This is a genomic window from Micromonospora sp. IBHARD004 (assembly GCF_052814115.1).
In genome coordinates this window covers 5,061,994-5,286,390 of the sequence record NZ_CP199934.1, presented here as the reverse complement: position 1 = coordinate 5,286,390, position 224,397 = coordinate 5,061,994, and the positions used below count along the sequence as shown (strand labels likewise).

The 224,397-nt window shown below is 73.0% G+C and carries 214 protein-coding genes, 1 tRNA gene, 1 other RNA gene, 4 pseudogenes and 1 riboswitch (2 of these 221 cut by a window edge); of the genes and pseudogenes, 116 read left to right on the top strand and 104 right to left on the bottom strand.

What is annotated here, in order from left to right; genetic code table 11:
* Both ACTWO6_RS25705 and ACTWO6_RS25700 read right to left on the bottom strand, forming a co-directional pair.
* Positions 1 to 1,097, bottom strand: the 5' portion of a protein-coding gene (locus tag ACTWO6_RS25705; protein ID WP_446216342.1) for a site-2 protease family protein. It extends 46 nt beyond the left edge of the window; only the first 1,097 of its 1,143 coding nucleotides appear in the window; it begins with the start codon at positions 1,095 to 1,097; the stop codon falls past the left edge of the window.
* A gap of 48 nt (positions 1,098 to 1,145) precedes the next feature.
* Positions 1,146 to 1,997: an alpha/beta hydrolase gene (locus ACTWO6_RS25700; protein WP_446216341.1), complete on the bottom strand. Its 852-nt coding sequence runs from the start codon at positions 1,995 to 1,997 to the stop codon at positions 1,146 to 1,148.
* A 145-nt stretch (positions 1,998 to 2,142) separates the two neighbouring features.
* On the opposite strand from ACTWO6_RS25700, the gene ACTWO6_RS25695 reads away from it, so the two are divergent.
* Genes ACTWO6_RS25695 through ACTWO6_RS25680 form a run of 4 tightly spaced genes read left to right on the top strand, consistent with a single transcriptional unit; the run spans position 2,143 to position 5,701 of the window.
* On the top strand, positions 2,143 to 3,102 hold the full coding sequence (locus ACTWO6_RS25695; protein WP_446216340.1) for an ABC transporter ATP-binding protein: 960 nt from the start codon (positions 2,143 to 2,145) through the stop codon (positions 3,100 to 3,102).
* A 1-nt stretch (position 3,103) separates the two neighbouring features.
* Positions 3,104 to 3,904, top strand: a complete 801-nt coding sequence (locus ACTWO6_RS25690) for an ABC transporter permease (RefSeq protein ID WP_446216339.1) — start codon at positions 3,104 to 3,106, stop codon at positions 3,902 to 3,904.
* Between the two features lie 29 nt (positions 3,905 to 3,933).
* Positions 3,934 to 5,070, top strand: a complete 1,137-nt coding sequence (locus tag ACTWO6_RS25685; RefSeq protein WP_446216338.1) for a sensor histidine kinase — start codon at positions 3,934 to 3,936, stop codon at positions 5,068 to 5,070.
* A gap of 7 nt (positions 5,071 to 5,077) precedes the next feature.
* Positions 5,078 to 5,701: a response regulator gene (locus ACTWO6_RS25680; protein ID WP_446216337.1), complete on the top strand. Its 624-nt coding sequence runs from the start codon at positions 5,078 to 5,080 to the stop codon at positions 5,699 to 5,701.
* Between the two features lie 121 nt (positions 5,702 to 5,822).
* Here the strand turns inward: ACTWO6_RS25680 and ACTWO6_RS25675 are convergent, their stop codons facing one another.
* Positions 5,823 to 7,265, bottom strand: coding sequence for an alpha-amylase (locus ACTWO6_RS25675; protein ID WP_446216336.1), 1,443 nt, complete (start codon positions 7,263 to 7,265; stop codon positions 5,823 to 5,825).
* Positions 7,266 to 7,571: 306 nt separating this feature from the next.
* On the opposite strand from ACTWO6_RS25675, the gene ACTWO6_RS25670 reads away from it, so the two are divergent.
* From ACTWO6_RS25670 to ACTWO6_RS25655, 4 genes are read left to right on the top strand one after another with little or no spacing between them, the layout of a single operon-like run.
* Positions 7,572 to 9,059 carry a ferric reductase-like transmembrane domain-containing protein gene (locus ACTWO6_RS25670; protein ID WP_446216335.1) on the top strand — a complete coding sequence of 496 codons (1,488 nt, stop codon included), beginning with the start codon at positions 7,572 to 7,574 and terminating at the stop codon, positions 9,057 to 9,059.
* Positions 9,056 to 10,522, top strand: a complete 1,467-nt coding sequence (locus ACTWO6_RS25665; RefSeq protein WP_446216334.1) for an NADH-ubiquinone oxidoreductase-F iron-sulfur binding region domain-containing protein — start codon at positions 9,056 to 9,058, stop codon at positions 10,520 to 10,522. The genes ACTWO6_RS25670 and ACTWO6_RS25665 overlap by 4 nt, the downstream gene beginning before the upstream one ends.
* A gap of 20 nt (positions 10,523 to 10,542) precedes the next feature.
* A complete protein-coding gene (locus ACTWO6_RS25660) occupies positions 10,543 to 11,148 on the top strand; it encodes a TlpA family protein disulfide reductase (protein WP_446216333.1) in 606 nt (201 codons plus the stop codon).
* Entirely contained in the window at positions 11,145 to 12,113 is a 969-nt protein-coding gene (locus ACTWO6_RS25655; RefSeq protein WP_446220763.1) for a cytochrome c biogenesis CcdA family protein, read from the top strand. The genes ACTWO6_RS25660 and ACTWO6_RS25655 overlap by 4 nt, the downstream gene beginning before the upstream one ends.
* Before the next feature lie 73 nt (positions 12,114 to 12,186).
* On the opposite strand, the gene serS is transcribed toward ACTWO6_RS25655, so the two are convergent.
* The 5 genes from serS to ACTWO6_RS25630 all read right to left on the bottom strand — a co-directional run bounded on the left by serS (position 12,187) and on the right by ACTWO6_RS25630 (position 17,500).
* Positions 12,187 to 13,473 carry a serine--tRNA ligase gene (gene serS / locus ACTWO6_RS25650; RefSeq protein ID WP_446216332.1) on the bottom strand — a complete coding sequence of 429 codons (1,287 nt, stop codon included), beginning with the start codon at positions 13,471 to 13,473 and terminating at the stop codon, positions 12,187 to 12,189.
* A 92-nt stretch (positions 13,474 to 13,565) separates the two neighbouring features.
* The gene (locus tag ACTWO6_RS25645) at positions 13,566 to 14,645 is read right to left on the bottom strand and encodes a DNA polymerase III subunit beta family protein (protein ID WP_446220762.1); all 1,080 of its coding nucleotides are present in this window, start codon (positions 14,643 to 14,645) and stop codon (positions 13,566 to 13,568) included.
* 47 nt (positions 14,646 to 14,692) lie between these two features.
* On the bottom strand, positions 14,693 to 15,880 hold the full coding sequence (locus tag ACTWO6_RS25640; protein WP_446216331.1) for a saccharopine dehydrogenase family protein: 1,188 nt from the start codon (positions 15,878 to 15,880) through the stop codon (positions 14,693 to 14,695).
* Positions 15,881 to 15,911: 31 nt separating this feature from the next.
* The gene (locus ACTWO6_RS25635) at positions 15,912 to 17,060 is read right to left on the bottom strand and encodes a zinc-dependent alcohol dehydrogenase (protein ID WP_446216330.1); all 1,149 of its coding nucleotides are present in this window, start codon (positions 17,058 to 17,060) and stop codon (positions 15,912 to 15,914) included.
* A complete protein-coding gene (locus ACTWO6_RS25630) occupies positions 17,057 to 17,500 on the bottom strand; it encodes a hypothetical protein (RefSeq protein ID WP_446216329.1) in 444 nt (147 codons plus the stop codon). Before ACTWO6_RS25630 ends, ACTWO6_RS25635 begins: the two co-directional genes overlap by 4 nt.
* A 118-nt stretch (positions 17,501 to 17,618) precedes the next feature.
* Between ACTWO6_RS25630 and ACTWO6_RS25625 the strand changes: the two genes are divergently transcribed.
* Complete coding sequence (locus ACTWO6_RS25625) at positions 17,619 to 20,639, top strand: LuxR C-terminal-related transcriptional regulator (protein ID WP_446220761.1); 3,021 nt, start codon at positions 17,619 to 17,621, stop codon at positions 20,637 to 20,639.
* A 34-nt stretch (positions 20,640 to 20,673) separates the two neighbouring features.
* Here ACTWO6_RS25625 and ACTWO6_RS25620 read toward each other — a convergent pair whose 3' ends face one another.
* Complete coding sequence (locus ACTWO6_RS25620) at positions 20,674 to 21,225, bottom strand: DsbA family protein (protein ID WP_446216328.1); 552 nt, start codon at positions 21,223 to 21,225, stop codon at positions 20,674 to 20,676.
* Positions 21,226 to 21,339: 114 nt separating this feature from the next.
* Positions 21,340 to 22,017 (bottom strand): BON domain-containing protein, encoded by a 678-nt coding sequence (locus ACTWO6_RS25615; protein ID WP_446216327.1) that lies wholly within the window; start codon positions 22,015 to 22,017, stop codon positions 21,340 to 21,342.
* Positions 22,018 to 22,286: 269 nt separating this feature from the next.
* Here ACTWO6_RS25615 and ACTWO6_RS25610 point away from each other — a divergent pair, with 269 nt between their 5' ends.
* Positions 22,287 to 24,077, top strand: coding sequence for a hypothetical protein (locus ACTWO6_RS25610; protein ID WP_446216326.1), 1,791 nt, complete (start codon positions 22,287 to 22,289; stop codon positions 24,075 to 24,077).
* 126 nt (positions 24,078 to 24,203) lie between these two features.
* Here the strand turns inward: ACTWO6_RS25610 and ACTWO6_RS25605 are convergent, their stop codons facing one another.
* Both ACTWO6_RS25605 and ACTWO6_RS25600 read right to left on the bottom strand, forming a co-directional pair.
* On the bottom strand, positions 24,204 to 24,608 hold the full coding sequence (locus ACTWO6_RS25605) for a hypothetical protein (RefSeq protein WP_446216325.1): 405 nt from the start codon (positions 24,606 to 24,608) through the stop codon (positions 24,204 to 24,206).
* A 128-nt stretch (positions 24,609 to 24,736) separates the two neighbouring features.
* Positions 24,737 to 24,877 (bottom strand): hypothetical protein, encoded by a 141-nt coding sequence (locus tag ACTWO6_RS25600; RefSeq protein WP_446216324.1) that lies wholly within the window; start codon positions 24,875 to 24,877, stop codon positions 24,737 to 24,739.
* Between the two features lie 327 nt (positions 24,878 to 25,204).
* On the opposite strand from ACTWO6_RS25600, the gene ACTWO6_RS25595 reads away from it, so the two are divergent.
* Positions 25,205 to 25,567: an STAS domain-containing protein gene (locus ACTWO6_RS25595; protein ID WP_446216323.1), complete on the top strand. Its 363-nt coding sequence runs from the start codon at positions 25,205 to 25,207 to the stop codon at positions 25,565 to 25,567.
* A 125-nt stretch (positions 25,568 to 25,692) separates the two neighbouring features.
* Entirely contained in the window at positions 25,693 to 26,220 is a 528-nt protein-coding gene (locus tag ACTWO6_RS25590) for an SRPBCC family protein (RefSeq protein WP_446216322.1), read from the top strand.
* Between the two features lie 4 nt (positions 26,221 to 26,224).
* Here the strand turns inward: ACTWO6_RS25590 and ACTWO6_RS25585 are convergent, their stop codons facing one another.
* The 5 genes from ACTWO6_RS25585 to ACTWO6_RS25565 form a co-directional block, all read right to left on the bottom strand.
* Positions 26,225 to 26,734, bottom strand: a complete 510-nt coding sequence (locus ACTWO6_RS25585) for a hypothetical protein (RefSeq protein ID WP_446216321.1) — start codon at positions 26,732 to 26,734, stop codon at positions 26,225 to 26,227.
* A gap of 113 nt (positions 26,735 to 26,847) precedes the next feature.
* The gene (locus ACTWO6_RS25580; RefSeq protein ID WP_446216320.1) at positions 26,848 to 27,921 is read right to left on the bottom strand and encodes a coiled-coil domain-containing protein; all 1,074 of its coding nucleotides are present in this window, start codon (positions 27,919 to 27,921) and stop codon (positions 26,848 to 26,850) included.
* 4 nt (positions 27,922 to 27,925) lie between these two features.
* Positions 27,926 to 28,057, bottom strand: a riboswitch (cyclic di-AMP (ydaO/yuaA leader).
* Positions 28,058 to 28,200: 143 nt separating this feature from the next.
* A complete protein-coding gene (locus tag ACTWO6_RS25575; RefSeq protein WP_446216319.1) occupies positions 28,201 to 29,115 on the bottom strand; it encodes a cation diffusion facilitator family transporter in 915 nt (304 codons plus the stop codon).
* A 105-nt stretch (positions 29,116 to 29,220) separates the two neighbouring features.
* Complete coding sequence (locus tag ACTWO6_RS25570) at positions 29,221 to 31,338, bottom strand: HelD family protein (RefSeq protein ID WP_446216318.1); 2,118 nt, start codon at positions 31,336 to 31,338, stop codon at positions 29,221 to 29,223.
* 117 nt (positions 31,339 to 31,455) lie between these two features.
* On the bottom strand, positions 31,456 to 32,415 hold the full coding sequence (locus ACTWO6_RS25565; RefSeq protein ID WP_446216317.1) for an alpha/beta fold hydrolase: 960 nt from the start codon (positions 32,413 to 32,415) through the stop codon (positions 31,456 to 31,458).
* 133 nt (positions 32,416 to 32,548) lie between these two features.
* On the opposite strand from ACTWO6_RS25565, the gene ACTWO6_RS25560 reads away from it, so the two are divergent.
* Complete coding sequence (locus ACTWO6_RS25560) at positions 32,549 to 33,229, top strand: carbonic anhydrase (RefSeq protein WP_446216316.1); 681 nt, start codon at positions 32,549 to 32,551, stop codon at positions 33,227 to 33,229.
* 36 nt (positions 33,230 to 33,265) lie between these two features.
* Here the strand turns inward: ACTWO6_RS25560 and ACTWO6_RS25555 are convergent, their stop codons facing one another.
* Positions 33,266 to 33,595: a hypothetical protein gene (locus ACTWO6_RS25555; protein ID WP_446216315.1), complete on the bottom strand. Its 330-nt coding sequence runs from the start codon at positions 33,593 to 33,595 to the stop codon at positions 33,266 to 33,268.
* A gap of 322 nt (positions 33,596 to 33,917) precedes the next feature.
* Here ACTWO6_RS25555 and ACTWO6_RS25550 point away from each other — a divergent pair, with 322 nt between their 5' ends.
* From ACTWO6_RS25550 to ACTWO6_RS25535, 4 genes are all read left to right on the top strand, one after another.
* Positions 33,918 to 34,409: a DUF3145 domain-containing protein gene (locus ACTWO6_RS25550; RefSeq protein ID WP_446216314.1), complete on the top strand. Its 492-nt coding sequence runs from the start codon at positions 33,918 to 33,920 to the stop codon at positions 34,407 to 34,409.
* Between the two features lie 39 nt (positions 34,410 to 34,448).
* Entirely contained in the window at positions 34,449 to 36,176 is a 1,728-nt protein-coding gene (locus ACTWO6_RS25545; protein ID WP_446216313.1) for a glycoside hydrolase family 3 protein, read from the top strand.
* Positions 36,177 to 36,296: 120 nt separating this feature from the next.
* Complete coding sequence (locus ACTWO6_RS25540) at positions 36,297 to 37,286, top strand: glycosyltransferase family 2 protein (protein WP_446216312.1); 990 nt, start codon at positions 36,297 to 36,299, stop codon at positions 37,284 to 37,286.
* Positions 37,283 to 39,562, top strand: coding sequence for a hypothetical protein (locus ACTWO6_RS25535; RefSeq protein WP_446216311.1), 2,280 nt, complete (start codon positions 37,283 to 37,285; stop codon positions 39,560 to 39,562). The genes ACTWO6_RS25540 and ACTWO6_RS25535 overlap by 4 nt, the downstream gene beginning before the upstream one ends.
* Positions 39,563 to 39,620: 58 nt before the next feature.
* Here ACTWO6_RS25535 and ACTWO6_RS25530 read toward each other — a convergent pair whose 3' ends face one another.
* From ACTWO6_RS25530 to ACTWO6_RS25500, 7 genes are all read right to left on the bottom strand, one after another.
* Entirely contained in the window at positions 39,621 to 40,337 is a 717-nt protein-coding gene (locus tag ACTWO6_RS25530; RefSeq protein ID WP_446216310.1) for a class I SAM-dependent methyltransferase, read from the bottom strand.
* Positions 40,338 to 40,394: 57 nt separating this feature from the next.
* A complete protein-coding gene (locus ACTWO6_RS25525) occupies positions 40,395 to 41,819 on the bottom strand; it encodes an acyl-CoA carboxylase subunit beta (protein ID WP_446216309.1) in 1,425 nt (474 codons plus the stop codon).
* Between the two features lie 22 nt (positions 41,820 to 41,841).
* Positions 41,842 to 43,068: a beta-ketoacyl-ACP synthase II gene (gene fabF, locus ACTWO6_RS25520; protein ID WP_446216308.1), complete on the bottom strand. Its 1,227-nt coding sequence runs from the start codon at positions 43,066 to 43,068 to the stop codon at positions 41,842 to 41,844.
* Between the two features lie 2 nt (positions 43,069 to 43,070).
* Positions 43,071 to 43,310: an acyl carrier protein gene (locus tag ACTWO6_RS25515; protein WP_088972559.1), complete on the bottom strand. Its 240-nt coding sequence runs from the start codon at positions 43,308 to 43,310 to the stop codon at positions 43,071 to 43,073.
* A gap of 87 nt (positions 43,311 to 43,397) precedes the next feature.
* Positions 43,398 to 44,342, bottom strand: coding sequence for a beta-ketoacyl-ACP synthase III (locus ACTWO6_RS25510; protein ID WP_446216307.1), 945 nt, complete (start codon positions 44,340 to 44,342; stop codon positions 43,398 to 43,400).
* Positions 44,342 to 45,511 (bottom strand): acyltransferase domain-containing protein, encoded by a 1,170-nt coding sequence (locus ACTWO6_RS25505; protein ID WP_446216306.1) that lies wholly within the window; start codon positions 45,509 to 45,511, stop codon positions 44,342 to 44,344. The genes ACTWO6_RS25510 and ACTWO6_RS25505 overlap by 1 nt, the downstream gene beginning before the upstream one ends.
* Positions 45,512 to 45,589: 78 nt before the next feature.
* Positions 45,590 to 46,891 (bottom strand): PucR family transcriptional regulator, encoded by a 1,302-nt coding sequence (locus ACTWO6_RS25500; RefSeq protein ID WP_446216305.1) that lies wholly within the window; start codon positions 46,889 to 46,891, stop codon positions 45,590 to 45,592.
* 272 nt (positions 46,892 to 47,163) lie between these two features.
* Between ACTWO6_RS25500 and ACTWO6_RS25495 the strand changes: the two are divergent.
* From ACTWO6_RS25495 to ACTWO6_RS25485, 3 genes and pseudogenes are all read left to right on the top strand, one after another.
* Positions 47,164 to 47,268 (top strand): annotated as a pseudogene (locus tag ACTWO6_RS25495) (orotate phosphoribosyltransferase); the annotation flags it as partial.
* Positions 47,269 to 47,496: 228 nt separating this feature from the next.
* Positions 47,497 to 47,835 carry a hypothetical protein gene (locus ACTWO6_RS25490; RefSeq protein WP_446220760.1) on the top strand — a complete coding sequence of 113 codons (339 nt, stop codon included), beginning with the start codon at positions 47,497 to 47,499 and terminating at the stop codon, positions 47,833 to 47,835.
* Positions 47,836 to 47,871: 36 nt separating this feature from the next.
* Positions 47,872 to 48,798 (top strand): NADP-dependent oxidoreductase, encoded by a 927-nt coding sequence (locus tag ACTWO6_RS25485; RefSeq protein ID WP_446216304.1) that lies wholly within the window; start codon positions 47,872 to 47,874, stop codon positions 48,796 to 48,798.
* A 39-nt stretch (positions 48,799 to 48,837) separates the two neighbouring features.
* Here the strand turns inward: ACTWO6_RS25485 and ACTWO6_RS25480 are convergent, their stop codons facing one another.
* Positions 48,838 to 49,491: a hypothetical protein gene (locus ACTWO6_RS25480; protein ID WP_446216303.1), complete on the bottom strand. Its 654-nt coding sequence runs from the start codon at positions 49,489 to 49,491 to the stop codon at positions 48,838 to 48,840.
* A gap of 274 nt (positions 49,492 to 49,765) precedes the next feature.
* Here ACTWO6_RS25480 and ACTWO6_RS25475 point away from each other — a divergent pair, with 274 nt between their 5' ends.
* A complete protein-coding gene (locus tag ACTWO6_RS25475) occupies positions 49,766 to 50,347 on the top strand; it encodes a copper resistance CopC family protein (protein WP_446216302.1) in 582 nt (193 codons plus the stop codon).
* 83 nt (positions 50,348 to 50,430) lie between these two features.
* Here ACTWO6_RS25475 and gltX read toward each other — a convergent pair whose 3' ends face one another.
* The 3 genes from gltX to ACTWO6_RS25460 form a co-directional block, all read right to left on the bottom strand.
* A complete protein-coding gene (gene gltX, locus ACTWO6_RS25470; RefSeq protein WP_446220759.1) occupies positions 50,431 to 51,801 on the bottom strand; it encodes a glutamate--tRNA ligase in 1,371 nt (456 codons plus the stop codon).
* 87 nt (positions 51,802 to 51,888) lie between these two features.
* Positions 51,889 to 53,166 (bottom strand): MFS transporter, encoded by a 1,278-nt coding sequence (locus tag ACTWO6_RS25465; RefSeq protein WP_446216301.1) that lies wholly within the window; start codon positions 53,164 to 53,166, stop codon positions 51,889 to 51,891.
* On the bottom strand, positions 53,163 to 54,494 hold the full coding sequence (locus ACTWO6_RS25460) for a GH1 family beta-glucosidase (protein WP_446216300.1): 1,332 nt from the start codon (positions 54,492 to 54,494) through the stop codon (positions 53,163 to 53,165). The genes ACTWO6_RS25465 and ACTWO6_RS25460 overlap by 4 nt, the downstream gene beginning before the upstream one ends.
* A gap of 187 nt (positions 54,495 to 54,681) precedes the next feature.
* Between ACTWO6_RS25460 and ACTWO6_RS25455 the strand changes: the two genes are divergently transcribed.
* Positions 54,682 to 55,128 (top strand): SRPBCC family protein, encoded by a 447-nt coding sequence (locus tag ACTWO6_RS25455; RefSeq protein WP_089013161.1) that lies wholly within the window; start codon positions 54,682 to 54,684, stop codon positions 55,126 to 55,128.
* 160 nt (positions 55,129 to 55,288) lie between these two features.
* On the opposite strand, the gene aceE is transcribed toward ACTWO6_RS25455, so the two are convergent.
* Entirely contained in the window at positions 55,289 to 58,033 is a 2,745-nt protein-coding gene (aceE, locus tag ACTWO6_RS25450; protein WP_446216299.1) for a pyruvate dehydrogenase (acetyl-transferring), homodimeric type, read from the bottom strand.
* A 415-nt stretch (positions 58,034 to 58,448) separates the two neighbouring features.
* Here aceE and ACTWO6_RS25445 point away from each other — a divergent pair, with 415 nt between their 5' ends.
* Positions 58,449 to 58,853 carry a YjbQ family protein gene (locus ACTWO6_RS25445; protein WP_446216298.1) on the top strand — a complete coding sequence of 135 codons (405 nt, stop codon included), beginning with the start codon at positions 58,449 to 58,451 and terminating at the stop codon, positions 58,851 to 58,853.
* A gap of 141 nt (positions 58,854 to 58,994) precedes the next feature.
* Here ACTWO6_RS25445 and ACTWO6_RS25440 read toward each other — a convergent pair whose 3' ends face one another.
* Positions 58,995 to 59,144, bottom strand: coding sequence for a hypothetical protein (locus tag ACTWO6_RS25440; protein ID WP_446216297.1), 150 nt, complete (start codon positions 59,142 to 59,144; stop codon positions 58,995 to 58,997).
* A 134-nt stretch (positions 59,145 to 59,278) separates the two neighbouring features.
* On the opposite strand from ACTWO6_RS25440, the gene ACTWO6_RS25435 reads away from it, so the two are divergent.
* The 5 genes from ACTWO6_RS25435 to ACTWO6_RS25415 all read left to right on the top strand — a co-directional run bounded on the left by ACTWO6_RS25435 (position 59,279) and on the right by ACTWO6_RS25415 (position 63,912).
* Positions 59,279 to 59,761, top strand: coding sequence for a MarR family winged helix-turn-helix transcriptional regulator (locus ACTWO6_RS25435; protein ID WP_446216296.1), 483 nt, complete (start codon positions 59,279 to 59,281; stop codon positions 59,759 to 59,761).
* Positions 59,762 to 59,812: 51 nt separating this feature from the next.
* Positions 59,813 to 62,656: a thiamine pyrophosphate-dependent enzyme gene (locus ACTWO6_RS25430; protein ID WP_446216295.1), complete on the top strand. Its 2,844-nt coding sequence runs from the start codon at positions 59,813 to 59,815 to the stop codon at positions 62,654 to 62,656.
* Between the two features lie 111 nt (positions 62,657 to 62,767).
* Complete coding sequence (locus ACTWO6_RS25425; protein ID WP_089013166.1) at positions 62,768 to 63,205, top strand: DUF3052 domain-containing protein; 438 nt, start codon at positions 62,768 to 62,770, stop codon at positions 63,203 to 63,205.
* Positions 63,206 to 63,285: 80 nt separating this feature from the next.
* Positions 63,286 to 63,753, top strand: a complete 468-nt coding sequence (locus tag ACTWO6_RS25420) for a peroxiredoxin (RefSeq protein WP_130338777.1) — start codon at positions 63,286 to 63,288, stop codon at positions 63,751 to 63,753.
* 84 nt (positions 63,754 to 63,837) lie between these two features.
* Positions 63,838 to 63,912 (top strand) — tRNA-Val (locus tag ACTWO6_RS25415).
* Between the two features lie 78 nt (positions 63,913 to 63,990).
* Here the strand turns inward: ACTWO6_RS25415 and ACTWO6_RS25410 are convergent.
* Positions 63,991 to 65,091, bottom strand: a complete 1,101-nt coding sequence (locus ACTWO6_RS25410; protein ID WP_446216294.1) for a tyrosine-type recombinase/integrase — start codon at positions 65,089 to 65,091, stop codon at positions 63,991 to 63,993.
* A gap of 97 nt (positions 65,092 to 65,188) precedes the next feature.
* Here ACTWO6_RS25410 and ACTWO6_RS25405 point away from each other — a divergent pair.
* A protein-coding gene (locus ACTWO6_RS25405; RefSeq protein WP_446216293.1) for an IS3 family transposase occupies positions 65,189 to 66,435 on the top strand; the annotation gives its coding sequence in 2 pieces (ribosomal slippage) (positions 65,189 to 65,471 and positions 65,471 to 66,435; 1,248 coding nt in all).
* Between the two features lie 42 nt (positions 66,436 to 66,477).
* Positions 66,478 to 66,990: a hypothetical protein gene (locus ACTWO6_RS25400; RefSeq protein WP_446216292.1), complete on the top strand. Its 513-nt coding sequence runs from the start codon at positions 66,478 to 66,480 to the stop codon at positions 66,988 to 66,990.
* 5 nt (positions 66,991 to 66,995) lie between these two features.
* Here the strand turns inward: ACTWO6_RS25400 and ACTWO6_RS25395 are convergent, their stop codons facing one another.
* On the bottom strand, positions 66,996 to 67,253 hold the full coding sequence (locus ACTWO6_RS25395) for a hypothetical protein (protein ID WP_446216291.1): 258 nt from the start codon (positions 67,251 to 67,253) through the stop codon (positions 66,996 to 66,998).
* A 611-nt stretch (positions 67,254 to 67,864) separates the two neighbouring features.
* On the opposite strand from ACTWO6_RS25395, the gene ACTWO6_RS25390 reads away from it, so the two are divergent.
* Positions 67,865 to 68,611: a hypothetical protein gene (locus ACTWO6_RS25390; protein WP_446216290.1), complete on the top strand. Its 747-nt coding sequence runs from the start codon at positions 67,865 to 67,867 to the stop codon at positions 68,609 to 68,611.
* Positions 68,612 to 68,861: 250 nt separating this feature from the next.
* On the opposite strand, the gene ACTWO6_RS25385 is transcribed toward ACTWO6_RS25390, so the two are convergent.
* A complete protein-coding gene (locus ACTWO6_RS25385) occupies positions 68,862 to 69,188 on the bottom strand; it encodes a DUF6331 family protein (RefSeq protein ID WP_446216289.1) in 327 nt (108 codons plus the stop codon).
* Positions 69,189 to 69,599: 411 nt separating this feature from the next.
* Between ACTWO6_RS25385 and ACTWO6_RS25380 the strand changes: the two genes are divergently transcribed.
* Positions 69,600 to 69,935 carry a hypothetical protein gene (locus tag ACTWO6_RS25380; protein WP_446216288.1) on the top strand — a complete coding sequence of 112 codons (336 nt, stop codon included), beginning with the start codon at positions 69,600 to 69,602 and terminating at the stop codon, positions 69,933 to 69,935.
* Between the two features lie 189 nt (positions 69,936 to 70,124).
* Entirely contained in the window at positions 70,125 to 70,274 is a 150-nt protein-coding gene (locus tag ACTWO6_RS25375) for a hypothetical protein (RefSeq protein WP_446216287.1), read from the top strand.
* A 141-nt stretch (positions 70,275 to 70,415) separates the two neighbouring features.
* Here ACTWO6_RS25375 and ACTWO6_RS25370 read toward each other — a convergent pair whose 3' ends face one another.
* The gene (locus ACTWO6_RS25370) at positions 70,416 to 71,321 is read right to left on the bottom strand and encodes a hypothetical protein (RefSeq protein WP_446216286.1); all 906 of its coding nucleotides are present in this window, start codon (positions 71,319 to 71,321) and stop codon (positions 70,416 to 70,418) included.
* A gap of 305 nt (positions 71,322 to 71,626) precedes the next feature.
* The gene (locus tag ACTWO6_RS25365; RefSeq protein ID WP_446216285.1) at positions 71,627 to 72,013 is read right to left on the bottom strand and encodes a hypothetical protein; all 387 of its coding nucleotides are present in this window, start codon (positions 72,011 to 72,013) and stop codon (positions 71,627 to 71,629) included.
* A 422-nt stretch (positions 72,014 to 72,435) separates the two neighbouring features.
* On the opposite strand from ACTWO6_RS25365, the gene ACTWO6_RS25360 reads away from it, so the two are divergent.
* The gene (locus ACTWO6_RS25360; RefSeq protein WP_446216284.1) at positions 72,436 to 73,371 is read left to right on the top strand and encodes a gamma-glutamylcyclotransferase; all 936 of its coding nucleotides are present in this window, start codon (positions 72,436 to 72,438) and stop codon (positions 73,369 to 73,371) included.
* Between the two features lie 304 nt (positions 73,372 to 73,675).
* Here ACTWO6_RS25360 and ACTWO6_RS25355 read toward each other — a convergent pair whose 3' ends face one another.
* A complete protein-coding gene (locus tag ACTWO6_RS25355; protein ID WP_446216283.1) occupies positions 73,676 to 74,905 on the bottom strand; it encodes an IS110 family transposase in 1,230 nt (409 codons plus the stop codon).
* A gap of 464 nt (positions 74,906 to 75,369) precedes the next feature.
* Between ACTWO6_RS25355 and ACTWO6_RS25350 the strand changes: the two genes are divergently transcribed.
* Positions 75,370 to 75,822, top strand: coding sequence for a hypothetical protein (locus ACTWO6_RS25350; protein ID WP_446216282.1), 453 nt, complete (start codon positions 75,370 to 75,372; stop codon positions 75,820 to 75,822).
* A gap of 1,018 nt (positions 75,823 to 76,840) precedes the next feature.
* Here the strand turns inward: ACTWO6_RS25350 and ACTWO6_RS25345 are convergent.
* The 4 genes from ACTWO6_RS25345 to ACTWO6_RS25330 all read right to left on the bottom strand — a co-directional run bounded on the left by ACTWO6_RS25345 (position 76,841) and on the right by ACTWO6_RS25330 (position 81,573).
* Positions 76,841 to 78,214: a hypothetical protein gene (locus tag ACTWO6_RS25345; protein ID WP_446216281.1), complete on the bottom strand. Its 1,374-nt coding sequence runs from the start codon at positions 78,212 to 78,214 to the stop codon at positions 76,841 to 76,843.
* A gap of 499 nt (positions 78,215 to 78,713) precedes the next feature.
* On the bottom strand, positions 78,714 to 79,856 hold the full coding sequence (locus ACTWO6_RS25340; protein WP_446216280.1) for a site-specific integrase: 1,143 nt from the start codon (positions 79,854 to 79,856) through the stop codon (positions 78,714 to 78,716).
* Positions 79,856 to 80,050: a helix-turn-helix domain-containing protein gene (locus ACTWO6_RS25335; RefSeq protein WP_446216279.1), complete on the bottom strand. Its 195-nt coding sequence runs from the start codon at positions 80,048 to 80,050 to the stop codon at positions 79,856 to 79,858. Before ACTWO6_RS25335 ends, ACTWO6_RS25340 begins: the two co-directional genes overlap by 1 nt.
* A gap of 32 nt (positions 80,051 to 80,082) precedes the next feature.
* A complete protein-coding gene (locus ACTWO6_RS25330) occupies positions 80,083 to 81,573 on the bottom strand; it encodes a replication initiator (RefSeq protein ID WP_446216278.1) in 1,491 nt (496 codons plus the stop codon).
* A 662-nt stretch (positions 81,574 to 82,235) separates the two neighbouring features.
* Here ACTWO6_RS25330 and ACTWO6_RS25325 point away from each other — a divergent pair.
* Genes ACTWO6_RS25325 through ACTWO6_RS25315 form a run of 3 tightly spaced genes read left to right on the top strand, consistent with a single transcriptional unit; the run spans position 82,236 to position 84,068 of the window.
* Complete coding sequence (locus ACTWO6_RS25325; RefSeq protein WP_446216277.1) at positions 82,236 to 82,844, top strand: TetR/AcrR family transcriptional regulator; 609 nt, start codon at positions 82,236 to 82,238, stop codon at positions 82,842 to 82,844.
* Complete coding sequence (locus ACTWO6_RS25320; protein WP_446216276.1) at positions 82,786 to 83,550, top strand: maleylpyruvate isomerase family mycothiol-dependent enzyme; 765 nt, start codon at positions 82,786 to 82,788, stop codon at positions 83,548 to 83,550. The genes ACTWO6_RS25325 and ACTWO6_RS25320 overlap by 59 nt, the downstream gene beginning before the upstream one ends.
* Before the next feature lie 47 nt (positions 83,551 to 83,597).
* Positions 83,598 to 84,068 carry a hypothetical protein gene (locus ACTWO6_RS25315; protein WP_446216275.1) on the top strand — a complete coding sequence of 157 codons (471 nt, stop codon included), beginning with the start codon at positions 83,598 to 83,600 and terminating at the stop codon, positions 84,066 to 84,068.
* A 90-nt stretch (positions 84,069 to 84,158) separates the two neighbouring features.
* Here ACTWO6_RS25315 and ACTWO6_RS25310 read toward each other — a convergent pair whose 3' ends face one another.
* A complete protein-coding gene (locus ACTWO6_RS25310; protein WP_446216274.1) occupies positions 84,159 to 84,659 on the bottom strand; it encodes a barstar family protein in 501 nt (166 codons plus the stop codon).
* 145 nt (positions 84,660 to 84,804) lie between these two features.
* On the opposite strand from ACTWO6_RS25310, the gene ACTWO6_RS25305 reads away from it, so the two are divergent.
* From ACTWO6_RS25305 to ACTWO6_RS25280, 6 genes are all read left to right on the top strand, one after another.
* Positions 84,805 to 85,359: a hypothetical protein gene (locus ACTWO6_RS25305; protein ID WP_446216273.1), complete on the top strand. Its 555-nt coding sequence runs from the start codon at positions 84,805 to 84,807 to the stop codon at positions 85,357 to 85,359.
* Between the two features lie 88 nt (positions 85,360 to 85,447).
* A complete protein-coding gene (locus ACTWO6_RS25300) occupies positions 85,448 to 85,576 on the top strand; it encodes a hypothetical protein (protein ID WP_446216272.1) in 129 nt (42 codons plus the stop codon).
* Complete coding sequence (locus tag ACTWO6_RS25295) at positions 85,573 to 86,100, top strand: hypothetical protein (protein ID WP_446216271.1); 528 nt, start codon at positions 85,573 to 85,575, stop codon at positions 86,098 to 86,100. Before ACTWO6_RS25300 ends, ACTWO6_RS25295 begins: the two co-directional genes overlap by 4 nt.
* A 161-nt stretch (positions 86,101 to 86,261) precedes the next feature.
* Positions 86,262 to 86,816, top strand: a complete 555-nt coding sequence (locus tag ACTWO6_RS25290; RefSeq protein ID WP_446220758.1) for a DUF3592 domain-containing protein — start codon at positions 86,262 to 86,264, stop codon at positions 86,814 to 86,816.
* A 139-nt stretch (positions 86,817 to 86,955) separates the two neighbouring features.
* Positions 86,956 to 87,312: a HEAT repeat domain-containing protein gene (locus ACTWO6_RS25285; protein WP_446216270.1), complete on the top strand. Its 357-nt coding sequence runs from the start codon at positions 86,956 to 86,958 to the stop codon at positions 87,310 to 87,312.
* 161 nt (positions 87,313 to 87,473) lie between these two features.
* Positions 87,474 to 87,923 (top strand): barstar family protein, encoded by a 450-nt coding sequence (locus tag ACTWO6_RS25280; RefSeq protein WP_446216269.1) that lies wholly within the window; start codon positions 87,474 to 87,476, stop codon positions 87,921 to 87,923.
* A 133-nt stretch (positions 87,924 to 88,056) separates the two neighbouring features.
* On the opposite strand, the gene ACTWO6_RS25275 is transcribed toward ACTWO6_RS25280, so the two are convergent.
* Both ACTWO6_RS25275 and ACTWO6_RS25270 read right to left on the bottom strand, forming a co-directional pair.
* Entirely contained in the window at positions 88,057 to 88,719 is a 663-nt protein-coding gene (locus tag ACTWO6_RS25275) for a tetratricopeptide repeat protein (protein WP_446216268.1), read from the bottom strand.
* Between the two features lie 457 nt (positions 88,720 to 89,176).
* Positions 89,177 to 89,577: pseudogene (locus ACTWO6_RS25270) on the bottom strand (IS701 family transposase); the annotation flags it as partial.
* Between the two features lie 158 nt (positions 89,578 to 89,735).
* Here ACTWO6_RS25270 and ACTWO6_RS25265 point away from each other — a divergent pair.
* On the top strand, positions 89,736 to 90,188 hold the full coding sequence (locus tag ACTWO6_RS25265; RefSeq protein WP_446216267.1) for a GNAT family N-acetyltransferase: 453 nt from the start codon (positions 89,736 to 89,738) through the stop codon (positions 90,186 to 90,188).
* Between the two features lie 194 nt (positions 90,189 to 90,382).
* On the opposite strand, the gene ACTWO6_RS25260 is transcribed toward ACTWO6_RS25265, so the two are convergent.
* The 3 genes from ACTWO6_RS25260 to ACTWO6_RS25250 all read right to left on the bottom strand — a co-directional run bounded on the left by ACTWO6_RS25260 (position 90,383) and on the right by ACTWO6_RS25250 (position 93,094).
* Entirely contained in the window at positions 90,383 to 91,183 is an 801-nt protein-coding gene (locus ACTWO6_RS25260) for an alpha/beta hydrolase (RefSeq protein WP_446220757.1), read from the bottom strand.
* A gap of 300 nt (positions 91,184 to 91,483) precedes the next feature.
* Positions 91,484 to 92,290, bottom strand: a complete 807-nt coding sequence (locus ACTWO6_RS25255) for a hypothetical protein (RefSeq protein WP_446216266.1) — start codon at positions 92,288 to 92,290, stop codon at positions 91,484 to 91,486.
* Between the two features lie 492 nt (positions 92,291 to 92,782).
* Entirely contained in the window at positions 92,783 to 93,094 is a 312-nt protein-coding gene (locus ACTWO6_RS25250) for a phosphotransferase (protein WP_446216265.1), read from the bottom strand.
* A gap of 218 nt (positions 93,095 to 93,312) precedes the next feature.
* Here ACTWO6_RS25250 and ACTWO6_RS25245 point away from each other — a divergent pair, with 218 nt between their 5' ends.
* The gene (locus tag ACTWO6_RS25245) at positions 93,313 to 93,585 is read left to right on the top strand and encodes a hypothetical protein (protein WP_446216264.1); all 273 of its coding nucleotides are present in this window, start codon (positions 93,313 to 93,315) and stop codon (positions 93,583 to 93,585) included.
* 518 nt (positions 93,586 to 94,103) lie between these two features.
* Complete coding sequence (locus tag ACTWO6_RS25240) at positions 94,104 to 94,568, top strand: hypothetical protein (RefSeq protein ID WP_446216263.1); 465 nt, start codon at positions 94,104 to 94,106, stop codon at positions 94,566 to 94,568.
* A gap of 201 nt (positions 94,569 to 94,769) precedes the next feature.
* Here ACTWO6_RS25240 and ACTWO6_RS25235 read toward each other — a convergent pair whose 3' ends face one another.
* The 4 genes from ACTWO6_RS25235 to ACTWO6_RS25220 form a co-directional block, all read right to left on the bottom strand.
* Positions 94,770 to 95,342: a GNAT family N-acetyltransferase gene (locus ACTWO6_RS25235; protein WP_446216262.1), complete on the bottom strand. Its 573-nt coding sequence runs from the start codon at positions 95,340 to 95,342 to the stop codon at positions 94,770 to 94,772.
* A 234-nt stretch (positions 95,343 to 95,576) separates the two neighbouring features.
* Entirely contained in the window at positions 95,577 to 95,900 is a 324-nt protein-coding gene (locus ACTWO6_RS25230; RefSeq protein ID WP_446220756.1) for a VOC family protein, read from the bottom strand.
* A gap of 204 nt (positions 95,901 to 96,104) precedes the next feature.
* Positions 96,105 to 96,485, bottom strand: a complete 381-nt coding sequence (locus ACTWO6_RS25225) for a hypothetical protein (RefSeq protein WP_446216261.1) — start codon at positions 96,483 to 96,485, stop codon at positions 96,105 to 96,107.
* Between the two features lie 338 nt (positions 96,486 to 96,823).
* Positions 96,824 to 97,603 carry a maleylpyruvate isomerase family mycothiol-dependent enzyme gene (locus ACTWO6_RS25220; RefSeq protein ID WP_446216260.1) on the bottom strand — a complete coding sequence of 260 codons (780 nt, stop codon included), beginning with the start codon at positions 97,601 to 97,603 and terminating at the stop codon, positions 96,824 to 96,826.
* Positions 97,604 to 97,801: 198 nt separating this feature from the next.
* Between ACTWO6_RS25220 and ACTWO6_RS25215 the strand changes: the two genes are divergently transcribed.
* Positions 97,802 to 98,956: an IS30 family transposase gene (locus tag ACTWO6_RS25215; protein ID WP_446217043.1), complete on the top strand. Its 1,155-nt coding sequence runs from the start codon at positions 97,802 to 97,804 to the stop codon at positions 98,954 to 98,956.
* A gap of 718 nt (positions 98,957 to 99,674) precedes the next feature.
* On the opposite strand, the gene ACTWO6_RS25210 is transcribed toward ACTWO6_RS25215, so the two are convergent.
* Positions 99,675 to 100,172 carry an N-acetyltransferase gene (locus tag ACTWO6_RS25210; RefSeq protein WP_446216259.1) on the bottom strand — a complete coding sequence of 166 codons (498 nt, stop codon included), beginning with the start codon at positions 100,170 to 100,172 and terminating at the stop codon, positions 99,675 to 99,677.
* A 916-nt stretch (positions 100,173 to 101,088) separates the two neighbouring features.
* On the opposite strand from ACTWO6_RS25210, the gene ACTWO6_RS25205 reads away from it, so the two are divergent.
* Positions 101,089 to 102,018 (top strand): acetyltransferase, encoded by a 930-nt coding sequence (locus ACTWO6_RS25205; protein WP_446216258.1) that lies wholly within the window; start codon positions 101,089 to 101,091, stop codon positions 102,016 to 102,018.
* Between the two features lie 140 nt (positions 102,019 to 102,158).
* Here ACTWO6_RS25205 and ACTWO6_RS25200 read toward each other — a convergent pair whose 3' ends face one another.
* The 3 genes from ACTWO6_RS25200 to ACTWO6_RS25190 all read right to left on the bottom strand — a co-directional run bounded on the left by ACTWO6_RS25200 (position 102,159) and on the right by ACTWO6_RS25190 (position 103,963).
* The gene (locus tag ACTWO6_RS25200) at positions 102,159 to 102,440 is read right to left on the bottom strand and encodes a hypothetical protein (protein ID WP_446216257.1); all 282 of its coding nucleotides are present in this window, start codon (positions 102,438 to 102,440) and stop codon (positions 102,159 to 102,161) included.
* Between the two features lie 345 nt (positions 102,441 to 102,785).
* Positions 102,786 to 103,292 carry a GNAT family N-acetyltransferase gene (locus ACTWO6_RS25195; protein ID WP_446216256.1) on the bottom strand — a complete coding sequence of 169 codons (507 nt, stop codon included), beginning with the start codon at positions 103,290 to 103,292 and terminating at the stop codon, positions 102,786 to 102,788.
* 143 nt (positions 103,293 to 103,435) lie between these two features.
* Positions 103,436 to 103,963, bottom strand: coding sequence for a hypothetical protein (locus ACTWO6_RS25190; RefSeq protein ID WP_446216255.1), 528 nt, complete (start codon positions 103,961 to 103,963; stop codon positions 103,436 to 103,438).
* Between the two features lie 389 nt (positions 103,964 to 104,352).
* On the opposite strand from ACTWO6_RS25190, the gene ACTWO6_RS25185 reads away from it, so the two are divergent.
* Both ACTWO6_RS25185 and ACTWO6_RS25180 read left to right on the top strand, forming a co-directional pair.
* Positions 104,353 to 105,843: an NCS2 family permease gene (locus tag ACTWO6_RS25185; protein WP_446216254.1), complete on the top strand. Its 1,491-nt coding sequence runs from the start codon at positions 104,353 to 104,355 to the stop codon at positions 105,841 to 105,843.
* Positions 105,844 to 106,107: 264 nt separating this feature from the next.
* Positions 106,108 to 106,905, top strand: coding sequence for an alpha/beta fold hydrolase (locus ACTWO6_RS25180; protein ID WP_446216253.1), 798 nt, complete (start codon positions 106,108 to 106,110; stop codon positions 106,903 to 106,905).
* A gap of 110 nt (positions 106,906 to 107,015) precedes the next feature.
* Here ACTWO6_RS25180 and ACTWO6_RS25175 read toward each other — a convergent pair whose 3' ends face one another.
* Together ACTWO6_RS25175 and ACTWO6_RS25170 are read right to left on the bottom strand one after the other, a co-directional pair.
* Positions 107,016 to 107,759, bottom strand: coding sequence for a 3-oxoacyl-ACP reductase family protein (locus ACTWO6_RS25175; RefSeq protein ID WP_446216252.1), 744 nt, complete (start codon positions 107,757 to 107,759; stop codon positions 107,016 to 107,018).
* A gap of 92 nt (positions 107,760 to 107,851) precedes the next feature.
* Positions 107,852 to 108,787: a phosphotransferase gene (locus tag ACTWO6_RS25170; protein ID WP_446216251.1), complete on the bottom strand. Its 936-nt coding sequence runs from the start codon at positions 108,785 to 108,787 to the stop codon at positions 107,852 to 107,854.
* 218 nt (positions 108,788 to 109,005) lie between these two features.
* Here ACTWO6_RS25170 and ACTWO6_RS25165 point away from each other — a divergent pair, with 218 nt between their 5' ends.
* Positions 109,006 to 110,157 carry a polysaccharide pyruvyl transferase family protein gene (locus ACTWO6_RS25165; protein ID WP_446216250.1) on the top strand — a complete coding sequence of 384 codons (1,152 nt, stop codon included), beginning with the start codon at positions 109,006 to 109,008 and terminating at the stop codon, positions 110,155 to 110,157.
* A 24-nt stretch (positions 110,158 to 110,181) separates the two neighbouring features.
* On the opposite strand, the gene ACTWO6_RS25160 is transcribed toward ACTWO6_RS25165, so the two are convergent.
* Positions 110,182 to 110,388 (bottom strand): hypothetical protein, encoded by a 207-nt coding sequence (locus tag ACTWO6_RS25160; RefSeq protein ID WP_446216249.1) that lies wholly within the window; start codon positions 110,386 to 110,388, stop codon positions 110,182 to 110,184.
* Positions 110,389 to 110,471: 83 nt separating this feature from the next.
* On the opposite strand from ACTWO6_RS25160, the gene ACTWO6_RS25155 reads away from it, so the two are divergent.
* Positions 110,472 to 110,639, top strand: coding sequence for a mycothiol transferase (locus ACTWO6_RS25155; protein WP_446216248.1), 168 nt, complete (start codon positions 110,472 to 110,474; stop codon positions 110,637 to 110,639).
* 12 nt (positions 110,640 to 110,651) lie between these two features.
* On the opposite strand, the gene ACTWO6_RS25150 is transcribed toward ACTWO6_RS25155, so the two are convergent.
* Positions 110,652 to 111,524, bottom strand: a complete 873-nt coding sequence (locus ACTWO6_RS25150; RefSeq protein ID WP_446216247.1) for a carbohydrate kinase family protein — start codon at positions 111,522 to 111,524, stop codon at positions 110,652 to 110,654.
* Positions 111,525 to 111,587: 63 nt separating this feature from the next.
* Here ACTWO6_RS25150 and ACTWO6_RS25145 point away from each other — a divergent pair, with 63 nt between their 5' ends.
* A complete protein-coding gene (locus ACTWO6_RS25145; protein ID WP_446216246.1) occupies positions 111,588 to 114,734 on the top strand; it encodes an SNF2-related protein in 3,147 nt (1,048 codons plus the stop codon).
* A complete protein-coding gene (locus ACTWO6_RS25140; RefSeq protein WP_446216245.1) occupies positions 114,731 to 115,726 on the top strand; it encodes an SWIM zinc finger family protein in 996 nt (331 codons plus the stop codon). The genes ACTWO6_RS25145 and ACTWO6_RS25140 overlap by 4 nt, the downstream gene beginning before the upstream one ends.
* 12 nt (positions 115,727 to 115,738) lie before the next feature.
* Here the strand turns inward: ACTWO6_RS25140 and ACTWO6_RS25135 are convergent, their stop codons facing one another.
* Positions 115,739 to 115,996, bottom strand: a complete 258-nt coding sequence (locus ACTWO6_RS25135; protein ID WP_089013185.1) for a DUF3040 domain-containing protein — start codon at positions 115,994 to 115,996, stop codon at positions 115,739 to 115,741.
* Between the two features lie 476 nt (positions 115,997 to 116,472).
* Here ACTWO6_RS25135 and ACTWO6_RS25130 point away from each other — a divergent pair, with 476 nt between their 5' ends.
* The 5 genes from ACTWO6_RS25130 to ACTWO6_RS25110 all read left to right on the top strand — a co-directional run bounded on the left by ACTWO6_RS25130 (position 116,473) and on the right by ACTWO6_RS25110 (position 122,687).
* The gene (locus ACTWO6_RS25130) at positions 116,473 to 118,518 is read left to right on the top strand and encodes a DUF1800 domain-containing protein (RefSeq protein ID WP_446216244.1); all 2,046 of its coding nucleotides are present in this window, start codon (positions 116,473 to 116,475) and stop codon (positions 118,516 to 118,518) included.
* A gap of 8 nt (positions 118,519 to 118,526) precedes the next feature.
* Complete coding sequence (locus ACTWO6_RS25125) at positions 118,527 to 119,906, top strand: DUF1501 domain-containing protein (protein WP_446216243.1); 1,380 nt, start codon at positions 118,527 to 118,529, stop codon at positions 119,904 to 119,906.
* Complete coding sequence (locus tag ACTWO6_RS25120) at positions 119,903 to 121,321, top strand: ferredoxin reductase family protein (protein WP_446216242.1); 1,419 nt, start codon at positions 119,903 to 119,905, stop codon at positions 121,319 to 121,321. Before ACTWO6_RS25125 ends, ACTWO6_RS25120 begins: the two co-directional genes overlap by 4 nt.
* Positions 121,322 to 121,336: 15 nt before the next feature.
* Positions 121,337 to 121,903: an FMN-binding protein gene (locus tag ACTWO6_RS25115; RefSeq protein WP_446216240.1), complete on the top strand. Its 567-nt coding sequence runs from the start codon at positions 121,337 to 121,339 to the stop codon at positions 121,901 to 121,903.
* Between the two features lie 61 nt (positions 121,904 to 121,964).
* Positions 121,965 to 122,687, top strand: coding sequence for an FAD:protein FMN transferase (locus ACTWO6_RS25110; RefSeq protein ID WP_446220755.1), 723 nt, complete (start codon positions 121,965 to 121,967; stop codon positions 122,685 to 122,687).
* 288 nt (positions 122,688 to 122,975) lie between these two features.
* Here the strand turns inward: ACTWO6_RS25110 and ACTWO6_RS25105 are convergent, their stop codons facing one another.
* On the bottom strand, positions 122,976 to 123,647 hold the full coding sequence (locus tag ACTWO6_RS25105) for a bifunctional DNA primase/polymerase (RefSeq protein WP_446216239.1): 672 nt from the start codon (positions 123,645 to 123,647) through the stop codon (positions 122,976 to 122,978).
* A gap of 245 nt (positions 123,648 to 123,892) precedes the next feature.
* On the opposite strand from ACTWO6_RS25105, the gene ACTWO6_RS25100 reads away from it, so the two are divergent.
* The 7 genes from ACTWO6_RS25100 (at position 123,893) to mctP (ending at position 130,726) form a co-directional block, all read left to right on the top strand.
* Positions 123,893 to 125,119 carry a helix-turn-helix domain-containing protein gene (locus tag ACTWO6_RS25100; protein WP_446216238.1) on the top strand — a complete coding sequence of 409 codons (1,227 nt, stop codon included), beginning with the start codon at positions 123,893 to 123,895 and terminating at the stop codon, positions 125,117 to 125,119.
* A gap of 16 nt (positions 125,120 to 125,135) precedes the next feature.
* Positions 125,136 to 125,717, top strand: coding sequence for a flavoprotein (locus ACTWO6_RS25095; RefSeq protein WP_446216237.1), 582 nt, complete (start codon positions 125,136 to 125,138; stop codon positions 125,715 to 125,717).
* Positions 125,718 to 125,853: 136 nt separating this feature from the next.
* Positions 125,854 to 126,720: a Nif3-like dinuclear metal center hexameric protein gene (locus tag ACTWO6_RS25090; RefSeq protein ID WP_446216236.1), complete on the top strand. Its 867-nt coding sequence runs from the start codon at positions 125,854 to 125,856 to the stop codon at positions 126,718 to 126,720.
* The gene (locus ACTWO6_RS25085) at positions 126,717 to 127,454 is read left to right on the top strand and encodes a zinc ribbon domain-containing protein (RefSeq protein WP_446216235.1); all 738 of its coding nucleotides are present in this window, start codon (positions 126,717 to 126,719) and stop codon (positions 127,452 to 127,454) included. The genes ACTWO6_RS25090 and ACTWO6_RS25085 overlap by 4 nt, the downstream gene beginning before the upstream one ends.
* Positions 127,455 to 127,459: 5 nt before the next feature.
* Entirely contained in the window at positions 127,460 to 128,680 is a 1,221-nt protein-coding gene (locus ACTWO6_RS25080; protein WP_446216234.1) for a bifunctional RNase H/acid phosphatase, read from the top strand.
* A gap of 151 nt (positions 128,681 to 128,831) precedes the next feature.
* Positions 128,832 to 129,074 carry a DUF3311 domain-containing protein gene (locus ACTWO6_RS25075; protein WP_130338728.1) on the top strand — a complete coding sequence of 81 codons (243 nt, stop codon included), beginning with the start codon at positions 128,832 to 128,834 and terminating at the stop codon, positions 129,072 to 129,074.
* On the top strand, positions 129,071 to 130,726 hold the full coding sequence (gene mctP, locus ACTWO6_RS25070; protein ID WP_446216233.1) for a monocarboxylate uptake permease MctP: 1,656 nt from the start codon (positions 129,071 to 129,073) through the stop codon (positions 130,724 to 130,726). The genes ACTWO6_RS25075 and mctP overlap by 4 nt, the downstream gene beginning before the upstream one ends.
* A 53-nt stretch (positions 130,727 to 130,779) precedes the next feature.
* On the opposite strand, the gene ACTWO6_RS25065 is transcribed toward mctP, so the two are convergent.
* Positions 130,780 to 131,259 (bottom strand): MarR family winged helix-turn-helix transcriptional regulator, encoded by a 480-nt coding sequence (locus ACTWO6_RS25065; protein WP_446216232.1) that lies wholly within the window; start codon positions 131,257 to 131,259, stop codon positions 130,780 to 130,782.
* Positions 131,260 to 131,317: 58 nt separating this feature from the next.
* Here ACTWO6_RS25065 and ACTWO6_RS25060 point away from each other — a divergent pair, with 58 nt between their 5' ends.
* On the top strand, positions 131,318 to 132,550 hold the full coding sequence (locus ACTWO6_RS25060) for an MFS transporter (protein WP_446216231.1): 1,233 nt from the start codon (positions 131,318 to 131,320) through the stop codon (positions 132,548 to 132,550).
* An 87-nt stretch (positions 132,551 to 132,637) separates the two neighbouring features.
* On the opposite strand, the gene ACTWO6_RS25055 is transcribed toward ACTWO6_RS25060, so the two are convergent.
* Positions 132,638 to 133,399 carry a sulfite exporter TauE/SafE family protein gene (locus tag ACTWO6_RS25055; protein ID WP_446216230.1) on the bottom strand — a complete coding sequence of 254 codons (762 nt, stop codon included), beginning with the start codon at positions 133,397 to 133,399 and terminating at the stop codon, positions 132,638 to 132,640.
* Positions 133,400 to 133,536: 137 nt separating this feature from the next.
* Here ACTWO6_RS25055 and ACTWO6_RS25050 point away from each other — a divergent pair.
* The 10 genes and pseudogenes from ACTWO6_RS25050 to ACTWO6_RS25005 all read left to right on the top strand — a co-directional run.
* Positions 133,537 to 133,632, top strand: a pseudogene (locus tag ACTWO6_RS25050) (SigE family RNA polymerase sigma factor); the annotation flags it as partial.
* 52 nt (positions 133,633 to 133,684) lie between these two features.
* A complete protein-coding gene (locus tag ACTWO6_RS25045) occupies positions 133,685 to 133,822 on the top strand; it encodes a hypothetical protein (RefSeq protein WP_446220871.1) in 138 nt (45 codons plus the stop codon).
* A gap of 104 nt (positions 133,823 to 133,926) precedes the next feature.
* An RNA gene (gene rnpB, locus ACTWO6_RS25040) (RNase P RNA component class A) lies at positions 133,927 to 134,339 on the top strand.
* A gap of 494 nt (positions 134,340 to 134,833) precedes the next feature.
* Positions 134,834 to 136,150, top strand: coding sequence for a ferredoxin reductase family protein (locus ACTWO6_RS25035; protein ID WP_446216229.1), 1,317 nt, complete (start codon positions 134,834 to 134,836; stop codon positions 136,148 to 136,150).
* 47 nt (positions 136,151 to 136,197) lie between these two features.
* Entirely contained in the window at positions 136,198 to 136,683 is a 486-nt protein-coding gene (locus ACTWO6_RS25030; RefSeq protein WP_446216228.1) for an FMN-binding protein, read from the top strand.
* A complete protein-coding gene (locus tag ACTWO6_RS25025; protein WP_446216227.1) occupies positions 136,680 to 137,414 on the top strand; it encodes an FAD:protein FMN transferase in 735 nt (244 codons plus the stop codon). The genes ACTWO6_RS25030 and ACTWO6_RS25025 overlap by 4 nt, the downstream gene beginning before the upstream one ends.
* Positions 137,415 to 137,750: 336 nt before the next feature.
* On the top strand, positions 137,751 to 140,873 hold the full coding sequence (ileS, locus tag ACTWO6_RS25020) for an isoleucine--tRNA ligase (RefSeq protein WP_446216226.1): 3,123 nt from the start codon (positions 137,751 to 137,753) through the stop codon (positions 140,871 to 140,873).
* A 64-nt stretch (positions 140,874 to 140,937) separates the two neighbouring features.
* Positions 140,938 to 141,324 carry a Type 1 glutamine amidotransferase-like domain-containing protein gene (locus ACTWO6_RS25015; protein ID WP_446216225.1) on the top strand — a complete coding sequence of 129 codons (387 nt, stop codon included), beginning with the start codon at positions 140,938 to 140,940 and terminating at the stop codon, positions 141,322 to 141,324.
* 820 nt (positions 141,325 to 142,144) lie between these two features.
* Entirely contained in the window at positions 142,145 to 143,086 is a 942-nt protein-coding gene (locus tag ACTWO6_RS25010; protein ID WP_446216224.1) for an aminoglycoside phosphotransferase family protein, read from the top strand.
* Positions 143,087 to 143,168: 82 nt separating this feature from the next.
* On the top strand, positions 143,169 to 143,528 hold the full coding sequence (locus tag ACTWO6_RS25005) for an alpha/beta hydrolase (protein ID WP_446216223.1): 360 nt from the start codon (positions 143,169 to 143,171) through the stop codon (positions 143,526 to 143,528).
* 9 nt (positions 143,529 to 143,537) lie between these two features.
* On the opposite strand, the gene ACTWO6_RS25000 is transcribed toward ACTWO6_RS25005, so the two are convergent.
* The gene (locus ACTWO6_RS25000; RefSeq protein WP_446216222.1) at positions 143,538 to 143,897 is read right to left on the bottom strand and encodes an ArsR/SmtB family transcription factor; all 360 of its coding nucleotides are present in this window, start codon (positions 143,895 to 143,897) and stop codon (positions 143,538 to 143,540) included.
* A gap of 67 nt (positions 143,898 to 143,964) precedes the next feature.
* Here ACTWO6_RS25000 and ACTWO6_RS24995 point away from each other — a divergent pair, with 67 nt between their 5' ends.
* The 3 genes from ACTWO6_RS24995 (at position 143,965) to ACTWO6_RS24985 (ending at position 146,428) form a co-directional block, all read left to right on the top strand.
* Positions 143,965 to 145,047 carry a cation diffusion facilitator family transporter gene (locus ACTWO6_RS24995; RefSeq protein WP_446216221.1) on the top strand — a complete coding sequence of 361 codons (1,083 nt, stop codon included), beginning with the start codon at positions 143,965 to 143,967 and terminating at the stop codon, positions 145,045 to 145,047.
* A 74-nt stretch (positions 145,048 to 145,121) separates the two neighbouring features.
* Complete coding sequence (locus tag ACTWO6_RS24990; protein WP_446216220.1) at positions 145,122 to 145,454, top strand: PadR family transcriptional regulator; 333 nt, start codon at positions 145,122 to 145,124, stop codon at positions 145,452 to 145,454.
* Positions 145,448 to 146,428: a hypothetical protein gene (locus tag ACTWO6_RS24985; protein ID WP_446216219.1), complete on the top strand. Its 981-nt coding sequence runs from the start codon at positions 145,448 to 145,450 to the stop codon at positions 146,426 to 146,428. Before ACTWO6_RS24990 ends, ACTWO6_RS24985 begins: the two co-directional genes overlap by 7 nt.
* Positions 146,429 to 146,481: 53 nt before the next feature.
* On the opposite strand, the gene ACTWO6_RS24980 is transcribed toward ACTWO6_RS24985, so the two are convergent.
* Positions 146,482 to 146,862 (bottom strand): hypothetical protein, encoded by a 381-nt coding sequence (locus ACTWO6_RS24980; protein WP_446216218.1) that lies wholly within the window; start codon positions 146,860 to 146,862, stop codon positions 146,482 to 146,484.
* Positions 146,863 to 147,117: 255 nt separating this feature from the next.
* Positions 147,118 to 147,549: a hypothetical protein gene (locus ACTWO6_RS24975; protein WP_446216217.1), complete on the bottom strand. Its 432-nt coding sequence runs from the start codon at positions 147,547 to 147,549 to the stop codon at positions 147,118 to 147,120.
* 154 nt (positions 147,550 to 147,703) lie between these two features.
* Between ACTWO6_RS24975 and ACTWO6_RS24970 the strand changes: the two genes are divergently transcribed.
* From ACTWO6_RS24970 to ACTWO6_RS24950, 5 genes are all read left to right on the top strand, one after another.
* On the top strand, positions 147,704 to 147,907 hold the full coding sequence (locus ACTWO6_RS24970) for a hypothetical protein (RefSeq protein ID WP_446216216.1): 204 nt from the start codon (positions 147,704 to 147,706) through the stop codon (positions 147,905 to 147,907).
* Between the two features lie 82 nt (positions 147,908 to 147,989).
* A complete protein-coding gene (locus tag ACTWO6_RS24965) occupies positions 147,990 to 148,841 on the top strand; it encodes a histone (RefSeq protein WP_446216215.1) in 852 nt (283 codons plus the stop codon).
* 76 nt (positions 148,842 to 148,917) lie between these two features.
* A complete protein-coding gene (locus tag ACTWO6_RS24960) occupies positions 148,918 to 150,351 on the top strand; it encodes an RNB domain-containing ribonuclease (protein WP_446216214.1) in 1,434 nt (477 codons plus the stop codon).
* Between the two features lie 101 nt (positions 150,352 to 150,452).
* Positions 150,453 to 151,151 carry an NADPH-dependent F420 reductase gene (gene npdG, locus ACTWO6_RS24955; RefSeq protein WP_446216213.1) on the top strand — a complete coding sequence of 233 codons (699 nt, stop codon included), beginning with the start codon at positions 150,453 to 150,455 and terminating at the stop codon, positions 151,149 to 151,151.
* A 64-nt stretch (positions 151,152 to 151,215) separates the two neighbouring features.
* Positions 151,216 to 151,659 (top strand): VOC family protein, encoded by a 444-nt coding sequence (locus ACTWO6_RS24950; RefSeq protein WP_446216212.1) that lies wholly within the window; start codon positions 151,216 to 151,218, stop codon positions 151,657 to 151,659.
* Between the two features lie 61 nt (positions 151,660 to 151,720).
* On the opposite strand, the gene panB is transcribed toward ACTWO6_RS24950, so the two are convergent.
* Complete coding sequence (panB, locus tag ACTWO6_RS24945; protein WP_130338688.1) at positions 151,721 to 152,566, bottom strand: 3-methyl-2-oxobutanoate hydroxymethyltransferase; 846 nt, start codon at positions 152,564 to 152,566, stop codon at positions 151,721 to 151,723.
* A 124-nt stretch (positions 152,567 to 152,690) separates the two neighbouring features.
* Positions 152,691 to 154,454 carry an NAD+ synthase gene (locus tag ACTWO6_RS24940; protein ID WP_446216211.1) on the bottom strand — a complete coding sequence of 588 codons (1,764 nt, stop codon included), beginning with the start codon at positions 154,452 to 154,454 and terminating at the stop codon, positions 152,691 to 152,693.
* A gap of 226 nt (positions 154,455 to 154,680) precedes the next feature.
* On the opposite strand from ACTWO6_RS24940, the gene glnA (ACTWO6_RS24935) reads away from it, so the two are divergent.
* The 4 genes and pseudogenes from glnA (ACTWO6_RS24935) to ACTWO6_RS24920 all read left to right on the top strand — a co-directional run bounded on the left by glnA (ACTWO6_RS24935) (position 154,681) and on the right by ACTWO6_RS24920 (position 157,398).
* Positions 154,681 to 156,030, top strand: coding sequence for a type I glutamate--ammonia ligase (gene glnA, locus ACTWO6_RS24935; protein ID WP_446220754.1), 1,350 nt, complete (start codon positions 154,681 to 154,683; stop codon positions 156,028 to 156,030).
* 75 nt (positions 156,031 to 156,105) lie between these two features.
* A pseudogene (locus ACTWO6_RS24930) lies at positions 156,106 to 156,174 on the top strand (DUF350 domain-containing protein); the annotation flags it as partial.
* Between the two features lie 32 nt (positions 156,175 to 156,206).
* Complete coding sequence (locus ACTWO6_RS24925; protein WP_446216210.1) at positions 156,207 to 156,899, top strand: helix-turn-helix transcriptional regulator; 693 nt, start codon at positions 156,207 to 156,209, stop codon at positions 156,897 to 156,899.
* A 127-nt stretch (positions 156,900 to 157,026) separates the two neighbouring features.
* Positions 157,027 to 157,398 (top strand): VOC family protein, encoded by a 372-nt coding sequence (locus tag ACTWO6_RS24920; protein WP_446216209.1) that lies wholly within the window; start codon positions 157,027 to 157,029, stop codon positions 157,396 to 157,398.
* Between the two features lie 163 nt (positions 157,399 to 157,561).
* Here ACTWO6_RS24920 and ACTWO6_RS24915 read toward each other — a convergent pair whose 3' ends face one another.
* Together ACTWO6_RS24915 and ACTWO6_RS24910 are read right to left on the bottom strand one after the other, a co-directional pair.
* Positions 157,562 to 158,026 carry a hypothetical protein gene (locus tag ACTWO6_RS24915; RefSeq protein WP_446216208.1) on the bottom strand — a complete coding sequence of 155 codons (465 nt, stop codon included), beginning with the start codon at positions 158,024 to 158,026 and terminating at the stop codon, positions 157,562 to 157,564.
* 148 nt (positions 158,027 to 158,174) lie between these two features.
* The gene (locus ACTWO6_RS24910) at positions 158,175 to 159,104 is read right to left on the bottom strand and encodes a S66 peptidase family protein (protein WP_446216207.1); all 930 of its coding nucleotides are present in this window, start codon (positions 159,102 to 159,104) and stop codon (positions 158,175 to 158,177) included.
* A 70-nt stretch (positions 159,105 to 159,174) separates the two neighbouring features.
* Here ACTWO6_RS24910 and ACTWO6_RS24905 point away from each other — a divergent pair, with 70 nt between their 5' ends.
* Together ACTWO6_RS24905 and ACTWO6_RS24900 are read left to right on the top strand one after the other, a co-directional pair.
* Complete coding sequence (locus tag ACTWO6_RS24905; protein WP_446216206.1) at positions 159,175 to 159,942, top strand: type 1 glutamine amidotransferase; 768 nt, start codon at positions 159,175 to 159,177, stop codon at positions 159,940 to 159,942.
* A 1-nt stretch (position 159,943) separates the two neighbouring features.
* On the top strand, positions 159,944 to 163,030 hold the full coding sequence (locus tag ACTWO6_RS24900) for a bifunctional [glutamine synthetase] adenylyltransferase/[glutamine synthetase]-adenylyl-L-tyrosine phosphorylase (protein WP_446216205.1): 3,087 nt from the start codon (positions 159,944 to 159,946) through the stop codon (positions 163,028 to 163,030).
* Positions 163,031 to 163,327: 297 nt separating this feature from the next.
* On the opposite strand, the gene ACTWO6_RS24895 is transcribed toward ACTWO6_RS24900, so the two are convergent.
* Positions 163,328 to 164,953 (bottom strand): hypothetical protein, encoded by a 1,626-nt coding sequence (locus ACTWO6_RS24895; protein ID WP_446216204.1) that lies wholly within the window; start codon positions 164,951 to 164,953, stop codon positions 163,328 to 163,330.
* A gap of 44 nt (positions 164,954 to 164,997) precedes the next feature.
* Between ACTWO6_RS24895 and mptB (ACTWO6_RS24890) the strand changes: the two genes are divergently transcribed.
* The 4 genes from mptB (ACTWO6_RS24890) to ACTWO6_RS24875 all read left to right on the top strand — a co-directional run bounded on the left by mptB (ACTWO6_RS24890) (position 164,998) and on the right by ACTWO6_RS24875 (position 168,805).
* Complete coding sequence (mptB, locus tag ACTWO6_RS24890; protein ID WP_446216203.1) at positions 164,998 to 166,398, top strand: polyprenol phosphomannose-dependent alpha 1,6 mannosyltransferase MptB; 1,401 nt, start codon at positions 164,998 to 165,000, stop codon at positions 166,396 to 166,398.
* A gap of 6 nt (positions 166,399 to 166,404) precedes the next feature.
* Entirely contained in the window at positions 166,405 to 167,901 is a 1,497-nt protein-coding gene (gene mptB, locus ACTWO6_RS24885; protein WP_446216202.1) for a polyprenol phosphomannose-dependent alpha 1,6 mannosyltransferase MptB, read from the top strand.
* 72 nt (positions 167,902 to 167,973) lie between these two features.
* Positions 167,974 to 168,324: an ArsR/SmtB family transcription factor gene (locus tag ACTWO6_RS24880; protein ID WP_446216201.1), complete on the top strand. Its 351-nt coding sequence runs from the start codon at positions 167,974 to 167,976 to the stop codon at positions 168,322 to 168,324.
* A gap of 16 nt (positions 168,325 to 168,340) precedes the next feature.
* Positions 168,341 to 168,805 (top strand): SRPBCC family protein, encoded by a 465-nt coding sequence (locus tag ACTWO6_RS24875; protein ID WP_446216200.1) that lies wholly within the window; start codon positions 168,341 to 168,343, stop codon positions 168,803 to 168,805.
* Positions 168,806 to 169,392: 587 nt separating this feature from the next.
* On the opposite strand, the gene ACTWO6_RS24870 is transcribed toward ACTWO6_RS24875, so the two are convergent.
* The 3 genes from ACTWO6_RS24870 to ACTWO6_RS24860 form a co-directional block, all read right to left on the bottom strand.
* Positions 169,393 to 169,728: a hypothetical protein gene (locus tag ACTWO6_RS24870; protein ID WP_446216199.1), complete on the bottom strand. Its 336-nt coding sequence runs from the start codon at positions 169,726 to 169,728 to the stop codon at positions 169,393 to 169,395.
* Positions 169,729 to 170,177: 449 nt separating this feature from the next.
* Positions 170,178 to 170,357 (bottom strand): hypothetical protein, encoded by a 180-nt coding sequence (locus tag ACTWO6_RS24865; protein WP_254336772.1) that lies wholly within the window; start codon positions 170,355 to 170,357, stop codon positions 170,178 to 170,180.
* Between the two features lie 75 nt (positions 170,358 to 170,432).
* The gene (locus ACTWO6_RS24860) at positions 170,433 to 171,329 is read right to left on the bottom strand and encodes a hypothetical protein (RefSeq protein WP_446216198.1); all 897 of its coding nucleotides are present in this window, start codon (positions 171,327 to 171,329) and stop codon (positions 170,433 to 170,435) included.
* Positions 171,330 to 171,455: 126 nt separating this feature from the next.
* On the opposite strand from ACTWO6_RS24860, the gene ACTWO6_RS24855 reads away from it, so the two are divergent.
* Together ACTWO6_RS24855 and ACTWO6_RS24850 are read left to right on the top strand one after the other, a co-directional pair.
* On the top strand, positions 171,456 to 171,677 hold the full coding sequence (locus tag ACTWO6_RS24855; RefSeq protein WP_446216197.1) for a hypothetical protein: 222 nt from the start codon (positions 171,456 to 171,458) through the stop codon (positions 171,675 to 171,677).
* A gap of 917 nt (positions 171,678 to 172,594) precedes the next feature.
* Positions 172,595 to 172,966 carry a hypothetical protein gene (locus ACTWO6_RS24850; protein WP_446216196.1) on the top strand — a complete coding sequence of 124 codons (372 nt, stop codon included), beginning with the start codon at positions 172,595 to 172,597 and terminating at the stop codon, positions 172,964 to 172,966.
* A gap of 132 nt (positions 172,967 to 173,098) precedes the next feature.
* On the opposite strand, the gene ACTWO6_RS24845 is transcribed toward ACTWO6_RS24850, so the two are convergent.
* Complete coding sequence (locus ACTWO6_RS24845) at positions 173,099 to 173,509, bottom strand: squamosa promoter-binding protein 15 (protein WP_446216195.1); 411 nt, start codon at positions 173,507 to 173,509, stop codon at positions 173,099 to 173,101.
* A gap of 209 nt (positions 173,510 to 173,718) precedes the next feature.
* Here ACTWO6_RS24845 and ACTWO6_RS24840 point away from each other — a divergent pair, with 209 nt between their 5' ends.
* The 4 genes from ACTWO6_RS24840 (at position 173,719) to ACTWO6_RS24825 (ending at position 176,419) form a co-directional block, all read left to right on the top strand.
* Complete coding sequence (locus tag ACTWO6_RS24840; protein ID WP_425750169.1) at positions 173,719 to 174,045, top strand: hypothetical protein; 327 nt, start codon at positions 173,719 to 173,721, stop codon at positions 174,043 to 174,045.
* A 749-nt stretch (positions 174,046 to 174,794) separates the two neighbouring features.
* Positions 174,795 to 174,929 carry a hypothetical protein gene (locus ACTWO6_RS24835; protein WP_446216194.1) on the top strand — a complete coding sequence of 45 codons (135 nt, stop codon included), beginning with the start codon at positions 174,795 to 174,797 and terminating at the stop codon, positions 174,927 to 174,929.
* 83 nt (positions 174,930 to 175,012) lie between these two features.
* A complete protein-coding gene (locus ACTWO6_RS24830) occupies positions 175,013 to 175,210 on the top strand; it encodes a helix-turn-helix domain-containing protein (protein ID WP_110565749.1) in 198 nt (65 codons plus the stop codon).
* Positions 175,211 to 175,213: 3 nt separating this feature from the next.
* Positions 175,214 to 176,419, top strand: coding sequence for a tyrosine-type recombinase/integrase (locus ACTWO6_RS24825; protein ID WP_446216193.1), 1,206 nt, complete (start codon positions 175,214 to 175,216; stop codon positions 176,417 to 176,419).
* 81 nt (positions 176,420 to 176,500) lie between these two features.
* Here ACTWO6_RS24825 and glnA (ACTWO6_RS24820) read toward each other — a convergent pair whose 3' ends face one another.
* A complete protein-coding gene (glnA, locus tag ACTWO6_RS24820; RefSeq protein WP_446216192.1) occupies positions 176,501 to 177,925 on the bottom strand; it encodes a type I glutamate--ammonia ligase in 1,425 nt (474 codons plus the stop codon).
* A 254-nt stretch (positions 177,926 to 178,179) separates the two neighbouring features.
* On the opposite strand from glnA (ACTWO6_RS24820), the gene ACTWO6_RS24815 reads away from it, so the two are divergent.
* Entirely contained in the window at positions 178,180 to 178,584 is a 405-nt protein-coding gene (locus tag ACTWO6_RS24815) for an RDD family protein (RefSeq protein ID WP_446216191.1), read from the top strand.
* Between the two features lie 205 nt (positions 178,585 to 178,789).
* Here the strand turns inward: ACTWO6_RS24815 and ACTWO6_RS24810 are convergent, their stop codons facing one another.
* Positions 178,790 to 179,479: a DUF4191 domain-containing protein gene (locus tag ACTWO6_RS24810; protein WP_446216190.1), complete on the bottom strand. Its 690-nt coding sequence runs from the start codon at positions 179,477 to 179,479 to the stop codon at positions 178,790 to 178,792.
* 216 nt (positions 179,480 to 179,695) lie between these two features.
* Here ACTWO6_RS24810 and ACTWO6_RS24805 point away from each other — a divergent pair, with 216 nt between their 5' ends.
* Positions 179,696 to 179,866 (top strand): hypothetical protein, encoded by a 171-nt coding sequence (locus ACTWO6_RS24805; protein ID WP_172875839.1) that lies wholly within the window; start codon positions 179,696 to 179,698, stop codon positions 179,864 to 179,866.
* Entirely contained in the window at positions 179,863 to 183,105 is a 3,243-nt protein-coding gene (locus ACTWO6_RS24800; RefSeq protein ID WP_446216189.1) for an ATP-binding protein, read from the top strand. The genes ACTWO6_RS24805 and ACTWO6_RS24800 overlap by 4 nt, the downstream gene beginning before the upstream one ends.
* Positions 183,106 to 183,189: 84 nt before the next feature.
* Here the strand turns inward: ACTWO6_RS24800 and ACTWO6_RS24795 are convergent, their stop codons facing one another.
* Both ACTWO6_RS24795 and lipA read right to left on the bottom strand, forming a co-directional pair.
* A complete protein-coding gene (locus ACTWO6_RS24795; protein ID WP_446216188.1) occupies positions 183,190 to 184,833 on the bottom strand; it encodes a DUF423 domain-containing protein in 1,644 nt (547 codons plus the stop codon).
* 60 nt (positions 184,834 to 184,893) lie between these two features.
* On the bottom strand, positions 184,894 to 185,940 hold the full coding sequence (gene lipA / locus ACTWO6_RS24790) for a lipoyl synthase (protein WP_446216187.1): 1,047 nt from the start codon (positions 185,938 to 185,940) through the stop codon (positions 184,894 to 184,896).
* 358 nt (positions 185,941 to 186,298) lie between these two features.
* On the opposite strand from lipA, the gene aspS reads away from it, so the two are divergent.
* The gene (gene aspS, locus ACTWO6_RS24785) at positions 186,299 to 187,585 is read left to right on the top strand and encodes an aspartate--tRNA(Asn) ligase (RefSeq protein ID WP_446216186.1); all 1,287 of its coding nucleotides are present in this window, start codon (positions 186,299 to 186,301) and stop codon (positions 187,583 to 187,585) included.
* Here aspS and nadE read toward each other — a convergent pair.
* The 4 genes from nadE to ACTWO6_RS24765 form a co-directional block, all read right to left on the bottom strand.
* Positions 187,575 to 188,459, bottom strand: a complete 885-nt coding sequence (gene nadE / locus ACTWO6_RS24780; RefSeq protein WP_446216185.1) for an ammonia-dependent NAD(+) synthetase — start codon at positions 188,457 to 188,459, stop codon at positions 187,575 to 187,577. The genes aspS and nadE overlap by 11 nt on opposite strands.
* Before the next feature lie 100 nt (positions 188,460 to 188,559).
* Positions 188,560 to 188,952, bottom strand: coding sequence for a VOC family protein (locus ACTWO6_RS24775; protein ID WP_446216184.1), 393 nt, complete (start codon positions 188,950 to 188,952; stop codon positions 188,560 to 188,562).
* A 4-nt stretch (positions 188,953 to 188,956) separates the two neighbouring features.
* Positions 188,957 to 189,583, bottom strand: a complete 627-nt coding sequence (lipB, locus tag ACTWO6_RS24770; protein ID WP_446220753.1) for a lipoyl(octanoyl) transferase LipB — start codon at positions 189,581 to 189,583, stop codon at positions 188,957 to 188,959.
* 73 nt (positions 189,584 to 189,656) lie between these two features.
* On the bottom strand, positions 189,657 to 191,480 hold the full coding sequence (locus tag ACTWO6_RS24765) for a DUF2079 domain-containing protein (protein ID WP_446216183.1): 1,824 nt from the start codon (positions 191,478 to 191,480) through the stop codon (positions 189,657 to 189,659).
* A 156-nt stretch (positions 191,481 to 191,636) separates the two neighbouring features.
* Here ACTWO6_RS24765 and ACTWO6_RS24760 point away from each other — a divergent pair, with 156 nt between their 5' ends.
* Positions 191,637 to 192,752: an extracellular catalytic domain type 1 short-chain-length polyhydroxyalkanoate depolymerase gene (locus tag ACTWO6_RS24760; RefSeq protein WP_446216182.1), complete on the top strand. Its 1,116-nt coding sequence runs from the start codon at positions 191,637 to 191,639 to the stop codon at positions 192,750 to 192,752.
* Between the two features lie 47 nt (positions 192,753 to 192,799).
* On the opposite strand, the gene ACTWO6_RS24755 is transcribed toward ACTWO6_RS24760, so the two are convergent.
* The 5 genes from ACTWO6_RS24755 to ACTWO6_RS24735 form a co-directional block, all read right to left on the bottom strand.
* The gene (locus tag ACTWO6_RS24755) at positions 192,800 to 193,699 is read right to left on the bottom strand and encodes a TIGR01777 family oxidoreductase (protein WP_446216181.1); all 900 of its coding nucleotides are present in this window, start codon (positions 193,697 to 193,699) and stop codon (positions 192,800 to 192,802) included.
* A gap of 135 nt (positions 193,700 to 193,834) precedes the next feature.
* Positions 193,835 to 194,341: a DinB family protein gene (locus ACTWO6_RS24750; RefSeq protein ID WP_446216180.1), complete on the bottom strand. Its 507-nt coding sequence runs from the start codon at positions 194,339 to 194,341 to the stop codon at positions 193,835 to 193,837.
* Positions 194,338 to 194,643, bottom strand: coding sequence for a hypothetical protein (locus ACTWO6_RS24745; RefSeq protein ID WP_446216179.1), 306 nt, complete (start codon positions 194,641 to 194,643; stop codon positions 194,338 to 194,340). The genes ACTWO6_RS24750 and ACTWO6_RS24745 overlap by 4 nt, the downstream gene beginning before the upstream one ends.
* Complete coding sequence (locus ACTWO6_RS24740; protein ID WP_446216178.1) at positions 194,637 to 194,771, bottom strand: hypothetical protein; 135 nt, start codon at positions 194,769 to 194,771, stop codon at positions 194,637 to 194,639. The genes ACTWO6_RS24745 and ACTWO6_RS24740 overlap by 7 nt, the downstream gene beginning before the upstream one ends.
* Positions 194,772 to 194,898: 127 nt before the next feature.
* On the bottom strand, positions 194,899 to 195,186 hold the full coding sequence (locus tag ACTWO6_RS24735; RefSeq protein ID WP_446216177.1) for a hypothetical protein: 288 nt from the start codon (positions 195,184 to 195,186) through the stop codon (positions 194,899 to 194,901).
* A gap of 320 nt (positions 195,187 to 195,506) precedes the next feature.
* Between ACTWO6_RS24735 and ACTWO6_RS24730 the strand changes: the two genes are divergently transcribed.
* Positions 195,507 to 195,734, top strand: a complete 228-nt coding sequence (locus tag ACTWO6_RS24730) for a winged helix-turn-helix domain-containing protein (protein WP_446216176.1) — start codon at positions 195,507 to 195,509, stop codon at positions 195,732 to 195,734.
* Between the two features lie 41 nt (positions 195,735 to 195,775).
* Here the strand turns inward: ACTWO6_RS24730 and ACTWO6_RS24725 are convergent, their stop codons facing one another.
* The gene (locus ACTWO6_RS24725; protein WP_446216175.1) at positions 195,776 to 197,266 is read right to left on the bottom strand and encodes a hypothetical protein; all 1,491 of its coding nucleotides are present in this window, start codon (positions 197,264 to 197,266) and stop codon (positions 195,776 to 195,778) included.
* Between the two features lie 19 nt (positions 197,267 to 197,285).
* Positions 197,286 to 197,645 (bottom strand): hypothetical protein, encoded by a 360-nt coding sequence (locus tag ACTWO6_RS24720; RefSeq protein ID WP_446216174.1) that lies wholly within the window; start codon positions 197,643 to 197,645, stop codon positions 197,286 to 197,288.
* A 192-nt stretch (positions 197,646 to 197,837) separates the two neighbouring features.
* On the opposite strand from ACTWO6_RS24720, the gene ACTWO6_RS24715 reads away from it, so the two are divergent.
* Together ACTWO6_RS24715 and ACTWO6_RS24710 are read left to right on the top strand one after the other, a co-directional pair.
* Positions 197,838 to 198,347 carry a SigE family RNA polymerase sigma factor gene (locus ACTWO6_RS24715; protein WP_446216173.1) on the top strand — a complete coding sequence of 170 codons (510 nt, stop codon included), beginning with the start codon at positions 197,838 to 197,840 and terminating at the stop codon, positions 198,345 to 198,347.
* Positions 198,344 to 199,189, top strand: coding sequence for a hypothetical protein (locus ACTWO6_RS24710; protein WP_446216172.1), 846 nt, complete (start codon positions 198,344 to 198,346; stop codon positions 199,187 to 199,189). The genes ACTWO6_RS24715 and ACTWO6_RS24710 overlap by 4 nt, the downstream gene beginning before the upstream one ends.
* A 104-nt stretch (positions 199,190 to 199,293) precedes the next feature.
* Here the strand turns inward: ACTWO6_RS24710 and ACTWO6_RS24705 are convergent, their stop codons facing one another.
* The 5 genes from ACTWO6_RS24705 to ACTWO6_RS24685 all read right to left on the bottom strand — a co-directional run bounded on the left by ACTWO6_RS24705 (position 199,294) and on the right by ACTWO6_RS24685 (position 203,794).
* Entirely contained in the window at positions 199,294 to 200,214 is a 921-nt protein-coding gene (locus ACTWO6_RS24705) for an LLM class flavin-dependent oxidoreductase (RefSeq protein WP_446216171.1), read from the bottom strand.
* Between the two features lie 87 nt (positions 200,215 to 200,301).
* Positions 200,302 to 201,192 carry an oxidoreductase gene (locus ACTWO6_RS24700; protein ID WP_446216170.1) on the bottom strand — a complete coding sequence of 297 codons (891 nt, stop codon included), beginning with the start codon at positions 201,190 to 201,192 and terminating at the stop codon, positions 200,302 to 200,304.
* Complete coding sequence (locus ACTWO6_RS24695) at positions 201,189 to 201,719, bottom strand: hemerythrin domain-containing protein (RefSeq protein ID WP_446216169.1); 531 nt, start codon at positions 201,717 to 201,719, stop codon at positions 201,189 to 201,191. The genes ACTWO6_RS24700 and ACTWO6_RS24695 overlap by 4 nt, the downstream gene beginning before the upstream one ends.
* 116 nt (positions 201,720 to 201,835) lie before the next feature.
* A complete protein-coding gene (locus ACTWO6_RS24690; protein WP_446216168.1) occupies positions 201,836 to 203,170 on the bottom strand; it encodes a low temperature requirement protein A in 1,335 nt (444 codons plus the stop codon).
* A gap of 45 nt (positions 203,171 to 203,215) precedes the next feature.
* Positions 203,216 to 203,794, bottom strand: a complete 579-nt coding sequence (locus tag ACTWO6_RS24685; protein WP_446216167.1) for a TetR/AcrR family transcriptional regulator — start codon at positions 203,792 to 203,794, stop codon at positions 203,216 to 203,218.
* Between the two features lie 146 nt (positions 203,795 to 203,940).
* Here ACTWO6_RS24685 and ACTWO6_RS24680 point away from each other — a divergent pair, with 146 nt between their 5' ends.
* Complete coding sequence (locus ACTWO6_RS24680; protein WP_446216166.1) at positions 203,941 to 204,888, top strand: SDR family NAD(P)-dependent oxidoreductase; 948 nt, start codon at positions 203,941 to 203,943, stop codon at positions 204,886 to 204,888.
* Positions 204,889 to 204,954: 66 nt separating this feature from the next.
* Here the strand turns inward: ACTWO6_RS24680 and sucB are convergent, their stop codons facing one another.
* Together sucB and lpdA are read right to left on the bottom strand one after the other, a co-directional pair.
* On the bottom strand, positions 204,955 to 206,772 hold the full coding sequence (gene sucB / locus ACTWO6_RS24675; protein WP_446216165.1) for a 2-oxoglutarate dehydrogenase, E2 component, dihydrolipoamide succinyltransferase: 1,818 nt from the start codon (positions 206,770 to 206,772) through the stop codon (positions 204,955 to 204,957).
* 67 nt (positions 206,773 to 206,839) lie between these two features.
* Positions 206,840 to 208,267, bottom strand: a complete 1,428-nt coding sequence (gene lpdA / locus ACTWO6_RS24670) for a dihydrolipoyl dehydrogenase (protein WP_446216164.1) — start codon at positions 208,265 to 208,267, stop codon at positions 206,840 to 206,842.
* Positions 208,268 to 208,407: 140 nt separating this feature from the next.
* On the opposite strand from lpdA, the gene ACTWO6_RS24665 reads away from it, so the two are divergent.
* Positions 208,408 to 208,737: a hypothetical protein gene (locus tag ACTWO6_RS24665; RefSeq protein WP_446216163.1), complete on the top strand. Its 330-nt coding sequence runs from the start codon at positions 208,408 to 208,410 to the stop codon at positions 208,735 to 208,737.
* A 64-nt stretch (positions 208,738 to 208,801) separates the two neighbouring features.
* Here the strand turns inward: ACTWO6_RS24665 and ACTWO6_RS24660 are convergent, their stop codons facing one another.
* Positions 208,802 to 210,373 (bottom strand): leucyl aminopeptidase, encoded by a 1,572-nt coding sequence (locus tag ACTWO6_RS24660; RefSeq protein WP_446216162.1) that lies wholly within the window; start codon positions 210,371 to 210,373, stop codon positions 208,802 to 208,804.
* Positions 210,374 to 210,535: 162 nt separating this feature from the next.
* On the opposite strand from ACTWO6_RS24660, the gene gcvT reads away from it, so the two are divergent.
* Positions 210,536 to 211,666 (top strand): glycine cleavage system aminomethyltransferase GcvT, encoded by a 1,131-nt coding sequence (gene gcvT, locus ACTWO6_RS24655; RefSeq protein WP_446216161.1) that lies wholly within the window; start codon positions 210,536 to 210,538, stop codon positions 211,664 to 211,666.
* Between the two features lie 3 nt (positions 211,667 to 211,669).
* Here the strand turns inward: gcvT and ACTWO6_RS24650 are convergent, their stop codons facing one another.
* The 4 genes from ACTWO6_RS24650 to ACTWO6_RS24635 form a co-directional block, all read right to left on the bottom strand.
* Entirely contained in the window at positions 211,670 to 212,962 is a 1,293-nt protein-coding gene (locus ACTWO6_RS24650) for a DUF2314 domain-containing protein (RefSeq protein ID WP_446216160.1), read from the bottom strand.
* Between the two features lie 65 nt (positions 212,963 to 213,027).
* Positions 213,028 to 213,801, bottom strand: coding sequence for an adenosylcobinamide-GDP ribazoletransferase (locus ACTWO6_RS24645; RefSeq protein WP_446216159.1), 774 nt, complete (start codon positions 213,799 to 213,801; stop codon positions 213,028 to 213,030).
* Positions 213,791 to 215,761: a bifunctional adenosylcobinamide kinase/adenosylcobinamide-phosphate guanylyltransferase gene (locus ACTWO6_RS24640; RefSeq protein ID WP_446216158.1), complete on the bottom strand. Its 1,971-nt coding sequence runs from the start codon at positions 215,759 to 215,761 to the stop codon at positions 213,791 to 213,793. The genes ACTWO6_RS24645 and ACTWO6_RS24640 overlap by 11 nt, the downstream gene beginning before the upstream one ends.
* 96 nt (positions 215,762 to 215,857) lie before the next feature.
* A complete protein-coding gene (locus tag ACTWO6_RS24635) occupies positions 215,858 to 217,771 on the bottom strand; it encodes a protein kinase domain-containing protein (protein ID WP_446216157.1) in 1,914 nt (637 codons plus the stop codon).
* A gap of 147 nt (positions 217,772 to 217,918) precedes the next feature.
* Between ACTWO6_RS24635 and ACTWO6_RS24630 the strand changes: the two genes are divergently transcribed.
* Positions 217,919 to 218,119: a hypothetical protein gene (locus ACTWO6_RS24630; protein WP_446216156.1), complete on the top strand. Its 201-nt coding sequence runs from the start codon at positions 217,919 to 217,921 to the stop codon at positions 218,117 to 218,119.
* Complete coding sequence (locus tag ACTWO6_RS24625) at positions 218,116 to 218,913, top strand: site-2 protease family protein (RefSeq protein ID WP_446216155.1); 798 nt, start codon at positions 218,116 to 218,118, stop codon at positions 218,911 to 218,913. The genes ACTWO6_RS24630 and ACTWO6_RS24625 overlap by 4 nt, the downstream gene beginning before the upstream one ends.
* 49 nt (positions 218,914 to 218,962) lie before the next feature.
* On the opposite strand, the gene ACTWO6_RS24620 is transcribed toward ACTWO6_RS24625, so the two are convergent.
* Positions 218,963 to 219,961: an aldo/keto reductase family protein gene (locus ACTWO6_RS24620; RefSeq protein ID WP_446216154.1), complete on the bottom strand. Its 999-nt coding sequence runs from the start codon at positions 219,959 to 219,961 to the stop codon at positions 218,963 to 218,965.
* A gap of 73 nt (positions 219,962 to 220,034) precedes the next feature.
* The gene (locus ACTWO6_RS24615) at positions 220,035 to 224,156 is read right to left on the bottom strand and encodes a WG repeat-containing protein (RefSeq protein ID WP_446216153.1); all 4,122 of its coding nucleotides are present in this window, start codon (positions 224,154 to 224,156) and stop codon (positions 220,035 to 220,037) included.
* 161 nt (positions 224,157 to 224,317) lie between these two features.
* On the opposite strand from ACTWO6_RS24615, the gene ACTWO6_RS24610 reads away from it, so the two are divergent.
* Positions 224,318 to 224,397, top strand: partial view of an ABC transporter permease gene (locus tag ACTWO6_RS24610; RefSeq protein WP_446216152.1) — the 5' portion only. 772 nt of this gene lie beyond the right edge of the window; 80 of the gene's 852 nt are visible here — the first part of the coding sequence; the start codon lies at positions 224,318 to 224,320; the stop codon falls past the right edge of the window.

Sequence of the window (224,397 nt, the reverse complement as noted above, 5' to 3'; positions counted from 1 at the left end):
ACCGCCCGGCTGATGTCGCTCGGCGAGACGATCCCCACCAGCCGCTGGTCGGTCACCACCAGCGCCCGGCCGTCGGCGCACTCGCTGAGCCGGGGAAGCAGGTCGTTGAGCGCCTCGTCCGGGGCGGCGAGCACCAGCTCGTCGGCCCGGCAGGACACCTCGCCCAGCGTGGTGGTGGCCCGCCGGTCGGCGGGGATGCCCCGGACCCGGTCCAGGGTGACCAGCCCGACCGGCCGGCCGTCCTCGGTCAGCGGCAGCGCCGAGTGCCGGTACGCGAAGAGGTAGTGGTCCACGAAGTCGGCGACCGTCATGTCCCCGGACGCGGTCTGCGGCTGCGGCGTCATCACCTCGCCGACCCGGACCCCGCGCAGCGCGCTGCCCATCCGGGCCTGCCGTTCCTCCATGCCGGCCGCGCCGATCAGGAACCAGCCGATCAGCGCCAGCCAGAGCCCGCCCACCCCGGCGCCGGTCAGGAACCGCCAGAGTCCGAAGGCGATCAACAGGGCGCCGAGGCCCCAACCCGCCCGGGCCGCCACCACGGACGCCTTCGTCCGGTCGCCGGTCGCCTTCCACACCGCGGCGCGCAGCAGCCGCCCGCCGTCCAACGGGGCGGCCGGCAGCACGTTGAAGATCGCCAGCAGGACGTTGATGCCGGCCAGCCAGGACAGCGCGCCGAGCACCAGCCCGCGCGCGCCGGCAAGGGCGAGCACCACGGCGATGCCGCCGAAGAAGAACCCGATCAGCAGGCTCACCAGCGGGCCGATCCCCGCGATGCGCAGCTCGGCACCCGGGTCCTTCGCCTCCCCCTTCAGCTCGGACACCCCGCCGAAGAGCCAGAGCGTGATCCCCTCCACGGCGATCCCGTTGCGCTTGGCGACCACCGAGTGGGACACCTCGTGGGCGAGCAGGCCGAGGAAGAACACCACCGCGGCGCTCAACCCCGCCAGCACGTACGCCCCGGTCGAATGGCCGGGGTAGGAGCGTGGGAACAGACTGGCCGACAACGCCCAGGCGATCAGCAGGAAGATGACCAGGACGCTCCAGTTGACCCCGACGGGTACCCCCGCGATCCGGCCAAGCCGGAAGCTCGCCCTCATACGTCCGTCATACCCCCGCTCCACCTAGACATGCCAGGGCCGATCGGCTCACCGGCCCGGCGCCTCGCTCACCACTGTCGGAGACACGGTGTTCGCCATCTCCACCGCCCAGTCCAGCACGTAGTCGGCCTCCTCCTCCCAGCCCGGCTCCCCGCCGACGAAGTGCGACCGGCCCGGGAACTCGTGGTACGCGGTGACCGCCTGGGAGCTCCGGTAGAGGCCGGCGGCGGAGCGGGCCAGCGACGGCGGCACCACGTGGTCCTCGGTGCCGGTGGTCAGCAGCAGCGGCGCCCGGTCGTCCCGGTGGGTGTCCGCCTTGGTGGCCGAGTTCGGGTCCAGGTTGGCGAAGGCGTCCTCGAAGAAGACGTGCCCGGCGGCGGGGACGGCGTACCGCTCCCAGGCCGCGTCGGAGTCCGCCCGGCTCATCGTGTTGCCGAAGGCGTACGCGAAGTCGTCCGGGGTGAACGGCACCGCGCGGTGCCGGTTGGCCGGGCTGCGCAGGATTGAGAACCCGGAGCGCAGGGTGCTCAACGGCAGCTTCAGCACGCCCTTGACCGGTGCCGGGTGCACCCCGACGCCCGCCGCGCCGAGGCCGCGGGAGATCAGCAGCTGGGCGAACAGGCCGCCGAACGAGTGCCCCATGATGATGGGCGGCCGGGGCTGGTCCCGGATGATCGCTTCGTAGTGGTCGACGATGTCGGCGACCCGCTGCTGGGCGATCGGGGTCGGGTCCGCCCGCAGCGCCTCGACCTCGCCCTCCATCCCGGGCCAGGCCGGCGCGAGCACCCGGAAGCCCTGGGCCTCGTACCGGTCCACCCAGTGTTCCCAGCTGCGCGAAGTCATCCAGAGGCCGTGGATCAGCACGATCGTGTCGACCCGTCCGGTTGGCGCGCTGGCCATGGTGCCCTCCTCGGTCGCGGACGTGGACCGCAGGCGCTTACCCGGCGCGGGCCCGGGCGCACCCGCCGGGACCTGACAAATGTCATGGTCGGAAGGTGACGCCCGCTCCGGGGACGGGACGGCCGCTCGCCGGAGCATCGTTGTCATGACCGACACCGCACCGGCCGTCGAACTGGCCGGACTCACCAAGACCTTCGGCCCGGTGACCGCCGTCGACGGGCTCAACCTCCGGATCGAGCCCGGTGAGGTGGTGGCCTTCCTCGGCCCGAACGGCGCCGGCAAGACCACCACCGTGGACATGCTGCTCGGGCTGGCCCGCCCGGACGCCGGCGGCGTCCGGCTCTTCGGCGGCACCCCCGCCGACGCCGTCCGGCACGGCCGGGTCGCCGCGGTGATGCAGACCGGCGGGCTGCTCAAGGACCTCACGGTCGCCGAGACGGTACGGATGACCGCGCGGTTCTACGGCCGGACCCGCCCGGTGGGCGAGGTGCTGGACCGGGCCGGCATCGCGTCGATCGCCGACCGGCTGGTCGGCAAGTGCTCCGGCGGCCAGCAGCAGCGGCTGCGCTTCGCCCTGGCGCTACTCCCGGACCCCGACCTGATGGTGCTCGACGAGCCGACCACCGGCATGGACGTCGAGGGGCGGCGGGACTTCTGGCAGGCCATCCGGGCCGACGCCCGGGCCGGCCGGACCATCCTCTTCGCCACGCACTACCTGGACGAGGCCGACGCGTACGCGGACCGGATCGTGCTGGTGCGGCAGGGCCGGGTGGTCGCCGACGGCACCACCGCCGAGATCAAGAACCTGGCCGCCGGTCGGGTGGTCCGGGCCACCCTCCCCGGCGCCGACCAGGCCGTACTCGCCGCCCTGCCCGGGGTCCGCGCGGTCGAGGTACGCGGCGACGCGGTGCTGGTCCGCACCGACGACTCGGACGAGGTCGCCCGGCACCTGCTCACCCGGACCGCCGCCCGGGACGTCGAGATCACCTCCCGCAACCTCGAGGACGCCTTCCTCGCCCTCACCACCGACAGCCCGGCCACCGACGGCTCGACCACCCCCAGCCCGACCGCCGCGCGTCCGACCGCCCAGACCATCGGAGCATGAGATGACCGTCGCCGCCCCCTCCACCCCGTCCGCCACCCGCGCCGACCGGCGGCCGCCCGCCCTGGGCGGGTTCTCCACCGCCGTGCTGGCCATCGAGATCCGCCGGGTCCTGCGCAACCGCCGGACGCTGATCTTCATCCTGGTCATGCCGGCGGTCCTCTTCCTCCTCTTCGGACTCCCGCAACGGGGACAGGAGCTGCCCAACGGCCGCCCGGTCACCGCCTGGATCATGATCAGCCTCGCCGTGTACGGCGCCATGGTCGCCACCACCAGCGCCGGCGCCGCGGTGGCCACCGAACGGGCGCTGGGCTGGAGCCGGCAGCTCCGGCTCACCCCGTTGCGCCCGCCCGCGTACGTGGCGACGAAGGTGGCCACCGCCATGGTGCTCGGGCTGATCGCGGTGCTCGTCGAGTTCGCGGTCGGCGCGGGCGCCGGGGTCCGGCTGCCCGTCCAGGTCTGGCTGGTGGCCGGGCTCACCGCCTGGCTCGGCTCGCTGGTCTTCGCCGCCTTCGGGCTCTTCGTCGGCTATCTCGCCCCGGCCGAGAACGTCATGCAGTTCATGGGCCCTATCCTGGCGATCCTGGCCATGCTCGGCGGCCTCTTCGTCCCGCTCGACGTGCTGCCGCACGCGCTCCAGCAGATCGCCAAGTTCACCCCGGTGTACGGGGTCGGCCAGCTCGCCCGGGCCCCGCTGACCGGGGCCGGGATGGACTGGGTGGCGCTGGGCAACCTGGCCGGCTGGACCGTGCTCTTCGGCCTCGGCGCGGCCCGGCTGTTCCGCCGGGACACCACGCGGGTCTGACGGGAACGGCGGCCGCTAGCGTGTTCAGGATGCAGCTTCCGCCGGACCGGAACTATCTGGAGACCCGTCACTGGCGGGTCACCGGCTGGTTGCTCGCCGCGGTCTGGCTCTTCTTCCTCAACATCCCGCTGCTCGCCGCCCTGCACCAGCCGGAGCCGTGGCGACGGGTGGTCGGCGCGGCGACCCTGGTCGCCTTCGGCGTCTTGTACGTCTTCGTCTTTCAGTGGGCGCGCGGCCGGCGTCTGGAGCGCCGGGGGATCCCGGTCGGCCGGGCGTGGGCGGCCGTGGCGTTGTTGCTCGGGCTCGGGCTGGCCGGCATCCCGGGCACCGGCGGCGACTGGTTGACCACCCTGGTCTTCGTCGCCGCGGCGGCGGTGTTCCTGCTGCCGACCCGGCAGTCGCTGGTGGTGGTCGCCCTCGCCGCGCTGACCCCGCCGGTGACGGCCGCGTTGGTGCCCGGCTGGGAGGCGGAGGGCACCGTCGTCTTCGCGGTGCTGCTCGCCTCGTTCGCCATGTTCGGGGTGACCCGGCTGACCCAGCGCAACAGCGAACTCCAGGCCGCCCAGCAGGAGATCCGCCGGCTGGCCGTGGCCGAGGAGCGGGCCCGCACCGCCCGGGACCTGCACGACATCCTCGGCCACTCGCTGACCGTGGTGGCGGTGAAGGCCGAGCTGGCCGGCCGGCTGCTGGAGCTGGACCCGGCCCGGGCGGCCACCGAGATCGCCGACGTGGAGCGGCTGGCCCGGCAGGCCCTCGCCGACGTGCGGGGCACCGTCGGGGCGTACCGGGGGATCAGCCTGGCCGGGGAGCTGGCCGGCGCCCGCTCCGCGCTCGCCGCCGCGGGCATCGCCGCGGAGCTGCCGGACGCGGCGCCGGAGCTGCCGGCGGAGCGGGACGAGCTCTTCGGTTGGACGGTACGGGAAGGGGTGACCAACGTGGTCCGACACAGCGGGGCGCGGCGCTGCGTGATCCGGGTGGAGCCGGGCCTGGTCGAGGTCCGCGACGACGGGCGGGGGCCGGCCGCCGCGGCGCCGGCCGGGCCGGGTGGGCACGGGCTGGTCGGGCTGCGCGAGCGGGCCCGGCGGCTGGACGCCACGGTCACCGTCGGCCGCCGTCCGGACGGCCCGGGTTTCCTGCTCCGCGTCGCCCTGCCGGCGGACCGGTGATCCGGCGATGAGCGGGCCGATCCGGCTGCTGCTCGCCGACGACCAGGCGCTGGTCCGGGGCGCGCTGGCCGCGTTGCTCTCGCTGGAGCCGGACCTCACGGTGGTCGCCGAGGTCGGGCGGGGCGACGAGGTGGTCCCCGAGGCCCGCCGCACCGCGCCCGACGTGGCCCTGCTCGACGTCGAGATGCCCGGCCTGGACGGGATCGCCGCGACCACCGCGCTACGCGCCGCCGTGCCCGGCTGCCGGGTGCTGGTGGTGACCACCTTCGGCCGCCCCGGCTACCTGCGGCGGGCGATGGAGGCCGGCGCCAACGGCTTCGTGGTGAAGGACACCCCGGCCCGGCAGCTCGCCGACGCGGTACGTCGGGTGCACGCCGGGCTGCGAGTGGTCGATCCCACCCTGGCCGCGGAGACCCTGGCCACCGGGGCCAGTCCGCTGACCGAGCGGGAGACCGAGGTGCTGCGGACGGCCCGGGGCGGCGGCACGGTGGCCCAGCTCGCTGCCGTGCTGCACCTGTCCGAGGGGACGGTGCGTAACCACCTCTCCGCGGCGATCGGCAAGACCGGCGCCCGGAACCGCGCGGACGCGGTACGCATCGCCGAGGAGAACGGCTGGCTGCTCGGCGAGTGAGCGCGCGACCGTCGCCGCTCAGGCGGTGGCAGCCGTTGGTGACGTAAGGGAGAGGAGGCCCCCCGCTCCGTCAAAGGCGGTGCGGGGGGCCTCCGGGTCGGATCGGGCCGGCCGGGCCGGGTCAGGGCAGCTTCGCGCCGATGTGGACGGCGACCGCGTCGTGGGCGTTGATGTTCGCCGCGAACCAGCCGCTGGAGTCCACCGTGATCACCGGCCCGCTGCACGAGCCGTTGCTGAAGTCGCCGTGGACGACGTCGCAGTACCGGCCGGCGGGCAGCCCCACGTAGTAGGAGCGGCCGGTGATCGAGAAGTCCTCGTCGTTGATGGTCAGGTAGCCCTTGCCGGCCCGGCTGAACGCGATGTGCTGGTAGCCGTTGTCGTACCAGTTGGCCACCGCGGCGCCCTGGGTGGCGTTGTTGAACCCGACCATGTTGGCGATCACCCGCCAGCGGTGCTCGCACTGCCAGCCCGAGTAGCAGGTGGTGTTCAGGGTCTTGTTGTTGGCGTCCGAGGGCGGGCCCTGGTCCTTGCCGCTGAACGTGAAGCTCGACATCACCGCCGGCGACCCGTACGGCCAGGCCAGCATGAACGCGTTCGCGAGGGCGTAGCTGCCGCCGTTCTTGTACGTCAGCACCCCGCCGTCGCGCTGGGTGTCATGGTTGTCGACGAAGGCGACCGCCGAGCCGCTGGGCAGGTAGCCCCAGGCCTCCCCGAAGTTCCTCAGGTACGCCAGCCGCTCGCTGTTGAACATCCGGGCGAGGTCCTTGCCGTACCGGAACTCGTGCACGTCGCCGTTGCCGGTGTACTCGGTCGGCTGGATCGGCTCCCCGGCGCCGTAGATCACCTCCTGCACGAGGTACGCCGAGCGGGAGAGCTTGCCCTTGATGGCGGCGATGTCCCCGGCCGGCATGTGCTTGCTGGCGTCCAGCCGGAACCCGTCCACGCCGAGCGAGAGCAGGTCGTTCAGGTACCCGGCGATCCTCGACCGGACGTAGTCCGACTCGGTCTTCAGGTCCGACAGGTTGACCAGTTCGCAGTTCTGCACCTCGTACCGGTCGTTGTAGTTGACGATGTCGTCGCCGCCGTTGCGGCCGCAGTGGTGGAAGTCCTGGGTCTGGTAGATGCCCGGGTAGTCGTAGTGCCCGTACGAGGAGCCGGCCCAGCCGGTGCCGTTGTCCTGGCCGGACATGTGGTTGATGACGGCGTCGACGATCACCTTCACACCGGCGGCGTGGCAGGTGTTCACCATGGATTGGAACTGCGCCCGGGTGCCCTTGCGGGACTCGACCCGGTAGCTGACCGGCTGGTAGGCCACCCACCACGGGTTGCCCTTGACGTGCTCCTGCGGCGGGGAGACCTGGACGTAGCCGTAGCCCTTGGGGCCGAGCACGGTGGTGCACTCGCTGGCCACCGAGGGCCAGTTCCACTCGAAGAGCTGCGCGATGACCTTCTTGGTGCCGGACGGGGCCGCGGCGGCCGGGGGAGCCGCCACGGCGGTCGGTACGAGCAGGCTGGCGATCATGCCGAGGGCGAGGACCGCCGAGCGGCATCGGCGTCGATGCATCGGGACTCCTGGGTGCGGGGGACGGGGGTGGCGCGGCGCGGGGGAAGGGATCTCAGTGTCGGTTTCTTGCAAGCCCGGGCTGAAATTTTCGGCAAGGTTACAAGCGTGTTGCAACGACTGTCAATGGATAGAAATACGTCGTTGCGTAGTGCGCCAGGCGCTACACGCGCGCCGGGGCGGGACGGTTCGAACCGGCGGCCGAGAAATTCGCCACCGGGCTGATCCGCTCGCCGCGTCGCTCCGTACCTGAGGAGGGAGCAGGGTCGGCCGGTGGGGGCGCCGCCGTGAGACACGATCGAGGAGCAGATGGCCCGGGCACAGCAGAACGAGAAGGCGGCGACCGTCCGGACCACCAGCACCAGCCGAGGTGCCCGGACCCGGTCGAAATCCGCGATGGTCGCGCTGACCGCGTCCGCGCTCGCCCTCGCGTGGGCCGGCGTCGAGCTGTCCGGCGCCGGCCGGGCGATGTACGCGTACGGCTTCTTCTTCACCGAGTTCTTCGCCGGGGTGGTCGCCCTGGTCTCGCTCAGCCTCACCGTGATGATGGGGCTGCTCGCCACCGACCGGCTGGTGCTGCTGATCCGGCACCGGGTGCTGCTCCAGTCCGCGCACCGGGCCACCGGCATCCTCGGCGTGGCCGGCCTGGTCGTCCACGTCATCACCAAGATCTCGATCGGCCGGGCCGGGCCGACCGACGCGGTGGTGCCGTTCATCGGTGGCCGGGGGCTCTACGTCGGACTCGGCACGGTCGCCTCGTTCCTCATGGTCAGCGTGCTCTGGACCGGCCTGATCCGGGTCCGCTTCGCCGGGGTCGGCCCGAAGTGGTTCTGGCGGGCGCTGCACTCCATGGCGTACGTCTCCTGGCCGTTCGCCCTGATCCACGGCCTCAACGCGGGGCGACCCGCGAAGTCCTGGGTGGTGGTGAGCTACCTCGCCTGCGTGCTGCTGGTGGTGGTGGCGCTGCTGGTCCGCTTCTCCGTCCACCTCGGCAAGCGCAGCCGGGAGCAGCACCAGGCCGCCGTGCTGAACCAGGCGATGGCCGGCAAGCCCACCGAGGAGAGCCGGGGACTGCTCGGCGGCCTGGTCCGCCGGCGCTCCGGCGAGGAGGAGAAGAGCCGCGCCGGCCGGGGCGGCCGGAAGGGCGGCTGGGCGGAGACCACCGCGACCTCGTGGAGCGCGCCGGCCGGCACCGCCCGCCGCCGCGACCCCGAGCGGTTCGCCGTGCCGGTGGTGCCCGAGCCCGGTTCGCTGCGGGAGCCCGTGCGGGCGGCCGCCCGGCGCCGCGCCGCGGAGCCGGAGCCCGCCACCCGGGGCCGGGCCGACGAGCGGTCCGCCAGCCGGTACCGGGACGCGGAGGAGGGCGTCCCCCGCCGGTACCGGGACGAGGTGGACGCCCGCTACTCGGCGCCGCCGCCGCGGTGGGTCGAGCCGGAGGAGCCGTGGGACAGCCCGCGGCGGTGGGCGAGCGGCGAGCGACCGGTCTCCGCGGAGCCCATCTCCGCCGGGCCGATCTCGGCCGGCCCGGTGTCGGCCGGGCCGATCTCCGCGGCGCCGCGCAGCGGCGGCCGGCACAGTGTCGAGGAGGAGGTGCCGGAGGAGCCGGACTACTGGCGGCCGCCGGCCCGGTACGTCCCGGACGACCTGCCCGTCGACGACACCCCCACCCTGGTCGACCTCGCCTCCCGGCGGGCGCTGCGGGCCGCCGGCGAGAGCCGGTCGTCCCGGCGTCGCCGGGCCAGCGCGGACGCGGTCGACGGGGCGTACTGGGCCGGGCTGCGCGGTGAGGCGAAGTGATGCGGACGACCGTGCCACCGGTCGCGTGCGTCGGCGAACCCCGGCTCACCGCCGGCTTCGCCGAGTTCGGCCGGCTCGACCTGCTGGCCCACGAGGAGGTGCACGGCCCGATCGGGCCGATGGAACCGGCCAGCCTGCTCCGGCTGGCCGCGGCGATCGACCTCAAGGGCAAGGGCGGCGCGGGTTTCCCGTTCGCCCGCAAGCTGCGCGCCGTGCTGGAGTCCTGCGAGCGGCAGAGCCTCTCCGCCGTGGTCGTCGTCAACGCCAGCGAGGGGGAGCCGGCGAGCTGGAAGGACAAGGTGCTGCTCACCCGGGCGCCGCACCTGATCCTCGACGGCGCCGCGCTGGCCGCGTACGCCCTCGATGCCGAGGAGATCGTGATCGGGGTGGCCGACGACGACGTGGGCCGGCCGTCGCTGACCGAGGCGCTGCAGGAACGCCGGATGCCGGTGCCGACCACCATCGTCACCGTGCCGCACCGGTTCATCTCCGGCGAGGGCGGCGCGCTGGTCAACGGCATCAACGGCCTGCCGCACATCCCGCCCGGCACCAAGAAACGCTCCAGCGACTCCGGGGTCGGCGGGCTGCCCACCCTGCTCTCCAACGCCGAGACCTTCGCCCAGCTGGCAGTCGCCGCCCGGCTCGGCCCGTACGAGTACGCCGCGCTCGGCACCGACGACGAACCGGGCACGGTGCTGCTCACCGTCACCGGGGCGGCCGGCCGACCGGCGGTGGTCGAGTGCGCCGCCGGCACCCCGCTGCGGGAGATCCTCGACCTCTGCGAGGTGCCCGACGGGCCGGGGGTCCTGATGGGCGGCTACCACGGCAAGTGGATCACCCCCGAGGCCGCGGACCGGGCGGAGGTCTCCCGCAAGGGGCTGACCGCCGTCGGCGGCACCCTCGGCGCCGGCATCATCGTCCCGCTCGGCCGGGACACCTGCCCGCTCGGCGAGGCCGCCCAGGTGGTCCGCTACCTGGCCGGCGAGTCCGCCGGGCAGTGCGGGCCGTGCAAGATGGGCCTGCCCGACCTGGCCCGGGCCGTCGACCTCGCGGTCTCCGGCAGCGCCCCGATCGAGATCGTCCGGGCCGCGGCCGGCGACGTGAAGGGGCGCGGCGCGTGCGGCCACCCGGACGGCACCGCCCGGTTCGCCCTCTCCGCGATCGAGGTCTTCGCCGATGACCTGCGGCTGCACACCACCGGCGACGGCTGCGGCAAGCGGGTCAAGGGCGTGATGGGACTGCCCGGGGCGCCGGACGCGAACCCGCGGAAGCTCACCCTGGACTGGTCCCGGTGCGACGGGCACGGGCTCTGCGCGCACGTGGTGCCGGACTTCATCCGGCTCGACGCGAACGGTTACCCGGCGTTCCCGTCCACCCCGGTGCCGACCTGGCTGCGGGAGGGCGCGCTCAAGGCGGTCAAGGTCTGTCCCGAACTCGCGCTCCGGCTCGCCAGGGCCGAGTAGCCGACCGAGAGGAGACGCGGATGTCGCGTCGTACCACGGTGGCCCACCGGGCCACCGCCGCCGTCGCGGTGGCCGCGCTGCTGGGCGTCGCGTCCTGCGCGGTCGGCCCGGAGCCGGCGCCGCCGGTGACCGCCGTCGCGGCCGCGTCTCCCGCCGCCCCGACGACCGGGCCGGCCGCACCCAGCGGCGCACCCGCCGCCACGCCGGTGGTCCCGACCCGGGTGCCGGAGACGTTGACGTTCACCGCGAAGACCCTGGACGGTACGCGGTTCTCCGCCGCCGAACTGGCCGGGAAGCCGGTGGTGCTCTGGTTCTGGGCGCCCTGGTGCGCCACCTGCGCCAGCCAGGCCTGGACGGTCGCCGAGATCGCCCCGAAGTACCGGGACACCGTGCCGATCGTCGGCGTCGCCGGCCTGGGTGAGCAGAAGGCGATGAAGGAGTTCGTCACCGAGTTCGACCTGGCGGGCACCCCGCAGCTCGACGATCGGGCCGGGGCGCTGTGGCGCCGGTTCGAGGTGGTCGAGCAGAGCACCTTCCTGATCATCGACCGGGACGGCCGGGTCGTCCACCAGGGCTTCCTCGACGGCGAGTCGCTCAGCCGGCGGGTCGCCGAACTGGCCGGCTGATGACCACGCCGCTGCTGCTCGCGCTGACCGCCGGCATGCTCGGCGCGGTCAACCCGTGCGGCTTCGCGATGCTGCCCGCGTACCTGTCGCTGCTGGTCGCCGGCCCGCCGGACGGGCGCGGCGCGGTCGGCCGCGCGCTCACCGCGACCGCCGGGCTGACCCTCGGGTACGTCGTGGTCTTCGGCTCGTTCGGCCTGGCCCTGGCGCCGCTGGCGGACTGGCTGCGCCCCCGGCTGCCCTGGTCGACCGTGACGCTCGGCCTGCTGCTGGCGGCGGCCGGCTGCTGGCTGCTCGCCGGCCGGCGGCTGCCCGCCCCGCGCCCGTTCGCCCGGGCGCCCCGGCTGGCCCGTTCGCTGCCGTCCATGGCGCTCTTCGGCATGGCGTACGCGCTGGCCTCGCTGACCTGCACGATCGCCCCGTTCCTGGCGATCGTGGTGACCAGCCTCCAGGCCGGCTCGACGCTGCGCGGGCTGGCGCTCTTCGGGGCGTACGCGATCGGGATGGGGCTGGTGGTCGGGGTGGCCGCGCTCGGCGTGGCGCTGCTGCGCGGCCGGGTGGTGGCCCGGCTGCGCGGCGCCGGCGCGCTCGTGCCCCGGCTGAGCGGCCTGGTGCTGCTCACCGCCGGCGGCCACGTCGCCTGGTACGGCTGGTACGAGGTCCGGCTCGCGCTGGGCCGGTACGACGCCTTCGGCGACCCGGTCGTGGTGGCCGCGGCCCGGGTCCAGCAGGCCCTGGTCGCCGGGCTGGACGCGGCCGGCCCGGCGGTGCTCGCGGCGGTCCTGGTCGCGCTCCTGCTGGCGGCCCTGGGGCGGCGGGCGACGGTCGCCCGCAGCGACGGCCCCGGACCCGGGCCCGAAGGCTCCGCGCCCGACGGCTCCGGGGCGGTGGCGGACCGCCCGGCGGCCGGTCCCGTGGCGGCGTCGGCCGCACCGGCGGCGGGTGGGTCGGTGGCGGCGGGCCGCTGACGGCGCCGAGCGGAGCCGGGATGACGAACGGCGGGGTCGGGAGGACCCGACGCCCGCCGCTCGGCGCGTGCGGTCAGCGGACCGGCGTGAGCCGGTCGGTGCCCAACTTGTCGCGGAGCACCTCCGGCACCAGCACCGAACCGTCGGGCTGCTGGAACTGCTCCAGGATGGCCGGGAAGAGCCGGCTGGTGGCCAGCGCCGACCCGTTCAGGGTGTGCACGAAGCGGGTCTGCTTGCCCCCCGGCTCGCGGTAGCGGATGGCCGCCCGGCGGGCCTGGTAGTCGCCGGCCCAGGAGACCGACGACACCTCCTTGTACTTGCCGGTGCTCGGCATCCAGACCTCGATGTCGAGGGTCCTCTTCATCGCGGCGCTGGCATCGCCGGCCGAGAGCAGGCTGCGCTGGTAGTGCAGGCCCAGCCGCTCGACCAGGCTCTCCGCGTGGGTGAGCATCTCCTCCAGCGCGGTGTCCGCCTGCTCCGGCAGGGTGAACTGGAAGATCTCCACCTTGTTGAACTGGTGACCCCGCACGGTGCCGCGCTCGTCCGAGTGCGCGCCCGCCGCTTCCCGCCGGTAGCACGGGGTGTAGGCGAACGCCTTCAGCGGCAGCTTCGCCGTCTCCAGGATCTCGTCCTGGTACGCCCCGAGGATCGCCGTCTCCGAGGTGGGCAGCAGGAACTGCCCGCGCGGGGCGGACTCCCGGTCCAGGTGGTAGACGTCGTCGTAGAACTTGGGGAACTGGCCGGCGGCGAAGCCGGCGGTGTCCAGCAGCAGGTGCGGCGGAAGCAGGAACTCGTAGCCGGCCTTGACGTGCTCGTCGATGAACCAGCTGATCAGGGCCCACTCCAGCCGGGCGCCCATGCCCGTGTACATCCAGAAGCCGGAGCCACCGAGCTTGACTCCCCGCTCGTGGTCCACCAGGCCCAACATCCGGCTCAGCTCGACGTGGTCGCGGACCTTCTCGAGCACCGGCGGCTCGCCGAAGGTCTTCACCACCCGGTTGGCTTCCTTGCCGCCAGGGACGACGTCGTCGGCGGGCAGGTTGGGCAGCTCGCTCATCGTGGTCCGCAGCCGGGACTGCACCTCGTCCAGCTGGGACTCCAGCTCGGCGAGCTGCTTGCGCTCGGCCTCCGGCGCGACGGGCTCCGGCGCGGTGCCGGCCCGCTTCGCCTGCGCGTACGCCCGAGCCTCGGCCTTGCGGCGCTGCCGCTCGGCGTCGATCTCCGTGATCAGGGCGCGGCGCTCCTGGTCGAGCCGCTGGACCTCGTCCAGGACCCGGTTGACCTCGGCGGGATCCAGACGCTTCGCCAGCGCGGTCGCCACCGCCTCGCGATCCTTCCGGATCAACTCCATGTCGAGCATGCTGCTCGTACGCCTCCGTCCAGGCAGTCAGGTGGGACCCCCAGATGCTACCGTCGCGGCCCCGTCCGGCCGTCCCGCACCCGGGACCGGCGTCAGAGCCGGACGGGCATGAGGATGGAGAAGGCGTGCTCGTCGTCCGGGCGGCGCACGGCCAGCGGGGCGATCGGACCGTCCAGCTCCAGCAGGAGCTGCCCCCGGTCGCCGGCGTCCAAGGCGTCGAGCAGGTACTCCCGGTTCACCCCGACCCGGACGGCGTCCGCCTCCGGCGCCTCGTCCGGCCCGACCACCCGCAGCCCGCCCCGCCCGTCCAACCCCAGCACGGTCACCTCGGCGCGTACCCCGTCGTGCTCCTTCACCAGCACCGGCGCGCCCTCGGCGGTCACCGCCGCGCGCAGCGCCACCACGTCCACCACCACCCGGTGCGCCGGCGCGCCGGGAACGTGGCCGTGCAGCAGCCGGCGGTAGTCAGGGAAGTCGTACGGCAGGGGCGCGGTGCTCACCGTGCGTCCGGCGACGGCGACCTCGACGCGCTCCCGGTCGACGGTGACGTGCGCCTCCGGGGTGATCCCGGCGCCGGTGTCCAGCAGGGCGCGCGCCTCGTCGACGAAGCCGACCGGGACGAGCACCCGCACCGGCGGGCCGTCCATCTTCCACCCGGTCCGGGCCACCGCCAGCCGGTGCCGATCGGTGGCGACCAGCCGGACGCCGTCCGGCTCGACCTCCAGCAGCACCCCGGCCAGCACCGGCAGCTCCGGGTCGGCGCCGACGGCGAAGCGGACCGCGTCGACGGCGGCGGCGAGGTCGGCACGGTGCAGCACGAGACGGGTGGTCATCGGGGTCTCCTCGGAGTCGATCAGGGCACGGACCCGGGAGAGTTCACGGCGGGCGTCGGCGAGGCCGTCCTCCAGCCGGCGCAGGTGCGCGTCCAGCAGCCGGCCGATCACCGCCGGCTCGGACCGGTGCCGCAGCGCGGCGCCGATCTCGGCCAGCGGCATGCCGACCCGGCGCAGCCCGGCCACCAGCCGGGCCGGGGCGACCTGGTCGTCGGTGTACCAGCGGTAGCCGGTCACCGGGTCGACCAGCGCGGGCACCAGCACGCCGGAGCGGTCGTAGAACCGCAGCGCGCTCACCGTCAGCCCGCTGGCCCGGGCCAGCTCGCCGATGCTGCGCAGTTCGTTCTCCACGACGACCGATCCTGTGCCCTCAACCCGGTCGAGGGTCAAGCCGTCGCGTCCTCGTCGACCACGCGGAACGTCATCCCCGCCTTGACCAGGCGCGCCAGGAGCGCGTCGCCCATCGCGGTCACCGGGGTCACCTGCCCCGACGTCGGCGGCAGGTCGTCGCACGCCAGGCAGAGCGCGGACTCGGCGAGCATCTTCGCGGTCTCGTCGTACCCGGGGTCGCCGCCGGCCACCTCGGTGAGCACCTTCCGGCCGCCGCCGGCGCCCAGGAAGCGCACCTTGAACCAGGACTTCGCCCGCTGCTCGGCGGTCGGCCCCTGGCCGGAGGAGAGCCGGCCGAGCAGCCAGCGCCGGGTCGGCGGCAGCTTCACCAGCCCGACCAGGCCGGCCATCCCGACCCCGGCGATCAGGATCGTCGGCAGCCGCTTCACTGCGGCGAAGTGCCGGTAGCGGAAGTCCGGGCCGTACTCCGGGCGGGCCGCCGCCGAGCGGCGGACCACCTGCGGGTCGATGGTCGGCAGCGGCACCACCCACCTGCCCAGCTCCTCCGACCGGCCCACCTTCCCGGGCACCGCGCGGACCCGGCGGCCCTCCGGGCGCGGCTCGACCGCCTTGCGCGCCTTCGCGGCCCGGCTCATCTCCCCGGTCCGGGAGAACGCGGTCAGCGCCGAGTGGTACGTCCCGGCGGAGAACCGGCCCCCGGCCCGGACGAAGCCGTCGACGGTGATCGGCCCGTCCGACGGGAGCTGCTTGACGGTGTACCAGGCGCCCAGGTCGTGCGGGATCGAGTCGAAGCCGCAGGCGTGCACCAGCCGCGCCCCGGTGCGGACCGCCTCGGCGTGGTGCCGGACGTACATCAGGTCGACGAACTCCGGCTCGCCGGTGATGTCCAGGTAGTCGGTGCCGGCGGCGGCGCAGGCCGCGACCAGCGGCTCCCCGTGGTGGATGTACGGGCCGACGGTGCTGGCCACCACCCGGGCGCTCGCGGCGACCGCGCGCAGCGACTCCGGGTCGGTGACGTCGGCGGTCAGCAGCGGCAGCCCGGTCAGCGCCGGGTCGATCGCGGCCAGCCGGTCCCGCACCCCGGCCAGCTTGCCCGGGTTGCGGCCGGCCAGCGCCCAGCGCAGCCCGGCCGGGGCGTGCCGGGCCAGGTACTCGGCGGTGAGGGCGCCGGTGAAGCCGGTCGCGCCGAACAGGACGAGGTCGTACGGGCGGTCGTCAGGCATCCGCCGAGTGTGCCACCCGCGGGCGCGCGGATCACGGAGCGAACACCGTCCGGACGCAGCCGTCGGCCCGCTCCCGGAACAGCGCGTAACCGTCGGCGCCCCGCTCCAGCGGCAGGCGGTGAGTGGCCAGGTGCTCGGTGCGCAGCTCGTCGCGGGCCATCCGGTCCAGCAGCATCGGGATCCAGCGCTGCCCGTGCTGCCGGGCGCTGCGGACGGTGAGCCCCTTGTTCATCACCGCGCCGAGCGGGAACGTGTCGACGAACCCGGTCCAGGTGCCGAGGACGACCACCATGCCGCCCTTGCGGCAGGCGTGCACCGCCTCGCGGAGCGCCAACGGCCGGTCCGCCCCGCCGCCGAGCCGGCCGCCGAGCAGCCCCGGCGGCTCCGGTTCCATGCCCACCGCCTCCACGCACACGTCCGGGCCCCGACCGCCGCTGCGTTCCCGCAGCTCGGCCGGGACGTCGACGTACCGGTAGTTGAGCGGCTCCGCGCCGACGTGCCGGTCGACCATGCGCAGCCGTTCGTCGTACCGGTCGATGACGATCACCCGGTGCGCGCCGTGCAGCAGGGCGGCCCGGGCGGTGAGCTGCCCGACCGCCCCCGCCCCCCAGACCGCGACCACGTCACCGGGCCCGACCTCGCCCAGCTCGGCGCCCATCCAGCCGGTCGGCGCGGCGTCCGAGGCGAACACCGCCCGGTCGTCGCTGACCGGGTCGGGCACGGTGAACGCGCCGACGTCGGCGTACGGCACCCGGACGTACTCGGCGTGGCTGCCGGCGAAGCCGCCCAGCGGGGCGGGATGGCCGTAGCAGCCGCCGGTGGGCTGACCCCAGGCCGACTCGGTCGCCGCCGCGCCGGTGCCGTTGTCGCAGCAGGCGAAGAGGCCCTGCCGGCAGAACCAGCAGGCGCCGCAGGCGACGGCCGCGCAGACCACCACCCGGTCGTCGGGCCGGTGCCGGCGGACCTCCGGGCCGACCTCGACCACCTCGCCGAGGAACTCGTGGCCGAGCACGTCGCCGGCCGCGAGGAACGGGATCCGCCCGCCCAGCAGCGGCAGGTCGGCGCCGCAGGTGGCGCTGCGCCGGACCCGGACGATCATGTCCTGCGCGTTGCGCAGCTCCGGGTCGGGTACCTGCCGTACCGCCAGCGCGTCGACGCCCTCCCAGCACAGCGCCCTCACCCGGCGGCCCCCGGGCGGTCCAGCCGCGAGCGGTCCGCGCGGAGCACCTCGCCGGTCTCGGCGAGCTGCTTGGCCTCCCGCAACGCCTGCCGGATCAGCAGCCCGGGGTCGTCGCCGACGAGGTGGGCGGCGAGGCCGGGCAGCCGCGGCGAGCCGCCGAGCGGTCGGGCGGCCAGCTCGGTGCCGCGGCCGCCGGGGGCCGGGCGGGCGTGCAGCTCCACCGCGCCGTCGAGCCGGCGCAGCGGCTCCGGCCAGCGTCCGCCGGGCAGCACCGCCTCCGGCGGCCCGGCGACGGTCACCACCTGCCACCGCGCGGGCCGCGGGTCGGCGCCGGCGACCCGCGGCCAGCTCCGCGGCCGGGGTACGACCAGGGCCCGGCCCGCCGTCGCCCCCGCCGCGGCCACCGCGAGGGCGATCGCGCCCCGGGCCAGCCGTCCCATCCGTACCACCTGCCCCTCGCCTCGTCGCGGGTCGGCGGGCGGCCGGTCACGCGCGGCCGACCGCCCGCGGGTGTCCAGCATCCGGGCGGCCCGGGTGAAGCCGGCTCGCCCCGAAGGGGTGAACCGGCGCGGGCCGGGTAACCGCTCGCCGCACGACCGGGAGCGGACGCGACGGGGGAGGGGCCGCATGCCGGAGGACCGCGACGGCGTCGGGACCGCGGGCGCGCCGCCGCTGCTGGCGTCGCGGCTCTCGCCCGCCGTCCTGCCGGAGCCGGTGCTGGTCCGGCCCCGGCTGCTGGACCGGCTGGACCAGGGGGTCGCCGGGCCGGTCACCCTGGTCCGCGCGCCGGCCGGCTGGGGCAAGACCACGCTGCTCGCCTCGTGGGCGCGGGCGTCCCGGGCCGAGCCGCCGCCGGCCTGGGTCGCGGTGGAGGCCGGCGACACCGGGGAGCGGCTCTGGTCGTACCTGGCGGCGGCGCTGCGGGGGGTCGTCGAGGGTACGCCGGACGACGCACCCCGCCCCCCGGTGCCGGAGACCCCGCCCCGCCCCGACCAGCTCGAACTGCTCGCGGCGGCGCTCGCCGCCCGGGAGCGCCCGGTGCTGCTGGTCCTGGACGACCTGCACCGGGTCACCGATCCGGCCGCGCTGACCGGACTGGAGTTCCTGCTGCGCCACGCCGAGCAGCGGCTGCGGCTGGTGGTCGGCGCCCGGACCGACCTGCCGCTGGCCCTGCACCGCTGGCGGCTGGCCGGGGAGCTGACCGAGCTCGGCCCGGACGAGCTGGCCTTCACCGGCGAGGAGGTGGCCGACCTGCTGGTCGCGCACGGGGTGCGGCTGCCGGCCGCCGCGCTGCCCCGGCTGGTCGAGCGCACCGGGGGCTGGCCGGCCGGGCTGCGCTTCGCCGCGCTGGCGCTGCGCGCCCAGCCGGACCCGGCCCGCTGGGTGGAGCGGTTCGGCGGCGACCAGCCGGACGTCGCCGGGTACCTGCGCGAGGAGGTCCTCGGCCCGCTCGCCCCGGACGCCCGGGACGTGCTGCGGCGCAGCGCGGTCGCCGCCGCCGTCTGCGCCGACCTGGCCGATGCGGTCACCGGCCGGGCGGACTCGGGGCCACTGCTGGCCGCCCTGGCCAGAGACGGCGGGTTCCTGCGGCACGACGGGAGCAGCCCGCCCTGGTACCGCTGCCACCCCCTCCTGGCCGACGTGCTCCGCGACGAGCTGGGCCGGCTCCCCGCCGACGAGCTGCGCGACCTGCACGCCCGGGTGGCCGCCTGGTACGCCGGGAACGGCCGCCCGGCGGAGGCGCTGCGGCACGCGCTGGCCGGGGGCGCCTGGGACCGGGCCACCGAGCTGCTCATCGGGCACTGGCCGGAGCTGGCGCCGTACGACCGGGACCTGCCGGCCGCGCCGCCGCCCGCCGGCCCGCCCACCGAGGCGGTCCGCCGGGACCCGGAACTCGCGCTGGCCTGCGCGGCGGAGCGGGCGCACGCCGGGGACGCGACCGCCGCCGCCGGGCACCTGCGGCGGGCCGTGGAGCACGCCCGTGCGCTGCCCGCGCCGCGCCGGGACCGGTTCCGGCGGCTGGCCACCGCGCTGGAACTCACCCAGGCCAGGCTGGCCGGCGACCACGAGGAGGTACGCCGGACCGCCGCCCGGCTGCTCGCGACGCGCACCGCGCCCGGTCCCGGGGACGACCCGCGCGCCGGGGCCGGCGAGGACGCCGACGTCCGGGCCGTCGCCGGCACGGCGCTCGGCCTGGTCGAGCTGGCCGAGGGGGAGCTGCGTGCCGCCGGGGACCGGTGCGCCGACGCGCTGGCCGCGGCGCGGCAGGCCGGTCGGCCCCGGACCGAGCTGGTCTGTCTCAGCCGGTCGGCCCTGCTCGACGCGGTCCGGGGCGACCTGCGGTCGGCGGACCGGAGCGCGCGGGAGGCGCTGGCCCTGCCGCCCTGCCAGGGATGGTCCTGCCGGGTGGACTGCGGGCACGCGTACCTGGCGCTGGCGCTGGTGGCGTTGCACCGGGACGAGCCGGCGGAGGCGGCGGCGAACCTGGCCCTCGCGGCGCCGGCCGCCGGGGAACCCGGCGTGGCCGAGCTGGCGGCGCTCTGCCGGGCGGAGCTGCTGGCCGAGAGCGGCGAGCCGGCCGCCGCCCTCCGCACGCTGGTCGAGGCCCGGCACGGGCTGGCCGAGGCCCACGCGGGGCGGGTCGGCACCCGGGAGGGGCCGGTTGAGAACCGGGAGGTGCGGGTCGAGGGCCGGGCCGGGCTGGCCGAACGGCCCGCCGCCGTGGAGCTGACCGCCTGGCTGACCGCCGCGGAGGCCCAGCTGCGCGCCGCCGTCGGCGACCTCGACACCGCCCGTGGCCTGCTGGTCGAGGCGCTGCGCCGGGCGGACGCCGAGGCCGCCCGGGAGCCGTCCGGCGGCGCGCTCCCGGCCGGGCCGGCAGGTGCGCCGCCCGGGCCCGGCGGGGCGCCGGGTGGCGGTGGCGGGTCGACGGGGTGGGACGGCCGGACGCCGGGCCGGGGGGAGGACGCCCGGCGGTCGAGCGGCGAGGCGGCGGCGCTGGGGGTGGCGCTGGCCCGGGTGGAGCTGCGGGCCGGTGATCCCCGGGCCGCCGCGCACGCGGTACCGGACTGGTCGGCCCCGGAGGCGGAGTCCTGGCCGCTGCCGGTGCGCCTCGCCGCCGGTGTCCTCGACGCGGTCCTGGCCCGGGAGGGCGGCGACGGCCGGCGGGCCGGTCGGCTCGTGGAGCGGGTGCTCGACCTGGCCGAGCCGGGGGGGTACCGCCGGGTCTTCACCCGCGCCGAGCCCGGGCTGCGCGACCTGCTCGCCGCCCACCTGGACTCCGGCACCGCGCACTGGCCGACGGTGAGCGACCTGGTCCGCGGCGCGGACGAGCGGCGCGCGGACGAGTCGGCGGACCGGCCGGGCGGGCCGGAGCGGGCGTTGGACGAGCCGCTCACCGAGCGGGAGCTGACCATCCTGCGGTACCTGCAGAGCATCCTGTCCAACGTGGAGATCGCCAGCGAGCTGTCGCTGTCGGTCAACACGGTGAAGACGCACGTGCGCAACATCTACCGCAAGCTCGACGCGACCCGCCGGCGCGAGGCGGTCCGGCGGGCCCGTGAGCTCCGGTTGATCTGACGGCGCAGCCGTGGGCCGGCGCTGGTCCGCCCGGTCACGCGTTCGCGGCGGCGTCCACCGCGGCCAGCAGGTCCGCCAGGTCGTAGCCGCCGCCGTGGCGGGCCTCGTTGACGAAGAGGGTCGGGGTGCCGTTGACGCCGCTGCGGATGCCGCCGACGAAGTCCCGCCGGACCCGGTCGGCGTCCGCGTGCCCCTTCACCTCCGCGTCGATCTCCTCGGGCGGCAGCCCGAGCTGTTCGACGCCGAGCGACAGGTGCACCGGGTCGAGCTGGTCCTGGTGCTCGTAGAGCCAGTCGTGCATCTCCCAGAACCGTCCGCGCCGGCCGGCGGCCTCGGCCGCCTCCGCCGCGCTCTCCGCGTACGGGTGCACGTTGGCGATGGGGAAGTGCCGGTAGACCAGGCGGACCTGGTCCGCGCGCTGGCGCAGCACCTCGGCCAGGTTCGCGTACGCGGCGCCGCAGAACCGGCACTGGAAGTCGCCGTACTCGACGAGGGTGACCGGCGCCTCCACCGGCCCGCGGGCATGGTCGGTCTCGGTCACCGGGATCCGCAGCTTCGCGGTGGTGACCTGCAGTGGCGTGGTCATCCGGCCATCACCCGCCGACGTTCGGATCAGCCATGGGTTCCACGCTCGCTCCCGAGCGGGTGAGCCGGGATCACCCGGGCCGGGTGGTTCCCGCCGGCCACCCGGCCGGGCCGCTCAGCGGCCCACCGCGACGTGGTTGTGCACCTCGCGGATGCCGGGCGCCGACCAGACGACCCGTTCGATCTCCTCGCGCTCCGGCACCGAGTGCACCAGGCCCTCCAGCACGACGGTGTCGCCGTGCACCCGGACGCTGATCCCCTCGGCCTCGGTGGCGCCGTTGCGGGCCAACGCGTCAACGATCCGCTCGGCCAGGTCGCGACTGTCGGCCCGGACCGCCGGCCGGACGGTGATGCCGTTGCTCACCCCGCGTACGCCGGTCAGCCGGCCGACCGCGCGTTCGCCGGCGCGGCGCTGGTACTCCCACTCGACCTCGCCGTGCAGGGTGACCCAGCCGTCCGTCACGGTCACGTTGAGGGCCTCGATCGGCACGAACGCGTCCCATTCCAGGGCCCGGCTGGCCGCGGTGGCGATCTCCGGATCGCTCTTCTCGGCTGCGGTGGAGATCCGGACGGCCAGGTCGTTGGCGACCGCCCGGACCCGGGCCACCCGGTGCGCGGCCCGCTCGGCGGCCCACTTCTTGGCGTAGCTGTCCACCCAGCCGGTCAGTGTCACCACCCCGTCGGTGACGGTCACCCCGATCTCGTTGGGGCGTACCCGGGGTTCCCAGGTCAGCTCGTCGAGGACGTCGGTCTGGATGTCCTGGTCGGTCCGGGTGACGGTTGCGGTGGCCATCGCTCACTCCTTCACGGATCGGATTCGCTGCGGTGCGCCCACCCGCCGGCATGGACGCCGCCAGCACCGATCCTGACCCCGCCCCGGGTGACCCGTCCTCACCCGACCCGGGTGACCCGCGCCCGCGACCTCGCACTCGCCGCCCCGGCGAACGGGGCGAACCGCCCGCCCGGGGGCCCCAACCACAAGATCGCGGGGAGCGGGAGGACAGGGCATGGACCGGGGGTGGGTGGGTCGGGCACGATCGCGGGGGCGACGGGGGACGGGCGATGAGTGGTGTGCGGGAGGCGGTCGCGGCCGGCGGGGTCGCGGTCGGGGACCGGCGGGGCCGGGGGCTGCGGGAACGGGGGTCGGGGCTCGTCGGGACGGCCGGGCGGCTGGTCCGGCACGAATGGACGGTCCTGGTGCTCGGCTCGCTGCTGCTGGCCGCGGCGATGACCTGGCCCACCCTGCGGGACGTCACCGGGACGCTGCCGCAGGACACCGGTGACCCGACGTTGCAGGCGTGGCAGATCGCCTGGGGCGGGCACGCCCTGCGCACCGACCCGGCGCGGGTCTGGCACTCCAACACGTTCTTTCCCGAGCCCTACACCTACGCCTACTCGGACACCCTGCTCGGCTTCGCCCCGGCCGGCCTGGTCGGCGCGGGACCGGTGGCCGCCGTCGCCCGCTACAACCTGCTCTACGTGCTGGTGCACGCGCTCGCCTTCGTCGGGGCGTACGCGCTGGCCCGGCAGCTCGGCTCGGGGCGGGCCGGCGCGGCGGTGGCCGGCGCCTCCTTCGCGTACGCCCCGTGGAAGCTGGCCCAGGCCGGGCACCTGCACGTGCTCTGCGTGGGCGGGATCGCCCTGTCGCTGGCCATGCTGGCCCGGGGGCACGGCTGGTCGCTGCGCCGGGGCCGCCGGCCCGGCCGGGTCCGCCCGGGCTGGGCGGCGGCGGGCTGGGCGGTCGCCGCCTGGCAGGTCACCCTCGGCTTCGGCATCGGCCTGCCCTTCGCGTACGCCCTCGGCCTGCTCTGCCTCGGCGCGGCCGGCGGGTACGGCTGGTCGTGGTGGCGGCGCCGGGCCCGGCCGGTCCTGCCGCGCGGGCTGCTCCTGGCCGACCTGGCCGGCGGGACCGCCTTCGCCGGGGTGACCCTGCTGATGGCCGCGCCGTACCTGGAGGTGGTGGCCCGGCATCCGGCCGGCCGGCGGACGGTCGCGCAGATCGCGATGTTCTCCCCGCCGCCACACGGGTTCCTGACCGCGCCGCCGGAGTCGTGGCTCTGGGGCGACGCGCACGCCGCGGCCCGGGCCACGCTCGGTTTCCCCACCGAGATGACCCTGCTGCCGGGGATGACGCTGCTGGGGCTCGCCGCCGCCGGGTTGTTCTTCTCCGTCTGGCGGATCCGGCACCGGCTGGCGCTGGGGGTGGGGGTGCTGGTCAGCGCGGCCCTGGCCGCCGGCGCCACGGTGGGCGGGGACGGCGATCCCGGGTACGTCACGCTGGTCCGCCACCTGCCCGGCTGGGATGCCATCCGCACCCCGGGGCGGCTGGTGCTCTGGACCACGCTGCTGCTCGGGATGCTGGCCGCCGGGGCGCTGACCGTACGCCGCTCGGAGCTGCCGCCCGGCGTCCGGGGGTGGCGGCGGTGGGCCCGCTGGGTGCTCGTCCTGCCGGTGCTGCTGGTGCTGCTGGAGGGGGTCAACCGCACCCCGCACGTGCCGGTGCCCGCCGAGCCGGCGGCGCTGCGCGGGCTGACCGGTCCGGCCATGGTGCTGCCCAGCGGCGGCACCCGCGAGTTCCACGTGATGCTCTGGTCGACCGACGGCTTCCCCCGGATCGTCAACGGGCTGGCCTCGTTCACCCCGGCCAGCCAGGAGCGGATCCGGGCGGCGAGCCTCACCTTCCCGGATGCCGCGTCGGTGGCGTACCTGCGGGCGTCGGGGGTGCGCACGGTGGTGCTGCTGCCCGGTTACGCGGCCGGTACGCCGTGGCGGGAGGCGGCCGGGCGGCCGGTGGACGGCCTGGGGATCCGCCGGGAGCCAATGGGGGACGGGCTGGTCTTCCACCTGGACTGACCGACCGCCCCACCCGGGCCCGGCTCGTCCGGGTGGCTGTCGTCATGCCCGTCGCCGCGCCGCCTCCGGCCGGCGAACGGCGGCGTCCCCGGGTCGGGGACACCGCCGTGTCGTCGGTGCGTCGGGTCAGCCGTCCAGGCCGACGGGGGAGTTGGGCCGGTCCACGTCGACGAACTCGATCTCGTCGGCGTCCCGGCCCCGGCTGCCGGCGGCCCGGGCGGCGGTGCCGGCGGCCCAGCCGAGGGCCGCGCCGACCAGCGCGGCGCTGATCAGCAGGGTCCAGGGCAGCGCCGGACGGCGGCCGGCGAGCGCGTCGAAGGCGAGGGTGGCCCGGCGGCGGGCCTCCTCGGCGGCGGCGCCGACCAGGTCGGTGGCGTCATCGGCCAGGCCCGAGCCGCCGCGCCGGGCGGACCGGGCGGTGTCCCGGACGCTGTCACCGGCGGAGCTGACGGACGAGACCAGGTGCTGCCACGCCTGGTCCGCGATCCGCTCGGGCTTGCTGCGGCGGTCCAGCATGGTGGTTCCGAACATCGTGCTTACCTCCTCGGGGTGCCGAAGCCCGGGGGCCACTTCGGACTCCGGTGGCTGTCCGGCGCGTGACTGTTCGCTTACCCGCCAGTGCCCGTCCGGGCGTCGACGCAAACCATCCGCCGGTCCGCTCAGCGGATCGAGACGGTCACCGACCCGCGGGCGAAGTCGTCGTCGTCGTCATCGTCGTCGCCCGCGCCACCGAAGCCGCAGGCCAGTACGAGAGCGAGCAGGGCGCCGACACCGGCCAGTCCGAGCAGTCTCCTGATCATCGATCATCCTCTCCGTCCGGGGCACTCCCGGCCGATGCTAGGCGGCGGGGTCAACCGAACGCGCCGATCGTCGGGGGTACGCGCCCGACGGGCGCCGGACCGCTACCCTGGTGCGGCGGATCGGCCGGCACCGGTCGATCGTTGGAGACAGAGAAACCCGGACGTCGGGAAAATGGGAACCAGAAGGTCCGGATCAGGGTGCCCAGGTGTGCCCGGTCCGCGAATTGCTCATCCCGAGGGGTGGCGACCGAGGCCGTCGGAGGAATACTCTCGGTCGCGGCCCGCGTACTGATGAGGCGCCCGTCATGGGCGAGTGGAGGTGCTCGCGTGAGCCTGTCGATCGTGAAGTCGGTGCTGCCGGGTGGTGTCATCCAGATCGCCCCGCGAGGTGAAATCGACGTCGACACCGCCTACGAGGTCCGCGAGGCGATCGCGGAGGTGCTCGCGAAGGGCCGTCCGTCCCGGATCGAGCTGAACATGCGGTTGGTCACCTTCATCGACTCCGTGGGCATCAGCGCGATGGTCGCCGGCTTCCAGACCGCCGAGGTCAGCGGCGTGAAGCTGATCGTGACCGAGCCGAGCCGGTTCGTGCACCGGCAGCTCTGGGTCACCGGCCTGCTCGGCCTCTTCGGCGCGCCCGAGCCCTACTTCGCCGGCACCGCGACCCCCGAGGTGCTCCCCGGCGCCTGAGCCGCTCCGATTGATCACGACTCCCGCCGGCCGCCGGCCGAGGGACGGTCCTCGGGTGCGCCGAGCCGCCTCCTCGTCCCGCCGGGCGTCCGGATTCCCCGCCAGCCCCGCGTCATGCCGAAGCGTTGCCAGCCCGCCCGCCGTACGGGACGATCGGGCGGACCGCCGACGGCGAGGGGGACGGTGTGCTCAGCCGCGATACGTTCAGCTACACCGTGCAGGCCCGCTGTTCCCGGGCCGAGGCGGTCGCGCTCCTCGGCGACCTGACCCGCCAGGGTGAGCTGCACCCGCTGATCGTCGGCGTGCGCCGGCTGCCGCCCCGGCCGGGCGCGCTGGCCAGCTACGCGATCACCGACCGGCTGGCGGTCGGGCCGCTGCGCTTCCCGGTCACCTACCAGGCCGACGTGCTGATCGCCACCGAGGACGAGGTGGTGACGGTGGCCCGGCAGCGCCCGGCCACCACCGTGCGCAACCACACCCGGCTGCGGGACGAGCCCGGCGGCGTGACGCGGATCGACGTCGAGATCACCCTCTCCGCGCCGGCGCCCCTGTTCGGGTACGCATTCCGGCAGGCCCGCGCGGCTCACCTCGGGCTCGCCAGCCGGCTCGGCGCGGTGCTGGACCGTGGTCCGGACGCGCCCGCTGCCGGCTGACCGGTCAGGATCGGGGCGCGGCGGCCACCGGGCGGCGGCGGGCCGGGGTGGCGGGGCGCAGCCGGCCCCACGGCTTGTACGTGGAGAGCACGGTGGCGACCAGCAGCAGCGAGGTGGAGATGGCCGGGGCGACGACCAGGTCCACCCGGTAGTGGGTGGAGGCGGCGGCGCCCAGCTCGCCGAGCTGCCGGATCCGGGGCGTCAGCAGCAGCAGGACGAGGCCGAGCATCACGGTGGTGAGCACGAACTTGACCAGCACCCAGCGCCAGCGCAGCAACCCCCACGGGGTGAGCAGGGAACTCACCACCCCGACCAGCCAGACCACCACGCTCAGCGGTGCGAAGAGGTACGTGACGACGAGCCCCGCGGTGGGGTAGACCACCGCGGGATCGGCGCCGCGCAGCCCGGCGACGCCCAGGGTGAGCAGCACGAGGTCCGCGCCGAGCCAGCCCAGCGAGGTGACCAGGTGCAGGGTCAGCAGGGCCTTGCGGTTGGCGGGGGAGAGTCGGCTCATGCCGTCGATGCTGGTCCGGCGGGCCGGCCGCGTCGTGGGGCCGGGGGCGACATTCCGCGTACGTCGACGGGCGTAGCGGGGGTGACCCGTCCGGCGACGGATCACCCCCCGGCTCAGTAGACCGACAGGTGCACGTGGTTGGTGTGGTCGCTGGACGGGTCGCCGTTGCCGCCGCTGTACGACTTCCAGCCGCTGCTCGGCAGCCAGATCTGCTTGAACCAGATCACGTAGAGCACGGCCAGGGCGTCGGAGTTGCGGACGAAGTACGCCGCCAGGTTGTTGCCGTACGTCCGGTCGCCGCCGCTGGCGACGCCGCCGAAACCGTCGGACTGCGCGGCGAAGTCGCACGCCCGGCCCTTGGGGTGTTCGCCCGACCCGCTGGGTCGGTAACAGGAGACGTACCGGGTGAACCCGGCCGACTTGGCCTCGTTGAGCGCGTGCAGCGTGCGCGGGGTGATGCAGCCGTCGGCCGGGGTGGGGTCGTTGACGCTGCACGACTCGGGCGGCCAGGAGCCGTCGGAGTTGCGTGGCGCCGGGTCGGCGTTCGCGGTGGAGGTGCCCCGGACCGTGCCGCCGCTGTCGCGGGCGCTCTCGGCGCGGTCGTTCGCCACCTCCAGCGCGCGTTCGGCCTGCTGCTTGCGCTTGCCCATCACCGCGACCTGCTTGCGCTGTTCCTGGATCTCGGCGGTCAGCGCCGTCCGGGTCGCCGTCGCCCGGTCCCGGGTCTCGATCAGGTCCCGCAGCGCCCGGTCCTCGTTGGCGGCGACCTGGCCCAGCGCGGCGGCGCGGTCCATGAAGCCTTCCGGGCTGTCGCTGGCGAGCAGCGCCGCCGCGGTGCCGAGCCGTCCGGTCCGGTACGCGACCCCGGCGATCTCGCCGACCTTGGTGTCGCGGACGCTCAGCTCGGCGTTGATCGTGGTGAGCTGGTTGGTGAGCTGCTTCTGCCGGCCGGCCGAGCGGGCCAGCGCCGTCTTCGCCTCCAGCCAGCCCTTGCTGGCCGCGTCGAGCTGGGCGCGCAGGGCCGGGGTGCCACCCTCGTCGTCGCCGGGGGCGGCGGCGAGCAGGCCGGCCGGGGGCGCCGCCCCGGCGGGGCCGACCGGCGCGGTCGCGAGGCCGAGCGCGAGTGTCGCCACGAGCAGGGCCGCCAACCGGGCGGCCGTCCGTTTTGCAGGTGCCACTGCTGGCATTCAGGTTTCCTTCCGTCAGCCGCCGACCGGGTTAGCTGACGGGTTCGGGACGGAAGATCCCTACCGCTGGCGCGGATGCACCCCACGAACATGGTTCCCCGGTTCGCCGCGGGCGGCGATTAGGCGGCGGCCACCGCAGGCGCCGGAGGGCGCCGCCCGGCGGAGGCCGGGGCCGAGCCTACCGGCGGTGCCCCGGTCCGGCCCGGTGAGCTACGGGCACGAACGGGGGCAAAACCGGCACAGGTGCACAATACCCGCACTGATTTAAGTTTGCCCTAATTACCACTCGACTGCACCACAGGCCCCGGCTGACGCTCCGGGCTCGATCTGCAACGTGGCGTGTTCGATGTGGAAGTCCTCCCGCAGGGCGGCCCGCGCGGCGGCCAGCACCTCGCCCACCTCGGCGCCCGGGCACATGGTCAGGTGCGCGGAGGCCACCTCCATCCCCGAGGTCAGCGTCCAGACGTGCAGGTCGTGCACCTCCGCCACGCCGGGCACCGCCGCCAGCCGGTCGTGCACCGCGGTCACCTGGAGGTGCTCCGGGGCGGCCTGCACCAGGATGCGCACCGCGGCGCGCCCCAGCCGCCAGGTGCGGGGCAGGATGAACAGCCCGATCGCGACGGCGACGAGGGGGTCCGCCCACCACCAGTCGGTGAGCGCGATGACCAGTGCGGCGCCGATCACCCCGAGCGAGCCGAGCAGGTCGCCCAGCACCTCCAGGTACGCCCCGCGCAGGTTGATGCTCTCCTGCGCCCCGCTGCGCAGCAGGGCGAAGGCGGCGATGTTGGCCAGCAGGCCGAGCACCGCCACCGCGAGCATGGGACCGGCCAGCACCTCCGGCGGCTCGCCGAACCGGCGTACCGCCTCGACCAGCACGTAGACCGCGACCGCGCCGAGCAGCACCGCGTTGGCCAGGGCGGCCAGCACCTCCAGCCGGTAGAGCCCGAAGGTGCGCTGCGGGTCGGTGTCGGCGTGTCGGGTGGCGGTGATCGCGGCGAGGGCCATGCCGATGCCCAGCACGTCGGTGAACATGTGCCCGGCGTCCGAGAGCAGGGCCAGCGAGCCGGTCGCGAACGCGGTGACCGCCTCGACCAGCATCAGGGTGGTGAGCAGGCCGAACGCGGCCCAGAGTCGACCCCGGTGGCGGTAGGCGGCGTTGGTCACCGCTCCGCTGTGGTCATGACCTGCGCCCACGCCCACACCCTTTCGCCCTCGCCCCGGCCGGGCCCAATCTATGTTCACATCGCTATGTATGCAAGTGAACGGCCGGCGTCCGCCCGTTGGCGGTCGAAGCCCTGCTCAGCCCAGCGCGTCGAGGGTGGTGAGCCGCTGCGTGGCCCGGGAGAGCGCCACGTAGAGGGTCCGTACGCCGGAGCCCGGGTCCGCCCGGATTTCGCTCGGCGCGACCAGCACGACCCCGTCGTACTCCATGCCCTTGGCCTGCAGGCTCGTCACCACCTGGAGCCGGGAGCCGCCCAGATCGCCGAGCCAGCCGGCCACCTCGTCCCGGCGCGGCACCGGGGTGATCACCCCGACCGTCCCCTCGACCTCGGCCAGCAGGGTCCCGGCCGCCTCGACGGTGGCCGCCGCCAGCTCGGCGGCCGGCACGGTCCGCTCGACCGGCTCGATGCCGGTGGAGCGCACCGCGGTGGGCAGCGGCAGGTCCGGGTAGAGCCGGCGGATCTCCGCCGCCGCCACCGCGAAGATCTCCGCCGAGTTGCGGTAGTTGGTGGTCAGCGTGAACTGGTGCCGCCGGCGTCGCCCCAGCGCCTGGTCCCGGGCCCGGGTCAGCTCCTCCGGGTCGCCGGTCCAGGCGGTCTGCGCCGGGTCGCCCACCACCGTCCAGGAGGCCAGCCGGCCGCGCCGGCCGATCATGCGCCACTGCATCGGCGAGACGTCCTGCGCCTCGTCGACCACCACGTGCGCGTACTCCCGGTAGTCCTCCGGCCGTTCCCGGGCCGCGGCCCGGGCGGCCCGCTGCCGGTCGGCGAAGGTGCTCAGCTCGCGGACCCCGCCGGCGAGCTGGAACGGGTCGCGCTTCGCCTTCGCCGGCCGGACCGGCTTGCCGAGCAGCGCGTCCAGCTCGTCCAGCAGCGCGATGTCCGCGATGGTCAGCCCCGCGGTGTCCAGGCTCCGGTACGCCTCCGTCAGCAGCCGGATCTCCGCCCCGGAGAGGATGCCGCCGGCGTACCGGCGCAGCCGCTCCGGACGGGCCAGCCAGCCCAGCACGTGCCGGGGATGCAGCCGCGGCCACCAGGCCTTCAGGAACTCCCGGAACTCGGGCCGGTCGATGATCTCGTCCTCGAACGCGCGCTGCTCCGGCAGCCGGCCGACCCGCAGCTGGCGGGCCTGGGCGTAGAGCGCCGCGAGGACGCCGTCGAAGCCGGCCCGGCGCACCTCGTTGCGGCGCGCGCCCCGCAGCAGCGCCCGCTCCTGGATGCCGTCCAGCTCCCGGCGCTCCAGCCGGAGCAGCTCGCCCCGGTAGAGCAGCCGCAGCTCGGCCGGCGAGTCCGGCGCCGTGTCCCGGACCGCGCGCTCCAGCACCCGGCGCATCCGCAGCGACCCCTTCACCGCCGCCACCTCGGGCGGGTCGGTCCGGGTCGCCGACATGCCCGGGAAGAGCGAGCCGAGCGAGTGCAGGGTGGCCGCCTCCTCGCCGAGCGAGGGCAGCACCGAGGCGATGTACTCCACGAAGACGCTCGACGGGCCGACGACCAGGATGCCGCCGCCGGCGTACCGGCTGCGGTCCGAGTAGAGCAGATAAGCCGCCCGGTGCAGCGCCACCGCCGTCTTGCCGGTGCCCGGGCCGCCGGAGACGATCGTGACGCCCGGGCCGGGGGAGCGGATCGCCTCGTCCTGCTCCCGCTGGATGGTCGCCACGATGTCCCGCATGCCCCGGCCGGTGGCCCGGGACAGGGTGGCGAGGAGCGCCCCGTCGCCGACCACCGCCAGGTCCGCCGGCGCCGAGGCCGGGTCGAGCAGGTCGTCCTCGATCCGGGTCACCTTCTCGGCCGAGGACTGGATGGTGCGTCGCCGCATCACGCCCATCGGCTCCGCCGGGGTGGCCTGGTAGAAGGCCGCGGCGGCCGGCGCCCGCCAGTCGACCACCAGGGTCTCGGCGTGCTCGCCGCGCACCCCGAGCCGCCCGACGTGCAGCACCTGCCGGGTCCGCAGGTCGAGCCGGCCGAAGACCAGCCCCTCGTGCTCGGCGTCCAGCGCGTGCCGGCGCCGCGCGGCGTGGAAGACCATCGCGTCCCGCTCGACCAGCGCCCCGAAGTTGCCCACCCGGGCCAGCCGGTAGCCCTCCCGCTCGGCGTCGGCGGCCGACCGGCGCAGCTCCGCCAGCCGGGCGTACACCCGGTCGAGATGCCGCTGTTCGGCGGCCATCTCCTGTTCCAGGGTGGTCTGGTCGGTCAACGCGGCAACTCCTGTGGTCAGGGCGGCGGGCACGGTGGCTGAATGAGGGTACGGGCCGGCCTTCCGGCCCGCGCCGGGGCCATGCCGGTCCGGGGCGCCGCCCGCCCGGGTTGCCCGTTATCGGACCGTTCCCACCGCGGCCGTCGGGTCGTCACCGGCGCGGCTCCCGCCCGGCGCGGGCAGCTCCAGCACCTGCCGGAGCACCGCGACCAGCGCCGCGTTCACCTCGTCGGGCCGCTCCATCATCAGCATGTGCCCGGCGCCGGGGCAGACGGTCAGCTCGGTGGTCGACAGCGCGGCGGCGATCGACTCCGCGCACGGCGGCGGGGTGAGCCGGTCCCGGTCGCCGACCAGCGCGGCGGCCGGCAGGTGGCCCAGCGCGGCCAGGGTGTCCAGCCGGTGCTGGGCGCCGATCGAGGCGCGGAACCCGCCGATCGAGCGCAGCGAGGCGTGCGCCACCGCCGAGGTGACCAGCCGGATGTCCGCCGGGTCGCAGCGGTCGCCGAAGAGCATCCAGCGGATGCTGGGGCGCAGCGCGCGCAGCAGCGCCCGGGGCGGCCGCCAGGATCCGCACCGGGCCAGCACCCCGGCGCCGGTGGTCTCGGCGAGCCGGATCAACCGGGCGATCCGGGGCGACAGGCCGTAGACGGTGTGCGTGTGCCCCTCGGCGGTCGTGGCGACGAAGACCAGGCCGGCGGTACGGGCGGCGAAGTGCTCGGGGTGGCGGTGCGCGTACTCCATCACCGTCATCCCGCCCATCGAGTGCCCCACCAGCACCACCTTCCCGGCCGGGGCGACCTCGTCCACCACCGCGGCCAGGTCGTCGCCGAGCTGGGCCAGGGTGGCCGTCCGCAGCGCCATGCAGCTGGACCGGCCGTGCCCCCGGGCGTCGTAGGTGACCACCCGGACCCGGTCGCCGAACCGCTCGCGGATCTCGGCGAGCTGACGGTGCCAGCTGCGGCCGTCGAGCGTCCAGCCGTGCAGCAGGATCGCGGTCACCTCGGCGTCGCCCGGCCCGGTCACCGCCACGTGCAGGCGTACGTCGTCGGGGAGCTGTACCTCCACGTGCTCCGGCATGCTTTACCTCCCCCGGGCCGACCGGTGTCCCTCACACCGGCGTAACCCGGCGGAAACACCGGCTACCCGTCATGACAACACGCCAACCGTGGTGGTGAGAAGATTCGCAACCGGCCCCCGCGGGGTCGGATCGATGACCAGGCTGGAGGGCATGCCGCCGCCACCCCCGCCCCCGGCCGCCGGAGCGGGCCGGAGCCCGCGCTCTGCCCTGGCCGAGCTGCTCGCCGGGAACCGCCGGTTCGTCAGCGGCCAGCCGGTGCACGGGCACGACGTCACCGCCGCGGCGGCCGTCGCCTCGGGCGACCAACAGCCGTACGCCGTGGTGCTCGGCTGCATCGACTCGCGGGTCCCGCTGGAGGCGATCTTCGACCAGACGTTCGGGTCGATCTGCGTGATCCGCACCGGCGCGCACGTGCTCGACCGGGCGGTCCTGGGCTCGATCGAGTACGTGGTGGGCCAGCTCGGGGTGCCGCTGGTGATGGTGCTCGGGCACGAGCGCTGCGGCGCGGTCGGCTCGGCGGTGGAGACGCTGCGCACGGGGGAGCGGCCGGGCGGCTCGCTGGCGTACGTGGTGGACCAGATCGCCCCGGCGGTGGCCGAGGTGGGCCCGGACGACCCCCGGGCGCACCCGCTGGCGGTACGCCGGCACGTGCGACGCACGGTGGCCGCGCTGCGCGCCGACGACCTGCTCGCCGGCCCGGTCGCCGCCGGCCGGGTCGCCGTGGTCGGCGCCCTCTACGACCTGGCCACCGGCGATGTCGCGCTGCTGGTGGAGGGACCGGCCGGAGAGACGACGAACCGCCCGCCGGGGTGACCCGACGGGCGGTTCATGGTGACGCGGGTGAGGGACTCAGCCCTCGAAGACACCGGCCGCGACGAGACGCTTCTCGGTGGCGTCCCAGCCGTGGCCCGGGTGAGCGGCGGCGAGGCCGTTGATCTCAGCCCGGATCTTGGCGGCGTGACCGGCGGCGGCCAGCACCCGGATCTCCTCGACGAAGGCCTCGGAGTCGGTGCGCAGGTGCGCCGTCTTGCCGTTGGTCAGGTTCCGCACGTAGGCGTGCTTGCCGCCGTTGAGCGGGATGACGTACTTGAACTCGCCCAGCACGCTGAGTGCGCCACCCTGGCCAGCCTGGCCGGCCCGGACTGACGCGCGCGCGGTCTTAGAGGTGTTGCTCGCCACGGAGGTACTCCTTGCAGACGTACGGGAGGACTTAAACGTCCGGGGGCTGTTGCGGGTGACGCCCGGATGAGCCTCGGCCCGCGAAGATGTGCGGCGGCACAGAACCGCCCATGAAACTGTACACGACCGCGACACCTGGCTGGTCATCGCGCCGTCATGGTGGTCAACCGGGTCACCCGGCCGGCTATTCCGACCCGATCCCGTCGCCGAATTTTCCGATTCGCTGGCGCACCACCCGTCACAGGGTCATCATGTGTTGCAGAGGCCACTCGGGTGGACGAGGTCGTAGGGGAAGACGCACCTCGCTCTCCGGGAGGTCACCGTGCCAACGCGTGGCGTCGTATACGTCCACTCGACCCCGCTCGCCGTGTGCTCACACGTCGAGTGGGCGATCGCGCGCGTCCTCACCGCGCCGGCCAACCTGCAGTGGACGGCTCAGCCCGTCGACCCCGGCGCCCGCCGCGCCGAGTGCGGGTGGACCGGCAGCCCGGGGACGGGCGCCGAGCTGGCTGCTGCCCTCCGGCAGTGGCCCATGATCCGTTTCGAGGTCACCGAGGAGCCCAGCCCCGGCGCCGACGGCGAGCGGTTCATGTACGTCCCGGGGCGGGGCCTGTTCCGGGCCACGGTCGGCGCGGCCGGCGACATTCAGCTCGGCGAGGACCGGCTGCGCAGCATCATGGCGTCCGCCCGCGCCCCGGAGGCCCTCGCGCACGCCTTGGACAAGGCGCTCGGCACCGCCTGGGACGCCGAGCTGGAGCCCTACCGGTACGCCGGCGACGGTGCGCCGGTGACGCTGCTCACCCGAGTCGGTTGACCGAAGGTCAAGTTGCCCGATACGCGGTGAACTGGTGGGATGGGCCGCGTGTCGACCATCCCTCGACGTACCTTCGTCGCGCTCGCCGCACTGACCGCGCTGCTCGTCTCCGGGTGCGCGAAAGAGCCGGCACCGCGTCCCGCCGCGCCGCCGAGCCCCTCCTCGTCGGCCGCCCCCACTCCCACCCCGACCGCCGCCGACCCGGCCGCCCGGGCCGCGGCCCTGGTCCGGACGCTCGCCGACGAGGACCTGGTCGGCCAGGTGCTGATGCCGTACGCGTACGGCAGCTCCGCCACCAAGGTCTCGCCCGCGTCGGCCGCCGGCAACCGGTCCCTCGCCGGGGTCGACACCCCGGCGGAGATGGTGGCGAAGTACCGGCTGGGTGGGGTGATCCTGGTCGGCTTCAGCGCCGACGACCCCACCTCCGGCAACCAGGCCACCACCAACGTCGACAATCCAAAGCAGGTCCGGGAGCTGACCACCGGGCTGCGGGAGGCCGCCGGGAAGCTCCCCGCCGGGCCGGCCCCCTTCCTGATCGGCACCGACCAGGAGTACGGCGTGGTCACCCGGATCACCGACGGGGTGACCCTGCTGCCCAGCCCCCTCGCCGCCGGGGCGGCCGGGAAGCCGGCGCTCACCGAGGCGGCCTGGCGGGCCGCCGGCGCGGAGCTCGCCGCGATGGGGATCAACCTCGACTTCGCCCCGGTCGCCGACGTGCTGGCCACCCGGAGCACCGTGATCGGCTCCCGCTCCTTCGGCGCCGACCCGGCCAACGCCTCCGCCCAGGTCGCCGGCGCGGTGCGGGGCCTGCAGGCCGAGGGGGTGGCGGCCAGCGTCAAGCACTTCCCCGGGCACGGCCTGAGCGCCACCGACTCGCACAAGGACCTGCCGGTGATCGGCCAGTCCCGCGAGGTGCTCGACCGGACGGCGTTCCCGCCGTTCCGCGCCGGCATCGACGCCGGCGCCATGGCGGTCATGTCGGCCCACCTCGACGTGCGGGCCGTCGACCCGGGCACCCCGGCCACCTTCTCCCGCAAGCTCCTCACGGACGTGCTGCGCGGCCAGCTCGGCTTCCAGGGCGTGGTGATCACCGACGGGATGAACATGCCGCCGGCCAAGCGCTGGTCGCCCGGCGAGGCGGCGGTGCGGGCCCTCGCCGCGGGCAACGACCTCATCCTGATGACCCCGAACGTGGGCCAGGCGTACGACGGGCTGCTCGCCGCGCTCCGTGACGGCTCGCTGCCCCGGGCCCGGCTGCTGGAGGCGGCCACCCGGGTGCTCACCATGAAGTTCAAGCTGGCCGACCGGCCGACCCCGGAGCTGTCCGGACTCAACAGCGCCGACCACCGGAAGGCGGCGGCCGACCTGGCCGCGGCGGCGGTCACCGTGCTGCGCGGCCGGTGCGGCGGCCCGGTGGCCGGGCCGGTCACCGTCACCTCCTCCGGCGGGCGGGACCGGACCCGGGCGACGCTGACCGAGGCGCTCACCGCGGCCGGGGTGAAGGTGGTGCCGAGCGGCGGCACGGTCGTCCACCTCGTCGGGTACGGCGACGGCGCGGACGACCTGCGCGCCGACGCGGCGGTGACGGTGGCCATGGACACCCCGTACGTGCTGGCCGCCGCGAAGTCGCCGACGCTGCTGGCCACCTACTCGTCCAGCCGGGCGTCGATGACCGCGCTGGCCGGGGTGCTCGCCGGCAAGGCCCGACCGGGCGGCCGGTCGCCGGTCCCGGTGACCGGGCTGCCCGCCACCACCTGCGGCGCCTGACCGGCGGCCGCCGCTCCCGCCCGTCGGGCCGGTGGTCGACCCGCGACGGGCCGAGCGGAGGTGGCCCGACTGGTAGCGTTCGGGCCGTCCGCCACCACAGGGAACGGAGGGTCGAGCGCCGTGACGCGACCGGAGCCGGCACTCTCCGTGGTGGTGCCGATGTTCAACGAGGAGAGCGTCCTGCCGCTGCTGGTCCAGCGGTTGCGCGGCGTGCTCGACGGTCTCGGCGAGGCGTACGAGGTGGTGGCGGTCGACGACGGCAGCACCGACGGCACCCTCGCCGGGCTGACCGCCCTGCGCGCCGGCTGGCCGGAGCTGCGGGTGCTGCGGCTGCGCCGCAACAGCGGCCACCAGGCGGCCCTGGTCGCCGGGCTGCTCCGCGCCCGCGGCGGACACGTGGTCAGCATCGACGCCGACCTGCAGGACCCGCCCGAGGTGATCGTCGAGATGCTCCGCCGGGCGCGCGCCGACGAGCTGGACATCGTCTACGGCGTCCGGGCCGACCGGAGCCGGGACAGCGCGTTCAAACGGTGGACCGCGGCCGGCTACTACCGGCTCATGCGGCGGCTGGTCGGCAAGCAGGTGCCCGCCCAGGCCGGTGACTTCCGGCTGCTCAGCCGGGCCGCCGTGGAGGCGCTGCGGGAGCTGCCCGAGCGCAGCCCGGTGCTCCGCCTGGTGGTGCCCTGGCTCGGCTTCCCCAGCGGGGAGGTCGGCTACGAGCGGCAGGAACGCGCCGCCGGGCGGACCAAGTACCCGCTGTCCCGGATGGCCGGCCTGGCCGCGGAGAGCGTCACCAGCTTCTCCGCCGCACCCCTGCGGGTGGCCACCTGGCTGGGGCTGGCCGGGGTGGCCGTCTGCGGGGTGCTGGTGGTGGTGGCGGTGCTCGCCTGGTTCGCCGGCGCGACGGTGACCGGCTGGCCGTCGCTCTACGTGGCGATCCTCTTCCTCGGCGCGGTGCAACTGCTCTGTCTCGGCCTGCTCGGCGAGTACGTCGCCCGGATCTACACGGCGGTGCAGGGCCGGCCCGCGTACTTCGTGGCCAGCGACAGCGCCGCCGGGCCGGCGGTTCCCGGCCGGGACGTCGTCGAGCTGGCCGACACGCTGCGGTGACCACGCTCGCCACCGGGGGCGCCGCCCCGCCGACCCTCGGTCCGCGCCGCCGTCCGGCCGCCGCCCGGTTCGCCCCGGCCCTCGCCGGCTACGCGTTCGTCGCGGTCGTCCTGCTCAGCGCCGGCACGCCCGCGCCCGACCTGGCCCGCTGGACGGCGTACGCGCTGCTGGCCGTGCTGCTGCCCGGGACCCTGGTGTTCCGCGCGCTGCGCCGCCGGCCGCACACCCTGGTCGAGGACCTGGCGATGGGCGCGGCCGTCGGGCTGGTACTGGAGCTGGCCGCCTGGGCGGCGTTCACCGCCGTCGGGGCGCCCGGCTGGCTGCGCCTCTGGCCGCTGGCGGTGCTGGCGCCGTTCGCCGCCGTGCCGGGCCTGCGCCGGCACTGGCGGGTCCGCTACGCCACCGCCGCCCCCGCCGGTTGGGCCTGGGCGCTGACCGGGGTGGTCGCCGGCTTCACGCTCTACGTGTACGAGTCGTTCCTGGCCGTCAACCCGGTGCTCCCCACCGACGAGGGGCAGGCGCAGTACATCGACCTGGCGTTCCAGCTCTCCCTCGCCGGGGCGGCCACCCACCAGGTGCCGCTGGAGGTGCCGCAGGTGGCCGGGGAGCCGCTGCACTACCACTGGTTCGGCTTCGCCCACCTGGCGGCGACCAGCCTGGTCAGCGGGGTCGACCTGCCGACGGTCTTCTTCCGGCTCGCCGTGCCGGCGCTCTGCGCGCTCGCCGCCGTGCTGGTCGCCGTGGTCGGCTGGCGGATCACCGGCCGGCCGTACGCCGGGGTGGTCGCCGCGGGGCTGATGTTCACCGTCGGCGAGTTCGGCTTCGAGAACGGGTGGCGGCAGCTCTTCGGCACCCAGGCCACCTTCATCGTCTGGGGCAGCCCGTCGATGACGTACAGCTGGGTGCTGCTGCTGCCGCTGATCGCGGCGCTCGGGGAGATCGTCGGGCGGGCCCGCGGGGTGGCCGTGCCCCCGCTCGGGCGCGGCGCCTGGGTGCTCGCGGCGCTCTTCCTGGTCGCCTCCACCGGCGCGAAGGCCAGCACGGTGCCGGTGGTGCTGGCCGCGCTCGCGTTCACCGCCGCGCTGCTGCTGGCGGTCCGCCGTCGGCTGCCCCGCGCGGTGCTCGTCGCCGCCGGGCTGGCCCTCGCGGCGCAGGTCTTCGCCACGGCCGTGCTCTTCGCCTTCGAGAGCCACGGGGTGACCGTCGACCCGTTCTCCGGGCTGCGGACGTACCTGCCCGAGGGGCGCTCCGCCGGGGTCACCGTGGTGCTCTGGGCGGCGGTCTTCCTGGCCTTCCTGCTCAGCCTCCAGCTCCGGCTGGCCGGCGTGCCGGCGCTGCTGCGGGTGCGCCGCGGGCGGCTGGAGCCGGTGCAGCTCCTCCTGCTCGGCGGCGCGCTCGCCGGGCCGGCCATCTACCTGCTGGTCGGCCACCCCGGCAGCAGCAACCAGTACTTCACCCGGACCGGCTTCGCCTTCGGCGTGCTCCTCTCCGCCTGGGGCTGGGTCGAGGTGGCCGACCGGGCCGCCCTGGCGGCGCGGGGACGGCTGCTGCTCGGGGTGGGCACCGCCGGGTTCGCGGTGCTGCTGACCGCGGTTCAGCTCGGCTCCGCGGCCAGCACGCCAGCGACCCCCGCGTACGCCCCGGTGCTGTCGCTGCTCTGCTGGGCCGCCGCCCTGACGGTGGTGGCGCTGCTGGTCGCCCTGTGCTGGCCGGCGCTGGTCGGGCGCTGGCCCGGGCTGGCCGGCCGGGGCGGGCTGCTGCTGCTCACCGCCGTGCTGGCCGCCGGCGCGCCCGGCCTGGTGATGGACGCGGCCGCCGCCCGCAAGCAGCCCAACGGCGGGGCGTACCCGGTGGTGCCGATGCCCGCCTCCCGGGTCGAGGCGGCCCGCTGGGTCCACGCGCACAGCGACCCGGACGACGTGGTCGCCACCAACGTGCACTGCCGGGCCGTGGTGGACGGCTGGTGCGACGCCCGCACGTTCTGGCTGAGCGGCTACGCCGAGCGCGCGGTGCTGGTGGAGGGGTGGGCGTTCGCGCCCCGGATGGTCGGCCTGCCCGAGGGCCCGTACGCCCCCTTCTGGGACGCCGATCGGCTGCGCGCCAACGACGCCGCCTTCACCGCCCCGACGGCCGTCGGGCTGGCCGCCCTCCGCGATCGGTACGGGGTGCGCTGGCTGGTGGTCGACCGGGCCGTCGCACCGGAGTCGCCGACCCTGCGTACCCTGGCCGACCTGCGTTTCGAGAGCTCCCGGACGGCCGTCTACCGGCTGCGTTGACCCCCGGTCGGCCCGATCGTCGCGCCATGCTCGGGGCTGGCGAGCCGGGCGTTCCGGCTCAGCCCGCGGCCGGACGGTGGGCGCGCAGCATCAGCGAGACGCCGGGGAGCGACTTCACCGGCAGGTACCGCTCGGCGGTGATGATCGTGCGCAGCCCGAGGTTGACCACCGGGTGCAGGTCGTCCAGATCGCTGCCGGTGGACTTCCGCCGCCGCCAGGCGGCCACCGGGCGGAGCACCACGTTCCAGCTCCACAGCTCGTCGACGACCAGGCCGGCCTTCTCCACCACGGCGCGCAGCGAGGCGCGGTCGTAGCGGCGGACGTGCCCGACCGCCACGTCGTGCACGGACCAGAGCCGCATGTCGCACGGCACCGCGATCAGCGCCGTACCGCCGGGGCGCAGGGTGCGCCGGATCTCGGCGGCGGCGAGGTGGTCCTCGTCGAAGTGCTCCAGGATGTCGAAGGCGACCACCAGGCCCAGGCTGGCCGAGGGGATCGGCAGGTGGCGGGCGTCGGCCCGGATCACGTCCAGGCCGCGTTCCCGGGCCACCCCGGCGCCCTCCGCGCTGTACTCCAGGGCCACCGGCCGCCAGCCGTGCGCCCGCAGCACCCGGGTGTTGCCGCCGCCGGCCGCCCCGATGTCCAGCGCCCGCTCCGGTCGCGTCCCGGCCGCGGCCAGCCGGCGCAGCGCCCGACCCAGCAGGGCCCGCCGCTCCCGGTACCACCAGTGGGTGTCCTCGAGCGCGGCGAGCTTGCGGATCTCGGTCGCTTCCACGCCGCAGACGGTAACAGGGCCCCTCCGTGCCGGAGGGGCCCTGTTAGCACGCCGTCGTTACAGCGGGATGTTGCCGTGCGCGCCCCGGGCGGCCGGAGCCGCGGCCAGCGCCTCGGCGATCCGGCGCCGGGTCTCCTCCGGCTTGATCACGTCGTCCACCACGCCGATCTCCAGCGCCCGGTTCACGCCACCGGCGACCCGGATCTGCTCCTCGATCAGCTGGGCGCGCAGCGCCTCCCGCTCCTCGGCGGGGGCGGCGGCCAGCTTCTTGCGGTGCAGGATGTTGACCGCCGCGCTGGCGCCCATGACCGCGACCTCCGCGTTCGGCCAGGCGAAGACCGCGGTGGCGCCGAGCGACCGCGAGTTCATCGCGATGTACGCGCCGCCGTACGCCTTGCGGGTCACCAGCGTCACCCGCGGCACCACCGCCTCGGCGAAGGCGTGCAGCAGCTTCGCGCCGCGCCGGACCACGCCGTCCCACTCCTGGCCCAGGCCGGGCAGGTAGCCGGGGACGTCGACCAGCACGATCAGCGGCACCCCGAGCGAGTCGCACATCCGCACGAACCGGGCCGCCTTCTCGGCGCTCGACGCGTCCAGGCAGCCACCCAGCCGCAGCGGGTTGTTGGCGATCACGCCGACCGTCCGGCCGGCGAACCGGCCGAGCGTGGTGACCACGTTCGGCGCCCACTTGGCGTGCAGCTCCACGCCCGGGGCGTCGAGCAGCGCCTTGACCACCGGCTTCACGTCGTACGCCCGGTTGGTCTCGGCCGGCATCTTGGCGGCCAGGTCGTGCCCCTCGGTCGCGCCGGCCGGCACGTCGTCGGGGGAGAGCCGGCCCTGGCGACCCAGCAGCGCGGCGAGCTTGCGCGACTCGACCATCGCCGCCTCGTCGTCGGCGCAGGTCACGTGCACCACGCCGGAGCGCCGGCCGTGCGGCTCGGGGCCGCCCAGGCGCTCCATGTCGACCTGCTCGCCGGTGACGCTGCGGACCACCTCGGGGCCGGTGACGAAGATCCGGCCGGCGCCGCTCATCACCACGATGTCGGTCAGCGCCGGGCCGTACGCGGCGCCACCGGCGGCCGGGCCGAGCACCACGGAGATCTGCGGCACCCGGCCGGAGGCCCGGACCATGGCCGCGAAGACCTGCCCGACGGCGTCGAGCGCGACCACGCCCTCGGCCAGCCGGGCACCGCCGGAGTGCCAGAGCCCGAGCACCGGCACCCGCTCCCGGACGGCCGTGTCGATCGCGTCGACGATGTGCCGGCACCCGTCGGTGCCCATCGCGCCGCCCATCTTGGTGGCGTCGGTGGCGTACGCGATCGCCGGCGTCCCGTCGATCTCGCCCCGGGCCCACAGCACGCCGGAGGCGTCCCGCGGCGCGAGCAGGCGCAGCGAGCCGGCGTCGAACAGGGCCCGGAGCCGGACCTCGGGATCCCGATAGTCCACTGTCGAGCTGTCCGCGCTCACGGCGGTCGTGGTCACTTGTGCCTCCAAGGCTGTGGTCTCAGGCCCGCGTGAAGACGAGAGCCACGTTGTGACCGCCGAAGCCGAACGCGTTGTTCAGCGCGGCGGGGATCTCCAGGTGGCGCGCCTTGTGGGCGGCCACGTCCATGGTCAGGCCATCGTCCGGGTCGTCCAGGTTGATCGTCGGCGGGGCGACCCCGTCGCGGATGGCCAGGATGGTGGCGATCGACTCCAGCGCGCCGGCCGCGCCGAGCAGGTGCCCGGTCATCGACTTGGTGGCGGAGAGCACCGGGTGATCACCGAGCGCCTTGCGCAGCGCACCGATCTCCAGCATGTCGCCCACCGGGGTCGAGGTGGCGTGCGCGTTGACGTGCATGATGTCCGTCTTCGCGACGTCCGCGTCGGCGATCGCCTTCGCGATCGCCCGGATCGCGCCCTCGCCCTCGGCGTGCGGCTGCACGATGTCGTACGCGTCGGAGGTGATGCCGGCGCCGGCGAGGCGTGCGTACACCCGGGCACCGCGCGCGGCCGCGTGGTCGGCGCGCTCCAGGATCACGACGCCCGCGCCCTCACCGAGCACGAAGCCGTCCCGGCCCTTGTCCCACGGACGGGAGGCCTTCTCCGGCTCGTCGTTGCGGGTCGACATGGCCCGCATCGAGGCGAAGCCGGCGATCGGCAGCGGGTGGATGACCGCCTCGGTGCCGCCGGCCACCACCACGTCGGCCCGGCCGGCCCGGATCAGGTCCAGGCCGAGCGAGATGGCCTCCGCGCCCGTCGCGCAGGCGCTGGCCACCGAGTGCACGCCGGCCTTGGCGCCCAACTCCAGCCCGACCCAGGCGGCCGGACCGTTCGGCATCAGCATCGGCACCGTGTGCGGGGAGACCCGCCGCGGCCCGGACGCCTCCAGGATGTCGTCCTGGGCGAGCAGGGTGGTGGCGCCGCCGATGCCGGAGCCGACGCTGACCGCCAGCCGCTCCGGGTCCAGCCCGGAGTCGGCCAGGCCGGCGTCGGCCCAGGCCTGCTGCGCCGCGATGATCGCGATCGCCTCGGACCGGTCCAGCCGGCGCAGCTTGACGCGGTCCAGCACCTCGGACGGGTCCACCGCGAGCTGGGCGGCGATCCGGACGGAAAGTTGCCCGGCCCACTCCTGGGTGAGCGCACTCACCCCGGAGCGGCCGGCGAGCATGGCGTCCCAGGTCGACGCGACGTCCCCGCCGAGCGGGGTCGTCGCGCCGAGCCCGGTGACGACGACGTCGGGGCGACTCATGATCAGGACTGCGCCGCGATGTAGCTGACGGCGTCCCCGACGGTCTTGAGGTTCTGCACCTCGTTGTCCGGGATCTTGACGCCGAACTTCTCCTCGGCCGCCACCACGACCTCCACCATGGAGAGGGAGTCGACGTCGAGGTCGTCGGTGAAGGACTTCCCCTCGGCCACGTCGTCCGGGTTCACCCCGGCAACCTCTTCGAGGATCTCGGCGAGGCCGGCGGTGATCTCGTCACGGGTCATTGCGGTTGGTTCCTCTCATCGGGGGTTCACTCGACGGCCGGCGATGCCGGTCGTCACTCCTGGGCGCGGGCGCGCCCGAGGGAGTCTTCAGGGGCAGCGGACGACCTGACCGGCGTAGGTCAGGCCGCCGCCGAAGCCGAACAGCAGCACCGGGGCGCCCGCGGGCACCTCCCGCCGCTCGACCAGCTTGGACAGGGCCAGCGGCACGCTCGCCGCCGAGGTGTTGCCGGACTCGACGATGTCCTTGGCGATGATCGCGTCCGGGATGTTCAGCCGCTTGGCGATGCCGTCGATGATCCGGGCGTTGGCCTGGTGCGGCACGAACGCGGCCAGCTCCGACGGCGCCACCCCGGCCTTCTCGCAGGCCTGCAGCGCCAGCGGCGCCAGCGCGGTGGTGGCCCAGCGGAAGACCGCCTGCCCCTCCTGCGCGATGTACGGCCGCCAGCCCTCGATGCGGACCGCGTCGCTCTTCTCCGGCACCGAGCCCCAGACCACCGGGCCGACCCCGGCCGGCTCGCCCTCGGCGGCGGCGGTCACCACGGCCGCGCCCGCGCCGTCACCGAAGATGATGCAGGTGGAGCGGTCGGTCCAGTCGGTGAAGTCGGAGAGCTTCTCCGCGCCGATGACGATCGCGTTGCGCGCCGCCCCGGCCCGGATCGCGTGGTCGACGGTGCCGAGGGCGTACGCGAAGCCGGAGCAGGCGGTGTTGATGTCGTACGCGGCCGGGGCGGTGATGCCCAGCTTGGCGGCGACCCGGCAGGCCACGTTCGGGCTGCGGTCGACCGAGGTGCAGGTGGCGACCACGACGAGGTCGATGTCGGCGGCGGTGAGGCCGGAGTTGGCCAGCGCCTTCCCGGCGGCGGCGGTGGCCATGTCGGCCACCGTCTCGTCCCCGGCGATCCGCCGGGTGACGATGCCGACCCGGTCCCGGATCCACTCGTCGTTGGTGTCCACGAGCTGGGCGAGGTCGTCGTTGGTCACCACCCGGGACGGCTGGTAGTGCCCCATCGAGACGATCCGACTGCCTGCCATTAGTGCTGTCCTCCGATGCGGGCGAGCGGCTGGCCCGGGGCGACCGGGTCGTCGTGGTGGGCGAGCCACTCGGTGAGCAGTCCGCTGTCGTGCGCGGTCACCTCGACCGGCCCCTGCCGGGTGGCGACGTGACCGATGACCTGGCCGACGCGCAGGTCCGCGCCCTCGGCCAGCTCGACGGCCGGCTCGAAGGTGCCGGCGGCGGGGGCGACCACCACCCGGAACTGGATCACCGGCTCGTGGCCGCCCAGGCCGCTGTGCCGGGCGATCAGGTCCCGCGCGGCGGGCAGGTCGTCGGGGGTGTTCAGGGTGACGATCTCGGGGACGCCGCTGGCCTTCAGCTCCCGCTTGACCAGGCCGGCCAGGGTGCCGGCCGGGGGCAGCTCGATCACCCCGGTGACGCCGAGATCGGCCAGGGTGCGCATGCACAGGTCCCAGCGGACCGGCGCGGTCACCTGCCGGACCAGCCGCTGCACCATCTCCCGGCCGTGGTTGACCGCCGAGCCGTCGAGGTTGGAGAGCAGGATCCGGGCCGGGTCGGTCGGGGTGATCCCGGCGGCGACGCCAGCCAACGCGGCCTCGGCCGGGGCCATGTACGGCGTGTGGAAGGCGCCGGCCACCTGGAGCCGGATCACCCGGGTCTTCGCCGGCGGCTCGGCGGCCAGCTTCTCCAGCCCGTCCACCGCGCCGGCGGCGACGACCTGGCCGGCGCCGTTGCGGTTGGCCGGGTGCAGCCCTTGCGCCTCGATCGCGGCGAGCACCTCGTCCGGGTCGCCGCCGAGCACGGCGGCCATTCCGGTGGGTTCCAGCGCGCAGGCGGCGGCCATCTCCCGGCCGCGTACGCCGGCGAGGGTGATCGCCGCCTCGGCGGGCAGCACCCCGGCGAGCGCCGCGGCGCCCAGCTCACCGACGCTGTGCCCGGCGGTCACCGCGACGTCGTACATCGGCAGGTGCTCGGCGGCGAGCAGCGCGGCGGCGACGAGCAGCGGCTGGGTGCGGGCGGTGTCCTTGATCTCCTCGGCGTCGGCCTTCGTGCCGAGGTGGACCAGGTCGACGCCGGCCAGCGCGGACCACCAGCGCAGACGCGCCTCGGAGCCGGTCAGGTCGAGCCAAGGGGTCAGGAAGCCGGGTTTCTGGGAACCCTGGCCGGGCGAGAGTACGGCGAGCACGCTTATGACTCTGACTGATACTCGTGGGTCGCGCTGTAACGGGCGACACCAAACCGCACTAGAACCTTTGGAGGGTTCCTACAAAAATCGGCGGTGATCATCACCCGCCTGTGACGTTTTCCTGACGCCTGGGGCCATTGTCTGGGTCGGGACGGGTGCGACTCCCGGGACGACCGGGTCCAGCCGGCCCACGGTCAGCGCCACCTGGAGGGCGAACGCGTCGCGGGGCGCCAGCGGTGAGAAGCCGGTCACCTCCGCGATCCGTTTCAGCCGGTAGCGCACGGTGTTCGGGTGCACGAAGAGCGCCCGGGCGGCACTCTCCAGCGTGCCCCCGGCGGCGTGGAAGGCGTCCAGCGTCTCCAGCAGCTCGCCTCCGGCCCGGACCAGCGTGGCGTACACGTCGTGCCGGAGCCGGCGGCGGGCCTCCGCGTCGCCGGCCAGGGCCCGCTCGGGCAGCAGGTCGGCGGCGGGCACCGGGCGTGGCGCGGTCGGCCAGGCCGGGGCCGCGCGGAACCCGGCCAGCGCGGCCCGCGCCGAGTCCGTCGCCTCGTCCAGACTCGGTACGGCCGGACCGACCACCACCGGCCCGTCGCCGAACGCCGTGAGCAGCTTCTCCGTCGCGGCCATCGGGTCGGGCGCCCCGCCGAGCACGATGACCAGCCGGTCGCCGTGCACGCCGCCGATCACCTCCACCCCGATCCGCCGGGCCTGCCGGTAGACGGTGTGCAGCACGGCGGCCACCTCGCCGCCGGGGGAGCGGCCCACCGCCACCGCCACCGGCGGCGCGTCCGTCCAGCCCAGCGCGGCCGCCCGGCTGGCCAGCACGTCCGGCGAGTCGCCGCGCAGCAGGGCGTCCACCAGCAGGGCCTGCAACCGCGCGTCCCACGAGCCCCGGGACTCGGCGGCCCGGGCGTAGACCCGGGCGGCGGCGAAGGCGATCTCCCGGGAGAAGCGCAGCACCGCCTCGCGCAGCTGCTGCTCCTCGCCCTTCGCGGCCAGGTGCGACACCTGCTCCTCGACCACGTCAATGGTGACCTTGATCAGCGCCACGGTCTGCTGGAGGCTGATCGAGCGGGCGAGGGCCTGCGGGGCGGTGGCGAAGACCTCGTCGGAGACCTCCTGGGTGCTGTCCGCGGTGCCGCCGCCGGACTGCAGCCACTGCACCAGCGACCGGGCGCCCGCCTGGGCGACCAGCATGACCCAGGAGCGCTGGTCCGCCGGCAGCTCCCGGAACCAGGGCAGCGTCTCGTCCATCCGGGCGACGCTGGCGGTCGCCAGCGCCCCCGCCGCCCGTTCGATCCGGCGCAGGGTGGCCGACAGGTCGCTACCGCCCGGCTCGCTCACCGGTCCAGCCTGACATGCCCTGACCAGGGGCTGCACACCGAGGGGGCCGCCGGCCGGGACGCGCTCGACGCGGGGCGGGGGCTCCGCCAGAATGATCTTCCGTGACCGACCACGACCTCGCCGCGCTGGCCCGCGACATCGACGCCGCCTCCCGACTCACCGGACGCTTCGTGCTCCGCTCCGGCACCGTCGCCGACGAGTACTTCGACAAGTACCGGTTCGAGGCCGACCCCACGCTGCTGGACCGGGTCGCCGCCGGGCTGGCCGGGCTGGTCCCGCCCGGCACGGAGGTGCTCGCCGGCCTCGAGATGGGTGGCATCCCCGTGGTCACCGCGCTGGCCCGGCACGTGGGGCTGCCCTGCGGGTTCGTCCGCAAGACGGCGAAGGCGTACGGGACCGCCCGGCTGGCCGAGGGAGCCGACGTCGCCGGCCGGCGCGTGCTCGTGGTGGAGGACGTCGTCACCTCCGGCGGTCCGAGCCGTCGGACGATCTCCACCGCGCGCCGGTCCGAGCCGCCGGATGATCTCCACCGCGCGCCGATCCGGTACGCGGCGCACAGCCCGTCAGCCCCGGCCAGTACGGTGTCAGGGCACGTCGGGGCGACCTGCCCGGCGGGCGATGGCGAGCGTGAGGAGACCGGGATGGCGCATGGGGAGGCCGAGCACGGCTGCGCCCAGGGCGAGCCCTGCCGGCTGGGCCACCACGAACAGCCGGCGTCCCCCAAGCACCCTCGCCGGCTGGGCGGCGTGACGCATCAGGGGGAGCCGACGGCCGGGCGCGGGCCCGACCGCGTCGACGACGACCCGCCCGCCCCGCGCCAGCGCGGGCCCGAGCCGGCCGAGCTGGCCGCGCCCGAGCCCGCCCCCGCCCAGGGCTGCCGCAGCGACCTGTCCGGCTGGGCCGGGGCGCACCGGCACGGCGCGGTCCGGCCCCGCAACCGGACGCTCCGCCGGGAACGACCGCCGCACCGCTGGTGCTGACCCCGCCGCCGCTCTGCGGAGGCTAGCGTGAGCAGGGTGAGGGCGATCGCGATCGACGCGTACGGCTCGGGCGACCAGCTCACCCTGCGGGACCTGCCGGAGCCGCCGGTCGGCCCGGACACCGTGCTGGTGCGGGTGCACGCCGCCGGGGTGAACCCGGTCGACTGGAAGGTCCGCGAGGGCCATCTGGCCGGCGCCATGCCGCACCACTTCCCGCTGGTGCCCGGCTGGGACGCCGCCGGCGTGGTGGCCGCCGTCGGCCCGGCGGTGGCCGGCTTCGCCGTCGGGGACGAGGTCATCGGGTACGTCCGGCGCGACGACGTCCAGCACGGCACGTACGCCGAGCTGGTGCCCGCCCCGGAACGGACGCTGGCCGACAAGCCGGTACAGGCGTCCTGGGCCGAGGCCGGTGGCCTGCCGCTGGCCGGGTTGACCGCGTACCAGGCCTTGCAGCTGGCCCGGACCGGCGCCGGGGACACCGTCCTGGTGCACGGCGCGTCGGGCGGGGTGGGGCACCTGGCCGTGCAGGTGGCCCGGGCGCTCGGCGCCGACCGGGTGATCGGCACCGCGAGCGAGGCCAACCACGACTTCGTCCGCTCGCTCGGCGCTGAGCCGGTGGCCTACGGCGACGGCCTGCTGGACCGGGTCCGCGCCGTCGCGCCCGACGGGGTGGACGTGGCGCTGGACCTCTTCGGCGGCGAGGCGCTGGAGGTCTCCGCCGAGCTGCTGAACCGGCCCGCCCGACTGATCTCCACCGCCGACCCGGAGCACGTCACCCACCTCGGCGGCAGCTACCTCTTCGTCAAGCCGTCCACCGACGACCTGGGCGTGCTGGCCGGGCTGGTCGACGCCGGCCGGCTCACCGTGCAGGTGGCCCGGACGTTCCCGCTCGCCGAGGCCGCCGAGGCGCAGCGGCTGGTGGAGGCGGGGCACGTCCGGGGCAAGGTGGTGCTGGAGGTCTGAGCGGGGGCCGGAGCCCCCGTCCGGTCGTCGGCGGGCCGCTCAGCGGGTGCGGCGCCGGATCAGCAGCGCGATGCCGGCGAGGCCGGTCGTGATGACCAGCACCACTCCGACGTTGAGCAGCAGCAGCCGCTGGAGCTCGCCCATCGCGTCGTCGATGTCCTGCACCGGGTTCAGCGAGTCCTCCGGGATGACCCGCTCGCCGCCGCCCACGCCGCCGCTGACCGTGTCGAACTGCCGCTCCAGCGGCACCCCGACGCTGCGCAGCGTCTCGGACATGTTGAGCCGGCCGAAGAACCAGCCGGCCGGGGTCTTGCTCAGGTCGGGCTGCTTGGCCGGCCGGTAGACCCGGGGGCCGCCCTTGGCCAGCGGGTAGAGGTCGTACGTCCGCGTCGGCCTGCCCCCGGCGAGCACCACGACCGTGTACTTCGGACCGAGGTTCTTCGCCTCCGGTCCGCGCTGCCGGCCGGTACGGCCGAGCCAGCTCACCTGGTCGACGACGGCGGCGACCTCGGTGGGTCGGGTGTCGGCGCGCAGCCGCAGCGGCTGGCCGAGCCGGTCGCCGGTGATGTCCACTCCGGCGGGTGCCGGCTTGGGCGCCGCCGCGTGGGCCGTGGCGGCGAGCGTCAGCGAGCAGGCCGTCGCTATCAGTGCACCCGTCACCGCGGCCAGCAGCCGCCTCACCTTCCGGACCATCGCCGCCTCCTCGCCCCGTTCGATGGATGGCTTTCGCTGCAGGTCACACGTTGATCGGCCGACGTGGTGGTCATGCCCACGGATCGGGTGCCCACCTCAAAGACTCCGCAGAACGTCGCTCGGTTGCAGCTGTTGGGAAAGTATTTGGAACTATCTGCGATCTGGGGCCGACTAACGAGCGGCTGTTGATCAGCGGGCGGATCGTACCTTTGCGGAGGGGTTCATGGGGGGCAGCGTGGCACGCGCGGCACGTACCTGGCTAGCGGTTCTCGGCGTGGCGATCGGTCTGTCGGTGCTGCTGCCGGCCACCCCGGCGGCGGCACACAACTCGTTGACCGGCAGCGACCCGCGGAACGGGGCGCGGCTGGCCGCCGCGCCGAAGCGGATCGAGCTCCGCTTCCTCGCCACCCCGGCCCCCGCTACGACGAAGATCACAGTCACCGGACCGGACAACGTGCCGGCGGCGGGCGGCGCGCCGACGTTCACCGGCAACCGGGTGAGCGTGCCGTTCAAGCCCGGCGCGGCCGGCCTCTACATCGTCGGCTACCGGGTCGGGTCGACCGACGGCCACCCGGTGACCGGCGAGATCCGCTTCACTCTCACCACCGGCACGCCGGCCGAGCCGCCGTCGGCGACTACCACCGCCACCAGCGCCGCTTCGGCCAGCGCCCCGCCGACCGGTGCAGGGGCCAGCTCGGCCGCCGTCCCGGCGAGCCCGCCGGCGAGCCCCACGCTCGCCGCCGACCGCCGCTCCGACGACGGCGGATCGGGCTGGCTCTGGGCGCTCGGCGCCGTCGCGCTGCTCGCGCTGCTCGGCGGGGCGTTCCTGCTCCGCCGCCGCGTCGCGCGCGGCTGACCGCCGCGGTGTGCCGAGGGCGCCTGCCACGCCGTACGACGAAGGGCCCGCCGGACGACCGGCGGGCCCTTCGGAGATCGGGGTCAGACCAGGCGGATCCGGGCGGCGCGCAGCCGGGTCAGGGCCCGCTCCCGGCCGAGCACCTCCAGGGACTCGAAGAGCGGCAGCCCGACGGTGCGGCCGGTGACCGCGACCCGGACCGGTGCCTGGGCCTTGCCCAGCTTCAGGCCACGCTCCGCGCCGACCGCCTCCAGGCTGGACTTGAGCGACTCCGCGTCCCAGGACTCCAGCGCGTCGAAGGCGGCGATCGCGGCGTCGAGCAGGTCGGCCGCGCCCTCCTTCATCGCCTTCGCCCAGGCCGCCTCGTCGATCAGCGGGTCGGCCAGGAAGAGGAAGTCGACGTTCGGCACGATCTCGCTGAGCACCGCGATCCGGGTCTGGGCCAGCGGCGCCACCGCGGCGAACGCGGCCGGGTCGAACTCCTCCGGCTGCCAGGGCGGCGGGGCGATGGTGCCGGTGCCGGTCAGCCACGGCTGGCACGCGTCGATGAACTCCTCGACCGGCAGCGCCCGGATGTACTCCCCGTTGAAGGCGCGCAGCTTCTTCTCGTCGAAGAACGCGGGGGAGGGGTTCACCTCCTCCAGCCGGAACTCCTCCTCGATGACCGACCAGGGCACGATCTCCCGGTCGCCGGAGGGCGCCCAGCCGAGCAGCATCAGGTAGTTGCGCATCGCGCCGGCCAGGTAACCCTCGTCCCGGTACGCCTCCAGGGCGACCTTGTCGCGCCGCTTGGAGAGCTTCTGCCGCTTCTCGTTGACCACCACCGGCACGTGCGCCCAGATCGGCGGCTTGACCCCGAGCGCGTCCCAGAGGAGCTGCTGCTTCGGCGTGTTGGGCAGGTGCTCCTCGGCCCGGATCACGTGCGTGATCCCCATGGTCATGTCGTCGACCACGTTGGCCAGCAGGAAGACCGGCGAGCCGTCGCCGCGGGCGATCACGAAGTCCTCGATCAGCTTGTTCTCGAAGGTCGGCTCGCCGCGGATCAGGTCGACCACCACGGTCTCGCCCTCGTCCGGCGTACGGAAGCGCAGCGCCCGCCCCGGGCCGGGCTCCAGCCCGCGGTCCCGGCAGAAGCCGTCGTAGCCCTGGTACTGCGAGCCGGTCCGCGCCTGCACGTCCTCGCGGGTGCAGTCGCAGTAGTACGCCCGGCCGGCGTCGAAGAGCCGCTGGGCGGCGGCCCGGTGCTCCCCGGCGTACGACGACTGGAAGTACGGGCCCTCGTAGCTGCCCCGCTCGATGCCGATCCAGTCCAGCGCCGACAGGATGCCCTCGGTCCATTCAGGCTTGTTGCGGGCCGCGTCGGTGTCCTCGATGCGGAGCACGAACACCCCGCCCTGCTGCTTGGCGTAGATCCAGTTCTGCAGGGCCGAGCGGGCGCCGCCGACGTGGAACATACCGGTCGGGGAAGGGGCGAAGCGTACACGTACCGTCACGTCCCCCAGCCTACGGCCGGCCGCGACCGCTTTCCGCCAGGGGGCCGGTCAGGGCACCGAACGGATCTTGAGGACCAGGGCGCTGCCGAGCAGGGTGACCGCCGCGGTGACCGCGTAGAGCGTCGGATAGCCGCCCAGGTGCACCACGATCGGGGCGGAGATGACCGGCCCGAGCACCTGCGGCGCCGAGTTCGCGATGTTGATCACGCCGAGGTCCTTGGCCCGGTCGGTGGCCGTCGGCAGCACCTGGGTGATCAGCGCCGCGTCCACCGCCAGGTAGACGCCGTAGCCGGCGCCGAGCAGCAGCGCGGCGGCCACCGCCATCGGCCAGACCGGCGCCACGGCGAGCAGCAGCGCCGCCACCGCCATGATCACGCCGGAGGTGATCACGAAGACCTTGCGCCGGCCGGACCGGTCCGACAGCCGGCCGGCGACCACGGCGGTGAGCATCATGCCGAGCGTGTAGAGCAGGATCAGCACCAGCAGCGCGCCCTCGGGGTCGGGGTGGCGCACCCCGTCGGTGAGGAAGTACAGCAGGTAGAGGGTGCCCAGCGCGTTGCCGGTCTGCACCAGGAACCGGGTGAACCAGGCCCAGGCGAAGTCCGGGTGCCGGCGCGGGCTGATCCACATCGAGGCGAGCAGCGCGCGCAGCCGCAGCGCCGGCCGGTGCTCCCGGGGCAGCGGGTCGTCGGCGGTGAGCAGCGCGAACGGCAGCGACAGCAGCAGCATCGCCACGGCGATCGCCGCGTACCCGGCGGCGTTGCCGGTGACCAGCGCGGTGACCAGCACCGCCCCGACCACCAGGCCGAGCGCCTGGGGGATGCCCACCCAGCCGGAGACACCGCCGCGCTGGGCGACCGGCACCCGGTCCGGGATGGCGGCGGTCAGGCTGGCCAGCATCGCGTTGAAGCAGACCTGCGCGGCGACCCAGCCGAGCGCCACCCCGGCGATGGTGTCCTGCCGGGCCAGCAGCACCAGCGCGAGGGCGCCGAGCACCGCGCCGGAGGCGGTCCAGACGTGCCGGCGACCCAGGTGCCGGCTGGCCAGCCGGATCACCGTCCGGTCGGACAGCGCCCCGGCGAGCGGGTTGGCCAGCACCGCGGCGAGCGCGCCCAGCCCGGTGACGACCGCGAGCATCGCCTCCTTGTCGCCCGGCGCGATCCGCTCCACCTGCTGCGGGAGCAGCACCTGGATGGGGGTGAAGAAGGCCATCCAGACGCCGAGGTTGGCCGCGAAGATCAGCGCGATCCAGCTCCGCCGGACCGGCACGGTCGGTTCGGCGAGCGCCGCCGGCAGCGAGGTCGGCGTCGGGTTCACGGTGGTCACGGCTTGATCACCTGGTCGCGCAGCCAGGCGTACGAGGACTTCGGGGTACGCGCCTGGCTGGCGTAGTCGACGTGCACCAGGCCGAACCGTTTGGTGAATCCCTCCGCCCACTCCCAGTTGTCCAGCAGCGACCAGACGAAGTACCCGGTCACGTCGACGCCCTCGTCGATCGCGGCCCGCACGGCGCGCAGGTGCCCGTCCAGGTAGGCGATCCGCTCGGGGTCGTCGACCCGGCCGTCGGCGTCCGGCAGGTCGTCGTACGCGCAGCCGCTCTCGGTGACCTGGATCGGCGGCAGCGCGTCGCCGTACCTGTCCCGGAGGCCGACGAGCAGGTCGCGCAGCCCGTCCGGGACGACCGGCCAGTCGAAGGCGGTCCGCGGGTAGCCCTCCAGCGGGACGATCTCGAAGGGCAGGGGCGAGTCCTCCTCGGCCGCCCGGATGCCGGTCGGGTTGTAGTAGTTCACCCCGAGCACGTCGATCGGGGCGGCGATCACGGCCAGGTCCCCGTCGCGGACCACGCCCGGGTCGAGGCCCGGCCCGTCGGGATAGCCGAGGCCGAGCAGCGGGTCGGTGAAGAGTCGGTTGTGCAGCGCGTCGTACGCCGCCCCGGCGGCCCGGTCGGCGTCGGTGTCGCCGGCCAGCCGCACCGGCGAGTAGTTGTTCGCGATCGCCACCGGGCTGGTGCTGCGCGCCCGCAGCGCCGACACCGCGAGGCCGTGCCCGAGCAGTTGGTGGTGGGCCACCGGGAAGGCGTCGAAGAGCAGCATCCGGCCCGGAGCGTGCACGCCCATGCCGTGCCCGAGGCTCATGTGGATGAACGGCTCGTTCAGGGTGATCCAGAGCTTCACCCGGTCGCCGAGGCGGGCGGCGACCAGGTCGGCGTACTCGGCGAAGCAGGCGGCGGTGTCCCGGTTGAGCCAGCCGCCGGCGTCCTCCACGGCCTGCGGCAGGTCCCAGTGGAAGAGGGTGGCGACCGGGTCGACACCGTGGCCGAGCAGTTCGTCCACCAGCCGTTCGTAGAAGTCCAGCCCGGCGGGGTTGGCCGCCCCGGCCCCGGTGGGCTGCACGCGTGGCCAGGCGATCGAGAACCGGTACGCGGAGACCCCGAGCCCGGCCAGCAGCGCGACGTCCTCGGCGTACCGGTGGTAGTGGTCGCAGGCGACGTCGCCGGTGCTGCCGTCGGCGATCCGGCCGGGGGAGTGGGCGAAGGTGTCCCAGATGGACGGTCCGCGGCCGTCGGCGTCGACCGCGCCCTCGATCTGGTAGGCGGCGGTGGACGCCCCCCAGCGGAACCCGGTGGGGAACTCCGGCATCGGCGCGCTCGTCATTCGCCCTCCCAGAAACGCGAAGCGTGTTCGGGACTCTAGGGCGCGAGCCGCTGATGCGCCATAGGCCGGAGAGCGCCGGTGGCGCAAGGGTCTTCGGCGTGTCTTTTCCGAACCCGTCCGGCTAAGTCCGAATTACCGCATACAGTCGGAATATCGCGGATGTGTCCTTAGTGGGGGAAAGACAGAAATGATCCTCGTGGAGCGCAGTGCGCACGTGATGGCGCCGGTGGAAGCGGTCTGGGACGTCGTACAGCGGGCCGAGCAGTTGCCGGCCTGGCTGGCGGGGGTTCGCGCGGCGGAGGTCCTCTCGGGGGAGGGCTTCGGCCGGCGCCAGTTGGTCCAGGCCGGGCGCGGCGCGGCGCACGAGGCCGAGGTGATCGCCTACCAGGAGCCGACCCTGATCGGGTGGCGCGAGCGGGCCAAGGGCGCTGGCGCCCGGGCCGAGGCGCGTACCGAGATCTACGTACAGCTGACCCCGGACGAGGAGGAGGGCGGGACGATCGTGCGGCTCATCGTCGTACGGTGGCCCGCCGGGCCGGTGAAGGCCGCCCTGCTCCGGCTCGGCCTGCGTCGGGTCGGCGCCGACCTGGAGGACTCGCTGGCCCGACTGACCGACCTGGCCGCCGTCGGCTGACGGGCCCCGTCCCGGCGTCGCCCGCGATGGTGATGGTCCGGCGTCCCCGCCAGGCACGCCGGACCGTCCTGCCCCTCGTCAACCACTACAACCACATGATCGACGGGGGAAGGCGAAGGGCCCGGCGCGGGAGTGCGCCGGGCCCTTCGTTGCGTACGACTCAGCTGTCGCCGCCGGTCTCGCCGACCGGGGCGGCGTTGACATCCTCCAGCGCGTACTTCTTGGCGGCCTCGGCCGGGACGTTGGCCGGCACCGCGCCGCGGAGCGCGAGCTGCCGCAGCGTGGCGACCGTCACCGACTCGGCGTCGACGTGGAAGTGCCGGCGCAGCGCGTGCCGGGTGTCCGACATGCCGAAGCCGTCGGTGCCGAGCGAGGTGTAGTCACCGGGCACCCAGCGGGCGATCAGGTCGGGCACCGCGCGCATCCAGTCGCTGACCGCGACCTTCGGCCCGTCGGCGTCGGCCAGCTTCTGCTGGATGTACGGCACCCGCTGCTCGCCGCCCGGGTTGAGCAGGTTGTGCTCCTCGCACTCCACCGCGTCCCGGCGCAGCTCGGTCCAGGAGGTCACCGACCAGACGTCGGCGGCCACCCCCCAGTCCTCGGCGAGCACCTCCTGCGCCCTGAGCGCCCACTGCATGCCGGTGCCGGAGGCCAGGATGTTCGCCTTCGGCGCGTCCCCGTCCACCTTCGGCGCGGGGGAGTAGCGGTAGATGCCCTTGAGGATGCCCTCGGCGTCCACGCCCTCCGGCTCGGCCGGCTGGAAGATCGGCTCGTTGTAGACGGTGAGGTAGTAGAAGATGTTCTCCTGCGCCTCGCCGTACATCCGGTGCAGGCCGTTCTCCATGATGTGCGCGATCTCGAACGCGAACGCCGGGTCGTACGCGACCACCGCCGGGTTGGTGGCGGCGATCAGCAGCGAGTGGCCGTCCTCGTGCTGGAGGCCCTCACCGTTGAGCGTGGTCCGGCCGGCGGTCGCGCCGAGCAGGAAGCCCCGCGCCATCTGGTCCGCCGCCGCCCAGAGCCCGTCGCCGGTCCGCTGGAAGCCGAACATCGAGTAGAAGATGTACATCGGGATCATCGGCTCGCCGTGCGTGGCGTACGAGCTGCCGGCCGCGGTGAACGAGGCGACCGAGCCGGCCTCGTTGATCCCCTCGTGCAGGATCTGCCCGCCGATGGCCTCCTTGTACGACAGGAACAGCTCCCGGTCCACCGAGGTGTACCGCTGGCCGTGCGGCGAGTAGATCTTCGCCGTCGGGAAGAGCGAGTCCATGCCGAAGGTGCGGGCCTCGTCCGGGATGATCGGCACCCAGCGCTTGCCGAACTCCTTGTCCTTCATCACGTCCTTGAGCAGGCGGACGAAGGCCATCGTGGTGGCCACCTTCTGCTTGCCCGAGCCGCGCTTGACGTCGGAGAACCGCTCGGTGCCCGGGATCTGCAGCCGCTTGCCGGTGGTCCGCCGGGACGGCAGGTACCCGCCGAGCTGCTGGCGCCGCTCCTTGAGGTACTGGATCTCGTCCGACTTCTCGCCCGGGTTGTAGTACGGCGGGAGGTAGGGGTTCTCCTCCAGCTGCTTGTCCGGGATGTCCAGGTAGAGCCGGTCACGGAAGAGCTTCAGGTCCTCCAGCGTCAGCTTCTTCATCTGGTGGGTGGCGTTGCGGGCCTCGAAGTGCGAGCCCAGCGTCCAGCCCTTGATCGTCTTGGCCAGGATCACCGTCGGCTGACCGGTGTGCTCCATCGCCGCCTTGTAGGCCGCGTAGAGCTTGCGGTAGTCGTGCCCACCCCGCTTGAGGTTCCAGATCTCGTCGTCGCTCAGGTGCTCGACCATCTTGCGGGTCCGCGGGTCGCGGCCGAAGAAGTGCTCCCGGACGTACGCCCCGGACTCCGCCTTGTAGGTCTGGTAGTCACCGTCGGGCGTGGTGTTCATCAGGTTGACCAGCGCGCCGTCGGTGTCCGCCGCGAGCAGCGGGTCCCACTCCCGGCCCCAGACCACCTTGATCACGTTCCAGCCGGCGCCCCGGAAGAACGCCTCCAGCTCCTGCATGACCTTGCCGTTGCCGCGGACCGGGCCGTCCAGCCGCTGCAGGTTGCAGTTGATCACGAAGGTGAGGTTGTCCAGCTCCTCGCGGGCGGCCACCCCGATCGCGCCCAGCGACTCGACCTCGTCCATCTCGCCGTCGCCGAGGAACGCCCAGACGTGCTGCTGGGAGGTGTCCTTGATGCCCCGGTGCTGCAGGTAGCGGTTGAACCGGGCCTGGTAGATCGCGTTGATCGGGCCGAGGCCCATCGAGACGGTGGGGAACTCCCAGAAGTCCGGCATCAGCCGCGGGTGCGGGTACGACGGCAGTCCGCCGCCCGGGTGCGACAGCTCCTGCCGGAACCCGTCGAGCTGGTCCTCGCTGAGCCGCCCCTCCATGTAGGCCCGCGCGTACATGCCGGGGGAGGCGTGACCCTGGTAGAAGATGTGGTCGCCGCCGCCCGGGTGGTCCTTGCCCCGGAAGAAGTGGTTGAAGCCCACCTCGTAGAGCGACGCCGAGCTGGCGAAGGTGGAGATGTGCCCGCCGACGCTGATCTCCGGACGCTGCGCCCGGTGCACCAGCATGGCGGCGTTCCACCGGATGTAGGCCCGGATCCGCCGCTCGATGTGCTCGTCACCCGGGAACCACGGCTCGCGCTCCGGCGCGATGGAGTTGATGTAGTCGGTGGTGGTCAGGGACGGCACCCCGACCTGGCGCTCGCGGGCCCGCTCCAGCAGGCGCAGCATGACGTACCGGGCGCGCTTGGTTCCGCGCTCGTCGATGACACCGTCAAGTGACTCGACCCATTCGCCGGTCTCTTCAGGGTCGATGTCCGGAAGCTGGCTCGGCAGACCAGCGGTGATCACCGGGCGCTTGCGTTCCGTAGCCACAGGCGTTCCCTCGGTTGTGTGTGGGATAGGTCTCTAGCGCCATCCTGCCCCCTGGTGGCGCTCGTCGTCACGTCTCCCTCCCCCAGACGCGACGCTGAACACAGGTACCCGTCGGTAACTTTGAGCGATCCTCGAGCGCGCTACGCCGGCCAGGTGGTTCCGCCCGGCTACCCCTGCCGGCATGCGGCGACGGCCGGTGGCGGTGGGCGGGGCGATGGCGGCGGCCGGAGTGGTCCTCCTGGCGTTCGCCGTCGTACCTGTCGTACACGCCGCCGCGGCCGGATGCCGGGTTGGGCTCGGTGGATCCGCCGTACGACTGCGGCGGCCGCAGCGGTGGTGACCACGGCGGCAGCGGCGGTGGCGACTGTGGCGGGAGCGGCGGCGGTTCCTGAGCCGCTGCGGCAGAATGCGCCCTATGCGCAGTGAGGTGATCACCGTCCAGACCGGGTCCCGGCCGACCGTCCGGGACATCACCGCCGAGGCCGAGCGGTTCGTCTCCGGTCAGGGCGACGGCCTGCTGCACGTCTTCGTGCCGCACGCCACCGCGGGGCTGGCGGTGATCGAGACCGGGTCCGGCTCCGACGACGACCTGCTGCGGGCGATCGACGACCTGCTTCCCGCCGACGACCGCTGGCGGCACCGACACGGCTCACCCGGTCACGGGCGCGACCACGTGCTCCCGGCGTTCGTCCCGCCGTACGCGACCCTGCCGGTGGTCGACGGGCGGCTGGCGCTCGGCACCTGGCAGTCGATCTGCCTGGTCGACACCAACGGCGACAACCCCAGCCGGAAGGTCCGCTTCTCCTTTCTCCCGGGCTGACGGGCCCGGTACGGCCGGTCGGGATGTCCGGTGCTCGGCACACCCCGACCTGCCGCGAGTGGTGTTGACCGGTCCGGCCGGACCGGTCAGGGCCGGGCGGTCTCCGCCTCGACCGTGTCCCGGCCCGCGTCGCCGTCCGCCTCAGGGCTGAGCGAGCGGGCGGCCCTCACCGCGGCCCTCCTCCTGCTCGGCGCCCTCTCCGCCCACCGGGCCACCCACCCCGCCCCGCCCAGGCCGGTTGACCACGAAGTTGCTGTCGGCGACCCCGGCGGGTCGGAGCAACAACTTCATGATCAACGGGCTGGTGGGCGGGCTGGGCGGGGTCAGGCGGTGGTGAGGGCGAGGTTGGTTACGCCCGAGGCAATCGCGTGAGCTGCTCAATGGTGGAGCTAGTCAACTATCGACTGGCAAGTAGCATGTGAGGCATGGCGCAACCCACCGTTCCCACCGCCGGCCCCGACGCGGGCGACCGCTCCGGCCTGGCCGGGGACGCGGTGCGCCGGATCATGCACATCGCCTCCGCGATCCGGCACTACCAGGACGAGGAGATCTCCGACCTGGGTCTCACCCCGGCCGTCGCCCGGGCGCTGCACGAGCTGGACCCGGACCGGCCGCTGCCCGCCCGGGACCTCGCCGAGCAGCTGCGCTGCGACCGCTCCAACGTCACCGGCCTGGTCGACAAGCTGGAGCAGGCCGGCCTGGTGGAGCGGCGGGTCGACCCCGCCGACCGGCGGCAGAAGACGCTGGTGGTGACCGACGCCGGCCGGCGGATGCGGGACCGGGTGCACCAGGTGATGTCCGATTCGCGACTGCTCGGCGGGCTCACCACCGACGAGCTGGCCGCCCTTCGTGAGCTGGTCTGGAAGGTCTCCGACGGCGGTTGCCCGGAGCAGTGCGGCACCGAGTGACGCCCGGCGGGCGGATCGTGTCCGAGTGGGCGCGACGCCCCTTCGTCGGTAATGCTGTCCGACGTGACCACCCCGCAAGATCTCGACGACCGGTTCCGGGAGTCCCTGGGCGCGCTCGTCGCGCCCGCCCGGCGACGTGACCTCGACGAGCCGCCCACCGAAGGCGCGCCGCTGACCGGAGCGCAGGCGCTGGCCCTGTTCGACGCCCAGGTCACCAGTCGACTGCTGGACCTCGCCGGGCGCTGGCTGCGCAGCTTCGGTGAGGGCTTCTACACCATCGGCTCCGCCGGTCACGAGGGCAACGCGGCGGTGGCCGCCGCCCTCCGGCCCACCGACCCCGCCCTGCTGCACTACCGCTCCGGCGCCTTCTACTGCGTCCGGGCCGCCCAGGCCGCCGGGGCCTTTCCGGCCGGCGACGGCGCCGCCGACTCCTCAGGGACCGGTCCCGGCGGGCAGTCCGACGGCGTCGGCCCGCCGGACGGGGTCGGGTCGGCCGCCGACGACGAGGCCGGGTCGGCCGCCGTCCGGCCGGACCCGGAGACCGCGGGGCGGGACAGGCTCCCCGACCCGGACCGGCCCGGCACGGCCCGGGTCGGGTCGGCCGCCGACGACGAGGCCGGGTCGGCCGCCGTCCGGCCGGACCCGGAGACCGCGGGGCGGGACAGGCTCCCCGACCCGGACCGGCCCGGCACGGCCGAGGCGGACGACCCGGACCGGCCCGGCGCGGCCGGGACGGACGACTCCGACCGGGCCGGGACCGACCCCGGACGGTCGGCGGCGGAGGCCGTCGAGCCGCCGCACGGGACCGCGGCACCCGATCACGACCGGGACGCCGAGCCCGTCGAGGTGGCCGCTGTGCCGCTCGGCGCCGGGGTCGCGGTCGACGCCACCGGCGAGGCGGTGGTAGGTGCCCCCGCCGCCGTCGGCGAGGACGCGTACTCCGAGGCGGCGCGGGACGTGCTGCGGGGGATGGTCGCCTCGGCCCGGGAGCCGATCGCCGGTGGCCGGCACAAGGTGTTCGGCCGGGCCGACCTGGCCGTCATCCCCACCACCTCCACCATCGCCTCGCATCTGCCCCGGGCGGTCGGCATGGGGCTGGCAATGGAGCGGCAGCGCCGGGTCGGCGGCGGACGGCGGGCCGGGTCCGCGGCGTCGAGCGGCGAGACGGCCGGCTCCCCGTGGCCGCCGGACGCGATCGTGGTCTGCTCGTTCGGCGACGCCTCGGTCAACCACGCCAGCGCCACCGCCGCGTTCAACACCGCCGGCTGGTACGACCACACCGGCCTGCGCATCCCGGTCCTCTTCGTCTGCGAGGACAACGGCCTCGGCATCAGCGTCCGCTCCCCGCAGGGCTGGGTGGCGGCGACGCTGCGCGCGAAACCGGGGATCCGCTACTTCGCCGCGGACGGCGCCGACCCGGTCGAGGCGTACCGGGTGGCGGGGGAGGCGGCGGCCTGGGTGCGGCGGCACCGGCGGCCCGCGGTGCTGCACCTGACCACCGTGCGGCTGATGGGGCACGCCGGGGCGGACGCGGAGGCCGCGTACCGGAGCGCGGCGGAGATCGCCGCCGACGCCGAGCGGGACCCGCTGCTGGCCACCGCGCGGCTGCTGGTCGAGGGGGGTTTCGCCACCGGCGAGGAGCTGCTGGCCCGGTACGACGAGCGGGGCTGGCAGGTCCGCCGGCTGGCCGAGGAGGTCCTCGACGAGCCGAAGCTCGCCTCCCCGGCCGAGGTGGTGGCGGCGCTGGCCCCGCGCCGGCCGGTACGGATCTCCCGGGCCGTGGCCGAGGCGGGGGCCCGGGCGGCCGGACCGAACGCGAGCGCGCGCGCCGAGGCGTTCGGCGGCAAGCCGCCGGAGCTGGCCGGCCCGCTCACCCTGGCGCAGAACATCAACGCGGCGCTCGCCGACGGGATGCTGGACCACCCCGGAATGGCCGTCTTCGGCGAGGACGTCGCCGCCAAGGGCGGGGTGTACGGGGTGACGAAGGGGCTGCGGGACAGGTTCGGGGCGGCCCGGGTCTTCGACACACTCCTCGACGAGACCTCGATCCTCGGACTCGGCCTCGGTGCCGGGATCGCCGGGATGCTGCCGGTGCCCGAGATCCAGTACCTGGCGTACCTGCACAACGCCGAGGACCAGCTGCGCGGCGAGGCGGCCACCATGCAGTTCTTCTCCGGCGGGGCGTTCCGCAACCCGATGGTGGTGCGGGTCGCCGGGCTGGCGTACCAGGAGGGGTTCGGCGGGCACTTCCACAACGACAACTCGGTGGCCGTACTGCGGGACGTGCCCGGCCTGGTGATCGCGGTGCCGGCGCGGCCGGACGACGCCGCGCCCATGCTGCGGACCTGCCTGGCCGCCGCGGCGGTGGACGGCAGCGTCTGCGTCTTCCTGGAGCCGATCGCGCTCTACCACACCCGGGACCTGTACGCCGACGGCGACGGCGAGTGGCTGGGTGAGTACGCCGAACCGGGCGGCTGGGCGGCCGGCCACGTCCCGGTCGGTCGGGCCCGGGTGTACGGGGTCGGTTCCGCCGAGGACGTCACGATCATCACCTTCGGCAACGGGGTGCGGATGTCGCTGCGGGCGGCGGCCACCCTGGCCGACGAGGGGATCGGCAGCCGGGTGGTGGACCTGCGCTGGCTCGCGCCGCTGCCGGTGGCGGACATCATCCGGGAGGCCTCGGCGACCGGCCGGGTACTGGTCGTCGACGAGACCCGTCGGTCGGGCGGGGTGGGCGAGGGGGTGATCGCCGCGCTGGTCGACGCCGGCTACGTGGGCGCGGCGCGGCGGGTGGCGGGAGTTGACTCGTTTGTACCATTAGGTCCGGCGGCGCGTCAGGTTCTGGTCTCCGAGGAAGCCATTACCCAGGGTGCCCGTACGCTGCTGGCACGGTAAATTCCGTTCCACCCGGTGCGCCACTTGCGCGGGGAGCCACAACTGTGTGGACTTGGCCCGACGGTGTCGTACGACGCCGCGAGCAGGGATGAGATGAGGAGGCACGCGACAGTGAGCGCGACCGCTGGTCAGGCCGCCGACGGGGTACGCAGCCTGGCGGACCGGTTCGGGATCGAGCCGGGGATGGTCGTCATGGAGATGGGGTACGACGACGATGTCGACCAGGATCTCCGGGACGCCCTGACCGACCGCTGTGGAGAGCTGGTCGACGAGGACACCGACGAGGTGGTCGACTCGGTGCTCGTCTGGTACCGCGACGGCGACGGTGATCTCTTCGAGCTCCTCGTCGACGCCCTCGGGCCGCTGGCCGACAACGGGGTGGTGTGGCTCCTGACGCCCAAGGCCGGGCGGGACGGCCACGTCGAGCCGAGCGAGGTCGCGGAGAGCGCGCAGACCGCCGGCCTCCAGCAGACCTCCACCATCAACGCGGGCCGCGACTGGAGCGGCGCCCGCCTGGTGCTCCGGCGCGGGTCCAAGGCGAAGAAGTAGCCGACCCTGCACGTCCCGGCGGCCCGCGCCGCCGGGTGTGGCAGGCTGATCGTCTCCAGACTCGACCCCGAGGAGCTCGCATGACCATCGAGGTTGGCGCCGAGGCGCCGGACTTCGTGCTGAAGGACCAGAACAACCAGGAGGTGCGGCTCTCCGACTTCCGGGGCAAGCGCACCGTGCTGCTGGTCTTCTACCCGCTCGCCTTCACCGGCATCTGCCAGGGTGAGCTGTGCGAGGTGCGGGACAACCTCAACGAGTACGTCAACGATGACGTCCAGGTGCTGACCGTCAGCGTCGACTCGGTCTACGCCCACAAGATCTGGGCCGACCGGGAGGGCTACCAGTTCCCGCTGCTGGCCGACTTCTGGCCGCACGGCGCGGTGGCCCAGGCGTACGGCGTCTTCAACGACGTCGCGGGCATCGCCAACCGGGGCACCTTCGTGATCGACAAGGCCGGCGTGGTCCGGTTCGCCGAGATGAACATGCCGGGCGAGGCGCGCGACCAGGAGGGCTGGCGCAAGGCGCTCGCCGAGACCGCCGCCGCCTGATCCCAGAACCGGGCATACCGTTCGACCGGGCCGGTGACCGGCAGGTAAGCTTGCCAGCCACCGGCCCGCCGTATCGGGCGTTCCGGGCGCGTAGCTCAGTGGGAGAGCACTCGCCTTACAAGCGAGGGGTCGCAGGTTCGAAACCTGCCGCGCCCACCACCATTGACCAGCAAGGGAGCCGATCACAAGATCACTCCCCCTGTCTCGTTGTAGCAGCGCATGTAGCAACGAGACGCCTCAGTCGAGTTCGTCATCAAGACGCTTCACCGCCGCTCGCATCGCCTCAAGGTTCGTATGGGCGTAGATCTTCAACGTGATATCGACGTGCGCATGCCGAGCGATGGCTTGCACCAGGTGCGGCGGCACGCCCAGGTCCAGGAGCAGCGTCACCATGGTGTGCCGCAGGTCATGTAAGCGGATGTCAGGCAGCCTGGCCCGCTCCCGGAGGCCAGCGAAGTGCCGGTTGAGGTTGCGCGGCTCCATTGGCGTACCAAGCTGTGACGGAAAGACCAGCCCGTGTTCGGTCCAGTCCTTGCCGGCCGCCTCCCGCTCGATCTTTTGGCGCTTCTGGTGATCGAGCAGCGTCAGCCAGGTCACCTCCGGCAGCGGCAACACGCCATCGGAGTCCTCCGATTTGGTGTCCTGCACCCGCAGCCGGCCAGCGACGCGTTGGACGGTTTGTTCGATGCTCAGGATGCCCCTGTCCAAGTCAAGATCCTGCCAGCGCAGCCCGAGTAGCTCACCACGACGCAGGCCGAGCGTGGCGGCCACCAGGTACAACGGATGCAGCCGGTGTCCCTCGGCGGCTCTCAGCAGGGTCTTAACCTGCTCGACGCTTAGACCCTTACCCACCTTGTATCGAGGCGCTGGCACCCGGACCAGGGTGGCAACGTTCCTGCTGACGAGCTCCTCGCGCATCGCTTGGCCCAAGGCGTTACGCAGCACCGCATGGATGAACTGCACCTGTCGCGTGCTGGGGTGCCGCTTGCAGCATTCGCCAACCGAGCAGCAACGCTTGCCGACTGCCCGGTGCTGATCGAGCTTGCCAGTGCAGCACAGACACTTCTGCCGGCAAGCTGTCATGAAGGCCCGGACGTCCTGCACGGTGAGCTTGTCCAGGCGCTTCCCGCCTAAACCGGGGATCAGGTGCAGTCTTACGGCGGCCTCGTAACCGCGCGCCGTGGTTGGGCGCAGATCCGCGACGTACGCGGCCAACCAGTAGGTCAGGAACTCGCCTACTCTGCTCGACCTCTCAGGAGCAGGGATGCCCTGGTGCGAGCGCGCCACGAGCCGAGTCAGTTTCTCGTATGCCTCATCCCAGGTGTCGCCGTAGACCACCTTGCGCTTCGGTACGCCAGCCGTAGTCAGCACGTACGCAGCGCCTTGAACCGCCCCGGGTTTGGTAGCGGCGCGACCTCTTGTGGAGGATCGAGTCATGTCACGCCCTTCCCCCTATCCGCGTGAGCTGCGTGAGCGAGCGGTGCGGATGGTCGCCGAGGTGCGGCCGAATTACGAGTCGGAGTACGCGGCGATCGGCGCGGTGGCCCACAAGCTTGGGATCGGCACCGCGGAGACGCTGCGTAAGTGGGTGCGCCAGGCCCAGGTCGACGCCGGTGAGCGTTCCGGGGTGAGCACGGACGAGTCGGCGGAGCTGAAGCGGCTGCGTCGGGAGAACGCCGAGCTGCGCCGGGCGAATGAGATCCTGAAGGCGGCGTCGGCTTTCTTCGCGGCCGAGCTCGACCGGCCACAGGCACGCTCGTGAGGTTCATCGACGAGCACAAGCAGGTGTTCGGCGTCGAGCCGATCGGCCGTGCCCTGAGTGAGCACGGCTGGCAGATCGCGGCCAGCACCTACCGCGCCGCCTGCCGACGGACGCCCTCAACCCGCTCGCGCCGTGACGCATGGCTCGGGCAGGAGATCCGCCGGGTGCACGCGGCGAACTACGGCGTCTACGGAGCCCGCAAGGTGTGGCTGACGCTCAACCGTGAAGGCGTCCCGGTTGCCCGCTGCACCGTCGAACGGCTCATGCGGCAGCTCGGCTTGCGCGGGGTGGTGCGCGGCAAGACCCGCCGCACCACGATCGCCGGCGAGCATGCGGCGCGTCCGGCGGACCTCGTGCAACGGCGGTTCACCACCGAGGCGCCGAACCGCTTGTGGGTCGCCGACTTCACCTACGTGCCCACCTGGTCCGGGATGGTCTACGTCGCGTTCGTCATCGACGCCTACTCCCGCCGGATCGTCGGCTGGCGGGCGGCCACCAGCATGAAGACCAGTCTCGTATTGGACGCCCTGGAGATGGCGATCTGGGCCCGCGGCCGCACCGGCGTCACGGACTTGGCCGGGCTGGTGCATCACACCGACGCCGGCAGTCAGTACACCTCCATTGCGTTCACCGAACGCCTCGCCGCCGCCGGCGTCGACCCGTCCGTCGGATCCGTCGGCGACGCCTACGACAACGCCCTGGCCGAATCCACCATCGGCCTGTTCAAGACCGAGCTGATCAAACCGCGAGGGCCGTGGCGCACCTGCGACCACGTCGAGATCGCGACCCTGGAGTACGTCGACTGGTACAACCACCGCCGCCCCCACAGCGGCGCCGCGGACCTACCACCAGCCGCCTTCGAAGCCCTCTACCATCCCAACCAACCACGGCTGACCCAGCCAGAAACCCAACCCATCTAGCCGCTACCAAACCCGGGGCGGTTCACTGGCATTGGAGGCGGGGTGGCGGTGAAGGCAGGTAGGAAGCGTCGCCCAGCTGTCGCCGCGCTGTCGCCGCGCGAAGCGCATTCCGGGCCGGTCACCCTGATGGGCCAGATTCTGCGCGGGCTGGCGCTGCGCCAACCGGAGGAGCGCGAGCGGGCTCGACTGAAGATGCATGAGCCCGGCGGTTCGGTCGACTCGATGCCGGTCATCGATGCCGCGTTCGAGCTCGCGGTGCGGCGTCGGTTCGCGCCGGGTGCCGATCTCCGGGAGATTGCCTCGTTCGTCGCGGACGTCCGGGTGGGTTTCGGCCCGACCATCGACGTACTCGCGATGGAGGCGTTGATCCGGCGGGCGCTCGGCGAGGAGACTCACATCGATGATCTGGACTCCAAGACGGTGATCGAGTTGAAGTGCGCCACCCTCGTGGCAGTGCACGATGTCCTGTCCTGGAGCGACGTGGACACTGACCAGCTTCTGGCCGAGGCGGAGGCGCTGGTGAGGGCAAAGGGCTTCAGCCCCGCGCTCGGCTAGGCTAGCTACTGATCCTGCCGGTGGTTGGACTCCTGCCGGACCGCCTCCGTGAGATCCCGCCAGGTGCCAGCCGAGGTCTTCATCATTCGGTCGACCATCGAGCGGGCGGATGCTTCGTCCGAGAAGTCGTACGACACCTCCTGCCCTTCATCGCCACCGATGCGGCCACGGACTCGCCAGAGCCGGCGGTCGGAGAGCAGCCAGATGTCCCGCCGGGCCATGCGACCCCATGACCCGTTCCAGTAGCGACCGCGTACCTCCACCGGCAGCAGCCTACTCGTACACATGTTCGACCGACCGGCTGCCGGCGGAGTTGTTCAAAGTTTCTGTACGTCTTCAAGGCGGCCCGCAACGGGCCGCACGCGCCGTCGCCTGGGCGCGCGCCGGCCGCTGCCGCTGTCGCTCTGCGGCCGTCACGCCGGATGCCCGGCGGCTGGCGCGGAAAGCGGTGAGCCCGGAGGGCCGCCGCAGAACGACAGGCCGTTGACCGGTGAGGGGTGGGCCGGCAGCCGGCCGGGCCGCGCGGCCAGCACCCGCGCGGCGTAGGGGAGGGCACGCCGACCGCGTCGGCGAGCTGGCGGCGGTCGCGGGGTTGCAGCTACGGCGCCTCCGGCGGGGGCGCTCCGGCTCCAGGATGGCCGGGGCTGCGCCGGTGGGTTACGGTCCGTGGGTGGTTGCGGAAGGAGCCATCCCGCCTGCCATCGACCCGGGCAAGCCGAGCAGACCACCGCCCGACCCGCCAGCGTCCGTACGAGCCGTCAAGGTCCGCTTGACGTGGCGGGCCGGGCGGGCGGCCCGCTCCCCGAGAGGGCGGGTCGACGGCGAACGGGATGGCGGGAAAGGTGCCGAGCGAGGTGCCATGCATGATCTGCCTATGTCAGTGCCTCAGCCGGCCGACCTGGATCTCTTGCCTGATGACCTGCGTGACCTGTTGGTGCCGTTGCTGCGTCCGGCGCCCATCCCGCAGGGGCGACTGGAGGAGTGGAAGGCGGAGCGGAGAGCCGTTGAACTGCAAGGCCAGGAACTCGTCGCTCGAGTGGTAACAGCGCCGGCTCTGAGCCGTGGGATCGTCACCGACGCCATCTGCCGACGGTGGCTTGATGCTGCTCCTACTGCTGCCGACAAATTCTGGTTTGGGTCAATCCTGCGCGCCAGGCTCGCCGAGCAGGTGATCCTGCCGACGCTCCTCGAACGGCTCGCCCGACCGAGCGTTCCCGAGCTGCGATGGCTGTATCAAGTCTGTGTGGCCGTCAGCCTGGATCTCCGTCGGGTCCTGCCGTTCCCGGAGGACGAAGACGCGTACGGCGGACTGCTTCGCGAGGCTCTCGCCCTGGATCCCGACGATGTGATGACCTGGCGGCTGCTCGCCGACCTGCTGCTTGACCGGGTGGGCTATGGAACCCACGAGTGGAGCTTGGGCAGAGGACCAGTCGACGGTGGGGCCGAGGAGTGGCTTGAGACCGCCAGAGAGGCCGAGCTCATCATCGCGAGCGCCCCACCCGGCGCTCTACCCACACGCTACGCAGAGGAGATCAGGGATCAGATCGGCAAGCTCACTAGCTGGATCGAGTACAAAGCGGCTGAGCCGGGGATTCCATTCTTCGACTGGCTACGCATGTAGTCCGGATCCTGATGCGACCTGTGGGCTGCAACGAGCCGAGGACATTCGGCACAAGGGCTGGGACCGTGATCCGTGCCCGCCTTGTGCCCGACGTAGCGGGCAACAGCGGTCAACAGCCGGCAACTCCGCCGCTCAACCTCAACGATCTGTGCTCTTCCGCCCCGAAGGCCGTCACTCACTGTGCAGACCAATCCGATTCCCAAGCTGACAGTAGCCTTAAGCATCAGTTCGGATCGATCACCTCGACCGCTCACGACGCGTCGCCGGCCGCCAGTCCCGCGTCGAACGCGGCCAGGAAGTCCAGCAACTGACGCCGCGCGGCGTCGTCGTGCGTGCGGTGGTTCAGGAATGTCGACGTGACGCGGTGCGAGCGGTCCTCGACCACTTCGATCAGCTCGGCGAGTTGAAGCCGAGCCTCGACCACCGCGACCGACCCCACCTGACGGCACCACGCCTCGATAAGGGCGGGATCGGTGGAGACGGCGTCGATCCCGCAGCACGCGCGGACACACTCGACCTCGCAAAAGATGATGCACTTGCTCAGGGGCGGTGGTATTTCGACCGACACGTCCACCATTGCCGCTCCTTCCGCTGAGCCCACCGCAACGGTGACGGGTTGCCGATGCTAGCGCCCGTCACCGGACCGCACTCCTGCGGAATTTGGCGGCCACCGGCCCGGATCGTCCGGCGACCGCGTCGCCGAAAGTCATTGAGTTAGGACAGGGAAGCATCAAAGAGGCAGCGAAACGTACCAGACCGCCGATGCAGGACCGCACCGCTTGACGGCGATCCGCGAGAATCCGGTACTCAAGGCCTACTGACGACAGCCGTCGGCGGCCCGTGACGGCGTTCGAGACGAAGTGGTCAAGGTGTGCCAGCGAGACTGCCGGCAGGGCTTGACGACCATCGGGGCCCGGGATGACAGGAAGCGGTGGGGCCGAAACCGCACTACGGCCGGAAGTTGGTACCTCCGGCTACCCTGGCGTCCGTGATGACCTTCGACGCGGTCGGGCTCGCGATGAACATCCTGACCGCAGGCGTCTCGCTCGCCGCGATCATGCTTGCCGCCGTCGTGTTTGTCCGCAGCCGACGCGCCGAGACTGTCAGGCTGTTCGGTCGAGCAATACATCGTCCTAGGCTATGGGCGTCGGCGGTCGTGTGCGTGGGCCTTTCCGGTCTTCTCCTGATGAGCAGCGACGCTATGCCCAGCAGTTGGCAGAAGCCACGGTCGGTGATCTACGGCGCACTGTGGTTGGCCTTCCTTGTCTTGATGATTACTCATCTGCTCAGCGCGGAACGCGCCAAGCGTCGCCGCGACTCGTGACCTGTACAGCACAGAAGTACAGCAACGAACCCAACCGCTGGAGCCTCAGTCCGGCCGTATGGGGCTCGCGACCTGCTCGCCGGGACCTCAGCGACCGCCTCGCCGGCAATCCGTAGGAGCAGGGCTGCCCCAGGTGCGATACTTCGCGTGTGGCACACGAGTCCGGCGTCCCGTGAGCAGGCTGATCGGTTGACCCTGATTTCCGGGTGGTGTTGCGTCAAGCTTGACCGGCCGGTCCTGGTTCAGGCAGGCGACACCGTATGGGTCGAGGACGGCTATCTGATGGTGGAGCGCGTCGGCGGAGAGGTAACGGCACACGCCGGCCTCGGGCGCCGCTGAACCCCATAGCTGGGCGCTCTACGGAACATTCACGGAATGATCTAGCACCGATGAGGCGTGGCGGCGCGCGTCTGCGCAGGTCGTCGCCAGGATGTCTCGCGGAGGACAAGCCCCTTCCTAAACCGTGTGTCGCAGGGCGAGTCAGCCGAGGCCGAGCCGGTGCAACGCGAGGGCCACGAACCCGCGCACCGACCGGTCCCAGCCGGGTACTTCGGCATCGAAGTCCGAGCTGCGGGCGTCGGTGAGGACGTCGAGGGCCAGGTCGGGTAGCTGGTCGCCGAGCCGGTACGCCAGCCCCACCGCCGCCGTGACCCGGACGACCGCAGCGTTCGTGGCCAGCATCTCGTGGAGGCAGGCGTCGATCCGCTCCGAGCCGACCGGACAGTGGCCGAGGGTCAGGTTGGCGCTGGCCCGGGTGGCGGCGCGCGTCTCGTCATCCGGGACCGCGATGAGCCCGGCCAACGCGGCCTCGTCGGGTGCGAACCAGGCGAGTAGTTCGGCGGCGTACCCGGCCAGCTGCGGGTCCGGATCGGTGAGCCAGCGGACGTACCGGTCGGTGTGCCGGGCTCCAGCGTGAAAGGCGTCGGCCTCCCAGCGGACCGCCACGTCGTCAGCCAGTTCCGCGGCCTCCTCGTGCTCGAACAGGTTTTCGGCGTCCAGATGTCGCTCCACCAGCGCCGCCTGCTTGTCGGTGATCCCCTCGGCGGCGGCGAAGGTCCGCCGCGGATCGAACGGCAGCTCGTCGTCGCGCCGGTCGCCGAGCACCACCGAACGGAGCAGGTCGGCTACCGCTGCCCGGTCCGGGGTGTCCGGGTCGTCGGCGAGCGCTACCAGGAACGGCACCACGTGACAGCTCGCCCCCCATCGCGTGCCCTGGTGGTAGACGTTGCCGAACAGCTTGGACAACGCACGGCGCCGGACCGGCACCTCCGCCGAGCGCAACGCCCGCAACTGGTCCGGTACGTCGACGGCCGGCCCATACGCGTGGTGCAGCGACTGCCACGGGACCTCGTCGAGCCCGGCCAGCGGGTCGGTCATTTGATCCATCCGGCGGTTTTACCAGCAGCGGGCAGGGAGCCGACAGCAGCGGCTGACATCAGTCGTTGACATCAACGATGGCGGCCGAAGCCGGATGAGTGCGAACGGGTGTCGCCTCCGGCCCGAACCCGCCGGACGTCAGCGGACGCTACGACTCTTGACGAAAGCGCCTTGTAAGCGAGGCGTCAGCCGGCCAGCGGCCTGTTCGCGGCAATTTGGCGCCGGCATTGGCCTCCGCGGCCGGCCGCACCGCCGGACGGCCAGCGGCGTGGACGAGCGCGATCAGCGGAGCAGGTTCGATTCACGGTGCCGGCTCACGGAAGGCTGCGGCGGACGATCATGGCCTCCACGGCTTCCTTGCCCGCCACCAGGCTGGCGCCGGTCAGCTCGCGGTACATCTTGATGGCCTGGATTTTCTTCCCGGCCTGGGCCAACTCGTTGACCGACGCCATGCTCGGTGGCAACTGGCTCCACGGCGGTGGCTCCCGTCGCGGCCACAGCGCCTCGCGCCACGTCATCCCGGACACCCTGCGCAGCAGCCAACTGAGGACCAGCAACCCGACGAACCCGCCACCGACAGCGGCCAGGCCACCGCCATGATGACCGAGAAGCCTCTCGTCGATGAGGTACCGAACTAACCCCAGCGACACACCGACCAACGGAAGCCCATCGGCGACCCGGCGCAACTTCGGTCGATCCACCTGCCGCTCCCTTCGCCTGTTGAGCATCCCACGACAAGGCTCACGACCAACAGGCCGCGAGTCGCGAGCACGATCCATCTCCTGTCGTACGTCCGTCGTGGTCTCGACGCCTGTCGATCCAGGAAATCGTGCAGCGGCAGATAACCAGACCCGCCGATCAACGACCACGACACGCGGCACAAGAAGATCCGGACTACGCCTCGTAGGCGAGGCGCTAGGCAGCGAGGCAGCCAAAAGGCAGCGCGAGCCTCGATGCGGGTCGGACCCAAACGCCAAACGACGGGATACAGCACCTGCTCGTCGATGCGGGCCGCCACCAGATGGCAGCGGCCGACAGCGTTAGACCGCATCCCCCCAGCGGGTCGGAGCTCCGTTGCGCCCGCCGGAACGCCGCGTAGATCATTCGGTGGCACAATCGCTGGGTGCCACCACTCAGGCCGCCCCAGGATCGAGTCCTTCCGCTGTTCGTCTACGGCTCGCTGAAGCCCGGCGAGCTGGCCTTCGGTCTGCTCGAGCCACATGTCGACCGGCACGTTGAGGCCACCGTGGCCGGTGTGATCAAGCTGCGTGATGGACTGCCGTTGTACGCTTCCTCGGCTGCCGGGCGTGTCCACGGCTCTCTCCTCTTCTTTTCCGCGGACAAGGCCGATGAGGCCTGGCAGATCGTGGCTGACTTTGAGCCACGTGCCCAGTACGGCTGGGACACGACCGAAGCCGTGACTGAAGATGGCCGGACCGTCACTGCCAAGGTTCTCGCCGGCAAAAGGCTGCAGGACGGAGTCTCTGGAGATCCAATACGGGAGTGGTCGGCCAGGCATGATCCAGTGCTTAGTGAGGGACTTGCCGAGGTCCGGCGGCTCGTGCTAGAGGCGGCGCCGGATGGCGTGGAGGCGCAACCGGACAGCCCCGAGTTCTGGCACCGGTTCTTCCGCCTCCAAGCGTCCTACCTCCTGCTGTGGAGCGTCGTTGAACGATACACGGCGCTCCGCTACGGGCCAGCGCTAAAGCCCATGGTCCGGGTTGACAAACTGGGCGACGACCTTGCGTTTCGTGCCGCCCTCAAGACCGTGGGCGCCAAGCCCGACAAGGTCGTCGACAGCAGGTATCCCACCGAGACATTCGAGTTGGGGCCGGATGGGACCGGTGGCGCCGGCTATTACTACGCAGTCCGATCGAACCTGTCTCATCGTGGGAAGGGCGCGTTTCGGGATGCACGCCTGGTGCTAAAAGCGGCCGTCGAACTGCATGACGCAATGCTGGTCTTGCTGGAACAGTATGGGTCGGTCCCCGTAGGAGCTGACCTGGCTGAGGTTTGGCTGCGGCACCTGCTGCCTGCTGGCGTAACGGAGTGCCGGTGAGCGGTGCGGCATCAGTGCCTCCCCGCCGCACGCGATGGAGCCGCATAGCCGTCAACAGCGGCGACGCCGGGCGACAGTGGCTCGCGCTGCCGATTTGTGAAAGGCAGCGCTAACGCACCGAGCGCCGTAGTGACAGCTGAGAGCAGATGTGGCCGGACAGGCCATGGCGTGCCCTCGTTGACGGCGGCCGACACCCAATGCAGCCGTTGGTACGCCGGACCCGGCTCCCCACAGCCAGGCTCGGGCCGGGCCGCCGGAACGGCTGTCGACAGCAACGCTGACAGACATCCCATGAGCGCTGCGGTCAAGCAGCGGCGTCTTGGTGGTGCTGTTCGCGGTGTTGCCAGGCGGTGTTCTCGTCGTAGTGGGTGCCGGTTTTGAGGCAGCCGTGGAGGATGCCGACGAGGCGGTTGCCGAGTTGGCGTAGTGCGGCGTGGTGGCCGAGGCCGCGGTGGCGTTGCTGGTCGTAGTAGGCGCGGGCGCCGGGGGAGGCTTTGAGGGCGGCGAAGGCCTGCCGGCCGATGGCGTCGATGAGTCGGTCGTTGTGCACGTAGCGGGCCAGCACGATCTTCTTCTTGCCGGACTGGCGGGTGATGGGGCTGGTTCCGGCGTAGTTGCGGCGGGCTTTGGCGTCGGCGTAGCGGGTGGTGTCGTCGCCGAATTCGGCTAGCACCCGGGCGCCGAGGATTCGGCCCAGGCCGGGCTGGCTGAGGTAGGTCTCAGCGTCCGGGTGCTGCCCAAAATGCGCCTCGACCTGCTCTTCCATTGCCTTGATCTGGGTGTGCAGCGTGGTCAGGATCGCTACCTGGGCGCGGACGGTGGCTGCGTAAGCGGCGGTCACGAGCGGCGGCTGGCCCAGCTGCTGGGTGCGTAACGCTGCCTGCACCTTCTCGGCCTTGGCCGGCACATCACGGCGGCGGGCCCGTTTCAGCGCGGCGGTGATCTGCGCAGTGGTCAGCCGGGCCGCCGACGCCGGGTCGGGAGCCTTGCCCAGTAGCTGCAGGGCGTCGGCGGCGGCGAGGTCGTCGAACGCGACCAGGGCGGCGGGGAAGAACTCCCGCAGCGTCTGCCGCAGCCGCAACGTGTGACGGGTGCGTTCCCAGATCAACGTCTGGTGCGCCCGGGCCACGACCTTGACCGCCTCGGCTGCAGCGCTGTCGCCGGCGACCGGGCGGAGCTGATGCCGGTCGGTACGCACCATGTCGGCCAGGGCGTGGGCGTCACCAGCGTCGCTTTTCGCACCTGAGACACCGTGCCGTTCCCGATACCGGGCCACCTGCAGCGGGTTGATCGCATACACCTGATAGCCGGCCGCGATCAGCGCCTGCACCCACGGGCCCCGGTCGGTTTCGATGCCGACCACCACCTGGACCGGGTCGCCGTCCTCGCCCAACTGCTGGCCGATCAGCGCGTGCAGGCGGGCGATGCCGGCGATCCCTTCCTCAAGTTTGGCCTTGCCCAGCCGTCGGCCCGCCTCGTCCTGTATCTCGACATCGTGGTGGTCCTCGGCCCAGTCGTCTCCCACGAACAACACGTCGTCCTCCCGCAGGTCCACAGTCGCGCGAGCTGTCTGGCAGCCTCCGGGAGACCTTCCGCAAGCTAATGATCAAGTGCTCACGCACCTGCGGCGGGCACGACATCCCATCAGCGATTCCGTCTCCCGACCACCGGCAGGGGCACGATCTGTCAATAGGACTGCCACGCGTCCTGCAACGGGGAGTGCTCACCCGCCAGCGGCTACCGGACCCGAGTCTGCCGTAACTGACCCGGCAACTCTCATTAGCAACGCCGCCGGACGGCGGCACGTCGACGCGCGCTGGCACGGACGAAGCTCCGAGCGTGCAGCCGTTGCCGGACGCCTGCGGACGCGACGCACAGAGCTTGTAAGCGAGATGTCACGACCGGGGACGGGCGACGCCTGCGAACGGTGACGCGCTGCCAGTAGCACGCAAGCGGTTAGGGGCTGCCGTCACCCACTTGCAGTCATACCCTGACCAGATGCCACAAGATCCAGACCATGTCCACCTGTACCGGTTGTTGGCGATGCTTCCCGGACCAGATGATCAAGACTTCTGGAAAGTCGTTGCTGGGGACAACGGCGTAGACCTGCACTACGTCTACGAGAAGATGGGCCACTTGGCCCACTACCGCAGAGATCCAGCGCCGGCCAGCAACCCTGGATACACGATCGCGAACTTCTGCACCTACCTGATCATGTTCTTCGGCGGGGAGAGGCCCGAGACCTGGCGGCGGATCGCCAGCCGGCTGTTCAACGTCGGCGACAACCAAGGCGGACTCGGCACAAGGTTCGCTGCCGACCTGACCGATACGGCTTGGCGCCTGATCGCCCGCTACCGGCCTTCGGACGGCGCCCATCTAGGCAACTGGTCCATGGGCGCAGGTGCGCTACCCGTTGGCGAAGGAGTAGTACCGCGTCATGGAGTGATTTGAGCGTGCCCGTTGTGTGCCCGACCCGACGGTAGGCGAGGGTCAACGGCGGTCAAGGCTGACCAGCCGGTGACGCCGTTGACCAGCGCCAACCGCAGGTCAGATCGCCGCCTGCTCGCTGACGGCGAGAATCCCCAAACCGTGTGCCGCTCGGAGGCCGGCTCGTTGCCTCGTGGCTCCTGGCCGTTGCGGTGACGGTCGCGACCGACCATCATGGCCGGATGATCGATCTAAGGAGCCATGCCGCGTAGGCGGCCGAGCATCATTCGTCGTGCGCGTGCCAGGGCGCGGGCGTCGAAGACGACTTCCAGGATTCCTGGCCTTTCCAGCGGCACCGTCGCGGAGATCTCTCGATTGGAGAGAAGCCGCCTCCGCCCGGGGGACGTGCAAGCTGCCTGGGAGCGATGGAGTCGCTTCGTTCGAGGACCCGTCAGAGATCTGGACCGCGTCGCGCTTGTTGGAGACGCGGGAGAGTTCTACGACGGATGCGTCTGCTGCGGCCCGACCGACTTCGGGCGCAGGAGTCTGGAGAACGCCATGCTGATGCTGTCGACTCCCGCCGCCCGCGACCTGCGAGCGCAGGTGGGCAAGCTCGATCAGCTCTTGGCCTGGCGAGCCCGTCGAGCGGGTGCAGCTCATCTCCTTGGGGTGTGGTGGCACGAGTAGGTGCCGTGAACCCACGGCGTGCAGTGCGGAAGTACAGCAAGCAAACGGACCGAGAATCCATAGCTTCAGGGCCATGTCGATGCGCCTACTCTCTCGGCCACTCACGGAAGCAGCAAGGAAGCATCGAACGTGCCGCCTGCGGGCGACACGTCACGACAGCAGGCGGGGTGGTGGCCGAGCTGAGAGGCACGGGATGACAACCGATGGCAGCAGACGATGCGCCGTACCGGCGTTCGGGACGAAAGGGCCAACCTCCGCGGACGAAAGGGCCAACCTCCACCAGCGAGGCGGCCGGCGGAGCTCGACATCAATTTGAGCATCGAGATGAGGGAAAGCTACCGGAGTTCGTGAACCATCATCTCGAGCAAACAGGCCCATGATCGCCCTCGGCTTGTTTAGGAAGGTTGTTCACCGCCCAGGGAACTGCTGTGGCATCGCTGGACCAGCCCGCTGGGGGAACGACTTTGACGTATGAGCCTTGGTATCCGATCGAGTGCAGGATGAGCAGGGTCAGATAGTGGCGGGAAAGTAGCCAAACATCGTGGACGAGACCGTCGTGGCGGTAAATCTGGTCGGTCGGTGACTTTGGGTGGATGAGGCGATTACGTACGCGGGTAACGGCGGTGGGTCCGTCCAGACGTTCGGTGGAGGCGAACCCAGCGAGGGCCGGCAGCGCGGCGGCGTCGATGTCGGTCGGGATGTGGGCTCCGTTAAGCAACCGGCGCAGCTTGTCCTCGGCGGGCTCCTTCTTGTACGCCGTGGGCGTCATCTTGCCGTCTAGGACCAGGGCTTGCCAGGCCAGATTCTCCAGTGCTGGGAACGCTGCCATGATCCGCTGCTCCACAAAGCCGGACTCTACCGCCTGGACCGCGAGCTGCATTTGAAACCGGGTGATGCCGGGCCTACTGTCGTCATTGAAGGCGGTGACGGTGCGGGTCACCAGCTCTGTCAGGTCATCGGGCCGCCCGGCATACAGCCAGGCGGAGCCAATACGTTGCGCGGGGTCGCAGATCGGGGAGGTCCATGCCTCCCACACGATCCGGCCGCGCGAGTCGTAGCCCACGGGCAGCAGCGGCGCAACCCAGCGGCCGAACGCGAACGACAGGCCGACACGAAGGCTCTCGAGCAGGTGCCGCACGGCGGGCACATCAAAGCTGCTGCCATCGCTACGCCGGATGTCCATCACATGCGTCAGCACATGGACGTGTTGTAGGTGCGCATCCTTGAGGGCGTCACGGTGGTCGGGTCGTCCATCGAGCGTCAACACCCAGCCATCTACCTGGGCCTGCCAGCGTCCGGCCCACCACTGCCTGCGGCCCGACCCGGCGGCGAACAGCACGATCGGCCCGAGGATGTTAGGCAAGTTCATCCAGTGAACGAGGACCCGCCGAAGATCCACACTTGGTTCGGCGAACTCGGCATGGTTAATCCAACCCTCGTTGATGCTTCGCTGATGCGCGTCCACCGTCCACTGCCGACCCCGCCGGTGCAGTCGCAGCCGCACTGCCCCCAAGTCGCCGAGCTGATCGCCCTCGTCGGGCTCGACATGCCAACGAAGGCCCGGGCGTGAGCCGAGCGACAACTCCACCCGGCCCGATCGTGCAGCCGTTCCCACCACACCAAGCGGACCGCTGTGAAGGACGATCGAGGCTCCGGGTTCGCTGAAGCCATACACAGGCGTCAGCGGCTCCGCGTTTCGGTCTTCGTCGACCCGGCCCGCCAAGCTCACTGTGGTTCTCCCTCGATCGCGCCGATGAGCCGCCCGACGGCAGCCCGATAGAATAAGCCCTCGCGCTCGGGCGCATCCAGCGGATTCCGTCGGGGGCCGCCGGCTCAGAGGTTCAAGCACAGCTCGCCTTCGCGGCTCGGTGGTGTCTGCGACCGACACCCATGGCTACATCAACCGGGATGGTTGAGGACGGCTCTCCCGTATGTAGTCCGGACGCAACGCGGATGGGTGACCCGCGGCGACCGCTGCGGTGGATGGCGGGTGTAGCAGCGCCTGTAGCAACAGTGACGGACGACGGCGTACCGGCGCACTCTTCTAGAGGCCCTCGACGGAGATGGGCCGGCCGAACGTGGCCGCCGTCGGCAGGCTGCCCAGAACTTACAAGCGAGGGGTCGCAGGTTCGAAACCTGCCGCGCCCACCAGTACATGACCAGGGAAAACTCGCCCCACACCAGCTGGTCTGTCCGTCGGCGGCGGTGTCTGACATCCATTTCTGACATCAGCCGTCCGAGCCAAAGGCCTCGCCCAGCTTTCGCAGGGCCTCCGTCTGCTCGGTCAGTCCGGTATGCGCGTAGATCATCATGGTCACATCGACGTGGGAATGACCCGCGATGGCCTGCGCGATGTGCGGCGGGGTGCCCAAGCTCAACAGGAGCGTCAGACAGGTGTGCCGGAGATCGTGAAAGCGGATCTCTGGGAGCCCGGCTCGGCTCCGGATGCTGTAGAAGTGCCGGGTCAGGTTGCGAGGCTCAATCGGCGTGCCAAGCGAGGTCGAGAAAACCAGGCTGTTCTCCGCCCATGAAGAGCCAGCTGCGAGACGTTCCTTGGCTTGCCTTTCCCGTTGCTGCCGAAGCGCCGCCACGACCGGCAGAGGTAGCGGGAGGGTACGCCGGGACCGCCGGGTCTTTGGCGCCTGCACTCGCAGCTCACCGCTTGCCCGCACAAGGTTCTGCCTGACAGTCAGGGTCGCGGCGTCCAAATCAACGTCCGACCAGCGGAGGCCGAGCAGTTCGCCGCGGCGGAGGCCCAGGATGAGCGCCAGGACGTACAGCGAGTGCCAGCGTGTGGGCTTCACAGTCTCGAGCAGTCGTTGTGCTTGGGCGATCGTTAGGCCCTTGCCGACCTCGTAGTCGGGAGTCTCGACTTGGACCAGCTTGGCCACGTTGCGGGCGACCAACTCCTCCCGGACGGCGTTCTGGAGCGCGTTGCGCAGTACCGCGTGGATGTACTGGACCATCCGCACCGATAGCCCCGCCTGCCGCTTCGCCGTGAGGAGTTGCCGAACGTCCTGCGGTGTGAGCTTGGCAAGGTGCTTTCTGCCGAGAGCAGGCACCAGGTGGACCCGGATGACGATCTCGTAGCCGGCGACGGTTGTGGCGCGGAGCCGGCGGCCGGCTACATCGGTCAGCCAGTAGCGCAAGTACCTCTCCAGCGTCCAGGCCTTGACTTCCAATGGAACGCCCTGGGCGGTCTTGGACTTCATCTCGACGAGCTTTGAGTGGCATTCGTCCCAGGTCCGGCCGTAGACGAAGCGGCGGTGCCGGTTGCCGTCCGGATCGAGCACGTAGTAGGCGGCGTGGAAACGACCGTCACTGCGGCGGACGATGGTTCCCTCTCCGTTGGCGCGGCGGCGAGAAGGCATTAGCTGATCTCCTTCAAGGACGCGAGCAGCGCATCGAGCGCGTCGCGGGGAACCAGCCTGCGGCGGCCGATCTTGACGGATCGCAGCCGGCCGGAACGGATCAGGTCGTACGCGGTGGTTCGGCCGACGTTGAGCAGCCGGGCGGCTTCCTCCACCCGGAGGCAGCGCGGTGGTTCGGTGACGAGTTGAGCCATCCGGTGGTCGTCCTTTCGATCGTGAGCGGTGGTCAAGCGGCAGCCGGCGTGCCGGCCGGGGTTGCGCTGAGTTCGTGGGCGAGTTCTTCGCGGCCGGTGGTTCGTCGTTCGCGGGCGAGGGCGGCGGCGGTGTTGGCGAGGAGGGCGTCGCCGAGGGTGTGCCAGCCGACGCCGGCGAAGGTGAGGGTGCCGACGATGAGGGTGGTGTCGTCGTCGAGGTGGTCGGCCCGGAGGCTGCCGGGGTGCTCGTCGACCTGGTCCTCGTGCCGCCGGAAGGTGACGCGGGAGTCGCGAAGGAGTTGGAAGGTGACGGAGTAGCGGCGGGCTTTGGTGAGGAAGTGGCCGCCGAAGCCGAGCATGTGCGCCCACCGGCGCAGCCTGGCGTACGGGTTGGCCGGAGGTCTGCTGGCGGGTTGGGCGTCAAGGCTGGCTTGACGCGCGGCGATGCAGACGGGGCAGGCGGGGTAGCGGGTGTGAATGCCGCAGTCGGGGCACTCCCAGCGCTGGACGAAGCCGGGCGTGGGCTGGTGGTCCCGGGGCCGCTGGGAGAGCGGGATGGGTGTGCTGGTGGGTCGGCCGAGTTGCCAGCAGGCGTCGATGAGGCGGGCGGTGTGGTCGCCGTCGGGGTCGGCGTAGTCGCCGATCGAATCGGCGTCGAGCCTGACGGAGCGGTGCCCGGTTACCTCGGTGCTCTTGGTGGCGTACTTGGCAAGGTATCCGGCGACCATGCTGTCGGTGACCTCACCGCGACCGTTCAGGGAAATGGGGCGGATGTCGACCTGCTCGCCCCAGGCGATCGGCCAGCCCTCAGGCCGGTCGGGGTGGGCCGGGGTGGTGAAGGCGACCTGCGCGACGGCGGCCCGAAGGGCGTCTTCCAGGTCGGCCACAGAGAAGCCGGCCGGCGGCGGGACGACGGTGGTCGGGTCGGTCGGGTCGACGCCGTCGAGGCGCACCAGGGCGTGAAAGTGGACCGCTCCCCGGGCTTGGAACTCCGCCGCCTTGCCGTGCGACAGCCGGACCGGCGCAACCTTCCGGATGTTGCCCATGGCGGTGACGATCTCAACGCGGGAGATGCCGCGGCGGCGGGCGAGTTTGGCGAGGTGCCGTTCCGCGGCTTGCTTGGTGCGGTGCCACAGCTCACCGGAGAACAGGTTCCAGACGACCTGGTAGTCGTGGTCGTAGCAGTCCAAGCAGAGCGGCTGACCGAGGACCTGGTCGCCGGGCTCGTGGCGGGCCCAGCAGACGGACGGCCGTCTGTGCGGACACAGGCCGACGCTGGGATCGTCGGCGCGGCGGGCGTGGCACGGGTCCGGTCGGCAGTCGCAGCGCTTCCGGTTGGCGCAGGTGTGCTTGCGGACGACCCGGACGTGAACCGGCCCGAAGGACGGTGCGGTAAACGTCGGGAACACCGCCGGGTGCCGAGACACCGACTCAGGGACGCCCTTGCCGCCGACCAGACCGGCGCGCAGCAGCTGGTAGGCGTCGCGGTGCAGGAGGTCTTCGTACCGTCCGTAGGAGTCCACGTGACCGCCGGTGAGGAAGTAACCCGGCTACAGGTGGGGCGCCGCATCCATCACGTCAAGGCCGTGCGACGGTGTGGTGGTATCAATCGGCGTTTCACCCAGCCGAGAGCCGCCGCCGATCATGTTCCGAATCAGCACGTCACATACGACACTGGTTCCACACGTGAACTCCGGCCAAGGACGACACTCGGCTGGCAAACGATCATGAATCCGGCAGCGCGGCGGTCGGCATAGCGGTCGGGCGGCGCTCCCGGTGAGCCCGACCTGGATTCCCGCGGCATAGCCGTCCTTCTGCATGCGGGCTCGCGGATGGATCTGATCCACGGGTGACGCCCGCTCATCGACAGTCTCGACCGGCGGCCCACCGGCGTTGAGTCACGTTGCGTAACGCGCGGCTCGCGGCAGATCCGGACGTCTGATCTTGCTTGGCTCCCTGCGGGATTCGCTGCAATCGCCCTGTTCCCGGGAGTTGGGCATGACGTGGTCGGCGGCGCACCCCTGCCCGAGTTGGTCTGCTCGGCGTACCGAACCTGCAGGCGACGCACCATGCCTTGCGGCCGTCGGCTATAGGTCGTAGCTTTAGCTACATGTTAGTTGGAGGTCGCCGCGAGCTTCGGCGCAACCAGACGTACGACGAGATCCTGGCGATCGCCGTCGACGTCATGGCCGAGGTGGGCGTGGCCGGCCTGTCGCTGTCCGAAGTGGCCCGACGGCTGGGCATCCGGCCGCCATCGCTGTACAAGTACTTTCCGTCCCGGCTGGCATTGTTCGACCGCCTGTTTCAGCTGGGGCATCAGCAGCATCTCAACGAGTTCCGCGCCGCCGCCGGCCAGGCCGAGCCGGGACTGCCGGCTCTGATCAGCGCCCTCCAAGCTGGCGGGCGCTGGGCGATGGCCAACCAGCCGCTGGCCCAGCTGCTCTTCTGGCGCCCGGTGCCCAGGTTCGAGCCCTCGGCCGAGGCGTTCGCGCCGAGCGTTGCGATGGTCGAGGACATACGTCGCATGCTCGGCACTGCGGTGGAGCGCGGACAGGTCGGGCCGGGCGCGGCCAGCGACGAGGGCGTCGCCGTGCTGTCGGTGCTCTTCACCGGGATGCTGTCGCAGCAGCTGGCCAACGCTCCGCAGGAGCCCTTCGAGGAGGGGCGCTTCACCCGCCTCGGACCGCAGATCTTCGCCATGTTCCGGGACCGCTACCCGCCGACGGAGGAACCCCATGGAGACAGTCGCGCGCATCCCGGCCCTCGGCCGGCGTCGCGCCGCCGAGGTCGCTGACGCCGAACTCGCCGCGTTGCAGAAGGTGCTGTCCGCGCTGGACGGACCGGACTGGGACCGGCCGACCGGCAGCGCAGGCTGGTCGGTGCGAGACGTCGTCGCCCACATCGCCGGGCAGTACGAGGAACTGGCCCGGCTGGGCACGTTCCTGCGCCGGCTGCGGGCTGCCAAGCGGCGCTACCCGGACCGTATCGCCCTGGACGGACACAACCAGGTCCAGATCGACGAGCTGGCCGGCCGATCACCGGCGGAGTTGACGGCACACCTCGCTCGGTTCGGACCGAAAGGGCTGGCCGCGACCCGGCGCATTCCGGGGTTCGTGCGGCGGCTGCCCAGCACGATGTTCTTTCCGGAGCCACCGCTGCCCGACCGGCGGATGAGCTACCTCTTCGACGTGCTGACCCCGCGCGACACCTGGATGCACCGCCTCGAGCTGGTCCGAGCCACCGGCCAGGAGTGGCACCCGCACCCGCACGACGCCGACATCGTGGCACAGGTGGTGCGTGACCTCGACCGGCATTGGCGGGGCCACCCGTTCGAGCTGACGCTGACCGGTCCCGCCGGAGGTACCTGGACGGTCGGCACCGGAACCGCGGCCGACCGGACGACCGCGGACGCGGTCGCCGCCATGCTCCACCTATCCGGTCGTGGCGGCCTCGACCTGCCGGCAGGCAGCCCACTGGCTGACGCCCGAGTGGTGTTCTAGCCGGTCATCTCGCCGATCTTGGTCGGCAGGGCGTCCTGGCAGTGTAGGTGATCTCGAGCGGCCAGCTGCAGGGGCCGATCTCGGCCCGGCGCTCGGGCAGCGACTACGAGATCGGCGGAGCGGCGGGCGCCTGGAACCACTCGTGGCTGCACATCGACGGCAGCGGGGCCGAGGGCGATCCGTGCACCGATCTGCGGCAGGAGTTCCAAGCGGCAGGCCTGCGCGTGTTCCTCGCCAACGACGACCTGCGTGTCCGCTGCCGCATCATCTCGCTGCTGAACCTTCGCGTGGACGAGAACGCTCCGCAGCTACGCCCGCTGGTCACCGAGGCGATCCGCATCGCCTACGCGCATCCCGACGACACCATCGTCAGCAGCAATTCGCAGAGGCCCTTAACCGTGTCGAGCCGCTCGCTCATCGGCACGTCCGGACGGCAACCGGGCCAGCTCGGCGTGACGCTGCGTAGCGCGCGGATCGCGGCAAATGAGTACGCGTGGGGCCCCGGAGAGCCGGAGTGAGGCCGCCAGTTGCGCTTTCTTCAGGCCTGACGCCGCATCCGATAATGCCGATGAGCGGATGGCAGGCGGCGGTCGCGAGTATCGGGGATTTCACCGCATGTTACGGACTGCGCGGGCGATCTCCTGCCGCAACAGCGCCGCCTCCTCGTCGCGGTCGCACAGCAGCAGCACCTTGAACGGGACGCCCTTGCCGTCCGGCTGGCCGAGCGGGTTCGCCCAGTGGTGAACGGCTCGAGACAGGATCCGGAACAGCGTGTGCTGATCCTCGGCGCTGCTCGACAGCAACCGGGGCGCGTTCTCGACAACGATCAGATATCCGTCCGCGGGCAACCAGTTCAGATCACGGAGACAGTCGGACAACGCGTCCCAGTTCCAGCCGAAGTAGCCGGGAAAGAGCAGCGCGTCGGAGAACTCGTAGAAGGCGTGGCCCGCATCCGTCATCCTCGTTCCGTCAAGCCGGGCAACGACGAACCTGCCCGTTGCCGGTAGCACCGCCGCCAGCTCGACCAGGGCACTGCGCGAGCAGACCGCGAGCTGATCGTCACGCAGTACCTCAGGCACCCACCATTTCGTGCCGCCGCTATTGACCACCGCCAGCTCCTCATCTCCAAAGATCGGCGTCGGCGCAGCCTAACGAGCGAGCGGTTCGATCCGCCGTCCTCACCCTCCTAGCCCGTGATCCGGATGCGACCGCCCGACCCAAGATGGATGGCCGAGGACTCGTACTCTCATGACCATGAAGACGCGCAGGCCGCTGCTGGTGGCTGTACTCGGCGCGTCTGCTGCGATGCTGCTGGCGGTCGTCGGGTGCGTCGCGGCCGGATTCCTGCTCGTCGGTGACGATCCGGGGGAGACGCACACCTGCCAGGAGTCCATGCATGCCGCAGAGGCAAAGGTCCGCACCGACCGTTGGGACCCTCCGAAGGACTTGCCGGGCCTCGGCGATTACCCAGAAATCCACTGGCAGCTGCGCGCCTCGGGCAACCCGTGTTCCAGACTGCCCGGTCCCACGGACTGGGCATACCAGGGCGTGGTCAAGCTGCGCCCGGAGGACGCGCAGTGGTTGGCGAAGTGGTACGAATTCGTACCGTACGAATCTGTCAATCTGGATGAACTTCCCCACGGCAGCAGCCCCGAAGACGTGTGGCCGGCCCTGGCGCCGTTCCTGCCGCCCGGGTCGCGGTGGCTGCACAGCAGGTCGTACAACGAAACAGATCCGTCGACACGGTGGCGGGTCGCGTTCCTCGACGTCGAGCATCAGACACTCGTCTTCATGCTCAACGACCACTAGGGCCGCCGCCATGCCCTACTGGCCGATCGCGTGCCTCCTCTGGTGGTTGATGTACCCGAGGGCTGGATTGCTTCCCCTTGACGAACGCATGACGATGGCCGCCCAGGACCGGTGGCGGGCGGTCAACGCACGCCACCTCGTCGCCCTGGTCCGCGCTGCAGCCACGGTCGTCAGCGGTCACCTCGTCGAGCGCTCCGTCGAGCAGGTCGCAGCATGACCGCGGGCGGCAGCCGACCGCAGTGGCCCACCGACAAGCTGACCGCGCTGCGCCTCGGGCGACGCTTGGTGACCGAGGTAACCGCCTCCGGACCAGGCCGACGAGCGTTCGTCGAGATCCGACCTATCGCGACCGCCGCCGACTCCGACGCGCGACGGCAGGGCTGGACCCGATCCGACCGTGATCGCACCTTCAGGCTGGAGCACTGGGACTACGACGCCGACCAGATCGCCGGCTTCGACTACGACATCGGTGCGATCCTCGTGGCAGCAAAGACCATCATCGGCGAGGCTCAGCTCGTCGTTCGACGCCACCCCTACGTCGTCGATCTGAAGCTGGAGTACCCGTCCCGGGAGCCGGAACTGGCCGACAAGATCTTCACTGCTCTCGTCGCCGACGGCTACCAGGCGATCGTGCTCGAAGACGGCGGGCCGATCCGCTCCTCGCATTACCGCGAGGATGGTGGCGACGCCGGGGCCGATACAGGCGGTGGTCAGGGCGGGTCTCCGGACCGCCGGAGCTGAGGTCCGACGCCGCTCATCTCGTGCATCAAGTCCCGGCCCACAGTTGGCACTTGCCGTCCCACCTCCCGGTTGACGCTATGCCCGACCTGGTGTGAAGTGACCGGGTGACGCATGCAGCTTGGCCCGGGGTTGCGTCTTCGCCGCATGATGATCGCGTGATCATGCTGCGACGCTCGTCGGTCTGGGTGACCCTCGGCTGCGTGTTGCTGGTGATGGCCGGCGGCGCGCTGCTGTGGCTGCCGTTCCATACCCAGTACGCGCTCGACGACTGGAAGACCGAGCTGCGAGCCACCGGTGTACCGGCGCGAGCGGTTGTCGACGACCAGGTGACGAAGTCCGGCGGCAACCGGACAAGCCCGTCGACCACCATGTATTTTCGGTACGAGCTGGCGGGCCGGATGTACGAGCAGGAGGTCGGCTGCGTCGAGGTGTGCCGGTCAATCGGCGATGAGGTGCCGATCTGGGTGAACCCGGCCGATCCGAGCGACTTCGTCACGGACTTCGACCAGCTCAGCGGGCACCGGGGCCGCATCCAGGGAGGGCTGGGTGTCGCCGGGTTCGGGATCCTGGTCGTGGCGGTTCCTCTGATGCTGTCCCGGATCCCGTTCCAGCGCTGGTTTCCTCCGCGTAAGCCGCGGCGCCGGTCCAGTGCGCCGGTCCGGCGAGGTGCCCGGTTCACGATCCGCTCCAAGCACAAGCAGGGCAGCCGAAACTAGGCAGTCCGCCGATGGGCTGTCGGTCTCAGGACCTGCGCGACAGTTCAGTCTCGGAACGGTGACACGTTCGGCTAGACGATCCATCGGTTCTGTTCGGCAGGATCGTCGCTTGTTAGGTGGGGGTGGTTAGCCTTCACGGGTGGGCAGCGGGTTTCGGCAGGCGATGCGGTTGATGCGTCGCTGTGATCCTCAGCTGGCGGAGGACGGCTTCCAGCGGCTGCGCCTGGTCGCCAATCAGCATGTGGCTGAGCTGATCGAGGTGTTCGGCGTTGAACGTGATCACGGCCTGCGTTGCTGGCTGCTGGAGCTCATTGGGGAGGCGCGTTCGGATCGGGCGTTCGAGCTGTTAGCGGCCGAGTTGCGGAGTGACGATGAGTCGCTGCGGGGATGGGCAGTTCGGGGTCTGGAGCTGTTGGACACCGCTGAGGCGCGACGGTTGCTGTGGCGGTGGCGTGAGAACCAGGGTGCCGTGGAGGCTCCGGTCGACGAACCTTGAAGCGGGCGACCGCTTTGGTGCTGGTGCGGGGCACCTCGGTGACGAATTGATCGCCATCGTGGACGCGGAATGTGGTGTCGGCGTCTTCGACGGTGAGGGTAGCTCCGGCGTGGGCGTCGAGCAGCGGCAGCACATTGCGTAGCTGCAAAGGAGCCGAACAGATGTCCCTGCAATCGTTGTTCAAAGATCAGGTGAGGGGTGTGGAACTACTTCCAGGTGTGACGGCCGTGTCGGCCTCGGAGATCGAAGCCGCCACGACGTCCGCCCGCGCGCAGGGCATCCCGGTGTTCTCCCTGTCCACCGGGGCGGGTGGCGGGCGGGACGCCTTCTTCAACGCCGTCCGGGCGACGCTGCCGCTGGACCCGCCCCTGGCCAGCAACTACAGCTGGGACGCGCTGTCGGATTCGTTGTTCGGCGGCCTGGTCATCCTCGGAGTCGACCGGGTCCTGCTGGTGTGGACGGATGCGGCGGAGATGCTGGCCGCAGCTCCCGACGAGGCCGACATCGCGTTCGGCGTGCTTGTGCAGACCGCTGCCGACCTGGCCGAGCCAAAGTACACGCAGGGCCGGCCCGTCTCGGTGACGGTGTTGACCGCCACGGAGTCGCCGTGAGGCGTCTGCTGCAGCCTGTGCGCCTACGAGGCTGGTGAGTCGACGGCGACCTGAACCGCGCCGAGCGCGCTCGCTCGGCGGCAGATGTGCGCGCCCGCGACAGGCTGGCGGAACGTCTGCCGTGGCCGCACGCTCAGATCTGCGTTCTCGCCTGCTCGATGTGCCGCACGATGGCGTGAGCACCATGCGCGCGTGCGATGGCGTGCGCCTCGTCGAGTGTTGCGAACGCGTCCGCGCGGCGGTCCTGGGCGGCGGCGATGTAGGCCAGCCCGATCATGTTGGAGGCCACGCCCGGCAGGGCCCCGACCTCCCGGCGCAGCCGGGACGACTCCTCCAGCCGCTCGCGCGCCTCGTCCAGCCGGCCAGCCGCGTGCGCCGCGATGCCTAAGTGCCGCAGCGCCTCCGACCGGGTCGGCTTGTCGCCGGTCTGCGCCGCCAGTCGGCAGGACCGCTCGAGGTACGGAACCGCGGTCTCGTTGTCACGCCGGATGAACTGGTGGAGGCAACCGATCCAGAACAATGCCTCGGCCTCGCCGCGCGTGTCCCCCAGTGCCCGGTACAACTCGAGCGCGCGCTCAAACAACGGCAGTTCACCGGGATCCTCGGCGGGCAACGAACCGGCGTTGGCGGGCGCGCTCTGAAACCGCGCATGCAGAATCAGCCCACGCGCCAACGCCGCATCGGCCTCGACCGCGTCCAGGCTCTGTTCGGCGTCGACCAGCGCGCTGGTATCGCCGCCGAACACTGCCCGCTCATAGACCTTCCTGGCCCGTTCGATCCGATCGTCGTTGCTCATCGCCGCCCCCGTTGGCATCCCCACTACCTGCTAGATCCGGCAGTCTAGTCGGGGCAAACCTATCCTCATCTGGATCGACTGCGACGGATGCCTCCTCTTCCGGTCCGCCAGGACCTGAAAGGCACCTCGGCACCAAGCCGGTCGAGCTCCACATAGCCGAGCTGTCAGGTCGCCTCCGCAGAAGACATCCGCTTATCGCAAATCCGGTGGCTTCGATCGTAGATCAATGCGCTCCAATCGCGGCAGATCCGGATGTGCGGTGCGGCAGTCGGTCGTCCTTACAGCTCTGGATGCGACGGGAGTCCATGGCCGTCAAGGATGAGGACAGCGGTTCGCAACGGTGCGGCGACGCCGTCCCCCTGATCACGGATGAGCCGCTCAAGCGAGTCTCGGGGTAGAGGCGTCGGATCTCGTTGCTGCTGAGTCGGATGAGCATGTCTGCCTCGGCACCGTGGCCCCCTCTTTCGGCTTCCCGGACGTGGGTGGTAACGAGGAACGCGGCGGCGGCCAGGGCGAGGGTGATGTGGGCATACCAGGCGTCGTAACGGCGGACCTGGTAGTGGTCCAGGCCGACCTCGTTCTTCGCGGTCTGGAACGACTCCTCGATCGCCCACCGGGTACCAGCGACACGGACCAGTTCCCGTAACCGGGTCCCCCGCTTGCCGTAACACCTGTAGTGGGCGATCTCGGTCGGGTCGCTGATCGACCGGCCAGCACCCAGCCCCGCCGGTCGGTGCCGACGTCCCGGCGGATCGGGATGCTGACCCAGTCGTAGCGGCGCGGGCCGTGTGCTCCGTCCTCGCACGACATGCGCACCCACGCCCCCGGCCGCAGCTTCGCGACGAGCTGGTCGACACGGCTGGTGGTGAACAGGCCGGAGGCGACCTCGATCGCGGTGATGTGAAGGGTGGCTTCGTAGCGGTAGGCGAGTTTGTCGTAGCGGGTATCCACGGCGTGGTGGCGTTTTCGGGTCAGCCGGTTGATGCCGCACTCCACGGCCGTGGCAGACTCACCTCGTGAGGATCAGTCAGGCGAATGCGGACGACGTCGCAGACTTGGCCCGGCTGTTGTGGCTAGACACCCCTAATGAGGCGCCAGCACAGCTGTCCGTTGACGCATTCGCACCGGAGCTCGCGCAGTGGTGGGCCGCCCACCAGGACTCGCACCTAGCGTTCGTCGCTCGGCTCGTCCGACCGGAGATCGTCGGCATGGCCTGGGTCGCGCTCGTCCCTCGCGTCCCGAGACCTGGAGCGACAAGTCGGCTATCCGCAGACATCCAGAGCGTCTTTGTCATGCCGAATCAGCGAGGCCAGGGGATCGGCTCGGCGCTCGTGGGCGCTGCTTCGGAGCATGCGACACGCCTCGGGTCCCTTCGCGTGACGGTCCACTCTGGTCGCAAGGCTGTGCCGGTGTACGAACGGCTGGGCTTCGCGTCGTCCCGACAGCTCCTACAGCGACCGCCGGACTAGCGGGTCCGGTCCCGGATTCTGGCCTTGGGTCGCACTGCCCCGCCGACCAAGACTGGGTTGTCGCGCTGGTCGAGTCGGCAGTGCGGACAGCTGCCAAGATCAAGCGAGCGCTCATCGGCATGGTCGCGCGTTCGCGGACGATGGCAGAAGGGTGCGTCGCGCAGGGCGGCAACGAGAGGCGCGTCGGGTGGTTGTTACGGGATGCGGTGCTTGAGCCAGGTCAGCGTGGCGTCGGCGACCTCGCGCCAGCCGCTGTCGATCGGCAGCGTGTGGCCGCGATCTGCGAACTCCTGGTAGTCGGTCTCCGCTGGCGACCCGCGGTAGCGTCTGGCCGTCGCCTTGACGACGGCCGCTGGTGCGCTGTGATCCTTAGCGCCGGCGATCAGCAGCAGGGGTCCCCGAGTCGGATGGTCGGTATTGACCTTGGCGGGCGACCGCCGGGAGATGTTCGCCGAAGCCAGCTCGAACAACGGCCTGCCCGGCGACGGTATGGTCCAGCGCTCGTACAGCTCGTCGGACTCAGCGGCGGAGAGCACGTTGCCGAAGGCGTACCGGAACTGCCGCGAGGCCAGCGAAAGCGCTCGATGGCGGTTGGCCGGGTTACGTAATGCGATCCAGGCCGCCCGCGCTGTCGATGGCGCCAGGCTGACCACGCCCCTGATCGGTGCAGGCTGGATCGCCACTGCCGCAGCGGCGAGGTCCTGACCGAGTAGCCGCTGCACGATCAGGGCTCCCGTCGAGTGGCCGATAAGGATCGGCCTGGTATCGAGGCCGCGGATGAGCTGGACATAGTGCGCGACGATGTCGTCAATACCCGTCCCGGCGACTTGGCCGGGGTGTTCGCGGGCTTCTCCGACCGTGCTCGCCTCACCCGGCCAGGCGGGCGCCACCGGGGCATATCCCGCCGCCCGGAAGAACTCGACCCAGGCCCCCCACGATGTGGCGTGCAGGAACATGCCGTGAACGAACACAACCGGCGCGCCCGCTACGGCCATCACTTACTCACCTTTCTCAGTGGTATCGGCGCCGACCCGAACCGCAGACGCCAGCCGTTAGTTTGGCCCAACCGCGCCTGCGCGTCACACCAGCCCTGCCGTACCTGACGAATCGCCCGACACCCGACCGGACGACACAACCGCATCGACACGTGAGTGCACGGGGGTCGGGTCGATGCCCGTGCCAGATGTCTACGGAGGGTAACGGGACGTCCTGCCTCCCAGCGCACCCGGTCGGCGGCAGATCCGGATGTTCAGTCGCGAGGGCCGCACGGCGCGTACTGCTGTTGGTCCGCGAGATTACGAGGGCAACTCGTACTCCTCCGCGAGCCGCTCGGCGTAGCCACGTACCAGGTCGTCACCGGTGGCGCGTACCCGCCGGACCAGCTCAGCTGCTTCACCGGTTGCACCCCGGTCCAACAGCAGCGCAGCGAGCAGGCATCGGCAACGGTTTTCCAACAGCGCGGCACCTTGACGCAGCACGGCCTCCGCTTCGACCTGTTGATGCGGCAGCAAGAGCGCGCCGAGGTTCGGCAGAGCACCGGTGTCGCCGGCCGCCACCTGGCGACGGCGATGCTCGATCGCCTCACTGAGCTCGCCGGGCTCGCCGTGGTTGTGCAGGAAAGCTGTATACATCGTCAACGCGCTGACGCTGCCGGACTCGATGGCCTTCGCGAACAACATGCGAGCTTCGGCCGTGTCGCCCTGCCGGGCGCGCAGCGCCGCCAAAGACGCCAACGACTGAACGTCACCGGCCGTGATCGCCGCCCGATAGACGGCCTCCATCGCAGCGTGATCCTCCCGGATACCAGGCCAGTTGACCAGCTTCACGACGGCCCGGTGGTCTCCGGCTTCTGCCGCCTTGCGGTACAGGGCCTCCGCCATAGCGTGCTCGCCCTTGGCCGACATCTTCTCCGCGGCTTGGACCAGAGCGGCGATCGCCCGAGTCCGGCTCGCTCTGCGGGACGCCATACGCGCGTACGCTGCGGCAAACGCTTCGGCGTAGGAGGACGGCAAGCGTTCGACGATGGCTGACCATCGCGCCCGTAAACCCATACCGCCGATTCTGGCAACACCGTGCACGTCGCAGTATCCGCGGTTCTGCATTGCGGATGGATCCGGACTACCCCCGATGCGTCCAGCGACTCGAGTCCTCTACGCACTCATCTCGGCAGATCCGGTCACCGACGCGCGGTCAGCGGCATGACCGGATGTCTCGTTCTCGTTAGTCTCGCATCACTATGCAGCCCGCACGGTAACCATCACGATCTACGGGTACGCGTAGCCGCCGTTCTGTCCGTCCTTTCGCCCCTACGCGCTTCCGCTGTCGGGACGCGAGCTCTGCGGTGATGTGCGCCTTCACCTGCTCCAGCAGAACCTCTCGATGCTTCGGCGTTGACGCGGTGACCGGCTCGAAGTCCCCACCGAACCGGACGTCGGCGTAGGTCCGGTCGAGTCGTGCGCCGGCGTCCGACGTCGCCGACCGGCTGCCCGGGATCTTCGATGACCATGACCTCCGTCGGTCCGGAAGACGAGCTTCAGGAGATGGCCCGCTCGATGCGGCAGAACGGCCCTCGTAGCCGTCGGGCTCGTGCAGCCTCACAGCCGGGATCTCAGCACGGCGACCTCGGGGAACTCGTCCGGCGAGCCGTAGCCGTGCTCGGCCAGCCAGCGGACGTTAGTCAAGCATCGCAACGACCACCATGCGTGGATGAGGTCGCGGTCGACGTCGGTGCCGTAGCCGGCGACGACGTCGCCAAGGTGCTCCTTGTGTCCGAGCGTGAGGGTGGCGAGGTCGAAGAGCGCGTCGCCCTGGGACGCCTCGGACCAGTCAACGACGCCGGTGACCTCGTCACCGGCGACGAAGACGTGGTCGACCTGCAGGTCGCCGTGGATGAACACCGGTGCCACGGCCGGAGCGCAGTCTCGGCGAGCCGGCGGTTGCGTGTGACCACGTCAGCGGGAAGGACGTCGTTGGCGACGAGCCACTCGCACTCGCCGGCGAGGCGCGATGCGAGCTCGTCGAGGCTCCGACCGGGCCATGGCGGCAGCGGCGCGTCGTGCAGCGTCCGAACGGCGGCACCCGCCGCGGCCCACGCCGCGGGCGACGCGGTCGATGGCTCGCCGAGGTGGCCGAGCGCCGTGCCTGGGAGGGCGGCGAGCGCGAGCGCGGGCGGCTTCCGCCACAGGATCTCCGGGGTCGGGATCGGCGCCATAGCCATCGCCTCGACCTCGACGTCGGTGCGGGTCTGATCAGCGTCGATCTTCAGGAACACGTTGCCGACGCGCAGGGTCGCGCGCTCGTTATGGGCGACGACGACCTCGACCTCCTCCACGTCGGCCATTGTCGCGGGGATGATCACCGACGTCACCTGGTTTATCGCGTGCGACTGCGCGGTTGACGGCGTCCCGCTGCCCGGCGGCCTCGTGCACGCCACCGGCCGCTGACGGGTTGAGCAGTGCCTCGGTCCGCCGGGCCTCGGCACGTGGATCGTGAAGTCCAAGCGGCATGCCGTCGCGGTCGGTGCCTCGACGCGACCGAGACTGTCGGTCCGGTGACGTCGAGCGAGCGCTGTCGCGCACGACCCCGCTGTGCTCAAGTCGTCCGGTTGCACGTCGAACACACGTGGCCGATGCCTCGGCGCGCCCGAATCGGCGATCTGGTGACATTCGTCGGTCGGACTACGAATCGGCATGCGTTACGGCGCATAGGCATCTGACCGAGCCGACTCGCGCACATCGGCAGATCAGGATGCCGAGCGGTAGCGGCCGCCGTCACGCTCCGCCACGCGCGGATCGCGGCATGATCGGATGTCCTGCTCTGCTGGAGGCAGCTCAGATCTGGCGGTACGGCTTGGGCACCTTCGACCGCGCCAGCAGTTCGTCCGACCGTTTGCCTTCGATCCGTACGATGCGGCTCATGCCAGATTGGTACCGGCCCTACGAAGGGGACCAGGACGATCTCCATACCCTGCGCTACGTCGTAGCTAGCGGGATGTCCGTGGCCGGCCTCCTCCCGCTCTGCGGCCTCACCATGGGCGACGTGTCTGGGGCCGGAGCGATCGCCATCGTCCTCTTCGTGCTGATGTGGGAGGTCGTGCTGTGGCGGGTAACGCTGGTCGGCGTCTACGTCAGCGACTATGGCATCAAGATTCGAACGGTGCACCGTACGCGCGTCATTCCCTGGTCGCAGGTGACCCGCGCCTGGGCAGGCCAGGCCGCCAACTACGATGCCTGGCAAATCTGGGTCTCAGCTCGCGATCCCGAGCGGGACTTCGAGACCCCGATCTGGCGCCGAGGCTCGCGGGCACGCCACGGCAACCGCATCCTTCTCCCACCCGAGGAGTTCGCCGCAGCCCTGGCCGCCCTCAATTCGCACCGCTGATCGACCGGAATGGAGATGGCAGCATTGCGTCTGGGGGCAGGCCGATCTCCATCGATCTCCACGGCGCGGCAGCCTACCGATCGGGCAACGCGCTCATCGGCTATGAGCGCTCATCGCGGCATGAGAGTGCACTGCGTCGGCCCCATCAACTCAGCGGAACGAAGCAGCCGGAGGCGGCGCCGTCTCGCGAGCGAGGAGGACTCAGCGGGCGGGAACCGCCTCGGACGACGGCCGCCACTCCCGCCTGATCAGCCCGTACACCCACGAGTCCGAGACCTCGCCGTTCACGACGCAGTCTTCGCGCAACGTCCCTTCACGCACGAATCCGAGCTTCTCCAGGACGCGGGCAGACGCCGCGTTGCGCGTATCGGTCTCGGCCTGGACTCGATTCAGGTCCAACGTGTCGAATGCCCACTTCAGCAAGGCGTGCGCGGCCTCAGTCGCGTAGCCGTGGCCCCATGCTGCATCGTCGAGGCAGTAGCCCATCGACGCGCTGCGGTAGTCCGGGTTCCACCGGGTCAGACTGCACCAGCCGATGAACGCCCCGTCGGAAACACGGTCCATGGCCAGCCGTGTCCCGGTGCCTTCCTCTGCCATCTGCCGGCAAGCCATGATGAACCGCTCGGCGCGCACCCGCTCGCTCCAGGGCGGCGCGTCCCAGTAGCGCAGCACGTAGGCGCTGCTGTGCAGCGCGAAGAGGGCGTTCGCGTCGGCGTCGTTGAACGGACGCAGTCGCAGGCGAGCGGTCTGCAGCGTGGGGGTAGGTAGGGACATGGGTGCCATGTTGCCTCTCATGAGGTGGTGGCCGCGCAACCGCACGCGCGATGCCGATCACTCACCACCCGGCTTCTCGCGGGTTGGGCGACCGCCCGGATCGCGGCAGGTGTGCGCACCGGATCAAGCCGTGGGTTTCCGAGACTGGCCGGCCTGGCAGTTGCCGGTCGGCCGGACGATCAGGTGGTCGCCGAAGGGAGCCTCGCCGGTCCGAAGTACGAGCCAGCGCTGAGCTCAGTTCACCGGCGGCGCCCAGGTGGGGCGCCTGATCAGGCAGAACGGGTGGCCAGCGGGATCGGCGTACACGTGATCGCCGGGCAACCGCCGCGCGCCCAGCGCGAGCACTGCCTCACCCGCGGCATCCTGGTCGTCGACCATTACGTCAAGGTGCATCTGCTGCGGCACTGCCGGCTCCGGCCACGTCGGCGGCGTCAGGTCGGCGGCGCGCTGAAACGCCAGCCCGGACGCCGCCGTGCTGGCCGACACGACGACGAAGTCCTCGTCCGCGTAGGTGATCGGGTCGCCGAGGACCGCGGTCCAGAACCGCGCCTCGGCCATCGGATCCGGGCAGTCGACGATCAGATGGTGGAGCCGGCCGAAAGGCAGAGCGAACACCTCCTTCGTGGTCAGGCCCCGTGCCAGCACGTTGTATGGCCACTTCCGGCGCACGGGAAAGGTCGTGTCTGGACCATGTTCGTTCATCGTCGCCTAGTGTGTGACGCGAGGAGGGACTGCCACCCGGGCGGACAGCGGCATGAGCGATCATCCGGGCACCTCAACCCAGCGGGCGGCCGCGTCGAACGTGTCCGCCGGGGTGGCGTTGAATGCGATCGCTGCGTCGGGCGCGTGCCGCCGCACCAGATTGACCACCAGCTCGAACAGTTCCGGCTGATTGCGCACCCCGCCACCAATGACGACGCACTCCCAAGGCTGGGCGCAAAGGGCAGTGGTGACGACCGCCTCCACATCGTCGCTGCCGTCGAGGCCGAACAGGCAGAATTCAGCCCCCACTCCGTGTTCGACGAATCGGGCCCTCCCGACTTCGATGCCGTCTGCGACTGGCTTGGGGTCCCACGGCCCCGGCACCCGATACGGATCCAACCCGATCACCAGCGCGCGAGGTGTGAGGGCCGTTGTGTCCACCGTTGAAGACTACGTCGCGCGGTGCACGGTCATCGGCAGAAGCGGATGTTGCCGCACTCGCGTCGTGGACGGTCGAGCTTCACAGCCGGTAGCCAGCGAGTCGGGCGGATCGCGTAACCCATCAAGCGGAGTCAACCTGTAACGCATCAACCGGAGTCGGACAGCCGGCTGCCGGCGTTGCCTGGTCTCCCATGATGCTTGACAGCTTCGCTTCGCCTGATGCCTTACATGATCACGACGAGACTGGCCGATCCAAGGGTCGGCGCGGACCGGCCACTACGTCGCGGCGGCGAGTCGGGTGGGGACGTGCCTCTATTCGAGTTGAGAGCCGGCAGGGGTCAGTCGGTGAAGCAGAGTGCCCGGAACCGCGCGAGCAGGTCTTGGGGGGCCGATCGGGTGTCGATATCGACCCGGCCGTAGAGCCACAGCAGCAGATCCGAAGCGTGCGCGTCGAGCGTGGGAACGCCTGCCTGCGCTCCCTGCGTTACGCGCACCGTTCCGGGGGCACGACCATCAGTCAGGGTCCACGCTCCGCATCGCGTGGCCGTGTTGTCGGCCCTGAGCCTCACCGCGTCGGTCGACTGCAGGGCGAAGGTGCCACCGAGCGGCGGTCTGGGCGGGTCCGCCGGGTCGGTCTCCCTGGAGACGGAGAAGGTCAGGAACTCGTCGACCGCGTCCACGGCAACGGGGATGGCGATTTGCAGGGGACGTCCGGCCGCGTTCGCGGCGTCCCAGTGGTGGACAGCGGCCTCCTGCACCTGGTGGCGGGTGATGAAGCCGATGTTCTGCTGGGCTGGGGCCCACGTCCACACTTGCTCGGCCGCGTCGGCGTCGCGTAGGACATCTACAAGCCGTTGCGAGCCCGCGAGGAACGCGTCGACGAGCGCATCATCGGTCGTTCGCTTCGGGCGTCGCGACTTGTCCGGAGGCGCGGTCAGCCGCTCCGCGGCGATCGTGCCCCAGAACCAGTGCACCTCCGTGAGGTGCCAGACTAGGTCCGCGACGTTCCAGCCTGGGCAGTGCTCGACCGCCGCGTCCAGGTTGCCGCGAGCGGCCTCAGCGAAGCCGACGCTGTGCTCAGCGATGGCGGTGAGGTGATCCTCGGACGGTTCGGTCATGGCCGGTCAGCGTAGACCCGCCCGTCCCCATCGCGCTGCACCGATCGTCCGTGTGAACCCTCCTCGACGCCGACGGCCAGTCACTGGATCAGACCGACCAGGTGTCAAGCGTCAACCGAACCCGCCGTGGGCGGGTTCAACCGGTCAGTGCAACGGGCTCGACGAGTCGATGAGAATGCGTCGATTCGATCGAGGGAGATGTTGATGACCGCCCATCTGACGATGGAGCAACGACAGCTGGCCCGACGGCTGAGCGCTAAGGGCCTGTCGTTGAGGGAGATCGGCCGCCAGGTCGGCTGCTCCCATGAGATCGTCCGAACCGTCGTACGCCGCGAATCGAAACGCCCTGTGCGATCCGACTCTTGGCAGCCGGGGCCCGGGCGGCTCACCCTCGCCGACCGGGAGGAGATCAGTCTCGGCCTTCGTGGCGGCGAATCGTTCACGTCGATCGCCGCCCGGCTCGGCAAGGCCACCTCGACGGTCTCACGCGAAGTGGCTGGTAACGGCGGCCGGGATGACTACCGCGCATGGCGGGCTCACCAGCGAGCTCGAGCGCGGGCCCGACGCCCGAAGACGCCGAAGCTGGCCTGTGCGAGGCTGGCCGGGAAGGTGACCGAGTGGCTGCGGGCCTGGTGGTCACCGCAGGAGATCTCGCGGCGCTTGCCAATCGAGTTCCCCGGCGATCCCCTGATGCGGGTGAGCCACGAAACCATCTATCAGGCGCTGTTCGTGCAGGGCCGCGGTGAGCTACGCCGAGAGCTGGCCCGCTGCCTGCGCACCGGCCGAGTCAAGCGCCGCGCCCGCCAGCGGCCCGAGAACACCGGCCGGATCCCGAACATGGTCATGATCAGCGAACGCCCCGCCGAGGCCGACGATCGTGCGGTGCCCGGCCACTGGGAGGGCGATCTGATCCTCGGCAAAGACAGCAAGTCCGCGGTGGGCACCCTCGTGGAGCGAAGCACCAGATTCCTGCTGTTGCTGCACCTACCCCAAGGCCGCACCGCCCACAGCGTCGAGCAGGCGATGCGGCAGGCCGTCGCCACCCTGCCCGACGAGCTGGTTCGCACCATCACCTGGGATCAAGGCAAGGAGATGTCCCAGCACGCCCAATTCACCGCAGCCACCGGCATCCAGGTCTACTTCTGCGACCCCCACAAGCCCTGGCAGCGCGGATCGAACGAGAACACCAACGGCCTGCTCCGCCAGTACATGCCCAAGGGAACCGACCTATCGCTCCACACCGCCGACGACCTCGCTCGTTTCGCCCGTAGCCTCAACACCCGCCCCCGCAAGACCCTCGGCTTCATGACACCATCCGAGAAGCTCGCCGAGCTACTTGCGCACACCCCTTGAACCCGCCGTGTCAACCATCAACCGGCGCAGGACAGCCGGCTGCCGGCGTAGTTGTTCAAAGTTTCTGTACGTCTTCAAGGCGGCCCAGAACGGGCCGCACGCGCCGCCGCCTGGGCGCGGGCCTGCACTCCGCTGGCGCTCCGCTCCGGCCCCCGAACGCCCGGCGGCTGGCGCGGAAAGCGGGATGCCCGGAGGGCCGCCAGTGCGACAGACGCTGACTGGCGAGCTGGTTGGCCGCCAGCCGGCCGGGGCGCGGCGGCCGTCGCACCGCCGCGCCGCAGGGCGAGCCACCGCCCGGCCCTGCTGGGGATGCGGCGCGGAGCGTGCGGGGCCGCCCCTCCAGCGTCAAGGGCGCTTCGCGTCGCTGCGCGACGGCCCTACGGGCCGCCATTGACCCTGGAGCGTCTGCGACCCCTCGGGCCGGCTAGTGCCGGCAGGCCAGGGGCCTGCCCGGGAGGCTGAGGCTCAGCGGTGGGAGCGGGAGCGGGAGGCGGAAGCTACCCGCTGGCAAAGAGAGTCGGCGGAGAGATCCGAACATTGGCAGCGAGAGGATGCGATCGTCGATCACCTGCCGGTGATCGCGCCACCGGCCGCCACGACGCGGCGACCGGTCAGGGAGCAACGGCTCGATCCACGCCCACTGGGCATCCGTCAACGGCACAGCCACACAACGATCAGACGATCTTCATGACACGATTCAGGCACCGCCTCGGACGTGTCACGAGGCGCGCGGCAGCGCGAGCCAGTCCTGCCAGGCAACGTCGCGGCCCAGATAACGGGGCTGCTGGAAGGGCCAGTCGGCGGCGATCCATTGCGGCACCAGCGCGTGGAGCGTGCGCTCCACCTCGCCGCCTACGAGGTCGTCCACCACCCACCAGGAGACCTCTCCGTCGGAGCCGGTGCGCTCGGGCGGGTCGATGTAGACGCAGCCGAAGATCGCCGTCTCCTCCTCGTCCAGCAGCGCGTAGTTGAACGACTGGTGCGCGGCTATCTCCTTCTCGTGCCGCAGCAAGTCGATGCGGTCCTCTTCATAGGTCATCGTCTCCTTGGGCCAAGCCCAGGCCGGGCCGAAGATCTCCCACAAGCGCTCTCGGGAGCCCATCACGGCGGGGTAGTCGAGCGCGGTGTCCGCCTCCCGGATCGGCCTCAGGTGAAGCGCGGTGTTGGGCACGGGCACGTAGACGGGGTGGACGAAGTCCTCAGGCAGCCAACTCATAGGGGCCGAGGCTACAACCGATCGGCGCGGGGTGATCCAGGCAGCTGGACCAAGTGATCCCAGCCGTGTCACCAACGTCCATGGGCAGAACATCTAGGTCTCGATCTGCCTGCCGTGCCCGCTACGTGCCCGCAAGGCCGGTCAACAAGAGTCATTAACAGCGCACACCAGCCCGACCCGTCAACCGGGTGGGCGGGAAGCCAACCTGATTACCGGCGCTGCCGCAGGGGTGTGCCCGTCAGTCAAGGCACGTTCCAAACTGACGGTGGTCACCCAGTTGCCTCGCGCTGCTCTACGTAGCGGCAAGCAAGCCCGTCTGATGATGGCCTCACCCTCGGCTGCGGGGAGCCAGCTGGCTTCCTGATGCGACTCGCTCTCTTCCCAGTCGGGGATGTCTGCGGGGTCGTCGCCCCCGATGCCCAGCGACACGTCGCTGTGGCGGGCGCGGAAGTAGAAGCGTTGGCCGCTCGGCAGGCGGCCTTCGACCTGCACTGGGGCTGCCGAGCAGGTCACCTCCCCCGGAGGCCGAGGCCAACGAGCAGGCAGGTTTGACCGACCGCGTCTGAGGGCGCCGGACGGAGCGCGCAGCGGTGACAAGCGAGGGGTCGCAGGCCCTCAGCCTCGCAGGGTGATGTCCCTGGAACGCTGACGGGATGGAAGAAGTCCGCGTGGGTCGAGGTTTCGGCGGTGGCGGCAGCGGCTCCGTGTCCGGTGGAGGTGCTGACGGGCTGCCGGACGTGACGGCGGCGATCCCGCGGTAATCATGTTGCGGCGGGCGGATGCGTCGCGTACTTTCTCGGGCACGCCGTCGAGCTGGGAGGAGGTCAGAACAATGTCCGATGTTCTGCGCCCCCTCCGCGCTCCGGCGTCCGCGCGGATCTGACCCCGGGGCGCTTGCTTTCCGGAGGCTCAATCCATGACCGATCTCGTCATCCGCCCGCTCGTCGCGGGCGAGGAAAACCTGTTCGAGTCCATGCCCGACCCGCTACCCCAACTGCGCCAGGTCGGTTACGCCGACGGGCTCGCCGGCGGCGGCTACCGGCCCGAGAACACCTGGGTCGCCCTCCGCGCCGGCCGGGTGGTCGGCCGGGCGGCCTGGGTCCTGCCGCCGGGCGCCGTCGGTGCCCACTGGCTGGAGAGGTTCGACCTGGCCGCCGAGCCGGAGGTGGGTGCCGCGCTGCTGCGCGCCGCCCACGAGGCGTTCGGCGGTCCCCGGTGGTACTACGCCGCCATGCCGGCGCACTGGCGGCGCCGGCCGGAGGTGCTGGCCGTGGTCAGGGCGCCGATGGCGGCGGCCCGGCTCGCCGGGCTGGTCGAGCGCGGTGAGCGGCTGAGGTGCTCCTGGACGGGCACGCCGCTGCCGGCGTCCTCCGGGCGGTACACCTTCCGCCCGGCCGCCGACGCGGCGGAGATCAACGCCCTGGTCGCCCGGATCGCCGAGCCGGACGTGCTGACCGGCATGGAGATGGCGCGGGCCGGCGGCGGCGTCGACCTGGCCACCGACCCGCTGGCCTGGCTGACCGGCCCGGCCGGGGACTGGCGCATCGCGTTGGACGCCGGGGAGCCGGTAGGCCTGGTCGGAACGGCGGGGCAGGCCTGCTACCCGCTCGTCGCCTACCTCGGCCTGCTCGACGCGGCCGTGCGGGGTGAGCTGCTGGCCGAGGCGGTCCGGGTGCTGGCCGCCGGCGGCGCCCGGGAGGTGATCGCCGACGTGGACGCCCACCGGGTGGCGGTGCTGGCGGAACTGGAACGGACCGGGTTCCGGCAGTTGCGTTCCCGGGTCGTCTTCGAACCGGCCGCAGGTCCGCCCTCCGACGCGGCGGTCGCGGCCCACCGGGCTGGTTAGCCAGATCGTTGCGGTGCGCCCTGGCCCTGTCAGGGCGCACCGCCCGGAGGCGGTGGATGTGCCTCAGCCCGCGCCGACCACCGCGACACGAACAACCCGGCGGCCGACAGCACCGATGCCGTCCCGAAGACCGCCGCGGCTCAGACCGAGTTCCGAGCGACGGCGAGGCCGCAGGTCGCCAGGATTCCGACCGCGACGAGTCCGATGCGGAGCCAGGGGACGTCCCGGGTGGGATTGACGCCGATGGACACGGACAGGCCCACGCAGGCGGCGACGACCAGGCAGATGACGACCGTCAGCGCGCGGTAGCCGGCCCCGTTCTCCGACCACCAGGCCCACGCGCCGAAGACGGCGGGGACGAGGAGCAGCAGGCTCAATCCGATCAGCGGAATGGCGATCTTCCAGCGCGTCCATGCGCTCATCCCTGCCTGCCCTCCTGGTGGCGGTCGACGTCGGCTCCCGCGTCGTCCAGGTCGAACGACGCCTGGTCGCCGGGTCACGCAACTGCTGCGCCTGTCGTTGGATCGCTGCTCGGTCCTCGGGGGAGGGCGCGTCGCGCTGGGCGAGGGCCTCGGTGAAGGAGGCGTCCAGCGCCGCGCCGTGCCAGGACATCGACGCGGCCCATCAGGGTCCACGTGGAAGCCGCTCATGATCCCCTGTTGATCGTCGGCTGACACTTCGTGGCAGCGTAGAGGCGGCGATCATGACGATCAACGTTTGGCGGCGTTGGGTGACTACCCCGACACCGGATCCGTGGCGCGACGCGCCTACCGCGCCGCAGCGCGATGCGTGGGGATGAGATCGCGCCGGTACCGCACGCCGGGCCGTCCGTCGAGGACGATCTCCGCGACCGCGGTGAACCCGGTGCGTCCGAGCACGGCCATGGACGCCGGGTTGTCCCGGGTGGTGACCGCGGTGAGCGTGGCGAGGCCGTACGTCGTGGCGGCCAGCCGGCACACGGCCTCGACCGCCGCCGTCGCCACGCCCCCGCCCGTGGCGCGCTCGCCGATCCGGTAGCCGAGCTCGGCCGTTCCGTCCTCGACGTCCACCAGGTTCACCCGGCCGATCAGGGCTCCCCGATCGTCCAGGACGACGTGGAAGTGGATCGAGCCGGCGTCCTGCTCGGCCAGCAGGGCGCGGTGCCGGGCGGGGAACTCGGCGAAGTACGCGTCCCCGCGGTCCGGCACGGACCGGGCGAAGTACTCCCGGTTCTCCCGCTCGAAGGCCAGCAGGGCGTCCGCGTGGTCGGCCCGCAGCCGCTCCAACCTGATCACGCCGGACAGCCTACGTACCGCCGACGGCCGGGGTCTCCCCGCTGCGCGCCGCCCGGCACCCCGGGCCGGCGCCGGTTCCGGCGCCGAGCCCGGTGGGCGCGGACTGACCCCGCCGCGGAAGCGCGATCGTGCCCACCTCCCGGTCAGGGCGTGGTGGGTTCGCACTCCGCGCTGTACGTGTCGAAGGCGACGGTGACGGTGCCGTCGGCGTTGACCGTGGTGTGGTTGGTGATCCGGATCGAGGCGTCGTTGCCCGGCCCCGCCCCGGCGATCCGGAACACCAGTTGCTGGGTCGACGTGATCGGCAGCGATCCGGATCCCTGGTTGTAGACGAAGAGGTTGACCCGGGTGCTGACGTACCGGTCCCCGGTCGTGGCGCCGGTGCCCTGCACGCTCGACTGGGTCTCGACGAGGTGGACGTGGAACCCGCCGGCCTCGTCGACGGTCACGTGGTACAGCTCGGAGATCGTCCCGTCGAGGTCGACGACCTCGCCGAGGCCGCCGTTGGCGCAGGGCAGGAAGACGGAGAGCTCCAGCGGGGCCCGGAGGATCCGGGTGGTCGTCTCCGCGGCGTACGCCGGCGCGGGCCCGGCCACGAGGACGAGCGACGGCGCGAGCAGCGCCACCGCCGAGGCGAGCCGGGCCGTACCGGTGGCTCTGATCTTGTTCATGGCGATCGTCCTTCCGCGCGGACGTCCCGGCAGCGACCGACCGGGATCACCCCGCAATCTGCTCGCGGTGGGTAAGGGTGTCAATACCGTGCGCGTGTCGCGGCGGGCCGCCGGGGTCGGTCGCCCACCGGCTCGCCGCCGCGGCTGACGGTGATGTTGACCACCCCCGCGGCGGCGCCCGCCTAGGGGCAGGTCATCCGGCGTTTGCCGGCGGTTAAGGTGAGGGGGCGAAGTCGCTCCCCGACCGGGGTGCGGCTTCGTAGTGCTTCACGGGATCCGTGGAGCCCAGCCGTTCCGACGTTCTCCGGGCCAACCGCTCCGGGACGGCTGCACCCCCTCGCCCGACCGGCACGTCCGGCGGGCCAACCCGGAACGGAGCAAGCCACGCCATGAGCGTGACTACGCAGGATCCTGCTGTCCCGGTCGAGCCGACGGAACCCGCCGAGCGCGGCCGCCTCGACCGCTTCTTCGAAATCACTCGGCGTGGCTCGACGGTCAAGCGCGAGGTGCTCGCCGGGCTCACCACCTTCGCGACGATGGCCTACATCGTCGTGCTCAACCCGCTGATCATCGGCACCGCGCCGGACGCCGACGGCAACCTGCTCGGCATCGCGCCGGTCGCCGGGGTCACCGCCCTCGTCGCGGCGGTGATGACCATCCTGATGGGCATCGTCGGCCGGGTGCCGTTCGCGGTGGCGACCGGCCTGGGCCTGAACGCCTTCGTCGCGTACGCCGTCGCCTCCCAGATGACCTGGGCCGAGGCGATGGGCCTGGTCGTCATCGAGGGTCTGATCATCACCGTGCTGGTGCTGACCGGCTTCCGGAAGGCGGTGTTCCGCGCCATCCCCGGCGAGCTGAAGGCGGCCATCGCCGCCGGCATCGGCCTCTTCATCGCGCTGATCGGCTTCGTCGACGGCGGTCTGGTCCGGCGGATGCCGGACGCCGCCGGCACGACCGTGCCGGTGCAGCTCGGCGGCGACGGCACGCTGCGCGGCTGGACCACCGTCGTCTTCCTGGTCGGCCTGCTGGTCACCGGCATCCTGGTCGCCCGCAAGGTGAAGGCCGGCATCCTGATCGGCATCGTGGCGACCACGGTCGTCGCGGTGATCGTCAACGCGCTGGCCAAGCCGGGCCCGGCGTTCGTGAACGGCAAGCCGAACCCGACGGGCTGGCAGCTCAACGTGCCGACCCTGCCGGACCCGCTGATCAAGGCGCCCGACCTGCACCTGGTGGGCAACGTGTCGTTCACCGCGTTCGCGCACGTCGGGGTGATGACCGCCCTGCTGCTGGTCTTCACCCTCGTCCTCGCCGACTTCTTCGACGTGATGGGCACGACCGTGGGCCTGGCCAAGCAGGCCGGCCTGGCCACCGCCGACGGCACCGACATGCCGCGGCTGGGCAAGGTGCTCTTCGTCGACGGTGTCGCCGCAGTCGCCGGTGGCGCGGGCAGCGCCTCCTCGGCCACCACGTACGTGGAGTCGTCCTCGGGCATCGCGGACGGCGGCCGTACCGGTCTGACCAGCGTGGTCACCGGTCTGCTCTTCCTGGGCGCGCTGCTGCTCACCCCGCTGGTGTCGCTGGTACCCAGCGAGGCCGCCGGTCCGGCGCTGGTCGTCGTCGGCGCGCTGATGATCCGTCAGGTCAAGGACATCGACTTCACGGACGTCGGGGTGGCGGTCCCGGCGTTCCTGACCATGACGCTGATGCCGTTCACCTACTCGATCACCAACGGCATCGGCGCCGGCTTCGTCAGCTGGGTGGCGATCCGGGTGGCGCAGGGCAAGGCCCGGCAGATCCACCCGCTGATGTGGGCGGTCGCGGTCGCGTTCGTGTTCTACTTCGGCATCAACCTGGTCAAGGCCGTCACCGGCGTCAGCTGACCGGCACCGACGCGCCCCCGCTGCCTCCGGACCGACGGCAGCGGGGGCGCGCCGTATCCGCCGTCGGCCGGATGCCGTTGACCGGCTCGCGCCGGAGGATCTCGTCGCGGGCCCCTTCGTCGGAGAGGATGGCCACGTCTGACACGTCGCCGGGCGTCCGCTCCAGCTCCGACGAGTCCGCGCCGCCATCGGCGTTACATCAGGTGCGCGCCCCGCGGACGGCGGTGGTCGCGCGACGGGTCGGCGAGTGATGGAGGAGCGAGGGTGAGTTACGCGGACGTCAACGGGGTGCGCCTCTGGTACGAGATCCACGGCACGGGCCGCCCGCTGGTGCTGCTGCACGGCGGCTACGGCGCGGTGGAGATGTTCGCCCCGATCCTCCCCGCCCTCGCCGAGCGCCGGCAGGTCATCCTGGTCGACCTCCAAGGCCACGGACGGACCGCCGACGTGGACCGGCCGCTGCGCTTCGAGTCGATGGCCGACGACGTCGCGGCGCTGATCCGGCACCTCGACCTGCCCGAGGCGGACCTGCTCGGCTACTCCCTCGGCGGCGGGGTGGCGCTGCGGACCGCGATCCAGCACCCGGGCCTCGTACGCCGGCTGGCCCTGGTCTCCTCGCCCTGCAAGCGGCAGGGCTGGTATCCCGAGGTGCTGGCGGCGATGGCCACGCAGGACGAGCGGGTCGCCGAGCAGATGCGTGGCACCCCGCCGCACGAGCTGTACACCCGCGTCGCCCGCCGCCCGGCGGACTGGCCGACCCTCTGGGTCAAGACCGGTGACCTGCTCCGCCAGGAGTACGACTGGTCGGCCGAGGTGGCGGCCCTCGCCATGCCGGTGCTGCTGGTCTTCGCCGACGCCGACTCGATCCCGGTGACCCACATGGCGGAGTTCTTCGGCCTGCTCGGCGGCGGCCACCGGGACGCCGGCTGGGACGGCGCGAACCGGCCGGCCGCGCGGCTGGCCGTGCTGCCCGGCCTGACCCACTACGACATCGTCACCGCACCGGCGCTGCCCGCCGCCGTCCTGCCCTTCCTCACCCACGAGGTCCGCCCGCCGGCCTGACCACCCGGTCCGCTCTCGCCGTCCGGGCCGACGGGGTGCTGCCACCCGTCGCCGGGTGGCGGGGGTGGGGGCGGATCGGCCCGCACCCCCGCCGCCGCGCGGTCCGCGGCTCAGCTGGCGAAGCCGCCGTCGACGTCGATGCTCGCGCCGGTGACGTAGCCGCCGTCGACGCCCGCGAGGTGGGCGACCATGCCGGCGATCTCGGCCGGCACGGCGTACCGGCCGAGGGCGGTGAGGCCGCTGATCGCCGCGGCGTTCGGCCCGTCCGCCGGGTTGGCGTCCGTGTCGGTCGGACCGGGGTTCACCAGGTTGACCGTGATGCCCCGCGGGCCCAGCTCCCGGCCGAGCCCCTTGGTGAGGCCGACCAGCGCGGTCTTGCTCATCGAGTAGAGGGCGAGGCCGGGGAACGGGGCCCGGCGGGCGACGTTGCTGCCGATGTTGATGATCCGGCCGCCGGCGGTCATGTGCCGGGCCGCTGCCTGCGCGGCCACGTACGGCGCCCGGACGTTGACCGCCAGCGTCCGTTCCAGCTCGTCGGGGCCGAGCTGCTCGACCGGGCCGACCAGGAACACGGCGGCATTGTTGACCAGGATGTCGAGTCGTCCCAGCTCCTCGACCGTCCGGTCCACGGCCGCCCGTACCGCGTCCGGGTCCGCGCTGTCGGCCCGCACGGCCAGCACCCGCCGGCCCAGCGCCTCGATCTGCTTCACCATTGACGCGGCCCGGTCGTCGTCCCGCTGGTAGGTCAGCGCCACGTCGGCGCCCTCGGTGGCCAGGCGGAGGGCGATCCCGGCGCCGATTCCCCGGCTACCCCCGGTGACAAGTGCGACTTTTCCGTCCAGTGTGGTCGTCATGAGACGAGCATCGCCGTTGTGGCGGCGCCGGTCCGGCGGAGATCGGACGTCTCGTTCGGCACCGGAGCTTCCCGCCGCCGCCCCGCCGGCGGTCAGCCCAGGCGCTCGGCGAGCCAGGGCAGCAGCGCCTCGCCCTGCGCGCGCTGGAACGCCCGCACCGTCGGGATGCCGGGCGGCGGCGGCTGCCGGGCGCTGTCGAGGAAGAAGCCGGCGAGACCGGCCAGCACCCCGGTCAGCGCGGCCGGCTCCACCCCGGCGGTGAGCGGCAGGTCGCGCAGCAGCGCCTCGGTGTCGTGGCCGCCGTGCAGCCGGACGTTGACCAGCAGCAGCACGGTGTCCAGCCAGGACGGCCCGCGGCAGGCCCACGGCCAGTCCACCACGCTGACCGTGCCGTCCGCGCCGACCAGCAGGTTGTCGGCGCGGACGTCCAGGTGGCACAGCGTGTCGCCGGCCAGCGCGGCGAGTCCCCGGTCCGCTGCGGCGCACAGCTCGGGCAGGCGCGCACGGGCCCACGGCGGCAGGTCGGCCGGTGGGTCCGCCGCGATCCGCCGCCAGCCGGCGAAGTCGTACCCCAGCTGCTCGGCCGCGGTGGGCACCGCCGCGACCGGCGTCGGGGTCAGCGCGGCGGCCATGGCCGCCAGGGCGGTGAGCACGGCCGCCAGCTCGGTCGCGAGCCAGGGCGTGGCCGGGTGCCGGCCGTCGACGTCGGTGAAGACCAGGGCCACCCACTCGCCGTCGTCGTGGCTGCCGAGCAGCCGGGGCGTCGGCGCGTACGGCGGCAGCGCGGCCGCGATCCGCGCCTCGGCGCGGTGCATGTGCGGGCTGCGGTCGTTCTGCGCCGGGCTGACCGCCTTGACGAAGGCTCTCCGGCCGCCGGCGGTGCGGACCCGGTCGGCGGTGCCGGGGGAGTAGCCGCCCGGCTGGGACACCGCCTCGACGACCCGGTCACCGAGGATCTCCTCGACGGTGGCCCGGACCTGGGCGGGCAGTTCGGCCCAGGCGATCCTGGTCTTCGTCGCGCTCGTCATGCGTCCACGGTCGGTCCGGCCGCCCCGCCAGGCAAGCTGATTACCCGCTCGCCGTGGACTGCGCACCACCTCGGTCGACGCCGGCTCCGACGCCGGTCGGGTGGTTTCCGCCCTGGTGTCCCGCCTGGTCGGTGCGGCGGCCGGCTGACAACGCGCCCAGGTATGTCCACCGGCGCAGTGGGAAACCGGCCGAAGACGCACCTGGGGAGGAGCGACGGATGACGGATGGCGCCGCACTGACGATCGGTCTGCTCGGTTCGTACGGAGGGCGCAACCTCGGCGACGAGGCGATCCTCAGCGGACTCCTGGCCGACCTGCGGCAGCAGGAGCCGAACGCCCGGATCATCGTCTTCTCCCGCAACCCGCCGCACACCGCCCTGGCCCACCCGGACGTGGAGGCGGTGCCCTGGGAGGGTGTCAGCCGGGCCGACTCGTCGGTGACCCTGGGCGAGCTGGATCTGCTCATCCTGGGCGGCGGCGGCATCCTCTACGACCGGGAGGCCCGGCGCTACCTGCGGGTGGTCCGGGTCGCCCAGGAGCGCGGCCTGCCGCTGCTCACCTACGCGGTGGGGGTCGGGCCGCTCACCGACGGGGTGGACACCGGCATGGTCCGGGAGACCCTGGCCGGGGCGATTGAGGTCACCGTGCGGGACCAGGAGTCCCGGATGGTGCTCGAGGAGGCCGGCCTGGTGAACCCGATCACGGTCACCGCCGACCCGGCGTTCCTGCTCGAACCGGAGGACTTCCCGGCGAGCTGGCTCCGCGAGGAGGGGGTCCCGGCGGGCAAGCGGCTCGTCGGGTTGAGCGTCCGCGAGCCGGGCCGGGCCGCGGAACGCCTCGACGTGGACGGCTACCACCGGCTGCTCGCCCAGATCAGCGACTTCCTCGTGCACCGGATCGACGCGTACGTGCTGTTCGTGCCGATGGAACGCGACGACATCCGGCACTCGCACGGCGTGATGTCGCACATGGTCGCCGCCGAGCGGGGTCGGGTCCTGCACGGCGACTACGAGCCCCGCCAGGTGCTGGGGCTGATGAAGCACTTCGACCTCGCGGTCGGCATGCGGCTGCACTTCCTGATCTTCGCGGCCATGGTGGGCACGCCGTTCCTGCCGCTGCCGTACGCCGGGAAGGTCTTCGACCTGGCCCAGCGGCTCGGGGTGCCGGCGCTGCGCGGCGTGGAACGGGAGGTGGAGGGCCCGCTGCTGGCCGAGGTGGACCGGCTGTGGGACGAGCGGGAGGCGCGGGCGAAGGAGACCGCCCGCCTGGTGGCCGAGGTGTGCGAGCAGGCCCGGGGCACCTCCCAGGTCACCCGGGGGGTGCTGGAGAGCATCCGCTCCCGCCGCCTGACCGGGGTTCACGCGGCCTGAGCCGGCCGGCGCCCCGCTGTCCGGTCAGACCGCCGGCCCCCGCCAGGTGTAGATCCACGGCCGGCCCGCCCGGTCGTCCGACTCCAGCTCGTAGATCTGCGCCTCGGCCAGTCCCTCCGGGCCGAGGTGGTGGTGGGTCAGCGGCGGCCGGCCGTTGCCGTCCAACTCGACGGTGACGGTCTCGCCGTCGGCCGTGCCGCCCACCAGGGGGATCTGCACCGTGGATGCCATGCGCCCATCCTGCCCCGGACACCGCCGGCCCGCAGCGGTTAGCGGGGCAGCGGGCCGGCCGCCGCCGGGACTATCGTCCGGAGATGGCGGACCCCACCATCGACCCCACGCTGGGTCCGGTCCTCGCCCGCACGGGTGACGAGCGGGGGGTGCGCTGGATCCTGGTCCACCTGATCGAGGAGACGGCCCGGCACGCCGGGCACGCCGACATCCTCCGCGAGCTGACCGACGGCGGGACCGGCGCGCTCTGACCGGCCGTCGGCTCACTCCCGGGGCAGCAGGCCCGGCGGATACTCCATCCCGTCGTGGGTGCAGGCGGCGGCGGCGACCCGGGCGGCGTACCCGGCCGCGTCGGGCAGGGGAGCGCCGCGCAGCCGGGCGGCGACGACACCCGCGGCGAAGGCGTCGCCCGCGCCGTTGGTGTCGACCACCGGGCCGGGCGGGGTGGTGGCGGGCACCGGCATCGGCGGGGCGTCCGAGGTGTGCAGGGTCGCACCCGCCTCCCCGCCGGTCACCAGCACCGTGCGGGGCGCCAGCTCCGCCGCAAGCTTCCCGGCGCGGTCGCCGAGGCGGACGCCGCTGACGAAGACCAGGTCCGCCGCGTCGGCGAAGGGGCGGTGGTAGGCGTTCTCCCCGTCCCAGTCGTGCAGGTCGGTGGAGAGCCCCACGCCCTCGGCGAGCCCGGCGCGCAGGACCGGCAGCGCGTCGCGCGCCCAGTCCATGATCGACACGTGCACGTGCCTCGCGTCCCGGACCAGCGCGGCCAGCGCCTCCGGCGGGAACGGCGGCGGCCCCTGCCAGGGGCGCGGGTCGTAGAGGGACATCCGGCGCCCGGCCGGGTCGACCAGGTTCACCGACCGTCGGGTGCCGGCCGGGGCCTCGGCCAGCACGGTGTGCACGGAGGTGCGGGCCAACGCCGCCCGGACCACGTCCCCGGCCGGGTCGGCGCCCAGCACGTCCACCAGCGCCACCCGTAGGCCCAGCGCGTGCGCGGCCAGCGCCACCCCGGCGCCCGTGTTGCCGATCCGCAGGTCGATCGGGGGCACGGCCACGGAGTCGGTGGCCGGCAGCGGAAGCACGGGCACCTGGGTACGGATGTCGACGCCCAGGCCGCCGATCACGAGCAGATCGAACATGGCGCCGACAGTAGCCCGCCCGGGCCGCCTATTCTTGCCCCGGGCGTTGACGAGGGGGAGTGCGTGCTGGTCATCCACGGGGTGTGGCTGTCCGCCGTCGGGCTCGCCGTCTGGGCCGAGGACACCACGCTGCCGGCGCGGGCGCCGCGGCGGCCCGGCCGGGCGCCGCGCGAGCGGCCGCACCCGTTCGCCGCCGGCCACGCCACGCTGGTCGAGGCGCTCGGCGGCCTTCCGGCCCGGGCCACGTCCGTCCTGCTCTCCCTCCCCACCCGGGGCGGTTCGCCGCTCGACTCGCCGGAGCTGGTCCGGACCGCCGTCGCGGAACCGGTCCGCGGGTCGGTCACCCTCGCTGGCTGGCGGGTCCCCATCCTGATGTACGCCCCGGACGCCGCGTTCGCCCTGCTCCGGGAGATCGACCTCGGCCCCGCCGTGCCGGGGGCGGACCTGCGCCACCTGGCCGAGCTGGCCGACTTCGCCGCCGACCTGGTCGCCCGCGGCCGGGTGCTGCCCGGCGTCACGTCCCCGACCGGCGCCGCGCCGAGCGCCGCCGCGGACCCGGCCCGGCTCGGCCCGGCGGACGGCGCCGACGTGCTGACCGCCCGGGCCGTCTGGCGGCCCCTGCTGACCGGGACGGACGCCGGCTGGGCCCGGTCCCTGGCCCTCGCCCTGCCCCCGGCCGCCCGCGCCGCCGAACCGCCCGCCCCGGTCGACCCGGGTGGGCTGGCCGGGACCGGCGCGCTGGTCGCGGACGCGTTGGACGCGCTGACCGACGCCGCGGCCCGGGCGGCCCTCGCGGGGACCGTGCTCACCCGGGGCCTCCGGCCGGCCGGTCCGGTGCCGGCCTGGCTGGCGGCGCTGACCGGCGAGCGCCGCGAGTTCACCACCGACCCGGACGGGCTGGAGACCCTTCGCGCCGAGCTGGACGCCTGGCAGCGCGACGCCGCAGGCGGCCCGGTACGGGCCAGCTTCCGCCTGGTCGAGCCCGATCCCGACGAGATCGTCGAACCGCTGCTCGTGGTGCCGGCCGACCCCACCGCCGTGGTGACGCAGGGCGGCCGGTGGCGGGTGGAGTTCGGCCTGCAACCGGCCGACGAGCCGGGGCTGCTGGTCGAGGCGGGCCAGGTGTGGCGGTCACCGGGGAACCTGCCCGCGCTCGGCGCCGCGGACGACCCGCAGGAGACCCTCCTCGCCGAGCTGGGCCGGGCCAGCCGGCTCTGGCCGGAGCTGGACGACGCGCTGCGTACCGCCACGCCGGAGGGGATGGAGCTGGACGCGGAGGGGGCGCACCGCTTCCTGCGGGAGGGCGCCCCGGTGCTGCACGCGGCCGGCTTCGGCGTGCTGCTGCCGTCCTGGTGGCGGCGGCCGTCGACCCGGCTGGGCGCCCGGCTGCGGGCCCGGAGCCGCACCGCCCCGGGCACCGTGGCCGCGGCCTCCGCCGGCCTGGGGCTGGACGCGCTGGTCGACTACCGGTGGGAGGTCGCGCTCGGCGACCAGCCGCTGACGGCGGAGGAGCTGGCCACCCTCGCCGAGCTGAAGTCCCCGCTGGTCCGGCTGCGCGGACGCTGGGTCGAGCTGGACCCGAAGCGGCTCGCCGCCGGCCTCCGGCTGCTCCGCTCGGCCGGGGAGCTGACCGTCGCCGACCTGCTCCGGCTGGGCCTCGCCGAGACCGACCGGCCCGACGAGCTGCCGGTGCTGGAGGTCACCGCCGACGGCGCGCTCGGCGAGCTGCTCGCCGGGGCGGCGGAGCGGCGACTCACCCCGGCCGACCCGCCGCCCGGGTTCCACGGCACGCTGCGGCCGTACCAGCGGCGGGGACTGGCCTGGCTGGCCTTCCTCCAGTCGCTCGGGCTGGGCGGGATCCTCGCCGACGACATGGGGCTGGGCAAGACCGTGCAGCTGCTCGCCCTGCTGGCCGGGGACCCGCCGGAGGCCGGACCGACCCTGCTGGTCTGTCCGATGTCGCTGGTCGGCAACTGGCAGCGGGAGGCGGCCCGGTTCACGCCCGGGCTGCGCGTACACGTGCATCACGGTGCCGAGCGGGCGCGGGGGGCGGAGTTCCGGGCGGCCGTGCACGGCGCGGACCTGGTGCTGACCACCTACTCGGTCGCCGCGCGGGACGCGTTCGCGCTGGCCGGCATCGACTGGCACCGGGTGGTGGTGGACGAGGCGCAGGCGATCAAGAACGCCTCGACCCGGCAGGCCGAGGCGGTCCGGTCGCTGCCCGCGCGGCACCGGGTCGCGGTCACCGGTACGCCGGTGGAGAACCGGCTGGCCGACCTCTGGTCGATCATGCAGTTCGCGAATCCCGGCCTGCTCGGCCCGGCCGCCACCTTTCGGAAGAAGTTCGCCGAGCCGATCGAGCGGCACGGCGACGACGAGGTGGCCGGCCGGCTGCGCCGGATCACCGGCCCGTTCGTGCTGCGCCGGCTCAAGACCGACTCGTCGATCATCTCCGACCTGCCGGCGAAGCTGGAGATGGAGGTGCTCTGCAACCTCACCGCCGAGCAGGCCGCGCTCTACCGCGCGGTCGTCGACGACATGATGGCGAAGATCGAGTCCAGCGACGGGATGGAACGCCGGGGGCTGGTGCTGGCCACCATGACCCGGCTCAAGCAGGTCTGCAACCACCCGGCGCAGCTGCTGCGCGACGGCTCGCCGCTGCCCGGCCGCTCCGGCAAGCTGGAGCGGCTGGAGGAGATCGTCGACGAGGTCCTCGCGGCGGGGGAGAAGGCCCTGCTCTTCACCCAGTACGCCGAGTTCGGCGGCATGCTGCGCGGGCACCTGTCGGCCCGGGTCGGCCGGGAGGTGCTCTTCCTGCACGGCGGCGTCGGCAAGGCCGACCGGGACGCCATGGTCACCCGGTTCCAGTCGCCGGACGGACCGCCGCTGTTCGTCCTGTCGCTCAAGGCCGGCGGCACCGGGCTCACCCTCACCGCGGCGAACCACGTGGTGCACGTCGACCGGTGGTGGAACCCGGCGGTCGAGGACCAGGCCACCGACCGGGCGTTCCGGATCGGCCAGCGCCGCCGTGTCCAGGTCCGCAAGTTCGTCTCCGCCGGGACCGTGGAGGAGAAGGTGGCCGCCATGATCGCCGACAAGCGGAGCCTGGCGGGGCGGGTGGTGGGCAGCGGCGAGCAGTGGGTCACCGAGCTCTCCACCGGCGCGCTGCGCGAGCTGTTCGCGCTGGACTCCGGGGCGGTGGTGGAGTGAGCACGCCGGACGGGAACGGGGCCGGGCGGTTCGCCGAGTTCGGGCCGCCGCGGCGGGTGGAGGGCGGGCTGCGGGCGCGCAGCACCCGGGGCGCGATCGGACAGTCCTGGTGGTCCCGCCGGTTCCTCGAGGTGCTGGAGTCCTTCGCTCTCGGCACCCGGCTCACCCGGGGCCGGGCGTACGCGCGCCGCGGTCAGGTGCTCCGGCTGGACATCGCCCCCGGGGTGGTCACCGCCGCCGTGCAGGGCTCCCGGCCCGACCCGTACCCGGTGCGGATCGAGCTGGCGGCCCACCCGGCGCAGGTGTGGGCCCGCATCGAGGCGGAGCTCGCCGGGCAGGCGTTCTTCAGTGCCCGGCTGCTCGCCGGCGACCTCCCGGCCGAGCTGGAGGAGCTGTTCGCCCGGGCGGGCGCGCCGCTCTTCCCGTCCACCGTGGACGAGCTGACCCAGCGCTGCGGCTGCCCCGACTTCGCGGTGCCGTGCAAGCACCTCGCGGCCACCTTCTACCTGCTCGCCGAGGCGTTCGACGCCGACCCGTTCCAGCTGCTGCACTGGCGGGGCCGGAGCCGCGCCGAGCTGCTCGACCGGCTGCGTACGCTGCGCGCCGCCGCCGGCGCAACCGCTACTTCGGCGACGGTGGCCGGTGGGGCCGACGTGACGACGGCAGGGTCCGGACCGGCCGCGGCCGGTCCCGCGCCGGCCGGGCGGCCCACGGCGGCCGGCGCGGCGCGGGTGCTCGGCGCCCTGCCCGCGACGTCGCCGGCCGACCCGGTCGACCGGTTCTGGGTGGCGCCGGTGCCGGTACCCGACCGGCCACCGACCCTGGTGACCGCCCCGGACCTGCTGCTGCGCCAGCTCGGCCCGCCCGGGCCGGCCATCGGCGGCCCAGGGCTGGTCGAACGGCTGCGCCGGGCCTACCGGGACCTCGGCCGGCCGCGCTCGGACCGGCCCACCACCGCCAGCCCGGCCGAGGCGACGCCCACGGAGCGGTAGGGGCCGGCGCGGTCAGAGCCATCGCCGCCGGAACCGCCACATGAGGCCGGCGTTCGCCAGCAGGACCACGGCGCAGATCGCGCCGGCCAGCCGCCCGGCCAGCACGGTCATCGCCGGCAGTGAGGCCCACAGCACGATCGTCAACAGCATGAGGTACCGGCCCCGGCGGGCGCGCGCCCGGTGGTCGAGCCGGGCGAAGAACTGCGGATCGCTCTCCCGGAGCTGGCGGGTGATCTGCTCGAACCTGCGCTGATCCTCTTTGCTGAGCATGGCGGTGCCTTCCCCTCACGGCTTCAGCGGTTCGGCGGCATACCCGCAACGGAGGCGGGTCACGCGCGGCTCCAACTCCTACTTTCGCCGGGGCGGGCGAGGCGTCGCGCGCGGCTCGGCGCGGGCGGGCGGCCTTCCGGTCGGACGACCTCAGCGCGGGCTTATCCGCACCTTAAGTCTGGCTGAGGCATTGAACGGCGCTAACAGCGTCACGGCGGACGAAAACGTTACGCCCCACCGTTCCGGGGCGATGTCGGCCCTGCTGGGGAGGCCACCGCCCGGAGGGTGCCGGACCGACCGCTCGGTCGAGGTCATGAGCACTGTCTTAAGTGCCCAGCCGAGCGCTTTCCGACCGCCTTGAGCGTCCGGGGACGCGTGGTTACTTTCCCGTAGCAACTCCTCCGCAACAGTCGCCGCCCCGCCTCTCCTCCCCCGGTCGCAGGCGTGCCGGCGCTCGAAGAAAACGGGATTGGTACATGGCCGACCAGAATGTGCCACCACGTCGACCCCGGGACGACCGCGGGTGGGACGGACGACAGCACCCCACCTCGGACGGGTACCGCGACCTGGACCACGCGACGCCGTACGCCCCCGCCGCCGGCTACGGCGGACCCGCCGGGTACCCCGGCGCCACCACGAACCTTTCCGGGCAGGGCTCCCGGTGGGTCGGCCCGGACGGCTTCGGCCGCCAGGGTTACGCCCCGGCGTCCGGCGCGGGACTGCCCAACCTGGACGATGACGACGAGCCCGGCCGCCGCACCGGCCGCCGGCGCGCCCTCGCCGCGCTCGGCGGCGCGGCGGTGGTCGCCGGCGGGGCCGCCCTCGCCATGACCCCCCAGGTGCGCGGGCTCTTCCGCGACGACCCGGTGGCCGGCGACGCCACCGGCACCGTGGTCACCGACGGCACCGCCGCCCGGCCCAGCGGGCAGCAGCCGAGCACGGTGCGCACCTACACCGAGCAGAACGAGAGCTACATGGGCTCCCGGGCCGGTGCGGCGATGAAGCGGAACTCCCCGAGCGGTGGGCGGCTCTTCGACGGCCCGGCGGCCGCCGCCGCGGCGACCCAGGTGACCGTGAGGACCGTGCTCGCCAAGGACCCGGTCCGGCACCTGGCCAGCCGGGCCACCTTCGGCGCCACCCCGAAGGTGCTGGCCGACATCAAGCGGCTCGGCATCGACGGCTGGCTGCGCTGGCAGCTCGACCCGGCGAAGATCGCCCCGACCAGGGCCGAGCTGAAGCTCGCCGAGCTGCCCACCCTGAAGCTGACCCCGCAGCAGCTGCGCGACCAGCGGGACCAGCTCAACGAGCGGGGCGCCCAGCCGGAGAAGGAGACGATCGACGCCACCATCGCCCGGCAGATCTGGTCCGACCGGCAGCTCTTCGAGGTGATGGTCGACTTCTGGAACGACTTCCTGCACGTCGCCGCCGACTTCGACGGCGGGGAGGTCTACCGCAACTCGTTCGACCGGGACGTCATCCGGGCCCATGCGCTGGGCAGCTACCCGGAGATGCTGATCGCCGCGAACAAGCACCCGGCGCTGCTGCTCTACCTGAACCAGGTCGACTCCCGCAAGGACGCGGTCAACGAGAACCTGGCCCGGGAGAACCTGGAGCTGTACTCGGTCGGGGTCGACGGCGGGTACACCGAGAAGGACGTCCGGCAGGCCGCGATGCTGCAGACCGGCCGGGGTGTCGCCGACGGGAAGTACGTCTTCCACCCGGAGCGGCACTACGTCGGCAAGGTGAAGGTCCTCGGCTTCAGCCACCCGAACAGCTCGGCCGACCCGAAGACCGCCGACCGGGTGATCGACCAGTACATCACCTACCTCGCGCTGCACTCGTCGACCGCCCAGTACGTGGCCCGCAGCCTCGCCACCCGGTTCGTCTCCGACACCCCGCCGAAGTCCCTGGTGGACCGCCTGGCCAAGGCGTACGCGGCGAACAAGGGCCTGATCAAGCCGGTGCTGATGACGCTCTTCAGCTCGTCGGAGTTCTGGGCCGCGGTGGGCCAGAAGGTGCGCCGGCCGATGGAGTACCTGGTCGCCACCTACCGGACCCTCGGCGTCCGGCCGGAGGCGTCGCCCGGCTTCCAGGGCGACAACCGGCGCACCCCGTACGCCCAGGGCCTGCGGCAGATCCAGGACAAGATGCGCGAGCTGGGCCAGTACCCGATGGGCAAGCCCACCCCGGACGGCTACGCGGACGTCTACGTCGCGTGGACCTCCGCCGGCACCATGGTCGACGGCTGGAACGAGGCCGGCGATCTGCTCGGCGGCTGGCGCAAGCAGTTCACGTACCCGGCGCCGGAGAAGCTGGTGGCCCGCCCGCCGGCCACCGCCGGGGCGTACGTGGACGAGCTGGCCGGGCGGCTGGTGCACCAGAAGCTGAGCGCCAAGGAGAAGGCGCTGGTCCTCGGCGTCGCCGGGGTCCCGGCGACGGCGAAGGTCGACGCCACGTTCAACGGGGCCGTCGTCGCCGTCGCGCGGACGATCCTCGCTTCCCCCCAGCACCACCTCCGGTGAGGCATTCGATGGAGAAGACCGTGTACTCGTACCCCCTGCACCCAGAATGCCCGGACCTGTGGCGGCTGGCCGACAACCCGGCCGAGGCGCTGCTCCGCGCGGAGTCCGACGTCGTCGCGGCGGAGAACGCCGCCGAGGCGGACCGCTACCGGCGGCTGGAGGAGCTGGAGGAGGCCCAGCAGGACGGGCGCGGCGTCACCCGGCGCACCTTCGTCGCCGGCGCCGCCGCCACCGCCACCGCGCTGGCCACCGCCCAGTTCGTCACCACCTCGGCGTCCTTCGCGGCGACGAAGACCGGCACCCTGATCCACGTCTTCCTCTACGGCGGGCTGGACGGGCTGAGCCTGGTCGCCCCGGCCGACGACCCGATCCTCGGCAAGGCCCGGCCGGACCTGCTGCTCGGCAACGACTCGTTGGCCCTGGGTCGCGGCTTCAAGCTGACCAGCGCCTTCGCCCCGCTGGAGAAGTGGCTCAAGGCCGGCCAGCTCGGCTTCGTCCCGGCGGTCTCCGACCCCCGGCTGTCCCGCAGCCACTTCCAGGCCGCCGACGCCTGCAACCTGGGTGGCCTGCCCGGCGAGACCGGCGGCCGGGGCTGGCTGGACAGCCTGGTCGACGCGCTCGGCAAGGGCACCGCGTTCCGCAGCGTGGGCATCGGCAGCACGCTGCCCCGGTCGCTGGTCGGCGTCAACGGCGCGCTCTCCCTGAACAGCGTCGGCGAGCTGCGGCTCAACGGCGACGAGAAGTACCGGGCCGCCACCGAGAAGGCGATCCGCGGGCTGTTCACCGGGATCAACCACCCGGTGGAGGAGGCGGTCATCGAGGGGATGGGCGCGCTGGCCACCGCGCAGAAGCTCGCCGCGAAGCCGTACCAGGCCGCGGCGGGGGTGAGGTACCAGGGCGTCGGGTTCGCGTTCCAGCAGCTCGCCCAGCTGATCAAGGGCGGGGCGAACGTGCGGGTCGCCACCGTCGGCATGGGCGGCTACGACACCCACGAGAACCAGGGCACCCAGGACGGCGGGAACCTGTGGCGGCGGCTCAACGAGCTGGCCACCGCCATGGCGGCGTTCTTCACCGACCTCGGCGACCGGGCCGCCGACGTGACGATCATGGTGTCCAGCGAGTTCGGCCGCCGGGTCGCCTCCAACGGTGGCGGCACCGACCACGGGCACGGCGGGGTGGTTACCATCCTGTCCGGGCGTAAGCTCGCCGGTTCGCTGCTCGGTACCTGGAACGGGTTGAACGACCTGGACTCGGGAGACGTACCCGAGTACAACAACATTTTCAACGTCTACGGCTCCGTGGCCCAGGGCCGGTTCGGGCTCACCACGGCGGAAGTGGACAAGGTCTTCCCCCGGCAGAAATACGTACCCATGAAGTTGTACGCGTGACATATCAGGACACCTACGCCGCCGGCCGCCGTACCGGGACCTCGCTCCCGCACGGCGGCCGTTCGGCTTCCTTCCTACCCCCGCCGGCCCTGCCCCGCCGCGGGCCCGGCGGCCGGCGGGCCCTGGCGGCCCTGTTCTGGCTCGGCCTGGTGGCCGCGGTGCTGCCCTGGTGGCTGGACACCCCGGCCGGCTCGCTCGCCGACACCACCGACCTCCGCACCGCGGCCGGGCGGATCACCGGCCTGGTCGCCGGCTACCTCCTGCTGGTCCAGGTCGCGATGATGAGCCGGCTCGGCGCGCTGGAACGCTGGGTCGGCGGGGAGCGGCTGTCCCGCCTGCACCGGGACCTCGGCGCCACCCTGCTCGTCGCGGTGCTCGCCCACCTCTCGCTGATCGTGGTCGCCTACGCCGGCCTGGAAAAGAAGTCGATCCTCGGCGAGGTCGGCTCGCTGCTGCGCGACTACGAGGACATGGTCTCCGCGTTCGTGGCCGCCGGCATCATGGTGGCGGTCGGCTTCACCGGCATCCGGGCGATCCGCACCGTCATGCCGTACGAGCTCTGGTACCACCTGCACCTGACCAGCTACGCGGCCCTGCTGCTCGGCTTCGGCCACCAGTTCGGCAACGGCGCCCAGCTCTTCGAGCCCGGCCCGGTCCGGACCGGCTGGATCGCCGCGTACCTGCTGGTCCTCGCCGCGCTGATCTGGGGTCGGATGATCGCCCCGCTGCACTTCAACCTGCGGCACCGGCTGCGGGTGGCGGACGTGGTGGCGGAGAGCCCCGACACCATCTCGATCTACCTGACCGGTCGCCGGCTCAACCAGATCGACATGCTCGGCGGGCAGTACTTCCGCTGGCGCTTCCTCAACGTCGGCGGCTGGTGGCAGTCCCACCCGTTCTCGCTCTCCGCCGCCGCCAACGGCCGCTGGCTCCGGCTGACCGTGAAGGTGGTCGGCGCGCACACCGCCGACCTGCGCGACCTCCGGCCGGGCACCCGGGTCTGGGCGGAGGGGCCGTCGGGCACCTTCACCGCGGCCCACCGCACCCGGGAGCGCGCCCTGCTCATCGCCGGCGGCAGCGGCATCGCCCCGCTGCGGGCGATGCTGGAGGAGCTGCCGGCGGGCGCCGCGCTGATCTACCGCGCCCGCACCGCGGCCGACGTGCTGCTCCACCCAGAGCTGGACTGGCTGGCCCAAGCCCGGCGGACGTCCGTCTGGTACGTCATCGGCTCCCGCAACGATCCCGGCCCCCGCCAGGTGATGAGCCCGGAGGGGCTGCGCCAGCTGGTGCCCGACGTGACCCGTCGCGACGTCTACCTCTGCGGGCCCGCCGGGCTGGTCGACGAGGCGGTCCGGGTGCTGCGCCGCACCGGCGTCCCCCGCCGGCAGATCCACCTCGCCACGTTCGAGCTGTAGAAAGGCTTTCCTCCCATGCGTCGCGCCGTCCTCGCGATCACCGGCCTGGCCGCCAGCACCACCGCGCTGGTGGTGCTCAAGGGTTCCCCGGGCGCCAGTCAGGTCGCCCAGGACCTCCCCGCCGACCAGGCGTCCGTGGCCCCCGGAGTCACCCCGGCCCCGGGTACCCCGGCGGCGAGCGGCGCCCCGTCGGCGCGGCAGAGCGCGAAGGCCAGCGCCAGCCGGACCCCGGGCACGAGGACCAGCACCACCGCCAAGGCGACGACGGCCGCGCCGAAGACCACCACCAGCGCGCCGAAGACCACCACCCGGACGGTCACCGGTCCGGTGGTCAGCTACCAGTACGGCTCCCTCCGGGTGCAGATCACCCTGAGCGGGACCCGGATCGTCAACGCCACCGGCCTCGGCATGCCACAGTCCGGGGGGTCGGGGCTGCGCAGCGACGACGTGCAGGCCCGCTACAGCGGCACCTCCGGCGAGGTGGTGGCGAAGCAGAGCGCCAACCTGAACACCGTCTCCGGGGCCACCTACACCAGCAACGCGTACCAGCAGTCGCTCCAGGCCGCGATCGACAAGGCCTGAGACGGTGGTCGAGGTGACGGCGCCGCGCGCCCGTCCGGGCCTGCGCCGGGTCGAGCAGATCATGGGTACGGCGATCAGCCTGGACCTGGCCGACGACCTGCCCGCCGCGACCCTGCACGAGCTGGCCGAGGAGACGTTCGGCTGGCTCCGCGAGGTCGACGCCCGGTTCAGCACCTACCGGGAGGAGAGCGAGGTGTGCCGGTTCGACCGGGGCGAGCTGCCGCTCGCCGAGGCGTCGGCGGACCTGCGGGCGGTGCTGGACCGCTGCGCCGACCTCTGGGGCGCGACCGACGGCTTCTTCGACGCGTACGTCACCGGGCGGCTGGACCCCTCCGGCTACGTCAAGGGCTGGTCGGCCCAGGTCGCCTCGGACCGGCTGTGCGCCGCCGGCGCCCCCAACCACTGCGTCAACGCCGGCGGCGACGTGCGGGTACGCGGCCACTCCGCGACGGGCGAGCCGTGGCGGATCGGCATCCGGCACCCTTGGGACCCGGCGGCCACCTGCCTGGTGCTCAGCGGAACCGACCTGGCGGTGGCCACCTCAGGGGTGTACGAGCGCGGCCAGCACGTGCTGGACCCCCGCCGGGGCGCCCCGGCCCCGGGCCTGCGCTCGGTCACCGTGGTCGGCGCGGATCTCGGCGTCGCCGACGCGTACGCCACTGCCGCCGTGGCGATGGGCCGGTCCGGCATCGGCTGGCTCGACCGCCTCCCCGACCACCTGCACGCGGTGGTCACCGACGACGCCCGCCTGCTCCACTCCACCCGCCTCCCCCTGGCGGACTGACCCCGGGGCCCCGGGATCAGCGGAGGGGGCGGTGGGTGGTGGCGGGGCGGGAGCCGGGCGGGCGGGGGCGGCCGGGTCGGGTGCCCCACGGGCGGGTGCCGGCCCAGCCGTACGGGCGGCGCCGGTGCCGCGATGGCTCGGTGCCGCCGGTGTGGCGTGCCGCGTCGTCCCTGGACATGGTCTACCCCCGCTCATTGGCGTCGGTTCGCCGTCACCCGGTTCAACGAGGTCGACGCCGCCGGGGTCGCTGCCGCGCGGGGGTCGTTCACCCGGCCGGGCGGCGGCCGGTCACCAGCCGCGGCGGGGGAGCGGGAGCTGGCGGGGGAGCAGGTCGGAGGCGAGCGTCACCCCGGCCGCCCGTAACGCGTCGATCAGCGCGTTCTGCACCAGATAGGAGTCGGGTAGCTGCCAGCGGGCCTGTTCGGGGGCGACGGCCCAGCGGACGATGCCCTCGGGCAGCCGGGTCGGCGGCGCCGCGATCCAGGAGCCCGGGCCGTGCCGGACCACGTGGAAGCAGTGTTCCAGCTCGGGCCGGAGCGGGTCGCCGGGGCGGACCAGGAACATCCACCGGCCGGCGGGGGTGACCAGGACCGGCCCGCGTACCCCGAAGCCGGCGGGGTGGGTCGCGACGGCGTCCAGCACGTGCCGGCCGAGGCGGGCGGAGACCTCCAGCACGTCGAAGGCGCGCCCGGTGGGGAGCAGCACCCCGTGCGGCCGACTGCGCCACCAGGTGGCCACCCGGGCCGGGTCGGCGCTCGCCGCCTGCTCCCAGTTCTCGAAAGCGGGGTGGCAGCCGACGGTGGGGCAGCCCGCCCGGCCGCAGACGAAGCGGCTGTTGGCGAGGCAGGCGCCGGGGGTCACCTCCCAGCCGTGGCCGGCGTAGCGGACCGCGACCCGGCGCAGCCGGACCCGCTCCAGGGGCGACAGGTGAGCGACGCGCGGTCCGACATTCCCCCACATGTGTGCCATCTCCTCTCGCCCTTCCCGGAATTTCCTCACGTCAGATGTCGAGCGCCGTCACTGCCGTAACCCACGATCGTTGAGCTGACGAACGGCTGATGCAACTTGCACGAAAACTACGAGGACTGGCTGTACGGCCGACGTACAGACTGTGCGACCAGCGAAAACCTGAATAACCAACGGGTTGTGGACGGCAGCAGGGCCCCAAACGTCAGCCGGACGCGGGCCGGGGGGAGGGATGGGAGATGGATGAGTTGCCGATAGGCCGTCGGGTGGCGTACTGGCGGGGCCGGCGCAAGATGTCCCAGCAGGTCTTCGCCGACCGGCTGGGCAAGTCCAAGAGCTGGGTGGACAAGGTCGAGCGCGGCGTCCGGCGGCTGGACAAGTTCTCCGTCCTCTACGAGATCGCCGACATCCTCCAGGTCGACGTCCAACTGCTGCTCGGCAAGGACCCGGAGCGACGTACCGACGCGTTGAACTGCATCGACCAGGTCGAGGTCGAGGAGATCCGGGCCGCGCTGGAGCGGTACGACTCGATGAGCGCGTACTTCGACGCCGCGCCGTACCCGCCGCCGCTGGACGACATGCGCAAGGCGGTCAACCACGCCTGGCTCACCTACCAGTACGGCCGGTACGGGATGCTCACCCGCGCCCTGCCGAAGCTGCTGCGCGACGCCCAGGCGGCGGACGCCGGCTACGGCGGCGACCAGGCCCGGGAGTCGGCCCACCTGCTCGGGCAGGTCTACCAGATCGCCTCCTCGGTGCTGCGCAAGCTCGGCGAGTGCGACCTGGCCTGGCTGGCCGCGGACCGCTCGATGGCGGTCGCCCAGCGGGCCGACGACCCATTGCTGGCCGGCATCGCCACCACCCGGGTCTGCAACGCGCTGGTCGCCATGGGTCGGGCCCGGCCGGCGCTCGAACTCAACGTCAACATCGCCAACCGGCTCGCCCCGGGCGGCGGCAACGACGCCTCCCCGGGTCGCCTCTCCGTCTACGGCATGCTGCTGCTCCAGGGCGCGATGGCCGCCGCCCGGATCGGCGACTCCGCCACCGTGGACGACCTGCTCACCGGGGCGCAGGAGGCGGCGACGCTGCTCGGCGGCGACCAGAACCACTACTGGACCTCGTTCGGTCCGACCAACCTGGAGCTGCACCGGGCCGCCGCCGCCGTGGAGCTGGGCGACGGCGGGCGGGCGGTGGAGATCCACCACGCCATCGCCGAGCCGGCGTTCAACGCGCTGCTGCCGGAGCGGCGGGCGCACCACCTGCTCGACATCGCCCGGGGCTACGCGCAGATCGGCGACGTGGCGAACGCGGGCGAGATGCTGCTGCGCGGCGACCGGCTGGCGCCGTCCGAGATCCGCTGCCGCCCGATCGCCCACGAGGTGATGGCGGACGTGCTCCGTCGCACACGGGGTGCGCCGCCTCCGCCGATTGCGGAGTTGGCTGAGCACATGGGAGTCGGAGTATGAGCCTGGTGCCGGTCGGATGAACGGTCCGCGCATCAGTGACGCTCGCCGCGAGGTGCTCTACGTCATCGCCTGCGGTTCGCCGCTGGCTCGGCAGGTGGGCCGGCTGGTCGAGCTGGCCCAGCAGGACGGGTGGGACGTCTGCGTGATCACCACGCCGGACGGCGCGAAGTTCGTCGACCGGACCGCGCTGGCCCGGCAGACCGGCCATCCGGTCCGCACCTGGTACAAGAACCCGGGCGACCCCGACGTGCTGCCGCCGGCGGACGCGATGCTGGTCTGCCCGGCGACGGTCAACACGGTCAACAAGTGGGCGGTCGGGATCGCCGACACCCTGGCGCTCGGGCTGCTGATCGAGGGCCAGGGGCTCGGCCTGCCGATCGCGGCGGTGCCGTACACGAACTCGGCGATGGCCGCCCACCCGGCGTTCCGGGCCAGCCTGGGCCGGCTGCGGGAGTGGGGGGTGGCGGTGGTCTTCGGCGACCTCGTCGTCCCGCTGCACCCGCCGGGCACCAGCGAGCGCCACCAGGACGCCTTCCCGTGGGGGGTCGGCCTGGCGGCGCTGCGTGGCGTGCGGCGCCCGGTCGCCCCGGTCGCCTGAGCCGGGACCGGATGGCCGCGGGGCGCACCGGGTGGTCGTCCGCCGGAATCCGCCGGCGCGGCGCCGGGTCCTGCGCGGGGCGCGTCCCGGCGGTCCAGGGCGTGCGTCACCGCCCGCGCCGGTAAGCTGGCCGGCCGTGAGCACAACCGGATCCCCGCCCACGGTGGCCGACGTGGTGGCCGTGCTGGACGGCCGCTACCCGCCCGCCTGGGCGGAGGAGTGGGACCGGGTCGGCCTGGTCCTCGGCGAGCCCGCCACCGGCGTACGCCGGGTCGCCTGCGTGGTGGACGTGGTGCCCGAGACGGTGGAGGAGGCGCTCGCCGCCGGGGCCGACATGATCGTCGCCCACCATCCGCTGCTGCTGCGCGGGGTCTCCTCGGTCGCCGCGACCACGTACAAGGGGCGGATCGTCCACCGGTTGATCAAGGCGGACGTGGCGCTGTACGTGGCGCACACCAACGCCGACGTGGCCGAACCCGGCGTCTCCGACGCCCTGGCGGCCCGGTTCGGGCTGACCGGGCTGCGCCCGCTGCACCGGCCGCGCCCCGGCTCCCCGGCCGACGGCCCGGGGCGGGGCACCGGCCGCATCGGTGAGCTGCCCGCCCCGATGACCCTCGCCGAGCTGACCCGGCACGCCGCCGCCGTGCTCCCCGTCACCGCCTGGGGAGTTCGCGCCGCCGGGGATCCCGGGCGTATGGTTCGTACCCTCGCCGTCAGCGGCGGCTCCGGGGACAGCTTCCTCGCCGAGGCGTCCGCCGCCGGGGTGGACGCGTACCTCACCGCCGACCTGCGCCACCACCCCGCCGGCGAGCACCTCGCCGCCGGCGGCCCCGCCCTGCTGGACGCCGCCCACTGGGCGACCGAACGACCCTGGTTGGACGACCTGGCCGCCCACCTGCGGACCGCGCTGGGCGTCGAGACCGTGGTGTCCGACCTGGACACCGACCCGTGGACCGTGCACGCCGCCGCACCCCGTCCGGACGACAAGGAGCCCTGCCCGTGAAGGCTGACCCGAAGGTGCAGCGCCGCCTGCTCGACCTCCAGGCGATCGACACCGCCCTGGCCCAGCTCGCCCACCGCCGCCGGTCGCTGCCGGAGCGGGCCGAGCTGGAGGCCCTCGCGCGGGAGCTCTCCGCGCTGGAGGACGAGCGGGTCCGGGCCCAGGTGGCCGTCGACGACCTGGACCGGGACATCGCCCGGCTGGAGAAGGACGTCGAGCAGGTGCGGGCGCGCAAGAGCAAGGACGAGGCCCGGCTCGCCGCCGGCAGCGGCCCGGCCCGGGAGCTGGAGGCGCTCCAGCACGAGCTGGTCTCGCTGAACCGCCGGCAGAGCGACCTGGAGGACGCCGAGCTGGAGCTGATGGAGGAGCGGGAGACCGCGCAGGGGGTGCTCGACGGCATCGAGCGGCGGATGGCCGAGGCCCGGGACCGGCGCGCCGCCACCGAGCAGCGCCGCGACGACAGCCTCGCCGAGATCGCCAAGGAGGAGGAGTTCAAGCGCTCCGCCCGCCAGCCGCTCGTCGGTGACCTCCCGGCCGACCTGATCGGCCTCTACGACAAGATCCGCGAGGACACCGGGCTGGGCGCGGCGCTGCTCACCGGGGGCCGCTGCGGCGGGTGCCGGTTGGAGCTCTCCGGCGCCGACGTGGCCCGGATCCGCAAGGCGGCCCCGGACGAGGTGGTCCGCTGCGAGGAGTGCCGGCGGATCATGGTGCGTACCAACGAGTCGGGCCTGTAGTCGCCGTGGCGGTGCGCGCGGTCGTCGTGGAGGCCGACGGCGGGTCCCGGGGCAATCCCGGTCCCGCCGGCTACGGCGCGGTGGTCCGTGACCCGGAGACCGGCGAGGTGCTCGCCGAGCGCTCCGAGTCGATCGGCACCGCCACCAACAACGTCGCGGAGTACCGCGGCCTGATCGCCGGGCTGGAGGCCGCCGCCGAGCTGGGCGCGTCCGAGGTCGAGGCGCGGATGGACTCCAAGCTGGTGGTCGAGCAGATGTGCGGCCGCTGGCAGATCAAGCACCGGGGCCTGCGACCGCTCGCCGCGCAGGCCGCCGGCCTCGTCGGCCGGTTCGCCAGCGTGCGGTTCAGCTGGGTCCCGCGGGAGCGCAACAAGCACGCCGACGCTCTCGCCAACGCCGCGATGGACGTCGCCGCCGGGAAGGCCCCGAGCCGGGCCGCCGTCGCGCCGCCGCGGATCGTGGAGCCGCCACGCGAGGTGGCCGCCCCCGACTCGGCGGCCCGCGCGGCCGCCCGCGAGGTGGCCGCCCGGGCGGCCACGGGCCGCGCCACCGGCACCGATCCGGCGACCATCCCCGCCTCCTGGGAGCCGCGCCCCACCGAGACGGCCACCCGGCTGATCCTGGTCCGGCACGGCGAGACCGAGCGGACCGTGCAGAAGCGCTACTCGGGCCGCGGCGACGTGCCGCTGACTGACCGTGGCCGGGCCCAGGCCCGGGCCACGGCCGCCCGGGTGGCCGCGCTGGCCCCGTCCGTCGCGGCCGTGGTCAGCTCGCCGCTGTCCCGCTGTACGGCCACCGCCGAGGCGATCGCCGCGGTCGTCGGCAACCCGCCGGTACGCCCCGACGACGACCTGATCGAGTGCGACTTCGGGGCCTGGGAGGGGCGCACCTTCGCCGAGGTGCGCGAGGGCTGGGCGGGCGAGCTGGACGCCTGGCTCGCCTCGACCAGGGTCGCCCCGCCGGAGGGGGAGTCGTTCGTCGTCGTCGCCGAGCGGATCAACCGGGCGGTCGACCGGCTGCGCGCGGCGTACCCGGGGGAGACCGTGGTGGTGGTTTCGCACGTCTCGCCGATCAAGCTGGTGCTGCGTGACGCCCTCGCGGCCGGTGACGCCTTCCTGCACCGGCTGTACCTGGACACGGCCGGCATTTCGCTGCTCGACCTGTACCCGGACGGCGGCGTCGCGGTCCGTTCGGTCAACGACACCGCCCACCTCACCGGTCTCTGACGACGGTCGCCGGGCGGTGGCCGGCACCGCTCGGCGCAGCCGGAACGCCGTTCGGCGCATCGCCGTCGCACCGCTGATCGTGACTGCGCTCACAGGGTCGTAGCCTCCGGCCGTCACATGGCTAGTTACGACTTTCCCGGAGGTGTGTCACATGGCAGCACCCGAACCGGAGGCGCCGACTTCGGCGCGATCCAGGGCGAAGGACCACAGTCCCTGGAACTGGTTGCTTTTCATACCGATTGTGGTGCCGCTGATCCCGGCCTTCTTCAACGCCGACTCACCCCGGCTGTTCGGGTTCCCGCGCTTCTACTGGCTGCAGCTGGCCTGGATCATCCTCGGCGTGGCCACCACCACGCTGGTCTACCAGATGACCAAGAAGCGGGGTGACCGGTGATGCGCGACCACCTGACCGAGATCATCGTCTTCACGTTCCTCTTCCTGCTGGTCAGCGCGATGGGCTTCGTGGCGGCCCGCTGGCGGGCGCCGCGCGACATGGCCCACCTTGACGAGTGGGGGCTGGGCGGCCGCAACTTCGGCGGCTGGATCACCTGGTTCCTCGTCGGCGGTGACCTCTACACCGCGTACACCTTCGTGGCGGTGCCGGCGCTGGTCTTCGGCGCGGGTGCGATGGGCTTCTTCGCCGTGCCGTACACGATCGTGATCTACCCGCTGGTGTTCCTGGTGCTCTGCCGGCTCTGGTCGGTGTCGCACCGGCACGGCTACGTCACCCCGGCGGACTTCGTCCGGAACCGGTTCGACTCGCCGATCCTGGCGCTGCTGGTCGCGATCACCGGCATCCTCGCGACCATGCCGTACATCGCGCTGCAGCTGGTCGGCATCGAGGCGGTGCTCAAGACGATGGGCGTCACCGGGGAGAGCACGATCGCCCGGCACCTGCCGATCATCATCGCGTTCGCGATCCTGGCCGCCTACACCTACCAGTCCGGGCTGCGCGCCCCGGCGCTGATCGCCTTCGTCAAGGACTCGCTGATCTACATCGTGATCCTGGTGGCGGTCATCTACCTGCCGTACAAGCTGGGCGGCTGGGGCGACATCTTCAACGCGGCGGACGCGAAGTTCAAGGCGTCACCCGCCCCCGGGGACGGAATCCTGCTCAACGCCAACAACCAGCTCCAGTACATCACCCTGGCGTTCGGTTCGGCGCTGGCGCTCTTCCTCTACCCGCACAGCATCACCGGCGTGCTGGCGAGCCGGAACCGCGACGTGATCAAGCGGAACATGTCCGCGCTGCCGGCGTACAGCCTGCTACTGGGCCTGATCGCGCTGCTCGGCTACATGGCGATCGCGGCCGGGGTGAAGCCGCTGCCGGGGGCGACCCAGGGCAGCGTGGACGGCAACACCGTGGTGCCGCTGCTGTTCGACCAGCAGTTCCCGGACTGGTTCGCCGGCGTCGCGTACGCGGCGATCGGCATCGGCGCGCTGGTGCCGGCGGCGATCATGTCGATCGCTGCGGCGAACCTGTTCACCCGCAACATCTACAAGGAGTACCTGAAGCGGGACGCCAGCCCGGCGCAGGAGGCGAACGTCTCCAAGATCACCTCGCTGGTGGTGAAGGTCGGCGCGGTGGCCTGCATCGTCTTCCTGGACCCGCAGTTCTCCATCGACCTCCAGCTCATCGGCGGCGTGATCATCCTCCAGACGCTGCCGGCGGTGGCGCTGGGCCTCTACACCCGCTGGTTCCACCGCACCGCGCTGATCGCGGGCTGGGCGGCCGGCATGGCGATGGGCATGTGGATGCTCTACCAGATCGCGAATCCGGCGACCGGGAAGAAGCACTTCGCCGGCTCGGCCTTCCCGCTGTCCGAATTCGGCTTCGACACCAAGAAGACGATCTACGTGGGCATCGTGGCCGTGCTGGTCAACCTGGCGGTCGCCGCGCTGCTGACCCTGGTCCTGCGGGCGGCGAAGGTGGCGGACGGCGTGGACCACACCACGCCGGACGACTACTTCGCCGACGAGGGCGACCCTCGCGTCGTCCCCGGCACCGAGCGGGACGCCGACTCCGCCCGGGAGCCGGTCGCCTGAGGTGAGCGAAAAGGGCCCCCGGCTGTTGAGCCGGGGGCCCTTTTGCACGCGCGTCAGCGGGGGCGGGAGCGGGATTCCAGGGCCTGGTTGAGCCGGTGCAGCAGCTCCGCGAGGCTGTCCCGGTCGTCGGGGGACCAGGCGGCGAGGATGTCGCCGTAGAGCCGGATGCGGGCCGCCCGGACGGCGGCCATCCGCTGGAGGCCGGCGGGGGTGGGGGAGATCACCGTGCCGCGCCCGTCGGCCGGGTCCGGGGTACGGGCGATCAGGCCGTCCCGCTGCATCGCGGAGACCTGCCGGGTGACCGTCGAGCCGTCCAGGTTCAGCTTCGCGGCGAGCGCCGAGACGTTCTGCGGGCCGGCGCTGTCCAGGTGCCGCAGGATCACGTACGCCGCCCGGTCCAGCAGCCGGTGCTCCATGGTGCCGGTGCCCCGCCGGGTGGCCTCGCCGAGGCGCATCAGCAGCGCCACCTCGGTCTCGATCCGACCCAGTGTGACCTCGTCCCGACCCGTTCCCGTCGTGCGGTCGTCCCTCATAGCTGTACGATACAACGGAATTACCTGTACGATACAGCTATCTGTCTGGAGGCGCGGAGTGGATCGGCGATCCGAACCCAACCGCAGTGCCATCTACGCCACCACTCTGGTGGCCTTCCTCGCCATCGCCGGCATCGCCGTGGTGGATCCGATCCTGCCCGCCATCGGCGAGGCGATCGGGGTCACCGCCTGGCAGGTCGAGTTGCTCTTCACCGCGTACATCGCGGTGATGGCGGTCGGCATGATCCCGGCGACCCTGGCCAGCGGTCGCTTCGGCTTCAAGCCCGTGCTGATCACCGGCGTCTCGGTGGTCGGCCTCGCCGCGATCCTCGCCTCGTTCAGCGACAACATCGTGCAGCTCTCCGTGCTGCGCGGCGTCTGGGGGCTCGGCAACGCGATGTTCTTCGCCACCGCGATGGTGGTGCTGGTCAACCTCGCCGTCGACCGGGAGTGGGTGGTCGGCCTCTTCGAGACCGCGCTCGGTCTCGGCTTCGCCGTCGGCCCGCTGATCGGCGGGCTGCTGGGCCACGTGAGCTGGCGGCTGCCGTTCTTCGTCTGCGGCGTCTTCATGGTCCTCGCGCTGGCCGTCGCGTCCCGCAAGCTGCGCGAGCCGACCAACCGGCAGGCGCCCGTCCGCGTCGGCCAGATCTTCGCCACCTACCGCAAGCCCGCGTTCGTCACGCTCTGCGTGGTCACCGCCGCGTACAACTTCGTCTTCTTCGTGGTGCTCGGCTACACCCCGCTCTTCCTGCACCTCGACGTGGTGCCGCTGGGGCTGGCGTTCACCGCGTGGGGCCTCGGCCTGGCCGCCGGCATCCTGGTGATCGGGCACCGGCTCGCCCACCGGATCGGCGCGGTGCAGACCGTCGGCGTGGCCATCGCCGGCCTGCTGGTCTGCATGGCGCTCTTCGCCACCTCGGGCTCCACCACCGAGTCGCTGGTGGTGCTCGTGCTCGCCGGCCTCTGCATGGGCCTGGCCAACGCCAACCTCACCGACCTGGCGCTCGGCCTGGGCTCCAGCGACCGCCGGGTCGCCACCGGCGCGTTCAACCTGGTCCGCTGGGGCGCCGCCGCGCCCGCCCCGATCATCTCCGGCAAGCTCGCCGAGCACGGGCTGGCGCTGCCGTTCTGGGTCGGCTTCGGGGTGCTCGCCGTGGGCGTGCTGGTCTACCTGGCCTTCGCGCACCTGATGGCGGCCGGCTACGGCGAGCGGGTGCTCTGGTCCCGCTGGAACTCCGCCGCCCGCGACGCCGAGCACGCCCCCGAGGAGCCGGTCGGCGAGGCGTACTGAGCTTTTCCCTCCGCCCCTGGTCGAACCGCCCCGGCGCCGCGTCGCGCCGGGGCGGTTCGGCGTCCGGGGCCCGCCGCACGGCAGGCCTCAGCGCAGCGCGCGCCAGAGCAGGTAGAGGCCGATCGTCGTGCCGAAGACCACGATCATGGTCTTCAGCACCACCGGCGGCAGCCGGCGGACCAGCCGGGCGCCCGCGTACCCGCCGACCAGCGTCGCCGGCGCGACCACCGCGACGGCCGCCCAGTTGACCGGGCCGAAGAGCGCGAAGACGACCAAGGTGGTCAGCCCCACCACCGCGGAGAGCAGATTCTTGATCGCCGACACCCGGGCCAGCGTGGCGTCCAGCACCAGGGCCAGACCGGCGACCAGCATCACCCCGAGCGCCGCGCCGAAATAACCGCCGTACACGGTGCCCAGCGCGACCATCGCCTGCACCGTGACGGTACGGCGGCGCGGGCTGAGGTCGGCCGGGTGACCGACCAGCCGGCGCAGCGGATCCTGGAAGGCCAGCACGGCGGTCGCGCCCAGCACCAGGAACGGCACCACCAGCTCGAAGGCCCGCGCCGGGGTGGCCAGCAGCAGCACGCAGCCGACGACCGTGCCGAGCACGGCGGTCGGCAGCAGCGTCCACAACCTCCGCCCGGGCGGCAGGTCCGTCCGGCTGCCCGCGACGCTCGCGACGTACCCCGGGAAGACGGAGACCGAGTTGCTGACGTTCGCCGGCACGGGCGGCAGCCCGACCGCGATCAACGCCGGGAAGGTGATGAGGGAACCGCCCCCGGCCACCGCGTTCATCGTGCCCGCGGCGAGACCGGCGGCGAGCAGGAGCGCGGCGTCGGAGAGGTCCATGATCCCCAGAGGCTAGTACGCTCCCGTCCGCGCCGCCCGGCCGCGGACTCAACCTTTCGCCGCCCTGCCGCGTCGTTCCCGGCGACAGGGTCGACGAGGGGAGTGGGACGTGCACGGTCACAACGGGGGGTCGACGGGTGGATGACCCGGAGTTCCGTGAATTCGTCGAGGTCCGCTACGCCGACCTGTTGCGCACCGCGTACCTGCTGACCGGCAGCCGGGACGCGGCGCAGGACCTGGTGCACGAGGCGCTGCTGAAGGTGATGCGGCACTGGCGGCGCGGCGGTGGTCGCCCTGCCGCTCGGGGAGCCCGCGGACGTGCGCGCGCTGGACGCCGCCGGCCGGGTCCTCGCGTCGATCCCGGTACGCGAGCCGGAACGGGGTGAGCGCCTCTTCGGCGAAGGGCTGGTGTCGGACTGGTGATCCGGCGGCGGGCACGGGTGGGTCGCCGCCGTCCCCGCCGTCCACCCGTGTCCGGGTCGGAAATGAGCGAGGCCGTCGCGTCGTTAGGATGAGAGCGCGACGGACGAGTCGACCGGGCGGTCGCGTCGACGGGCTACGGCCCGTCGCCGAGGAACGTCCGGACTCCACAGGGCAGGGTGGTTGCTAACGGCAACCCGGGGTGACCCGCGGGACAGTGCCACAGAAAACAGACCGCCGGCCCTAAGCGGGACGGTAAGGGTGAAACGGTGGGGTAAGAGCCCACCAGCATCCCGGGTGACCGGGATGGCTAGGTAAACCCCACCCGGAGCAAGGCCAAGAATGGGTCGTCACCGCAAGATGACGGTCCGCGCAGACGCTTGAGGGCTGCCCGTCCGATGTCTGCGGGTAGGCCGCTGGAGCCTGCCGGCGACGGCAGGCCGAGATGGATGGCCGCCGCCGACGACGTCCTCCGGGGCGGCGTCGGTCACAGAATCCGGCGTACAGGTCGACTCGTCCGTCGCCCACCAGGTCGCAGCCTCGATCAAGGCTGCGACCTGGTCGTATTTCAGGCTGTCTATGGGCGTTGGCGGTCATGATTGGTTGGCGTTCGACGCCCTGGAGGCGCCCTGACGCCCTGGGGACGCCCTGATCTTGAGGGCGCAGCTGCCCATCGAAACGGCTACTGAGAATTGGCTGCCAGGAAAAGGACGGACGCGGCTCGCGTAGAATTGGCATCATCGAGACGCAGCTGTTGTGCGGCTACCCGAACTCGCCGGTAACCGGTAATTCGCGATCGCGCTCAATCATCTTTGTCCGGTGTGAGGTCTTCTGGCCGATTCTCCGATGACACCACACGCTCGCCGACGGATCCCGGAAATAGCAATGGGGAACTCCGACGGTTGATGGGCGAACAGGGTGGTGCGGGACGGGGGTCTTGTGACGGGGAGGGCGCAGTCGGCCGGCGCGGCGGCCAGGCCCGTACGAACCGCCGCGTGGTCGTGGGGGGCCGATGTGATCGCCTCGGCGGGCGCGGTAAGCGTGCTGATCGTCGTCGCGCTCTGGGTGCGGGGCGGCGGTGTGCAGGATCTTCGTGGCTGGGCGGCGGGCCTGACGTCGCTCGGCCGGTTGACCGGGCTTGTCGCGGCCGACCTGCTGCTCATCCAGGTGCTGCTGATGGCGCGCGTGCCGTGGATCGAGCGCACCTACGGACAGGACAGGCTCGCCCGTTGGCACCGCGTCGTCGGGTTCGTCTCCTTCGATCTGCTGCTCGCGCACATCGTGCTGATCACGGTCGGATACGCCGCGACGGATGGGGCCGCCGTGACAGCCGAGGCGTGGAGCCTCGTCACCACGTATCCGGGAGTGCTGCTGGCGGTCGCCGGGGCGGCCGCCCTGACGATGGTCGTGCTCACCTCCCTACGGGCCGCGCGGCGGCGGCTGCGCTACGAGGCGTGGCACCTGCTGCACCTGTACGCCTACCTCGGCGTCGGCCTGGCGCTGCCACATCAGCTCTGGACCGGGGCCGACTTCACCAGCTCCCGGGCCGCGACGCTGTACTGGTGGACCGCGTACGCCGCGTGCGCCGGCGCGGTGGTCGCCTTCCGGCTCGGCCTACCGGCCTGGCGGACGCTGCGGCACCGACTCACGATCGCCGCAGTCGTCCCGGAGGCTCCCGGCGTTCACTCGATTTACATGCGCGGACGCCACCTGGACCAGTTGCCGGCACGCGCCGGGCAGTTCTTCCAGTGGCGCTTCCTCAGCGGCCCGGGTTGGAGTCGCGGCCATCCGTACTCGCTGTCCGCGGTGCCGAGTGAGGACATGCTGCGGATCACGGTGCGATCCCGCGGCGAGGGCAGCGAGAAGGTGTCAGAGTTACGGCCGGGTACCCGTGTGCTGATTGAGGGGCCGTACGGCCGGCTGACCGCCGCCCGTCGCACGGCTCCGCGGGTCACCATGATCGCGTCCGGGATCGGAATTACCCCGCTGCGGACGTTGTTGGAAGAGTTACCGTACGCGCCTGGCGAAGCCACGCTGCTGTACCGGGCGCGCTCGGCAGAAGACCTGGTGTTTCGCCAGGAACTGGAGCGCCTCGCGGCCGTCCGTGGCGTGCGCGTGGAGTACCTGTTGGGGCCGCGCGGGCGGGAGAACTCGTGGCTGCCGGCCGGATTCGGCGACGACGCGAAAGCCTTGCGTGAGCTTGTCCCGGACATCGCGCAGCACGACGTGTTCGTCTGCGGACCGGATGAGTGGATGCAATCGGTGGTCCGGGCGGCGCGGCAGGCTGGCGTGCCGGCTGAGCACATTCATCTTGAGCGCTTTACCTGGTAACTCCACCACCCATCCTCATGGGCACTCACAATCCTGAGGAGGACGACATGCGCAAGATCACTATGTGGTTCCTCGCCACGATCGCCGTGGTGGTACTTCTCTTCAGCTACCGGACGTCGACCGGACTCGGTGGCTCGCCTTCGGCCGGGACCTTTGGCGGCGCAAGCGCGCCGGCCGTGGAGACCGGCCCCGGTGCGGCGGCGGACCCCAAGGCCTCACGGGGCACCGTCACCCGGTCCGGTTCCACCACCGTCGCCGACGGTCCAGCCGTGCAGACGAAGCGGGGGCCCGTCCAGGTGCAGGCCCACCTGAGCGGCGGCCGGATCACCGACATCACACCGGTGACGGTGCCGGACGAGAACAACCGCTCCCGCGAGATCAACAAGCATGCGGTGCCGCAGCTGCGCGCCGAGGCGCTCGCCGCGCAGAACGCGCAGGTCGACGCGGTGTCCGGGGCGACGCTGACCAGCGAGGGCTACACGAAGTCGCTCCAGGCCGCGCTGGACGGCGCCCACTTCGAGGCCAAGCCGTGACCAGGCAGGCGTTCGTCGAGCAGATCATGGGTCTGCCCGTCAGCGTGCATCTGCGCGGTCCCGGTGCCGACTCCCCGGCGGCGGCGAACGCCGTCGCCGGGGCCTTCGCCGAACTGCGCGCGATGGACGCCGTCTTCAGCCCATACCGCCCGGACAGCCGGCTGAGCGCCCTGAACCGGGGAGAGCCAGTACATGACCCGTTGGTCGACGCGGTACTCGACCTGTGCGAGCAGGCGCGGCAGCGTACCGGCGGCTACTTCAACGCCTACCTTCCCGAACCCGGCGGTGGCACCCACTTCGACCCGTCCGGCCTCGTTAAGGGCTGGGCCGTCGAGCGCGCCGCGGAGCACCTGGAGGGGTACGCGTACTACCTGAATGCCGGTGGGGACATGACGGTACGCGGATCCTGGCGCGTAGGCGTGGAGGATCCGGCACAGCCCGACAAGCTCCTCACCACCATCGAGGTCGTCGACGGGGCAATCGCGACCTCGGGCAGTGCACACCGCGGGGCCCACATCGTAGATCCGCACACCGGCGCCCCCGCCCGGGGCGTGCGCTCGGTCACCGTCATCGGCCCGTCCCTGACCTGGGCGGACGTGTACGCCACCGCAGCGGCTGCGCAGGGACCTCAGGCGGTGACATGGCTCGCCACGCTACCCGGGTACGAGGCCCTGCTCGTCGGCGACGACGGCGCCCTACTGGCCACGCCCGGCTGGTCACTACCCGCCTAACGCAGTGGCCGGTTCGCCGGCGAGGATGAACACGCCCTGCCACGGATCCTGAGCTGATCCATCGACAGGACGCAGATCAGCTATCGTGTTCGGGCGAGGCGTTGATGGGGACGAGTACCGCCGAACGCAGCCAGGAGCGACCCGGGGATGGTGGAAGCCCGGGGGTGTGCGCGGTGGGAAGATCACCCCGGAGCCGTCGGAAGAAAGGCCGGAGGCCGAGTAGAACCGACCGCACGATCAAACGAGAGGGCCGCACGCGGCCAAGGAGGGTGGTACCGCGGGGCTGACCGGCCTCGTCCCTCCGCCGGAGCACCACACGCATCCGACGGAGGAGTGATGTACCGCAGCGTCCCGACCCAGGTGGATCTCCCTGCTCTCGACCACGAGATCCTGCACTTCTGGCACGCCAACAGCGTCTTCGCGCGCAGCCTGGAGCAGTCCCAGGGCCGCCCGGAATGGGTGTTCTACGAAGGGCCGCCGACCGCGAACGGCATGCCCGGCGCCCACCACATCGAGGCCCGGGTGTTCAAGGACGTCTTTCCGCGCTACAAGACGATGAAGGGCTTCCACGTCGCCCGGAAGGCGGGCTGGGACTGCCACGGCCTGCCGGTCGAGCTGGCCGTCGAGCGTGAGCTGGGCTTCTCCGGCAAGCAGGACATCGAAAAGTTCGGCATCGCCGAGTTCAACGCCCGCTGCCGCGAGTCGGTCACCCGGCACACCGACGCGTTCGCCCAGCTCACAGAGCGGATGGGCTACTGGGTCGACATGGACGACGCCTACCGGACCATGGACCCGGAGTACATCGAGTCCGTCTGGTGGTCGTTGAAGCAGATCTTCGACAAGGGCCTGCTGGTCGAGGACTTCCGCGTCGCGCCGTGGTGCCCGCGGGACGAGACCGGCCTGTCGGACCATGAACTCGCCCAGGGGTACGAGACGGTCGTCGACCCGTCGGTCTACGTCCGGTTCCCGTTGACCTCCGGCCCGCTCGCGGACCGGGCGTCGCTGCTGGTCTGGACGACCACGCCGTGGACGCTGCCCTCGAACGTCGCGGTGGCTGTCCACCCGGACGTCCGGTACGTCGTCGCGACGGACGGCAACGAGCAGCTCGTCGTGGCCGAGCCGCTGCTGGCGTACGCGCTGGGCGACGGCTGGGATCTCACGGGGGAGTCGTTCCGGGGCAAGGAGCTGGAGCGGTGGACCTACCGGCCCCCGTTCGACCTGGTCGAGATCCCCGACGCGCACATCGTGATCCTGGCGTCGTACGTGACCACGGACAGCGGCACCGGCCTGGTCCACCAGGCGCCTGCCTTCGGCGCGGACGACCTCGCCAGCAGCCGGGCGTACGGACTGCCGATGGTCAACCCGGTGCAGCCCAACGGCCGCTTCGAGCCGGACCTTGCGCTGATCGGCGGCCTGTTCTTCAAGGAGGCGGACCGGCCGCTCGTGGAGGACCTGACCGCCCGGGGGCTGCTCTTCAAGCATGTGCCCTACGAGCACAGCTACCCGCACTGCTGGCGCTGCCACACCGCGCTGATCTATTACGCCCAGCCCTCCTGGTACGTCCGGACCACCGAGGTCCGCGACGAGCTGCTGCGCGAGAACGAACGGACCACCTGGCACCCCGCCACCGTCAAGCACGGCCGGTACGGCGACTGGCTGAACAACAACGTCGACTGGGCGCTCTCCCGGCGGCGTTACTGGGGCACCCCGCTGCCCATCTGGCGGTGCCAGAACGAGCACCTGACCTGTGTCGGGTCGCTGGCCGAACTGAGCGAGCTGACCGGCGACGACCTGACCGGCCTGGACCCTCACCGGCCGTACATCGACGACGTCACCTTCACCTGCCGGTGCGGCGTGACGGCCCGGCGGGTGGCGGAGGTCATCGACGCCTGGTACGACTCTGGCTCAATGCCTTTCGCGCAGTTCGGCTACCCCTACCGCAACGCCGAGCTCTTCGCCCAGCGCTACCCGGCGCAGTTCATCTCCGAGGCCATCGACCAGACCCGCGGTTGGTTCTACACGCTGATGGCGGTCGGCACGCTGGTCTTCGACCGGTCGCCGTACGAGACGGTGGTCTGCCTCGGCCACATCCTGGCCGAGGACGGCCGGAAAATGTCCAAGCACCTGGGCAACATCCTGGAACCGATCCCGCTGATGGACCAGCACGGCGCGGACGCCGTCCGCTGGTTCATGGCCGCGGTGGGCTCGCCGTGGTCGGCCCGCCGGGTCGGGCACACTGCCCTCCAGGAGGTCGTTCGCAAGATCCTGCTGACCTACTGGAACACCGTCGCCTTCCAGGCCCTGTACGGCCGTACGGCCAAGTGGTCCCCTTCGGCCGCCGACCCGGCGCCCGAGGACCGGCCGGTCCTCGACCGGTGGCTGCTCTCCGAGCTGAACACGCTGGTGCAGCAGGTGGACGCCGCGATGGCCGGGTTCGACACGCACCAGGCGGGCCGGCTGCTGTCGACCTTCATCGACGACCTGTCCAACTGGTATGTCCGGCGCAGCCGCCGGCGCTTCTGGCGGGGGGACCCGGCCGCGCTCGCCACCCTGCACGAGGTGCTCTCCACGCTCACCCTGCTGCTGGCGCCGCTCACTCCGTTCATCGCCGAGCGCGTCTGGCAGGACCTGGTCGCGCCCGTGACCCCGGATGCCGCCCAGTCGGTGCACCTGGCCGGGTACCCGGTCGCCGACGAGTCGCTGATCGACCCCGCGCTGTCCCGTCAGATGGCGCTCGCCCGGCGGCTGGTCGAGCTGGGCCGCGCGGCACGGGCGGACTCCGGGATGAAGGTGCGCCAGCCGCTGTCCCGCGCACTGGCCTCGGCTGCGGACTTCGAGGAGCTCTCCCCCGACCTGCTGGCCGAGATCGCGGCCGAGTTGAACGTGGGCTCGGTCACTGCGGTGGGCGGAGCGGTCGCCTCGTTGGTGGACACCACCGCGAAGGCGAACTTCCGTACCCTCGGCAAGCGGCTCGGCAAGGCGGTACAGCACGTGGCCGCCGCGATCGCGGCGGCCGACGCGGCGGCGCTCAAGGACTCCCTGCGGGAGACGGGGTCGGCCACCGTCCTGGTGGGGGACGAGCCGGTGACGCTCGGCCCGGACGAGGTGGTGATCGTCGAGACGCCACGTGAGGGCTGGGCGGTGGCCGCCGACGCCGGGGCCACCTTGGCGCTGGACCTGCACCTCACCCCGGAGCTGCGCCGGGCCGGGACGGCGCGGGACGCGATCCGGCAGATCCAGGAGGCCCGCAAGTCCAGTGGGCTGGAGGTGACCGACCGGATCGTGCTGCGGTACCGGCCGACGCGGGAGGAGACGGCGCTCGCCCTGGCCGAGCATCGCGAACTCGTCGCCGAGGAGGTGCTCGCCACCGACTGCGCCGAGGGCGAGCCGTCCTGGCCGGACGCCGAGCCGTTCACCGACGAGTCGCTCGGTCTGACTTTCTGGCTCCGCCGGGCCTGACGTACCGGCGCCCCGGGCCGCTTCCGCGGTGCGGGGCGCTTTCCGTCATCGGCGAGGAGTGACAATGCGGTTGTACCTGTCCTCGTTCCGACTCGGGAATCGGCCGGAGCGGATGCTTGACCCGCTACGGGGCGACACCCGTGCCGCAGTCGTCACCAACGCCGACGACTACAAGGATGTGGACCTTCGCGCCATTTCAGTGGAGCGGGAACTGAACGACCTGCGTGGAGTGGGTCTCAAGCCCGTCGAGGTCGACCTGCGCCGGTACTTCGACCGTCCCGACGCGCTGCGTCCGGTGCTCGAGGAGACCGACCTGATCTGGGTCAGGGGCGGAAACCCGTTCATCCTCCGGCGGGCCATGACGCCGACCGGCACCGACGAGATCCTGCGCGAACTGCTGGCGGAGGACCGGGTCGTCTACGGCGGGTACAGCGCCGGGCGTGCGTACTGACTCCGTCACTGCACGGCATCGAACTGGTCGACGACCTGCACGACGTTCCGGCCGGATACCCGGCGGCGGTCGTCTGGGACTGCCTCGGCCTGCTGCCGTACTTCATCCTGTCGCACTACCGGTCGGACCATCCGAAGTCGGCCCTGATCGACAAGAGCCTGGAGTACGTGGTCGGCCACCACATGCCGTTCATAGCGCTGCGCGATGGGTAGGCGCTATTGACTCCCGCCGGCGTTCCGATCGGGCATGCAACGGGCGCGGGAGAGTGCTCCCAACTAGCAGCTTGGGAATTGCCGGTCTCCGGCTGGCTGCTGGGTTGGCGTCCTGGTCTCGCGGGTCTGTCGCGGCCTCGGCTGGGCCCTGCTGTCCTCGCCCAATGGCACGCGAATGGCACGCCGGATGCTCGCCTCGACCGTCGACCGGAAGCGATCGCCGACCCCTGCCTTGCAAAGATCAAGACTGCTGTCGGCCTGCGTCGGCCACTGCCGCTGACCTGCTCGACCTGTCGGCTGCCGCCGGTCGGCACTCCTGCCTGTCGGCCGGCTTGGCTGTACGGATGGCTGTACAGCCACCTCCTGATCCTCCCAGGCGTGGCTCCCAAGCTAGACCCTCTGATCCGTAGGAGCGTCCCGCATCCGCCGTTACCCGCCTCGCCTCCCCGCTGGCTCGTAGCCGACGTTCGTCCATCGAGTCACGTCACTCAGGTAGAACATGCGTCGCTCTGTTGCCTGTGCCACGATGCGCGCGTGAGGTGTGCTCAAGCGTCTAACTGTCGTTCCACTTCCACCCCCAATTTCCCTTATCAGACAAGGACGTCTCGGTGAGCAACACACCGCATCTCGGTCCCGTGCCCCAACGCATCGCCGTCGATGCGGAACTGGTGCGTCGGCTCGTCGCCGACCAGTTCCCCCAGTGGGCCGGCCTCCCGGTTCAGCCGGTAGCCAACGGCGGCTGGGACAACTGGACCTTCCACCTCGGCTCCGGGATGTCGGTGCGTTTGCCCAGCGCAGCCGAGTACGCCTTGGCGGTCGACAAGGAGCACCGGTGGCTGCCGGAACTCGCCCCCCGGCTCTCGCTGCCCATCCCCGTCCCACTGGCGAAAGGGGAACCCGGCGCGGGCTACCCCTACTCGTGGTCGATCTACTCATGGCTCGACGGCGAGCCTGCGAGCGCGGACCGCATCGCCGACCCCGTCCGATTCGCCATCGACCTGGCCGAGTTCCTGTCGGCGTTGCAGAGCATCGATCCCACCGGCGGTCCCCTCCCCGGGCAGCACAACTGGTTCCGGGGCGGCACGCTGCGCACCTATGGCCGGGACGCCCAGCGCGCGCTTACGGCGCTGGACGGCCACGTCGACGTCGACCTGGCCCACGAGATCTGGAAGAACGCACTGGACGCATCCTGGGACGGAGCGCAGACCTGGTTCCACGGTGACGTCGCCCAGGGAAATCTCCTGCTCAACGACGGGGAGCTGGCCGCTGTCATCGACTTTGGGACGTGCGGCGTCGGCGATCCGGCCTGTGACCTGGCGATCGCATGGACATTGTTGACCGCCGAGGGTCGGCAGGCGTTCCGCGAGCGACTGTCCGTCGGCGGGGCGACGTGGGCGCGTGGGCGCGGCTGGGCCCTCTGGAAGACGCTCATCGCCTGTGCCCGGACCTTGGGCAAGGCCGACGAACAGGCCGCGATCGCACTGCGCGTCCTCGGTGAGATCTTCGCCGAATACGTGGCGGACAGCCGGCGGCAGCAGTGCCGGCCTTGAGCACCGGGACTTCGACGGTTTTCGTCGCGGGCAGCCTGCCATCCCCACAAAGAAGGCGGCAGTCGTCTGGGGACTCAACCAGGTGCATGACTGCGTAGTCCCCTCTGAACGAGAACGTCACTGCCGGCCGCGGGCGCTGCTGGCCTCCGGCGGGTTCGCCGGCGACGCCGCGGTGGCGCCGCTCACGGCCGGCCGCGAGGGCGCCCCGGTGCGGCAGCAGACCGGGCGGCTGCCGGTCGTCGTGTTCTCGCACGGCGCGCACGGCCGCCGGGCCGAAGCCATCATCGTGGTGCAGGAGCTGGCCAGCCACGGGTACGCGGTGGTCACAGTGGACCACACGTACGATGCGTTCAGCGTGTTCCCCGACGGCCGGCTCACCGTCCCGGTCATCGGCGGCGGCCGCCCATGGGTGTTGTCGGTCATCACCGGACTTGTCGAGTAGGCCGGGGGCTCAGTCGTGCTCAGCTGCACCGGTCACCCGGTGGGATGCGGCGTGCATCACCTCGGTCACCAGCCGACGCGCATGCCCGCCCCTGGCGCGGTAGAGGGCGCGACGGCCATCCCGTCGCACGCTCACCAGCCCCGCCAACCGAAGCTTGCCGAGGTGCTGCGACACCGCCGGCCGCGCCATCCCGACCGCCGCCACGAGCGCCGTCACGTCGTACTCGCCCTCGCTGAGCAGCCACATCAGCCGTAGCCGCGTTCCGTCGGCCAGCATCCGCAGCATTTCGGTCGCCGCCTCCACCTCCGGCCCGCGGGGAAGGCGTTGTTGCAGGTCACTGGCATCTGCAACGTTGTCGCGTGCGTACATGAGCACATATTATCGCCGCCGTCGACGGGTACGGACCGTCCGTGCGACCGCACGACCTGGGGGAGCGGTGAACGACCACGACCACGGCCACTCGCACGAACACGACGACCACAAACACGACGAGCACGAACACGGCCACCGTCACGACGGCCGGCTCGCCGCGTGGTGGCATCGACTGGCCCACGCCGTCGTCCCGCACTCCCACGACTCGCGGGCAAAGATCGACCCCGCGTTGGAGTCGTCCCGCGACGGGCTACGCGCCCTGTGGATCTCCCTGGTCGGCCTCGGGATCACGGCCGTCGCCCAGGCGGTCATCGTGGTGCTCTCCGGTTCGGTCGCCCTGCTCGGGGACACCCTCCACAACGTCGCCGACGCCCTGACCGCCGTACCGCTGGGAATCGCTTTTCTCCTCGGCCGCCGCGCGGCCACCCGCGCCTACACCTACGGCTACGGCCGCGCCGAAGACCTCGCCGGCATCATCATCGTCGCGGTCATCGCCGCGTCCGCCATCGCCGCCGCCTGGACCGCCGTCACCCGGCTGCTGCACCCCACCGATGTGACACACCTGCCCTGGGTGGCCGCCGCCGGCCTCGTCGGCTTCGCTGGCAACGAGCTCGTCGCCCAGTACCGCATCCGCGTCGGCCGACGCATCGGCTCCGCCGCCCTGGTCGCCGACGGCCTGCACGCCCGCACCGACGGGTACACCTCCCTCGCCGTCCTCGCCGCCGCCGGCGGCGCCGCACTCGGCTGGCGCTGGGCGGACCCCGTCGTCGGCGTGGTCATCGCCGTCGCCATCACGCTCGTGCTCAAAGACGCCGCTCGCGAGGTCTACCGACGCCTCATGGACGCCGTCGACCCCGCCCTGGTCGACCAGGCCGAGACCGCGCTGCGGGCCGTCGACGGCGTCCGCGACGTAGCCGCGGTGCGGCTCCGCTGGATCGGGCACCGGCTGCACGCCGAAGCGGAACTGGTCGTGGACGCCGACCTCAGCCTCGTCGCCGCACACGAGATCGCCGCCGACGCCGAGCATCAGCTCACCCACGCCGTGCCCCGGCTGACCGGCGCCACCGTGCACACCGACCCGGACAGCCACCCCGGCGGACACCACCACCCTGATCTGTCCCACCGGCGCCGGCAGCCGTTCCGCTGATCGAGCCCGTGCGGCGCGAGCGGCATCAGCGACGCCGCTTCACCCCTACGTAGAGTTCCGATACAGTCGCGTCCATGCGGATGACGATCCCGGTGGCGAAGGTGCTCTCGGCGCTGCTCGCCGACCCGGAGGCCGAGCGGTACGGCCTCGACCTGATGAAGCTCACCGGCCTGCCCAGCGGCACCCTCTACCCGGTGCTGCACCGCCTCCAGGCGGCCGGTTGGCTCGTCTCCGACTGGGAGGAGGTCGCCCCGACCGCCGCCGGCCGGCCCGCCCGCCGGTACTACCGGCTGACCGCCGAGGGGGTCCGCGCCGCCCGGCAGGCGCTCGCCGAGCTGCGGGCGCTCAGCCCCGATCCCCGGCCGCGTCGGGGTGGCGCCGAGCCGACGGGTGCCCCCGCGTGGTGACCCGGCGGCTGGCCGAGTGGCTGCTCCGGACGGCGGCCCGGCGCTGGCCGGCTGAGGTGCGCGACGAGCTGTCCCGCGAGTGGACCGCCGAGCTGCACGTCCTCGCCGAGCGGGGTGAAGGGCTACGGATGCTCCGCTTCGCCGGCAGCCTGGCCGTCAGTCGCTCCGCCGGCCCGCTGGTCGACCGGTCGCGGCTGGACGGACGGATCCGCCGGACGGCGGCCACGCTCCTGCTCGCCCCGGTGGCGTGCCTGGCGATCCTGCTGGTTGCGGCGGTGGTGATGAACGTCGTGGTCAACCTGGTCTTCAGCATGCCGAGCTGGGCGAACGCCGCGCATGCGCCGGTGATGACCGCCCTCACCGTGGGTCTCGCGGTGCTGCTGGCCCGGGTGGCGCACCGCAGCGCCGCCCGCAGCGCCCTGCGCGGTCCGACCCGCGCCGCGCTCGGCATCGTGCTCCCCGTCGGCCTGACCGCCGTCGGTGCGGAATACGCCATGAACGAGACCACCGACGACCTGGTCCGCGTCGCGCCGGGCCTGCTGGTGTGGCTGACCGGCCTGACCCTGGTGCTGCACCGCGCCGGGGTGCTCGCCGGTCGGGGCCGGGTCCGCGCCGCCTGGCTGGTCGGGGTGCTCGGCGCGCTCGTCGTCGCCGACCTCGCCGTCGTGCTCACCGTGGTCAACCACATCGCCGGCGGCCCGGAGACGGTCATCGACGGGGTGCCGCAGGGCGACACGATCGACCGGATCTCCGCGCCGCTGTGGCTCTTCGCAAGCTGGACGGACTGGTCGTTCGGGCTGCCCCGGCCGACGCCGTGGGAGATCTTCCTGATCGGCGACCTGATGGAGTTGCAGCCCTTCCTCTACCTGGCCTGCACCCCGTACGCGCTCGCGTACGCGATCCGGGCGGCGCGGCCGGCGGCGCCGCAGCCGGCGGACGCGCCGCCCCCCGAGCCGGCGCCGTCGCCCGCCTGACGCCGCGGCGGTCCGTCCCGCGACGCCGGGGCGGACCGGTCAGCCCGACCAGCTCACCGGGCGAACAGCGACGCCTCGTCGCGCACCGAGAGCTGCCGCAGCAGCGGCAGCCGGTCCGCCGCCGCCGCGCGGGACGCGGCGACCGCCTCCCGCCACCGCTGCGGCCCGTGCCCCGCCCGCGATTCCCGGCGTACGGCGAGGGCCACCGACTCGGTGGCGAGCAACGCGTCGAGCGCTCCGGTCGCCGCCGCCGACCCGGCCACCCGGGCGGACAACTCGTCGGCCAGGTACTCGGCGCGTTGGGTGTCCCGCAGCGCGACGCAGACCAGTAGCAGGTGCGCGCCGAAGAGCAGTGGGGCCAGCAACGACTGGACGGCGTACGCCAGCGCCGCGCCGAGCAGCTCCAGGGCTCCGGCGCCGGCCACGGTCCGCACCGGACGCACCAGGTCGGCGGCGGTGCCGAGGGTGGTGAAGACGGGCTGGGCGAGCAGCGCCCGGCGCGGGTCGCCGTTGACGAAGTGGCCCCACCTCGGGGCCGAGCAACGCCACCCGCTCCTGCGCCGGCAGCGACCCCCACAGCGGCAGCCCCAGGCAGAGCACCCGCCGCCGGCGCACCCCGACGATGCCGGCGTACGCGTTGATGTCGCCGTCCACCGCGACCACGTGCGGCCGGGCGTCGGCGGCCGGGGTCAGTCCGGGCAGGGCAGCCGCTCGAGCGGCGCCGGAGTGGCGGCGGGGCGCACCACCTGGGCGAAACACGCCCCGACGTTCGCCCGCTGCCAGCCGAAGACCGAGGCGGCGGTCTTCGCCACCCGGACCCGGAAGACCAGCCGGACGCCCGGATCGGCGCTCTCGACCGTCAGCACCTCGACCCCGTCGACGGCGTCGGTGGCGTCCCGCAGCGCCGGCCCGGACGCGGACGGCGCGGCCAGCAGCGCGGCCCGGGTCCGCTGCGCCGTCGACGTCACCTCCCGGTCGGCGCGCCGGTCCAGCCGGTGCTGGGACCGGTCCCGCAGCAGCGGCACCGCCACCAGCACCCCGGCCGCGGCGAGCGCCCCGAGCACGGCGGCGGCCAGCAGGCGGCGTCGCAGCCGTGCCGATGTCCATCCCCCGTACCGCACCCGGGGATTGTGCGTCACCGACCCGGTGCGCGGCTGCCCCGTTCTTCGCCGTTCCGCCATCCGGCGGCCGGCAGCACGTCTAATGTGGAGGACATCGGCGACTTTTTGTGGCGATCCGGTGGCGGCCGGACGCTACGCGGTGCACAGTGATCTCATGAGCGACAGCGGAAGTGGTGCGCACTACTACTGGTGCACGCGACACCACCGGGTCGAGACCGATGCCGACGTGTGCCCTGCGAAGCACGTTCTCGGACCGTACGCCTCAGCCGCCGACGCGGAGAACGCCCTGCAGCAGGTGCAGGAGCGCAACGAAGCGTGGGAAGCCGAGGATGCCCGTTGGGCCGGGGAGGGCAGGTAGACGGCGCGGGACGGCCCGCGTCGAGGTACTCCGTGCTCCGCGAGGAGCCACGCGAGAGCACGTCCCCAAGGAGGGAACCGAGATGGCCGAAGCACAAAAGGCCACCACCCGCCCGGCCGCCAAACGTACGACCGCGAAGAAGACCGCCGCGACGCGGCGGTCCACGGGGGCCGCCACGGCCAGGACGGCGACGGTCAGCAAGGCGTCTCCGAACGCCTCGGGCGCCGGCGCCGGCCGGGTGCCGGCGAAGCAGGCCGTCGCGAAGAAGGCCGCCGCCAAGAAGGTGGTGGCGGCGGCGCGGAAGGCGCCCGCGAAGAAGGCCCCGGCCACCAAGACCACGGCGAAGAAGGCGCCGGCCACGAAGGCCGCGACGAAGAAGGCGCCCGCGAAGAAGGCGCCCGCGAAGAAGGCCGCCGCGAAGAAGGCCGCCGCGAAGAAGGCGCCCGCGAAGAAGGCGCCCGCCAAGAAGACCACCGCGGCGGCGAAGAAGGCTCCCGCCAAGAAGACCACCGCGGCGGCGAAGAAGGCTCCCGCGCGGAAGGCGGCGGCCAGGACCACGGCGGTGAAGAAGGCCGGCCCCGCGGCGAAGAAGACCGCCGCGAAGAAGACCACGACCGCGGCGAAGAAGGCCCCGGCGAAGAAGACCACCGCCGCGAAGGCCACCTCCACCCGCCCGACCGGGGGCGCCCGCAAGGCGGCGGCGCAGAAGGCTCCGGCGAAGAAGGCCACCGCCGCCTCCTCGACCACCACGCGCAAGGCGGCGGCCAGGAAGGCGACCTCCGCGGCGTCGTTCGTAGAGCCCGTCGAGGCCAGGACGAGCACCTCGTCCGGCACCCACAAACGGCTCACCGCCGCCCGGAAGCCCGCCGGCACGAGAGTCGTCGCCGGCCGTTCGACGATCAAGCCGGCGAGCGCCCGGAAGTCGGCCGGCTGACGCTTGGAGTTCGCCGCTGACCGCCGTACGTCGGGCCGGTGAGCGGATCACGCGCCGCGCTGTCAGGATTGACGCCGTGGTGATCCGACGCGTACTGGCGCCCCGCATCGACTTCGGCGCGCTGCGCCGCGAGCTGGGACTGCCCGAGGGCTTCCCGGCCGCGGCGCAGCGCGAGGCGGACGAGGCGGCCGGCGCGCCGCTGCCGGCCGCCGCCGACCGCACCGACATCCCGTTCGTCACGGTCGACCCCGCGACCTCGCGCGACCTCGACCAGGCGATGCACCTCAGCCGCCGTCCCGGTGGCGGCTTCCGGGTCCGGTACGCGATCGCCGACGTCGCCACGCACGTACGCCCCGGCGGTCCGCTCGAGGAGGAGACCTGGCGCCGCGGCCAGACCGTCTACCTGCCCGACGGCAACGTGCCGCTGCACCCGCACACGCTCAGCGAGGGGGCGGCCAGCCTGTTGCCCGACGCCGACCGGGCGGCGGTGCTGTGGACCATCGACCTCGACGCCGACGGCGACACGGTCGCCGTCGCGCTGGAACGCGCCCGGGTGCGCAGCCGGGCCAAGCTCGACTACGTCGGCGTGCAGCTCGACGCCGACGCCGGCCGGCTGCCCGAGCCGATCGCCCTGCTGCCCGAGATCGGCGCGCTGCTCACCGCCCGGGGGCTGCGCCGGGGCGCGATCAACCTGCCCCTGCCCGAGCAGGACGTCGAACCGGACGGTGACGGCTGGCGGCTGGTGCTGCGTGGGCCGGGACCGATGGAGGACCACAACGCCCAGATCTCCCTGCTGACCGGGATGGCCGCCGCCGACATCATGCTCGCCGGCCGGATCGGCCTGCTGCGGACGATGCCGCCGCCGAAGCCGGAGGCGGTCGCCCGGCTGCGGCTCGCCGCCGCCCCGCTCGGGGTGGACTGGCCGGCGGACCGGAGCGTCGGCGAGGTGCTCGCCGGGCTGGACGCCTCCCGGCCGCGGGCGGCGGCCTTCATCGACCAGGCGGCCGAGCTGATGCGCGGCGCGGCGTACACCTCCTTCGACGGGGAGCCGCCGGAGCAGCCCGAGCACGGCGGGGTGGCCGCCGCGTACGCCCACGTCACCGCGCCGCTGCGTCGACTGGCCGACCGGTACGCGACGGAGGTCTGCCTGGCGCTGCACGAGGGCCGGGCGGTGCCCGACTGGGCGCGCGCCGCGCTGCCGAAGCTGCCGGAGGTGATGGCGACGACCGACCGGACGGCGTCGGCGGCCACCCGCGGCGCGATCGAGCTGGCCGAGGCGGTGCTGCTGGAGCACCGGGTGGGGGAGACCTTCGAAGCGGCGGTGCTGGACGTGGACGCGCCACCGAACGGCAACTCGAAGCCCGGCCGGGAGCCCGGCGGCACGGTCGCCCTGGACGAGCCGCCGGTCCGCGCCCGCTGCACCGGCGACCTCCCGCTCGGCGAGCGGGTCCAGGTCCGCCTGACCACCGCCGACCCGACCCAGCGCAAGGTCGTCTTCGACCGCGCCTGACCGCCCTCGACCGCGGGCGGCGGCCGGCGGGGCGGGGTCAGCGGGGATTCTCACAGCGGCTCGCGCTGCTGCCGGGCGGGGCGGTTTGCGAGGATGACGGCATGGCTTACGACGCGACCACGCTGCCCGACGTCTCCGGGCTGACCGTCGGCATCATCGGTGGCACCGGCGACCAGGGGCGGGGGCTCGCCTACCGGTTCGCCCGGGCCGGACAGCGGGTGCTGATCGGTTCCCGTTCCGCCGAGCGCGCGGCGCAGTCCGCCGCCGAGATCGCCGCCCTGCCCGGCGTCCCGGCCGGCGCGGAGGTGGCCGGCGCCGACAACGACGAGGTCGCCCGCGACAGCGACGTGGTGATCATCGCGGTCCCGTGGGACGGGCACGCCGCCATCGTCGCCGCGCTGGCCGAGCCGCTCGCCGGCAAGATCGTGGTGGACTGCGTCAACCCGCTCGGGTTCGACAAGCAGGGCCCGTACGCCCTCCGGGTCGAGGAGGGCAGCGCCGTCCAGCAGGCCGCCCGGCTGCTGCCCGACTCCCGGGTCTGCGCGGCGTTCAACCACGTCAGCGCGCCGCTGCTGGCCGACCCGGAGGTCGACCGGATCGACCTCGACGTGCTGATCTGCACCGAGGACCGGGAGCTGGTCAACGTGGTGGCCGCGCTCGCCGCCCGGATCCCCGGCATGCGTGGCATCTACGCCGGGCGGCTGCGCAACGCCCACCAGATCGAGGCGTTCACCGCCAACCTGATCGCCATCAACAAGCGCTACAAGGCGCACGCCGGCATCCGGGTCACCGACCTCTGACCGACCTGCCGCCCGCGCACCGGACCGGAGGCGCACTGTCACACCCGCAGGGCACCATCGGCGGATGGAGTGGCAACTGGTGATCGACTGTCGGGAGCCGGAGCGGCTCGTCGGGTTCTGGGCGGAGGCGCTGCGATACCGTCCGCAGCCGCCGCCGGAGGGGTACGCGACCTGGCGTGACTGGTACCTGTCGGTGGGCGTCCCGGCCGACGAACTCGGCGAGGGTGACTGTGTGGACCGGTTGGAGGATCCGGTCGGGGCCGGGCCCCGGATCTGGTTCCAGCCGGTCCCGGAGCCGAAGTCGGTCAAGAACCGGCTGCACATCGACCTGAAGGTCGGTGGCGGGCGTGCGGTGCCGCTGCCGGAGCGGCGGGCGCGGATCGACGCCGAGGTGGCCCGGCTGGTGAAGCTCGGGGCGCGGGTGCTGGGGGCGATGGACGACCCGGAGAACAACTACTACTCGGTCCAGCTCGCCGACCCCGAGGACAACGAGTTCTGCGTGGGCTGACCGGAGCCGGCCGGCGTGGTTGCGGGGCGGTGCGGCCGGTCGACCGCACCGCCCGTCGTGCTCAGAACGTGTGCTCGGCGGCCGGGAACTCGCCGCCGCGGACCTCCTCGGCGAAGCGGCGGGTCGCGTCGGTCAGCGCGCCGGCCAGGTCGGCGTAGCGCTTGACGAAGCGCGGCGCCCTGCCGGTACGCAGACCGGCCATGTCCTGCCAGACCAGGACCTGCGCGTCGGTGTCCGGCCCGGCGCCGATGCCGACGGTGGGGATCCGCAGCTCGGCGGTGATCCGCTTGGCCACCTCGCCGGGCACCATCTCCAGCACCACCGCGAACGCGCCCGCCTCGGCCACCGCCCGGGCGTCGGCGATCACCTCGTCGGCCGTGTCGCCGCGCCCCTGGACCCGGTAGCCGCCCAGGGTGTGCTCGCTCTGCGGGGTGAAGCCGATGTGCGCCATCACCGGGATGCCGGCGCCGACGATCGCCGCGATCTGGTCGGCGCAGCGTCGCCCGCCCTCCAGCTTCACGGCGTGGCAGCCGCCCTCCTTCATGAACCGCACCGCCGTGCGCAGCGCCTGCGTCGGTCCCTCCTCGTACGAGCCGAAGGGCAGGTCGCCGACGATCAGCGAGTGCCGGGTCGCCCGTACCACCGCGCGGACCAGCGGCAGCAGCTCCTCGGCGGTCACCGGCAGGGTGGTCTCGTAGCCGAAGACGTTGTTCGCCGCCGAGTCGCCGACCAGCAGCACCGGGATCCCCGCCTGGTCGAAGATCGAGGCGGTGTACTGGTCGTACGAGGTGAGCATCGCCCAGCGCTCACCGCGCTCCTTGGCGGTGATCAGGTCGCGGGTACGGACCCGTCGGGTGGCCGGCCCGCCGTAGAGGGCGGTCACCTCGGTCGGGGTGGACTCCACCATGACTCTCTCCTTCCTCGAGGCCGCCTCCGCGGTCCCCGGGTTCCGCCGCGATCGTCGCACCGGACGGCCGGCCCACGGCAGGGCAGAGTGGAGGATTTCACTCCCCGGCCGGCCGGGGAGCCGGTCAGCCGTGCTCGCGCCAGCGGTTGGTGATGGGCAGTCGGCGGTCCCGCCCGAACGCCTTGATGGAGATCTTCGTGCCCGGGGCGGACTGCCGCCGCTTGTACTCGGCGGTATCCACCATCCGCAGCACCTTGTCCACGATCGCCGGGTCGTGCCCCGACTCGATCAGGCCGTCCCGGCCGAGGTCACCGTCGACGTAGCCGATCAGGATCGGGTCGAGGACGTCGTAGTCCGGCAGGGTGTCGCTGTCCAGCTGACCCGGGCTCAGCTCGGCCGACGGCGGCTTGCCGATCGAGTTCTCCGGGATCGGGGCGGTCTCGCCCCGGCGGGCGGCGTCGGCGTTGCGCCACTTGGCCAGCCGCCAGATCAGCGTCTTCCAGACGTCCTTGACCGGGTTGTAGCCGCCCACCGAGTCGCCGTAGAGGGTGGAGTAGCCCACCGCCAGCTCGCTCTTGTTGCCGGTGGTGAGGACCAGATGGCCCTCCTGGTTCGACAGCGCCATCAGGACCACCCCCCGGGCCCGGGCCTGGAGGTTCTCCACGGCCACCCCGGAGAGCGACATGTTGGCCAGGTAGGCGTCCACCATGGGCTGGATGGGCTGGATCCGGTAGTCCAGGCCGGTCCGCTTGGCCAGTTCCTCGGCGTCCGCCCGGGAGTGCTCCGAGGAGTGCTGACTGGGCAGCGACACCCCGACCACCCGCTCCGCGCCGAGCGCGTCCACCGCGATGGCCGCCGACACCGCGGAGTCGATGCCGCCGGAGAGGCCGAGCACGACCGAGGGGAAGCGGTTCTTGTTGACGTAGTCGCGCAGGCCGAGCACCAGCGCCTGCCACACCTCGGCCTCGTCGGCGACCGGCTCGATGATCCCGCCGACCGCGACCTCGTCGGTGTCGGCGGGCGGCAGGATGTCGCTGACCTTGACCCGGACCACCCGCATCCCGTCGGCCAGCTCCTCGCCGTGGTCGACCGGCTCCTTCGCCGGCGGCAGCTCCAGGTCGTGCACCAGCAGGTGCTCGACGAACTGCGGCGCCCGGGCGAGCAGCGCGCCGTCGGGGCCGACGATCATCGAGTCGCCGTCGTAGACCAGCTCGTCCTGGCCGCCGACCATGTTCACGTACGCGATGGTGGCGCCGGCCTCCGCCGCCCGCCGGCGGACCAGCGGCAGCCGGATGTCGTCCTTGTTCAGCTCGTACGGCGAGCCGTTGATGTTGAGCACCAGCCCCACCCCGGCCTGCCGGGCCACCGCGAACGGCCCGCCGGCCTGCCAGAGGTCCTCGCAGATGGTCAGCGCGACGTCCACCCCGCCGATCCGCACCACGGTCAGCGTGTTGCCGGGCACGAAGTAGCGGTCCTCGTCGAACACTCCGTAGTTGGGCAGGTGGTGCTTGAAGTAGGTGGCCACGATGCGGCCCCGGTGCAGCAGCGCGGCGGCGTTGCGGGCGCCCTTGCCCGGCACGGCGTCGGCGCTCACCTGCGGCGGGCCGTCGGCGTCCAGGTAGCCGACCATGACCGGCAGCTCGCCGAGCCCGTCGGCGGCCAGGTCGGCGGCGAGCCGGTCCAGGGCGGCCTTGGACGCGGCCACGAACGACCGGCGGAAGACCAGGTCCTCCACCGGGTAACCGGTCAGCATCAGCTCGGGGAAGAGCACCAGCTGGGCGCCGGCGTCTGCGGCCTTACGGGTCCAGCTGCGGACCAGGTCGGCATTGCCGCCGATGTCGCCGACCGTCGGGTCGACCTGGCACAGGGCGAGACGCAGGGTGGGCATCTCCTCATCTTGCCCCAGCACCGCGGACCCTTCACCGCAGGACGCGGGAGACGTCGGCCACCCCTCGCCCGGCCCTGCCGGACGCCCCCGGGCCCGGCGGCCGGGCCACGGCGGGACGCGCGCCGGATGGTCGCGTAACGTCGGCGTAACGAGGCCGGTGGAGACTGGGCGGTCAGGCCGGACCGGCCCGACCGGTCGCCGGAGATCAGTGTCGCGAGGGGTGGAAGTGGACCGTCAGCAGGAGTTCGTCCTCCGTACGCTGGAAGAGCGGGACATCCGGTTCGTCCGGCTGTGGTTCACCGACGTGCTCGGGACGCTGAAGAGCGTGTCCGTGGCCCCCGCGGAGCTGGAGGCGGCCTTCGAGGAGGGCATCGGCTTCGACGGTTCGGCGATCGAGGGCTTCGCCCGGGTCTTCGAGTCCGACATGGTGGCCATGCCCGACCCGACCACCTTCCAGGTCTTCCCCTTCGAGGGCGGGGTCAGCGGCGAGAGCGCCCGGATGTTCTGCGACATCCTGCTGCCCGACGGCGGGCCCTCCTGGGCCGACCCGCGGCACGTGCTGCGCCGGATGCTCTCCAGGGCGGCCGAGAAGGGCTTCACCTTCTACACCCACCCCGAGATCGAGTTCTTCCTGCTGGAGAACGGCGCCCAGGACGGCTCGGTGCCCATCCCGGTGGACACCGGCGGGTACTTCGAGCACACCACCCACGCCGTCGCCCGGGACTTCCGCCGCCAGGCCGTGCTGGCGCTGGAGCGGATCGGCATCTCGGTGGAGTTCAGCCACCACGAGGTGGCCCCCGGCCAGCAGGAGATCGACCTGCGGTACGCCGACGCGCTGACCACCGCCGACAACATCATGACCTTCCGGCACGTGGTCAAGGAGGTGGCGCTCTCCACCGGCGTGCAAGCCAGCTTCATGCCGAAGCCCTTCACCGACCAGCCCGGCAGCGGCATGCACACCCACCTGTCGCTGTTCGAGGGGGAGCGCAACGCGTTCCACGACGCCGGCGACCCGATGAAGCTCTCCAAGGTGGCGAAGTCGTTCATCGCCGGCCTGCTGATGCACGCGCGGGAGTACACCGCGGTCACCAACCAGTGGGTCAACTCGTACAAGCGGCTCTTCCCGCTGGCGCTGCCGGACCGGATCACCGAGAGCCCGGCATACGTCTGCTGGGGTCACCTCAACCGGTCCGCCCTGGTCCGCGTGCCGGCGTACGGCAAGCCGAACTCGGCCCGGGTCGAGGTGCGCTCGCTGGACTCGGCGGCCAACCCGTACCTGGCCTTCGCGGTGATGCTCGGCGCCGGCCTCAAGGGCATCGAGGAGGGCTACGAGCTGCCCCCGGGCGCGGAGGACGACGTCTGGTCGCTGAGCAGCGCCGAGCGCCGCGCGATGGGCTACGAGGCGCTGCCGGAGAACCTGGCCGAGGCGATCGACGTGATGGCCGGCTCGGAGCTGGTCGCCGAGGTCCTGGGCGAGCACGTCTTCGACTTCTTCCTGCGCAACAAGCGGGCCGAGTGGGAGCAGTACCGCCGGGAGGTCACCCCGTACGAGCGGCAGCGCTACCTGTCGCTCTAGATCACGGTGCCCCGGGCCCGCTATCGTCTCGATCACCGTGCCGGCACCCCGCCGTGCGGCGGAGGGCGGGAGGCACCGGCGGCCCGGGTCAGCGCCGCCACCCACTTCGGGGCCGCGCTGATCGTCTGCGCCTGCATCGCCTGAGCAGTGTCGTACCCGGGGCTTAGCTTCCGAGGGTGAACCGCACAGACCGTCTCTACGCCCTGGTGGAGGAGCTGCGCGCGGTGTCGCCGCGCCCGCGCAGCGCCCGCTGGCTGGCCCGGCGCTTCGAGGTCAGCACCCGGACCATCGAGCGCGACATCGGCGCGTTGCAGGCCTCCGGCGTGCCGATCTGGGCCGAGCCCGGCCGCACCGGCGGCTACGTGGTGGACCGCGCGCACACCCTGCCGCCGGTCAACCTGACCGCCGGCGAGGCCGTGGCGATGGCCGTGGCCCTGCACCGGCTCGGCGGCACGCCGTTCGCGTCGGCCGCCGGCGCCGCGCTGCGCAAACTGGTCGCGGTGATGCCGGCCGCCGACGTGGCCGAGGCCCACCGGCTGGCCGGCCGGGTGCACCTGATCGGCGACGGGCCGGCCACGCCCGTCCCGGCCGTCGTCGCCGACGCGGTCACCGCACGCCGGGTGCTCCGACTGCGGTACGCGGACCGGTCCGGCGTCGTCTCGTCCCGCGACGTGGAGCCGCTGGGCTACCTCGGCAACCCCCGGCACTGGTACCTGCTGGCCTGGTGTCGGCTTCGCGACGAGCTGCGCTGCTTCCGCACCGACCGGATCGTGTCGGTGACGGTGCTGTCGGAGCGGGTGGACCGCGAGTTGCGCCTTGGCGACCTGGACATCCCCCACGGGCGGGTCCGCGCGCTGAGTCTGGTCTGAAGCCCGAGAGCGCCGGCCCGCATCCGGAAGGTCCACCGGAAACACCGACAGGACGGTGTCGCGGACGGGGGCGAGGCTGCTTCCTGACCACGCCGGCCGACCGGCCGGCGCAACGACAGGAGGCAGCATGTCCAGCACGCCCATCACCTGGTTCGAGATCGGCTCCGACCGCCCGGAGGAGGCCGAGAAGTTCTACGCCGAGCTCTTCGGTTGGAGCTTCGAGGAGCAGGGCGGGCCGGGTGCGTCGTACCGGCAGACGGCGGCCGGTGGGGAGCAGGGGATCGGAGGCGCGATTCGGGCCACCGGCGGGCAGTCGCCGAACTACGCGATCTTCTACGCCGAGGTGGCCGACGTCGCGGAGACCTGCCGGCGGGCCGAGGCGGCCGGCGGCAAGGTGCTGGTGCCGTTGCGGACGACGCCGAGCGGCCTCACCCTCGCCCACCTGCTCGACCCCTCCGGCAACCACCTCGGCGTCTTCACGCCGCCCGCCACGGCCTGACCCGGCCGGGTCCGCCCCGGCAACGCCGCCGGGGCGGACCCGGAGCCGGCCCCGCACGGTGGCGGGGCCGAGCGCCGGCCGAGAGGGGTGGCCCCGCCGCGGAAACGGTCCGGCCGGAGCGGGAGAGAAGAGCGGCCGGTGAGGAGACGGCGGGGCCACCGGGTCACTTGTCGGTCGTACCCTCCGGGCCGTGGTGGCCCCGGCCGCCCGGGCCCGGGAAGACGCCGGCCTCGGCGGCCTTGGTGATCGCGTCCGCCTGCTCCTGGGTGAGCTTGCCGTCCTTCACCGCCTGGTCCAGCCGCTCCTTCAGCATCGCCTGCCGGTCCTCGGTGGACGGGCGCTCCGGCCGGTCGGCCTTGCGCTGCTCGCGCAGCTTCTCCAGCGCGGCGGTGACCTTGTCGGTCGGGACGCCCAGCTCCTTGGCGAGCGCCGCGGCGAAGTCGGCCTCCCGGTCGGCCCGCTGCTGCTGCCGATCGGTGCCCTGGTCGGTGCTGCTGCTGGCGCTCGGGCTCGGGGTGGCGGTGTTGTCCTCGGCGAACGCCACCGTGGGGGCGGCGATCCCCACGCCGAGCACTCCGGCGGCGGCCAGGCCGGCCAGCAGGTGCTTCTTCGACATCGTGCGGGACATCAGTCCTCCAGTTGATTGGTGGTGCGATGACCTCACAGACAGTGACCGGCGGAGCTGGAGGCAACCCGTGGCGACCCTGTGCGCGAGCTGGCAATCGCCGGGCAACCGGACGAACGGGCCCTGCCGGCGCGCGACCGACCGGAACCGGTCAGCGGACCGCCGGGGAGACCGTCAGGGTGCCCGCGTCGGCGTCCAGGACGGCCCGGGCGCCGACCGGGACGGTGAGCTGGCCCACGCCGTGGCCGATCGGGAGGCCACCGAGGACCGGCACCCCGAGGCCGCCCAGCCGCTCGCCGAGCACGTCCGCGACGGTCGTCTCCCAGCCGTCGGCGCAGTCGGTGAACTGGCCCACCGCCACCCCGGCCACCCCGTCCAGGGCGCCGCAGCGGCGCAGCTGGGTGAGCATCCGGTCGACCTTGTACGGCGGCTCCTGCACCTCCTCGACCAGCAGCACCGCCCCGGTCAGGTCCGGCATGTCCGGGGTGCCGATCGACGCGGTGATCAGGCACAGGTTGCCGCCGAGCAGCGGGCCGGCCGCCCGGCCGGGCACCCGGACGCCGAAGGTCTCCTCCGCGGCCACGGCGGCCACGGTCACCGGCTCGGTGGTCATCAGCGCGGCGTGCAGCGACTCCGCCGAGTGGAGCGGGGTCCGCTCGTCCAGCCAGGCCGCGCCCGGGCCGTGCACGCTGGCCAGCCGGGCCCCCCGCCAGAGTGCGAACTGCAGGGCCGTGATGTCCGAGAAGCCGGCCACCACCTTCGGGTCCCGGCGGACCGCCGCCATGTCGATCAGGTCCACCACCCGCTGCGCGCCGTAGCCGCCCCGGGTGCAGAGCACCCCGCGTACCTCCGGGTCGGCGAAGGCGGTGTTCAGGTCCGCCGCGCGCAGCTCGTCGCCGCCGGCCAGGTAGCCCCGCCGGGCGTACGCGTTCGGCGCCAGGACCGGGCGCAGCCCCCAGCCGGTGAGCAGCTCGACGCCCCGGGCCACCCGCTCCGGCCGGGTCGGGCCGGACGGGGACACCAGCATCACCGTGTCGCCGGGGCGCAGGACCGGTGGGCGCAGGCAGTCGTCGGTGAGCACAGCGGGAGCCTAGTGCGCGCCGGGCTGAGCCGTTCCGGGCGTTCGCCGCCGCACCAGCTAGCCTCGACACGTGGCGACCGCGCTGGTGATCGAGAACGACCCGACCGACGACCTCCGCCGACTGGGGGAGTGGCTGACCGAGGGGGGCCTCCAGCTGCGGGTGCTCCGCCCGCACGCGGGCGAGGAGCTCCCCGCCGACCTGGAGGGGTACGCCGCGCTGGTGGTGCTCGGCGGCGAGCAGCAGGCGTACCCGCTGCCCGACGGCACCCCCGGCGCGCCCTGGTTCCCGGCCCTGGAGGGGCTGCTGCGCAAGGCCGTGCGGTACCGCGTCCCGACCCTCGGCGTCTGCCTCGGCGGCCAACTGCTGGCCACCGCGCACGCCGGCCTGGTCGAGCGGAGCCCCTCCGGCCCGGAGGTCGGCCCCGGCGTGGTCGGCAAGCGGGACGCCGCCGACGCCGACCCGCTCTTCCGGTACGTGCCGCTGATCCCGGACGTGCTCCAGTGGCACTCCGACGAGATCACCGAGCTGCCCCGGGGCGCGACGCTGCTCGCCGCCTCCACCCGCTACCCGCACCAGGCGTTCCGCCTCGGCGACCGGGCCTGGGGGCTCCAGTTCCACATCGAGTGCGACACCGCGATGATCGCCGACTGGGCCCGCGACTCGGAGCTGCTGGCCGAACTGGGGTACGACGAGGAGCTGGTGGTGGCCGCCTGTGACCGGGTGATGGCCGACGTCGAGGAGGTCTGGCAGCCGTTCGCCATCCGGTTCGCCGCCCTCGCCCTCGGCGAGCTGGACGACGACACCACCCGCCGCAGCCTGCCGCTGCTCGGGCACTGAGATGACCCGACCGGCCCGGGGCCGCCTCGCCCGGTACGGCTTCGCCGAGGGCGACGGCCGGGCGCGCGCCGCCGACCTGCTCGGCCCCGACGGGCTGGGGCTGTGGCGGCCGGACACCCAGGAGCCGGCCGGCGAGCGGGCCGTCGAGCTGCTGGCCGCCCTCTCCCGGGCCGCCGACCCGGACCTGGCGCTGCGCCAGCTGCACCGCCTCGTCGAGGCGGAACGCCGCGCCGCGGGGGCCGGGCGGGCGGTCGCGGCCAACGGCGGCGCCGCGCCGATCGGGGGGACGACCGGTTCCGCGCTGCTCGACGCGCTGCACGACGACCCGGGGCTGCGCCGCCGGCTGGTCGCCGTGCTCGGGGCCTCCTCGGCGCTCGGCGACCACCTGGTGGCCAACCCCGACCAGTGGTCGGTGCTGGCCACCGCCCAGGACGGGCTCGCCCCGACCGCCGAAGGCCGGCTCGACCTGGCCGGCGCGGCGCGGCTCACCCCGTCCACCCAGCCGGTCGCGGTGCTGCGGCAGGCGTACCGGCTGGCGTTGCTGCGGATCGCGGCGGCCGACCTGACCGGCGGCCGCGGCCTGGAGCAGACCATGGCGGCGCTCTCCGCGCTGGCCGACGCCACCCTCTCGGCCGCGTACGAGATCGCCGTCGGGGAGCTGCCGGAGGGGACGCCACGCCCCCGACTGGCCGTGGTGGCGATGGGCAAGTGCGGCGGAAACGAGCTGAACTACGTCTCCGACGTGGACGTCATCTTCGTCGCCGCGGAGGACGACGACCTGACCGCGGCGACCCTGGTCGCCACCCGGCTGATCCACGTCTGCGGGCTGGTCGCCTGGCCGGTGGACGCCGCGCTGCGGCCGGAGGGCAGCCGGGGGCCGCTGGTGCGTACCCTCGCCAGCCACCTGGCCTACTACCGGCGCTGGGCCCGCACCTGGGAGTTCCAGGCGCTGCTCAAGGCCCGGCCGGCGGCCGGCGACCTGGACCTCGCGCGGGAGTGGATCGACCAGCTCGCGCCGCTGGTCTGGTCGGCCGCCGAGCGCCCGGAGGCGGTCGAGGACGTCCGGGCGATGCGCCGCAGGATCATCGACAGCATCCCGCCGAAGGAGCTGGAGCGGGAGATCAAGCGCGGCTCGGGCGGGCTGCGCGACATCGAGTTCGCCGTCCAGCTGCTCCAGCTGGTGCACGGCCGGATCGACGAGTCGCTGCGGGCGCCGGGGACGATCCCGGCGCTGCGCGCGCTGGTCGCCGGCGGCTACGTCGGCCGGGCCGACGGCGAGGCGTTGCTGCGCGGCTACCGCTTCCTGCGCGGCGTCGAGCACCGCCTGCAGCTCCAGGGCCTGCGCCGCACCCACACCGTGCCGACCGAGCCGGCCGCGCTGCGCTGGTTGGCCGCCGCGCTGGGCTACACGGCCACCCCGGGCCGCAGCGCCGTCGAGGAGTTCCGCGCCGAGTGGGTCACCCACGCCACCGAGGTACGCCGGCTGCACGCCAAGCTGCTCTACCGGCCGCTGCTGGAGTCGGTCGCCCGGGTCCCCGCCGACGGGCTGCGGCTGACCCCGGAGGCGGCCCGGCACCGGCTGGAGATCCTCGGCTTCGCCGACCCGGCCGGGGCGCTGCGGCACCTCCAGGCCCTCACCGGCGGGGTGAGCCGGACCGCCGCGATTCAGCGCACCCTGCTGCCGGTGCTGCTCAGCGAGTTCGCCGACGCGCCGGAGCCGGACCGGGGGCTGCTTAACTACCGGCAGGTCTCCGACAAGCTCGGCAGCACCCCCTGGTACCTGCGGCTGCTCCGCGACGAGGGCCCGGTGGCCCGCCGGCTGGCCCGGGTGCTCTCCTCCTCCCGGTATGCCGCCGACCTGCTGGCTCGGGAGCCGGAGGCGCTGCGGATGCTCGCCGAGGACAGCGAACTGACCCCCCGCCCCCGCGCGGTGCTGTGCGAGGGCTTCACCGCCGCGGCGGCCCGGCACGTCGACCCGGAGCAGGCCACCCGGGCGGTCCGCGCGCTGCGCCGCCGGGAGCTGGTCCGGCTGGCCTGCGCCGACGTGCTCAGCCGGGCCGGCGCGCTCGCCCCGCTCACGCCGCGCCCCACCGACCCCGGCGTACGGGTCGAGCGGGTGCCGACGCTCGCCGACGTCGACGCGGTCGGCACCGCCCTCTCCGACGTCACCGACGCCACCCTGGCCGCCGCGCTGCGGACCGCCCGGGCCGTCCAGCCGGAGCTGCCCGGGCTGCGGTTCGCGGTGATCGGGATGGGCCGGCTCGGCGGGTACGAGTCCAACTACCTCTCCGATGCCGACGTGCTCTTCGTCTACGACCCGCCCGCCGGGGCGAACGAGAGCGCGGCCAGCGCCACCGCGCACGCCATCGCCGAGGAGCTGCGCCGGCTGCTCGGCGTGCCCGCCCCCGACCCGCCGCTCGGTGTCGACGCCGACCTGCGTCCGGAGGGGCGGCAGGGCCCGCTGGTCCGCAGCCTCGCCGCGTACGCGCAGTACTACGCGCGCTGGTCGAAGGTGTGGGAGGCGCAGGCGCTGCTGCGCGCCCGGTTCGTCTGCGGGGACACCGACCTCGGCGCCGAGTTCGAGGCGATGGTCGACCCGGTCCGCTACCCGGCCGGCGGGCTGACCCGCGAGCAGGTCGTGGAGATCCGCCGGATCAAGGCCCGGGTGGAGAACGAGCGGCTGCCCCGGGGCGCCGACCCGGCCACCCACACCAAGCTGGGCCGGGGCGGTCTGGCTGACGTGGAGTGGGCGGTGCAGCTGCTCCAGCTCCGGCACGCGGGCCAGGTGCCGACGCTGCGCGGCACGCGTACCCTCGGCGCGCTCACCGCCGCCCGGGACGCCGGCCTGGTCGACGCGGACGACGCCGCGGCGATGGCCGCCGGCTGGACCCTCGCGGCGCAGGTCCGCAACGCGCTCATGCTGGTCCGCGGCCGGGCCGGCGACCAGCTGCCCCGGCACGGGGTGGAGCTGGCCGGCGTGGTCCGGCTGCTCGGCCGGGACGACCCCGGCGAGTTCCTCGACGAGTACCTGCGCACCGGCCGTCGCTCCCGGGCGGCGATGGAGCGGGTCCTGGACGCCCCCGCCTGACCGGCCCGCCGCGGCCCGGTGTCGGCTGCGGTTTGACCTGGCCGGGCACCTGTTGCTCGGTCCCTATGAAGCTGATGACGTAACCGATTCACCGTGCGGTGCCGACCATGTCGCCGCCGAGCCCGGCGGATCGTCTTCGGTCCGTGGGTCCGGCCTCGCCTCACCCCCCGGCCCGGCCCGCTCGGTGATTCATCTACGACATCAGCTTCATAGGGCGTGCGGAGAGGTCTCCGGCCCCGGCCGGGCCGGGTGCGGCGGCCGGGACCGGCCGCGGCGACCGGGACGGGCCGCGGCGGGTCAGCCGCCCAGGGTGTACGTGCCGGCCCGCGGCACGGTCACCGCCGTCCACTCGCCGTCGGCGGCGGTCGTCGCGCCGCCGGAGGCGGCCAGCCAGCGGTCGTGCCGCACCCGGATTGGCACGGTCCCCGCCGCCGAGGTGCGGAAGGTGACCGACGCGCCGTCCTGACGGACCAGCTCGCCGGGGGCGCCGACCAGCGGGGCCGGGTCGGTGACGGCGTACAGCCGCCAGTGCCGGTCCGACCAGACCTCCGTGAGGTACGGCAGGCCGGCGGCGACCAGCTCGGCCTCGGCCCGGCCCACCCAGGAGAGCTCGGTGTCCGGCACGGCGACGTACTGCACCGCGTTGTCGGCGAGCCAGGCCCGGTAGGACCCGGCGGTCAGCGGCACGCCGGTGCCGGTCGCGCCGGGCACGGTGGTGAAGAAGAGCGGGTTGCGGGCGATGTCCGCCTGCCGCAGCCAGCCCCGCGCCAGCGGCACCTCGCCGAGGTGCGCGGCCTCCCAGTAGTTGCGGGTCGGCGGCACCTCCACCCGACCGGTCAGTCCACGCCTCGTCAGCTCGGCGCGGAGCGGGTCGAAGAACGCCCGGTCGCTGGTCTGGTCGCCCGCGCTGCGCAGGTCGGCCGCCACCACCGGCGGCTGCCACCAGCACACCACGCCCAACAGCACCGCCAGGGCGAGCGCACCGGCCGAACGCCGCCCCGACGCGCCGGCGCCCGCCCGCCGCTGGCCGTCCGCCGACCGGCCGGCGGGGAGCCGGTCGCCGACCCATCGGGGCAGGCGGGCGGCGGCGGCCAGCACCGGCAGCGCGAACATCACCACCAGCCGGGCGGCGTTCAACCCGACCGGGGTGTGCACCAGCGCCGCGGCCAGCACCCCGGCCGCCGACAGCAGCGCCCCCACCCGCACCGGCCGGTACGCCACCAGGGCGGCCACCAGCAGGCTGGTCAGCACCGCGCGCAGGGTGTCGGTGCGGCTGATGTTCATCCAGCCGCCCTCGCCGAAGAGCAGCCCGGTCACCCCCAGGGGCAGCGCGGCGGCGGCGCCGAGCAGCAGACCGTCGGCGTACCGGCGGGAGAGCAGCAGCGCGACACCGGCCAGGCCGACGAAGAGCCCCGCCACCGGGCTGGTCGCCGAGGCCAGCAGGGCGCCGGCCACGACCAGCGCGGGGCGCGGCCAGCGGCGCCCAGGCGGGGCGTGCGCCGGCAGGGTCAGGGCGAGCAGCGCGGCCAGGCCGAAGGCCACCCCGAGGGCGTACGTCACCCGGCCGGAGACCAGGTTGCCGGCGATGGTGAGCACCCCGACGAGGCTGCCCAGCAGCGGCCGGGGCGCCGCGGCGCGCACCAGCAGGGCCGCGAACGCGGTCGCCGCGGCGAGCAGCGCGAGCGCGCCGGTGAGGCGTACCCCGAGCAGGGCCATCAGCGGTGGCGAGACCAGGCTGTAGCCCCACGGGTGGACGCCGCCGTACCAGCGCAGGTCCACCGGGGCCGTCCCGTGGGCGGCGAAGAAGTCGGCGCGGGCCACCTGGGCGGAGAGGTCCGAGCCGGTCGCCGGCAGGGCCAGGTACAGCAGGCCGAGGGCGAGCGCGGACGCGGCGGATACCGCCACCACCCGACTGCCCCGCATGCCCACCTCCCGACCGCGACCACCGTACTGGCAGCATGTCCCGCGTGCCTCACCACCTCTCGCGCTGGACCGGCCTGGCGGGCTCGGTGCTGCTCGCCGTGGCCGCCTTCCTCGGCGGCGCGCTGCCCCACGGAGACCTGCGACCCACCCCGGTCAGCATCTGGCAGGGCCGGAACGGCCCGCTGATCATCGCGCTCTGGCTGCTCGGCACCGGGTTGCTGGCCTGGGCCTGGTGGTCGCTGCGCGACCGGGTGCCGTCGACCCGCTGGGCGCTGGTCACGATCGCGCTCTGGCTGCTGCCGATGCTGGTCACCCCGCCGCTGGGCAGCCGGGACGTGTACGCGTACGCCTGCCAGGGGGCCAGCTACGCCGGCGGGATCAACCCGTACGAACAGGGCGTGTCCGCCCTGCCCTGCCCGTGGCTGGACACCATCTCGTACATCTGGCGGGACACGGCGGCGCCGTACGGGCCGCTCTTCGTGGTGCTCGCCGGGGCGGTCGTCACGGCGACCGGGTCGCTGGTCGGCAGCATCGTGCTCTTCCGGCTGGCGGCGGTGGCCGGGGTGGCGCTGACCGCGTGGTGCCTGCCGGTGCTGGCCCGCCGCTGCGGGGTGCCGCCGCAGCGGGCGCTCTGGCTGGCGCTGGCCTGCCCGCTGGTGCCGGTGCACCTGGTCTCCGGCGCGCACAACGACGCGCTGATGGTGGGCCTGCTCATCGCCGGGCTGGCGGTGGTGGCCTCCCGGCCGGGTCGCCCGCTGCCGCTGCTGGGCGGCGGGCTGCTGCTGGGGCTGGCCGCCGGGCTCAAGGTCACCGCGCTGGTCGTGGTGCCCTTCGCCGCACTGGCCGCGATCGCCGGGCCGTTCCGGTTCCGCGCGCTGCTTCGCGACGGCGTGTGGGTGGTCGGGGCGGCGGTGGCCGCGGTGGTCGGGGTGACCTTCGCCGCCGGGCTGGACTTCGGCTGGATCACCGGTCTGGAGCAGGGCAACCTGGTCATCGCCTGGACCTCGCCGTCGACCGCGGTCGGGCAGACCGTCGGCTACGTCGCGGCGCTCTTCGGCGCGCACGTCGACGCGCTGCCGGTGACCCGGGCGATCGGGGTGCTGGTGCTCGTCGTGCTGCTGGTCTGGCTCTGGTGGCGGGCGCGCCACCGGGACCCGCTCTGGCACGCCGGGCTGGCGCTGGCCGCCACGGTGGCGCTCTCCCCGCTCTTCCACCCCTGGTACTGGATGTGGCCGCTGGCGGTGCTCGCGGCGACCGCCCGGCGTACCGGCTGGTTCACGGTCGTCGCGCTGGTGTCGTCGTTCCTGGTCCTGGCGGACGGCACCGGCCTGCCCCGGTTCACCAAGATGCCCGGCGCGCCCCTGATGACGCTGTTGGTGATCGTGGTGGTCGTCCGGTTGGTACGGTCGGCTCGGGCGGCCCGCCAGCCGGCCCCCGCCGACTGAGGAGAGGTGCCGGTGGCCGATCCCGACGCGGTCGACCGGCCCGGACGAGCCCGGTCCGCGCGGTACGCCGGCCTGGTCGGGGCGACCCTGCTGACCGTCGCCGGCTGGCTGGGCGGGGCGCTGCCCGACGCCCCCGCCACCACCCCGGTCGGCATCTGGCGTGGCCCGCACGGGCCGCTGGTGCTCGGCTGCTGGCTGGTCGGCACGGTCCTGCTGGTGGGCGCCTGGTGGGCCGTGCGGCGGGGCGCGCCGTCGACCCGGTGGGCGTACCTGACCGCCGGGCTGTGGCTGCTGCCGCTGCTGGCCGCGCCGCCGCTGGGCAGCCGCGACGTCTACTCGTACGTCTGCCAGGGCTGGGCGTGGACGCACGGCACCGACCCGTACCGGGTCGGGGTGGCGGCGGCCGGCTGCCCGTGGACGGACGCCGTGTCGCCGATCTGGCGGGACACCCCGGCGCCGTACGGGCCGTTCTTCGTGCTGCTGGCCGGGCTGGCGGTGGCGCTCGGCGGTGGGCTGGTCGGGGCGGTCGTGCTGCTGCGGGTCCTCGCGGTGGTGGGGGTGCTGCTGGCCGCGCTCTGCCTGCCCGGGCTGGCCCGGGCCGTCGGCGTGCCGACCCGGCGGGCGGCCTGGCTGGCGCTGGCCTGCCCGCTGGTCGGCGTGCACCTGGTCGCCGGCGCGCACAACGACGCGCTGCTGCTCGGCCTGCTGCTGTTCGGCCTGCTGGTGCTGGTCCGCCGGCCCGGCAAGCCGCGGGCGCTGCTGGTGGCCGGGGTGCTGCTCGGGCTGGCGGTGGCGGTGAAGGCGGTCGCGGTGGTGGTGCTCCCGTTCGCGGCGCTCGCCGCGGTGCCGGGCCGCTACACGCCGCGCGCGCTGCTGCGGGACGCGGCCTGGCTGGCCGGGGGAGTGGTGGCGGCCCTGCTGGTCATCTCCCTGGTCACCGGGCTCGGTTTCGGCTGGGTGGGTGGGCTGGCCCGCAGCGGCGACTCGGAGCAGTGGACCTCGCCGCCGACCGCCGTGGGCTTCGTCGTCGACTACGCCGGGGCGCTGGTCGGCCGGGAGCCGCACGCGGTGCCGGTGGCCCGGCTGGTCGCGCTGCTGGTGCTGGCGGTGCTGCTCGTCGCGCTCTGGTGGTGGGCCTGGTCGACGCTGCGCCGGCTGAACGACGTAGGGCAGCGGGTGGTCCGGCTGGCCGCCGCCCGACCCCGGGTGGCCCTGATCGGGGCGGGCCTGGCGTTGGTCGCCACCGTGCTGCTCGCCCCGGTCTTCCACCCCTGGTACGCCACCTGGCCGCTGGCGGTGCTGTCGGTGGCCACCGTCCCGGTGGCGCGGACGGTCTGGTTCGTGCTGCCCTGCGCGGTGGCCTCCTTCCTCACCCTGCCGGACGGCACCGGCCTGGCCCGGTACAGCAAGGCCCCCGGGGCGATCGCGATGACTGCGCTGGTGCTGGCGCTGGCGGTGTGGGTGGTCCGGGTGGGGCTGGCGCGACGCGTCCGGCCGAGCTGATTCGAGCGATGTGGTTGACGGCGGCCCGCCGAGACCCTATGTTTAACACATCCGTTAATTAACAAGGTGGTTATGCAGGTGGCAGACGATCGGCTCAGCGTCATCTTCGCGGCGCTGGCGGACCCGACCCGCCGGGCGATCCTGGCCCGGCTGGCCGAGGGGGACGCCACCGTCACGGAGGTCGCCGAGCCGTTCGCGATCAGCCTCCCGGCCATCTCGCGGCACCTCAAGGTGCTGGAGAACGCCGGGTTGATCACCCGGGCCCGCAGCGCCCAGTGGCGCTCCAGCAGTCTCAACCCTGAGCCGCTTCGCGAGGCGACGGCCTGGATGGAGCGCTACCGGCAGTTCTGGGACACGAACTTCGACCGGCTCGACGCACACCTCAAGCGGATGCAGGCACAGGCCGAGCAGCACGAGCAGTGACAGAGAGGACAGCACCATGAGCGAGACCGCGGCGACCCAGGAGCTCGTCATCACCCGCGTCTTCGACGCCCCGCGCGAGGTGGTCTACCGCGCGTTCACCGAGCCGGACCAGCTCGCCCAGTGGTTCGGCCCGGTCGGCTGGTCGGTGCCCCGGGACACCGTCGACATCGACGCCCGGGTCGGTGGACACCAGCGCTTCACCATGGTGAATGACGCCGACCCGAGCATGACGTCCCCGGCCGACGGCACCTTCAGCGAGGTGGTCGAGAACGAGTTGCTGGTCGGCTACGAGGAGATCAAGGGCGTCCCCGGCTTCCCCGACGGCACGCGGCTGACCGTGCGGCTGGAGTTCCACGAGGAGCCCGGTGGCAAGACCCGGCTGGTGCTGCGGCAGGGCCCGTTCGACCCGGCCATCCGGGCGGACGCCGAGGAGGGCTGGGGCAGCTCCTTCACCAAGCTGGACGCGCTGCTCGCCCGCTGACGGGAGCACGAAATGGCCGGGCCGGCCCCGCTGTCGCGGAGCCGGCCCGGCCGGGTGCTGGTGGAGCTGGTCAGCAGTCGAAGTACATGGCGAACTAACCGCCCGTCGCGGCTGACCTGGGGGAGTGGCGTCGATCAAGCCGCTGAGCAGGCCGTACGCCGTATATCAACTTCCATCGTTATCCAGTGTTTCCAGGCGGCATCTGTACCCCTCGTGTACCTAATGATCATGGGGTGGTGTTGTGTGCGAGTGGTTTCGAAGGGGACCGGTGCGGCATCCCGTCGCGCAGGCTCCGCCCTGCCGGGCCGCGCCGACCTGGTCCAGGTGGAGCGCCCGGCCGGACGAACGACCTGGACCAGGTCGGCGCGGTCTGGTGGCCTCCGGTGTGCGACGGGACGCCGGTCGCGGCCGGGGCATCCCAGAGTCGCCGAGGGTCCGGGGCGAGTAGCCCCGGCCGCCGGAGGCCATCCCCGGGTCGTAGGGCCGGAGGCCCTGCCCGCCGGAGGCAGGTTCCCGATGCGTGTCGCTTGGTGTCAACGCGGAAGAGCCGGCAGTCCGCCAGCGTGCGTCACGGCCTGGCTTGCGGCCTATCGGTGCTGGCGACGCTGGGCGCTCCACTGGCTCACAAGGTGGGCGGGGAACAGGACAAAGAAGGCCAGCATCAGCACACCAAGGAGGTTGTGGGTCGATTCCTGCCAGCTCCGGGGCATGAACTCCCGCGCCTCGAACAGAAGTCCGGCAGCACCACAGCAGACGGCAGCCGACGCCCAGAGCCGAGGACGGTGCACCACTCGACCGAACAACCTGGCAGTTTCGGCGCGTCGGCTGCGGACTAGAACAACACCGGCGAGCACGATCACAGCGACATTGCCGCCGACGACCAGCGCAATCAGCACTGCCGAAAACACGTCTATGGTCGTCACGGCGCCAGGGTAGCCGTAGCACGCGATGCCCCCGGTATGGGTATCCCCGCCGTAGATCGTTGGTTTCCGCGTCAGCCCCGGTCGCCTCAGATGAGGATGGTCGGGGCCTCGGCGTGTCCGTCGGTCTCGCGGTGGCCACCGCCGGGCCGCGCCGGGAGCGAAGCGGCAAGGCGCGGACGGCCGGCGGAAGTGGCCCCGCGTGCGGCCCGCAGGGCCGCCTTGAAGACGTATGGAAAGTTCTCACCGGGCCGAACCGGCGGCAATGTCGTACTCCGGTTGATGCGTTACACCTTGACTCCGCTTGATTGGTTACGCGGTCCCCGATCCGCTGGCTACCGACTGTGAACCTCTGGCCGAAGACGCGGATGCGGCAACATCCGCTTCTGCCGATGAGCGCGCACTGGATCATGGGCGTTGAAGTATCCCGGCTCCCCGACGTCCGCGGGCCGTCAGCCGTTGAACGTGCTCCAGGCGGTGGTCCAATCGCGAGTGGCGCGCAGGCTTGCCCGTTGACGGGCGCCGACGAACACGTGGGTGCCGCCGTGCAACCCGGCGGTGAGAGCGACGAGCCCGGGCGCGACGTAGAGATGCGTCGGGTCGGCGGGCACGGCCAGCGGCTGCAGCGGCACAGCGATGAGGTGTCGAGTGAAGCGTTCGAGTTGCTGGTTGTCGAGGACGGCGCGCCCGGTGACGCGGCGCCGGTGTCAGCGGCCCCGCAGCTTGTCCCACACTGTCCGTCTGGGCTGTGGTTGCGCCGAGGGCAGCACGTCTTCGGCAAGCATCCGCCGGGCCGCGTCGCGCGTGGCGGCGGACAGGTCCGGAGTCACGCACACAAGCTGCGCCAGCGACGTCGCGATGAGCACGGGCCGGGTCTGTTGCGCCGTAGACGCTTTCTCGAAGCGCTCGGCCACCAGCGCGGCGACGCCGGCCCGTTGCGACGGGTCCGTCCACGCCGAGGCCACCAGCGCGTAGACGGCCGCCTCGGTGGTCCAGTCCTCGACGCCGAAGACGATGTCGGCCAGCAGCCCCGTTTCACCCCGGTGCAGCAGGCCAAGGCAGCACCACGCCTGTACGGTCCGCTCCCACACGGACATCCGTGTGCGCACCGGCGACTGCGGCGGGTGGACGAGCAAAGACAACAATTCTTTGACGGGTACCTCGCGCAGCCGCGCCGCCGCATGCAAGGTGACCGCAGGCGGGCCCCAGGACCGTTGCGCGGCCAGCTCCGTCACCACCCCTGCGGCGTCCGGGTCGGGCGGGGGCAGGGCCGCGGTCTCCCGGGTACCGTCGTAATGCCACAGCACGGCGCCGCCTGGACGCAAGGGTTGGCGCGGATCGGGTTCGCCTGGGCGGCCCATGGCGATGACGATGCCCGGGCAGCGTCGCCGTACCAGGGCGATCGCGCTCGGCGGCTCTATCGCGGAGATCCCCATCTCTGTCGCCATCTGCTGGGGATTGAGTCCGGCGACGGCGTTGATGCTCGACGCCTTGCCGGCGGGCACAAAGCCTAGCCACGCAATGTCGCGGGCCTCCTCGAAATAACCGGCATTGAGGCGCTCCATCAGCTGGCCGAGGTCACGTGCGCCATGATCGGCAGGCATGCGGGTCAGCATAGACCGCCACCGGCGGCGACGCTGCCCGAGCGGCGATCCGGCCCGCGTCTCGCGACTGTGAAATATGTTCACCGATCTGGCCGTGCTCGCGGTAACGATGTCGCTACGGTGCTGATGAGGGCCGCGCCGAAAGGGCTCGTGACAGTCAAGCCGTTCCAGGGCAAGATCAGTCTCGATGTCCGCGACTCGCTACCGGACTGGGCAGCGCTGCGCCTATCTGGTTTCCACCCCGCCGCCACCGTGCTCGGCCATCCTCATTTGCCGCGATCCGCGCGCATGTCGCAGGTCAGTTGGCAGACGCGTGTCGCACATCAGTCGACGGAGGACAACCGCTGAGGCCCGCGCACCGCCGAATTCCCCTCTTTAGGATCAAGGCGGCCCGCAAAGCGGGCCGCGCCGGCCCGGCCCCGGCCTGCTGGCGACCTCCGGCCGGCATCGGCCGGGCCGGCCGGCCACGCTGACGGACGACAAGACCTCGAAGACCTCGGGGCTCCGCCCCGAACCCCGACCCTCCTCAGAGATGCCGCCGCGAATCACCTCGCCGGGCACCACAAGGGCTACCAGCCTCCCCGAACGGGGACCAGGTCGTTCGTCCGGCAGGGCGCTCCACCTGGTCCCCGTTCGGGGAGGCTGGACGGTCTGGCGACTGCCCGACGAGGAGATCCGCTAAAGCCAGCATGCCGTCGACCCGTCGTCCCGCAGGGCGGAAGAATGCCAGGGGTCCGGTTGGCAACGCCAATCTCGCCGCGCAGTCGGGGTAGCCACTGGAATTCAGGCGTGTAAAGATCACGCCGTGCTCACCTCGTCAGCATCCCCCCCTGTCGCCGTCCTGCTGTTCTTTGAGCTTGTCGGCATCGCTGCCATAGCTCTAGGCATCGGAATAATCGTGACGCGGCGTGTCCCGTGGCCACTTCAGGGTCTCGCACCGCTGCCGTTGCGCAGAGGCAGCTCCGTCGCTCTGATCGGCGTCACTATCCTCCTGGGAGCGTCAGCGGAGTTTCCATCGACTCCGCATCCGGTCGCAGTAGCGCTGAGCGCAGCGGCTTTCATCACCATCACGGCCTCTATGGCCTGCCTGATCTTTGTGCGGCGCTAGCAGCCAAGTCGGCTAGATCGTTCGTCCGGTAGGGGCGCTCCACCTGGACCCCGTCCGGGGAGGCTGGACGGTCGGAGACTGCCCGACGAGGAGATCCGCTCCCCGCCCACGCCAGCAGCCTCCAGCTATCTCGCCTGCTCATGGCACACTTCCCGGCGTGAGCTACGACCTGGCGGTGTGGGAAGGCGACCGGCCCGCAAACGATGCACAGGCCGAGACGGTCTTCGAGCAGCTCTACAGCACGTTCATCGAGGATGAGTACCCGACGCCGCCGACGCCCCGCATCCAGGCCTACGTCCAGGCGCTGCTTACGCGATGGGGCGATCTGACAGACGACGACGAGGACCAGAGCCCTTGGTCGGCAGGGCTTTCGATCGACAGCGCCTCTGGACCGTTCATCTACTTCGCCATGGTCTTCAGCCGTGCGCGGGAGGTGTCGGCCGGTGCTGCACGCATCGCGGCGGAGCATGGCCTTGTCTGCTTCGACCCTCAGCTACGTCGGCTTCGGCCCGCTCCTGACGAGTTGTAGGACGGGCCATCAACGGGCCAGAAGTAGGCGTCTCAGACGGTCACCAGCGGGCGCGAGCGGTCAGCATGCCAGCCGCGGCGAGCAGGCGTTCCGGACATCATGGCCGGCCGATCACGCACTTCCAAACTGCGGCTACGACCCGGCGGTGGGCCAAAACTCGTCGTCCTCCTCGTCTGGCGACGAAGGGGCGTACTGCCGCAGAGCGCCGTTGCGAATCATCCAGACGCGGAAGAAGGACTCCTCCTGGTCCATCGCGAAGAGCTGCACTGCATTGGGGTTGCGCCAGGCCAGGGAACCGAAATGCTCCACAACAGCAGCGAGGTCGGCTTGGTTGAGCGCCCCGGCGAACACCTCACATTCGGGGTTCTTATGTCCGCCCCACTGGTTGTCCGCAGCGGTGATCAGGAGCAGGTTGCCGCAGCCGCCCGGCCTCATGCCTAGCTCGCGACGGGGGCACTCGTTGTCGAGCCACCCGCTGAACGCCTCCGCGTTGAGGCGGTCCTCCGGACCCACCGACAGCATCACGTTGGCAACCCAGCTCACCGCATCCCCCAATCCACGACCCGGGACCGTACAGCCATTCGTACAGCCAAGACCATCCGCTTACGCTGACAACGCCGGACGGTGACGGACCGGCCGACCAGCGTCGAGCCCAGTCGACCAGCCAGTCCGGATCTTCTTCTAATCCTCGGGCCGCAAGCGGCCAGTCTCGCTGCTACAGCGCGGGCCGGCCATGTGGGACGCTTTCGCGCGTGGAGGACGCGAAGTCGATCATCGTGCAGGTGTACTGCCGCCTGGAGGTCACAGTCGATGATCCGGACGCTGTGTCGGAGCTTGCCGGGCAGCAGTTGCGGACGGCCGACATCGACTGGTCGAGCGAGCGGGACACCGTGGAGGAGGCTGTCGCTGAGTTGCGAGGCGACTTGGCCCAATCGCTGGCGAGCTTGGTCAATCCCGACCGGGTGTTGGAGGGCGTACCCGGTGTTGAGGTTCGGCGTGGGCGGTGGTGGGCAGAAGTCGGCCCACCGTCTGAGCGGTTTCAGCCGGGCTTTGGCGCGCCAGCGCCAGGCGGAACTTGAGTCGCTTCCGCACAGAACGAGGGTATCGGTGACGTGCCCCGGACGGCGGTCGAGGAGAGCAACCCGACATGCCATTAGCGTGCCATTGGGCCAGGACAGCAGGGGTCAGCCGAGGCCACCAGAGACCGCCGAAACCAGGCCGCCGACGCAGTAGGCAGCCGGATATCGGCAATTCCCAAGCTGCGAGTCCGATTAGACCTTGCCTTTAAGGCGGCCATTGCGGCGCCGGTCTGCGTCCTGGATCCCATGACGAACGGCCAGCCGTATCACGCCGTACAGGACGAGCAAACCGAGGGCCATGGCGAAGAGCAGGTCCCAGAGGGGAGAGCCCTGCGACGACATGGCTGCGAGGGGAGATCCCAACATCATGGCTGGCACAGTAGGCGGCACCCGACGTGTCCGCCATCCCATCAGAGGCGAGCCGTACAGCCAAGTCCGCCAGCCAAGGCCGACGCTCCCCGACACCCGCGGACGGCGTGAGCAGGACCGCGCTTCCCCTACCAGGCCGCTCTGATCTTCTTCTAATCCCCAGGCCATCGCGGGCCGTCCACGCCGACGCTTGACAGCCGCCATTGAGACTCGTCCGGTAGGGCGCTCCACCTTGTCCCCGTGCGGGGAGGCTGGACGGTCTGACGACTGCCCGACGAGGAGATCCGCTCAACTTAGGCCGACTGCTCAGGTAGCACTTCGAACAGCGAAACTCGGCTTAATGTCGAACGATTGCGGCCGGCACCGAGCCGACGACGCTCGTGGTCAACTTCCTGCAATTCGTGGGCGCCGGCTGGCACACCACCGCTGACGCGCTGCTCGCCAATGCGTCCGCCGCAATGGCCCGAGAGCACCAGGACGCCGCCCGGGAGTACCTACAGAGCTTCGTCGCCTGACGCACGATCCAGCGTCAAGCCCACCTTGACACCAAACCGGCCGACTGTCGGCCGCCGCACGCGTTGAATGGAGCACTGGACCGATGAGCACACAGAGGCAGACAAGCGCTGTCGACCGACTGTGGACGGTGGAGGATGTCTCCGCCTTCCTCGGCGTTCCGGTGGGCACCCTGTACCAGTGGCGGCACCGCCGTTTCGGGCCACCAGCGGCCAAGGTCGGAAGGCACCTGAGGTACGACCCGCAGGACGTGCGGTCCTGGGTCGCCGAGCAGGCGGCGTAGGCCATGCCCGTCGATGACCTGTGGTACCTGAACTCGCGGGCGGCTGACGGGACACGGCTGCCGTCGAAACGGCACGGGCGAGGCAAGCGGTGGCGGGTCCGCTGGACGGACAACCTCGGCGAGACGCGCACGCAGTTGTTCGAGCGGAAGGTGGATGCCGACCGCCACGACGCCAACGTGCGCGCCGACCTGAGCCGGGGCCAGTACATCGATGACCGGGCGGGGCGCATCACCGTTGCGGTCCTCGCCTCGCTGTGGCGAGACGCCCAACTCCACACCGACAGCACAACCGTCCGGGTGGAGCATGCTGTCCGGCTCCACGTGCTGCCGGGGCTGGGCCGGCAGCAGATCAAGGATGTCCGCCCGAGCCATATCCAGGGATGGGTACGGGACCGGTCGACGGTCCTTGCTCCGACCACGCTGCGCGTGGTCTACACCTACCTCAGCTCAATGTTCGCCATGGCGGTCCGGGACCGGCTGATCTCGGCCAGCCCCTGCGACAAGGGCATCCGGCTTCCGCCGATCAGCCGGGGGACCCGAGTCCTTCCCACGGCGCAGCAGGTGCACGACCTGGCGCGTCTGCTACCGGCTCGGCTGGCCGCAACGGTCTATCTCGCGGCCGGTTGCGGTCTGCGCATGGGCGAGATCCTCGGCCTGGAAATGGACGACATCGACTTCGATGCGCGAGAGGTGCATGTCCGCCGCCAACTCAAGGTGCTCAAGGGTCGTCAGCCGTTCCTCGGCCCGGTCAAGACGAACACCAGCGCCCGCACCGTCGAGCTACCTGATGTCGTAGCGGTGGCGTTGCGTCAACACCTGGCCGACGAGTGCGACGCGGTCGAAGTCGACGACGACACGGACCGTCGCCGGCCGGTCCGCCGGGCCGCACGCCTGCTGTTCCGGGGTGTCGGTGGCGAGCCTGTCAACGCAGCGACCTTCTCCCGGACGTGGGCGACCGCTCGGGAAGCGGTCGGCCTGCCGGCTCGGTGGGGAATCCACGGACTGCGGCACTACTACGCGACGGTGCTGATCCACGCGGGCGCATCGGTGAAGACGGTCCAGCTCTCGCTTGGGCACAGCACGCCCACCGTCACGCTCAACACCTACGTCCACGAGTGGCCGGACGTGCTCGACCGGACCCGGCTGCTCATTGACGGCGCGCTCGGTCAACACGGAACGGCGGCCACGCCGGCTGTGAGCCGGGCATGACCGCCGTCCGTGAGGTTGTACCCAACCTGTACCCAAGATCAGTGGCAATCCTGTTGGTCCAGGTCAGCGCTTTGATCGGGCTCAGCAGTCGAAGTACATGGCGAACTCGTGCGGGGTCGGGCGCAGGCGCACCGGGTCGACCTCGTTGGCCCGCTTCCAGCCCACCCACGTGGAGATGAGGTCCGGCGTGAAGACGCCGCCGTCGAGCAGGTAGTCGTGGTCGGCCTCGAGCGCGGTGAGCACCTCGGGCAGCGAGCCCGGCACCTGCTTGACGTCGCCCCACTCCTCCGGCGGCAGGTCGTACAGGTCCTTGTCGATCGGCGCCGGCGGCTCGATCTTGTTCTTGATGCCGTCCAGGCCGGCCATCATCATCGCCGAGAAGGCCAGGTACGGGTTGCTGGACGGGTCCGGCACCCGGAACTCGACCCGCTTGGCCTTCGGGTTGCTGCCGGTGACCGGGATTCGGGTGCAGGCGGACCGGTTGCGCTGCGAGTAGACCAGGTTGACCGGCGCCTCGAAGCCCGGCACCAGGCGGCGGTACGAGTTGACCGTCGGGTTGGTGAAGGCGAGCAGCGAGGGCGCGTGGTGCAGCAGGCCGCCGATGTACCAGCGGGCGGTGTCCGACAGGCCGGCGTAGCCGGTCTCGTCGTAGAACAGCGGCTCGCCGTTCAGCCAGAGGCTCTGGTGGGTGTGCATGCCGGAGCCGTTGTCGCCGAAGAGCGGCTTCGGCATGAACGTCGCGGTCTTGCCGTTGGCCCAGGCCTCGTTCTTCACGATGTACTTGAAGAGCTGGAGCTGGTCGGCGGAGTGCAGCAGGGTGGAGAACTTGTAGTTGATCTCCGACTGGCCGGCGGTGCCCACCTCGTGGTGCGAGCGCTCCACGGTGAACCCGGTGTCGACCAGGCGCCGCACGATCGAGTCACGCAGGTCGGCGTAGTGGTCCACCGGCGGCACCGGGAAGTAGCCGCCCTTGTACGCGGTCTTGTAGCCGCGGTTGCCGCCCTCCTCCTCGCGGCCGGAATTCCAGGCGCCCTCGATCGAGTCGATGTAGTAGAACGACTGGTGCGCGGAGGTCTCGTGGCGGATCGAGTCGAAGATGTAGAACTCCGCCTCGGCGCCGAAGTACGCGGTGTCGGCGATGCCGCTCGCCGCCAGGTACGCCTCGGCCTTCTTCGCCACGTTCCGCGGGTCCCGGGAGTAGGCCTCGCGGGTGAACGGGTCGTGGATGAAGAAGTTCAGCGCGAGGGTCTTCTGCGCGCGGAACGGGTCGATGAAGGCGGTCGCGACGTCCGGGAGCAGGAGCATGTCCGACTCGTGGATCGCCTGGAAGCCACGGATCGACGAGCCGTCGAACGCGAGGCCGTCGGTGAAGAGCGCGTCGTCGACGGACTCGACCGGCAGGTTGAAGTGCTGCATCACGCCGGGCAGGTCACAGAAACGTACGTCGACGAACTTCACGCCCTCGTTCTTGAGGTATCGCAGGAGTTCCTCGGGGTTGGCGAACACACGTCCTCCTGGCACGTCCACGGGGTGGCTAGGCTCCTGGCGACGCTATGACCGTGCGGTTGCCCGGCGGTGTCTCCCCTGTTTCCGCCGTGTTACGTCCTCGCGGAGCGTCATCCCGGCCGCTCAGTCACCTCTGTTTCTCCGTTCGGACCATACCGGCTGTAAGGGGTGTCGCGCCAATTGACACCCTTGGTCCGATTTGACGGGGAGAGCCTATCCGGACCCGCCCCCGCCGCTGGCTACCCTTGACCGCTGTGACCAACCCGCATGCCCCGGCGCCGGCGCCGCCCGCCACAGACCCCGACTTCACCCCGCCGAGCCTCGGTCGCCGCTTCGGCGCGCTGGTCATCGACTGGGTGCTCTGCCTGCTGGCGTCCAGGTTCTTCGCCGACCCGGTCCGCGACGGCTGGGCCCCGGTGCTGGTCCTCGTCCTGGAGTACGCCTTCTTCCTCGGCCTCTTCGCCCAGACCCCCGGCATGTACATCACCCGGATCCGCTGCGTCGCCTGGTCCGACGGCGGCCGGATCGGCCTGGTCCGGGCCCTGCTCCGCGGCCTCCTGCTAGCCCTGGTCGTCCCCGCCCTGATCATGGACGAACACCGCCGCGGCCTGCACGACCGCCTCACCAACTCCGTCACCACCCCAGCCCCCCACCCCTGACCCCTCCCTCCCTGCACGCCCCCCCAACCCCAACCCCCCGCGATCTTGCACTTCGTGCCCCGGCGAAAGCCGCGAAACGGGACAGAGAGTGGACCCCAACTGCAAGATCGACGGGGAGAGGGGTGGGGGAGGGAGCGGGGAGCGGGGAAGGGAAAGAGCCGGGCCCGTGAGGGTCCGGCTCTTTCGGGTGCGTGAGGGGTGGGGGTCAGCGGCCCCGGGTCTGGCGGAAGGCGCCGCGCGGGGGGCGCATGTTCTTCGGGATCGCGCCCTTGGGCATCTGCGGGCGGGCGGTGAGCGCCTTGAGCCGCTTGTCCAGGGCGTTGACGTCCTTCGGGGCCAGCGAGCGGGGCAGCCGCATCAGGGTCGTCCGCAGCTTGCGGATCGGCAGCTCACCCTCGCCCTGGCCGATCACGTAGTCGTGCAGCGGGGCGGAGCCGATCACCTTGGCCAGCCGGCGCTTCTCCTGGCCCAGCAGGCCGCGGACCCGCTGCGGGTTCCCCTCGGCCAGCAGGATCACGCCGGGTCGGCCGATGACCAGGTGCACCATGTCCATCTGGGTGGTGGAGCTGACCGCCGGCGTCACCCGCCAGTCGCCGCGCATGCTCTCCATGATCTGCGCCGCCGCGCCCGGCTGGCCCTCGGCGGCGTTCATCATCGCCTTGTTGGACCGCAGGTTCAGCACGATCAGCACGGCGAGCAGGATGAACAGGATGCCGATCGGCACCCAGATCCAGCCCCAGAGGATCACCGCGACCACGGTGAGCGCGAGCGGGATCAGCACCGCCGCGGCGGTCAGCGGCGCGAACCACCGGTCCTGCTTGGCGGTGAACTGGAACACCATCCCGATCTGCTTCAGCCGCTGGCCGAACGAGACCTTCTCCTGGGGCTTTGCCATGCCGAAGAGTCTAGTGGTCCGCGCCCGCCGCGTTGATCCGCGGCCGGCCCTCCGCCCGGCGGGCTGAGTACCTTACGTCGCCACCCCGCCGCTGAGGCCCCCCGGTAAGGAGGGGGAGGGGGTGAAGATCAGGCGGCGGACCCATGCCCCGGGGCCACCTTCGCGCGGAAAGTGAATCTCGACAGCGAGACGACACCGCACGACAGGGGAACCGAGATGTTCGGCAACGACGCAGACTTCCTGCTCACGATCCACCGTACGCACGCCTCCGAGCTGCAGGCCGACGCGGCCGCGGACCGGCTCGCCCGGGCGCTGCCCCGCCGCCACCCGCGCGGCTGGCTGAGCCGGCGGACCCACACCGGCCGCGCCGTCGACACCCGCCGGTGACCGCCACCGCGCTGCCGGCGCCGGCCGCCGGCGGGGCCGCCCCCACGCCGGGGGCGCCCACCGTCGCCGGCCCGAGGCCGGGCGGCTCGGCGGCAGTCGCCCGGAACGCCCGACCGGCCGCCACGGGGGCGGCCGGTCCGGGCCCGGCGAACGCCGACGGCCCGGCGGCCGGGCCGGGCTTCACAGGCCCCGACGGCCCGGCGCCCCGGCCGGCCGCCACCGTCGACCGGTCGCCGGCCGGCCCGGGGCCCGCCGGCACCGGCGAACGGCCCGGGGACCGGCCGGTCGGCGGGGCCGCCGCGGGCGGCGGTCATGGCATGCTCGGTGTCGTGACCGTACGCGCCGCCAGCACCGTCCTCGTCGGCCGCCAGCCGGAGGTGGCGGCGCTGCGCGACGCGCTCGTCCGGGCCCGCGCCGGCGAACCCACCACCGTCCTGGTCGGCGGCGAGGCCGGCGTCGGCAAGACCCGGCTGCTGGAGGAGTTCGGCGGCCTCGCCACCGCCGCCGGTGCCCGCGTCCTGGTCGGCCAGTGCCTGGAGCTGGGCGAGGCCGGCCTGCCCTTCGCGCCGTTCGCCGCCGCGCTGCGGGAGGTGCTGCGCCGCGACGGCGCGGACGTCTTCTCCGGGTACGAGCCGGAGTTCGCCCGGCTGCTGCCGGAGCTGGCCCGGGTGCCGGCCGGGGTCGCCGCGCCGGCCGGCCTGCCCGTCTCGGACACCCCGCGCGGCTACCTCTTCGACCTGGTCGCCGAGCTCTTCCAGCGGCTCGCCGCCGGGCAGCCCCTGGTCCTGGTGATCGAGGACCTGCACTGGGCCGACCGATCCACCCGGGACCTGATCGGTTTCCTGGTCCGGGCGGCGCGGACCGCGCGGTTGCTGCTGGTCTGCACCTACCGCACCGACGAGCTGCACCGCGGCCACCCGCTGCGGCCCTTCCTCGCCGAGCTGGACCGGGCCCGTGGCGTCGAACGCGTCGAGCTGGGCCGGCTCGACCGGGACGGCACCGGCGCCATCCTGGCCGACCTGCTCGGCGCCGAACCCGCTCCCCGGGCCGTCGACGACGTGCACGACCGGACCCAGGGCAACCCGTTCTTCATCGAGGAGCTGGCGGCCGCGGGCGACCCGGTCGGCTGCGCCGCGCTGCCGGAGACCCTGCGTGACCTGCTGCTCGCCCGGGTCGATCGGCTGCCCGACCCGGCCCAGCGGGTGCTGCGGATCGCCGCTGCCGGCGGCACCCGCTTCGCCCACCAGCTCCTCGCCGAGGTCGCCGGCCTGCCCGAGTCCGAGCTGGAGGACGCGCTGCGCGCCGCGGTGGCCGCCCAGCTCGTGGTGGCCGACCCCGACGGCGACTACGAGTTCCGCCACGCGCTGGTCCGCGAGGCCGTCCACGACGAGCTGCTCCCCGGCCAGCACGCCCGGCTGCACGCCCGCTACGCCGCCGCGATCGAGGCGCAGCCGTACCTGGTGGCCGCCGGTCGCGCCCCGGCCGAGATCGCCCACCACTGGTACGCCGCCCACGACCACCCCCGCGCCCTGGTCGCCGCCCGCGCCGCGGCCCGCGCCGCCGCCGACCGGTACGCGTACGCGGAGCAGAGCCGACTGCTGGAACGGGTGCTGGAGCTGTGGGAGCTGGTGCCCGACGCGGCCGACCGGCTCGGCATGGACCACCTCCGGGTGCTCGAGGAGACGCTGTCCGCCGCCACCACCGCCGGCGACTACAACCGCGCCGCCACCCTCACCCGGGCCGCGCTGGCCGAGGTGGACACCGCCGCCGAGCCGCTGCGCGCCGCCCGCCTGCTCGACCGGCGGGGGCGGCTGCTGGCGCTGCTCGGCAAGAGCGACGGCACCGCCGAGCTGCGCGAGGCGTACCGGCTGGCGGCCGGGGTGCCGGACGGCCCGGAGCGGGTCGGGCTGCTCGCCGACATCGCCGCCCATCTGGTGAAGATCGATCCGGCGCAGGCCGCCTCGGTGGCCGCCGAGGCGATGGCCGCGGCCGAGCGGATCGGCGTGGACGTCGCGCTGCTGCCCACCCGGATCGCCCTGCTCTGCCGCACCGACAGGGCCCCCGACCTGGGGCTGGCCGAGCTGCGCCGGGCGGAGGCCGCGGCCCGGGCCACCGGCAACGCCCCCGTCCTGGTCAGCGCCCTGGTCCACCTCTCCGACGTGCTCTTCGAGCTGGGCTGCTACTCCGAGTCGGAGCAGGCCGCCGCCGCCGGGGTGAGCGAGGCACGCCGGGTCGGGATCAGCCGCTCCACCGGGGCGTACCTGCTGTCGAACCGGGCCGAGGCGCTGATCGCCCTGGGCCGCTGGGACGAGGCCGACGCGGCCTGCGCCGAGGCCGCCCGGATCGACCCGCCCGGCGTCTCCGGCCTGCACTGGCTCCAGCTCCGGGCCGGGCTGCGGCTGGCCCGGGCACACCCGGCCGCCGACGAGCTGGTCGGCCGCGCGCTCGCCTTCCTGGCCCGGCCGTACCTCTGGCCCAACCACCGGCTCCCGCTGCACGAGCTGCGCGTCGAGGCCGCACTCGCCGCGGACGACAAGCTGGCGGCGGTGAAGGCGGCGCGTACCGCGCTGGCCGACGAGCGCCTGCCCGACCTGCCCCGGGAGGGGTGGCCGGTGCTCAGCGCCGTCGCCCGCGCCGCCGCTCTGGCCGGGGACGCCGACCTCGCCGCCGACGTGTCCACGATGGCCGCCGCCCTGCCCGCCCGCTATCCGGCGGAGCGGGCGCACGCCGCCCAGGTCGCCGCGATCCTGGCGACCGGCGACGCGGCGCTGCCGGCCTGGCGGGCGGCGGTCGAGGCGTGGCGGGCGGTCGGGCAGCCGTACCCGCTGGGTCGGGCGCTGCTCGGGCTGGCCGAGGCGGCCGCCGCGGCCGGGGAGCGGGACGCGGTGGCCGCGGCGGTGCCGGAGGCCGCCGACCTCGCCGCCCGGCTCGGTGCGACACCGCTGGCCGAGCAGGCCGCCGTCCTGGCCCGCCGGGTCGGGCTGCGCGGCGGTGGCCGTCCCGGCCCCGACCTGCTGACCAGCCGGGAGCAGGAGGTGCTGCGGCTGGTCGCCGAGGGGCACAGCAACAGCCGGATCGCCGAGCGGCTCTTCATCTCGCCGAAGACGGCCAGCGTGCACGTCTCCCGGATCATCGCGAAGCTGGACGTCACCAACCGGGTCGAGGCCGCCGCGTTGGCCTACCGCCTCGGCCTGCTGGACCGCCCCACCGCGACCGTCCCACCGCCGCGCGCCCGGTAGCCACCCGTCCCGGCCGGCCGCCCTGCGCCGGCGGTAGCCACCCGGGCAGGCCAGCCGCGCGGGAGGTCGGCCGCGCGCCGTCGGTCAGTCGCGTGGGAGGTAGACCCGCCAGCCCTGGACCCTGACCACGTCCAGCCCGCCGGGATCCGGGCCGAGCCGCTGGTCGAGCCGGGCGGCCAGCGGCGAGCCGTCCGGCGCCACCCAGGCCGCCCGGGGGTCGGCCTCCACCGCCCGTCGGTACGCGGGGTACCGGTCGAAGCCGGGGCGCAGCTCGTCGTCGACCACCGCGCAGACCACGTCCTCGCCGCTGGCGAAGGTGAGCCGGTTGCAGGTCCAGTAGTCGGCCCGCGCGTGCCGTACCCCCAGCACGTCGAGGGTGTCGACCAGCGCGCGGTGCCGGTCGGCCTCCGCGTGGGTGGCCGGTACGGCGCCGATGGCGGTGGCGGTCGCGAATCCCGTCGTGCCGAGCATGGCGGCCAGCACGGCGGCCGCCGTGACCCGGGCGGCGGCCCGGCGGCCGGCCTGCGTGGCGGCCCGGAGCGGCCAGAGCAGGGCCGGGGTGGCGATCGCCAGGCAGGAGAGGTAGCGGGCGCTCTCCACCGGGGTCCGCCCGGCGGCACTGCTCGCCACGTACGCCCCGAGCACCGCCACCGCCCCCACCAGCAGCGCCAGCCGCACCGCCGCCGCGGCCCGCCGCCCGACGGCGGGATCCGCCGACGGCGACGGCGACGGCGACGGCGGGAGTGGGTGGGGCGGTGACGAGGCGGCGGCCGGTGCGGGCGCGCGGAGGGCGCGCCAGGCGGAGAGCCCGGCGAGCAGCAGCAGGACAGGGAGCGCGAGGGCCCACCAGAGCTGCCAGGTGGCGCAGTGGCTCGGGGAACAGAAGCCCATGCCCAGCGGCGGGCCCAGCACCAGCCCGCCGTGCAGCCGCTCTCCCCAGCCGGCCGCCGCGTCCCCGCCGCTCGCCGCGAGAACGGCGGCGAAGGGGTCCCGCCCGTGCCGGAGGCTGTCGAGCAGCAACGGCGCCGCGCCGAGCAGGGTCGCCGCCAACGCCACGATGCCGGCCCGGCCGGCCAGCTCCCGCCGCCGCCACGCCACGAGCACCACGCCGGTGCCGCCGATGTACGGCAGCAGCAGCGGATCGACCCAGACCATCAGCCCGGAGATCAGCCCCCACGCCGCCCAGCGGGGCAGCCGGGCGCCCGGCCGCCCGGCGCAGAGGTCCAGGGTGAGCAGGGCCAGCGCGACGCCGGCCGGGTTCAGCTCGGGGTAGCCGCCGCCGGCGATCAACTGGTTCTTGACGATCCGGTCGGAGCCGAGCGCGAGGAGGCCGACGACCAGCAGGGCGAACCAGCGGTCCCCGCCGAGCCGCCGGGTCAGCCGCCAGACCAGGAGGAGGAAGAGCGCGTAGAGCCCGAGGATGGGCAGCCGCAGCGCGAGCACCGACGGCCCGGTCAGCGCGAGCAGCGGCGCGGCGAGATACGCCTCCAGCGTGCCCATGTACGCCTGCCCGTAGAACCAGACCGGGAAGTCCTGCCCGCGGGCGATGTGCAGGGCGGCGAGCCCCATCGTCGCCTCGTCGCTGTTGGTCGGCGGCGCGTCGGCCAGCAGCAGGGCGAGCCGATAGCCGACCCCGGCGACGCCGACGAGCAGGGCGAGCAGCACCGGCAGCCGGGGCGTACGCGGGCGGACTGCCCCACGCGGCTCCTGGCGTACCCCGGCGGTCATGCCTGTGATCATGGCATCCGGGCACCGGCGGACGGCCGGTGACGCGGCATCTTCCCGGCCTCAGCCGGCGGCCACGACCCCCTCGCGGGCCTCCAGCGCCTGCTTGTAGAGCCGCCCGGCCCGGTACGACGAGCGGACCAGCGGGCCGCTCATCACGCCGGCGAAGCCGATCTCCTCGGCCTCCTCGCGCAGCTCGACGAACTCCTCCGGCTTGACCCAGCGGGTCACCGGGTGGTGCCGGGGGGACGGACGCAGGTACTGCGTGATGGTGATCAGCTCGCAGCCGGCGTCGTGCAGGTCGCGCAGCGCCTGCGACACCTCTTCCCGCTCCTCGCCCATGCCCAGGATCAGGTTGCTCTTGGTGACCAGGCCGTCGGCGCGGGCCTGCCGGATCACGTCGAGGGACCGCTCGTAGCGGAACGCCGGCCGGATCCGCTTGAAGATCCGCGGCACCGTCTCGACGTTGTGCGCCAGCACCTCGGGACGGGAGCTGAACACCTCGGCGAGCTGCTCGGGGACGGCGTTGAAGTCGGGGATCAGCAGCTCCACGCCGCAGCCGGACTGCAGGGCGTGGATCTGCCGGACCGTCTCGGCGTAGAGCCAGGCGCCGCCGTCGGGCAGGTCGTCGCGGGCGACGCCGGTGATGGTGGCGTAGCGCAGCCCCATCGCGGCGACCGACTCGGCGACCCGGCGCGGCTCGTCGGCGTCGAACTCGGCCGGCTTGCCGGTGTCGATCTGGCAGAAGTCGCAGCGCCGGGTGCACTGGTCGCCACCGATGAGGAAGGTGGCCTCCCGGTCCTCCCAGCATTCGTAGATGTTGGGGCAGCCGGCCTCCTGGCACACGGTGTGCAGCCCCTCGCGCGAGACCAGCCCGCGCAGTTGGGTGTACTCCGGCCCCATCTTGGCCTTGACCTTGATCCACGGCGGCTTGCGCTCGATCGGCGTCTCGGCGTTGCGCGCCTCGATCCGCAGCATGCGCCGCCCCTCGGGGGCGACCGTCGCGGTGCGCGCAGCCTGCTCAGTCGTCGGCGCGGAGTGCTCGATGGTCACAAAAACGAGCCTACGCCCGACGGTGGGCGTCGATGAACGTCGGGCGACCGCCGTCACGCCGTAGATGTTGTGACACCGGACACCGAGGGCCGAAAAATTGTCGTCACACCGGCCCGGCCCGGTGCTAACGTGCCCGGCAAAGCTGTGACGGAGCCGAGTAGCGCACCGACCCGCCAGCCCAGAGAGCCGCCGGTTGCTGGAAGGCGGTCTGGCGCCGGCGCGCGAAGACCCTCCCGAGCTGCGGGAAGAACGGCGCGCCCGCGCGCCCAGTAGAGCCCGCCCGGCTGGCCCCGGTCATCAGGCGACGAACGAGGCTCCCGCCCAGGCGGGGGCGAAGGTGTGGTGGCACCGCGAGGTTCCCGCTCGCCCACACCTCCCGGGGATCGCGTTGCGATTGATCGAGGAGGTAACCGCCGTGCAACGCATCCTGTCCTCCCAGCTCATCCACCGGGTCGGCGAAACCGTCCGGATCGCCGGCTGGGTGCACCGCCGCCGGCTGCTCAAGTCGGTGGCCTTCCTGATCGTGCGGGACGCCGCCGGCCTGGCCCAGGTGGTGGTCACCGACCCCGCCGCCCGCGCCGCGCTGGAACAGCTCACCGAGGAGACCGTCGTCGAGGTCACCGCCACGGTGGCTGCGAACGCCGCCGCGCCCGCCGGGGTCGAGCTGACCGACCCGGCCGTACGCCCGCTCGGCCCGCCCGCCGTGCCGCCGCCGTTCGACCTGTACCGGCCGGTGCTCACCGCCACCCTGCCCACCCAGCTCGACCACGCCCCGACGGCGCTGCGGCACCCGTCCCGGTCGGCGGCGCTGCGGATCTCCGCGGCGGCGGTGGCCGGCTTCCGGGCCGCCCTGGACGCCCGCGACTTCGTCGAGATCCACACCCCGAAGGTGGTGGCCTCGTCCACCGAGAGCGGGGCGAACGTCTTCGCGCTGGACTGGTTCGGCCGGCCCGCGTACCTGGCCCAGTCGCCGCAGTTCTACAAGCAGCTCATGGTCGGCGTCTTCGAGCGGGTCTACGAGGTCGGGCCGGTGTTCCGGGCCGAGCCGCACGACACCGTCCGCCACCTGGCCCAGTACACCTCGCTCGACGCCGAGCTGGGCTTCGTCGCCGACCATCGGGACGTGATGCGGGTGCTGCGGCACACCCTCGCCGGGATGCTCGGCGCGGTGACCGAGCGGGCCGGTGGCGCGCTGGCCACGCTGGGGGTCGAGGCGCCGGCGGTGCCGGACGAGATTCCCGCCGTGCACTTCACCGAGGCGCTGAAGATCGCCGGGGCGCCGGCCGACGAGCCGGACCTCGCCCCGGCCCACGAGCGGGCGCTGGGGGAGTGGGCCCGGCGGGAGCACGGCTCCGAGTTCCTCTTCGTCACCGGGTACCCGATGGCGAAGCGGCCCTTCTACACCCACCCCGACCCGGCGCGGCCCGCCCACTCCAACGGGTTCGACCTGCTCTTCCGCGGGCTGGAGCTGGTCACCGGGGGGCAGCGGCTGCACCGGTACGACGACTACCTCGCCGCCCTCGCCGCGCGCGGCGAGCCGGTCGAGCCGTACGCCGGCTACGTGGACGCCTTCCGGCACGGCATGCCGCCGCACGGCGGCTTCGCCATCGGCCTGGAACGCTTCGTCGGCCGGCTCACCGGCGCCGCGAACATCCGCGAGGTGACCGCCTTCCCGCGCGACCTGCACCGGCTCACCCCGTAGCGGTACGCGTCGATCCGGCGACGGCCGGGCCGACGCGGCCCACCCTTCCCCTACGGCGTGACCGGCAGGCGGCGCTTGTGGTCGGTCGCCCGGTAGCGGGCCACCAGCGCCTGCTCGACCTCCGCCGGGACCGGCCGGCCTCCAGGTAGTCGTCGATGTGCTCGTACGCCAGGCCGAGCGCGTCCTCGTCGAGCTTGCCCGGGTCGAAGCTCTCCAGGTCCGCGGTGGGCGCCTTGCCGACCAGTTCGGCGGGGGCGCCGAGCGCCGCGGCGATCGCGCGCACCCGCCGCTTGGTCAGCCCGGTCAGCGGTACGACGTCGGCCGCCCCGTCGCCGTGCTTGGTGAAGAAGCCGGTGACCGCCTCGGCCGCGTGGTCGGTGCCGACCACCAGCCCGTCCATCGCCCCGGCCACCGCGTACTGGGCGATCATGCGCTGACGGGCCTTGATGTTGCCGTGGACGAAGTCCTGCTGGGCGGCGTCCCGGAAGGTCAGCCCGCCCGCCACCAGCGCGTCCAGCGCGGCGTCGCTGGCCGGCTTGACGTCGACCGTCAGCACCCGGTCGGCCCGGATGAACTCCAGTGCAGCCTGGGCGTGGTGCTCATCGGCCTGCACCCCGTACGGCAGCCGCATCGCGACGAAGATCGCCGGGTGGCCGGCGTCGCGGGCCCGTTCGGCCGCGAGCTGGCAGAGCCGACCGGCGGTGGTGGAGTCCACCCCGCCGCTGATGCCGAGGACCAGCGCCTTCAGCCCCGTGTCGACCAGGCGGTCGGCGAGGAAGACGACCCGGCGTTCGATCTCCCCTGCGGCGTCGAAGGTCGCCGCCACCTGGAGTTCGTCGGCGATCTGCTGCTGCATCGACATCACGTCGGTCATCGGGGGTCCTTCCGTCGGCGCCTCGTGTCGACAGCAGCCAACCCTTCCCGGGGACGGGCGGTCAATCGGGTTGAGACCGGGTCGACACCTGCCTGCGCGGTCAGGCGGGGCCGAGGAGGTCCCACGGGTTGCCGGCGAGGTCGCGGAAGACCGCCACCCGGCCGTACGGCTCGGTGCGCGGGGGCTTCACGAACTCGACGTTCGCCTCCCGCATCCGGCGGTAGGTGGCCTCGAAGTCGTCGACCTGGAGGAAGAAGCCGACCCGGCCGGCGGTCTGGTCGCCGACCGCCGCCTCCTGCCGCTCGCCGTCGGCGCGGGCCAGCAGCAGCCCCGTCCCGCCGCCCGGCGGGCGGACCACCACCCAGCGCTTCGGCCGCCCGTCGTTGGTGAGCGAGGGCTTGTCCTCGGCCAGCTCGAAGCCGAGCACCTCGGTGAAGAAGTCGATGGCCGGGTCGTAGTCGGCGACGACGAGGGTGACGAGATCGATGCGCACCCGGTCAGCCTTCGAGCGTGACCAGGGTGGGCAGGTGGCGCTCGACGACCGGGAGCACGTCGGCGACGGTGACCGGGCGGCCCAGCTCGGCGGTGAGCGAGGTGGTGCCCGCGTCCCGGATGCCGCAGGGGACGATCCGGTCGTAGTACGACAGGTCGCAGTCGCAGTTGATCGCGAAGCCGTGCTGGGTGACCCCGCGGGCCACCCGGATGCCGATGGCGGCGACCTTGCGGGCCGGGCCGCGGTCGTCCTCCGGCACCCAGACGCCGCTGCGCCCCTCGACCCGACCGGCGGTCAGCCCCAACTCGGCGCAGACGTCGATCAGCAGCTGCTCGGTGCGGCGCACGTACGCGACCACGTCCACCGGGTCGGGCAGCTTGACGATCGGGTAGCCGACGAGCTGCCCCGGCCCGTGCCAGGTGATCTTGCCGCCGCGGTCCACGTCGACCACCGGGGTGCCGTCCATCGGGCGGTCCCACGGCTCGGTCCGCTTGCCGGCGGTGTAGACGCTGGGGTGCTCCAGCAGCAGCACGGTGTCGCCCTGCTCGCCGGCCACCACGGCCTCGTGCAGGCGGCGCTGCTCGTCCCAGGCGGCCTGGTAGTCGAGGAGCCCGGCCCGAACAGCGGTCATACCGGAAGTCGTCACGCTCACCCGTCCACCCTAGCCCCGCCGACCACCGGCGGGCTGCGTGAGCCTCGTCGCGTCAGGCCGGCGGGACCTTCCAGAGCCAGACGTCGTCGACGCGCTGCGGGGGGCCCAGCAGGGCGGTGGCGGTGCGGCGGAGGGCCTCCTCGTCGATGTCGTACTTCGCGCCGTGCACCCGGTCGGGCAGGACCACCGCCTCGACGTGCCAGTAGCGCAGGTCGGCCAGGGACTCCCTGATGCTGCCGTCGGTGATGATCGGGACGAGGCCGGTCCGCCCGGCCTGGTCCATCAGCGAGTCGAAGGTGCGCGGCACCGGCCCGATCCGGCCCCGGCCGTCCGGGCCGCCGGGGCCGAGGAAGAAGCCGGCCGGGATGCGGAACTCGCCCTGCCGGTGCGCCAGCGCGTACGCCTGCCAGCGCTGGCCGTCCGGCGTCACGTCGACGGTCAGCGGCAGCGGGGTCAGCACCCCGCCGGGGGAGACGTGCTGCTTCCAGGTGCCGGCGGTGATGAACGCCGGGATCGGCTCGCGCACGCGGGTCAGCAGCGGGGTGGGCAGCAGCGGCAGCAGCGCGGCGGCGAAGCCGATCGCCCAGGCCAGCTCGGTGGAGCGGTGCCGGGGCGGCGCGGCGCGCAGCTGGTCGACGGCGTACGCCAGCAGCAGCCCGATCACCGGCGCGACGACCAGCGCCAGCCGGGAGGGCAGCGCCGCGTTGACCACCGGCAGGTTGTCCAGCACCCCGAACGGCAGCAGCTGGTCGGTGCGCCGGCCGTTCCACTTGGCCGTCGGCCCCCAGGAGAGCACCGCGAAGACGAGCGCGGTGACGGCCAGCGCCCAGAGGGTGGCCCGGAACGCCCGGTCGGCGCGCCGCCACAGCAGGACGAAGCAGGCGACGGCGAGCAGCAGCAGTGGGATGCCGAAGAACGAGTTCTCCTCGGTCGGGTTGGGCGCCAGCGAGGTGCCCAGCCCGGCCCACCCGGCCAGCGACCGGCGCGGGTACGACCCGTACGCGGCGATGTCCTCGGCGTGGATGAGCGGGTCGAAGCCGGTGCCGTGGAAGCGCTGCGGCCCGGCGAAGTGCAGCCAGAGCGGGTACGCCAGCAGCACACCGGCGACCAGCGCGGTGACCCCGAGCCCGCGCAGGAAGTGCGGCAGCGCGGCGCGGACCTCGGTCCGGCGGGACGGCTGCGCCGCCCAGACGGCGAGGAACGAGGCGAGCGCGAGGGCGGTGAAGAAGAGCCCCTCGGCGGCGATCGAGAAGGCGATCGCCACCAGCACGCCGAGCAGCACCCCGCCGCGGACCGCGTTGCCGGGGCGGCGCAGCGCGAACACGCCCCAGATCAGCAGCGGTACCAGCCAGCCGGCGGTCCAGTTCAGGTGCGCGTTGGCGTGCGACACCATGGCCGGGCAGTAGCCGATGAAGAGCCCGCCGACCGCGGCGGCCAGCCGGCTGCGCACCAGGTGCCGGCTGAGCAGCCAGTACCAGGCCGACGCGGTGGCGGCCAGGTTGAGGGTGAGGATCACCAGGAAGGTCGCGGGCGGCCCGATCAGGTACGTCAGCGGCGCGAAGACCCACGCGTACACGGTGATCGAGGTGTTGACCGCGAGGTTCGCCCCGTCCGGGACGTTGATCAGGTGGGTGAAGAGCGGGTTCTCCCCGTGGGTGAGCGAGTGCCCGCCGAATGCCAGCAGCCACTCGAAGAGGGCCTGGTCGCTGGAGTTGACGGTGATCGTCCGGGTGTTCGGGTCGCGCCACATGCCGCTGGTCACCCAGATCGCCAGGGCCAGCGCGGCCAGCACCACGATCAGGTCGGCGCGGCGGTCCCGGATGACGGGCGCGGAGCCGGGCGACGGGTCCGTGGCCACGGACGGGGAGGACGGCACGCAGCGGACGTTACCAACCGGACCGGGACACGCCGGTCAGACACGGAACCTCACTTCGCCACGTCCGCTCCGGCCATATCAGGGCATCGACAAATGTGGTTGCCGCAGCCATGTCGGCGGAATGAAACACGGACGTAACGTCTCGGCAACTCGGGGGTGACCCAGTTCACATTCCGCAACCCCAGGAGGTCGCCCGGCTCCAACCCCGGCAACCTGAGCATGTACGCCTACCGCCCGGACGGCCTGCCGGCCAACGCGCCGGCTGTGGTGCTGCTGCACGGCTGCACCCAGAACGCCGCCGGCTACTTCGCCAACTCCGGCTGGCAGAAGTACGCCGACCTGTGGAAGTTCGCGCTGATCGTGCCCCAGCAGTCGCCGGCCAACCAGTCGCTGAGCTGCTTCAACTGGTTCACCGAGGGGGACATCAACCGGGGTCAGGGCGAGGCGCTGTCGATCAGGCAGATGGTCGACCACGCGAAGTCCAACTACGGCCTGGACGGCAACCGGATCTACCTCAGCGGACTCTCCGCGGGCGGCGCGATGACCTCGGTCATGCTCGCCACCTACCCCGACGTCTTCGCCGCCGGCTCGGTCATCGCCGGGCTGCCGTACCGGTGCTCGCCGCCGGCGTCGACCAGCACCTGCCAGTACACCGGGGTGGACAAGACCCCGGCGGCCTGGGGCGACCTGGTCCGCAACGCGTACTCCGGCTACACCGGCCGGCGTCCCCGGGTCGCCATCTGGCACGGCACCTCCGACACCACCGTGGTGCCGATGAACGCCACCGAGTCCCGCGACCAGTGGACCAACGTGCTCGGCGTCTCGCAGACCCCGACCAGCACGGCCTCGCTGCCCGCCGGCACCAGCCTGGAGGTGTACGGCAACGACGCGGTCCGCCTCTACCGGGTCTCCGGGATGGGGCACGGCACCCCGGTCGACCCGGGCTCGGCGACCGACCAGTGCGGCACCGCCACGTCGTACTTCCTGGACACCATCTGCTCGACGTACCGGGACGCGCTCTTCTTCGGCCTGAACGGCGGGGTCACGCCGACCCCGACCGCGACCGCCAGCCCCAGCCCGACGGCGTCCCCGACGGCCTCCCCGGTCTGCGTCACCGCCAGCAACTACGCGCACGTGACCGCCGGCCGCGCCTACCAGTCCGGCGGCTACGCCTACGCCCTCGGCAGCAACCAGAACATGGGCCTGTACAACACCTTCTACACCAGCACCCTCAAGCAGACCGGCCCCAGCTACTGGGTCATCGGCTGCTGATTCCGGCTGCCGCAGCGGTCCCCTCCCTCGTCAGGGGACCGCTGCGCTCACTCCGTCAGCGCGGCGTGCAGGGCGGAGGGGAGGTCGGGGTGGCGGTACTTGAAACCGGCCTTGGCGAGGACGCCGGGGAGGACGCGGGTGCTGGTGAGGATGTCCTGGGCGAAGCCGCCGAGGGCCACCTTCAGGGCCAGCGCCGGGATCGGGATGATCGCCGGGCGGTGCAGCTGGCGGGCCAGCTCCCGGGTGAACTCCGCGTTGGTGGCCGGGGCCGGGCCGACCCCGTTGACCGGGCCGGCGAGGTCGTCCCGGTCCAGCAGGAACGCCGCGGCGTCCAGCCAGTCGCGCAGCGAGATCCAGGACCACCACTGCCGGCCGCTGCCCAGCCGCCCGCCGAGGCCCAGCTTGATCGGGCGCAGCTGCGGCTGGAGCATCCCGCCGTCGCGGTGCAGCGGCAGCCCGGTGCGCAGCCGCACCACGCGTACGCCGGCGTCCTCGGCCGGCCGGGTGGCGGCCTCCCAGACCCGGGAGACGTCGGCGAGGAAGCCCTCGCCCGCCGGGGCGTCCTCCTCGACCGTCCGGTCGCCGGTGTCGCCGTACCAGCCGACGGCGGAGGAGTTGAGCAGCACCGAGGGCCGGTCCGTGGCGGGCAGCCCGGCGATGGTGATCGCCAGCGTGGTGGTGGTGTCCACCCGGCTGGACCGGATCAGCTTCTTGTAGTCGTCGCTCCAACGCTTGTCGCCGACCCCGGCGCCGGCCAGGTTGACCACCGCGTCGGCCTCGGCGACCACCGCCGGGTCGAGCTGCGCGGCCGAGGGAGTCCACTGCCGCTCGTCGGGGGTCCGTGCCGGCCGGCGGACCAGTCGGGTGACCTGGTGCCCGTCCGAGGTGAGCCGGTCGACCAGCCGGGTGCCGAGGAAGCCGGACGAACCGGCCATGAGGATCCGCATGCCCATATCTTCGGCCACCGACCCCGGCTTGGATGCGTTGCGCCGAAACCGGCCGCCGCGCTTTCGCCGCCGACCGCCGGGGAGAAGATGCCTGCTCGTGCGCTATGAAGCTGATGACGTGGATGAATCAGCGCCTCACTCGCCGGTCTGGCCGTCGATCGCCTCCCGGATGATGTCGGCGTGGCCGAGGTGCCGGGCGTACTCGTCGATCATGTGGTTGAGCACCCAGCGCAGCGAGTGCTCCCGGCCGGTGTCGAAGGACCGGCCGACAGCCTCCAGCGGACGGTCGGCGGCGATCCGCCGGGACGCCTCGACCTCAGCCCGCCAGATTGCGAAGGTCTCGTCGCCGGTGGCGCTGTCGACGTCGTTGAAGTCCTCGTCCCGGTCGTCGGTGCGGGTGAACAGGCTGCCGGGGAAGTTCCCGTCGATCACCGCCTGGAAGTACCACCGCTCGACCGTGGCCAGGTGCCGGACCAGGCCGAGCAGGGAGAGGTTGGACGACGGCACCGCCCGCCGGCGAAGCTGCTCGTCGGTCAGCCCGCTGCACTTCCGCACCAGCGCATGGCGCTGGTAGTCGAGAAAGGTGTCCAACAGGGTGCGCTCGTTCGCCGTGGGCGGCAGCTCGAAACGTTCATCGATCATTTGTACGATCGTAGGCGAGTCCCGGCTGGCGGATCGCCCCCGCGCGGCGACCGGCGGGGGATCGCCCAGCCGAGGAATCGGGCGAAGAGCTGGCCCGGCTCGGGCCCGTCGTGCGGGTGCAGGGCATGCAGGTGGCCGGCCGCGTCGTGCAGCAGCCCGCCCAGGTAGACCAGCAGCGCCACCCGGTCGTCGGCATACTCCCGGAGCAGCGTGAGGCGGGCGGTCGCGCACGGCCAGGGGGCGGCGCAGGCCCGGCAGAGCCAGAGCGGGCGCAGCGCCACGTGCGGCGGCCCGCTCACCATCGGCCGCCGTTGGCCCGCCAGGTCTGCGCCGGGGTGAGCCGACCGACCCGGCCGACCTGCGGGTTCGCCCGGGTCGCCTCGTCCCACGAGCGGGTGTTCGGCGGCGGGGCGGGCGGCTCCGTCGGCACTGGGGCATGCCGGTCGGGGCAGGCGGCCCAGCGCAGGCCGCACGAGCACCAGCGCCCTCCGCGCCGCCAGGTCCGCCGGTGCCGGGGCGCGAGCGGGACCGGCTTCGCGTTCCGTCGCGGCCACATGTCATCGCCGCCGATTCGGTACGTGGACAAGCTGGTCGCCCCGCGCCACCAACTCGTCGACCACCTCGTCCGGCAGGCCGCGCGACCGCAGCACCCGTCGTCCCCACCGGTGCAGGAGACAGGGGTACGGCGTCCGGTCACTGCGGCACAGCGGACCGGCCGGCCACTCCTCGGGGGCATGCACCACCACCGCCCGGACGGCGAGCCGGACGTCCTCCACCGTGACGAACCGCGGCGTCGGTAGCTCGCCGAGCACCTTCTCCACCGCGTCCACCGGTTGGTCGACCACTGACCGCACGCTGCTCCGCCTCTCGTCCTGCGGCGCCGAGACGGGCGGGGTCGGCCTGTGCTGGCCGGCGCCCGGCACCCGCCCCGGGCCTGCTCACGGGCCCGCCGACTCGCCGGTCGCGGGCAGGGGGTGACACCCGGCCGACTACCGGGGGAGTGGCCGGCCGGGTGGTCCCACGGGCGACCAGCTCCGGGTTTGCAGACCAGGGAGCCGGTCAGGACGAACTTTGTCAGACAAGACTAGTAAAGTCAACGGACTACTCCTTACTTGTCTCGTAAAGTGGATTGTGATCAAATGGCGGTGCAGACCAGGGAGTCAACATGCCCGCCAAAGCCAAGTGGGCGCAGCTTGCGGATCACATCCGCGAGCAGATCGCGTCCGGAGAACTCGCACCGGGTGACAAGCTGCCATCCACTGCTCAATTGAAGGACGAGCACGGCGTCTCAGCGGGCGTCGTGCGTCAGGCGATCCTCGTGCTTCAGATGCAGGGGGTCGTCGAGGGCGTGCACGGCGTAGGCGTGTTCGTCGCCGAGCGGGCGGAAAGCTGAGGCGGCGGCAGCTCGTGCTGCCGCCGCCGTTGCATTCCGGGTCACCCGCCGACGCCCGGAAGTCCCGCGCGGACCGTCGGGCTCAGGCCGATGACGACCGGTCGGGCGCCCAGGCACTGGGGTGCGAAGTGCGCCACGACGTAGTCCCACGCCGCCTTCGCCTCGTCGAAGGTGAACGCCGGTTCGCCGTCGAGGTAGGTGCTCCATAGCGTGCGGGGAATCAGGTACCACTTCCCCCACCAGGTGTTGGTCTTCGGCGAGAACATGATGCGGTCCACCCCGTCGGTGTGGCAGAGGCCGAAGGTGTGCCCCAGCTCGTGGATCGGCACGTACTTCCAGATCTGGTCCGGCGTGTTGTCGATGAAGGTGGCGCCGGAGGTGTTCTTGCCGCTCAGCCCGCAGGCGCTCTCGTGCAGGTTGTTGGCCAACCCGCGCAGGGTGTCGGTGTAGCGGAAGACGCCGACGGCGACCGGGTGGCAGAGGTCGGCCGTCGCCCCGTCCGGGTCGGTGGTCTTGTCGTGCCGGCCGATCACGTCTTTCAGGAACCGGGTCAGCGCGGGGTGTGCGTCGGGTCGGTCGTACCCCTTGTGGACGATGTGGTCGGGGTCGGTGACCGGGCGGGTCTCCTGGTCGAAGTCCAGCATCAGCGCGAGTTCGCGGCCCTTCTCGCGGGCCGTGGAGACCTTGGTGTCCAGCGCGCCGTCCCGCATCGGCAGCACGGTGAACGCCGGCCCCTGCGCGCCCCGCGAGCTGAGGTAGGTGTCCAGCTCGTCGGCGGAGATGGGGTTGTCGAACTCGCCGCCACCGCCGCCACCGACGACGGTCCCCTTCTTCAGGGTCTTGTACCGCTTGCGATTCCAGAAGCCCTCGTGGAACTCGAAGCCGCAGAGCTCCCGCAGGTTGATCGCGCCCTGCTCGTGCAGCACGACCAGGTTGGGCACGGCCGGCTCGCGCGGCGACGGGGTCTCCGAGTCCAGGATCGTCCGGTACGCGGTGCCGTGCAGGCGCAGCCCGAACGCGCCGTGGTCGAGGCGGATCGCCTCCTTGATCTCGGTCAGCGTGTCACCGGAGTACTTCGCCTCGAGCAGGCCGCGCACGTAGCGGCGCAACCGCTCCCGGTTGATCTCCTCGATGATGTACTCGATCGTGTCGCCGAGGAACACGATGCGGGCCAGCCGGATGATCCCCAGCACCAGGCCGATCCCCAACCGCAGCAACCCGTCGAGGATCCGCCGCCAGTCGAGCGTGACGATGCCGACGATCACGTCCCAGAGCCCGACCGCGATGTCGATCACCGCCTCGACGACCACCCCGACGAGCTTGCACACCGTACGGGCCACCCACTTGCCGACCTTGACGATCACCCAGCGGACGACCTTCACGAAGTACGTGACGAACCAGCAGACCCAGCCCCGGGGGTCGTACCACGGGTAGTCCTTGCACTTCTTCTCCTGCCGCTCCTCCCACTCCTCGACGGGCTTGGAGATCTCCTCCTCGACCCATTCGGTGATTTCGGTGCAGACGAGTGCCATGAGAGATCCCCCCTCCGAGTCAGGAAGCCGCGCGCAGCGCGCGCAGTCGTAGGAGCAGGCGCCGGCGGCTCCAGGACAACCCGAGGAGCTTGCCGGCCACCGCCGCCGCGAAGCAGCCGAGCACGGCCGTGGCGATGGCCCGGCCGCCGCTCGGGCCGACCACGAAGACGCCGGCCACGGCGGCGACGAGGGCCAACGCTCCCCAGTCGCAGCCGCAGTCGTTGAACAGGCGGCGGATGGTTGCTGCCGTACGCTCGCGCTCCGTCGCGTCGAGCCCGGGCAGCGTGACGGTGACCCGGTCGAGGTGGGGACGCCGGAGCAACGAAACCAGCGCCTCCGCCCGATCGAGATCCGCGCGATCAGCGATCTCGACGTGCATGACGGTGTCACCTTCCCACTGACACCCTGACTGTGAACGCGGTCGATCGCCAGGTCAACGCATCTTTCAGCTACCCGACTGTCGCGTGCGCCGCCGGCTCGGAGTCTGGTGCCACGAAGTTTCCGCTCCAAGGAGCAACCCGCGGAGCGGGACCCCGCGTGACTATCTCGAATCGGGGGATCGGAGGCCTGGATGGGCGATCGCGACGCGGCGTTCGCGGAGTATTTCGCGGCAAGGTCGGACGCGATGCGCGGCACCGCGTACCTGCTCTGCGGCGACTGGCACCGGGCGGAGGACCTGGTCCAGACCGCGTTCACGAAGCTCTACCTGGTCTGGAACCGGATCTCCCGGCACGAGGTGCTCGACGCCTACGTGCGCCAGATCCTGGTCCGGACCTTCCTCGATGAGCGGCGCCGCGGCTGGTGGCGGCGCGAGCGGGTGGGCGGGGAGCACGCCGAGCGGCCGGCACCGCCCGACTCGCCGGAGAACCGGCTGGTGATGCTCCAGGCACTGGCCGCCGTATCGCCGCGCCAGCGGGCAGTCCTGATTCTCCGGTACTGGGAGGACCTGTCGATCGAGGAGGCCGCGGCGCTGCTGGATTGCTCGCCGGGGACGGTGAAGAGCCAGGCGGCCCGCGGCCTGGATACGCTCCGCGGCCTCCTGTCGACCACGTACAGCGGGATCGAGAAGGGGGCACGATGAACGGAGAAGAGTTGCGCGAGGCGCTGCGCAGCGAGATGGGGGCCACCACCCCGCCGCCACCGTTGAGTGCGGCCGCCGCGCTCGGCGCCGCCCGGCGGGCGCGCATCCGCCGCCGTACCGCCTGGGCCTGCGCCGGATCCGCGGCCGCGGTTCTGGCGGTCGCCGGCGTCGCCGCCATCGGCGCCCCGGGCGCCGGCGGCCTCAGCCCGGCGGGTCCTGGCCCGCAGGCCGTCCCGCAGCCGTCGGCCAAGGACACCGCGCGGCCGTGGCCAACCGGACCGGACGGCCGTCCGCAGGAGGACCGGACCGCGCGGGCGGGCACCAGGTACGACCAGGGGGTCCGGCTGCTGGACGAGATCGTCTCCGTCGTGCCCGCCGGCTACATCGCGCCGGAGAACCCGGCGAACCAGCCCGCTGACCAGATGCCGCTGCGAACCCACCAGGCGCAATTCGAGGACAGGGTGAACGGCGTCGACGTGTGGAGTTACCTGTCCTCGGCCGCCCTGGCTCAGGGGGAGCGGATGGGGCGATTGCTCGTCGAGGTGCACGCCGCGGGCAGTCAGCTACCGGCCGAACCGTGCGCGCTGGCCCGGCAGTTCTGGGGCATGCAGGGCGAGTGTCAGCTGGTGACGGTCGGAGCGGCACAGGTCGGCGTGGTCGTCCGGCCTGCCGGCGACGACCGGTTCGACCAGTGGGCGGCGTACCGGCACCCGGACGGTGTGGTGGTCTTCGTCGCGCAGGGCGCCAAGCTCGGCGACGGCCGGCCGGGGCTGACGACGATGCCGTTTTCCGTGCGGCAACTGGCGGCCCTCGCCGTCGACGAACGGTTCCATCTGCAGTGAGGCGGCATCGCGTGGGCTGCCGCCGCGCCCCGCTGGCGCCCCGCCAGCGCGCCGGTCGCGGCGGCGTGCAGCAGGCCGGCGGGCGGGGTCTCTGATACCACGAGCTACAAGGCGGCCAGGCGGGGGAGTAGCGGGGTCAGCGGGGCGACGGCGTCGGCGCGGACCACGAAGCGGGTGACGCCCCAGCGGCGCCGGTGTTCGGCGACCGCCGCGACGATCTCCTCCGCCGTGCCGACCAGGACGAACGGGGTGGCCAGCAGCTCGGCGACGGTCAGGCCGGTGTCGGCGGCGGTCTCCGCGGCGGCGGCCTCGGCGTCGTCGGTGACCGTCACCTGCTGGACCAGGGCCTCCAGCGCCGGCGGCTCGGCCCGGCCGGCGGCTCCGGCCGCCACGTGCGCGAGCTGCGCGTCGATCTGGTCGGCCCGCCACCGCACGTCGTGGGCGTGCCCGTCGGCCAGGGTACGGCCGAAGCCGGTCAGGCCGACCACGTCGGCGTGCGCGCCGGCCCAGCGCAGCAGCGTCGAGTTCGCCGTACCCATGGTCAGCGGGACCCGGCCCTGGACGGGCCGCAGCCCGCCCAGCTTGGCCGCGTGGGCGACCAGTTCCGGGGTGTCCACGGTGACCTCCGCGCCGGCCAGCAGGTCCCGGACGGCCTCGGCGACGGCCAAGCAGCGGCGTACCCGGGCGGCGACGTCGGGCCGCTCGCGGCCGACGGCCCGCCACTCGGCGGGGGTGTGGCCCGCGCCGAGGCCGAGCCGGGCCCGGCCGCCGGAGACCACGTCCAGGGTGGCCACGTCGGTGGCGAGCAGGATCGGCTCGCGGACGCCGGCGTTGGAGACGTACGAGCCGAGGCCGAGCGTGGAGGTCACCGCCGCCGCGGCGGCCAGCGAGACGAACGGCGACGCGCCGTGGCCGGGGTGGTCCGAGGCCAGCAGGGCGTCGAAGCCGGCGGCCTCGACCCGGCGGGCCAGGTCGAGCCAGCTCGCGGCGTCGGTGGGCCGGGCCTGGACGGAGAAGATCACCATCGGCCCAGCATCCGGCGTTGAAGGCACGGCGGCCAGCCCGGACCCACCGATTCTGCTGACCGGCGAATCCGAGCCCGACCGGCGAGCTCAGGCGGACCGGTGCACGGCCTCCAGGCGGGCCAGGTCGTCGGCGGAGAGGCGCAGCGCGCCGGCCGCCACGTTCTGCGCCAGGTGCTCCGGGTCGCCGGTGCCCGGTATGGCCAGCACGTTCGGGCCCCGGTGCAGCGTCCAGGCCAGCCGGACCTGGGCCGGGGTCACCCCGTGCGCCCGGGCGACGGCCCGCACCTCGTCGTGCTCGGTGCCGCTGGCGCCGGCCTCGCGCCCGCTGGTGGCGAGCGAGAAGAACGGCACGAACGCGATGCCCTGCGCCGCGCAGTCGCGGAGCAGCTGGTCGTGGCCGGCGCGGTAGCCCAGGCCGTACGAGTTCTGCACGCAGACCACCGGCGCGACGGTCTGCGCCTCGGCGAGCTGCTGCGGGCGGATGGCGGAGACGCCGAGGTGGCGGATCAGCCCGGCGTCGCGCAGCTCGGCGAGCGCGCCGAAGTGCTCGGCGAGGGGCTCCGGGCCGTACACCCGGAGGTTGACCACGTCCAGGTGGTCCCGGCCGAGCTGGCGGAGGTTCTCCTCGACCTGTCCGCGGAGCTGGTCCGGCCGGGCCATCGGCAGCCATTCGCCGGCCGGGTCCTTGCCCGGCCCGACCTTGGTGACGATCACCAGGTCGTCCGGGTACGGGGCCAGCGCCCGGTTGATCAGCTCGTTGGCCGACCGCAGCGGCGAGAAGTAGAACGCGGCCGTGTCGATGTGGTTGACGCCCAGCTCGACCGCCCGGCGCAGGACGGCGATCGCCCGGTCCCGGTCGCTCGGGCTCCCGTCGGCCCTGCTGGTCAGCCGCATCGCGCCGAAGCCGATCCGGTTGACCGTCAGGTCGCCCAGGCGCCAGGTGCCCGCCGCCGCGGCGGTGATCGTGTCGGTGGTCATCGTCTCCCCGTCTCCCTCAGATGCATGGTCGGCGTCCCCTCGTGGGGCAGCGGGACGCCGAGCAGTTCCACGGTGTCGCCCGCCTCCCGGTTCACCGCGTTGAGCGCGGCGACCAGTTTCTTCTCCTCGTAGGTGAAGTGCGATTCCAGCAGCGCGGCGAGGCCGTCCAGCTCGGCGCGAACCTCCCGGCCGACGGTCGGGGCGACCGTCAGCTCCTCGATCCGGCGCAGGATGCCCGCCACCACCCGGTGGTCCTCCGCGAGCTCGGCGAGGACCGGGCGCAGCGCCGGCTCCCGTTCGGCGAGGACCCGGAACGCGCCGCCGTCCTCGCCCTCGTGGTGGCGGGTGAGCGCGGCGCAGAAACCCAGGCAGTGGGCGCGCAGGTCCGGGGACGACCGGAGGTCGGCGCCGGGGGAGTCGAGGCTCGTACGGAGCCGGGCCAGCTCCTCGCGGAGCCAGAGGTGGATCTCGATCAACTCGTTGCCGAGGGCGGTCAGCCGCCTGTTCGGCTCGTGGGATTGGTGCACATGGTCCCCTGCTGTCCCGCGCCTCCATGCCCACGGCGGTCCCCTTGCCGGGTGCACGCGACGCTCCGGCGAGTTTACGGGCGTGACCGTGCGGGTGGGTGCCCGCGAGCTCCGGGTCAGGTCGACGGCTCCCCGGGTTCCGGCTGGTGCCACCGCGCCCGGTAGGCGGCCTCGCGCGTCTCGTGGGTGGTCCGTTCCTGGACGACGACCTCGTGCAACGCGTCCCGGCTCTCGCCCATGGTCAGCACCTCCAGCGCCACCAGCCCGACGCAGACGACGGTCAGCAGGGTGAGGGCGGCCAGCCCCGGCAGGCGTTGGCCGACCGGAATGCAGGCCGCCAGCACCAGCACCGTGCCCACCCGGAGCCAGGTGACCGTGCGCAGCGTGCGGAGCTGGAACAGCATGTTGCCGCAGAGGTAGCAGATCACCCCACCGAAGAGCAGCGGCACGTCGGGACCGTGCGCACGGTCGGCCAGCGGAATGTGCGGATCGGCGATCTCGTGCACGATCCGCTCGGCGCCCAGGGCGAACAGGATGATCCCGGCGATCATCGGCAGGTAGAGGTACGCGTAGGCGTCCCGGGCCATCGCCACCCGGGGGCCGCCCTCGGCCGCGTGCAGGGCGATCCGCGCGGCGGGTCCCACCCAGTCGTAGTGCACCCACCACAGTGCGGCGGTGAAGACGATGCCGAGGATGGCGGCGGCGACGGCCGGCCAGGTCGGGGGCTGGCCGAGCAGGTTGCTGCCGACGCCGACGGAGATGACCGACTCGCCCAGGGCGATGATGAGGATGAGGTCGTACCGTTCGGTCCAGTGCTCCGCGGAGGTGACGCGCCAGCCCCAGGTGCCGGCGAGGAGCCCGCTGCCGTACTGCAGCACCACGACGGTGGCCCACAGGCCGTCCCGGGTCAGGGCGGCCGAGCCGGGGTCCCGGAGCTGCGCCGGGATCAGCGCGGCGGCGAGCAGCAGGACGGTGCTCAGCACCAGCTCCGGCGCGAACCGGCGCAACTGCCGGCGTTCGTCCGGGCTGTCCCGGACGATGTGCAGGTAGAGCGCCAGGTGCACCAGGCGGATGACCACGTAGCTGCCCGCCGCCACCATCGGCCCGGCGGCGTTCTCTCCGGGGTCGCGGAACGCCTGCGGCAGCGCAAGCGCGAAGGTGAAGAGCGCCGCCATGCCGACTACCATCAGCACCGGGACGAAGCCCTCGCCCAGCCGGACCCGGGTGGCGACGACGCAGTGCACCACCCAGGACCACCAGAGCACGGCGAGCACCAGCAGCGCGTGCAGCAGATTCGTGCCGTTGATGTCCAGGGCGGTGGCCCGGGTGATGATGAAGAACGAGAAGACGAAGACCAGGTCGAAGAAGACCTCGAACCGGTCCACCCGGGCGCCGGGGGCGACCGGTACGGCGCCACCCAGCCGCCCGCGCCACCGCTGCTTGCCGCCCACCGACCGAGTCTGTCAGCGCCCGATCGGTCGCGGGCCGGAATCCGATCAGCGCGGCGGGCGGTGCCGCAGGCCGTCCATCAGCAGGTCGAGCAGGCGGCCGGCCTGCTCGCGCTGGCCGGGCTCGCCGGCGGCCAGGGACACCCCGCTCAGGCCGGCGAGCACGTCCGCAGGCGCGACGTCGGCCCGGACGGTGCCCGCCGCGCCGCCCGCCTCCAGTAGCAGGCCGAGCGCGGCGATCAGCCGGTCCCGGCTCTGCGCGTACGGGTTGGCGCCGGAGGCGATGACCAGCCGGAGTGCGTCCGCCATGCCCCGCTTGGTGGAGAGGTAGTCGATGAAACGGTCCATCCAGGCGCGTACCGCCCGGTCCGGCGGCAGGCTGGCCAGCAGTTCCGGCGCGGCGTCGCAGAGCTTGGTCAGCTCGTTGCGGTAGGCCGCCTCGACCAGGGCCTCCCGGGTGGGGAAGTGCCGGTACAGGGTGCCGATGCCGACCCCGGCCTCCCTGGCGATCGAGTCGAGCGTTACCTCCGGCCCGGCGTGGGAAAACGCGCGTACCGCGGCGTCCAGCAGCCGCTGCCGGTTGCGCAGCGCGTCGGCGCGCAGCGGTCGGGGGCCGGTGTGGGGCACGTCTCCTCCTCCGGGCGACCGGCCGAGGCGCGGTCGGTTGGCAAGCGGAGGAAGCTCCGGTTAGTCTCGACCATAACGGAGGATCCTCCGATTCTCATCGTAGCGGCCGGACCGGGCGTCCGCGTCGCCACCGACAAGGATGGATCATGAGCACCAGCACACCCGTCACCACGCCGTACTCCCGAGAGACCGCCGCCATGGAGGTGGTGCGCGGCATCGACCTCACCGGCCGCCGGGCCGTCGTCACCGGCGGCGCGTCCGGAATCGGCGTCGAGACCGCCCGCGCGCTCGCCGCCGCCGGGGCCGACGTCACGCTCGCCGTACGCAACGTCGACGCCGGTCAGCAGGCCGCCACCGACATCACCGGCACCACCGGCAACGACCGGATCCTGGTCGCCCCGCTGGACCTCGCCGACCTGTCGTCGGTGGCCGCCTTCGTCCGCACCTGGGACGGGCCACTGCACATGCTGGTCAACAACGCGGGCATCATGGCCTCGCCCGAGATGCGCACCCCGCAGGGCTGGGAGATGCAGTTCGCCACCAACCACCTGGGCCACTTCGCCCTGGCCACCGGGCTGCGCCCCGCCCTCGCGGCGGCCGGCGGCGCCCGGATCGTCTCGGTCAGCTCGTCGGCGCACCTGCGCTCACCCGTGGTGTTCGAGGACATCCACTTCCAACAGCGGCCGTACGAGCCCTGGGCGGCGTACGGGCAGTCCAAGACTGCGAACGTGCTCTTCGCCGTCGAGGTCAGCCGGCGCTGGGCGGACGACGGCATCCTCAGCAACGCCCTGATGCCGGGCGCGATCCGGACCAACCTCCAGCGCTACGTCAGCGAGGAGGACCTCGCCCGGCTGCGCGCCGAGAGCGGGGGCGAAACGACGCCCAGTTGGAAGAACACCGAACAGGGCGCCGCGACCTCGGTGCTGGTCGCCGCGTCCCCGCTGCTCGACGGCGTCGGCGGGCGGTACTTCGAGGACGTCCAGGAGGCCGGGCCGAACCAGCCCGGCACCCGCACCGGCTACGCGCCGTACGCCCGCGACCCGGAGGCCGCCGAGCGGCTCTGGCAGGTCTCCGAGGAGCACCTGCGCGGCTGATCGGCCCGGAAACGGCGAAAGGGCGCCCCGGTCAAGGTGACCGGGGCGCCCTTTCGCGCCGGGGTGTTACAGGCCCAGCTCGGCCTCGAAGTTGCCGGCCTCCAGCCGCTCCTTGACCGCGACCAGGAAGCGGGCGGCGTCGGCGCCGTCGATCAGCCGGTGGTCGTAGGACATGGCCAGGTAGACCATCTGCCGGACCGCGATGACCTCGCCCAACTCCGGGTCGTTGACCACGACCGGACGCTTGACCACGGCACCCGTGCCGAGCATCGCCGACTGCGGCGACGGCACGATCGGGGTGTCGAAGAGGGCACCCCGGCTGCCGGTGTTGGTCAGCGTGAACGTCGCACCGGCGATCTCGTCCGGGCTGATCTTGTTGGTCCGGGTGCGCTCGGCCAGATCGGCGACCCGCTTGGCGATGCCGCCCAGGTTGAGGTCGCCGGCGTTGTGGATGACCGGCACCAGGAGCCCCCGCTCGGTGTCCACGGCGATGCCGAGGTGCTCCGAGTCCGGGTAGGTGATCGTCCCCGCCGCCAGGTCCATCCGGGCGTTGACGATCGGATGCGTCTGCAGCGCCTCGACGGCGGCGAGGGCGAAGAACGGCAGGAAGGACAGCTTCACCCCGTGCCGCTGCTGGAAGGAGTCCTTCGCCTGCGTCCGCAGCTTGGCGATCTTGGTGACGTCCACCTCGATCACCGTGGTGAGCTGCGCCATCTCGTGCAGCGACTCCTGCATCCGCTTGGCGATGGCCCCGCGGATCCGGGTCAGCTTCTCGGTGGTGCCCCGCTTGCTGCTCGGCTGCGGCTTGGCGGCCGGCTTGGCCGGGGCCGCCGCGGCGGGGGCGGCGGCCGGCTGCACGGCCGGCGCGGCCTTGGCCGCCTTGGCCTTCTCGGCCGCCTCCAGCACGTCCTGCTTGCGGATCCGCCCGCCGACGCCCGTGCCGTTGACGGAGGAGAGGTCCACGCCGTGCTCGCTGGCGAGCTTGCGCACCAGCGGGGTCACGTAGCCGGCCGCCTCCTCGCCGCCGCCCTGAACGGGGGCGGAGGGGCGCTGCGGGGTCGGGGTCGGCGCGGCGGGCTGCGCCGCCTGCTCGGCCTTCGCCGGCTGCGCGGCGGTCTCCGCCTCGGCCGCCGGCTGGTTGTACGACATGCCCGGGGTCGGCTCCTCGACCTTCGGCTCCGGGGCGGCCTCGGCCTTCGGCTCCGGCTTCGGCTCGGGCTTCGGCTCCGGCTTGGGCTCCGCCTTCGGCTGGGCCGGCGCGGCGCCGGCCGCGCCGATGATCGCCAGGTCGGCGCCGACCTCGGCGGTCTCGTCCTCGGCGACCTTGATCTCCAGCACGGTGCCGGCGACCGGCGAGGGGATCTCGGTGTCGACCTTGTCGGTGGAGACCTCCAGCAGCGGCTCGTCCACCTCGACGGTCTCGCCGACCTGCTTGAGCCAGCGGGTGACCGTACCCTCGGTGACGCTCTCACCCAGGGCCGGCATCTTCACCGGGGTGCCCTCGCCCGACGGCGCCGGGGCGGCCGGGGCCGCCGGCTCCTCGACGGCCGGCTGCTCCGCCTCGGCCTGCGGCTCCGCGGCGGCCTCCGCGGCCTGCTCGGCCGGGGCCTCCTGCGGCTGCGGGGCGGCCTCGCCGGCCGCCTCGCCCTCGCCCGCGATGACGGCCAGCTCGCTGCCGACCTCGGCGGTCTCGTCCTCACCGACCACGATGCGGCTCAGCACGCCCGCCGCGGGCGACGGGATCTCGGTGTCGACCTTGTCGGTCGAGACCTCGAGGAGCGGCTCGTCGACCTCGACGGTGTCGCCCTCCTGCTTGAGCCAGCGCGTGACGGTGCCCTCGGTGACGCTCTCGCCGAGCCGGGGCATGGTGACCGATACCGGCATGTTCTCCAGACTCCTTCATTCCCCTGGTGGGATCATCGCCCGTCGCCGGACGCCGCGGTTGTCGTGATCAGGCGTGCGCGTGCAGCGGCTTGCCGGCGAGGGCCAGGTGCGCCTCGCCCAGGGCCTCGGTCTGCGTGGGGTGGGCGTGCACGAGCTGGGCGACCTCGGCCGGGTACGCCTCCCAGTTGTAGATGAGCTGCGCCTCCCCGACCAGCTCGCCGACCCGGGCGCCGACCATGTGCACGCCGACCACCGGACCGTCCTCGAGCCGGACCAGCTTCACGAATCCGGCGGTCTTGAGGATCTGGCTCTTGCCGTTGCCACCGAGGTTGTAGTTGTAGGTCTTGACCTTGTCGCCGTACTGCTCCTTGGCCTTCGCCTCGGTCAGGCCGACCGACGCCAGCTCCGGGTCGGAGTAGGTGACCCGCGGGATGCCGGCCTCGTCGATCACGGCCGGGTTCTGGCCGGCGATCTCCTCGGCAACGAAGATGCCCTGCTGGAAGCCGCGGTGGGCGAGCTGCAGGCCGGGCACGATGTCGCCGACCGCGTAGACGTTCGGCACGCTGGTGCGCAGCCGCTCGTCGGTCAGCACGTAGCCGCGGTCCATCTTGACGCCCTGCTCCTCGTACCCGAGGTTGGCGGTGTTCGGGCCACGACCGACGGCCACCAGCAGCAGCTCGGCCTCGACGGTCTCGCCGCCCTGAATGGTCAGCTTGACGCCGCTCTCGGTCTTCTCGACCTTCTCGAACGGCTTGCCCACCTTGAAGTTGATCTTCCGCTTGCGGAACGCCCGCTCCAGCGCCTTCGACGACTCCTCGTCCTCGGCGGCGACCAGGCGGGGCAGCGCCTCGACGATGGTCACGTCCACGCCGAAGGACTTCCAGACGCTGGCGAACTCGACGCCGATCACGCCGCCGCCGAGCACGATCACCGACGACGGGACCCGGTCCAGGGTCAGCGCGTGGTCGCTGGTGATGATCCGCTCGCCGTCGATCTCCAGGCCGGGCAGGCTCTTCGCGTACGAGCCGGAGGCCAGGATGACGTTGCGGCCGGTGTAGCGCTTGCCGTCCACCTCGACGACGTTCTTGCCGACCAGCTTGCCGGCGCCCGCCACGAAGGTGATGTTCTTGGCGCCGCCGACCAGGCCCTGCAGGCCCTTGTACAGCCGGGAGATCACGCCGTCCTTGTACGAGTTGACCGCCGCCATGTCGATGCCGACCAGCTCGGCCTTGACGCCGAACTGCTCCGACTCGCGGGTCTGGTCGGCGATCTCGGCCGCGTGCAGCAGCGCCTTGGTCGGGATGCAGCCGTTGTGCAGGCAGGTGCCCCCGAGCTTGCCCTTCTCGATCAGGGCGACGGACAGGTCCAGCTGGGCGGCACGCAGCGCCGCCGCGTAGCCGCCGCTGCCACCTCCGAGAATGACGATGTCGAAGGTCGCTTCGTTCGGCTCGCTCACGTCCAACTCCCAGGTCGCGTCGCTGCATCGGGGGGTCATGGCGGGGTGACAGGACAGACCCCACCTCGGTCATCTTGTCACTCCGACCGCGCGGGCGCGTAGTGAGGTGCCCAACGACACGTCGTGGACACGTACGCTTGGCACCGTCTTCGATGGTGCACGGGGGAGGAGAGGGTCCGGTGGGGTTGTTCCGTCGACGGAAGCGGACGAGCGTGGCGAGCCGGGACCGGGTTGCCGACCGCGCCGACCTGGACCATCTGGAGAACTTCGTCCGGACCCGGCGGGGGGTCGAGGCGTACATCGAGCCGCGGACGACGGTCACCGAGACCACGGTCATGCTGATCGCCGACGACGGCGAATGGACCCGGCGGCGGATCGACGGCCCGGAGGGCGCGCGCCGCTTCGCCCACCGGCTGGCCATCCCGATCTACGACGTCCGCCTGATGGGCTACCCGCAGCGGATGCGCGACTACAACGAACGCCGCAAGCGCCGCCCCGAGCTGTTCTGAGGCCGGGAACGCGGACGGGGCGCCCCCCAGCTGGGGGGCGCCCCGTCGCGCTGTCCGGTACCCGTCAGCCGTTGGCGGCGACGTCCTCGACCAGGTGCACCAGGGTGCGGACCGGGACGCCGGTGCCACCCTTGGTCCAGTAGCCGGTGGCCTCACCCGAGTGGTAGCCCGGCCCGGCGATGTCGATGTGCGCCCAGGCGACCTCGTCGGTGACGAACTCGCGCAGGAAGACGCCGCCCTGGAGCATGTGACCGGCCCGGTCCATCCCGGCGTTGACCTGCGAGATGTCCGCGACGTCCGAGTCCATGCCCTTGCGGACGTCGTCCGGCAGCGGCATCGGCCAGGCCGGCTCGCCGGTCGCCTCGCCGGCGGCCTTCACCCGCTCGCAGAGTTCCGGGGTGCCCATCACGCCGGCGATCCGCTTGCCCAGCGCGATGACCTGGCCGCCGGTGAGGGTGGAGGTCTCGAAGAGGTAGTCCGCGCCGTCCTCGCAGGCCCGGGCGATGCCGTCGGCGAGGATCATCCGGCCCTCGGCGTCGGTGTTGAGCACCTCGACCTTCTTGCCGCTGTACATGGTGATCACGTCGCCCGGCCGGTACGACGTGCCCGACGGCATGTTCTCCGCCATCGGCAGGTACCCGGTCACCGCCACGGAGGGCTTGAGCGCCGCGATCGCCAGCATGGCCGCGCCGACCGCCGCCGCGCCGGCCATGTCGGACTTCATCTCCCACATGCCCTGCGCCGGCTTGATCGAGATGCCGCCGGTGTCGAAGGTGATGCCCTTGCCGACCAGCGCCACCCGCTTGCCGGAGCCACCGCCCGCCGGGGTGTAGGTCAGCTTGACCAGCCGCGGCGGGGCCTCCGAGCCCTGCCCGACCGCGAGGATGCCGCCGTACCCGCCGGCCTTCAGCGCCGCCTCGTCCAGCACCTCGACGCCGAGGCCGGCGTCCCGGGCGGCGCTCGCCACCGCGTCGGCGAACGACGGGGGCCGCAGCTCGTTCGGGGCGGTGTTCACCCAGTCGCGGCTGAGCCGGACCGCGTCGGCCACCGTCTGCGCCCGGGTGATCTCCGCCTGGGCGGTCGCGTCGCCGGCGTCCGGCACCGCGACCAGCACCTCGGCCACCGGCTCCCGCCGGGCCGGCTGCGGCTTGGTCTTGTAGCCGGCGAACCGGTACCCGCCGAGCAGCGCGCCCTCGGCGACCGCGCGCAGCGCGGCCGGGGCGTCGGCGTCGTCCGGCAGCGGCAGCGCCAGCGCCACCCGGGGCGCGCCGGCGAGGGCCCGAACCGTCGCGCCGGCGGCCCGGCGCAGGGTCTCCGGGGCCGGGGCGGCGCCGGTCGGCTCCGGGCCGAGGCCGACGGCGACGACCAGCGGGGCGGTGACGGTGCCCAGCGTGGCCAGCTTGATCACCTCGCCGGGGCCGCCGGTCGCGCCGAGCAGCGCCAGCGTCTCGGTCAGCTTGCCGTCGAACGCGGCGGCGATGCTCTCCGCGCCGCTGGCCAGCAGCAGGTTGCCGGCGGGTCCGCCGGTGGCGTCCTGCCCTCCGGTCTGGCTGTGCACGCCGATCACGATGGCGTCGACGGCGAGTTCGGCGGGGTCGGTGTCGACCAGGCTCAGGGTGGTGCTGGGAGATGTCACTGAAGCTACTCCGGGCGGGCCGGGCCGGTCGCGGGGTCGCGTACCGGCGATGAAGGTCTCCGGCGGCAACCTACCCGCCGGACGTCGGGTGCGTCCCGCCGATCGTCCTGACGGGTCCCGCCGATGCTAACCAGCCGGCCTGGCCCCGGTAAGTTGCCACCCATGACCGACGTGACCTCCGACGCCGCCGCGACCCGGCTGCGCCGTTCCCCGCTGCACGAGCGGCACACCGCTCTCGGCGCCAAGTTCGCCCCGTTCGGGGGCTGGGAGATGCCGCTGGAGTACGCCGGTGGCGGCGTGCTCAAGGAGCACACGGCGGTCCGTACCGGGGTGGGCGTCTTCGACGTCTCGCACCTGGGCAAGGCGCGGATCACCGGGCCGGGCGCCGCGGACTTCGTCAACGCCTGCCTCAGCAACGACCTCGGCCGGATCGGCCCCGGCCAGGCGCAGTACACGCTCTGCTGCGACGACGCCACCGGCGGCGTGGTGGACGACATCATCGCCTACCTGCACGCCGACGACCACGTCTTCCTGATCCCGAACGCGGCGAACACCGCCGAGGTGGTCCGCCGGCTGCGCGCCGCCGCGCCGACCGGGGTCGAGGTCAGCGACGAGCACGAGGGGTACGCGGTGCTGGCCGTGCAGGGGCCGCGCTCGGCGGAGCTGCTCGGCGCGCTGGGGCTGCCCACCGAGCACGGCTACATGAGCTTCTCCACCGCCACCCTGGACGGGGTGGGGCTGACCGTGTGCCGCACCGGCTACACCGGCGAGCTGGGCTACGAGCTGGTCGTGCCGGCGGAGCACGCGGTCGCCGTCTGGGACGCGCTCTTCGCCGCCGGGGCGGCGTACGAGCTGCGGGCCTGCGGCCTTGCCGCCCGGGACACCCTGCGCACCGAGATGGGTTACCCGCTGCACGGGCAGGACCTGTCGCTGGAGATCACCCCCGTGCAGGGCCGCTCCGGCTGGGCGGTCGGCTGGGACAAGCCGGCCTTCTGGGGGCGGGACGTGCTGCTCGCCGAGAAGGCCGCCGGCCCCCGCCGTACGCTGCGCGGCCTGGTGGCGGTCGACCGGGCGATCCCGCGCCCCGGCATGGCGGTCTACGCCGGTGACACCCGGATCGGCACCATCACCAGCGGCACCTTCTCCCCGACCCGCAAGCAGGGCATCGCCCTGGCCCTGCTGGACACCGACCCGAAGCTGGCCGACGGCGACCTCGTCGAGGTCGACATCCGCGGCCGCCGCGCCCAGATGACCGTCACCCGCCCCCCCTTCGTCACCCCCTCGGTCAGGTGACGCTCAGTCGGGCTGCGGGCGTTCGCCGGCGTCGAGGACGGCCTGGGTCCAGCCGCCCTCGATGACGCCGGTGCCGTCGAGCAGGGCCCAGTCGACGACGTCGGTCGCCTCGACCACCACCGGGGCGCCGATCCGCACCGTCGCGTCGGTGGCGGCGTCGCTGGCGCTGACCCCGACGATCCGCTCCGGGCTCTCCCAGGAGGTCACCCCGGCCCAGACGAACTCGGGGCCGTCGTCGCCGGGGAGGCCGTACTTGACCACGAGCTGGGTCTCGGCGGGGAGCTGACCGGCCAGGAAGCGGGCCCGGATGTCGCCGAGCCCGGCCCGCGCGGTGGCGATCGCCTTGCTCATCGCGTCGCCGGGGCGGGCGTACCGGACGTCCGGCTGGATGCCGGCGAAGAGCGTGGCGCAGGCGGCCGCGAAGTACCGCCCCGCCGGGCCCGGGTGGCCGAGTGGCGGTCGCAGGCTGAGGAACGAGTCGGCGTCCGGGTCCGTCGCCGGGTCCAGCTCCAGCCGGAGCAGCACCGGCGCCGTCGCCCCATGCTGCTCCGGATTGCCGTACGCCACCGCGATGTCGTGGCCGGTCACCGTGGCCAGCACCGGGAGCTGCACGAACGCCGGCACCTCCTCGCCGGCCAGCCCGTCGGTCCAGTCCCGCAGCAGCCGCCGGGCCGCGCCGGTCATCACCGCGCCCCAGGCCCGGGTGAGGTGGTCCGGCACCCCCTGGGCCTGCAACTCCAGCAGCCCGAACCGGCGCAGCCCCTTGGTGGTGAACCAGAGCCCGTCGGCGTCCGAGGAGTAGGGCACCAGCACCCAGTCGACCAGCCGGATCCGGCCCTCGGCGTCCGGCAACGAGCGCAGCGCCGTCGCCGGGTCGAGGAACTGCAGGCCGAAGACGTCCACCACGTCGCTGCCGACGGTCTCGGCCACGGCGGCGGCCACCGCCCGGGCCGCCCACTCGTGCGCGGGGGGCCACCCCGGCCGGTACTCCGCCTGGACCACCACCAGGTGCGTCGCGGCGGCCAGCCGGGCCAGCTGGGCCTCGGTGGCGCCGAACGCGGTGAGCAGATCCGGCGGCAGTTCCGGGAACTCGCCGATCGGTCGGGTGTCCACGGTCATCAGCGGGCTGTCGAGCATCTGCTTCGCCAGGCCGTACACCGGCTCGGCGAGCCGTCCCGCGAGGGCCTTCACCGCCGTCTTGGGGCTGACCTTGGGCAGCCCGGCGATGGGCACGAGGTAGGTCGCGTCGAGCGACTCCGGCACGGGTACGGGCAGGAAGTCGTCCGTGATGAGCATGCCGTCCCCCATTGACCGCGCCGGTGCTGTCGTTCAAGAACGCTACCTGGCCGGGCGTGCCGCGCTCAGCCGGACAGCACCAGTCCCAGGTAGACCAGCGTGGTGACGATCTCCACGGTGGCGCCGAGCACGTCCCCGGTGACGCCGCCGAGCCGGCGTACCGCGTGCCCGAGCAGCCCGACCGCGACGGCGAGGGCGGCCACGACGGCGAGCGGCCCCTGCCACAGGCGGCCCGGCGCCGCCGGCACCGCCAGCAGCGCGACGGCGACCGTGCCGACGACCAGCGCGACCGGGCCCACCGTGCCGGCCACGAGCGCGCCCAGCCCCTCCGGCCGGGCGGCCGGGACGCCGCGTCGGCAGGCCACCGCGACGCCGAGCCGGCCCGCCGCGGTCGCGGCGACCACGCCTGCGAGCGCCGCCGGCCAGGACCGCCCGGCCAGCTCCGCGAGCACCGCGGTCTGGAGCAGGAGTACGACCACCAGCGCGACCACCCCGAACGGCCCCACGTCCGGCTTCTTCATGATCTCCAGCGCCGCCGCCCCGCGCCGGTACGACCCCAGCGCGTCCACGGTGTCGGCCAGCCCGTCCAGGTGCAGGCCCCGGGTGAGCAGCGCGCCGAGGCCGACGGTGACCCCGGCGGCGACCAGCGGGGGAGCGAGCGCGGCGGTCAGCAGCAGCACCCCGGCGAGCAGCGCGCCGAGCAGCGCGCCCACCGCCGGGGCGAGCGCCATCGCCCGGCCCGCCGCGACCCGGTCGATCCGGCCGGTACGCAGCGGCAGCGTGGTGAAGGTGGTGACCGCCAGTCGGACGCCGTCGGCGAGCCGCGACTCAGTCGGCACGCCGACCGGGGGAGTCCGGCACGGCGACCCGCTCGTCCGGCTCGACGGTGGTGGGCCCCGGCCCGGCCGGCTCGGGCTCGGCGAACTCGGGCTCGACGGTGGTGGGCCCGGGCCCGGCCGGCTCGGGCTCGGCGAACTCGGGCTCGGTGGTGGTCGGTCCGGGACCGGCCGGCTCCGGCTCGACGAAGTCCTCCTCGTCCTCCGGGTCGCCACCCAGCGACGGGTGCACCGGCAGGGTGGCGGCCAGCGCCAGCACCGAGCGCAGCAGCGGCAGCGTGGCCAGCGCGGTGGCCCCCTCGCCGAGGTCGAGCCGCAGGTCGAGCAGCGGGGTCAGGCCGAGCACGTCGGCGGCGAGCCGGACCCCCGGCTGCCCGCCGTGGTCGGGCAGCAGGCACCAGTGCCGGGCCTGCCCGGCCAGGTCCCGGCTGACCATGCCGGCGGCCACCCCGACCGGCCCGTCGAGCAGCACGGGCACCCGCCGGGCGGTCGCGCCGAGCAGCACCCCGGTCGCCACCGCGATGTCGCCGCCGGCCAGCTCGGCCAGTACGTCCTTGGCGTCGCGCGGCGAGCGCCGGGTGCGGTGCAGGGCGTCGCGTACCGCCGCGCAGCGGGTCATCCAGGCCGCGTCGTCGATCTCGCCGGACTCGGTGACCACCCGACCGAGCACGGCCGGCGGTTCCGCGCCGGCCGTCGCCGCGAGCACCGCCGCGGCGGCGGCCTCGGTGCCGGCGCTGCACGCCGCCAGCACCAGCAGTTGTACGCCCGCGTCGGCGGCCTGTTCGGCCAGCCGCCAGCCGTACCGCAGGGCCGACTCGACCTCGTCGGCGGTGAGCGCCGGTCCGTCCTCGATCGGGGCCGAGGCCGGCGCCTCGACCACCTGGAGCCCGGCGCCGCTCTCGGCGGCCAGCCGGGCCAGCGCGCCCCGACCGGCGCGGGCCTGCCGGGCGCGGCGGGCGGACTCGCCCGGCACCGCGCCGGCGGCGGCCCCGCCGGCGTGGTCGCCGTGCAGCAGCAGCACCCGCACCGAGGCCCAGGGCGCGGGGGTGGCGGTGCGCTGGGTGGCGGCGGCGAAGCCCACCACCCGGTCCAGCACCCCCAGCCCGGCGCCGGGCACGTCCAGGGTGGCGAGCCGGTCCACGGCCTGCGGGCCGGCGTAGTCGTCGGGCATCGGGAGTTCCATGCCGGGCTGGATGACCAGGCCGGTGGCGACCATCGGCAGGGCCATGGTCGGCGCGGCCCAGGCCGCGCTCACCTCGGGCGGCGCGGGGGCCGGCGCGGGCGGCGCGGTCGGGGTGAACACCTCCGGCAGCGCGGCCTCCGGCGCCCCGGTGACGCGGCTCGGCGCGGGCTCTTCGGGTGCCCCGGCCTGACCGGGACCGGCCTGCGCGGGCACCGCGGCGGCCCGCGGGGCGGCGGCCGGCTTCAGCCAGCTCGGCTGCCCGGCGATGACCAGCACCACGGCGTCGCAGGCGTCGGCGACCGCGCGGTTGGTCGCGCCCAGCGCGTCGGTGAACGCCCGACCGAGCGGGGTGGTCGGCACCAACGAGAGCCCGACCTCCGGGCTGACCAGCACGACCCGTGCGGCACTCGCCCGGAGCGCCGCCGCCAGCTCCTCGACGGTCGCGGTGTCGTCGGCGGGTTGGTGCGCCGGGTCGAGCAGGACCGTCACCCAGCCGCCGAGGTCGTCGACGAGCAGCGTCTCGTTCGACCCGGCGGCGGCGATGACGTCGGCCAGTCGGCGCGGGTCGTCCGCCGTCTCCTCGATCGTCCAGCTGCCCGGCCGCCGGGCCCGATGGGTCGCCAGGCGGGTCGCCCACTCGGTGTCCTCCGGGTCCCCCGCCGCGGCGGTGGCCACGTAGCGGACCGTCGGCGCGTCGGCGACCAGCGATTCCGCGAACTCGGACTTGCCGGACCGGATACCGCCGAGCACCAGGAGCGTGTTCCACCCGTCAACGGACATGCCCGTACCTTAAAGCCGTCCGGCGGGTCGCCGCCCGCCGCCCCGTATGCCGCCCGGCCGGCGGACGGCGGGGCCGGCCGGTCCGACCGGCCGGGCTCAGCCGCAGTGCTCGAACGGGCTGCCGTAGCTGGCCCCGGCCACCGCGCCGCCCCACTTCACGCAGGCCCCCGCGGCGCCCGCCCGGACCGGGCCGGCGTAGTACCCGAACGCGCCGCTGTCGGTGCTGCGGGTCTTCCCCTGCACCTCCAGGTACGCCGAGACGGTGGTGGCCCGGCCGACCTCGGTGTCCTTGAGGGTGACCACGCAGTTGGCCCCGCTGGCGCCGTTGTAGAGCAGGTAGACCCGGGCCCGGCGGGTCCCGTTCACGGTCAGCGCCGCCGAGTCGATCACCTGGTAGCCGCTGCCGCACACCTGCCCGGCCGTGTACGGGTTGGGCTTCTCCGGCGCGCTCGTCGTGCCGGACGGCTGCGGCGACCCGGTCGTGCCGCCGGCCGGGCGGGTCGCCGACGGGCCGGTCGTCGGGGCGGTCACCGGGTCCGTCGAGCGGGTCGGCGCGGCCGACGGGGACCGGGTGGCCCGGACGGTGCGGCTCGGCGTCGCCCCCGGCGTGTCCCCGGTGCCCGGCGCCGACGGCTGCCCCGGCGCGGTGAGCGCCGATTCCCCGGTCAGCGCGGCCCGGCGTTCCGGCGGCTCGGACCCGCCGGGCGGGCGCAGCGCCGCCACCGCGACCAGGGTGACCAGCGCGACCAGCACGACGCCCGCCGCGCCCGCCAGGGCCAGCTTCCGCCGCCGGGGGTCGCCCGCCGGCTCCTCCCGCGTCGGCGGGACCCCGGAACCGGCGTGCCGGTCCTGCTGCGGGCCGGGCCCGCCGGGCCGCGCGGCGGCCGGCCATCCCGGGCCGGGCGAGGCGGGGCCGTGCGGGCCCGGCGCGCCGTGCTGACCGGGGGCCGGCAGGTGCGGGGCGGCCGGCGGGTGCCCGCCGGGCTGACCCGGCGGCCCGGCGGGTGCTCCCGTGGAATGCCCGGTCGACGCCGGTCCGGCCGATCCTCCCGTGGGCTGGCCGGTCGACGGCGGTCCGGTCGGCGTCGCCGGGCCGGGGGTCGGCAGCCCGGCGGGGCCGGCGACGGCGGGGCCCGGCACCGCCCACGGCGGGCGGGGCGGCACCGGGACGCTGGCCAGCGTCGCGTCCCGGGCGTCCTCGGCGGCCTCGGCCATGGCGGCGGCGCCCGGGTACCGGTCGGCGGGGCTCTTGGCCAGCGCCCGGCGCACCACCTCCAGCACCGCCGGGGGCGTGCCCGGCGGGAGCGGGGCCGGCTCGTCCTGGACGTGTCGCAGCGCCACCTGGAGCGGATTCTCGCCCTCGAAGGGCGGGCGGCCGGCGAGGCAGTAGTAGGCGACCGCGCCGAGCGCGTACACGTCGGTGACCGGCGAGACCGGCTGGCCGGCCGCCTGCTCCGGCGACATGTACGAGGCGGTGCCGAGCACCATGTGGGCGGCGGTGATGCCGGCCATGGTGGTGGACCGGGCGATGCCGAAGTCCACCAGCACCACGCTGCCGTCCCGCTTGACCAGCAGGTTGCCCGGCTTCACGTCCCGGTGGACGATCCCGGCGAGGTGGGCGGCGTGCAGCGCGTGGGCGGCCTGTGCCACCACCGACATGGTGGAGGCCGGGTCGAGCCGACCGGCGCGGCGGACCCAGGTCAGCAGCGGCTCGCCGTCGACGTACTCCATCACCAGGTAGCTGACCTGGCTGCCGTCGGCGAGCGTCGCGGAGCCGAAGTCGTGGACCTGCACGATGCCGGGGTGCCGCAGCGCCGCCATCATCCGCGCCTCGGCGTGGAAGCGGGTGGTGAACTCCGGGTCGGCGACCAGCGACGGCAGCAGCACCTTCACCGCGACCGCTCGGTCGAGCAGGGTGTCGGTGCACCGCCAGACCGCCCCCATGCCACCGGTCGCGATGCGTTCGCTCAGCAGATAGCGGTCGCTGAGCACCACTCCTTGAGTCAGCACCGCGTCACCGTACCGGCCGGCGCCGATCCCGTTGATCCACCCGGTGGCCCGTCCGGTAGGTGGTGGGCCGGGCCGTGCCGCGCTCGGCCGACTACGCTTGCGGAGGTTTACGTCCCAGGGGACGACGGCGGCGAGGGGAGACGCGGCATGGCGTGGAGCTGGCGGTACGAGGGCACGGACGGCAAGTCGGTGGACGGGCCGGCGGAGTCGTTCGCGAGCCAGGCGGACGCCGAGTCGTGGGTCGGCCAGACCTGGCGGGAGCTCGCGGCGTCCGGCGTCACCTCCGTCGCGCTCGTCGAGGACGACCGGGTGGAGTACCGGATGAGCCTGCTGCCCCCGGCCGAATGATGGGCTACGACCGCCCGGGCGAGCCCCTGGTGCTCGGGGTGCCCCGGGCGGCGTTCCGGCCCAGCCCGGTCTTCCTCGCCCTGGTCGCGCTCTTCGTGACCAGCGGGGTGCTGGCCTGGCAGCGGTACGGCAACGTCCGGTTCGACGTCTTCCTCTTCGTGGTCTCGGGCTGGCTGGTCTCGCTCTGCCTGCACGAGTACGCCCACGCGGTGGTCGCGTACCGGGCCGGGGACCGGGACATCGCCCACCGGGGCTACCTGACGCTCAACCCGTTCAAGTACACCCACCCGCTGCTGTCGATCGTGCTGCCGGTGATCGTGGTGCTGCTCGGCGGCATCGGCCTGCCCGGCGGGGCGGTCTGGGTGGACCGGCACGCCATCCCCGGCCGGCTGCGGCACACCCTGGTCAGCCTCGCCGGCCCGGCCACCAACGTGCTGTTCACCCTGGTGCTGGTGGTGGCCCTGCGGATCGGCTTCGGCGCCGGCGGCTCGGTGGAGTTCTGGGCCGGGGTGGGTCTGCTGGCGTTCCTCCAGCTCACCGCCAGCGTGCTCAACCTGCTGCCGGTGCCCGGCCTGGACGGCGGCAACATGATCCAGCCGTGGCTGAGCCCGCAGTACCGCCGGACGTACGACCTGTTCGCCCCGTACGGCTTCATCCTGCTCTTCGCGCTGCTGTGGAGCCCGCGGATCGGCGGCTGGTTCTTCGGCGCGGTCTTCGGGATCGCCGACGTGCTGGGCCTGCCGCCGGCCTTCTACTCGATCGGTTTCGAACTGATCCGCTTCTGGCAGGGCTGAGCGGGCCCGGTCCGGCCGGCGTGACCGCGCCGGCCGGACCGGGCGGCGCTCACGGGCGCTGAGCGGGGGATTCGGTCTTCGCCGCGTCGTGCTCGGTGACCGGCTCGACGATCTCGTCGATCGCCTTGAGCAGGTCGGCGTCGAGCTTGACGCCGGCCGCCTTGACGTTGTCGTACACCTGCTCGGGCCGGGACGCCCCGACGATCGCCGAGGAGACGTTCGGGTTCTGCAGCACCCAGGCGATGGCGAGCTGCGGCATGGTCAGCCCGGCCTGCTCGGCCAGCGGCTTGAGCCGCTGCACCCGGGTGAGCACCTCGTCGGTCATGAACCGGGCGATGAAGCCGGCACCGGACTTCTCGTCGGTGGCCCGCGAGCCGGCCGGCGGCGGCTGGCCCGGCAGGTACTTGCCGGAGAGCACGCCCTGGGCCATCGGCGACCAGACGATCTGACCGACGCCCAGCTCCTCGCTGGTGGGGATGACCTCGGTCTCGATGACCCGCCAGAGCATCGAGTACTGCGGCTGGTTGGAGACCAGCGGGATGCGCAGCTCCCGGGCCAGCTTGTGGGCCTCGCGGATCTGCGACGCCGTCCACTCCGAGACCCCGATGTAGTGCGCCTTGCCGGAGTGCACGACGTCGGCGAAGGCCTCCATCGTCTCCTCCAGCGGGGTGCTGTAGTCGTACCGGTGGGCCTGGTAGAGGTCCACGTAGTCGGTCTGCAGCCGACGCAGGGAGCCGTCGATCGACTCCATGATGTGCTTGCGGGACAGGCCGCGGTCGTTGCGGCCCGGGCCGGTCGGCCAGTAGACCTTGGTGAAGACCTCGAGCCCCTCGCGCCGCTCGCCCTTGAGCGCCCGCCCGAGGACCGCCTCGGCCTTGGTGCCGGCGTACACGTCGGCGGTGTCGAAGGTGGTGATGCCGGAGTCCAGGGCGGCCCGCACGCAGGCGGTCGCCGCGTCCTCCTCCACCTGGGAGCCGTGGGTGATCCAGTTGCCGTACGAGATCTCGCTGACCATCAGGCCGGACCGGCCTAGGTGTCGGAATTCCATGCCCCGACCCTAGCCCCGTCGGTTGACGGTCACCGCCGCCGGTGGTGGCGCGGCGCACCGCCGCCCGGGCGGCTCACAGCACCGGGCTGGTGTCCGCGAGCAGCCGGTCGATCTCCGCGACCACCTCGGCGCGGCTCGGCTGCACCGGGTCGATCAGCGGCTCGCCGTTCCGGTCGAGCGCGCCCCAGCGGCCGGCGCCGTCGCCGACCAGGAAGGCGACCGGGTGGATCACCAGCACCCGGTACGCCGGCTCGACGATCACGCGGCCGGTGCGGTCCACCACACCCCGGCGGCCGGCCAGCTCCACCACGGCCAGGCCCTCCTCGGTGAAGCCGTCCACGTACCGGCCGTCGGGCAGGGCGGTGGGGAAGCCGTGGTACCGGGTCGGCACGACGAGCTGACCGGTCCGGTCGACCGCGCCCCAGCCGCCCCGGCGGACCGCCGCCAGGCCGCCCCGGAACGGGCGTACGTCCTCGAAGCCCGGCGGGATCTTCACCATGTTGGTCGGGTCGACCGCCATCCAGTTGCCCTTGCCGTCCATCGACACCCAGGCCAGGCCGCCGGAAAAGGAGCCCACCCCCCGGTAGCCGTTGTTCGCCTCGATCAGGGCGGACCCGGAGGTGTCGATCAGCGCCCACCGGGAGGCCTCCGGGCGGCGTACCCAGGCCCTGCCCTCGTGGAACGGCTGCACCTCGGCGTACCGGTGCTCGATCACCAGGTTGCCCTCGGCGTCGGCGTAGCCCCAGAGCTCCAGCTCCTCGTCGAAGGTGGGCGCCGGGGGCCGCTCGCCGCGCAGCATCTCGTCGCGGTCGCGCGGCCACGGGCCGAACCCGCCGGCCGCGGCCCGCTCCCGGACCGCGTCCAGCGCCACCCCGGTACGCGCGATCAGCTCCGGGTCGGCGCCCTGGCGCAGGTCCAGCGCCCGCTCGAAGTGGTGGCACGCCTCGATCAGCCGGCCCTGGTCCAAGCAGGACCGGCCGGCGTGCTCGTGCAGCGCCGCGCGCAGCCGGTCGGGCAGCTCCGGGGAGTTCGCCTCGGCGAAGAGCCGGTCCGCCTCCGCGTGCTCACCCCGCCAGCGCAGCACCTGGGCGAGCCGGGCACGCGCCAGCGCGGTCCGCCGCAGCTCGCCGGTGGCCTCGGCGTACGTGACCGCGAGCCGACCGTCGGCGAGCGCGTCGTCCAGCTCGCCGAGGATCCGCGAGGCCACCGAGCGGAGGCTGAGCAGTCGGGCCCGGCTCCGGTTGTCGAGTACGGTGCCCAGCTTGGCGGTGAGGCCGTCGCGGACGACCCGTAGCTCCTCCGGATCGGTCGCCTCCTCCCGCAGCGTCTCCGGGTCCAGCCGCCACCGGAAGGCGGCCAGCGCCTGCTCCGGGTCGGTCGGAGGCGCCGGCTGCTCCGCCGGCTGTTCGGTCTCGGTGGTGGTGTCGGGCTCCGGCTGCGGAGCCGCCGACACCGGCCCGGCGGGCGGCCCGGACACCGGCCCGGCGGGCGGCCCGGACACCGGCCCGGCGGGCGGCCCCGACACCGGCCGGGCGGAGGGCTCGGCCAGCGAGTCCGTGGGCGCCGCGGACGGCGGCCGGGCCGATCCGGCCGCCGGGTCCGCTGGCCGAGACCCGGGCTGTGCGGACGTGCGGCCGTGCGCGGGTGGTCCGGACACAGGCTGCGCGGGCGTGCCGCCCTGCGCGGGTGGTCCGGAGACACGCTGCGCGGGCGCGGACGCCGGTGCGGGCGGCGCGGAGACGGGCGGCCCGAAGACCTGGGCGGGCGGCCCGGAGACCGGCCGGGTGGATTCCACCAGCGGCGGTCGGACCGGCCCGGACGAGGGCGGCGCAGGAGGCCCGGCCGGCGGTGTGGACTGCGCGGGGACGGACTGCGCAGGCGGTCCCGAGACTGACTGGGCGGGCGGCCCCGAGAGGGACTGCGCAGGCGGTCCCGAGACGGGGGCGACCGGTGCCGGGGCGGCCGGCGGGACCGGGCGCTCCGACGGCGCGGGCGCCGGGTAACCCGGAGCGGTCGACGTCGGGGCGGCCTCGGTCGAGGCGGCGGGCGTCCCGGCGGACGGCCCACCGGCCTGCGCCGGGGCGGACGACGGCGGGACCGGCCCGGACGCGGGCGGCGCGGAGACGGGACGGTACGCCGGTGGAGCCGCCTCGGCCCGGGTGCCCCGCTCGTCCGGCCGGGGTCCGGCCGGGCCGGGGTACGCGGGCGGCGCCGGCCGGGCCGGCGCGTCGGCGACGGAGTGCCTCTCGCCGTGCCGGGCCGCCGTCGGGTGCGTGGCCGTCCGGTCGTCGTCGGCGTCCGGACCGGCGGGACGCCGCGTGGGCGCCGGCCCGGGGAGGTACTCCGGACGCAGCCCGGCGGCCGGCGGCGCGGAGGTCGGTCTCGGCTCCTCCGGCGCTGCCGGTCGCGGGGACCGGTCGTGGGTGTGCGGCTGGTCGGCCGGCGGAACCGGATACCCGGGCCGGCCCGGGACCGGCGCGCCCGAGGTGGGCGCCACCGGCCGGTCGTCGGGCCGGGTGCGGGCGGCGGGCTCGACGGGCGGGCGTCGGTCGTCGTCGTGCCGGGTGGGCGGGGGCTCGACCGGCCGGCTCGGCGACTCGTCGGGCCGGGCACGGCGAGCCGGCTCCGTCGGGGGGCGCCAGCCGTCGGTCGGCCGTGCGGTGCCCCGGTCGGCCGGCTGGCCCGGCCGCTCCTCGGGGCGGCGGAACGCGGGTCGGTCCTCCGGTCGGTACCGGTCGTCGGGCCGGGTCGCGGCCGGCTCGGGTCGCCGGCCGTCGTACCGGGGAGCGGCCTCCTCGGCCGGGTGGCGCTGCCATCCGTCCGGGTGCGATCCGGCGGGCCGCCGCTCGTCCCGGCCGGGCGGCGCGGGATCGACCGGGCGTGCCGCCCGACCGTCGGGGCCGGGCCGGTCGTTCGGTGCGGCCGGGGGACGCGGTCGCTCGTCCGGCCGGTACCGGGCCGGCTCGGTCCGGGCCCGCTGCTCGGCGGCGGGCCACTCCTCGGGACGGCGCCGGGGTTCGCCCTGGGGGCGGTGGGTGTCCGGCCGCTCGTCAGGGGTGAAGGCGGCGGGCCGGCCGACGGGTCGGGGGTCGCCGTGCGCCGGGCGGTGCGGGTCCGCGGCCGGCCGGCGCAGGCCGTCGCGCTCGGGCGCCGGAGACGCGTCCCGGTAGGTCTCGGCCCGCGCCGCGGCCTCCCGGCGCGGCTCGCGCTCCCGGGGCGGCGGGCCGTCGGAGCCCTGCTCCCGCCGGTCCGCGGGACCGCGCGGAGCGGTGGTGGGCCGAGCGTCGGCCGCCGGCGTGCCCCACTGGCGCTCCGAGCGGGCCGGCGCGTCCGGGCGCCGGTCGGCGGGGTGGGGTCGGTGCGGGAACTCGTCGGGCTCGGGCAGCCAGCCGGGCTCCGGCGCGGGGGAGACCGGCCGGTGGGGGGCGGCGTCCGGCGGCGGCATCCGCCGGCCGGATTCCGGGCGGCCCCAGGGCTGGTCGGGCCGGTCGCCGTGCCAGCCGGCGGCCCGGTCGCGATCCACCGTCCACTCCGGCGTGCGCCGGTCGTAGCGGCCGGGCCCGTGGTCGGCGGGCTGCGCCGGGCCGCGCCGCTGGAAGTCGTCGCCGGTACGGCCGTCCTCGACCCGCCCGTCCGTCCGGGGCCGCCGGTCGCGGGCGTCCACCTCGCCCCGCCGGTCCGACCAGGCCGGACGCTCGCGGCCGTCGGGCGTGGCGCGCGCGTCGTCCCGGCCGCGTCCGTCCGCCGCGTCGCGCCGCGCGCCCGGACCGGGGATCACCGGGTACGTGCCGCGCCGGTCACCGCCGCCGGGCACGACGGGGTAGGACCCGCGCCGGTCGCCGGGGGCGGGGCTGACCGGGTACGACCCGCGCCGGTCGCCGGGGGCGGGGCTGACCGGGTACGACCCGCGCCGGTCGCCGGGGGCGGGGCTGACCGGGTGGGACCCGCGCCGGTCGCCGGCGGCGGGGCTGACCGGGTGGGCGTCGTCGTGCGGGTCGCCCGGGGCGGGGCTGGCCGGCTGCACCTCGGCGCGCCCGACGACGGAGCGCCCGCGCGGGGCGGGCGGGGTCAGGTACTCGATGCCGATGTCGCCCGGGTACCGCTGGCCCGGGAACTGGGGGCGCCACTCGGTGGTCGGTTCGGCGACCCAGGCCGGCTCCGCCGGGTCGCGCCAGCGGTCGTATCCGCCACTCATCGGGGCACCCTGTCGCCGCCCGCGCGGCGCGGCCCCGGGGCCGGCTCGCGTCGCTCGCTCACGGCGATGTCACCTCGTTGGAAATTGTCGCGCCAGGCAACCCACGTGCCGGTAGAGTCGCCCGGTCCAGCACGTCATGGCTGCGGAAGGAGGGTAGCGGCGTGGGCTCTGTCACCGCCACTGTGGCACCGCCCACGGACTCAAACGTTACCCGATGGTTTCGGACATTTGGCGCGATAGT

Coding starts and splice junctions, on each gene's coding strand:
- ACTWO6_RS25490 (WP_446220760.1), top strand. CDS start 47,497: ATGGCGCATGGGGAGGCCGAGCACGGCTGCGCCCAGGGCGAGCCCTGC.
- ACTWO6_RS25670 (WP_446216335.1), top strand. CDS start 7,572: ATGGCCCGGGCACAGCAGAACGAGAAGGCGGCGACCGTCCGGACCACC.
- ACTWO6_RS25615 (WP_446216327.1), bottom strand. CDS start 22,017: ATGGCCACCGCAACCGTCACCCGGACCGACCAGGACATCCAGACCGAC.
- ACTWO6_RS25275 (WP_446216268.1), bottom strand. CDS start 88,719: ATGAGCAACGACGATCGGATCGAACGGGCCAGGAAGGTCTATGAGCGG.
- ACTWO6_RS25290 (WP_446220758.1), top strand. CDS start 86,262: ATGCTGCGACGCTCGTCGGTCTGGGTGACCCTCGGCTGCGTGTTGCTG.
- ACTWO6_RS25685 (WP_446216338.1), top strand. CDS start 3,934: ATGCAGCTTCCGCCGGACCGGAACTATCTGGAGACCCGTCACTGGCGG.
- ACTWO6_RS24750 (WP_446216180.1), bottom strand. CDS start 194,341: ATGATCGATGAACGTTTCGAGCTGCCGCCCACGGCGAACGAGCGCACC.
- ACTWO6_RS25560 (WP_446216316.1), top strand. CDS start 32,549: ATGACCAGGCTGGAGGGCATGCCGCCGCCACCCCCGCCCCCGGCCGCC.
- ACTWO6_RS25435 (WP_446216296.1), top strand. CDS start 59,279: ATGGCGCAACCCACCGTTCCCACCGCCGGCCCCGACGCGGGCGACCGC.
- lipB (WP_446220753.1), bottom strand. CDS start 189,583: ATGACCGCTGTTCGGGCCGGGCTCCTCGACTACCAGGCCGCCTGGGAC.
- ACTWO6_RS25340 (WP_446216280.1), bottom strand. CDS start 79,856: ATGCCTTCTCGCCGCCGCGCCAACGGAGAGGGAACCATCGTCCGCCGC.
- ACTWO6_RS24680 (WP_446216166.1), top strand. CDS start 203,941: ATGAGCACCAGCACACCCGTCACCACGCCGTACTCCCGAGAGACCGCC.
- ACTWO6_RS24915 (WP_446216208.1), bottom strand. CDS start 158,026: ATGTCCCGCACGATGTCGAAGAAGCACCTGCTGGCCGGCCTGGCCGCC.
- ACTWO6_RS25640 (WP_446216331.1), bottom strand. CDS start 15,880: ATGCCTGACGACCGCCCGTACGACCTCGTCCTGTTCGGCGCGACCGGC.
- ACTWO6_RS25130 (WP_446216244.1), top strand. CDS start 116,473: ATGGCCGACCAGAATGTGCCACCACGTCGACCCCGGGACGACCGCGGG.
- sucB (WP_446216165.1), bottom strand. CDS start 206,772: ATGCCGGTATCGGTCACCATGCCCCGGCTCGGCGAGAGCGTCACCGAG.
- lpdA (WP_446216164.1), bottom strand. CDS start 208,267: ATGACCCCCCGATGCAGCGACGCGACCTGGGAGTTGGACGTGAGCGAG.
- ACTWO6_RS24805 (WP_172875839.1), top strand. CDS start 179,696: ATGTTCGGCAACGACGCAGACTTCCTGCTCACGATCCACCGTACGCAC.
- ACTWO6_RS24895 (WP_446216204.1), bottom strand. CDS start 164,953: ATGCGGGGCAGTCGGGTGGTGGCGGTATCCGCCGCGTCCGCGCTCGCC.
- ACTWO6_RS25135 (WP_089013185.1), bottom strand. CDS start 115,996: ATGCTCAGCAAAGAGGATCAGCGCAGGTTCGAGCAGATCACCCGCCAG.
- ACTWO6_RS24855 (WP_446216197.1), top strand. CDS start 171,456: ATGAGGGCCGCGCCGAAAGGGCTCGTGACAGTCAAGCCGTTCCAGGGC.
- ACTWO6_RS25510 (WP_446216307.1), bottom strand. CDS start 44,342: ATGGCAGGCAGTCGGATCGTCTCGATGGGGCACTACCAGCCGTCCCGG.
- ACTWO6_RS25110 (WP_446220755.1), top strand. CDS start 121,965: ATGGGTACGGCGATCAGCCTGGACCTGGCCGACGACCTGCCCGCCGCG.
- ACTWO6_RS25240 (WP_446216263.1), top strand. CDS start 94,104: ATGCCAGATTGGTACCGGCCCTACGAAGGGGACCAGGACGATCTCCAT.
- ACTWO6_RS25075 (WP_130338728.1), top strand. CDS start 128,832: ATGGCAGCACCCGAACCGGAGGCGCCGACTTCGGCGCGATCCAGGGCG.
- ACTWO6_RS24990 (WP_446216220.1), top strand. CDS start 145,122: ATGCGGATGACGATCCCGGTGGCGAAGGTGCTCTCGGCGCTGCTCGCC.
- ACTWO6_RS24640 (WP_446216158.1), bottom strand. CDS start 215,761: ATGTCCGTTGACGGGTGGAACACGCTCCTGGTGCTCGGCGGTATCCGG.
- ACTWO6_RS25220 (WP_446216260.1), bottom strand. CDS start 97,603: ATGACCGAACCGTCCGAGGATCACCTCACCGCCATCGCTGAGCACAGC.
- ACTWO6_RS24950 (WP_446216212.1), top strand. CDS start 151,216: ATGGAGTGGCAACTGGTGATCGACTGTCGGGAGCCGGAGCGGCTCGTC.
- ACTWO6_RS24650 (WP_446216160.1), bottom strand. CDS start 212,962: ATGCTCATCACGGACGACTTCCTGCCCGTACCCGTGCCGGAGTCGCTC.
- ACTWO6_RS25065 (WP_446216232.1), bottom strand. CDS start 131,259: ATGAGGGACGACCGCACGACGGGAACGGGTCGGGACGAGGTCACACTG.
- ACTWO6_RS25515 (WP_088972559.1), bottom strand. CDS start 43,310: ATGACCCGTGACGAGATCACCGCCGGCCTCGCCGAGATCCTCGAAGAG.
- ACTWO6_RS25300 (WP_446216272.1), top strand. CDS start 85,448: ATGACGATGGCCGCCCAGGACCGGTGGCGGGCGGTCAACGCACGCCAC.
- ACTWO6_RS24625 (WP_446216155.1), top strand. CDS start 218,116: ATGATGGGCTACGACCGCCCGGGCGAGCCCCTGGTGCTCGGGGTGCCC.
- ACTWO6_RS25095 (WP_446216237.1), top strand. CDS start 125,136: ATGAACGGTCCGCGCATCAGTGACGCTCGCCGCGAGGTGCTCTACGTC.
- ACTWO6_RS25620 (WP_446216328.1), bottom strand. CDS start 21,225: ATGACCACGCCACTGCAGGTCACCACCGCGAAGCTGCGGATCCCGGTG.
- ACTWO6_RS25335 (WP_446216279.1), bottom strand. CDS start 80,050: ATGGCTCAACTCGTCACCGAACCACCGCGCTGCCTCCGGGTGGAGGAA.
- ACTWO6_RS25445 (WP_446216298.1), top strand. CDS start 58,449: ATGCGCAGTGAGGTGATCACCGTCCAGACCGGGTCCCGGCCGACCGTC.
- ACTWO6_RS25430 (WP_446216295.1), top strand. CDS start 59,813: ATGCTGTCCGACGTGACCACCCCGCAAGATCTCGACGACCGGTTCCGG.
- ACTWO6_RS25215 (WP_446217043.1), top strand. CDS start 97,802: ATGTTGATGACCGCCCATCTGACGATGGAGCAACGACAGCTGGCCCGA.
- ACTWO6_RS25600 (WP_446216324.1), bottom strand. CDS start 24,877: ATGATCAGGAGACTGCTCGGACTGGCCGGTGTCGGCGCCCTGCTCGCT.
- ACTWO6_RS25000 (WP_446216222.1), bottom strand. CDS start 143,897: ATGTACGCACGCGACAACGTTGCAGATGCCAGTGACCTGCAACAACGC.
- ACTWO6_RS25605 (WP_446216325.1), bottom strand. CDS start 24,608: ATGTTCGGAACCACCATGCTGGACCGCCGCAGCAAGCCCGAGCGGATC.
- ACTWO6_RS25580 (WP_446216320.1), bottom strand. CDS start 27,921: ATGCCAGCAGTGGCACCTGCAAAACGGACGGCCGCCCGGTTGGCGGCC.
- ACTWO6_RS25125 (WP_446216243.1), top strand. CDS start 118,527: ATGGAGAAGACCGTGTACTCGTACCCCCTGCACCCAGAATGCCCGGAC.
- ACTWO6_RS24700 (WP_446216170.1), bottom strand. CDS start 201,192: ATGACCACCGACACGATCACCGCCGCGGCGGCGGGCACCTGGCGCCTG.
- npdG (WP_446216213.1), top strand. CDS start 150,453: ATGGCTTACGACGCGACCACGCTGCCCGACGTCTCCGGGCTGACCGTC.
- ACTWO6_RS24940 (WP_446216211.1), bottom strand. CDS start 154,454: ATGCCCACCCTGCGTCTCGCCCTGTGCCAGGTCGACCCGACGGTCGGC.
- ACTWO6_RS25680 (WP_446216337.1), top strand. CDS start 5,078: ATGAGCGGGCCGATCCGGCTGCTGCTCGCCGACGACCAGGCGCTGGTC.
- ACTWO6_RS25230 (WP_446220756.1), bottom strand. CDS start 95,900: ATGGCCGAGGCGCGGTTCTGGACCGCGGTCCTCGGCGACCCGATCACC.
- ACTWO6_RS25295 (WP_446216271.1), top strand. CDS start 85,573: ATGACCGCGGGCGGCAGCCGACCGCAGTGGCCCACCGACAAGCTGACC.
- fabF (WP_446216308.1), bottom strand. CDS start 43,068: ATGAGTCGCCCCGACGTCGTCGTCACCGGGCTCGGCGCGACGACCCCG.
- serS (WP_446216332.1), bottom strand. CDS start 13,473: ATGCTCGACATGGAGTTGATCCGGAAGGATCGCGAGGCGGTGGCGACC.
- ACTWO6_RS25100 (WP_446216238.1), top strand. CDS start 123,893: ATGGATGAGTTGCCGATAGGCCGTCGGGTGGCGTACTGGCGGGGCCGG.
- ACTWO6_RS25175 (WP_446216252.1), bottom strand. CDS start 107,759: ATGACGACCACACTGGACGGAAAAGTCGCACTTGTCACCGGGGGTAGC.
- ACTWO6_RS24725 (WP_446216175.1), bottom strand. CDS start 197,266: ATGGCACTCGTCTGCACCGAAATCACCGAATGGGTCGAGGAGGAGATC.
- ACTWO6_RS25675 (WP_446216336.1), bottom strand. CDS start 7,265: ATGCATCGACGCCGATGCCGCTCGGCGGTCCTCGCCCTCGGCATGATC.
- ACTWO6_RS25390 (WP_446216290.1), top strand. CDS start 67,865: ATGTCAGTGCCTCAGCCGGCCGACCTGGATCTCTTGCCTGATGACCTG.
- ACTWO6_RS25460 (WP_446216300.1), bottom strand. CDS start 54,494: ATGACGAGCGCGCCGATGCCGGAGTTCCCCACCGGGTTCCGCTGGGGG.
- ACTWO6_RS24710 (WP_446216172.1), top strand. CDS start 198,344: ATGAACGGAGAAGAGTTGCGCGAGGCGCTGCGCAGCGAGATGGGGGCC.
- ACTWO6_RS25695 (WP_446216340.1), top strand. CDS start 2,143: ATGACCGACACCGCACCGGCCGTCGAACTGGCCGGACTCACCAAGACC.
- gcvT (WP_446216161.1), top strand. CDS start 210,536: ATGACCGACGTGACCTCCGACGCCGCCGCGACCCGGCTGCGCCGTTCC.
- ACTWO6_RS25700 (WP_446216341.1), bottom strand. CDS start 1,997: ATGGCCAGCGCGCCAACCGGACGGGTCGACACGATCGTGCTGATCCAC.
- ACTWO6_RS25350 (WP_446216282.1), top strand. CDS start 75,370: ATGCCACAAGATCCAGACCATGTCCACCTGTACCGGTTGTTGGCGATG.
- ACTWO6_RS24730 (WP_446216176.1), top strand. CDS start 195,507: ATGCCCGCCAAAGCCAAGTGGGCGCAGCTTGCGGATCACATCCGCGAG.
- ACTWO6_RS25115 (WP_446216240.1), top strand. CDS start 121,337: ATGCGTCGCGCCGTCCTCGCGATCACCGGCCTGGCCGCCAGCACCACC.
- ACTWO6_RS25320 (WP_446216276.1), top strand. CDS start 82,786: ATGGAGACAGTCGCGCGCATCCCGGCCCTCGGCCGGCGTCGCGCCGCC.
- ACTWO6_RS24745 (WP_446216179.1), bottom strand. CDS start 194,643: ATGGTGAGCGGGCCGCCGCACGTGGCGCTGCGCCCGCTCTGGCTCTGC.
- ACTWO6_RS24900 (WP_446216205.1), top strand. CDS start 159,944: ATGACCCGACCGGCCCGGGGCCGCCTCGCCCGGTACGGCTTCGCCGAG.
- ACTWO6_RS24705 (WP_446216171.1), bottom strand. CDS start 200,214: ATGGTGATCTTCTCCGTCCAGGCCCGGCCCACCGACGCCGCGAGCTGG.
- ACTWO6_RS25585 (WP_446216321.1), bottom strand. CDS start 26,734: ATGAGCCGACTCTCCCCCGCCAACCGCAAGGCCCTGCTGACCCTGCAC.
- ACTWO6_RS25235 (WP_446216262.1), bottom strand. CDS start 95,342: ATGTCCCTACCTACCCCCACGCTGCAGACCGCTCGCCTGCGACTGCGT.
- ACTWO6_RS25325 (WP_446216277.1), top strand. CDS start 82,236: ATGGCCGAGGTGGGCGTGGCCGGCCTGTCGCTGTCCGAAGTGGCCCGA.
- ACTWO6_RS24965 (WP_446216215.1), top strand. CDS start 147,990: ATGGCCGAAGCACAAAAGGCCACCACCCGCCCGGCCGCCAAACGTACG.
- nadE (WP_446216185.1), bottom strand. CDS start 188,459: ATGACCGACGTGATGTCGATGCAGCAGCAGATCGCCGACGAACTCCAG.
- ACTWO6_RS24615 (WP_446216153.1), bottom strand. CDS start 224,156: ATGAGTGGCGGATACGACCGCTGGCGCGACCCGGCGGAGCCGGCCTGG.
- ACTWO6_RS24795 (WP_446216188.1), bottom strand. CDS start 184,833: ATGACCGCCGGGGTACGCCAGGAGCCGCGTGGGGCAGTCCGCCCGCGT.
- ACTWO6_RS25385 (WP_446216289.1), bottom strand. CDS start 69,188: ATGGTGGACGTGTCGGTCGAAATACCACCGCCCCTGAGCAAGTGCATC.
- ACTWO6_RS25105 (WP_446216239.1), bottom strand. CDS start 123,647: ATGTGGGGGAATGTCGGACCGCGCGTCGCTCACCTGTCGCCCCTGGAG.
- ACTWO6_RS24755 (WP_446216181.1), bottom strand. CDS start 193,699: ATGCGGATCCTCATGGCCGGTTCGTCCGGCTTCCTCGGCACCCGGCTG.
- ACTWO6_RS24860 (WP_446216198.1), bottom strand. CDS start 171,329: ATGCCTGCCGATCATGGCGCACGTGACCTCGGCCAGCTGATGGAGCGC.
- ACTWO6_RS25255 (WP_446216266.1), bottom strand. CDS start 92,290: ATGCAGAACCGCGGATACTGCGACGTGCACGGTGTTGCCAGAATCGGC.
- ACTWO6_RS25210 (WP_446216259.1), bottom strand. CDS start 100,172: ATGAGTTGGCTGCCTGAGGACTTCGTCCACCCCGTCTACGTGCCCGTG.
- ACTWO6_RS24715 (WP_446216173.1), top strand. CDS start 197,838: ATGGGCGATCGCGACGCGGCGTTCGCGGAGTATTTCGCGGCAAGGTCG.
- ACTWO6_RS25660 (WP_446216333.1), top strand. CDS start 10,543: ATGTCGCGTCGTACCACGGTGGCCCACCGGGCCACCGCCGCCGTCGCG.
- ACTWO6_RS24630 (WP_446216156.1), top strand. CDS start 217,919: ATGGCGTGGAGCTGGCGGTACGAGGGCACGGACGGCAAGTCGGTGGAC.
- ACTWO6_RS25170 (WP_446216251.1), bottom strand. CDS start 108,787: ATGACGAGCGCGACGAAGACCAGGATCGCCTGGGCCGAACTGCCCGCC.
- ACTWO6_RS24825 (WP_446216193.1), top strand. CDS start 175,214: ATGCCCGTCGATGACCTGTGGTACCTGAACTCGCGGGCGGCTGACGGG.
- ACTWO6_RS25185 (WP_446216254.1), top strand. CDS start 104,353: ATGAGCGTGACTACGCAGGATCCTGCTGTCCCGGTCGAGCCGACGGAA.
- ACTWO6_RS25200 (WP_446216257.1), bottom strand. CDS start 102,440: ATGAGCGCATGGACGCGCTGGAAGATCGCCATTCCGCTGATCGGATTG.
- ACTWO6_RS25610 (WP_446216326.1), top strand. CDS start 22,287: ATGAGTGGTGTGCGGGAGGCGGTCGCGGCCGGCGGGGTCGCGGTCGGG.
- ACTWO6_RS25630 (WP_446216329.1), bottom strand. CDS start 17,500: ATGGGACGGCTGGCCCGGGGCGCGATCGCCCTCGCGGTGGCCGCGGCG.
- ACTWO6_RS25165 (WP_446216250.1), top strand. CDS start 109,006: ATGACGGATGGCGCCGCACTGACGATCGGTCTGCTCGGTTCGTACGGA.
- ACTWO6_RS25150 (WP_446216247.1), bottom strand. CDS start 111,524: ATGTTCGATCTGCTCGTGATCGGCGGCCTGGGCGTCGACATCCGTACC.
- ACTWO6_RS25440 (WP_446216297.1), bottom strand. CDS start 59,144: ATGAAGTTGTTGCTCCGACCCGCCGGGGTCGCCGACAGCAACTTCGTG.
- ACTWO6_RS25015 (WP_446216225.1), top strand. CDS start 140,938: ATGCGGTTGTACCTGTCCTCGTTCCGACTCGGGAATCGGCCGGAGCGG.
- gltX (WP_446220759.1), bottom strand. CDS start 51,801: ATGTTCCACGTCGGCGGCGCCCGCTCGGCCCTGCAGAACTGGATCTAC.
- ileS (WP_446216226.1), top strand. CDS start 137,751: ATGTACCGCAGCGTCCCGACCCAGGTGGATCTCCCTGCTCTCGACCAC.
- ACTWO6_RS25420 (WP_130338777.1), top strand. CDS start 63,286: ATGACCATCGAGGTTGGCGCCGAGGCGCCGGACTTCGTGCTGAAGGAC.
- ACTWO6_RS25160 (WP_446216249.1), bottom strand. CDS start 110,388: ATGGCATCCACGGTGCAGATCCCCCTGGTGGGCGGCACGGCCGACGGC.
- ACTWO6_RS25155 (WP_446216248.1), top strand. CDS start 110,472: ATGGCGGACCCCACCATCGACCCCACGCTGGGTCCGGTCCTCGCCCGC.
- ACTWO6_RS25480 (WP_446216303.1), bottom strand. CDS start 49,491: ATGGTCCGGAAGGTGAGGCGGCTGCTGGCCGCGGTGACGGGTGCACTG.
- ACTWO6_RS25545 (WP_446216313.1), top strand. CDS start 34,449: ATGGGCCGCGTGTCGACCATCCCTCGACGTACCTTCGTCGCGCTCGCC.
- ACTWO6_RS25055 (WP_446216230.1), bottom strand. CDS start 133,399: ATGGACCTCTCCGACGCCGCGCTCCTGCTCGCCGCCGGTCTCGCCGCG.
- ACTWO6_RS25690 (WP_446216339.1), top strand. CDS start 3,104: ATGACCGTCGCCGCCCCCTCCACCCCGTCCGCCACCCGCGCCGACCGG.
- ACTWO6_RS25280 (WP_446216269.1), top strand. CDS start 87,474: ATGTCCCTGCAATCGTTGTTCAAAGATCAGGTGAGGGGTGTGGAACTA.
- ACTWO6_RS25190 (WP_446216255.1), bottom strand. CDS start 103,963: ATGAACAAGATCAGAGCCACCGGTACGGCCCGGCTCGCCTCGGCGGTG.
- ACTWO6_RS24880 (WP_446216201.1), top strand. CDS start 167,974: ATGCAGGTGGCAGACGATCGGCTCAGCGTCATCTTCGCGGCGCTGGCG.
- ACTWO6_RS25260 (WP_446220757.1), bottom strand. CDS start 91,183: ATGGCCGTAGCGGGCGCGCCGGTTGTGTTCGTTCACGGCATGTTCCTG.
- ACTWO6_RS24810 (WP_446216190.1), bottom strand. CDS start 179,479: ATGGCAAAGCCCCAGGAGAAGGTCTCGTTCGGCCAGCGGCTGAAGCAG.
- ACTWO6_RS24720 (WP_446216174.1), bottom strand. CDS start 197,645: ATGCACGTCGAGATCGCTGATCGCGCGGATCTCGATCGGGCGGAGGCG.
- ACTWO6_RS25030 (WP_446216228.1), top strand. CDS start 136,198: ATGCGCAAGATCACTATGTGGTTCCTCGCCACGATCGCCGTGGTGGTA.
- ACTWO6_RS25565 (WP_446216317.1), bottom strand. CDS start 32,415: ATGCCGGAGCACGTGGAGGTACAGCTCCCCGACGACGTACGCCTGCAC.
- ACTWO6_RS25305 (WP_446216273.1), top strand. CDS start 84,805: ATGAAGACGCGCAGGCCGCTGCTGGTGGCTGTACTCGGCGCGTCTGCT.
- panB (WP_130338688.1), bottom strand. CDS start 152,566: ATGGTGGAGTCCACCCCGACCGAGGTGACCGCCCTCTACGGCGGGCCG.
- ACTWO6_RS24920 (WP_446216209.1), top strand. CDS start 157,027: ATGTCCAGCACGCCCATCACCTGGTTCGAGATCGGCTCCGACCGCCCG.
- ACTWO6_RS25205 (WP_446216258.1), top strand. CDS start 101,089: ATGACCGATCTCGTCATCCGCCCGCTCGTCGCGGGCGAGGAAAACCTG.
- ACTWO6_RS24875 (WP_446216200.1), top strand. CDS start 168,341: ATGAGCGAGACCGCGGCGACCCAGGAGCTCGTCATCACCCGCGTCTTC.
- ACTWO6_RS25370 (WP_446216286.1), bottom strand. CDS start 71,321: ATGGATCAAATGACCGACCCGCTGGCCGGGCTCGACGAGGTCCCGTGG.
- ACTWO6_RS24620 (WP_446216154.1), bottom strand. CDS start 219,961: ATGGAATTCCGACACCTAGGCCGGTCCGGCCTGATGGTCAGCGAGATC.
- ACTWO6_RS25455 (WP_089013161.1), top strand. CDS start 54,682: ATGATCCTCGTGGAGCGCAGTGCGCACGTGATGGCGCCGGTGGAAGCG.
- ACTWO6_RS24830 (WP_110565749.1), top strand. CDS start 175,013: ATGAGCACACAGAGGCAGACAAGCGCTGTCGACCGACTGTGGACGGTG.
- ACTWO6_RS24970 (WP_446216216.1), top strand. CDS start 147,704: ATGAGCGACAGCGGAAGTGGTGCGCACTACTACTGGTGCACGCGACAC.